Annotated in this window: 213 protein-coding genes, 3 pseudogenes and 1 riboswitch (2 of these 217 only partly in view); of the genes and pseudogenes, 103 read left to right on the top strand and 113 right to left on the bottom strand. The window is 69.7% G+C overall.

All coding sequences use genetic code 11. From position 1 onward, the window contains the following. Both ABZT04_RS06395 and ABZT04_RS06390 read right to left on the bottom strand, forming a co-directional pair. Positions 1-350: the beginning of a serine/threonine-protein kinase gene (locus ABZT04_RS06395; protein ID WP_356053546.1), read on the bottom strand. It extends 634 nt beyond the left edge of the window; 350 of the gene's 984 nt are visible here — the first part of the coding sequence; its start codon is at positions 348-350; its stop codon lies beyond the left edge, outside the window. A 183-nt stretch (positions 351-533) separates the two neighbouring features. Further along, positions 534-2,357 (bottom strand): phosphoenolpyruvate carboxykinase (GTP), encoded by a 1,824-nt coding sequence (locus ABZT04_RS06390; protein WP_356053544.1) that lies wholly within the window; start codon positions 2,355-2,357, stop codon positions 534-536. 318 nt (positions 2,358-2,675) lie between these two features. Here ABZT04_RS06390 and ABZT04_RS06385 point away from each other — a divergent pair, with 318 nt between their 5' ends. The 5 genes from ABZT04_RS06385 to ABZT04_RS06365 all read left to right on the top strand — a co-directional run bounded on the left by ABZT04_RS06385 (position 2,676) and on the right by ABZT04_RS06365 (position 6,301). Next, a complete protein-coding gene (locus tag ABZT04_RS06385) occupies positions 2,676-3,389 on the top strand; it encodes a hemolysin III family protein (RefSeq protein WP_356053542.1) in 714 nt (237 codons plus the stop codon). Between the two features lie 111 nt (positions 3,390-3,500). After that, positions 3,501-5,069 carry a DHA2 family efflux MFS transporter permease subunit gene (locus ABZT04_RS06380; protein WP_356053540.1) on the top strand — a complete coding sequence of 523 codons (1,569 nt, stop codon included), beginning with the start codon at positions 3,501-3,503 and terminating at the stop codon, positions 5,067-5,069. Beyond that, the gene (locus ABZT04_RS06375) at positions 5,066-5,701 is read left to right on the top strand and encodes a TetR family transcriptional regulator (protein WP_356053538.1); all 636 of its coding nucleotides are present in this window, start codon (positions 5,066-5,068) and stop codon (positions 5,699-5,701) included. Before ABZT04_RS06380 ends, ABZT04_RS06375 begins: the two co-directional genes overlap by 4 nt. 34 nt (positions 5,702-5,735) lie before the next feature. Further along, positions 5,736-6,017: a type II toxin-antitoxin system Phd/YefM family antitoxin gene (locus ABZT04_RS06370; protein ID WP_356053536.1), complete on the top strand. Its 282-nt coding sequence runs from the start codon at positions 5,736-5,738 to the stop codon at positions 6,015-6,017. A gap of 5 nt (positions 6,018-6,022) precedes the next feature. Continuing rightward, positions 6,023-6,301, top strand: coding sequence for a type II toxin-antitoxin system RelE/ParE family toxin (locus tag ABZT04_RS06365; RefSeq protein WP_356053534.1), 279 nt, complete (start codon positions 6,023-6,025; stop codon positions 6,299-6,301). A 45-nt stretch (positions 6,302-6,346) separates the two neighbouring features. On the opposite strand, the gene ABZT04_RS06360 is transcribed toward ABZT04_RS06365, so the two are convergent. The 6 genes from ABZT04_RS06360 to ABZT04_RS06335 form a co-directional block, all read right to left on the bottom strand. Then, complete coding sequence (locus tag ABZT04_RS06360) at positions 6,347-8,761, bottom strand: galactose oxidase-like domain-containing protein (protein ID WP_356053531.1); 2,415 nt, start codon at positions 8,759-8,761, stop codon at positions 6,347-6,349. Continuing rightward, positions 8,758-9,945: a glycosyltransferase family 2 protein gene (locus ABZT04_RS06355; RefSeq protein WP_356053529.1), complete on the bottom strand. Its 1,188-nt coding sequence runs from the start codon at positions 9,943-9,945 to the stop codon at positions 8,758-8,760. Before ABZT04_RS06355 ends, ABZT04_RS06360 begins: the two co-directional genes overlap by 4 nt. Further along, positions 9,945-11,591, bottom strand: coding sequence for a glycosyltransferase family 39 protein (locus ABZT04_RS06350; RefSeq protein WP_356053527.1), 1,647 nt, complete (start codon positions 11,589-11,591; stop codon positions 9,945-9,947). The genes ABZT04_RS06355 and ABZT04_RS06350 overlap by 1 nt, the downstream gene beginning before the upstream one ends. Beyond that, entirely contained in the window at positions 11,588-12,856 is a 1,269-nt protein-coding gene (locus ABZT04_RS06345; RefSeq protein ID WP_356053525.1) for a glycosyltransferase, read from the bottom strand. Before ABZT04_RS06345 ends, ABZT04_RS06350 begins: the two co-directional genes overlap by 4 nt. Positions 12,857-13,048: 192 nt before the next feature. Beyond that, positions 13,049-15,079 (bottom strand): thioredoxin domain-containing protein, encoded by a 2,031-nt coding sequence (locus ABZT04_RS06340; RefSeq protein WP_356053523.1) that lies wholly within the window; start codon positions 15,077-15,079, stop codon positions 13,049-13,051. 29 nt (positions 15,080-15,108) lie between these two features. Beyond that, positions 15,109-15,828, bottom strand: coding sequence for a hypothetical protein (locus ABZT04_RS06335; protein WP_356053521.1), 720 nt, complete (start codon positions 15,826-15,828; stop codon positions 15,109-15,111). Positions 15,829-16,002: 174 nt separating this feature from the next. On the opposite strand from ABZT04_RS06335, the gene ABZT04_RS06330 reads away from it, so the two are divergent. Then, complete coding sequence (locus ABZT04_RS06330) at positions 16,003-19,206, top strand: tetratricopeptide repeat protein (RefSeq protein WP_356053519.1); 3,204 nt, start codon at positions 16,003-16,005, stop codon at positions 19,204-19,206. Positions 19,207-19,241: 35 nt separating this feature from the next. On the opposite strand, the gene ABZT04_RS06325 is transcribed toward ABZT04_RS06330, so the two are convergent. Both ABZT04_RS06325 and mca read right to left on the bottom strand, forming a co-directional pair. Continuing rightward, on the bottom strand, positions 19,242-19,487 hold the full coding sequence (locus ABZT04_RS06325) for a hypothetical protein (protein WP_355903401.1): 246 nt from the start codon (positions 19,485-19,487) through the stop codon (positions 19,242-19,244). After that, positions 19,480-20,340, bottom strand: a complete 861-nt coding sequence (gene mca, locus ABZT04_RS06320) for a mycothiol conjugate amidase Mca (RefSeq protein ID WP_356053852.1) — start codon at positions 20,338-20,340, stop codon at positions 19,480-19,482. Before mca ends, ABZT04_RS06325 begins: the two co-directional genes overlap by 8 nt. 203 nt (positions 20,341-20,543) lie before the next feature. Here mca and ABZT04_RS06315 point away from each other — a divergent pair, with 203 nt between their 5' ends. Both ABZT04_RS06315 and greA read left to right on the top strand, forming a co-directional pair. Further along, the gene (locus ABZT04_RS06315) at positions 20,544-20,942 is read left to right on the top strand and encodes a DUF4307 domain-containing protein (RefSeq protein WP_356053517.1); all 399 of its coding nucleotides are present in this window, start codon (positions 20,544-20,546) and stop codon (positions 20,940-20,942) included. A 169-nt stretch (positions 20,943-21,111) separates the two neighbouring features. After that, complete coding sequence (greA, locus tag ABZT04_RS06310) at positions 21,112-21,612, top strand: transcription elongation factor GreA (RefSeq protein ID WP_356053515.1); 501 nt, start codon at positions 21,112-21,114, stop codon at positions 21,610-21,612. Between the two features lie 86 nt (positions 21,613-21,698). On the opposite strand, the gene ABZT04_RS06305 is transcribed toward greA, so the two are convergent. The 3 genes from ABZT04_RS06305 to ilvA form a co-directional block, all read right to left on the bottom strand. Beyond that, the gene (locus tag ABZT04_RS06305; RefSeq protein ID WP_355903392.1) at positions 21,699-22,556 is read right to left on the bottom strand and encodes an ABC transporter permease; all 858 of its coding nucleotides are present in this window, start codon (positions 22,554-22,556) and stop codon (positions 21,699-21,701) included. Beyond that, entirely contained in the window at positions 22,553-23,569 is a 1,017-nt protein-coding gene (locus ABZT04_RS06300) for an ATP-binding cassette domain-containing protein (RefSeq protein ID WP_355903389.1), read from the bottom strand. The genes ABZT04_RS06305 and ABZT04_RS06300 overlap by 4 nt, the downstream gene beginning before the upstream one ends. Before the next feature lie 192 nt (positions 23,570-23,761). Beyond that, positions 23,762-24,991: a threonine ammonia-lyase gene (gene ilvA, locus ABZT04_RS06295; RefSeq protein ID WP_356053512.1), complete on the bottom strand. Its 1,230-nt coding sequence runs from the start codon at positions 24,989-24,991 to the stop codon at positions 23,762-23,764. Between the two features lie 162 nt (positions 24,992-25,153). On the opposite strand from ilvA, the gene ABZT04_RS06290 reads away from it, so the two are divergent. From ABZT04_RS06290 to ABZT04_RS06280, 3 genes are all read left to right on the top strand, one after another. After that, complete coding sequence (locus tag ABZT04_RS06290) at positions 25,154-25,651, top strand: MarR family transcriptional regulator (protein ID WP_356053510.1); 498 nt, start codon at positions 25,154-25,156, stop codon at positions 25,649-25,651. 124 nt (positions 25,652-25,775) lie between these two features. Further along, entirely contained in the window at positions 25,776-26,279 is a 504-nt protein-coding gene (locus ABZT04_RS06285) for a sigma factor-like helix-turn-helix DNA-binding protein (RefSeq protein WP_356053508.1), read from the top strand. Between the two features lie 25 nt (positions 26,280-26,304). Then, positions 26,305-26,553 (top strand): hypothetical protein, encoded by a 249-nt coding sequence (locus ABZT04_RS06280; RefSeq protein WP_356053506.1) that lies wholly within the window; start codon positions 26,305-26,307, stop codon positions 26,551-26,553. 29 nt (positions 26,554-26,582) lie between these two features. On the opposite strand, the gene ABZT04_RS06275 is transcribed toward ABZT04_RS06280, so the two are convergent. Next, positions 26,583-27,737 carry a cystathionine gamma-synthase gene (locus ABZT04_RS06275; RefSeq protein WP_356053504.1) on the bottom strand — a complete coding sequence of 385 codons (1,155 nt, stop codon included), beginning with the start codon at positions 27,735-27,737 and terminating at the stop codon, positions 26,583-26,585. Positions 27,738-27,843: 106 nt separating this feature from the next. Here ABZT04_RS06275 and ABZT04_RS06270 point away from each other — a divergent pair, with 106 nt between their 5' ends. The 5 genes from ABZT04_RS06270 to ABZT04_RS06250 all read left to right on the top strand — a co-directional run bounded on the left by ABZT04_RS06270 (position 27,844) and on the right by ABZT04_RS06250 (position 33,338). Next, on the top strand, positions 27,844-28,962 hold the full coding sequence (locus tag ABZT04_RS06270) for a hypothetical protein (protein WP_356053502.1): 1,119 nt from the start codon (positions 27,844-27,846) through the stop codon (positions 28,960-28,962). Between the two features lie 88 nt (positions 28,963-29,050). Continuing rightward, entirely contained in the window at positions 29,051-29,767 is a 717-nt protein-coding gene (msrA, locus tag ABZT04_RS06265; RefSeq protein ID WP_356053499.1) for a peptide-methionine (S)-S-oxide reductase MsrA, read from the top strand. 183 nt (positions 29,768-29,950) lie between these two features. Then, a complete protein-coding gene (locus tag ABZT04_RS06260) occupies positions 29,951-30,334 on the top strand; it encodes a transposase (protein WP_356053497.1) in 384 nt (127 codons plus the stop codon). A 437-nt stretch (positions 30,335-30,771) separates the two neighbouring features. Then, the gene (locus tag ABZT04_RS06255; RefSeq protein WP_356053495.1) at positions 30,772-31,182 is read left to right on the top strand and encodes a hypothetical protein; all 411 of its coding nucleotides are present in this window, start codon (positions 30,772-30,774) and stop codon (positions 31,180-31,182) included. Beyond that, positions 31,179-33,338, top strand: a complete 2,160-nt coding sequence (locus ABZT04_RS06250; RefSeq protein WP_356053493.1) for a tetratricopeptide repeat protein — start codon at positions 31,179-31,181, stop codon at positions 33,336-33,338. Before ABZT04_RS06255 ends, ABZT04_RS06250 begins: the two co-directional genes overlap by 4 nt. 32 nt (positions 33,339-33,370) lie before the next feature. On the opposite strand, the gene ABZT04_RS06245 is transcribed toward ABZT04_RS06250, so the two are convergent. Together ABZT04_RS06245 and ABZT04_RS06240 are read right to left on the bottom strand one after the other, a co-directional pair. Beyond that, on the bottom strand, positions 33,371-33,730 hold the full coding sequence (locus tag ABZT04_RS06245; RefSeq protein ID WP_356053491.1) for a hypothetical protein: 360 nt from the start codon (positions 33,728-33,730) through the stop codon (positions 33,371-33,373). A 603-nt stretch (positions 33,731-34,333) separates the two neighbouring features. Beyond that, the gene (locus ABZT04_RS06240) at positions 34,334-35,353 is read right to left on the bottom strand and encodes a hypothetical protein (RefSeq protein ID WP_356053489.1); all 1,020 of its coding nucleotides are present in this window, start codon (positions 35,351-35,353) and stop codon (positions 34,334-34,336) included. A 194-nt stretch (positions 35,354-35,547) separates the two neighbouring features. Between ABZT04_RS06240 and ABZT04_RS06235 the strand changes: the two are divergent. The 3 genes and pseudogenes from ABZT04_RS06235 to ABZT04_RS06225 all read left to right on the top strand — a co-directional run. Then, positions 35,548-35,947: pseudogene (locus ABZT04_RS06235) on the top strand (DUF4291 family protein); the annotation flags it as partial. 520 nt (positions 35,948-36,467) lie between these two features. Then, positions 36,468-37,388 (top strand): DUF5829 family protein, encoded by a 921-nt coding sequence (locus tag ABZT04_RS06230; RefSeq protein WP_356053487.1) that lies wholly within the window; start codon positions 36,468-36,470, stop codon positions 37,386-37,388. A gap of 78 nt (positions 37,389-37,466) precedes the next feature. Further along, on the top strand, positions 37,467-38,048 hold the full coding sequence (locus tag ABZT04_RS06225) for a DUF4291 domain-containing protein (protein WP_356053485.1): 582 nt from the start codon (positions 37,467-37,469) through the stop codon (positions 38,046-38,048). 16 nt (positions 38,049-38,064) lie between these two features. On the opposite strand, the gene msrA (ABZT04_RS06220) is transcribed toward ABZT04_RS06225, so the two are convergent. Continuing rightward, complete coding sequence (gene msrA / locus ABZT04_RS06220; protein WP_355903353.1) at positions 38,065-38,577, bottom strand: peptide-methionine (S)-S-oxide reductase MsrA; 513 nt, start codon at positions 38,575-38,577, stop codon at positions 38,065-38,067. A 164-nt stretch (positions 38,578-38,741) separates the two neighbouring features. On the opposite strand from msrA (ABZT04_RS06220), the gene ABZT04_RS06215 reads away from it, so the two are divergent. Next, positions 38,742-39,875: a serine hydrolase domain-containing protein gene (locus ABZT04_RS06215; RefSeq protein ID WP_356053483.1), complete on the top strand. Its 1,134-nt coding sequence runs from the start codon at positions 38,742-38,744 to the stop codon at positions 39,873-39,875. 86 nt (positions 39,876-39,961) lie between these two features. On the opposite strand, the gene ABZT04_RS06210 is transcribed toward ABZT04_RS06215, so the two are convergent. Continuing rightward, a complete protein-coding gene (locus ABZT04_RS06210) occupies positions 39,962-41,053 on the bottom strand; it encodes an aldo/keto reductase (protein ID WP_356053481.1) in 1,092 nt (363 codons plus the stop codon). A 154-nt stretch (positions 41,054-41,207) separates the two neighbouring features. Here ABZT04_RS06210 and ABZT04_RS06205 point away from each other — a divergent pair, with 154 nt between their 5' ends. Continuing rightward, the gene (locus tag ABZT04_RS06205; RefSeq protein WP_356053850.1) at positions 41,208-42,104 is read left to right on the top strand and encodes an AraC family transcriptional regulator; all 897 of its coding nucleotides are present in this window, start codon (positions 41,208-41,210) and stop codon (positions 42,102-42,104) included. 25 nt (positions 42,105-42,129) lie between these two features. Here ABZT04_RS06205 and ABZT04_RS06200 read toward each other — a convergent pair whose 3' ends face one another. Further along, on the bottom strand, positions 42,130-42,897 hold the full coding sequence (locus ABZT04_RS06200) for an NAD(P)H-binding protein (RefSeq protein ID WP_356053479.1): 768 nt from the start codon (positions 42,895-42,897) through the stop codon (positions 42,130-42,132). A 240-nt stretch (positions 42,898-43,137) separates the two neighbouring features. Here ABZT04_RS06200 and ABZT04_RS06195 point away from each other — a divergent pair, with 240 nt between their 5' ends. Genes ABZT04_RS06195 through ABZT04_RS06185 form a run of 3 tightly spaced genes read left to right on the top strand, consistent with a single transcriptional unit; the run spans position 43,138 to position 46,236 of the window. After that, positions 43,138-44,160, top strand: a complete 1,023-nt coding sequence (locus ABZT04_RS06195) for an iron-siderophore ABC transporter substrate-binding protein (protein ID WP_356053848.1) — start codon at positions 43,138-43,140, stop codon at positions 44,158-44,160. A gap of 13 nt (positions 44,161-44,173) precedes the next feature. Further along, complete coding sequence (locus ABZT04_RS06190; RefSeq protein ID WP_356053477.1) at positions 44,174-45,163, top strand: iron ABC transporter permease; 990 nt, start codon at positions 44,174-44,176, stop codon at positions 45,161-45,163. After that, entirely contained in the window at positions 45,160-46,236 is a 1,077-nt protein-coding gene (locus tag ABZT04_RS06185) for an iron ABC transporter permease (protein WP_356053475.1), read from the top strand. Before ABZT04_RS06190 ends, ABZT04_RS06185 begins: the two co-directional genes overlap by 4 nt. A 27-nt stretch (positions 46,237-46,263) precedes the next feature. Here ABZT04_RS06185 and ABZT04_RS06180 read toward each other — a convergent pair whose 3' ends face one another. Beyond that, positions 46,264-47,304, bottom strand: coding sequence for an NAD(P)-dependent alcohol dehydrogenase (locus ABZT04_RS06180; protein ID WP_356053473.1), 1,041 nt, complete (start codon positions 47,302-47,304; stop codon positions 46,264-46,266). A 172-nt stretch (positions 47,305-47,476) separates the two neighbouring features. On the opposite strand from ABZT04_RS06180, the gene ABZT04_RS06175 reads away from it, so the two are divergent. Beyond that, complete coding sequence (locus tag ABZT04_RS06175) at positions 47,477-48,409, top strand: helix-turn-helix transcriptional regulator (RefSeq protein ID WP_356053471.1); 933 nt, start codon at positions 47,477-47,479, stop codon at positions 48,407-48,409. Here ABZT04_RS06175 and ABZT04_RS06170 read toward each other — a convergent pair. The 5 genes from ABZT04_RS06170 to ABZT04_RS06150 all read right to left on the bottom strand — a co-directional run bounded on the left by ABZT04_RS06170 (position 48,399) and on the right by ABZT04_RS06150 (position 55,657). Further along, positions 48,399-48,911, bottom strand: a complete 513-nt coding sequence (locus ABZT04_RS06170; protein WP_356053469.1) for a hypothetical protein — start codon at positions 48,909-48,911, stop codon at positions 48,399-48,401. The two genes, ABZT04_RS06175 and ABZT04_RS06170, sit on opposite strands and share 11 nt — an antisense overlap. A 34-nt stretch (positions 48,912-48,945) precedes the next feature. Further along, complete coding sequence (locus tag ABZT04_RS06165; protein ID WP_356053467.1) at positions 48,946-49,716, bottom strand: antibiotic biosynthesis monooxygenase; 771 nt, start codon at positions 49,714-49,716, stop codon at positions 48,946-48,948. Between the two features lie 83 nt (positions 49,717-49,799). Further along, positions 49,800-53,126 carry a S8 family serine peptidase gene (locus tag ABZT04_RS06160; protein ID WP_356053846.1) on the bottom strand — a complete coding sequence of 1,109 codons (3,327 nt, stop codon included), beginning with the start codon at positions 53,124-53,126 and terminating at the stop codon, positions 49,800-49,802. 276 nt (positions 53,127-53,402) lie between these two features. Continuing rightward, the gene (locus tag ABZT04_RS06155) at positions 53,403-54,089 is read right to left on the bottom strand and encodes an ABC transporter ATP-binding protein (RefSeq protein ID WP_356053465.1); all 687 of its coding nucleotides are present in this window, start codon (positions 54,087-54,089) and stop codon (positions 53,403-53,405) included. Positions 54,090-54,184: 95 nt separating this feature from the next. Further along, entirely contained in the window at positions 54,185-55,657 is a 1,473-nt protein-coding gene (locus tag ABZT04_RS06150) for an ABC transporter permease (RefSeq protein WP_356053463.1), read from the bottom strand. Positions 55,658-55,868: 211 nt separating this feature from the next. Here ABZT04_RS06150 and ABZT04_RS06145 point away from each other — a divergent pair, with 211 nt between their 5' ends. The 5 genes from ABZT04_RS06145 (at position 55,869) to ABZT04_RS06125 (ending at position 63,497) form a co-directional block, all read left to right on the top strand. After that, the gene (locus ABZT04_RS06145; protein WP_356053461.1) at positions 55,869-56,351 is read left to right on the top strand and encodes a hypothetical protein; all 483 of its coding nucleotides are present in this window, start codon (positions 55,869-55,871) and stop codon (positions 56,349-56,351) included. Then, entirely contained in the window at positions 56,348-57,010 is a 663-nt protein-coding gene (locus ABZT04_RS06140; RefSeq protein WP_356053459.1) for a hypothetical protein, read from the top strand. The genes ABZT04_RS06145 and ABZT04_RS06140 overlap by 4 nt, the downstream gene beginning before the upstream one ends. Next, on the top strand, positions 57,010-61,665 hold the full coding sequence (locus ABZT04_RS06135; protein ID WP_356053457.1) for a putative T7SS-secreted protein: 4,656 nt from the start codon (positions 57,010-57,012) through the stop codon (positions 61,663-61,665). Before ABZT04_RS06140 ends, ABZT04_RS06135 begins: the two co-directional genes overlap by 1 nt. A 4-nt stretch (positions 61,666-61,669) precedes the next feature. Beyond that, positions 61,670-61,978 (top strand): hypothetical protein, encoded by a 309-nt coding sequence (locus tag ABZT04_RS06130; protein WP_356053455.1) that lies wholly within the window; start codon positions 61,670-61,672, stop codon positions 61,976-61,978. A gap of 721 nt (positions 61,979-62,699) precedes the next feature. Beyond that, positions 62,700-63,497: a DUF1266 domain-containing protein gene (locus ABZT04_RS06125; RefSeq protein ID WP_356053453.1), complete on the top strand. Its 798-nt coding sequence runs from the start codon at positions 62,700-62,702 to the stop codon at positions 63,495-63,497. Here the strand turns inward: ABZT04_RS06125 and ABZT04_RS06120 are convergent. Together ABZT04_RS06120 and ABZT04_RS06115 are read right to left on the bottom strand one after the other, a co-directional pair. After that, positions 63,478-63,846 carry an ATP-binding protein gene (locus tag ABZT04_RS06120; protein WP_356053451.1) on the bottom strand — a complete coding sequence of 123 codons (369 nt, stop codon included), beginning with the start codon at positions 63,844-63,846 and terminating at the stop codon, positions 63,478-63,480. The genes ABZT04_RS06125 and ABZT04_RS06120 overlap by 20 nt on opposite strands. Further along, complete coding sequence (locus tag ABZT04_RS06115) at positions 63,843-64,028, bottom strand: hypothetical protein (RefSeq protein WP_356053449.1); 186 nt, start codon at positions 64,026-64,028, stop codon at positions 63,843-63,845. Before ABZT04_RS06115 ends, ABZT04_RS06120 begins: the two co-directional genes overlap by 4 nt. Positions 64,029-64,140: 112 nt before the next feature. Here ABZT04_RS06115 and ABZT04_RS06110 point away from each other — a divergent pair, with 112 nt between their 5' ends. Both ABZT04_RS06110 and ABZT04_RS06105 read left to right on the top strand, forming a co-directional pair. Next, positions 64,141-65,004 (top strand): helix-turn-helix transcriptional regulator, encoded by an 864-nt coding sequence (locus ABZT04_RS06110; protein WP_356053447.1) that lies wholly within the window; start codon positions 64,141-64,143, stop codon positions 65,002-65,004. Further along, positions 64,976-65,191 carry a DUF397 domain-containing protein gene (locus tag ABZT04_RS06105; protein WP_356053445.1) on the top strand — a complete coding sequence of 72 codons (216 nt, stop codon included), beginning with the start codon at positions 64,976-64,978 and terminating at the stop codon, positions 65,189-65,191. The genes ABZT04_RS06110 and ABZT04_RS06105 overlap by 29 nt, the downstream gene beginning before the upstream one ends. Before the next feature lie 493 nt (positions 65,192-65,684). On the opposite strand, the gene ABZT04_RS06100 is transcribed toward ABZT04_RS06105, so the two are convergent. Beyond that, positions 65,685-66,935 (bottom strand): Ig-like domain-containing protein, encoded by a 1,251-nt coding sequence (locus ABZT04_RS06100; protein ID WP_356053443.1) that lies wholly within the window; start codon positions 66,933-66,935, stop codon positions 65,685-65,687. Between the two features lie 192 nt (positions 66,936-67,127). After that, positions 67,128-67,484 carry a hypothetical protein gene (locus ABZT04_RS06095; protein ID WP_356053441.1) on the bottom strand — a complete coding sequence of 119 codons (357 nt, stop codon included), beginning with the start codon at positions 67,482-67,484 and terminating at the stop codon, positions 67,128-67,130. 130 nt (positions 67,485-67,614) lie between these two features. Here ABZT04_RS06095 and ABZT04_RS06090 point away from each other — a divergent pair, with 130 nt between their 5' ends. Together ABZT04_RS06090 and ABZT04_RS06085 are read left to right on the top strand one after the other, a co-directional pair. After that, positions 67,615-67,920 carry a hypothetical protein gene (locus ABZT04_RS06090; RefSeq protein ID WP_356053843.1) on the top strand — a complete coding sequence of 102 codons (306 nt, stop codon included), beginning with the start codon at positions 67,615-67,617 and terminating at the stop codon, positions 67,918-67,920. A 41-nt stretch (positions 67,921-67,961) separates the two neighbouring features. Next, on the top strand, positions 67,962-68,762 hold the full coding sequence (locus ABZT04_RS06085) for a hypothetical protein (RefSeq protein ID WP_356053439.1): 801 nt from the start codon (positions 67,962-67,964) through the stop codon (positions 68,760-68,762). A 42-nt stretch (positions 68,763-68,804) separates the two neighbouring features. On the opposite strand, the gene hutH is transcribed toward ABZT04_RS06085, so the two are convergent. From hutH to ABZT04_RS06070, 3 genes are all read right to left on the bottom strand, one after another. Next, positions 68,805-70,343 (bottom strand): histidine ammonia-lyase, encoded by a 1,539-nt coding sequence (gene hutH, locus ABZT04_RS06080; protein ID WP_356053841.1) that lies wholly within the window; start codon positions 70,341-70,343, stop codon positions 68,805-68,807. Positions 70,344-70,456: 113 nt separating this feature from the next. After that, entirely contained in the window at positions 70,457-71,602 is a 1,146-nt protein-coding gene (locus ABZT04_RS06075; protein WP_356053437.1) for a sensor domain-containing diguanylate cyclase, read from the bottom strand. An 88-nt stretch (positions 71,603-71,690) separates the two neighbouring features. Next, positions 71,691-72,509 (bottom strand): enoyl-CoA hydratase-related protein, encoded by an 819-nt coding sequence (locus ABZT04_RS06070; protein ID WP_356053435.1) that lies wholly within the window; start codon positions 72,507-72,509, stop codon positions 71,691-71,693. Between the two features lie 146 nt (positions 72,510-72,655). Here ABZT04_RS06070 and ABZT04_RS06065 point away from each other — a divergent pair, with 146 nt between their 5' ends. Continuing rightward, positions 72,656-73,288, top strand: a complete 633-nt coding sequence (locus ABZT04_RS06065; protein WP_356053433.1) for a hypothetical protein — start codon at positions 72,656-72,658, stop codon at positions 73,286-73,288. A 148-nt stretch (positions 73,289-73,436) separates the two neighbouring features. Here the strand turns inward: ABZT04_RS06065 and ABZT04_RS06060 are convergent, their stop codons facing one another. Continuing rightward, positions 73,437-74,573, bottom strand: coding sequence for an adenylate/guanylate cyclase domain-containing protein (locus tag ABZT04_RS06060; RefSeq protein ID WP_356053432.1), 1,137 nt, complete (start codon positions 74,571-74,573; stop codon positions 73,437-73,439). A gap of 314 nt (positions 74,574-74,887) precedes the next feature. Further along, positions 74,888-75,751 carry a biotin--[acetyl-CoA-carboxylase] ligase gene (locus ABZT04_RS06055; protein WP_356053431.1) on the bottom strand — a complete coding sequence of 288 codons (864 nt, stop codon included), beginning with the start codon at positions 75,749-75,751 and terminating at the stop codon, positions 74,888-74,890. A gap of 111 nt (positions 75,752-75,862) precedes the next feature. Between ABZT04_RS06055 and ABZT04_RS06050 the strand changes: the two genes are divergently transcribed. Both ABZT04_RS06050 and ABZT04_RS06045 read left to right on the top strand, forming a co-directional pair. After that, positions 75,863-77,464, top strand: a complete 1,602-nt coding sequence (locus ABZT04_RS06050; protein ID WP_356053429.1) for an acyl-CoA carboxylase subunit beta — start codon at positions 75,863-75,865, stop codon at positions 77,462-77,464. Positions 77,465-77,474: 10 nt separating this feature from the next. Beyond that, positions 77,475-77,684 (top strand): acyl-CoA carboxylase subunit epsilon, encoded by a 210-nt coding sequence (locus ABZT04_RS06045; RefSeq protein WP_355903257.1) that lies wholly within the window; start codon positions 77,475-77,477, stop codon positions 77,682-77,684. Here the strand turns inward: ABZT04_RS06045 and ABZT04_RS06040 are convergent. Further along, the gene (locus ABZT04_RS06040; protein ID WP_356053427.1) at positions 77,681-78,772 is read right to left on the bottom strand and encodes an SGNH/GDSL hydrolase family protein; all 1,092 of its coding nucleotides are present in this window, start codon (positions 78,770-78,772) and stop codon (positions 77,681-77,683) included. The two genes, ABZT04_RS06045 and ABZT04_RS06040, sit on opposite strands and share 4 nt — an antisense overlap. A 129-nt stretch (positions 78,773-78,901) precedes the next feature. Between ABZT04_RS06040 and ABZT04_RS06035 the strand changes: the two genes are divergently transcribed. Together ABZT04_RS06035 and ABZT04_RS06030 are read left to right on the top strand one after the other, a co-directional pair. Then, entirely contained in the window at positions 78,902-79,030 is a 129-nt protein-coding gene (locus ABZT04_RS06035) for a hypothetical protein (RefSeq protein WP_355903251.1), read from the top strand. A gap of 31 nt (positions 79,031-79,061) precedes the next feature. Next, positions 79,062-79,682: a nucleoside triphosphate pyrophosphatase gene (locus tag ABZT04_RS06030; protein ID WP_355903248.1), complete on the top strand. Its 621-nt coding sequence runs from the start codon at positions 79,062-79,064 to the stop codon at positions 79,680-79,682. Here the strand turns inward: ABZT04_RS06030 and ABZT04_RS06025 are convergent, their stop codons facing one another. Continuing rightward, positions 79,683-80,171: a hypothetical protein gene (locus ABZT04_RS06025; RefSeq protein WP_356053424.1), complete on the bottom strand. Its 489-nt coding sequence runs from the start codon at positions 80,169-80,171 to the stop codon at positions 79,683-79,685. Between the two features lie 338 nt (positions 80,172-80,509). Here ABZT04_RS06025 and ABZT04_RS06020 point away from each other — a divergent pair, with 338 nt between their 5' ends. Together ABZT04_RS06020 and ABZT04_RS06015 are read left to right on the top strand one after the other, a co-directional pair. Beyond that, the gene (locus ABZT04_RS06020; RefSeq protein WP_356053422.1) at positions 80,510-82,282 is read left to right on the top strand and encodes a biotin carboxylase N-terminal domain-containing protein; all 1,773 of its coding nucleotides are present in this window, start codon (positions 80,510-80,512) and stop codon (positions 82,280-82,282) included. A 110-nt stretch (positions 82,283-82,392) separates the two neighbouring features. Beyond that, positions 82,393-82,968 (top strand): helix-turn-helix domain-containing protein, encoded by a 576-nt coding sequence (locus ABZT04_RS06015; RefSeq protein WP_356053420.1) that lies wholly within the window; start codon positions 82,393-82,395, stop codon positions 82,966-82,968. Positions 82,969-83,087: 119 nt separating this feature from the next. On the opposite strand, the gene ABZT04_RS06010 is transcribed toward ABZT04_RS06015, so the two are convergent. Further along, positions 83,088-84,056 (bottom strand): DeoR/GlpR family DNA-binding transcription regulator, encoded by a 969-nt coding sequence (locus tag ABZT04_RS06010; RefSeq protein WP_356053417.1) that lies wholly within the window; start codon positions 84,054-84,056, stop codon positions 83,088-83,090. Between the two features lie 175 nt (positions 84,057-84,231). Next, entirely contained in the window at positions 84,232-85,680 is a 1,449-nt protein-coding gene (locus ABZT04_RS06005; RefSeq protein ID WP_356053415.1) for an NAD(P)H-quinone dehydrogenase, read from the bottom strand. A 117-nt stretch (positions 85,681-85,797) separates the two neighbouring features. On the opposite strand from ABZT04_RS06005, the gene ABZT04_RS06000 reads away from it, so the two are divergent. The 3 genes from ABZT04_RS06000 to ABZT04_RS05990 all read left to right on the top strand — a co-directional run bounded on the left by ABZT04_RS06000 (position 85,798) and on the right by ABZT04_RS05990 (position 88,863). Beyond that, positions 85,798-86,235, top strand: coding sequence for a gamma-glutamylcyclotransferase (locus tag ABZT04_RS06000; protein ID WP_355903230.1), 438 nt, complete (start codon positions 85,798-85,800; stop codon positions 86,233-86,235). A 117-nt stretch (positions 86,236-86,352) separates the two neighbouring features. Further along, positions 86,353-87,177, top strand: coding sequence for a purine-nucleoside phosphorylase (locus ABZT04_RS05995; protein ID WP_355903227.1), 825 nt, complete (start codon positions 86,353-86,355; stop codon positions 87,175-87,177). Between the two features lie 51 nt (positions 87,178-87,228). Further along, positions 87,229-88,863 (top strand): phospho-sugar mutase, encoded by a 1,635-nt coding sequence (locus tag ABZT04_RS05990; RefSeq protein WP_356053413.1) that lies wholly within the window; start codon positions 87,229-87,231, stop codon positions 88,861-88,863. A 147-nt stretch (positions 88,864-89,010) separates the two neighbouring features. On the opposite strand, the gene ABZT04_RS05985 is transcribed toward ABZT04_RS05990, so the two are convergent. After that, positions 89,011-90,657: a hypothetical protein gene (locus ABZT04_RS05985; protein WP_356053411.1), complete on the bottom strand. Its 1,647-nt coding sequence runs from the start codon at positions 90,655-90,657 to the stop codon at positions 89,011-89,013. 153 nt (positions 90,658-90,810) lie between these two features. After that, complete coding sequence (locus tag ABZT04_RS05980; RefSeq protein WP_356053409.1) at positions 90,811-91,479, bottom strand: PH domain-containing protein; 669 nt, start codon at positions 91,477-91,479, stop codon at positions 90,811-90,813. Positions 91,480-91,594: 115 nt separating this feature from the next. Between ABZT04_RS05980 and deoC the strand changes: the two genes are divergently transcribed. The 3 genes from deoC to ABZT04_RS05965 are packed head-to-tail and all read left to right on the top strand — an operon-like array spanning position 91,595 to position 94,915. Further along, on the top strand, positions 91,595-92,551 hold the full coding sequence (deoC, locus tag ABZT04_RS05975) for a deoxyribose-phosphate aldolase (RefSeq protein ID WP_356053838.1): 957 nt from the start codon (positions 91,595-91,597) through the stop codon (positions 92,549-92,551). Between the two features lie 3 nt (positions 92,552-92,554). After that, the gene (locus ABZT04_RS05970) at positions 92,555-94,012 is read left to right on the top strand and encodes an aldehyde dehydrogenase family protein (RefSeq protein ID WP_356053836.1); all 1,458 of its coding nucleotides are present in this window, start codon (positions 92,555-92,557) and stop codon (positions 94,010-94,012) included. Beyond that, the gene (locus ABZT04_RS05965) at positions 94,013-94,915 is read left to right on the top strand and encodes an aldehyde dehydrogenase family protein (protein ID WP_356053407.1); all 903 of its coding nucleotides are present in this window, start codon (positions 94,013-94,015) and stop codon (positions 94,913-94,915) included. A 73-nt stretch (positions 94,916-94,988) separates the two neighbouring features. On the opposite strand, the gene ABZT04_RS05960 is transcribed toward ABZT04_RS05965, so the two are convergent. Then, positions 94,989-95,393, bottom strand: coding sequence for a hypothetical protein (locus tag ABZT04_RS05960; protein ID WP_356053405.1), 405 nt, complete (start codon positions 95,391-95,393; stop codon positions 94,989-94,991). A gap of 127 nt (positions 95,394-95,520) precedes the next feature. On the opposite strand from ABZT04_RS05960, the gene ABZT04_RS05955 reads away from it, so the two are divergent. Then, a complete protein-coding gene (locus ABZT04_RS05955; RefSeq protein ID WP_356053403.1) occupies positions 95,521-96,168 on the top strand; it encodes a uridine kinase in 648 nt (215 codons plus the stop codon). A gap of 148 nt (positions 96,169-96,316) precedes the next feature. On the opposite strand, the gene ABZT04_RS05950 is transcribed toward ABZT04_RS05955, so the two are convergent. Next, on the bottom strand, positions 96,317-97,054 hold the full coding sequence (locus ABZT04_RS05950; RefSeq protein ID WP_356053401.1) for a SigE family RNA polymerase sigma factor: 738 nt from the start codon (positions 97,052-97,054) through the stop codon (positions 96,317-96,319). A 255-nt stretch (positions 97,055-97,309) separates the two neighbouring features. Between ABZT04_RS05950 and afsQ1 the strand changes: the two genes are divergently transcribed. The 5 genes from afsQ1 to ABZT04_RS05925 all read left to right on the top strand — a co-directional run bounded on the left by afsQ1 (position 97,310) and on the right by ABZT04_RS05925 (position 101,267). Continuing rightward, positions 97,310-97,987, top strand: a complete 678-nt coding sequence (afsQ1, locus tag ABZT04_RS05945) for a two-component system response regulator AfsQ1 (protein ID WP_355903678.1) — start codon at positions 97,310-97,312, stop codon at positions 97,985-97,987. Positions 97,988-98,004: 17 nt separating this feature from the next. Further along, positions 98,005-99,561: a HAMP domain-containing sensor histidine kinase gene (locus ABZT04_RS05940; protein WP_356053834.1), complete on the top strand. Its 1,557-nt coding sequence runs from the start codon at positions 98,005-98,007 to the stop codon at positions 99,559-99,561. Then, the gene (locus ABZT04_RS05935) at positions 99,558-100,160 is read left to right on the top strand and encodes a hypothetical protein (protein WP_356053399.1); all 603 of its coding nucleotides are present in this window, start codon (positions 99,558-99,560) and stop codon (positions 100,158-100,160) included. Before ABZT04_RS05940 ends, ABZT04_RS05935 begins: the two co-directional genes overlap by 4 nt. 101 nt (positions 100,161-100,261) lie before the next feature. Further along, positions 100,262-100,813, top strand: coding sequence for a VanZ family protein (locus ABZT04_RS05930; RefSeq protein WP_356053397.1), 552 nt, complete (start codon positions 100,262-100,264; stop codon positions 100,811-100,813). Positions 100,814-101,063: 250 nt separating this feature from the next. Beyond that, positions 101,064-101,267 (top strand): PspC domain-containing protein, encoded by a 204-nt coding sequence (locus ABZT04_RS05925; protein WP_019055767.1) that lies wholly within the window; start codon positions 101,064-101,066, stop codon positions 101,265-101,267. Positions 101,268-101,349: 82 nt separating this feature from the next. Here the strand turns inward: ABZT04_RS05925 and ABZT04_RS05920 are convergent, their stop codons facing one another. Together ABZT04_RS05920 and ABZT04_RS05915 are read right to left on the bottom strand one after the other, a co-directional pair. After that, positions 101,350-101,709, bottom strand: coding sequence for an ATP-binding protein (locus tag ABZT04_RS05920; RefSeq protein WP_356053395.1), 360 nt, complete (start codon positions 101,707-101,709; stop codon positions 101,350-101,352). A 140-nt stretch (positions 101,710-101,849) separates the two neighbouring features. Beyond that, on the bottom strand, positions 101,850-103,007 hold the full coding sequence (locus ABZT04_RS05915; RefSeq protein WP_356053393.1) for an adenosine deaminase: 1,158 nt from the start codon (positions 103,005-103,007) through the stop codon (positions 101,850-101,852). Positions 103,008-103,120: 113 nt separating this feature from the next. Between ABZT04_RS05915 and ABZT04_RS05910 the strand changes: the two genes are divergently transcribed. Next, positions 103,121-103,882 carry a prolyl oligopeptidase family serine peptidase gene (locus tag ABZT04_RS05910; RefSeq protein ID WP_356053390.1) on the top strand — a complete coding sequence of 254 codons (762 nt, stop codon included), beginning with the start codon at positions 103,121-103,123 and terminating at the stop codon, positions 103,880-103,882. A 15-nt stretch (positions 103,883-103,897) separates the two neighbouring features. Here the strand turns inward: ABZT04_RS05910 and ABZT04_RS05905 are convergent, their stop codons facing one another. Next, positions 103,898-104,851: a LysR substrate-binding domain-containing protein gene (locus ABZT04_RS05905; RefSeq protein WP_356053388.1), complete on the bottom strand. Its 954-nt coding sequence runs from the start codon at positions 104,849-104,851 to the stop codon at positions 103,898-103,900. Between the two features lie 63 nt (positions 104,852-104,914). Between ABZT04_RS05905 and ABZT04_RS05900 the strand changes: the two genes are divergently transcribed. After that, entirely contained in the window at positions 104,915-106,201 is a 1,287-nt protein-coding gene (locus ABZT04_RS05900; RefSeq protein WP_356053386.1) for an MFS transporter, read from the top strand. A gap of 281 nt (positions 106,202-106,482) precedes the next feature. Further along, positions 106,483-107,499 carry a sigma-70 family RNA polymerase sigma factor gene (locus tag ABZT04_RS05895; protein WP_356053384.1) on the top strand — a complete coding sequence of 339 codons (1,017 nt, stop codon included), beginning with the start codon at positions 106,483-106,485 and terminating at the stop codon, positions 107,497-107,499. Here the strand turns inward: ABZT04_RS05895 and ABZT04_RS05890 are convergent. After that, a complete protein-coding gene (locus ABZT04_RS05890; RefSeq protein ID WP_356053381.1) occupies positions 107,383-107,772 on the bottom strand; it encodes a hypothetical protein in 390 nt (129 codons plus the stop codon). The two genes, ABZT04_RS05895 and ABZT04_RS05890, sit on opposite strands and share 117 nt — an antisense overlap. Positions 107,773-107,798: 26 nt before the next feature. On the opposite strand from ABZT04_RS05890, the gene ABZT04_RS05885 reads away from it, so the two are divergent. Next, entirely contained in the window at positions 107,799-108,719 is a 921-nt protein-coding gene (locus tag ABZT04_RS05885; protein ID WP_356053379.1) for an AEC family transporter, read from the top strand. Between the two features lies 1 nt (position 108,720). On the opposite strand, the gene ABZT04_RS05880 is transcribed toward ABZT04_RS05885, so the two are convergent. The 9 genes from ABZT04_RS05880 to ABZT04_RS05840 all read right to left on the bottom strand — a co-directional run bounded on the left by ABZT04_RS05880 (position 108,721) and on the right by ABZT04_RS05840 (position 119,331). Further along, the gene (locus ABZT04_RS05880) at positions 108,721-109,305 is read right to left on the bottom strand and encodes a Uma2 family endonuclease (protein ID WP_356053377.1); all 585 of its coding nucleotides are present in this window, start codon (positions 109,303-109,305) and stop codon (positions 108,721-108,723) included. A 95-nt stretch (positions 109,306-109,400) separates the two neighbouring features. Continuing rightward, complete coding sequence (locus ABZT04_RS05875; RefSeq protein ID WP_356053832.1) at positions 109,401-110,684, bottom strand: thymidine phosphorylase; 1,284 nt, start codon at positions 110,682-110,684, stop codon at positions 109,401-109,403. Between the two features lie 91 nt (positions 110,685-110,775). Then, positions 110,776-111,186 (bottom strand): cytidine deaminase, encoded by a 411-nt coding sequence (locus ABZT04_RS05870; RefSeq protein ID WP_356053375.1) that lies wholly within the window; start codon positions 111,184-111,186, stop codon positions 110,776-110,778. After that, entirely contained in the window at positions 111,183-112,445 is a 1,263-nt protein-coding gene (locus tag ABZT04_RS05865; RefSeq protein ID WP_356053373.1) for an ABC transporter permease, read from the bottom strand. The genes ABZT04_RS05870 and ABZT04_RS05865 overlap by 4 nt, the downstream gene beginning before the upstream one ends. After that, positions 112,445-113,569 carry an ABC transporter permease gene (locus ABZT04_RS05860; RefSeq protein ID WP_356053371.1) on the bottom strand — a complete coding sequence of 375 codons (1,125 nt, stop codon included), beginning with the start codon at positions 113,567-113,569 and terminating at the stop codon, positions 112,445-112,447. Before ABZT04_RS05860 ends, ABZT04_RS05865 begins: the two co-directional genes overlap by 1 nt. Further along, positions 113,566-115,257, bottom strand: a complete 1,692-nt coding sequence (locus tag ABZT04_RS05855) for an ABC transporter ATP-binding protein (protein WP_356053830.1) — start codon at positions 115,255-115,257, stop codon at positions 113,566-113,568. Before ABZT04_RS05855 ends, ABZT04_RS05860 begins: the two co-directional genes overlap by 4 nt. A gap of 255 nt (positions 115,258-115,512) precedes the next feature. After that, entirely contained in the window at positions 115,513-116,571 is a 1,059-nt protein-coding gene (locus ABZT04_RS05850; RefSeq protein ID WP_356053369.1) for a BMP family ABC transporter substrate-binding protein, read from the bottom strand. A gap of 215 nt (positions 116,572-116,786) precedes the next feature. Next, positions 116,787-117,827: a BMP family ABC transporter substrate-binding protein gene (locus ABZT04_RS05845; protein ID WP_356053367.1), complete on the bottom strand. Its 1,041-nt coding sequence runs from the start codon at positions 117,825-117,827 to the stop codon at positions 116,787-116,789. Positions 117,828-118,104: 277 nt separating this feature from the next. Continuing rightward, the gene (locus ABZT04_RS05840) at positions 118,105-119,331 is read right to left on the bottom strand and encodes a M20 family metallopeptidase (RefSeq protein ID WP_356053364.1); all 1,227 of its coding nucleotides are present in this window, start codon (positions 119,329-119,331) and stop codon (positions 118,105-118,107) included. 306 nt (positions 119,332-119,637) lie between these two features. Between ABZT04_RS05840 and ABZT04_RS05835 the strand changes: the two genes are divergently transcribed. Then, complete coding sequence (locus tag ABZT04_RS05835) at positions 119,638-120,312, top strand: class I SAM-dependent methyltransferase (RefSeq protein ID WP_356053362.1); 675 nt, start codon at positions 119,638-119,640, stop codon at positions 120,310-120,312. Positions 120,313-120,317: 5 nt separating this feature from the next. Here the strand turns inward: ABZT04_RS05835 and ABZT04_RS05830 are convergent, their stop codons facing one another. Further along, entirely contained in the window at positions 120,318-120,530 is a 213-nt protein-coding gene (locus ABZT04_RS05830) for a DUF397 domain-containing protein (RefSeq protein WP_356053360.1), read from the bottom strand. Positions 120,531-120,537: 7 nt separating this feature from the next. Continuing rightward, entirely contained in the window at positions 120,538-121,392 is an 855-nt protein-coding gene (locus ABZT04_RS05825; protein ID WP_356053358.1) for a helix-turn-helix transcriptional regulator, read from the bottom strand. 202 nt (positions 121,393-121,594) lie between these two features. On the opposite strand from ABZT04_RS05825, the gene ABZT04_RS05820 reads away from it, so the two are divergent. Both ABZT04_RS05820 and ABZT04_RS05815 read left to right on the top strand, forming a co-directional pair. Beyond that, positions 121,595-122,038, top strand: a complete 444-nt coding sequence (locus ABZT04_RS05820; RefSeq protein WP_356053356.1) for an ATP-binding protein — start codon at positions 121,595-121,597, stop codon at positions 122,036-122,038. Positions 122,039-122,118: 80 nt separating this feature from the next. After that, positions 122,119-123,060, top strand: coding sequence for a hypothetical protein (locus ABZT04_RS05815; protein WP_356053354.1), 942 nt, complete (start codon positions 122,119-122,121; stop codon positions 123,058-123,060). 142 nt (positions 123,061-123,202) lie between these two features. Here ABZT04_RS05815 and ABZT04_RS05810 read toward each other — a convergent pair whose 3' ends face one another. Then, complete coding sequence (locus ABZT04_RS05810) at positions 123,203-123,781, bottom strand: dihydrofolate reductase family protein (RefSeq protein WP_356053352.1); 579 nt, start codon at positions 123,779-123,781, stop codon at positions 123,203-123,205. Between the two features lie 210 nt (positions 123,782-123,991). Between ABZT04_RS05810 and ABZT04_RS05805 the strand changes: the two genes are divergently transcribed. From ABZT04_RS05805 to ABZT04_RS05795, 3 genes and pseudogenes are all read left to right on the top strand, one after another. Then, positions 123,992-124,351, top strand: a complete 360-nt coding sequence (locus tag ABZT04_RS05805; protein WP_356053350.1) for a transposase family protein — start codon at positions 123,992-123,994, stop codon at positions 124,349-124,351. Continuing rightward, positions 124,239-124,703, top strand: a pseudogene (locus ABZT04_RS05800) (ISAs1 family transposase); the annotation flags it as partial. The gene ABZT04_RS05805 and the pseudogene ABZT04_RS05800, both read left to right, overlap by 113 nt. Positions 124,704-124,728: 25 nt before the next feature. Beyond that, positions 124,729-125,259: an ISAs1 family transposase gene (locus tag ABZT04_RS05795; protein WP_356053828.1), complete on the top strand. Its 531-nt coding sequence runs from the start codon at positions 124,729-124,731 to the stop codon at positions 125,257-125,259. A gap of 22 nt (positions 125,260-125,281) precedes the next feature. On the opposite strand, the gene ABZT04_RS05790 is transcribed toward ABZT04_RS05795, so the two are convergent. The 10 genes from ABZT04_RS05790 to ABZT04_RS05745 all read right to left on the bottom strand — a co-directional run bounded on the left by ABZT04_RS05790 (position 125,282) and on the right by ABZT04_RS05745 (position 134,423). Further along, positions 125,282-125,965, bottom strand: a complete 684-nt coding sequence (locus ABZT04_RS05790) for a contact-dependent growth inhibition system immunity protein (RefSeq protein ID WP_356053348.1) — start codon at positions 125,963-125,965, stop codon at positions 125,282-125,284. 13 nt (positions 125,966-125,978) lie between these two features. Continuing rightward, positions 125,979-126,278, bottom strand: coding sequence for an RNase A-like domain-containing protein (locus ABZT04_RS05785; protein ID WP_356053826.1), 300 nt, complete (start codon positions 126,276-126,278; stop codon positions 125,979-125,981). 100 nt (positions 126,279-126,378) lie between these two features. Continuing rightward, positions 126,379-126,978, bottom strand: coding sequence for a hypothetical protein (locus ABZT04_RS05780; protein ID WP_356053346.1), 600 nt, complete (start codon positions 126,976-126,978; stop codon positions 126,379-126,381). Positions 126,979-127,023: 45 nt separating this feature from the next. Beyond that, on the bottom strand, positions 127,024-128,772 hold the full coding sequence (locus ABZT04_RS05775; RefSeq protein WP_356053343.1) for an RNase A-like domain-containing protein: 1,749 nt from the start codon (positions 128,770-128,772) through the stop codon (positions 127,024-127,026). Then, complete coding sequence (locus ABZT04_RS05770) at positions 128,772-129,086, bottom strand: WXG100 family type VII secretion target (RefSeq protein ID WP_356053341.1); 315 nt, start codon at positions 129,084-129,086, stop codon at positions 128,772-128,774. Before ABZT04_RS05770 ends, ABZT04_RS05775 begins: the two co-directional genes overlap by 1 nt. Positions 129,087-129,117: 31 nt before the next feature. Continuing rightward, positions 129,118-129,534, bottom strand: a complete 417-nt coding sequence (locus ABZT04_RS05765; RefSeq protein ID WP_356053339.1) for a WXG100 family type VII secretion target — start codon at positions 129,532-129,534, stop codon at positions 129,118-129,120. 127 nt (positions 129,535-129,661) lie between these two features. Continuing rightward, entirely contained in the window at positions 129,662-130,762 is a 1,101-nt protein-coding gene (locus ABZT04_RS05760; protein WP_356053337.1) for a hypothetical protein, read from the bottom strand. A 48-nt stretch (positions 130,763-130,810) separates the two neighbouring features. Beyond that, on the bottom strand, positions 130,811-131,749 hold the full coding sequence (locus ABZT04_RS05755) for an N-acetylneuraminate synthase family protein (protein WP_329553246.1): 939 nt from the start codon (positions 131,747-131,749) through the stop codon (positions 130,811-130,813). Positions 131,750-131,763: 14 nt separating this feature from the next. Next, positions 131,764-133,065 carry an N-acylneuraminate cytidylyltransferase gene (locus tag ABZT04_RS05750; protein WP_356053824.1) on the bottom strand — a complete coding sequence of 434 codons (1,302 nt, stop codon included), beginning with the start codon at positions 133,063-133,065 and terminating at the stop codon, positions 131,764-131,766. Between the two features lie 47 nt (positions 133,066-133,112). Next, positions 133,113-134,423 carry a DUF6716 putative glycosyltransferase gene (locus ABZT04_RS05745; RefSeq protein ID WP_356053334.1) on the bottom strand — a complete coding sequence of 437 codons (1,311 nt, stop codon included), beginning with the start codon at positions 134,421-134,423 and terminating at the stop codon, positions 133,113-133,115. 198 nt (positions 134,424-134,621) lie between these two features. Between ABZT04_RS05745 and ABZT04_RS05740 the strand changes: the two genes are divergently transcribed. From ABZT04_RS05740 to ABZT04_RS05730, 3 genes are all read left to right on the top strand, one after another. Next, positions 134,622-135,602 (top strand): glycosyltransferase family 2 protein, encoded by a 981-nt coding sequence (locus ABZT04_RS05740; protein ID WP_356053332.1) that lies wholly within the window; start codon positions 134,622-134,624, stop codon positions 135,600-135,602. Further along, the gene (locus ABZT04_RS05735; RefSeq protein WP_356053330.1) at positions 135,602-136,942 is read left to right on the top strand and encodes a polysialyltransferase family glycosyltransferase; all 1,341 of its coding nucleotides are present in this window, start codon (positions 135,602-135,604) and stop codon (positions 136,940-136,942) included. Before ABZT04_RS05740 ends, ABZT04_RS05735 begins: the two co-directional genes overlap by 1 nt. A gap of 143 nt (positions 136,943-137,085) precedes the next feature. Next, on the top strand, positions 137,086-138,264 hold the full coding sequence (locus ABZT04_RS05730; protein WP_356053328.1) for an acyltransferase: 1,179 nt from the start codon (positions 137,086-137,088) through the stop codon (positions 138,262-138,264). 60 nt (positions 138,265-138,324) lie between these two features. Here ABZT04_RS05730 and ABZT04_RS05725 read toward each other — a convergent pair whose 3' ends face one another. The 3 genes from ABZT04_RS05725 to ABZT04_RS05715 form a co-directional block, all read right to left on the bottom strand. Continuing rightward, positions 138,325-139,704, bottom strand: a complete 1,380-nt coding sequence (locus ABZT04_RS05725) for a polysialyltransferase family glycosyltransferase (protein ID WP_356053326.1) — start codon at positions 139,702-139,704, stop codon at positions 138,325-138,327. Continuing rightward, on the bottom strand, positions 139,701-140,687 hold the full coding sequence (locus ABZT04_RS05720; RefSeq protein WP_356053324.1) for a glycosyltransferase family 2 protein: 987 nt from the start codon (positions 140,685-140,687) through the stop codon (positions 139,701-139,703). Before ABZT04_RS05720 ends, ABZT04_RS05725 begins: the two co-directional genes overlap by 4 nt. Positions 140,688-140,809: 122 nt before the next feature. Next, positions 140,810-141,460 carry a TetR/AcrR family transcriptional regulator C-terminal domain-containing protein gene (locus tag ABZT04_RS05715; RefSeq protein WP_356053322.1) on the bottom strand — a complete coding sequence of 217 codons (651 nt, stop codon included), beginning with the start codon at positions 141,458-141,460 and terminating at the stop codon, positions 140,810-140,812. Between the two features lie 70 nt (positions 141,461-141,530). Here ABZT04_RS05715 and ABZT04_RS05710 point away from each other — a divergent pair, with 70 nt between their 5' ends. Beyond that, entirely contained in the window at positions 141,531-142,991 is a 1,461-nt protein-coding gene (locus ABZT04_RS05710; RefSeq protein WP_356053319.1) for an FAD-dependent oxidoreductase, read from the top strand. A gap of 110 nt (positions 142,992-143,101) precedes the next feature. Here ABZT04_RS05710 and leuE read toward each other — a convergent pair whose 3' ends face one another. Continuing rightward, complete coding sequence (gene leuE, locus ABZT04_RS05705) at positions 143,102-143,755, bottom strand: leucine efflux protein LeuE (protein ID WP_356053317.1); 654 nt, start codon at positions 143,753-143,755, stop codon at positions 143,102-143,104. A gap of 30 nt (positions 143,756-143,785) precedes the next feature. Further along, entirely contained in the window at positions 143,786-145,384 is a 1,599-nt protein-coding gene (locus ABZT04_RS05700) for a methylmalonyl-CoA mutase family protein (protein WP_356053315.1), read from the bottom strand. 313 nt (positions 145,385-145,697) lie between these two features. Between ABZT04_RS05700 and ABZT04_RS05695 the strand changes: the two genes are divergently transcribed. After that, complete coding sequence (locus tag ABZT04_RS05695) at positions 145,698-146,504, top strand: L,D-transpeptidase family protein (protein ID WP_356053313.1); 807 nt, start codon at positions 145,698-145,700, stop codon at positions 146,502-146,504. 224 nt (positions 146,505-146,728) lie between these two features. Here ABZT04_RS05695 and ABZT04_RS05690 read toward each other — a convergent pair whose 3' ends face one another. Together ABZT04_RS05690 and ABZT04_RS05685 are read right to left on the bottom strand one after the other, a co-directional pair. Continuing rightward, positions 146,729-147,841, bottom strand: coding sequence for a hypothetical protein (locus ABZT04_RS05690; protein ID WP_356053311.1), 1,113 nt, complete (start codon positions 147,839-147,841; stop codon positions 146,729-146,731). Further along, positions 147,841-148,503 (bottom strand): RNA polymerase sigma factor, encoded by a 663-nt coding sequence (locus tag ABZT04_RS05685; RefSeq protein WP_356053309.1) that lies wholly within the window; start codon positions 148,501-148,503, stop codon positions 147,841-147,843. The genes ABZT04_RS05690 and ABZT04_RS05685 overlap by 1 nt, the downstream gene beginning before the upstream one ends. Positions 148,504-149,190: 687 nt before the next feature. Here ABZT04_RS05685 and ABZT04_RS05680 point away from each other — a divergent pair. Next, positions 149,191-149,835: a hypothetical protein gene (locus ABZT04_RS05680; RefSeq protein WP_356053307.1), complete on the top strand. Its 645-nt coding sequence runs from the start codon at positions 149,191-149,193 to the stop codon at positions 149,833-149,835. A gap of 183 nt (positions 149,836-150,018) precedes the next feature. Here ABZT04_RS05680 and ABZT04_RS05675 read toward each other — a convergent pair whose 3' ends face one another. Next, entirely contained in the window at positions 150,019-150,171 is a 153-nt protein-coding gene (locus ABZT04_RS05675) for a hypothetical protein (protein ID WP_356053866.1), read from the bottom strand. Between the two features lie 3 nt (positions 150,172-150,174). Here ABZT04_RS05675 and ABZT04_RS05670 point away from each other — a divergent pair, with 3 nt between their 5' ends. Both ABZT04_RS05670 and ABZT04_RS05665 read left to right on the top strand, forming a co-directional pair. Next, on the top strand, positions 150,175-150,369 hold the full coding sequence (locus tag ABZT04_RS05670) for a hypothetical protein (protein ID WP_356053305.1): 195 nt from the start codon (positions 150,175-150,177) through the stop codon (positions 150,367-150,369). A gap of 27 nt (positions 150,370-150,396) precedes the next feature. Further along, entirely contained in the window at positions 150,397-151,362 is a 966-nt protein-coding gene (locus ABZT04_RS05665; protein WP_356053303.1) for an oxidoreductase, read from the top strand. 7 nt (positions 151,363-151,369) lie between these two features. Here the strand turns inward: ABZT04_RS05665 and ABZT04_RS05660 are convergent, their stop codons facing one another. The 3 genes and pseudogenes from ABZT04_RS05660 to ABZT04_RS05650 all read right to left on the bottom strand — a co-directional run bounded on the left by ABZT04_RS05660 (position 151,370) and on the right by ABZT04_RS05650 (position 155,501). After that, positions 151,370-151,981 (bottom strand): TetR family transcriptional regulator, encoded by a 612-nt coding sequence (locus ABZT04_RS05660; protein WP_356053822.1) that lies wholly within the window; start codon positions 151,979-151,981, stop codon positions 151,370-151,372. A 72-nt stretch (positions 151,982-152,053) separates the two neighbouring features. Further along, positions 152,054-152,217 (bottom strand): annotated as a pseudogene (locus ABZT04_RS05655) (IS701 family transposase); the annotation flags it as partial. Between the two features lie 389 nt (positions 152,218-152,606). After that, positions 152,607-155,501, bottom strand: coding sequence for an AAA family ATPase (locus ABZT04_RS05650; protein ID WP_356053301.1), 2,895 nt, complete (start codon positions 155,499-155,501; stop codon positions 152,607-152,609). 296 nt (positions 155,502-155,797) lie between these two features. On the opposite strand from ABZT04_RS05650, the gene ABZT04_RS05645 reads away from it, so the two are divergent. Next, positions 155,798-156,781, top strand: coding sequence for an AraC family transcriptional regulator (locus ABZT04_RS05645; RefSeq protein WP_356053299.1), 984 nt, complete (start codon positions 155,798-155,800; stop codon positions 156,779-156,781). Positions 156,782-157,114: 333 nt separating this feature from the next. Here ABZT04_RS05645 and ABZT04_RS05640 read toward each other — a convergent pair whose 3' ends face one another. The 4 genes from ABZT04_RS05640 to ABZT04_RS05625 form a co-directional block, all read right to left on the bottom strand. Continuing rightward, positions 157,115-157,711, bottom strand: coding sequence for a hypothetical protein (locus ABZT04_RS05640; RefSeq protein WP_356053297.1), 597 nt, complete (start codon positions 157,709-157,711; stop codon positions 157,115-157,117). A gap of 101 nt (positions 157,712-157,812) precedes the next feature. Further along, positions 157,813-158,436, bottom strand: a complete 624-nt coding sequence (locus ABZT04_RS05635; protein ID WP_356053295.1) for a hypothetical protein — start codon at positions 158,434-158,436, stop codon at positions 157,813-157,815. Positions 158,437-158,708: 272 nt separating this feature from the next. After that, the gene (locus tag ABZT04_RS05630; RefSeq protein WP_356053293.1) at positions 158,709-158,906 is read right to left on the bottom strand and encodes a hypothetical protein; all 198 of its coding nucleotides are present in this window, start codon (positions 158,904-158,906) and stop codon (positions 158,709-158,711) included. Then, a complete protein-coding gene (locus tag ABZT04_RS05625; protein WP_356053291.1) occupies positions 158,899-159,558 on the bottom strand; it encodes an RNA polymerase sigma factor in 660 nt (219 codons plus the stop codon). The genes ABZT04_RS05630 and ABZT04_RS05625 overlap by 8 nt, the downstream gene beginning before the upstream one ends. A gap of 213 nt (positions 159,559-159,771) precedes the next feature. On the opposite strand from ABZT04_RS05625, the gene ABZT04_RS05620 reads away from it, so the two are divergent. Then, positions 159,772-160,959: a Gfo/Idh/MocA family oxidoreductase gene (locus ABZT04_RS05620; protein WP_356053289.1), complete on the top strand. Its 1,188-nt coding sequence runs from the start codon at positions 159,772-159,774 to the stop codon at positions 160,957-160,959. Between the two features lie 22 nt (positions 160,960-160,981). On the opposite strand, the gene ABZT04_RS05615 is transcribed toward ABZT04_RS05620, so the two are convergent. The 5 genes from ABZT04_RS05615 to ABZT04_RS05595 all read right to left on the bottom strand — a co-directional run bounded on the left by ABZT04_RS05615 (position 160,982) and on the right by ABZT04_RS05595 (position 166,186). Continuing rightward, complete coding sequence (locus ABZT04_RS05615; protein WP_356053287.1) at positions 160,982-162,457, bottom strand: MFS transporter; 1,476 nt, start codon at positions 162,455-162,457, stop codon at positions 160,982-160,984. A gap of 114 nt (positions 162,458-162,571) precedes the next feature. Further along, a complete protein-coding gene (locus ABZT04_RS05610) occupies positions 162,572-162,961 on the bottom strand; it encodes a hypothetical protein (RefSeq protein WP_355903660.1) in 390 nt (129 codons plus the stop codon). A 125-nt stretch (positions 162,962-163,086) separates the two neighbouring features. Further along, positions 163,087-163,644 (bottom strand): hypothetical protein, encoded by a 558-nt coding sequence (locus ABZT04_RS05605; RefSeq protein ID WP_356053285.1) that lies wholly within the window; start codon positions 163,642-163,644, stop codon positions 163,087-163,089. Positions 163,645-163,767: 123 nt separating this feature from the next. Continuing rightward, positions 163,768-164,463, bottom strand: a complete 696-nt coding sequence (locus ABZT04_RS05600; protein WP_356053284.1) for a DUF4328 domain-containing protein — start codon at positions 164,461-164,463, stop codon at positions 163,768-163,770. Positions 164,464-164,560: 97 nt separating this feature from the next. After that, positions 164,561-166,186: a glycoside hydrolase family 20 protein gene (locus ABZT04_RS05595; protein WP_356053820.1), complete on the bottom strand. Its 1,626-nt coding sequence runs from the start codon at positions 166,184-166,186 to the stop codon at positions 164,561-164,563. A 254-nt stretch (positions 166,187-166,440) separates the two neighbouring features. Between ABZT04_RS05595 and ABZT04_RS05590 the strand changes: the two genes are divergently transcribed. The 6 genes from ABZT04_RS05590 to ABZT04_RS05565 all read left to right on the top strand — a co-directional run bounded on the left by ABZT04_RS05590 (position 166,441) and on the right by ABZT04_RS05565 (position 172,132). Then, complete coding sequence (locus tag ABZT04_RS05590) at positions 166,441-166,944, top strand: 2-oxo-4-hydroxy-4-carboxy-5-ureidoimidazoline decarboxylase (RefSeq protein WP_356053283.1); 504 nt, start codon at positions 166,441-166,443, stop codon at positions 166,942-166,944. A gap of 222 nt (positions 166,945-167,166) precedes the next feature. Beyond that, complete coding sequence (gene sdhC / locus ABZT04_RS05585; RefSeq protein WP_356053282.1) at positions 167,167-167,547, top strand: succinate dehydrogenase, cytochrome b556 subunit; 381 nt, start codon at positions 167,167-167,169, stop codon at positions 167,545-167,547. A gap of 5 nt (positions 167,548-167,552) precedes the next feature. Next, entirely contained in the window at positions 167,553-168,035 is a 483-nt protein-coding gene (locus tag ABZT04_RS05580) for a succinate dehydrogenase hydrophobic membrane anchor subunit (protein ID WP_356053280.1), read from the top strand. A gap of 24 nt (positions 168,036-168,059) precedes the next feature. Further along, positions 168,060-169,814, top strand: coding sequence for a succinate dehydrogenase flavoprotein subunit (gene sdhA / locus ABZT04_RS05575; protein ID WP_356053278.1), 1,755 nt, complete (start codon positions 168,060-168,062; stop codon positions 169,812-169,814). After that, positions 169,814-170,593: a succinate dehydrogenase iron-sulfur subunit gene (locus ABZT04_RS05570; protein WP_356053276.1), complete on the top strand. Its 780-nt coding sequence runs from the start codon at positions 169,814-169,816 to the stop codon at positions 170,591-170,593. Before sdhA ends, ABZT04_RS05570 begins: the two co-directional genes overlap by 1 nt. Positions 170,594-171,127: 534 nt before the next feature. Beyond that, the gene (locus ABZT04_RS05565) at positions 171,128-172,132 is read left to right on the top strand and encodes a hypothetical protein (protein ID WP_356053274.1); all 1,005 of its coding nucleotides are present in this window, start codon (positions 171,128-171,130) and stop codon (positions 172,130-172,132) included. Between the two features lie 19 nt (positions 172,133-172,151). On the opposite strand, the gene ABZT04_RS05560 is transcribed toward ABZT04_RS05565, so the two are convergent. After that, complete coding sequence (locus ABZT04_RS05560) at positions 172,152-172,859, bottom strand: hypothetical protein (protein WP_356053272.1); 708 nt, start codon at positions 172,857-172,859, stop codon at positions 172,152-172,154. A 174-nt stretch (positions 172,860-173,033) separates the two neighbouring features. Between ABZT04_RS05560 and ABZT04_RS05555 the strand changes: the two genes are divergently transcribed. From ABZT04_RS05555 to ABZT04_RS05540, 4 genes are all read left to right on the top strand, one after another. After that, positions 173,034-173,444: a VOC family protein gene (locus ABZT04_RS05555; protein ID WP_356053270.1), complete on the top strand. Its 411-nt coding sequence runs from the start codon at positions 173,034-173,036 to the stop codon at positions 173,442-173,444. A 96-nt stretch (positions 173,445-173,540) separates the two neighbouring features. Continuing rightward, positions 173,541-173,936, top strand: coding sequence for a hypothetical protein (locus ABZT04_RS05550; protein WP_355903035.1), 396 nt, complete (start codon positions 173,541-173,543; stop codon positions 173,934-173,936). Next, on the top strand, positions 173,933-174,421 hold the full coding sequence (locus ABZT04_RS05545; protein ID WP_356053268.1) for a DCC1-like thiol-disulfide oxidoreductase family protein: 489 nt from the start codon (positions 173,933-173,935) through the stop codon (positions 174,419-174,421). Before ABZT04_RS05550 ends, ABZT04_RS05545 begins: the two co-directional genes overlap by 4 nt. Before the next feature lie 11 nt (positions 174,422-174,432). Continuing rightward, a complete protein-coding gene (locus tag ABZT04_RS05540; protein WP_356053266.1) occupies positions 174,433-175,212 on the top strand; it encodes a TetR family transcriptional regulator in 780 nt (259 codons plus the stop codon). 9 nt (positions 175,213-175,221) lie between these two features. Here ABZT04_RS05540 and ABZT04_RS05535 read toward each other — a convergent pair whose 3' ends face one another. Next, complete coding sequence (locus ABZT04_RS05535) at positions 175,222-177,624, bottom strand: MMPL family transporter (protein ID WP_356053818.1); 2,403 nt, start codon at positions 177,622-177,624, stop codon at positions 175,222-175,224. Positions 177,625-177,787: 163 nt separating this feature from the next. Between ABZT04_RS05535 and ABZT04_RS05530 the strand changes: the two genes are divergently transcribed. Continuing rightward, positions 177,788-178,474, top strand: a complete 687-nt coding sequence (locus ABZT04_RS05530) for a response regulator transcription factor (protein ID WP_356053264.1) — start codon at positions 177,788-177,790, stop codon at positions 178,472-178,474. Then, positions 178,471-179,925, top strand: coding sequence for a HAMP domain-containing sensor histidine kinase (locus ABZT04_RS05525; RefSeq protein ID WP_356053262.1), 1,455 nt, complete (start codon positions 178,471-178,473; stop codon positions 179,923-179,925). Before ABZT04_RS05530 ends, ABZT04_RS05525 begins: the two co-directional genes overlap by 4 nt. A gap of 13 nt (positions 179,926-179,938) precedes the next feature. On the opposite strand, the gene ABZT04_RS05520 is transcribed toward ABZT04_RS05525, so the two are convergent. From ABZT04_RS05520 to ABZT04_RS05505, 4 genes are all read right to left on the bottom strand, one after another. Beyond that, positions 179,939-180,343 (bottom strand): ATP-binding protein, encoded by a 405-nt coding sequence (locus tag ABZT04_RS05520; RefSeq protein ID WP_356053260.1) that lies wholly within the window; start codon positions 180,341-180,343, stop codon positions 179,939-179,941. A 50-nt stretch (positions 180,344-180,393) separates the two neighbouring features. Next, positions 180,394-181,950 (bottom strand): ABC transporter substrate-binding protein, encoded by a 1,557-nt coding sequence (locus tag ABZT04_RS05515; RefSeq protein ID WP_356053258.1) that lies wholly within the window; start codon positions 181,948-181,950, stop codon positions 180,394-180,396. 195 nt (positions 181,951-182,145) lie between these two features. Beyond that, positions 182,146-183,360: a metallophosphoesterase gene (locus tag ABZT04_RS05510; protein ID WP_356053256.1), complete on the bottom strand. Its 1,215-nt coding sequence runs from the start codon at positions 183,358-183,360 to the stop codon at positions 182,146-182,148. Positions 183,361-183,364: 4 nt separating this feature from the next. Further along, on the bottom strand, positions 183,365-183,604 hold the full coding sequence (locus ABZT04_RS05505) for a hypothetical protein (RefSeq protein ID WP_355903020.1): 240 nt from the start codon (positions 183,602-183,604) through the stop codon (positions 183,365-183,367). Between the two features lie 91 nt (positions 183,605-183,695). Here ABZT04_RS05505 and ABZT04_RS05500 point away from each other — a divergent pair, with 91 nt between their 5' ends. Next, positions 183,696-184,991, top strand: a complete 1,296-nt coding sequence (locus tag ABZT04_RS05500) for a D-alanyl-D-alanine carboxypeptidase (protein WP_356053254.1) — start codon at positions 183,696-183,698, stop codon at positions 184,989-184,991. Here ABZT04_RS05500 and ABZT04_RS05495 read toward each other — a convergent pair. Then, positions 184,939-185,901, bottom strand: a complete 963-nt coding sequence (locus ABZT04_RS05495; protein WP_356053252.1) for a YihY/virulence factor BrkB family protein — start codon at positions 185,899-185,901, stop codon at positions 184,939-184,941. The genes ABZT04_RS05500 and ABZT04_RS05495 overlap by 53 nt on opposite strands. A 159-nt stretch (positions 185,902-186,060) precedes the next feature. Between ABZT04_RS05495 and ABZT04_RS05490 the strand changes: the two genes are divergently transcribed. Further along, a complete protein-coding gene (locus ABZT04_RS05490; protein WP_356053250.1) occupies positions 186,061-186,804 on the top strand; it encodes a decaprenylphospho-beta-D-erythro-pentofuranosid-2-ulose 2-reductase in 744 nt (247 codons plus the stop codon). Between the two features lie 10 nt (positions 186,805-186,814). Here the strand turns inward: ABZT04_RS05490 and ABZT04_RS05485 are convergent, their stop codons facing one another. Together ABZT04_RS05485 and trpS are read right to left on the bottom strand one after the other, a co-directional pair. Beyond that, positions 186,815-187,393: a 2'-5' RNA ligase family protein gene (locus tag ABZT04_RS05485; protein ID WP_356053248.1), complete on the bottom strand. Its 579-nt coding sequence runs from the start codon at positions 187,391-187,393 to the stop codon at positions 186,815-186,817. Between the two features lie 176 nt (positions 187,394-187,569). After that, on the bottom strand, positions 187,570-188,583 hold the full coding sequence (gene trpS, locus ABZT04_RS05480; RefSeq protein WP_356053246.1) for a tryptophan--tRNA ligase: 1,014 nt from the start codon (positions 188,581-188,583) through the stop codon (positions 187,570-187,572). A 216-nt stretch (positions 188,584-188,799) separates the two neighbouring features. Between trpS and ABZT04_RS05475 the strand changes: the two genes are divergently transcribed. After that, positions 188,800-189,426, top strand: a complete 627-nt coding sequence (locus ABZT04_RS05475; protein WP_356053244.1) for a hypothetical protein — start codon at positions 188,800-188,802, stop codon at positions 189,424-189,426. A 50-nt stretch (positions 189,427-189,476) separates the two neighbouring features. Here the strand turns inward: ABZT04_RS05475 and ABZT04_RS05470 are convergent, their stop codons facing one another. Then, on the bottom strand, positions 189,477-190,931 hold the full coding sequence (locus tag ABZT04_RS05470; protein ID WP_356053242.1) for a glycine hydroxymethyltransferase: 1,455 nt from the start codon (positions 190,929-190,931) through the stop codon (positions 189,477-189,479). Positions 190,932-190,962: 31 nt separating this feature from the next. Beyond that, a riboswitch (ZMP/ZTP riboswitch) is annotated at positions 190,963-191,052 on the bottom strand. Positions 191,053-191,143: 91 nt separating this feature from the next. Between ABZT04_RS05470 and rocD the strand changes: the two genes are divergently transcribed. The 8 genes from rocD to ABZT04_RS05430 all read left to right on the top strand — a co-directional run bounded on the left by rocD (position 191,144) and on the right by ABZT04_RS05430 (position 201,531). Then, on the top strand, positions 191,144-192,358 hold the full coding sequence (rocD, locus tag ABZT04_RS05465) for an ornithine--oxo-acid transaminase (protein ID WP_356053240.1): 1,215 nt from the start codon (positions 191,144-191,146) through the stop codon (positions 192,356-192,358). A gap of 90 nt (positions 192,359-192,448) precedes the next feature. Further along, complete coding sequence (locus tag ABZT04_RS05460; RefSeq protein ID WP_356053816.1) at positions 192,449-193,294, top strand: hypothetical protein; 846 nt, start codon at positions 192,449-192,451, stop codon at positions 193,292-193,294. A 319-nt stretch (positions 193,295-193,613) separates the two neighbouring features. Next, positions 193,614-194,192: a hypothetical protein gene (locus tag ABZT04_RS05455; RefSeq protein ID WP_356053238.1), complete on the top strand. Its 579-nt coding sequence runs from the start codon at positions 193,614-193,616 to the stop codon at positions 194,190-194,192. Between the two features lie 29 nt (positions 194,193-194,221). Further along, complete coding sequence (gene pabB, locus ABZT04_RS05450; RefSeq protein WP_356053236.1) at positions 194,222-196,411, top strand: aminodeoxychorismate synthase component I; 2,190 nt, start codon at positions 194,222-194,224, stop codon at positions 196,409-196,411. Beyond that, complete coding sequence (locus ABZT04_RS05445) at positions 196,408-197,931, top strand: AMP-binding protein (RefSeq protein ID WP_356053234.1); 1,524 nt, start codon at positions 196,408-196,410, stop codon at positions 197,929-197,931. Before pabB ends, ABZT04_RS05445 begins: the two co-directional genes overlap by 4 nt. A gap of 41 nt (positions 197,932-197,972) precedes the next feature. Continuing rightward, positions 197,973-199,535 carry a class I adenylate-forming enzyme family protein gene (locus ABZT04_RS05440; protein ID WP_356053232.1) on the top strand — a complete coding sequence of 521 codons (1,563 nt, stop codon included), beginning with the start codon at positions 197,973-197,975 and terminating at the stop codon, positions 199,533-199,535. After that, positions 199,532-200,701, top strand: coding sequence for an FAD-dependent oxidoreductase (locus tag ABZT04_RS05435; RefSeq protein ID WP_356053230.1), 1,170 nt, complete (start codon positions 199,532-199,534; stop codon positions 200,699-200,701). Before ABZT04_RS05440 ends, ABZT04_RS05435 begins: the two co-directional genes overlap by 4 nt. Before the next feature lie 17 nt (positions 200,702-200,718). Next, positions 200,719-201,531, top strand: a complete 813-nt coding sequence (locus ABZT04_RS05430) for an aminotransferase class IV (protein WP_356053228.1) — start codon at positions 200,719-200,721, stop codon at positions 201,529-201,531. 81 nt (positions 201,532-201,612) lie between these two features. Here ABZT04_RS05430 and ABZT04_RS05425 read toward each other — a convergent pair whose 3' ends face one another. Beyond that, complete coding sequence (locus ABZT04_RS05425; RefSeq protein WP_356053226.1) at positions 201,613-202,095, bottom strand: carboxymuconolactone decarboxylase family protein; 483 nt, start codon at positions 202,093-202,095, stop codon at positions 201,613-201,615. A 118-nt stretch (positions 202,096-202,213) separates the two neighbouring features. Here ABZT04_RS05425 and ABZT04_RS05420 point away from each other — a divergent pair, with 118 nt between their 5' ends. Both ABZT04_RS05420 and ABZT04_RS05415 read left to right on the top strand, forming a co-directional pair. Further along, positions 202,214-202,711 (top strand): carboxymuconolactone decarboxylase family protein, encoded by a 498-nt coding sequence (locus tag ABZT04_RS05420; protein WP_356053224.1) that lies wholly within the window; start codon positions 202,214-202,216, stop codon positions 202,709-202,711. A gap of 2 nt (positions 202,712-202,713) precedes the next feature. Next, entirely contained in the window at positions 202,714-203,439 is a 726-nt protein-coding gene (locus tag ABZT04_RS05415) for an isocitrate lyase/phosphoenolpyruvate mutase family protein (protein WP_356053814.1), read from the top strand. 6 nt (positions 203,440-203,445) lie between these two features. Here ABZT04_RS05415 and ABZT04_RS05410 read toward each other — a convergent pair whose 3' ends face one another. The 9 genes from ABZT04_RS05410 to ABZT04_RS05370 form a co-directional block, all read right to left on the bottom strand. Beyond that, positions 203,446-204,402: an ABC transporter substrate-binding protein gene (locus tag ABZT04_RS05410; protein WP_356053222.1), complete on the bottom strand. Its 957-nt coding sequence runs from the start codon at positions 204,400-204,402 to the stop codon at positions 203,446-203,448. 1 nt (position 204,403) lies between these two features. Then, the gene (locus ABZT04_RS05405) at positions 204,404-206,347 is read right to left on the bottom strand and encodes an ABC transporter permease subunit (RefSeq protein ID WP_356053220.1); all 1,944 of its coding nucleotides are present in this window, start codon (positions 206,345-206,347) and stop codon (positions 204,404-204,406) included. Then, entirely contained in the window at positions 206,347-207,429 is a 1,083-nt protein-coding gene (locus tag ABZT04_RS05400; RefSeq protein ID WP_356053218.1) for a glycine betaine/L-proline ABC transporter ATP-binding protein, read from the bottom strand. The genes ABZT04_RS05405 and ABZT04_RS05400 overlap by 1 nt, the downstream gene beginning before the upstream one ends. Then, positions 207,426-208,967 carry a GMC oxidoreductase gene (locus ABZT04_RS05395; RefSeq protein ID WP_356053216.1) on the bottom strand — a complete coding sequence of 514 codons (1,542 nt, stop codon included), beginning with the start codon at positions 208,965-208,967 and terminating at the stop codon, positions 207,426-207,428. Before ABZT04_RS05395 ends, ABZT04_RS05400 begins: the two co-directional genes overlap by 4 nt. A 40-nt stretch (positions 208,968-209,007) precedes the next feature. Beyond that, complete coding sequence (locus ABZT04_RS05390) at positions 209,008-210,534, bottom strand: aldehyde dehydrogenase family protein (RefSeq protein WP_356053214.1); 1,527 nt, start codon at positions 210,532-210,534, stop codon at positions 209,008-209,010. A gap of 160 nt (positions 210,535-210,694) precedes the next feature. Further along, on the bottom strand, positions 210,695-211,321 hold the full coding sequence (locus ABZT04_RS05385; protein WP_356053212.1) for a hypothetical protein: 627 nt from the start codon (positions 211,319-211,321) through the stop codon (positions 210,695-210,697). A 994-nt stretch (positions 211,322-212,315) separates the two neighbouring features. Then, on the bottom strand, positions 212,316-212,669 hold the full coding sequence (locus tag ABZT04_RS05380) for a hypothetical protein (protein ID WP_356053210.1): 354 nt from the start codon (positions 212,667-212,669) through the stop codon (positions 212,316-212,318). Beyond that, positions 212,656-214,434 carry a hypothetical protein gene (locus tag ABZT04_RS05375; protein WP_356053208.1) on the bottom strand — a complete coding sequence of 593 codons (1,779 nt, stop codon included), beginning with the start codon at positions 214,432-214,434 and terminating at the stop codon, positions 212,656-212,658. Before ABZT04_RS05375 ends, ABZT04_RS05380 begins: the two co-directional genes overlap by 14 nt. Positions 214,435-214,571: 137 nt before the next feature. Further along, positions 214,572-215,498, bottom strand: coding sequence for a LysR family transcriptional regulator (locus ABZT04_RS05370; protein ID WP_356053206.1), 927 nt, complete (start codon positions 215,496-215,498; stop codon positions 214,572-214,574). A gap of 94 nt (positions 215,499-215,592) precedes the next feature. On the opposite strand from ABZT04_RS05370, the gene ABZT04_RS05365 reads away from it, so the two are divergent. Beyond that, the gene (locus ABZT04_RS05365; RefSeq protein ID WP_356053204.1) at positions 215,593-216,996 is read left to right on the top strand and encodes an MFS transporter; all 1,404 of its coding nucleotides are present in this window, start codon (positions 215,593-215,595) and stop codon (positions 216,994-216,996) included. A gap of 41 nt (positions 216,997-217,037) precedes the next feature. Next, entirely contained in the window at positions 217,038-217,730 is a 693-nt protein-coding gene (locus tag ABZT04_RS05360) for a siderophore-interacting protein (protein ID WP_356053202.1), read from the top strand. Positions 217,731-217,752: 22 nt separating this feature from the next. On the opposite strand, the gene ABZT04_RS05355 is transcribed toward ABZT04_RS05360, so the two are convergent. Next, positions 217,753-218,856: a DUF5954 family protein gene (locus ABZT04_RS05355; RefSeq protein ID WP_356053200.1), complete on the bottom strand. Its 1,104-nt coding sequence runs from the start codon at positions 218,854-218,856 to the stop codon at positions 217,753-217,755. A 95-nt stretch (positions 218,857-218,951) separates the two neighbouring features. Here ABZT04_RS05355 and ABZT04_RS05350 point away from each other — a divergent pair, with 95 nt between their 5' ends. Further along, on the top strand, positions 218,952-219,794 hold the full coding sequence (locus ABZT04_RS05350; protein ID WP_356053198.1) for a helix-turn-helix transcriptional regulator: 843 nt from the start codon (positions 218,952-218,954) through the stop codon (positions 219,792-219,794). After that, positions 219,776-220,051: a DUF397 domain-containing protein gene (locus ABZT04_RS05345; RefSeq protein ID WP_356053196.1), complete on the top strand. Its 276-nt coding sequence runs from the start codon at positions 219,776-219,778 to the stop codon at positions 220,049-220,051. The genes ABZT04_RS05350 and ABZT04_RS05345 overlap by 19 nt, the downstream gene beginning before the upstream one ends. A gap of 78 nt (positions 220,052-220,129) precedes the next feature. Here the strand turns inward: ABZT04_RS05345 and ABZT04_RS05340 are convergent, their stop codons facing one another. The 4 genes from ABZT04_RS05340 to ABZT04_RS05325 form a co-directional block, all read right to left on the bottom strand. After that, a complete protein-coding gene (locus ABZT04_RS05340) occupies positions 220,130-221,119 on the bottom strand; it encodes a malate dehydrogenase (RefSeq protein WP_356053194.1) in 990 nt (329 codons plus the stop codon). Between the two features lie 344 nt (positions 221,120-221,463). Further along, positions 221,464-222,480, bottom strand: a complete 1,017-nt coding sequence (locus tag ABZT04_RS05335) for a DUF2690 domain-containing protein (RefSeq protein WP_356053192.1) — start codon at positions 222,478-222,480, stop codon at positions 221,464-221,466. Between the two features lie 355 nt (positions 222,481-222,835). After that, positions 222,836-223,330, bottom strand: coding sequence for a DUF3017 domain-containing protein (locus ABZT04_RS05330; RefSeq protein ID WP_356053190.1), 495 nt, complete (start codon positions 223,328-223,330; stop codon positions 222,836-222,838). Next, on the bottom strand, positions 223,320-224,174 hold the full coding sequence (locus ABZT04_RS05325) for a bifunctional methylenetetrahydrofolate dehydrogenase/methenyltetrahydrofolate cyclohydrolase (RefSeq protein ID WP_356053188.1): 855 nt from the start codon (positions 224,172-224,174) through the stop codon (positions 223,320-223,322). The genes ABZT04_RS05330 and ABZT04_RS05325 overlap by 11 nt, the downstream gene beginning before the upstream one ends. Positions 224,175-224,418: 244 nt before the next feature. Here ABZT04_RS05325 and ABZT04_RS05320 point away from each other — a divergent pair, with 244 nt between their 5' ends. Beyond that, positions 224,419-224,914, top strand: partial view of an RDD family protein gene (locus tag ABZT04_RS05320; RefSeq protein ID WP_356053186.1) — the 5' portion only. 95 nt of this gene lie beyond the right edge of the window; 496 of the gene's 591 nt are visible here — the first part of the coding sequence; its start codon is at positions 224,419-224,421; the stop codon falls past the right edge of the window.

Here is a 224,914-nt window from a genome sequence, read left to right as displayed (position 1 = left end):
CCGAGCCTGCGGACCTGGGCCTCGGGCAGCGGACCGTCGGCGCGGACGGCCTCGGCGAGGGAGGGCCCGGGCACGTACATCGTGGCCAGCCAAGGGAGTTCGGCCTCGGTGTCGGCGTCGACGACGGCCGCCGTATAGGCGCCGCTGACCAGCCGGGCGGCGGCGACCTCGCGGGCGAAGCGCTCGCGGAACTCCCGCTCGGCGGCCAGTTCGGGCCGTACGACCTTCACCGCCACCTCGCGGCCGGCCGGTGAACGGCCGAGGTACACCCATCCCATACCGCCGGAGCCGAGCCGCCCGGCGATCCGGTACGGCCCCACGCTCAGCGGATCGCTGACCGGAGTGCGCACCCCGCTCACCTCACTTCGGGGTTCGTCGCAAGCTGCTCATCGCAGGCTGTTTCGTCGCTGGTTGTCCCGAGTGTGCCCCGAAATGCCGGTCCGGGCAGAGGTGATGCCGGAAATGGGCACCAACGGGCGGGGCCCCGCACGCCGTTGTGCGGGGCCCCGCCACGTTCTGCCAACGAGCCTCTGCTAGCCCAGGCGCTCGACCAGCGCCCGGTACTCGTCCCACAGCTCCTTCGGGGTGTGGTCGCCGAAGGTGTTGAGGTGCTCGGGGATCAGGGAGGCCTCCTCGCGCCACACGTCCTTGTCGACGGTGAGCAGGTAGTCCAGGTCGGCCTCGGAGAGGTCGAGCCCCTTGGTGTCGAGGGCACCCTTGGCCGGCAGCACGCCGATCGGGGTCTCGACACCCTCGGCGCGGCCGTCCAGCCGGTCCACGATCCACTTCAGGACCCGGCTGTTCTCACCGAAGCCGGGCCACACGAACTTGCCCGCCTCGTTCTTGCGGAACCAGTTCACGTAGTAGATCTTCGGCAGCTTCGCCTGGTCCTTGCCCTTGGCGACATCGACCCAGTGGCCCATGTAGTCGCCCATGTTGTAGCCGCAGAACGGCAGCATGGCGAAGGGGTCGCGGCGCAGCTCGCCGACCTTGCCCTCGGCGGCGGCGGTCTTCTCGGAGGCCACGTTGGCGCCGAGGAAGACACCGTGGTTCCAGTCGAAGGACTCCGTCACCAGCGGTACGGCGGAGGCGCGCCGGCCGCCGAAGAGGATCGCCGAGATCGGCACGCCCTTGGGGTCCTCCCACTCGGGCGCGATGATCGGGCACTGTGAAGCGGGCACGGTGAAGCGGGCGTTGGGGTGCGCGGCGGGCGAACCGGACTCCGGTGTCCAGGAGTTGCCCTTCCAGTCCGTGAGGTGGGCCGGGGTCTCCTCCGTCATGCCCTCCCACCAGATGTCGTTGTCGTCGGTCAACGCCACGTTGGTGAAGACGGAGTTGCCCCACAGCGTCTTCATCGCGTTGGCGTTGGTGTGCTCGCCGGTGCCGGGCGCGACGCCGAAGAAACCGGCCTCGGGGTTGATCGCGTAGAGCCGGCCGTCCTCGCCGAACCGCATCCAGGCGATGTCGTCGCCGATGGTCTCGACGGTCCAGCCGGAGATGGTGGGCTCCAGCATGGCGAGGTTGGTCTTGCCGCAGGCGCTCGGGAAGGCCGCGGCGACGTACTTCGACTCGCCCTGCGGGGGCGTCAGTTTGAGGATCAGCATGTGCTCGGCGAGCCAGCCCTCGTCCCGCGCCATCACGGAGGCGATGCGCAGGGCGTAGCACTTCTTGCCCAGCAGTGCGTTACCGCCGTAGCCGGAGCCGTAGGACCAGATCTCGCGGCTCTCGGGGAAGTGCGAGATGTACTTGGTGGAGTTGCACGGCCACGGCACGTCCGCCTCGCCCTCGGCGAGCGGGGCTCCGAGCGTGTGCACAGCACGCACGAAGAACCCGTCGGTGCCGAGTTCGTCCAGGACGGGCTGTCCCATGCGGGTCATGGTGCGCATGGAGACGGCGACGTAGGCGGAGTCGGTGATCTCGACGCCGATCGCGGAGAGGTCCGAGCCGAGGGGGCCCATGCAGAACGGGACGACGTACATCGTCCGGCCCTTCATGGAGCCGCGGAAGATGCCCTGGTCTCCCGCGAAGATGTCCCGCATCTCGGCGGGAGCCTTCCAGTTGTTGGTCGGGCCCGCGTCCTGCTCGCGCTCGGAGCAGATGAACGTCCTGTCCTCGACCCGGGCGACATCGGTCGGGTCGGAGGCGGCGTAGTACGAGTTGGGGCGCTTGATCGGGTCGAGCTTCTTGAAGGTGCCCTTTCGGACGAGCTCCTCGCTGAGCCGCTCGTACTCCGCTTCGGATCCGTCACACCAGACCACGCTGTCCGGCTGGGTCAGTTCTGCGATCTCGTTCACCCACGAGACCAGTTCTTTGTGCTCGGTGGGGATGACGGGGGGAGCCGCGATGTCGCGCGCCACGATTGCTCCTATGGTGAGGGATTTTGTCCTTGTTGCCCCTTGGGGGCCGCGACCCGGATGCTTCACGATGGTCGATCTTGGCGCTCATCCGGTGCCGACCGCACTCATTTGATCATCCGACGCACCCGCCCATATGTCCAGAGGGCCTCACAACTGAGCGACGTGACCATCGCCACGCAGCGAGATGTTTTCCGTGCGTCACCACCGCTTCACCCCAGGTACCCGCAAGTCGGCTACGCATGAGAGAGTGGCCACTTCCGGCCCCTCACCCCGCCGGACTGATACGTAACTTACGGTCCCGTAGGTACGATTGCGCGTATGACTGCGTCCGTCCCCGACGCGCACACGGACACGCCGGCCGACGGCCACGGTCCCTCCGCGCTCTCGATCCCCGAACACGTCAAGCCGAAGCTGCGTGGCTGGCTTCACCTCGGCATGTTTCCGGCCGTACTCATCTCGGGCCTGGTGCTCACCGCCCTCGCCGACACTCCCCGGGCCCGTATCGCCTGCGGGATCTTCGCCCTGACGGCCTGCCTGCTCTTCGGGGTCAGCGCGCTGTACCACCGGGGCGACTGGAGCCCGCGCATGGACGGTGTCCTGCGCAGACTCGATCACGCCAACATCTTCCTGATCATCGCGGGCACCTACACACCCCTGACAATGCTGCTGTTGCCGGGCAGCAAGGGCGAGTGGCTGCTGTGGAGCATCTGGGGCGCGGCGGCGGCCGGTATCGCCTTCCGCGTGTTCTGGGTCGGTGCGCCGCGCTGGCTCTACACCCCCTGCTACATCGCGATGGGCTGGGCGGCCGTCTTCTTCCTGCCCGACTTCATGCACACGGGCGGCATCGCCGTCCTGGTCCTGGTGATCGTCGGCGGGCTGCTCTACAGCGCGGGCGGTGTCATCTACGGCCTCAAGCGCCCGAATCCGTCACCGCGCTGGTTCGGTTTCCACGAGGTCTTCCACTCCCTCACGGTGGCGGCCTTCCTCGTGCACTACGTCGGGATCTCCCTGGTGGCGTACCAGCACGGATAACGCGCCCCCTCGCTCCCTCCTGGCCACGGCTCGCGAGCCGTGGCCATTTTTCATGCCCTGAAAGTTGATCCCCATTGACATCAACCATCTTTTGAGAGCTACTCTCATTTCATGGCTACTGTCACTCAGAACAACGACGTGCGACGCGACCCGCGCCGCTGGTGGGCCCTCGGCGCCCTGGTCGCGAGCATGCTCACGCTCGGCTTCGACACGACGATCCTCAATGTCGCCCTGCCGACGATGGCGGGCGACCTCGGCGCCAGCACCGGCCAGCAGCAGTGGATGGCGGACGCGTATGTGATCGTCTTCGCCGCGCTGATGCTCCCGGCGGGGCTGCTCGGCGACCGCTTCGGACGGCGCCGGATGCTGATCGTGGGGCTCGGCATCTTCCTCGCCGGCTCCGTCGCCGGCGTCCTGGCGAACGACGTGAACTGGGTCATCGCGGCCCGCACGGTGATGGGCTTCGGCGCGGCCCTGATCACCCCGCTCGCCCTGTCCGTGCTGCCCTCGCTGTTCGGCCCCGACGAGCGCACCAAGGCCGTCGGCATCATCTCCGCGGCCTCCTCGCTCGGGCTGCCGCTCGGTCCGATCATCGGCGGCTGGCTGCTCAACCACTTCTGGTGGGGCTCGGTCTTCCTGGTCAACATCCCGATGGCCGCGATCGGCATCGCCGCCTGCGTCTTCCTCCTCCCCGAGACCAGCGACCCCGCCTCCCCCAAGGTGGACACCCTCTCCACCGCGTTCACGGCGGCCGGCCTCGGCGCCCTCATCTACGCGATCATCGAGGCGCCCAGCCGCGGCTGGGGCGACCCGCTGATCGTGGGCATGCTCGTCGGGGCCGCGATCCTGATCGCCGCGCTGGTGCTGCGCGAGCGGCGCATGGCACGCCCGATGCTCGACATGTCCCTGCTCACCCACCGCGGCTTCCTCTTCAACACACTCGCCGCGACCCTGGTGATGTTCGTCCTGTCCGGCCTGCTGTTCGTGCTCCCGCAGTACCTCCAGGCGGTGCTCGGCAACGACGCGCTCGGCACCGGCGTCCGGCTGCTGCCCCTGATGGGTGGCCTGATCGTCGCGGCCCGCGCCGCCCAGCCGGTCGTGGCCCGCTTCGGGTCCCGCGCGGTCGTCACCGCGGGCCTGGTGGTCCTGGCCTTCGCCGCACTCCTCGGCAGCCGTACGACGGTCGACTCCGGCTACGGCTTCACCGCGCTGTGGCTCTCCATCACCGGGTTCGGCTTCGGCTTCTCGGTCGTCCCCGCGATGGACGGCGCCCTCGGCGCGCTGCCCCGCGACCAGGCCGGCAGCGGCGCCGGGCTCCTGATGACCATGCGGCAGGTCGGCGCCGCGATCGGCATCGCCCTGCTCGGCAGCCTCCTCGCGAGCACCTTCCGCGACCGCCTCGACGTCACCGGGCTGCCCGCGAAGGCGGCCGACACCGCGGGCGAGTCCGTGGTCGCGGCCCACATAGTCGCCCAGAAGGCAGGCTCGACCGACCTCATCTCCTCCGCGAACAGCGCGTACGTCCACGGCATGGGCCTGGTCCTGCTGGTGTGCGGCATCGCTGCCCTGGTCACCGCCCTGCTGGCCGCGGCGTTCCTGCCGAACACCCCGGTCGCGCCCGCCACGAAGGAGGACGAGACCCCGGCCATGGCCACCGTTGTGGCGGATGCCGGACAATGAGCAACATGACGGCCGCACCCTCCCCCTTCCGCAACCCCGCCGACCGACCCCAACTGGGACTCCGCGAGCGGAAGAAGATCAAGACCCGCGAGGCGATCCGCTCCGCGACGTACGCACTGGTCAAGGAACAGGGGTACGACGCGACGACGATCGAGCAGATCGCCGAGCGCGCCGAGGTGTCGCCGTCCACCGTCTTCCGCTACTTCCCCACCAAGGAGGACATCGTCCTCACGGACGAGTTCGACCCGCTCCTCATGGAGGAACTCCGCGCCCGCCCCACCGACGAGCCGTGGATGACCTCCCTCCGCACGGTCATGAAGAAGGCCATCAGCCTCGGCATGAAGGAGGACGAGGAGGTCTCCCGCCTCCGCACCCACCTCATGGTCCAGGTCCCGGCGGTCCGCTCGCGCATGATGGAGAGCATGTCCCTCACGGGCACGATGCTCTGCGAGGCCATCAGCGAACGCACCGGCCGGGACCCGGACAGCCTGGAGGTCCGGGTCTACGCCATGGCCCTCATCGGCGGCCTGATGGAGACGTCCCTGTACTGGGCGGAGAACGGCCACCGGGACGATTTCAAGGAGCTGGTGGACCGGGCGTTGGATGTGCTGGAGCACGGGTTGCCGGAGTGAGTTGGGCCAGATGTACATCTGGTACATTCATGACATGAGTGAACCGGTGATTGCCCCCATGGCCGACGTGCGCAGGCACCTGGCGGACGCCATAGACCGCGCTCACCGGGACGAGGTCCCTACGATCATCACCCGCCGCGGCAGGCAGGAAGCGGTTCTGATCGACATCGACGAGTACCGTCGCCTGCGTGACATCGCAGAGCGGGCCGAGGACGCCTGGCTGAACCGTCTGGCCGACGAGGCCGAGTCCGAAGGGCTCGAAGGCTCCGTCTCGCTCGAAGAGATGGCCGCCGCACTCCGCACGAACCACGCCTGATCGCGGTGGCATACGTCACGCGGTTCACGCCGCACGCCCAACGGGACATGCTCAAAATCCCGCGCCCCGACGCCCTGCGGATCCTCTATCGACTCACCGAACTCCAGAAGGCACTGGATGCGAACGACACCTCCGCCTTCGACGTCAAGCCCCTCCAGGGGCACGATGCTCGCTGGCGCCTCCGCGTCGGAGACTTTCGTGCCGTCTACACGATCGAAAACGGCCAACTCGTCGTATGGGTACTGACGGTCGGCCATCGCCGCGACGTCTACCGCGACCTCTGAGCACCCTTTCCGCACCGCCAGGTACTCAGAGGTCGCGGCCGACCGTCACCCCTTCTTATTCGCCTTCACATCCCCCTTCCCACAAGCCACCCCGTCCCCGTTCGGGTCGAGACGCAGCGGGTCGTCCTTGCCGTTGACCTTCAGGCGGCCGTAGTCGTTCTGGTGGAGCCATGAACAGCGGGCCGGGGTCGTCTTCTTGACCTCGGGTGGGAAGACCGTCGGGACGCAGACGTTGACCGTGCCGTAGTGGCGGTCGCAGCCGGAGATGGTGGTGCTGACCTTCTGTGAGGTGCGCTTCTTGCCGGGCTCGGTGACCTTGCCCGTCAGGGAGTCCGCGAAGGAGTGGACATGGGCCGAGGCGGTGTCCGTGGCGAGGGCCGAAGGGCCTTGCAGATGGACCCACTTGGCCACGGACGGCACACCGTTGGCGTCCACCGCGAACAGCATGTACCAACCGGGCGGCGCCAGATCGGGGTTGCTCGTCACGTTCAGGTCGACCGTGTCGCCGTCCACCGAGAGCGGCAGGTCCACGAACCGCTGGTTGGGGTCCGAGGAGTGCGTGACCGCGGCCGGGCGGATCAACTCCGCCTTGGCGATGGGCCGGTCGACGGTGATCGTCTGGGTGTCGCCGTACTCCCACTCGTCGTCGATCAACGAAGTGATCGTCGGGCGCGTGCCCTTGAGGAGGTACGGCGGGGTGTAGATCGACACGTTGTGGTTCCAGGTGCCGTTGCCCGGGTTGTCACCGGTCGACATCACCCGGCCGTCCGGCAGCAGGAACGACGACGAGTGGTAGCCGCGGGCCTCCGGATCGGCGGCCACCGGGTCGAAGGTCGTCGTCGCCGGGTCGAAGATCGACGCCTCGTGGACGGGGTTGGCGCGGTTGTGCAGTCCGCCGCCCGTCTCCAGCACCGTGCCGTCCGGCAGGAGTACGGCGGAGACGTACATCTTGCCCTGGGCGCCGGTCTCGGCCACCGGACCGTTCCCCAAGTCGACGGTCCCCTGCGGGATTTGGGGACCCATCGTGTAGGCGGGGTTCGCGGCCTTGAGGTCGATGATGTCCGTCAGCCGGTTCGCGTCCGGATTGGAGTCGATGTTGCCGCCGCCGATGGTGAGCACCTTCTGCTCCTGAGCCGGGGGCAGCAACACGCTTGCCGACTGGTCGCGTTCGTCCTTGTTCTGGAGCCCCGGCACCGAAGTGATCGTGTTGGCGCCGTAGTCGTAGATCGCCGAGCCCGTGCCCGGGATGTTGTTGCCGAAGACATGGCTGCCCGTGTAGAAGAGCCGGCCGTCCTGCATCAGGATCATCGACGGGTACAGCCCCCAGTACGACCAGGTCTGGTTGACCTGCGACAACGGCAGCCACTTCTGCTGCGCGTTCGACCAGTACTCGGCCGTCACCGACCCGGTCGAGTCCTCCCGCAGCCCGCCGAAGGAGATGACGTCACCGTTGCCGAGTTCGGTCGCGGACGGGTACCAGTGCCCGTCGTTGAGGTCGTTCGTCCTGCTGTACGTCTCGGTCGCCGGGTCGAAGATGTACGAGTCCTTGTACCCCTCGTACCCGTGCGAAGCGTCCGCCGCCGGGAACGCCTTGTTGCCGCTCAGCACCAGTACCCGGCCGTCCTGCAACTGGATGTGCCCCGAGCAGAACATGTCCTTCGGCGTCGGGATCACCTTGTACGTGCCCGCGACCGGGTCGTAGACCGCTGAAGTGAACGTGCCCGCCGCGAAGTTCTCCTCGCTGTTGCCGGAGCCCGCGATCAGCAGCACCTTGCCGTTGTTGAGGACGACGGAGTGCATGGAGCGCACCGGGTTCTGGGTGGGAAGGACGTCCCAGCGGCCGTTCGCGCACTCGTCGGCGGTGGCCGTACAGGTCGCGGGCGGGAGGGTGTCGGGGACCTGGTCCATCGTGTAGTCGTCGGTGGTCGCGGACCCGGTGCCGTAGACCGAGACGCCCCAGGTGATCCGGTCGGTACCGGCCGGGACCTCGGGCGTACGGACCGTGGCCTGGGTCCAACTCCCCTGCATCTCCAGCGTCTTGAGGTCGGTCCAGTACTGCCAGCCGGCCGTCGCGTCATGCCGGAACAGCGTGATGTTCGCGTCCGGCGTGGTCGACTTGTACCAGAGCCCGAGGTCGTACTGCTTGCCCGCCGTCACCACCGGCGCGCAGCCCGTCGACTCGGTGATCAGCGCCTTCCGGTCCCCGTCCACCCGCCGGGTCACGGTGACCTTCATGGCCTTCGCACCCGAGTGCGCGTCCGAAGTCGTGCTGAAATCGAAGTCGTTGTCGCCCCAGCCCGACTTCTCCCAGCAGTACGGCATCCCGTCACCGCCCGCCGTCTCGAACCCCGGGTTGAGGACGAGGTTCGCGGCCTCGGCGGACTGGGGCGAGGTCAGCAGCAGTCCGGCGGTCAGGGTCCCGACCCCGAGGAACGCGGTTCTTCCGCGGTGCTTGTTCACACGGTTCTCCCAGTTGCTGAACTCCCCTTGCGGCGCGGGAGGTAGACCAGCGCCTCGGTCCCGACGAAGCGCAGGACGAACGTGGTGACCAGGGCGAACGCGGTCGCCGTCAGCACGCCCATGCCGAAGCGGTGGACGAACAGCGCGATGAGCGGGATGCGCAGCACCAGATCGGCGTTGGCGAGCAGCGCGAACCGGCCCGCGCGGTCCCACCAGATGCGGTGCCGGCGCCGGTCGCGGAACAGGAGGTGCTCGATGAGCAGGAAGTTCCAGGCCACGCCGAGCTGGTTGGCGAGGATCTCGGCGGGGACGTAGTGCATGCCGAGTCTGGTCAGCGCCCACAGGCCGACCAGGTTGGGCAGGAAGCCGGTGGCGCCGATCAGGCCGAAGATCAGCATGCGCGCGATGGGCGACGCGGTGCGCAGGCCCAGCAGATGGCGCAGGAAGCGAAAGCCTTCCCGCGCGGTCGACTTGGACTCGCCGGCGAACCGGTCCTGGAAGACGAACGGCACCTCGGTGACCGTGCGCGGACGGCTGCGGACGGCGAGTTCGAGCAGGATCTTGTAGCCGAGCGGCTTGAGCGCCTCCGCCGTCACCGCGCTGCGCCGGATCGCGAAGAAGCCGCTCATCGGGTCGCTGATGCCGTGCAGCTTGCGTGGGAAGAGCGTCTTGGTCAGCCAGGTCGCGCCACGGGACACGGCGATCCGGTATCCGCCGGCCAGTCCCTCGCGGCTGCCGCCCTTGATGTACCGGGAGGCGACGACGAGCCCGGCGTTCGCCCGCTCCCCCGTGCCCACCAACTCCGGTACCAGGGACGGCGGATGCTGCAAGTCACCGTCCATGACGACGATCCAGTCCGACCCGGCCGCCTTCATCCCCTCGACGACGGCACCGCCGAGCCCGCCGACCGGCTCCTCGCGGTGCAGCACGGTCACCGGGAACGGGCAGTCGCGTGCCGCCTCATGGATCACCTCGGGGGTGTCGTCGGTGGAGTCGTCCACGAAGACGACCTCGCAGGGCAGCCGGGCCGGCACCGATGTGGTGATCTGGTGCAGCAACTCCCGTACGTTTCCCGACTCGTTGAAGGTCGGTACGACGATGGTGACGGCGCCGGGCTCGGCGATCTCGGCACCACGTACCGCCGGATCACCCAACTCGCCGGGGACAGTGGACTCTTGGCTCATTACTGGGCTCCCACGGTCTGGTGCTGGATCTGCCGGATCTCGATGCGGTCGTCGCCGGTGCCGAAGGTGGCGACGGGGGTCGAATGCTCGATCGCCGCTTTGACGTTGGGCAGGTCGACCGCGTCGCGCCGTACCGTCGGGGAGGCCACCACGTAGTCGATGTCTTTCCAGCCGTGCGGCATCGTCTTCGTGACGGCGGGGTCGAGGTCGGCCTTGTAGAACCAGATGACCCCGAGCCCGGGCCGGTATCCGGCGTGCACCAGGTCCAGCCACAGCGCGTCGTCGACGAGCACGCGGGTGTCCTTCGGGTCCCGGACCTCGGTGGACAGCCACTGGGAGGCTGCCCTGTAGGGGGCGTTGGCATCCGCGGTCACGGCGGTGCGGTCGCCGTCGTACCAGTGCGGTACGACATAGGCGCCGGCGGCGAGCGCCAGCACGGCCGCGAGCGCGTACCGGCCCCCGGTGACGTACCGTTTCTCCCCCTCGCCGCGCCATCTGCGCAGCACCGCGTGGGCGACGGAGGCGGCGCCCCCGGCGAGGACCAGCGCGAGGAAGGGCAGCGCGCCGATGACGTACATCGCGGGCAGATAGCCGCTGGGGCGCAGCGCGACCACGGCGAAGACGGCCACGGTCAGCGCCGGTCCGGCGAGCGAACGGGCGGTGACCGACCAGCGCCAGGTGGCCAGCAGGAGCAGCGCCCCCGCCAGTCCGCCGAGCGGCAGGACACGGTCGTAGTACAGCCAGGAATGGAGGACGCCGTACGAACCCGTGCCCCGGTCGAGGATGAAGCCCGAACCGGGTCTGGTCATCTGGTACTTGAGACCGTCCCACAGCGAGACATGGCCGCTGCCCGGCAGCAACTCGCCCTTGAGCAGGGCGAAGAGCGGGTACGAGAAGCCGATCAGGACGCAGGCGGTGACGGCTCCGGTGAGCGCGAACTTCCGGGTGTCGCGGTGTCCGTGCCGCCACATGGTGACCATGAGGGCGGGCAGGACGACGACCATCGTCTCCTTGGTGAGGACCGAGGCGGCTGCGGCCAGCCCGGCTCCAAAGTGGTGCCAGAGGTGGCGACTTGGGGAAGCGGCTAGGCAGAACGCGAGCAGCATCCACATCACGGCGATGTTGTCGAGGAAGATCTCCCGCTGGAGGATCACGGACAGCGGGGACAGTCCGAAGAGCAGCATGCCGAACCCGGCCGCCCAGCGCGGCAGGGACAGCCGGCGGCCCAGCACATAGACGAGGACCGCGCTGACCGCGCTGATCACCAGCATCGCGAGGCGCATGGTGCCGACGGTCATCGAGCCGGGGCTGAGGTGCGCCGGTATCCAGGTGAGCAGCGCGAGCTGGATCCAGCCGAGGGGCGGGTGGTCGTACCAGTAGGTGTAGTGGGCCAGGCCGGTGCCCTGCTGGACGGCCCAGGCCTGGGCGAGGTAGGTGCCCTCGTCGTCGCTGAGGGTCGGGTAGTCGGCGATGTTCCAGCCCTGCACGACGAGGATCGCGGTGATGAGCAGACCGCAGAGGGCGAGGTCGGGGCGGGAGGAACGGAGTCGACCCGGCGGGGTCGTTCGGCCCGCCGAACCGGTTTCAGGCGCAGGCTGCCGCTGCGCGGGGACCGTGGTGGTCGCCGCGGGAAGGGTGGAGGTCACGCAGGAACGTCCTCTCGGATCACTGCGGTTTCGGTGAGGTGCGCGCCGACGTGGGACGTCAACTCCCAGTCGTTCCGGCCGCGTTGCTCACGCCAGACGGCGCGGATCGCGGCTCCGGCGAGCAGCACCTGGTAGAAGGGGCCACCCACGACGAGCTTCAGATAGTGGACGGCGCGGACCCGGAGGCCGTACTGCTTGCCGAAGTCGTGCAGGCCGACGACCTCGAAGACGAAGGTGACGGCGGCGGTGACCAGCGGCAGGAAGGTGAGGAAGGCGATGCCGACCGGCACGTCGAGGAAGAGCGCGACCGCCGCGTTGAGCGGGATGATCACCCCGGAGAAGGCCTGGAGGAACGGCGTCATCAGCGTGTAGCGGGCGAGCAACCGCTGTCCGAATCCCGGGAGTTGCTTCCAGTCCTGCTTCCGGTAGACCTGAAGGAACCCCTGATTCCAGCGAGTTCGCTGTTTCAGCAGCGACATCAGGGAGCCGGGGGTCTCCTCCCGGGTCACCATGGCGGAGTCGTAGGCGACGACGACCTTCTTGCCGACGCTCGACAGCCGCACCCCCAAGTCGCAGTCCTCGGCGAGGCAGTTGGGGTCCCAGCCGTCGGCTTCCCTGAGGGTGTCCGTGCGCACGAAGACGGTGTTGCCGCCCAGCGGGATGAACCCCTTCTGCGCGTGCAGATGCAGGCGGGACCGGAACCAGAAGAAGTACTCCAGACAGTTGCGCAGGCTGTACCAACTGGAGTGGAAGTTGATCAGTTGAACCCCGCCCTGCACGACGTCGGCGCCAGTGGTGCGGAACGCGTGGTCGACGTGGGCGAGCAGCTCCGGATGGACCTGGTCCTCGGCGTCGAAGACCCCGACGACATCGCTGCGGCAGTGCGGCAGCGCCGTGTTCATGGCCTTCGGTTTGTTCTTCTTCTCGTGCGTGTCGACGACGACCCGGACGCGCGGGTCGCGCTCGGCGGCGCTGTCGGCCACGGCCGTGGTCTCGGGGTCGTCGTGCCCCACGATCACGATGATCTCGAAGTCGGTGTGCGTGGACTCCAGCAGCCGCTGGATGGTGTGGTCCAGCACGGCCTGTTCATGCCGGGCCGGCAGCAGCAACGAGAACGAGACGTGCTCGTCGCCGTCCGGGCTGCTGAATCGGGTGGAGGCGAGCACTTCGGGCGTACGCCACGCGTGCATCTGCCACCACAGGGTGAAGGCCGCCATCCAGAACAGGGCCAGCGAAACGACGGCGATGAAGACGGACGTCAGCACAGCAGATCCCCCCAGATCTCAATCCCCCCGGCGCGACGGCGAGTTACCGCCGTCGCGTCACGGGGCCGAGACTATGAGCGATCTGTGAAGGGGACAGGTGGCTCCGGTGAAGAGCGTGTTTCATCACCATGAGGCACACACCTGCCCATTTCACCCACCGGTCTTGTTCTGGATGGTGCTGAATATGGCATTTCACCTGCTCAACGCGGCACGCAACTGCTCCGGGTCGGTCGTCGGCGCGTCACATGTGAAGTTACGGCAGACATACGCGGCCGGTCCGCCGTCCACCAGCGGCCGGTCGGCGAGCAGCGGAAGCTCGTCGCTCCCCGCGACCCCGAAGGCGACCACCGCGCCGGGCGCGGTGCCCAGAAGTGCCGTACGGTGCAGGGTTTTTGTCGCCTCGTCATCGAGGGAGGGTCCTACGACCGCGACCTCACGCGGCCCGTCGACATACGCCTCGGCGACCGCGAGCCCCCACCCGACGAACCTCGGCACACGCGGCCCGAGCGCCTTCACGACCCCCAACGCCCGCTCGGCGGCGCTGCGATGGGGCTCGGCACCGGTCTGCGCCGCATAGCCGAGCAGCGCACCCGCGGCGGCGGTCCAGCCCGACGGGGTGGCGTTGTCGGTCGGGTCCTGCGGCCGCCGGATGAGCCGCTCGGCGTCGGCGGCGGTGTCGTAGAGCGCCCCCGACTCGTCCACGAACCCGGCGAGCACATGGTCGAGCAGCAGCCCGGCGAACTCCAGCCAGACCCCCTCCCCGGTGACCGACGCCAGCGCGAGGAAGCCCTCCGCGACATCGGCGTAGTCCTCCAACACGCCCGCGTTCGCGCCGACTTGGCCGTCCCTGCTGGTGCGGGCCAGTCGGGCGTGGTCGTCGAGATGTAGTCGTACGAGGAGGTCTGCGGCGGAGACGGCGGCCTCGACCAGGTCGGGGCGGTCGAAGTAGGCGCCGGTCTCGGCCAGCGCGGCGATCGCGAGGCCGTTCCAGGCGGCGACCACCTTGTCGTCCCGGCCGGGAGCGGGCCGCCCGGCACGGGCGGCGAGGAGCCGCGCCCGGATCGACTCGATCTTCTCGGCGTCGAACACGCCCTCGGTCTGCGGGAGTTGAAGAACCGACTGCCCCTCCTCGAAGGTGCCTTCGTCCGTCACCCCGAAGTAGTGGGCGGCGACCGCCGCGTCCTCCGCACCGAGGACCTCGGTGAGCTGCTCGGGCGTCCAGACGTAGTAGGCACCCTCGACGTGCCGGCCGGTCCCGTCGTCGCTGTCCGCGTCGAGGGCGGAGGCGAACCCGCCCTCGGCGGTACGGAGTTCACGCACCATGAAGTCGGCGGTCTCCACGGCCACCCGGCGCGCGAGATCGGAGCCGGTACTGCGCCACAGGTGCGCGTAGACCCGGCAGAGCAGGGCGTTGTCGTAGAGCATCTTCTCGAAGTGCGGGACCACCCACTCGCGGTCGACCGAGTAGCGCGCGAAACCGCCCGCGAGCTGGTCGTAGATACCGCCGCGCGCCATCCGCTCACAGGTGTCCCGCGCCATCTCCAGCGCGCCCTCGGAACCGGTGCGGGCGTGGTGGCGCAGCAGGAATTCGATCACCATGGACGGCGGGAACTTGGGCGCCCCGCCGAACCCGCCGCGTTGCGGGTCGTACTCCCGGGTGAGCCCGAGGAGCGCCTGGGACAGCTCCTCCTTGCCGGGGGCCTCGGTGCCGCCGTAGTCGATCTCGCGCTGGGACAGGTCCCGCACGATCTTCCCGGCGACCTCGGCGACCTCGTCCCGCCGGTCGGTCCAGGCGCTGCGCACGCCCTCCAGGACCTGCCGGAAGGAGGGCATGCCGTGGCGCGGGGCCGGCGGGAAGTAGGTGCCGAAGTAGAAGGGTTCGGCGTCCGGCGTAAGAAACACGGTCATGGGCCAGCCGCCCTGCCCGGTGGCCGCCTGCACGGCCTCCATATAGACGGCGTCGACGTCGGGGCGCTCCTCGCGGTCGACCTTGACGCTGACGAAGTGCTCGTTGAGGTAGTCGGCGGTGTCCTGGTCCTCGAAGGACTCGTGAGCCATGACGTGGCACCAGTGGCAGCTCGAATACCCGACGCTCAGCAGCACGGGTCTGTTCGACTTCCGGGCCTCCTCGAAGGCCTCGGCCGACCAGGGCCACCAGTCGACGGGGTTGTCCGCGTGCTGGAGGAGGTACGGGGACGTCTCATGGGCCAGTCGGTTCGGCATGGGTCCATCCTGCCGCAGTACCCCACGGGTCACGCGGCAGGCGTCTCCCACACGGTCACGTCGAGGATTCCGCCGCCGACACCGCCGTCCGGCATGGTGACGACCTTGAGGTAGGCGATCCGGCCCTCGCCGGTCAGCAGACAGTACTCTTCGCCCCGCTTCACGGGCGACGCGCTGTAGCTGCCGTTGCGGTCCACGCTCTCCAGGCATGCCTCGGCCGTGGGCGCGGAACCGGTGTCGGGGAGAGGAGCCAGGTTGTTCGCGCTGACGGGGACGCTGATCGACGGGTCACCGTTCGCCGACCCGAAGTAGAGGTCCGCGCCGTCGCCTCCGCCGGAGAGGACGAGGGGCTCCTTCGGGGTGTCCAGCTCGACGTACGTCCCCGAGATGCTCTGCTCGGCCGTCACCTTGGCGGGCCCGTAGACCTTCTGCCATTTCTGCGCGTCGGCCGCCGGCGGCGTGCTGCTCTGCGTCTTGCCGCCGCTCTGTCCGGCACCGTCGGACCGCGTGGAGGCGGTGGGCCCCGACTGCCCGTTCTGGTCGGCGCCGTCGTCCGAGCCGCCCGGCTTCGCGAGCAGGATCGTCACGAGGATGCCCACCACCGGGATGACGATCCCGACGAACCACCAGGCCCAGCGCGGCGGGTGCGAGGGCGGTGGTCCCTGCGGCGGGACCGTCGGTGGGCCGAGGTACGGGCTCGGTGGTGGACCCGCCGGTGGGTTCGGCGACGCGCCGTTGTCCGCGGTCATGTACTCCCCGTCTTCCTTGCGATGTCGGCGATCACGATAACCACTCAGGTGACTCACAGAACGAATTCACAAACCCTCCACGGCGATTCGCGGGAGCCCCCGCCCTCTCGCCCCCACGCCCCGTCCGCCGCACACTTGACCAAGAAAGCCGTTGCCGTCGGAGGGGGACTTCACATGCGGGACAGCCATCGGGCCGACGCAGAACGGCTGTTGGCCCGGGCCGTCGAGGAAGAGGTACGGCGCTCCGGGGGCCGTACCGACGGCAGCGTGCTGCTGTCGCGCTCGCGTGGCGCGCTCGACGCGATGGCGGAGACCGCCGCCGAGGAGTACGGGGCCTACACCCGCGCGCTGGAGGCGACGGAGGCCGGCACGCTCACTTTCGGCCAGCGGTACGCGCGGGAAGGCGCCGGAACTCCCTTGCTGGTGGCGGCCGTTGCCGCGCTCGCGGCGGTGGTGGCCGACCTGGCGCTGGGCACCGGCACCGGCACGGCGTTCGGTGCCGGGGTGACGGTCGGTGTCGTGGGCGCGGCGGCGACCGTCGTGAAGGTGACCGCCTCGCACCTGCCCGCCGCGCACCACCGGGCCGGTGCCGCGAACCAGCCCGGCGGTCCGGAACAGTTGCGGTTGCAGTGGCTGACGGCGCTGGAGGTGCGGGGCATCCGCCCGTTCCTGGACCAGCAGCGGGTGCTCGCCGCCTCCACCGGGCCGACACAGAAGGCGGGGCCGCGACTGCGTGGTGCGGACAAGAGCGCGGCGGCCCGCAGGCGAAGTGTGCTGGAGCAGTCGTTCGGTCAACTCCCGGAGCCGGTCGGCCCGTTCGCCGGGCGGCGGGCGGAGCTGGCCCGGATCCGGCAGTCGGTGCAGGCGGCCCGCGCGAGCACGGAGACCCGGCCGACCGTGGTCGTCCTGCACGGCGCGCCGGGCTCGGGCCGCACCACCCTCGCGGTGCGCGCCGCGCACGATCTGCGGGACCAGTTCCGCGGTGCCTGCGTGGTGGACCTGCGCGGCGACAGCCCGGGCGAGCCGCCGCTGCCCACCCGCGATGCCCTGCTGCACCTGCTGAACCGGCTCGGCGCACCCCGCGAGCAACTGCTCTTCCGGGAACGCTCCTCCCCCGACCAACAGGTCAAGCGGCTGGGCGAGTTGTACCACCAGCACCTCACCGGCCTTCCGGTGACGATCGTGCTGGACGACGCCTCCGATGCCGAGCAGGTGGCGACCCTGGTCCCCGAGCGCTCGGACAGCCTGGTCGTCGTCACCGCCCGCAAGCCCCTCGACCTGCCCGCCGAACTCGCCGCCTGGGTACACCAGTTGCCGGTGGAGCCACTGGACGCGGCGGGCGCGGAGGAGCTGCTGGGCGCGGCGGCACAGGACACTTCGGGGCCCTACGACGCCGAATCCGCCGACCGGATCACGGAGTTGTGCGGCGGACTGCCGCTGGCGCTGCGGATCGCGGGCTCGTCCCTCGGCCCGCGCTCACCCCGGCGACTGGCCACCGACCTGGGCGCGTACGGCCCGGTGGAGCCCGTCGAGCGGGTGCTGTGGCTGCGCTACACCGACCAGTCGGACCCGGCCCGCACACTGCTGCGCCGGCTGGCACTGGCCGGGCGGGCCTCCCTGGGCGCCGCCGCGGCGGCCGCGCTGCTGGCCACGGACGAGACGGAGGCGACCCGCCACCTCCAGGCCCTGTCGCGGGCGGGCCTCATCGACCACGTCCGCGGCACCCGCTACCGCCTGCACGACCTGGTCCGCGCCTTCGCCCAGGCCCGCCTCCTCGACGAGGAGGAGCCCGCGGAGCGCACGGCGGCGCAGGAGCGGCTGATCGTGAACTACGGCGAACTCGCCGACTCCGTACTGCGGTTGGTCGACGGCAACATGTCGACGCGCTCGGACCGGTTCGGCCCGCACGGCTTCACCTCGCTCGACGAGGCGCTGCGCTGGCTGGACGACGAGTCGAGCTTCATCACCTCGACACTGCGGCACGCAGAGGGCGTCGACCAGGGCGCCGTCCTGAACCTCCTCGGCGCGCTGTGCGACTACTGCCTGCTGCGCGGCGACCTCTACCGGCTGGGCGAGATCAGCGAGTTGGCGCAGGCCGTCGACCAGGGGCTGCTTGTCCGCTCGGTGCAGTGGCGCACCGGCATCGCGGCCCGGCAGCTCGGCGAACTCGACAAGGCGCGCACCACCCTCGCCTCCGTCGTCGACCTCTACATGGAGGCCCACCACGACGCGGGCGCCGCACGCGCCCTGTGCTCCCTCGGCATCACCCTCCACCACCAGGGCAACCTCACCGAGGCGGCGCTGCGGCTGCGCGAGGCCCTGGACCTCCAGGCCGCCCCGCAACTGGCCACCGACCGCGCCTGGACCATGCACGCCCTGGCCGCCGTCGAACGCGACCGCGGCCGGCTCCCCGAGGCCATGCGGCTGCTCACCGAGTCCCTGGTCCTGCACCGCGCGGGCGAGTCCGTGCACGGCGAGGCGTGGGCCCACTTCCAGCTCGGCCAACTCGGCCTGCGCATGGGCGACATCCCGCACGCCGAAGCCGAACTGACCAGCGCCCTCGGCCTCTACGGCCGTACCCGCGACGCCCGCGGCGAGGCCTGGGCGCTGACCCAACTGGCCCGGGCCCGGCTGGTCGCCGGCGACCCCTCCCCGGCAGTGGACGGCCTGCGCCAGGCGGCCGCCCGGCACCGCGAGAACGAGGACGCCCGCGGCGAGGCCTGGACGGTCTACTACCTGGGCCAGGCCCTGGAAGAGACCGGCGACCTCGACCTGGCCGTACGGGAACTGGAACGCTCGCGGACGATGTTCTCCCGCATGCGGGACGTCTACGGCCTGGCCTGCGCCCGGCACCACTCGGCCCGCGTCACCCGCGACCAGCGCGCCGCCCAGACCGGCTCGCTGCGCAACTCCGGCTTCGCCCGCCAGCTCCTGGTCGACGCCCGCGCCGACTTCCAGCGCATCGGCGTCGCCCACGGCGAGGCGTGGACCTGCCTGGAACTCGCGGTGGTCGACGCGGGAAACCTCCGTACCCCACAGGCACTGACCCTGTGCGACGAAGCGCTGAGCCTGTTCACCTCCTACGGCGACCACCGCGGCGCGGACTGGGCGCGCTTCCTGCGCGCCACCCTTTTGCCGTACGCGGCCCCCGGCGGCGTCGACGTCGGCACCGCGGTCGCCCAGGAGGAACTGGCCCAGCTCTCCCGGGCCGGCCACCCCTACCGCGACGAGAAGCTCGACGACTATGTGCAGGCGTACCAGCTCCTGCTGGAGCGGGGCGTGAACCTGGAGGCGGGCTGGCAGGCGTGGCGGCTGGGCATGGTGCCGAGCCGACACGCCCGTGAGGTGATGGGGGTGGCGGTGCCGGGCACCACCTGAGGCACCCCCGAGCACCGCTCACACGGCCCGCCCGATCAGCCCCGCTTGGCCTTGGGTTCGGCCGGGGCGGCCTCGGACTCCGCCTCCGGGTCCGGGGCCTCCTTGAAGTCGACCCTGTTCATCTGCTTGCTCATGGACTTCATCAGTCCCCACACGGCCAGGGCCATCACCGCGAACACGATGAAACCGAGGACGCCGGGGGTGACCTTGTTCTCGTCGACCTCGGCGAGGGGGACCAGGTGCGTCATTGCCAGGGCTGCGCTTGCGCTCATATCAGGCATTGTCGCGGATGCCCGCAAAGAGGTCGTCCTCGGGGAGGGAGCTGGCGACGAGAGACTTCGCGAGCTCGTACTCCTCGGTGGGCCAGACCTCCTTCTGGATCTCCATCGGGACCCGGAACCAGCCGCCATCGGGGTCGATCTGCGTGGCGTGCGCGATCAGCGCCTTGTCACGAATCTCGAAGAACTCGGCGCACGGGATGTGCGTGGTGAGCGTGCGCTCCTTGTGCCCCGACTTGTCCCAGCGCTCCAGCCACTCGGCGTACGGCGACTCCAGGCCGCGCGCCAGCAGCGCGTGATGCAGCGCCTCGGTCCGCTGACGGTTGAAGCCCTGGTTGTAGTACAGCTTCTGCGGCTGGTACGCCGGGCCGTACTCCGACTCCGGGTACACCTCGGTGTCCGCCGCGCCCTCGAACGCCACCATCGAGATCTTGTGGGTCATGATGTGGTCGGGGTGCGGGTAGCCGCCGTTCTCGTCGTAGGTGGTGATCACCTGCGGACGGAAGGAACGGATCTGGCGCACCAGCTCGCCGGCCGCCTTGTCGATGTCCTCCAGCGCGAAGCAGCCCTCGGGCAGCGGCGGCAGCGGGTCGCCCTCGGGCAGCCCCGAGTCGACGAAGCCGAGCCACTCCTGCTTGACACCGAGGATCTCGCGGGCCTCGTCCATCTCCTTCTTGCGTACCTCGTGGATGTGCTCCTCGATGTACTTGTCGCCCTGGAGCTTCGGATTGAGGATGGAGCCGCGCTCCCCGCCCGTGCAGGTCACGACCAGCACATCCACCCCCTCGGACACGTACTTCGCCATGGTGGCCGCGCCCTTGCTCGACTCGTCGTCGGGGTGCGCGTGGACGGCCATCAGTCGTAGCTGGTCAGTCAAGACTCAATCCTCAGTAAGTCGGCGCCCCGGTGTCCTGGGGTGCAATTCAACAGGGGCCGTCCCGTAGGGACGTCGTTGAGGGGTGGCGGTCGGGCGGCGGGTGGGAGCTTCTATAGTGACCGAATCGAGGGGCGAATAATTCCGGGGGCTGGTTTCGGGATCCCCTCGCCGGGAGGACGATCATGAGTACGGCGAGTACGCGCCTGCCCGAGGGCCGTTACGGCCGCTCGTCGGACGAGCGTGCCGACCACAAGCTCAAGATCGCCGGCGCCGTCCTCGCCGCGGCCGTGCTCGCCCTGGTCGGCTACTTCGCCTACCACTACGTCGTCGAGGCCAAGATCAGCGCCGAGGTGATCACCTTCCAGGCCTCGGACAACGAGGTCAAGGTGCATCTGGAGGTCCACAAGGACTCCGGCACCAGTGGCTACTGCACGCTGCGCTCCCAGGCCGCGGACCAGTCCGAGGTCGGCCGGGCCGACTTCCACTTCGACGGCTCCGCGACCCGCATCGACAAGGTCGTCACCCTGCGCACCACGGCCAAGGGCACCACGGCCGAGCTGCTCGGCTGCCACTCCGACTGACGTCACCCTCATTACGTAGGCGCTGACCTGCGTCGACGTATTTCTGACGGCATATGTCCTCCCCCTCACGCCGTTGAATTGTTAGGCTCGTGGTTTCGCCCTTCCATGAAGGAACATTCTTCTGGGTAGGGCGATGCTTTGTATTCCCAGTACCTACGAGGAGCACCCTGTGACCCAGACCAGCGAAGACGTCACCTGGCTCACGCAGGAGGCGTACACCAAGCTCAAGGACGAGCTGGAGTACCTGTCTGGTCCCGCGCGCGCCGAGATCACCGTGAAGATCGCGGCCGCTCGCGAGGAGGGCGACCTGCGCGAGAACGGCGGGTACCACGCGGCCAAGGAGGAGCAGGGCAAGCAGGAGCTCCGCATCCGCCAGCTCACCCAGCTCCTGGAGAAGGCCAAGGTCGGCGAGGCGCCCACGTCGACGGACGGCGCGGTCGCGCCCGGCATGGTCGTGACGATCGCCTTCGATGGCGACGAGGACGACACGACGACCTTCCTGCTCGCCTCGCGCGAGTACGCGAGCGCCGACATCGAGACCTACTCGCCGCAGTCCCCGCTGGGCTCCGGCGTGCTCGGCCACAAGGTCGGCCAGGACGCCGAGTACGAGCTGCCCAACGGCAAGAAGGCCTCCGTACGGATCCTCAAGGCCGAGCCCTACAACGGCTGACCCCCAGGAGCTCTGAAGCTCAGGGGCGGTCCTTCGCCTTCGACCAGCCCCCGGCAGCCGCACGGCGCCGGGGGCTCCGTCGTGCCTCAGGCCGTGGCCGAGCGGTACTTCCGCACCGCCAGCGTCCGGAATATCAGGATGATCAGCAGCGAGTAGATCAGTGACGCCCACACCGGGTGCACCATGGGCCAGGCGTCCGAGGGCGACTGTCCCGGGTTGGCGAAGAGCACCCGGCAGGCCTGCACCGTCGCGCTGAACGGGTTCCACTCGGCGATGTGCCGCAGCCACGGGGTCATGTGGCTGGTGTCCACGAACGCGTTCGAGATGAACGTCACCGGGAAGAGCCAGATCAGCCCGCCGGAGGTGGCCGCCTCGGGCGTACGGACGCTGAGGCCGATCAGGGCGCCGATCCAGGTGAACGCGTACCCCAGCAGGAGCAGCAGCCCGAAGGCGCCGAGGACCTTGCCGGCGTTGGTCTCGCCGTCCGAGCCGACGCGCCAGCCGACCAGCAGGGCGACGACGGCGAGGACCAGCAGGGTCAGCGCGGTCTGCACCAGGTCGGCGAGCGTACGGCCGGTCAGCACCGCGCCGCGCGCCATGGGCAGCGAGCGGAAACGGTCGATGAGCCCCTTGTGCATGTCGTCGGCGATGCCCGCGCCGGAGCTGGCGGTGGCGAAGGTGACGGTCTGCGCGAAGATGCCCGCCATCAGGAAGTTCTTGTAGTCGGTGGCGCTGGTGCTGCCGCCGATCTGCATGGAGCCGCCGAAGACGTAGGTGAACAGCACCACGAACATGATGGGTTGGATCAGCCCGAAGATCACCATTTCGGGGATCCGGGACATGCGGATCAGGTTCCGCTTGGCGACGACCAGCGAGTCGTGCACGGACTGGCCCAGCGCGCTGCTCGGCGCCGCGATCGGTACGGCTTCGGTGACGGCACTCACTTCGCGGCCTCCTTCTTGTGCTTGCGGTCCTTGGCGTCCGGGGTGGTGTCCGCGCCGTTCTCCTCGGCCTTCTCCTCGGCCAGGTGGCCCGTCAGGGAGAGGAAGACGTCGTCGAGGGTGGGGCGGCGCAGGCCGATGTCGTCTATCTCGATGCCGCGGGTGTCGAGTTCGCGGATGACCTCGGCGAGGAGCTTTGCGCCGCCGGTGACGGGCACGGTGAGCTTGCGGGTGTGCTCCTCGACGGTGGTGTCTCCCTTGCCGAAGCCGCGCAGCACCTCCGAGGCGATCGGGATGTGCTCGCGCTCGTGCACGACGACCTCGACGCGCTCGCCGCCGGTGCGCGCCTTGAGCTGGTCGGAGGTGCCGCGGGCGATGACCCGGCCGTGGTCGACCACCGCGATGTCGTGCGCGAGATGGTCGGCCTCCTCCAGATACTGGGTGGTCAGCAGCAGGGTCGTACCGCCGGAGACGAGCTGTTTGATGACCTCCCACAGCATCTGGCGGTTGCGCGGGTCGAGGCCGGTGGTCGGCTCGTCCATGAACATCACGGGCGGGGAGACGACGAGCGCCGCCGCCAGGTCGAGCCGGCGGCGCATGCCTCCGGAGTAGGTCTTGGCGGTGCGGTCGGCGGCGTCCGCGAGGTTGAACTGGTCGAGCAGTTGCTCGGCGCGGACCTTCGCGGCCTTGGCCTTCATCTGGTAGAGCTGGCCGACCATCTGCAGGTTCTCCCTGCCGGTCAGGTATTCGTCGACCGCGGCGAACTGGCCGGAGAGGCCGATGGACCGCCGTACCTCATTGGGCTGCTTGAGCACGTCGAGACCGGCCACCACCAGCCTGCCGCTGTCGGGGCGCAGCAGGGTGGTCAGACAGCGGACGGCCGTCGTCTTGCCCGCGCCGTTGGGCCCGAGGAGGCCCAGCACGGTGCCCTCGGGGACATCGAGGTCGACGCCGTCCAGAGCTTTCACATCGCCGAAGGTTTTCACCAGGCCTTCGGCATAGATGGCGCCTGGCATATCAGTCTCCACGTCGTCGGGGATTCTTTGGAAAGCCTAGGTTTGGGTCTTTTGTTCTGCCCACGGCAACGGCACGCTGCTCGCTGCGGGCAGTTCGAGACACACCATAACGCGATGTATCGCGAGTCTCAACGGATTTTCTCGAACGGGTGACGGGACGGGTGGGGAACGGTCGGGAAACGGGCTCCGACCTCAGTCGATGACCGTGTAGCCCGCGTCGCGCAGGGCCTGGCCGACCTCGGCGCAGTGCACCGGACCCTTCGTCTCCAGGTGCAGCTCGACCTCCGCCTCCGTGAGCCCGAGCCGAGGATCGGTCCGGACGTGGCTCACATCGAGGACGTTAGCGTCGACCACTGACAACACCCCGAGAAGCGTCGCGAGGGCCCCCGGCCGGTCCGTCAGCCGCAGCCGTACGGCCAGGTAGCGGCCCTGCGCGGACATGCCGTGGCGCAGGATGCGCTGGAGCAGCAGCGGGTCGACGTTCCCGCCGGACAGCAGCGCGACGACCGGTCCCTCGAAGCCCCGCGGGTCGCTCAGCAGCGCCGCGACCGGGCTGGCGCCGGCCGGCTCGACGACCAGCTTGGCCCGCTCCAGGCACAGCAGCAGCGCGGCGGACAGCTCGTCCTCGGTGACCGTGCGGACCTCGTCCACCAGATCGGCGACGATCCCGAACGGCACGTCACCGGGCCGCCCCACCTTGATGCCGTCGGCCATGGTCGCCGGGTGCTCGACCGACACCGGGCGGCCGGCCGCCAGCGAGGGCGGGAACGCGGCCGAGCCCGCCGCCTGCACACCCACGATCCGCACATCCGGCCGCAGCGCCTTCACGGCGACCGCGATACCGGCCGCGAGCCCGCCGCCACCGATCCCGACGACGATGGTGCGCACCTCGGGGCACTGGTCCAGGATCTCCAGGCCGACCGTGCCCTGGCCCGCGATGATGTCCGGGTGGTCGAAGGGGTGGATGAACACCGCGCCCGTCTCATGGGCGTACTCCTGCGCGGCGGCCAGCGTCTCGTCGACCACCTGGCCGTGCAGGCGCACCTCGGCGCCGTACTCCTTGGTGGCACTGATCTTCGGCAGGGGCGCGCCCACGGGCATGAACACCGTGGAGCGCACGCCCAGGAGCGCGGAGGCGAGCGCGACGCCCTGGGCGTGGTTTCCGGCGCTCGCGGCGACGACACCGGCGGCGCGCTCCTCGGGCAGCAGTCCGGCGATACGGACGTAGGCGCCGCGCAGTTTGAAGGAGCCCGTCCGCTGGAGGTTCTCGCACTTGAAGTGCACCGGCGAGCCCACGAGCTGGGTCAGATACCTGCTGCCTTCCATGCCGGTCACCCGCGCCACGCCCGTGAGCATCTTCTGTGCGCCGCGCACATCGTCCAGGGTGACGGGTCGCAAGGAGTCAGCCGTGCTGTAGCTCATGACTCAAGCATCGCAGTTCACAGCCGCGCGCCACGGCTGTGACCAAGCTCCGAGACTGGTTTGCGCAGCGCCGGTACGGGCCGCCTTCCATCCGCGTACCCTGTCCCCCAACCCAGCACCCCTTCATGAAGCGAGCCCCCGGCCATGCCCACAACACCTGAAATGTCGATGGACATGACGACCGTCGGTGAACCCGGTCTCCTCGACACGCTGCAGCACGAGGTGGCGGTCTTCGCCCGCCGTGCCGAACAGACCCGGCTCGGCGGAGTCGGACAGGTGCGCAACTCCATGGACCGCGCCGCGTATCTGCTGCTCAACCGCCTCGACAAGGAAGGCCCGATGGGCGTCAAGGCGCTCGCCGCGAGCATGGGCATCGACTCCTCGACGGTCACCCGGCAGGTGGCCCCGCTCGTCGACACCGGCCTCGTCAAGCGCACATCGCACCCGGAGGACGGCCGCGCGGTGGTGCTGCAACTGTCCCCGCGCGGGCAGGCCCGCCTGGAGGAAGTCCGTTCGTCCAGGCGTCAGTTGATGGACGAGCTGACACACGACTGGGCGCCGGAGGAGCGCGAGGCGTTCTGCACGCTCCTCACGCGCTTCAACAGCGCCCTCTCCGCGCGGATGACGGTCCCGGGCGGGGAGAATCAGTCGGCTTCCTGAGCCGGCTTCCTGAAGGGCACCACCACGCGCGCGTGGTGTACGAGTCCCGCCCTTCGTCCCGAACTCTTGACCTGGCGACAGACCTGGCCTCAGATGAAACCGGGTTGTTCAGGGGGGAGGCGCGGTGCGAGAACGGCAGGCGTCCCAAGGCGCCCGCCGGGCCCGGGAGTTCGAGGCGTTCGTCGCGGGCGCGGCAGGGCGGCTGCTGCATGCCGCCACGCTGCTCACCGCGGAGGCGCCGGACGACAACCCGCGCGCGCTACGCCTGTTGACGGTGTCCCTGGCCCACACCTACGCGTGCTGGGACCGGCTGCGCGGCGAGGACCCGTACGACCACGCCCGCCAGTACCTGGCCACCCGCTTCGCCCGTGCGGCCTGGCACCAGTACGGCGGTCTCGGCCGGGCGCGCCACCACCCCGGCAGCGCGCTGGGCGCCCTCGCGCCCCAGGAGCGTCTGATTGTCGTCCTCAGGTTCTACGAGGGGGTCGCCGAGGAGCAGGCCGCCGCGCTCCTGGGCCTCCCCACGGAACGGGTCCGGACGATCTGCGACCGGGCGACGGCCGCCCTGCTGCATCCGCCGCGCGGTCCGGTACCGAAGGTGGGCGGGGCCGAGGTGGCGCCCTCATGAGGCCACGGAGCGGGGGCACGCGCGCGTGAACAGGCCCGAGCGGGAGGCGGCCGTACGGCGGATCATGGAGCGGACTCCGCCGCAGGTGCCGCCCGAGCTGTACCCGGACATCGTGCGGCGCGGCGGCCGCATGCTGCGCCGCAGGAAGGCCGCCCGGCGGCTGATGTGGCTACTGCTGTGGACGGCGGTCGTGGCGTTCACCGTATGGGCGCTGATGGCCCATCCGTGGGTGGAGCCGCCGTCGGAGACGACTCCACCGCTGACGGGTTGGTAGGACCCGGTTGTCGGCTAGTGGACTCTGAATTAGCCCAGTGCCTGCTGGAGGTCCTCCAGGAGGTCCTGCACGTTCTCGATGCCCACGGAGAGGCGTACGAGGTCGGCGGGGACCTCCAGGGCGGAACCGGCGACGGACGCGTGCGTCATCCGCCCCGGGTGCTCGATCAGCGACTCGACACCGCCCAGGGACTCGCCGAGCGTGAACACCTTGGCGCGGTTGCAGACCTCGACGGCCGCCTCCTCGCCGCCCTCGACCCGGAAGGAGACCATGCCGCCGAAGGCCCGCATCTGCTTGGCGGCGACCTCGTGACCGGGGTGCTCCGGGAGCCCCGGGTAGAGAACGCGCGTCACGCGTGCGTGCCGGGTGAGCATGTCGGCGACCTTGGTGGCGTTCTCGCTGTGCCGGTCCATGCGCACCGACAGCGTCTTGGCGCCGCGCAGCACCAGCCAGGAGTCGAAGGGCCCGGCGACCGCGCCCATCGCGTTCTGGTGGTACGCCAACTCCTCGCCGAGCGTCTCGTCGGCGGTGACCAGCGCGCCGCCGACGACGTCCGAGTGGCCGCCCATGTACTTCGTGAGGGAGTGCACGACGACGTCCGCCCCGAGGGCGAGCGGCTGCTGGAGGTACGGCGTGGCGAAGGTGTTGTCGACGACCAGCTTCGCGCCCGCGTCCCGCGCGATCTGCGCGACGACGGCGATGTCGGTGATGCCGAGCAGCGGGTTGGAGGGGGTCTCCACCCAGACGACCTTGGTCTTCGGGGTGATGGCCGCACGGACCGCCGCCGGGTCGCTGGTGTCGGCGACCGACCACTCGACGCCCCACCGGGAGACGACCTTCGCGAACAGCCGGAAGGTGCCGCCGTACGCGTCGTTCGGGATGACGACGTGGTCGCCCGGGCTGAGCAGCGTACGCAACAGGCAGTCCTCGGCCGCCAGTCCGGACGCGAACGCGAGGCCGCGGCGACCGCCCTCGAGGGCGGCGAGGTTCTCTTCCAGGGCGGTCCTGGTGGGATTGGCGCTACGGCTGTACTCGTAGCCCCCGCGCAGGCCGCCGACGCCGTCCTGCTTGTAGGTCGAGACCTGGTAGATCGGCGGGACCACCGCGCCGGTGAGGGGATCGGCGGTGTTGCCGGCGTGGATCGCGAGAGTCTCGAAGTGCTGACTGATGTGCCTGTCGCTCATGGGGCCGAGCGTAGTGCGCCCGCGGGGCGGACGACGATCCCGGAGTTATCCACAGGGCTTCGGACCGGGTTGGCCAATTGTCGGACCCGTCTGGTTCGCTTGAGGCATGGAGATTCTCTGGGTCCTGATGGCGCTGGTCATGATGGGCTTCGTGCTGATCCCGTTCCTGCGGCGCAGGCGCGGGATGATCGAGCAGGTCGCGCCCGGCCACCCGGACGCCGCGGACCCGGCGACCTACGGCTTCGTACGCGAGGAGGAGCTGGACATCCGCATGCCCGGCCCCGACCAGGATCTGCTGGACGTCCTCGACCTGGTGCAGCGCACCCAGGACTACCGCGCGGCGGCGCAGTTGCTGGCCGGCACCGAGATCACGGGTGAGCTGCGCTGGCAGCGCGTGCAGGCCTTCGCGGGCGCCGCGTCGCTGGAGCTGCAGCAGCGGCCCGGCGGGGTGAGCGAGACGCCGGGCGGGCAGTGGCTGCGGGTGTGGCGGGCCGAGAACCCGAAGGACGCGGGCGGCACGGCCGTGCACGCGGAGTTCCTGGTGCAGCAGGCGTGGCGTACGTCGACGCGGGGGACGGACGAGTTCCGGATCATCATGGAGGAGGCGCGGACCGCGTGCGGTGAGGCGGCGCTCCTCTCCCCCGGTGACCCGGTCCCGTACATCGTCGAGCTGTCGGTGGCCCGCGGACTGACGTACACGCAGCCGGAGTTCGAGGAACTGTGGCTGAAGATCCTGGACCGCGCACCGGCCCATATGGGGGCGCATCTGGCCGCCCTGCACTACTGGTGCGAGAAGTGGCACGGCTCACGCGAGCTGGCGAACTCGTTCGCGGAGGCGGCCGCCGCACGGGCTCCCGAGGGCTCCCTCCTCGCCGCGATGCCGCTCTTCGCGGTCTTCGAGCACCTCCCCGAGGTGAACCTGGTCAGCAGCTTCTACCAGAGCGAGGTCGTGGAGAAGGCGATCCACGGCGCGCTCTTCGCCGTGCACGCGGCCCGCCCCGACGACCCGATGCTGGCGCACGTCCGTCATCTGCTGGTCTTCTTCCTGGTCCGCGCGGAGCGCTGGTCCGAGGCGATGAACCAGCTCATACACATCGACGGCCACATCGGTGCCCTGCCGTGGACCCTGTCCCCCGACCCGGCGGCGGAGTTCGCGGTCTACCGCGCCCTCGCGGTGGCGGGCTACGAGGCGAACGGCGGAAGCCCGGCGAGCCTGCCGCACTGAGCGCCGCGGCGGCCCGACGGACCGGAATTCTCGACGCCCCCCGCCCGTTCACATTGCGGCCCCACCCTGAGGCCCGTTGGGAGACCGCATGTTCCTGCACAGCCGTACGCCCCGACTGCCGACCGCCGAGCAGGCTCTGCAGGGCCGCCCGGAGCCGGTGTTCACGGTCCCCGACCGCCACACCGTCCTCGGCACCCCGCTGCTCGGCCCCTACCCCGAGCACCTGGAGATCGCCGACTTCGGCATGGGCTGCTTCTGGGGCGCCGAGCGTAAGTTCTGGCGACTCCCGGTGGGCGTGTGGACAACGCTGGTCGGCTACCAGGGCGGCTACACCGAGAACCCTCACTACGAGGAGGTCTGCTCGGGCCTGACCGGCCACACGGAGGCGGTCCGCGTGGTCTACGACCCGAAGCTGATCTCGTACGAAACACTCCTGAAGACGTTCTGGGAGTCCCACAACCCGACCCAGGGCTTCCGCCAGGGCAATGACGTGGGCACCCAGTACCGCTCGGCGATCCACCCCCACACCCCGGCCCAGACAGCCACGGCAGAAGCCTCCCGCACGGCCTATCAACGGGTCCTCACGGGCTCGGGCTTCGGCACGATCACCACGGAGATCCTGCCGGCGGAGGGCCGGGTGTTCTATCCGGCGGAGGGGTACCACCAGCAGTACCTCGACAAGAATCCGGCGGGGTACTGCGGGATCGGGGGGACGGGGGTCAAGCTAAGTACCCCGGTCGGGACCGACCGGGGGTCCTCCTGCCCAACAGGTGTTGCACCAGCTCCTGAGGCCACGGACAAGTAGCCATGCGAGCCTGAGCGCAAAACGTGCTGTAGGCAGGCCTGCCCGTGTGTAGGCCAAACTTCTACTCGATGGCAACTACCCCAAGCATCTGACACGGCAGTTGTAGTTCCGGTGTCTGTGCTGGTCGGCGGCTTGCGGGGTCGGGTGCGGGCACAGGTACGGCCATCGTGATTATGAACGTTTGTGACGACGTTTCAGGACCAGGTGGCCGTGGAGGCCACGATAGGCCAGGCCGCTTGGGGCCGGGTGTTCGGGGCGGCGATGGATGCGATCGCGGACCGCTTCGCGCGGCGTGAGACACGTGCGACGGCGGCGGAGACGATCACCGGGCTGCTGGCAGAGGTGGACAAGCGCAACTGCTGGACGCTGGCCCAGGCGTTGGGGCATCCAGGCCCGTACCGGCTGCAGCACCGGCTGTCCAGGGCGAGGTTCGACCACGACCGGGCCCGGGAGGAGATCGCCCGTCTGGTCGAGCGTGAACTCGCGGGTGCGGAGGTGGTGCTGGTCGCGGACGAGACCGGGGACGCGAAGTCATCGACCGACTGCGTCGGCGCAGGCCACCAGTAGTCCGGCGCGGTCAAAGGCGTCGGGTTATGTCAGGTCTCCGTGCACCTGGCCGCGGTCACCGAATCGGTACGGGTGGTGATCGACCGGGCCCTGTATCTCCCGAAGGACTGGGCCGTGGACGAGGAACAGGCAGACGACGTGTTCCACCCGCTTACGCGGTTCGGCGATGAGCGCTACCGGAAGAGCAGCGCAAACACTCCGATGGCAAGGGTCATCGTGGCGACGAGCGAACCTCCCCCCGCGGTCAACGCGACCAAGAGATGCCTCTGCGTGACGTAGAAGAGGAACGCGGTCGCAAGAGCGACTACAAGGGAGACCGTCGTCCAGGTGCCGTCAGCGGGGCGGGGCGTGAACGCTCGCGGGAGTTTCGGCACGACCACTGGTCTGTCTGGCTAGTCTGAGGATACGGAGTTGCGGCTGGTGGGAGGGGCAGGGCTATGGATCCGGAGACGGCTGCGCTGGTGGGCACGGCAGGAACGACATTGGTTTCCTTACTGACGACCGAGGCATGGCAGCGCACCAGGGACGGCTTTGCCGCCGTGTGGCGCCGTGCTCAGCCGGAGAGGGCCCAGGCCATTACCGCTGAGCTCGACATCACCCGAAGCGACCTGTTCACGGCCCAGGCCAGTGGCGACTCCGATACCCGCGATGAGCTCGGCGCGGAGTGGCAGGGCCGCATCCGGCGCCTGATCACCGCGCACCCCGAAGAAGCTGAGGCGCTGCGGGCGCTGATTAACGAGTTGCAGTCGCTGGCCCCCGCGGCCTCGCCGGTGACGCAGCACGCCACAGCCTTTGGGAATGCACGTGTTTATCAGGCGGGCCGCGACCAGAACTTCAACCAGCGATGAGTGGCGGCAACGAGGCACAGGCAGATGGGCGCGGGCGCATCTACCAGGCCTCGGGCGACCAACACATCATCGAACATCACCACCACGCCTCGGACTGGACCGGTCCCGACTCGGTACGTCACCCATTCGTCGGCCGTGCTCCTGTGGTGCTCCGTGACCGCATCGGTGAGATGGACCGCCTGCGGGCCGCCGTGGAGCATGGTGTCGCTAACTGCGTCTACGTCCTCCATGGCCTGGGCGGCTGCGGTAAGACCGCCGTCGCCGACGCCCTCTTCCGCCATGCCATCCACCAGGCCGGCCGCATTGGACTCTGGGTCAACGCCTCTGACCCAGCCTCCCTGCGCGCTGGCATGCTCGCCGTCGCCGCTGACCGCGGCGCCACCGATGCTGAGCTCGCCGGCGCGCGCGGCGGCCTACGCCCCGCGGCCGACCTTGTTTGGAACTACCTTGACCAGTCCGACCAGCCCTGGCTGCTCATCCTCGACAACGCTGATACCCCTGCCATCCTCCGCGATGGTGGCTGGCTGCGTACCAGCCCCGCTGGCACCGTCGTCGTCACCACCCGCCAAGCAGCAGCCCACTGGTGGCCGGGTGCTGAGCTCCTCCAATTCGGTGTCCTTCCACGCGAGGACGCCGCTCGCGTCCTCCAGGACCTCGCACCCCACGCGGGAGGCATCGAGGACGCGGCGGAGGTCGCCGACCGCCTGGGGCACCTCCCCCTCGCGCTCACCCTTGCTGGCGGTTTCCTTTCCCACCAAGTCATTGACCCTTGGACCCTCGCCGACTACGGACACAGACTCGAACGCAGCGTTGGCTTCGACCCCATCGAACTGTTAGACCGAGGAGCTGAGGTCGGCACCGGCTCCCGCCACCTGCTCAGCCGCACCTGGCAACTCTCCCTCGACTCCCTCACTACCCAAGGCCTCCCCGAAGCCACCACCCTGTTGCGCCTGCTCGCTTGTTGGTCCGGCGACCCGCTCCCCCTGAAGCTCCTCGCCAACGCCGAACTCGGCCCAGAGCTTCACCAGTCCCGCGTCGAATCAGCTCTACGAGGATTGCTCGACCACTCCCTCACCGAGCTCGTACCAGGTGGCGTGCGCTGCCTTCGCACCCACGGAATACTCCTCGACAGCGTCGCTCAAGCCACCCCAGGTGATCAACGAGAGCGCCTTGCCACGACAGCCACCCAGCTACTCAAAGACGCACTGCCAGAGGTGCCTGAACGCGGAGTTCAATCCCCCGCGGTAACCCTGCTCGCGCCACACGTTATTGAGTTGCTGCGACGGCTAGTGGACTGGGAGGCTTCCCCATCCGTTGTGGAGGGCGCAGCCAACTGTGTCCTCCGGCTCGTCATCGCTGTCCACAGATCCGGGGACTATGCCTCGGCACTCACCTTGGCAAATAAATCCGTCGAACTCGCCGCCCCGATTTTGGGCACCGACAATGTGTTTACTTTCAGGCTTCGTCAACGTGTTGGCCGCGCTATCTTCCGCCTCGGACGGTTCGAGGAATCGGAGGCCGCCTATCGGCAGATACTTGAGGACTGTGAGCGGGTACTCGGACCTGACGCTCCGGATACATTGGAAACCTGCTTGAGGATTTCAATGCCGCTCTTCAATCTTGATCGAATCCAGGAAGCGATTCTGCTGACGAAGCGGGCCGTGCAAGGCCGGGAAGCGATCCTCGGAAAACTGCACCCGCTCACGCTCATCGCACGGAGTTGGCTCCTAGAGATAGCCACGGGCCCAAGAGCGGCGGCACTTCCAGAGAGGGACGAGATACTCGCCACCGGGCCTGCCGTGATTGCAGACTGCCGTAGCGTAACCGGAGATGACCATTATATGACACTCGGAGCTGAGCTAAATTACGCGTCTGCACTTTCCAGTACGGGGAACCCGCGTGAGGCGCTACCGCACGCTCGCAGGGCCCTTGCCGGGTGTGAACGGATTTTTGGTCCCGATTACCCGATGGTGCTAAACGTACGATACGTGCTCAGCGTCACACTTTCCGACCTTGGTCGACACGCTGATGCTATCGAGCAGGCAGAGAAGCTTGTAGAAGCGCGAATTCGAGTGCTCGGACCGACGCACCCATGGACAATTATCGCCGAGGAACTCCTGACTCGGTGTCAAAGCTCCTGCGGTCCTTCGTCTTGAACGAAGTACTGCCAGGGCAGCTGTAGTTCTGGTCATGGCTGGTCTTGAAGAGCATGTCGGCGCTGGTAGCAGGCTCGTGCGATGGCTTGATGGTGGCGGCGCCAGGCCATCCGGTAGAGGATGTGTTCCGGATCCCGGACTGGTGGCATGAGGACGAACGCCCGGAGAAGTCGCACGAGTTCGGGGCAGGTCAGCGGGGCGAGGCAGGCCGGTCCGGCGGGGGCGGCTGTGGTCATGGCAGCGGCAGTCAGGGCCAGGACAGCGGATGCGGCCGGGGAGAACAGAGACCAGCGCATCCAGGAGTTCCAGCAGGTCACCTGTCCTTGGTCCAGGCCGGTGAAGGTCTTGCCGAGTTGGAAGGTCTCCTCGATCCGCCCTCGTCGGCAGATCACTTCCACATGACGCTGACTTCTCGCAGGCCGAGAGACTTGAAGTCGCACAGTTGATAGCAGCGCAGCTGAGTGTCACTTCCAAGCTTCCCGGCAGGCTGGTTGACGATCCAGATGTCCAAGCGGCAACTCGGCACTTCACAGGAAGAGCAGTTGGAGCAGAAGGGGCATGACTGCGCCCCGTCAGGAGGCCGCCCACTACCCTGAAGAACGCTGCACTCCGCCGATCCTCATGCCGCGCAGCGAGAGCCACGGCGACACGAGCGGAGGTCACCCGTCGAACTGGTTCCAGCCGAGGGCGGTATCGGCCAACGGGGCGAACGCGTCTCGAGGGGTGGCGCCGGCCCAGACACTCATGTTGCCGTCACCTACTGGGGCGGAGACGTGCACAACGAGCCCTGGGGCCGCGAAGAACCGCGCGCGGTACCAGGGACAGAACGGCGCAGGGGCACCGAGTGGAGTCCTCCGACGAGCCGCCGTACCTGTTGCGGCGTCGGTTCGTGAGGGAGTGCCAGGTAGACGGCGCCCATCGCGGCTTCGAAGCGAGCGAACCGCTCGGCCTAACTGACCGAGCGTGCATTGTGCAGGTCTCGCGTCACTTGCGTGTTACCGAGTCAAGGCCGCGGCTGTAGCCAGCGCTCCAGGTCTGGCCAGCTGTGCCTGGCACAAGGCCGCCCACTCACCCAGAGCGTTGCCTAGCTCGTTCGACAGCTTAGCCAGGTAATCGTCTGGATTGTCGGCTGCCGTTCTCGCGGCTGCTTGCAGGCACTCGATGCTCACCATCTCCATCTTCTGACCATGCACGAATTGCTTGACGCCGAATTCGCCCAACCGCCCAATGATCTTTCCGATGAACTTACCGATACACCCTTTGACCTCTGGGCTGGGATCCCCATCCCAGATCGCGTAAAGACGCACTGCCACCGCCCGCAGAGCCCCTTCCTCGGCTGGACCAGACATGGTCATTCTCACCAAGGCTTCGACGATCAGTAGTTTCGTTTTCGGGCTGAACGTTGGATCCCAGCAGCCGTCCACCACACGGGGCCAGTGCAGGGATTGGCAGGTGTCGAGTCTGGTCGCATTTCGGCAGAGCAGCTCTGCGGCGACAAGTCGTGCGCTGGGAGAGGCGGATCTGAGAGCCGCGTCGATCACAAGGATGGCTGTTTCGTGCGAGACCCTGGGCAACCTTTCGCTTCCACTCGGAGGCTCAGGTTGGCTCCCATTCGGGTCACAGGACCACAGATCGACAAGGAGAACCACCGCGAGTTCCGCCTGATCAAGCCTTGTGAGAGCCAACAACCCCGAGGCCAGTGCCGCTGGGTGTGCGGGCCCAGAATCATGGGGGGAGACGAGTTGCCCGGCACGCATCGCTGCGTCGAGCCGTAACTGCCGTTGCTGCTCATCTTGTTCGTTCCCCAGTCGCCGTTCCGTCCGGAGGTTGATTCCGTATCCGATGAGCGACACCGATGCGGTGACCAGCACTCCGATGTATGTGAGGACGGCTGCGAGCCGTGACGAATCACCCGTGCCTAGGAGTTGGCCGCTCAGCAACACCGCGGGCAGAAAGAGCGCTGCGAGCAGCGTGCCGCACGATAGGACAGTGATCGTCTTTGGTCTCTTACTCACTACGAGCCTCCATTTTTGAGGCCACGAGCAGCTCATGGTTCGTCATGATGGTGTGGACGAAACGTGATGCGCAGCAGAAGGTAGAAAATGCTCCGTTCCGTCGGCTACCGAGATCAACCATTGGGCGCAGTCAACCTTTTAGTCACCATTGCCGGAATCAGTAGCTCCGCTAACAAAGGGTTTGTGAGCACGGCTTGACATGGATCAAGCCGTCGTTCCTGTGGCTGGGGCACGAAGGCGGGGCAGGAAACCGTCCTCGCTGTCGAGATCAGCCAGGACGGCCTCGAGTGAGCCCTGCGTCATGCGGGTCTGTCGAGTTACGTCCGCGGGGTGCACCCCGACCGGGCCGACTGGCAGCGTCAGTTGAAGCATGCGCCTGCTCTCGTGCAGTGGGACCCCGAGCGGGACCTGCATCTTCAGGCCCTGCCGTACCGGTCCTTGCAACTCGGTCTCTCCGGTGAGGCCGTACGACGCTACGCGGACAAGTGGACGGTCACCATCCGCGACGTGACCCCGCTCGCCCACGAGAGACACGCCCTTGTCAGCAGTGGCGACTTGCCCTCCGCTACTCGACTGCTGTCACAGGAACGCCCTTCCGGCGACCGGCCAACTTGTTTTCTGACGAAAACGCCTTCCGTCCGAGCGCGTTCCTCGACACCCGCGGTGACGACTCCGAGCGCGTGGAGGCCCTGCGCGACGCCGTTATGGGCCAGTTTCCGGCCGACGCCGAGGAGGGCCCGTTCACGGCTGTGGCCCGCGAGGCCAGCCCGTTCTCGGCCTTGGCCTACGCGCTCGGACCTCACGCGGTACTGCGGCTGCCGGGCTGGTTCGGAGACTTCTTGTGCGCCGCCGAGCGGATCCACACGTGGATGACCGGCTTGGGTGACGATCCTGACCATGACGCGGACGAACTGGACGCCCGAGCGCCGGTCGATGTCCGTCAAGTCCTTTGGAGCGCCGCCCTGTTGAGGGTCCCTACTGTTCGTCGCGCGGTGCCACGCAGCCTCTCCCCAAAGACCAAGTGTCAAGCAATTCGACCCCGTTCGAATAAGAACGGCAGCCGCGTCCTCCCCGTCCTACGATCGCGCACATGCTGATTCGTCGGACATTACGGATGATCATCGTGTTCGCTGTGGCTCTCGCCGGAGCGATCGGGGGTGGGGTGGCGACGGCGCAGGCCGACGGGGGGCGGTCCTCTGTGGAGCGGCAGTTGTTGTTCTACAACCACTCCTACGGGGTCCTCGACCGGGAGACCGCCGACGCCATCGAACACTCCGACTACCTGCGGGAATTCGCCAACTTCCAGGTCCGTACCACGACCGGAACCGGCGGGCAGACCTGGACCGGCCGCTATCTGATGGGCCGCGAGACCTATCTGGAGCTGTTCGGAGTCGGTGACCTCGCCGGCCAGGACGGCACTCTCGGCTCCGCCGGGCTGGGCCTCTCGACCGAGCGGGACGGTGACCTGGCGACGGTCACTCAGCGGCTGAAGGACGAGGGGGTCTCCGACCCCATCGAGTTCCTCCAGACCCGGGACTTCGGTGACGGGGTGCCCGTGCCGTGGTTCGACGCCGTTCTCACCGCCAGCGAGTACGACGCGTTCGGGGCCTGGGCGATGGAGTACCGGCCGGAGTACTTCGCCGACCCTCGCGGCAACACCGAGCCGGCGAGTTTCCCCGGAGACGTCGGCCGGGAGCGCTACCTCTCCGACGACTACCAGTCCCACCTGATGCGTGACGTGACCTCGGTCCGCATCGCGGTGACCGAGGGGGACCTCGCCGACACCGTCCCGCTGCTGCGGGCCGGCGGGTTCACCGTCCGGACCGTGACGGGCGGTGGCGTCGTCGCGAAGGGCGGCGGCACCACGATCCGGCTCGACTCCGTCCCACGCGAACAAGCGGGGTACCAGCAGGTCGACCTGTCACTCAACCACCCCGTGAAGTACCGGCACGTGGAACAGATCGGCCACTCGACGCTCATTGTCGGGCCTGGCAGCCGTGCGGTGTGGACGTTCGCTGGCGACGGCACGCCGTAGAGAAGTAGACAGTTACGCGTGCGGGTGCGGTCGAAATTCAGTAGCCGTCCGGGCACGGCCGGCCGCACCCTGTACGCCATGGAAGAACCGCACCGCCGGATCCGTGCGGTCCACTCGGAATCCACGATCACCGTGTACCAGGCATACGCCCCGGAACTCGGCCTGACGGCCGTCCGCGAGGGCCGCTTTCCCGCCGCGTGGAAGCGGGACCGCATGACATGGATCAAGCCGTCGTTCCTGTGGATGATGTACCGCTGCGGCTGGGGCACGAAGACCGGGCAGGAGACCGTCCTCGCTGTCGAGATCACCCGCGACGGCTTCGAGTGGGCGCTGCGTCACGCCTGCCTGTCGAGTTATGCGAGCGGGGTGCACGCCGACCGCGCCACCTGGCAGCGTCAGCTCAAGAGTGCCCCGGCGCGGATCCAGTGGGATCCCGAACGCGACCTGCACCTGCGCCCTCTGTCGTACCGCTCCTTGCAACTCGGTCTCTCGGGTGAGGCCGTACGGCGCTACGCGGACGAATGGACGGTCGCCATCAGCGACGTGACTCCACTCGCCCGCGAGATCCACGGGCTCGTCAGCTGCGGAGAGACCGACGCGGCGGCACGGCTGCTGCCGCCGGAACGTCCCTACCCCGCCACCGACGAGCCGCGCCCCTGATCCGATCGGCGTCGACTCAGCCCTCCGCGCGTGCAGGCAGCCGCCACCCCGGCCGCGGGAAATGGCAGGTGTAGCCGTCCGGGTAGCGCTGCAGGTAGTCCTGGTGCTCGGGCTCGGCCTCCCAGAAGGGGCCGACCGGCTCCACCTCGGTGACGACCTTGCCGGGCCACAGTCCGGAGGCGTCCACGTCCGCGATCGTGTCCTCGGCTACGCGCTTCTGCTCGTCGTCCACGTAGTAGATCGCCGAGCGGTAGCTGAGGCCCATGTCGTTGCCCTGGCGGTTCTTGGTGCTCGGGTCGTGGATCTGGAAGAAGAACTCCAGGAGCGCGCGGTAGTCGGTCTTCTCGGGGTCGTAAAGGATCTCGATGGCCTCCGCGTGCGTGCCGTGGTTACGGTACGTCGCGTTCGGGACGTCACCCCCGGTGTAACCCACCCGGGTCGCCGTCACGCCCGGCAGTCGGCGGATCAGCTCCTCCATCCCCCAGAAGCATCCGCCCGCCAGCACGGCCCTCTGCGTCTGCGCAGCCATTGCGACCCTCCAGTTTCTGTCAGCTCGGTCACTCGGACCGGCATCCCGTACCCACACCCCACAACGTACGAGGGTCCCGAGCGATTCCGCGCCCGGCGGCCCACTCACCGGTCAGCAAGAAAATGCGGTTGCCCCCTGCCTCCCGATGCGGGCTAATGCCAAACATGGCTGACACGGCTGAAACGGCTGGCACCACTGGCATCCAGGGCTCCTACGACGATCTTTTCGCCGCCGTCCCCGACGCGCTCGCGGCCACCCTCGCCGACGGGGACGCGGGCGGCTCCGTCGCCGTCTTCGTGGACGGTGAGCCCGTGGTGGACGTGTGGGGTGGATTCGTGGACGCGGAGCGGACGGTTCCGTGGGAGCGGGACACGATCGTCAACGTCTTCTCCGTCACGAAAACGATGACCGCGCTGTGTGCGCTGATCCTGGCCGACCGCGGCGAGCTGGACGTGGACGCGCCGGTCGCTCGGTACTGGCCGGAGTTCGCCGCCGCGGGCAAGGACGGGGTCCTGGTACGGCATCTGCTGTCGCACACCGCGGGGCTGCCCGACTGGTTCGGCAGCGTCGAGGAGATCTACGACTGGTCCGCCGCCACGGCCCGGCTGGCCGGCCAGGCTCCGGAGTGGGAGCCGGGCAGCGCGGCCGGTTACCACTCGCTCACCCAGGGATTCCTGGTGGGCGAGGTCGTACGCCGGATCACGGGCCGGAGTGTGGGTGAGTACTTCGCCGCCGAGGTGGCCGGACCGCTCGGCGCGGACTTCCACATCGGACTGGCCGCCGAGCACGACCACCGCGTGGGGCTCACGATCCCACCGCCCGGCAAGGACGAGGGCTACACCGCGAGCGCGCCCGGCGCCGATGCGAGCCTGCCCCGTGCGACCGCGTTCCGGGTCCGTGACGGCAACAGCGTGGCCTGGCGGCGCGCGCAGATCCCCGCGGCGAGCGGCTTCGGCAACGCCCGTTCGGTCGCCCGTGTGCAGTCGGTGATGGCGGGCGGCGGTGCGACGGCCGGGGTGCGGCTGCTGTCGGAGGCCGGATGTGAGCGTGCGTGGGTGGAGCAGTTCAGCGGCGAGGACCGGCGGCTGGGGATGTCCGTGCGCTGGGGCCTCGGATACGGCCTCTTCGGCAGCAGCTACGGATGGGGCGGCTGGGGCGGTGCCCTGGTCATGGTCGAGCCCGCGGCCCGGATGGCGGTGGCGTACGTACCGAACCAGATGCGCGAGCCGGCGCTGGACACCCGGGGGATGGAGGTCGTCATGTCCGTCTACGACGGGCTGACGGGCCTGCGCGGCTGAGCTCGGCAGGCAACCACCGGAGGTCCGTCGCCCACGTCTCCGCGTGGGGCCATCACGCCCCAACCTCCCCATCCGCCCCATCCGGCTCAGTACCGCGCCGGATACTCCAGCAGCGACGGATACACCGCGCTCGGTACCCCGTCCACCGTCGCGCCCGCGTACTTCAGCATGCTGCCGACCCGCTGGTTGAGGTCGTAGGGGAAGTTGAGCGTGGGGGCGGACACCTCGTCCAGGGTGGCCGTCTGGGCCGGGGTGAGGTGGAGGTCCAGGGCGGTGAGGTTGGCCTCCAGGTGAGCCAGGGTGCGTGGGCCGATGAGGGTCGAGGTGATCCCGGGGCGGGACTGGACCCACGACAGGGCCGCGGCGGCGGAGGTCGTGCCCGCGTCCGCGGCGACCTCGGCCAGGGCGTCGATCACCTTGAACTGGGCGGCGGTTGGAGCACCGAGGATCGCGGCACGCTTGCTGTCGACGGGAGTTGAGTCGTCCCGGGTGTAACGCCCGGACAGGTAACCGCTCTTGAGCGGGCCCCACGGCAGCATTCCCATCCCCGCGTCCTGGGCCAGCGGGATCAACTCGCCCTCGATGGTGCGCTCCAGCAGGGAGTACTCCATCTGGAGCGCGGTGACCGGAGTCCAGTCCCGCAGCAGCGCCATGGTGTGGGCCTTGGCGGTGAACCAGGCGGGTGTGTCGGAGAAGCCGACGTAGCGGATCTTGCCCGCCGTCACCAGGTCGTCCAGGGTGCGCAGGGTCTCCTCGATCGGCGTCGAACGGTCGTGGTTGTGCAGCCAGTAGAGGTCGATGTAGTCGGTACGCAGGCGGCGCAGCGAGTCCTCCAACTGGCCAACGATCGCCTTGCGGCTCGCGCCGCCGCCGTTGGGGTCGCCGAGGTGGAGGTTGCCGTAGAACTTGGTGGCGAGGACGATCCGGTCGCGCAGGCCGGGGTGGGCGGTGAAGTAGTCGCCGAGGATCGCCTCCGAGTGACCGTTCGTGTAGAAGTTCGCGGTGTCGACGAAGTTGCCGCCGCGGTCGAGGTAGGTCCCCAGGATCTTCTCGGACTCCTCGACGTCACAGCCGAAGCCGCCCTCCTCGCCGAAGTTCATCGCCCCGAGACAGAAGGGGCTCACCTTGAGGCCGGAACGGCCGAGACCGACGTACGAGTCGAGTGTGTCGTGTGCCATGAAAATGCTCCTGCGGAGAGTGGGCGGGAAACCGACTCCTCGATGACACCACTGTGAGCAGGCATGTTGTTAGGGCGATACCATCGGGCTCTTGCACGATCCTGCCGATTCGAGGAGGCACATCGTGGACGACTCGGAAGCGCGGCTGCTCGAGATGCGTACCCTGATCGAGCGGCACGCCTCCCGGCCCCCGGCCGTCGACGGTCTGCTGCTGGGCAGGGCGGACCGGCCCCAGGTGCCGACCGCGAGCCTCGCCCGTCCCGTGCTGGCGATCGTCGCACAGGGCTCGAAGCGGCTCACGCTGGGCGACCGGGTGCACGACTACGGCGCCGGTCAGTATCTGGTCGTGTCGGTGGACCTGCCGGTCGCCGGGCACTACACACGGGCCACGCCCGAGGAACCGTTCCTCGCCTGCGGACTCGCCCTCGAACCCGCGAAGATCGCCTCACTGCTGCTCGACGCCGGAACCGAACCGCTCACCCTCCCCCGCCGCTCGACCCCACACGGTCTCGCCGTGTGCGACGCGCCCTTCGAACTCCTCGACGCGGCCGTCCGGTTGCTACGGCTGCTCGAGCGTCCCGGCGACGCGCGGATGCTCGCGCCGCTGATCGAGAAGGAGATCCTGTGGCGACTGATCACCGGTGAACAGGGCCCGCTGGTACGGCAGATCGGGCTCGCCGACAGTCAACTCACCCATATCGGCAGGGCCATTCGCTGGATCCGCGACCATCACGCGGAGACCCTGCGCATCGAGGACCTGGCCCGGCTTGCCGGGATGAGCGCCTCCCCCTTCCACCGCCACTTCCGCGCGGTGACCGCGCTGACCCCGATCCAGTACCAGAAGCGGATCCGGTTGCAGGAGGCCCGGTTGCTGCTGATGAGCAGCGCGGAGGACGTCGCCGGTGTCGGTTTCGCGGTCGGTTACGACAGCGCGTCGCAGTTCAGCCGCGAATACCGGCGCCACTTCGGCAGGCCGCCCGGGCAGGACGCGGTACGGCTGCGGGGCGCGGCGCGGTTGGAGACGACGGGCGCGGACGCGGGCCGCCTGTGACCTCCATGGAGGGCGTTCGTCTTGGTCACCGCCCCACCCGCTCCGCCAGAAAGTCCTCCCACCCCACCTTCCCGACCTCCGCGCCCTCCACCGCCAGGTTCTCCCCCGCGCGGTAGGCCCGGCCCGCCTTGCCGGGGATGCGTACCGGCAGCGTTGGCCGCCGCCGCTTGCCGCGCAGCTTCAGGTACGGAGCCGCCAGTGCCGCGATGTCGTAGAGGCCGGGCCCTGCCAGGTCGGGCACCCGGCCCGCCGGGGCACCAAGAGCCAACTCGACCAGTCTGGCGGCCACTTCACGCGAGTCGACCGGCTGGAGGCGGAGGCCGCCGGGGACCGGGAGGACCGGGAGCCTGGTCATCTTCTCGATCATCGTGAGCGTCAGCTCGTGGAACTGGGCCGCGCGCAGGGTCGTCCACGGGATGCCCGAGTCGGCGATCGCCCGCTCCGAGTCGAGCTTGGTACGCAGCCAGGCCAGCGGGACCCGGTCCGCGCCGACGACCGAGATGTAGACGAGGTGGCGGACGCCGGCCTTCGACGCGGCACGCATCAGGTTGCGGGTCGCCACGTCGTCGCCCTTCTGGCCGCCCGCGAGGTGCAGCACGATCTCCGTGCCGGTGACCGCCGCCGCCACGCCCTCGTCCTTCAGCAGGTCGCCGGTGACGTACTCGACGCCGTCCACCGCGGGTCGCCCCTGCCGGCTCAGCACCCGCACCTCGTGGCCGGCCGCGCGCAGCAGCGGTACGACATGGCGGCCCAGGGTGCCCGTGCCGCCGGTGACCAGGATCGGTGAGGTCATGACCCAACTCCCTCCACAGGGCCCGGAATCCCCGGGCCGTCCGCGCCGCCCCGTGAGGCGGCTTCACCGGTATGACTCCGGGCGGCGGAAAAGTGTGACGACCGGATGCGCCCCCTGGAGCCCCCATGTCCCCCGTGCTCGACCCCCTCCCCGCGCAAGCTAAGGTAAGCCTTACCTGGCCAGTGATCGGAGAGACAGACAGTGACAGTGCGCGCGTTCAAGAGGAAGGCGGTCACGGCGATGGCCGCCATGGCCGTCGTCGGGGGGCTGCTGGCCGGGTGCTCGTCGTCCACCGCCGACAACGATGCCGAGCAGACGGCCGACGGACAGCAGAACAAGGTGCTCGGCGCCTCGGAGGGCCCGTCCGCCGCCCCGAGCACGCTCGCGACCGGCATGGGCGCGGACACCGACACCGACGGGACCTTCCCCCGTACCGTCACCCACTTCGAGGGCACGACGACGATCAAGGCGAAGCCCACGAGGATCGCCGTGCTGAGCACCGGGCAGCTCGACGACCTGCTCTCCCTCGGTACCGTCCCGGCGGTCACCACCCGCGCCGACAACGCCGGACTCGTCCCCGACTACCTCGCGGACGCCTTCCCGACCGACAAGTCGAAGCTCGCCGCGATGACGGACGCGGGCACGCGCCAGGCGCCCAACCTCGAGACACTGGCCGCCGCCAAGCCCGACCTGATCCTCGCCAACGACTCGCTCGGCGACCTCTACCCCAAGCTGTCGAAGATCGCGCCGACCGTCATCACGGCGGGCAACGGCATCAACTGGAAGCGCGATCTGCTGCTCGTCGGCGACGCGATCGGCAAGGGACAGCAGGCGCAGAAACTGCTCGACGGCATCGTCGAGGACGCGCACGAGAAGGGCGAGGCGCTGTCGAAGACCTCGGTGTCGATGCTGCGCTTCACACCCGGCAGGACCCGGATGTTCGGTGTCTCGTCCTTCACCGGTTCGATCGCCGTCGACATGGGGCTCGACCGGCCCAAGTCACAGCAGTTCACGGCGATTTCGGAGGACATCGGCGCGGAGAGCATCGACAAGGCCGACGGTGACTGGATCTTCTACTCGGTGCAGGGCGACGCCGCCAAGACCGACGCGGCGAGCACGCTGGCCGGACCGCTGTGGAAGTCGATGAAGGCGGTGAAGGCCGGGCACGCGGTGAAGGTCGACGACGACCCCTGGTACCTCAACGCGGGCCCGACGGCCGCCAGCCTCGTCGTCCTCCAACTCGCCGAGGACATCAGCAAGTAGTGAGCGAAGAGCAGTGAATGTGAAACGCCTCGCCTGGCCGGCGGCCACCCTCGCGGTGGCCGCCGCCGTGCTGCTCAGTCTCGCCGTCGGCACCCGGCCGGTCCCGCCGTCCGCGGTGCTCAACGCGCTGCTGTACGGCGGGAGTTCACCGGACGCCCTGGTCGTACGGTCGCTGCGGCTGCCCCGTACCGAGATCGGGCTGACGGCGGGCGCGGCGCTCGGCGTGGCCGGCGCGGCACTTCAGGCCGTCACCCGCAACCCGCTCGCCGACCCGGGCATCCTCGGGCTGAGCCAGGGCGCGGCGGCCGGTGTCGTCCTCGCCATCGGGACCGGGCTCGCGAGCGGTTTCGAGGGGTACGTCTGGTACGCCTTCGCCGGCGCCGTCCTCGCCGCCTGTCTGGTCTACGGCATCGCCGCGCGCGGTCGCGGCGGGGCGTCGCCGGTGAAACTGGCCCTCGCCGGTACGGCGTTGTCGGCGATGGCCGCGGGCGGTACGACCGTTGTACTGACGTCGAGTTCGGCGACGCTGGACCAGTTCCGGTTCTGGCAGGTCGGCTCGCTGAGCGGGCGGGACGCCGACACCGTCGTACGGCTGCTGCCGTTTCTGGCGGTGGGCGCACTGCTGGTGCTCGGCTGTGCGCGCGGGCTGGACGCGCTGGCGCTCGGGGACGAGACGGCACGGGCGCTCGGGCATCGGGTGGGGGCCGTGCGGGTGTGTGCGGCGCTAGGGGCGACCCTGCTGGTGGCGTCCGCGGTGGCCGCCGCCGGGCCGATCGCGTTCGTCGGTCTCGCCGTCCCGCATCTGGCCCGGCGCCTCACCTCCGGCGGTCACCGCGCGCTGCTCCCGCTGTCCGCGCTGCTCGGCGCCGCGCTGCTGGTCGCGGCGGATGTGGTGGGGCGGGTGGTGCGTGCACCCGCGGAGGTGCCGGCCGGGGTGATGACGGCGTTGGTGGGGGTGCCGGTCCTGGTGGTGCTGGTGCGGCGGAAGGCGACCGCCGTATGAAAGCGACGGCCGAACGGGACGGAGCGCGCGGGAACTTCCGGCCCGCCGGTGTCACGGTCCTGCGCCCCCGCCCCGCCATCTCCCTTCTCCTGCACCGGCGTTCGGCCGTCGTAGCCGTAACTCTCGTACTACTGCTGGCTGTTGCCATGACCGCCGCCGCCTGTCTCGGCCAGACCTACATCTCACCCGGCGAGGTGTGGCAGACCCTCCGCACCGGATCGGGGCCGTACGACCTCGTCGTCATGGAGTTGCGGGTGCCGCGGATCGTGCTGGGGGCGCTGGTCGGGGTGGCACTCGGGCTGGCGGGGGCGCTGGTGCAGACGGTCACCCGTAATCCGCTGGCCAGTCCGGATGTGATCGGTGTGGGGCACGGCGCCGCCGCCGCGACCGTGCTCGCGCTGTCCACCGGGTTCGTCGCCTCGCCCGGTGCGCTGCCCCTCGTCTCCGTCCTGGGCGGACTCGCGGCTGCCGCGCTCGTGTACGTACTGGCGTGGCGGCACGGGATGCAGCCAAGTCGGTTCGTGCTGACGGGGGTTGGGATCGGGGTCGCGTTGTCGGCCGTGGTCCAGCTCTATCTCACGGACAGCGAGCTGGAGGCCGCCGAGCAGGTCAAGCTGTGGCTGACCGGCTCGCTGAACGGGCGGGGCTGGGAGCAGGCGGGACCCTTGGCCGTCGTACTCCTGCTGTGTCTGCCCGCGCTGGTGTGGGCGAGCCGGGCCGTACGGCCGCTCGGGCTGGACGGCGACACGGCCGCGTCGCTCGGGGTGCGGGTGGACCGTACGCGACTCGCACTCACCCTGCTCGGCGTGGTGCTGGCCGCCACGGCGACCGGGGCGGCCGGGCCGATCGGGTTCGTGGCGCTGACCGCACCGCAGTTGGCCCGCCGACTCACCCGCACACCCCAATTGCCGTTGCTCTGCTCGGCGTTGACGGGTGCGGTGATCCTGGTGTCGGCCGACCTCGCGGCCCGGACGATCCTGCCCCCGCTGGAGGTCCCGGTGGGCGCGCTCACCTCGCTGGTCGGGGGGCCGTATCTGCTGTGGCTGCTGGGGCGGAGCGGGGCCGAACGCTGAGGGCCTGGCACCGCCTCCCGACAGCTGTCAGATGGTGGCGGTGTCGATCACGAAGCGGTAGCGGACGTCGCTCGACAGCACCCGCTCGTACGCCTCGTTGATCTGGTCGGCGGAGATCAGCTCGATCTCGGCGCCGAAGCCGTGCTCGGCGCAGAAGTCCAGCATCTCCTGGGTCTCCCGGATGCCGCCGATGCCGGAACCGGCCAGGGTCTTGCGGCCGCTGATCACGGAGAACAGGTTGAGGGAGACGGGCTCCTCGGGGGCGCCCACGTTGACCAGCGCGCCGTCGGTCTTCAGCAGCGAGAGGTACGCGCCGAGGTCGAGCGGGGCCGACACCGTGGAGATGATCAGGTCGAGGGAGCCCTTCAGCTCCTCGAAGGTCTTCGGGTCGCTGGTCGCGTAGTAGTGGTCGGCGCCCAGCTTCAGGCCGTCCTCCTGCTTGCGCAGGGACTGCGAGAGGACGGTGACCTCCGCGCCGAGCGCGTGCGCGATCTTGACGCCCATGTGGCCGAGGCCGCCCATGCCGATGATCGCGACCTTCTTGCCGGGCCCGGCGTTCCAGTGCTTCAGCGGCGAGTAGGTGGTGATGCCCGCGCAGAGCAGGGGCGCGGCCACGTCGAGGGAGATGCCCTCGGGGATGCCGACGACGTAGTTCTCGTCGACGACGATCTTCTCGGAGTAGCCGCCGTAGGTGGGCTCGCCGTCCTTGCCGACGCCGTTGTACGTGGGGACGCCGCCGCCGGTGCAGTACTGCTCCAGGCCGGCCTTGCAGTTGTCGCACTCGCGGCAGGAGTCGACCAGGCAGCCGACGCCCACCCGGTCGCCGACCTGGAACTTGGTGACTCCGGGGCCGACCTCGGAGACGATGCCGGCGATCTCGTGGCCCGGCACCATCGGGAAGATGGCCTCGCCCCAGCCCTCGCGGGCCTGGTGGATGTCCGAGTGGCAGATACCGGCGAACTTGACGTCGATCAGGACGTCAAACTCGCGGACGGCCCGGCGCTCGATGGTGGTGCGCTCCAGGGGAGCCTTGGCGGCGGGGGCGGCGTACGCAGCGACTGTGGTCATGCCGGAACACTCTCCTAGGGGGGATGTATGCCCGGCTGCCTTCCGGCCGGGCACGGTGACGAGCCTGCCCGAAAGTCCTGCGGCCACCCAGACCACGCGTTTGCGTACGTTCGCTGTGCCTACCACCAGCGAGGACAGGCTCGTGTGCGTACGACCGGGAATACTGGACCGTATGGACGAACAGCCCGAATCCGCCACGGAGCCCCTGAACCCCGGTCGGCCCCTGGACCGGCGTGCCGAGCTGAGCGAGTTCCTGCGCACCCGGCGGGCCCGGCTGAAGCCGCAGGACGTCGGTCTGCCGGACTTCGGGCGGCACCGCAGGGTGCCCGGGCTGCGGCGCGAGGAGCTGGCGCAGCTCGCCGGGGTGTCGGTGGCGTACTACACCCGCCTGGAGCAGGGCAACGGACGGAACGTGTCGGCGGAGGTCCTCGACGCGATCGCCCGCGCGCTGCGCCTGACGGACGCCGAGTCCGCGCACCTGACCCACCTGGCGAAGCCGAAGCAGCACAAGAAGAAGCAGTCGGCGCCCACCCAGCACGTGCGGGTCGCGCTACGGCAGCTCATCGACACGATCGACTCGGTCCCGGCGTACGTCTCGGGCCGTCGCTGCGACATCCTCGTCTGGAACCGGATGGCGGCGGCGGTCTTCGGCGACTGGTCGGAGCTGCCGCCGGAGGAGCGGAACTGGGCGCGGATGGTGTTCCTGCGGCCCGAGTACCGGGACCTGTTCGTGGACTGGGACCAGAAGGCCAGCGACATCGTCAGCTACCTCCGCATGGACGCGGGCTGCCACCCGGACGACCCGCGGCTGGCCGCCCTGGTGGGCGAACTCTCCCTGAAGAGCGAGGAGTTCAGGCGCCTGTGGGCCATACACGACGTGAAGGAGAAGAACCACGGCGTCAAGCGTCTGCGCCACCCGCTGGTGGGCGACCTGACCCTGTACTTCGAGGGCTTCCGCCTGGCCGACGACTCCGAGCAGTCCCTGATCACCTACCACGCGGAACCCGGCTCCCCGTCCGCCGACGCCCTGCGCCTGCTGGCGAGTTGGGGCACGGACGCGACCCGAGCGGGCGCGACGGCCGACCGCCCCGGGCTCACTCCGTGACACCGAGATCGGCCCGCATCAGCCGCCGCATCGCGGCCAGCCGGGGCTCGGCTTCTTTGAGGTCAAGCAGGAGTTGTTCGGGGTTCTCGCCGTCGCGGACCAGATTCCGGTCGAGCCGTTTCACGGCGGCGTCGACGGCCGCGAGGATCTCGTTGACCGCGCGGGAGGCGTCCAGGACGCGTTCGGGTACGACCATCTGCGCCTCGGCGTAGCGGTCGCGGTAGTCGCGGCGCGCCTCTTCCAACTGGTCGCGTTCCAGTTCGGTGTAGACGCCGTCGCGGACGCGGTGAAGGGCGTCCTTGAGGAGCGTGTGGAACTGCCGCGAGGAGCGGTTCATGGCCGTGTAGGCGTCCCGGCGCTCCTCGAACGCCCGCCTGCGCTCGGCGAGTTGGGTCTCCTCGGTGCGCTGCCGGGCGGTGAGGCGCTGGCTGAGGACGGGCGCGAAGAGCGTGCCGAGCACGCCGACGACGGCGGTGATCATGGCGGTCACGGCGGCGGTCATGCGGTGACCTTATGGCACCCCCGGTACGGCGATGTCACCCCTGATACGGCGGCATCGATCCCCAACTCCAGCGCGGCACCGGCTGCTCCGCAGGCGGCTGCGCGTCCGGACCGGAGAAGTACACGGCCAGCCGCGTCCCCCACTCCACGTACGCGACGAACGCCGACCGGAACTCGGCGTCCGTCGGCAGGCCCGCGTCGTCCGCCGCGTCCTGGACGAGATTGACCCAACGGCGGCGCTGGGGCTCGGTGATGTGCTTGCCGAAGTGCTGGGCGACCATGTGGCCGTGGCCGCCCTGGGTCTCGGAGTAGGCCGCCGGACCGCCGAAGACCTCCGCCAGCCACAGGGCGACGTGCGCGGCGTGCGCGGGCGCCAGGTCGGCGAAGAGGGGGGCGAGGAGGTCGTCCTTGAGCACCTTGTCGTAGAAGACCTCGGTCAGCCGCGAGAAGGCGTCGGCGCCGCCCGCCCAGTCGTACAGGGTGGGGACCGCGGACCCGTCGCCCCGCACGTCGGTCGGCCGGTAGTGGCGCATCTCCTCGATGTCCTCCACGTACGGGCCGATCTCGGCGAGGAACGGTGGGAAATGCTCCGACCTGCGGAAACCCTCCAGATGTGCCTGGGTCGATGTCCACGTGACGCGGAGCACGAAGTGCTCGGGGTCCTCTTCACAGCGGGTCAGTTCGTACGCCTCGCACTGCGGGGCCGCGGCCAGGTGACGTGCGGCACGGGTGTAGGCGGCCAGGAACTCCGCCGACCGCTGCTCGGGGATGCGGTACCGGACGTACTCCACGGTCTGGGTTGTCATGGAGGCACAGAAACACGAAGGGCCCGCCGGAAGCTGCACTTCCGGCGGGCCGTTCGCTGTCGGCCTACTCAGGTACTAGCGGTTCACTTGGCGTAGTACGCGTTGTAGATCGAGATGGTCGACTTGTTGCCCTTCTTGTCGGCGATCTTCGCGTGGAAGGAGATCGCCTGGCCCTTGGCGGGGTTGGTGACGGTGATCTTGCCGTTGACCACGGGGATCTTCTTCCAGGTCTGGCCGTAGTCGTACGACACCCATACGCCCAGGGACTGGAGGTTGCGGCCGGCGGCCGCGCCTTCGACGGTGACCGGGAAGGTCATCTTCTTGCCGGCCTCCACGCGGCTGTCGAGGCCGGTGACCGCGTTGAAGCGGGCCGTGGAGACCGGGAGTTGAGCGACGGTGGACCCGCTCGGCTTCTTCGAGGAGAACGTCCAGCTCGCGTCGATCCGGGTGGAGGCGGCGGCGACCTTGACGCTGCGGATGACCGAAGTGGTCAGCTTGTACGAGGCGTTGGCGGCCGGGACCTTGAACGAGGACTCACCGAACAGCGGGTCCTTGTTGGAGCCGACCTTGGTGCCGTTGCGGTACAGGGTCGTGTTCACCGAGGTGAACAGCGACGAGCCGGGGTTCTTCTGGGAGTCGGCGAACAGCGGCAGCATCCCGGTGATCTCGTTGCCGCTGCGGAACACCCCGTAGTCGGCGTCGAGATGCGGCCCGAAGACCGCGGTGTTGAAGGTCCGGGAGTAGGTCTGGCCGCCCTTGAAGTTCTGCAGGCTGCTCAGCGAGTAGAAGGCCTCCGTGATCGGGAAGCCGTCCGCGTCGAGCCCGGCGCTCTGCTCGAAGTCCAGCTCCCACTGCACCCCGTTGATGGTGGAGACATGCAGGGTGCGGGTGCCGGGCAGTTTCTGCTGGATGCCGACGGCGCTGCCGCCGGACCCTTCGGGCAGATAGCCGAAGGCGCTGACCGCTCCGGTCTTGCCGCTCGACGCGGCGCCCAAGTGGGTCTTCACCGTGGCGAGTTCACTCGCCTTGTAGTGCTTGGTGTAGCCGGTGGCGAGCTGCTTGACCTTCGCGGTGGTCGTGGTGTCGTACTGCTCGTCGGTGCCCTTGGTGTAGTGCGCGTCCCACTGCTCGGACAGCGAACCGTCGGTGATCTGCGGACCGAGGTGCGCGGTACGGAAGTTGTCGTACGTGTCCAGGAGCCAGCCGAAGGAGACGCCGCCCCCGTCGGGTGTCTCGACCGTGTAGGCCGGTGCCGCGAAGACCGACTTGACGCCGGTGTCCGGGACCGTGATGTCGACCGGCTTGGCGGTGCGGGCGTCGATCGTGACCGTGGTGTTCTTGCTGATGTCCAGCTTGGGCTGAGCGATCCAGTCGGCGCCCTTGGTGGGGTCGTCCGGGTCCACGAAGATCCCGGCGTCGAGGAGGTAACCACCCTTGGGGACACGGACCTTGACCGTGCCCGAGGCGTCGTAGGGGCTGAAGGAGCCGCCGGCGCCGAGGCCCGACATGCCCTCCACCGAGGCGGAGTAGTACGTCGCCGGGGTGCCGTCGCGGTTGACGAACTTCAGCGTGAGGTCGTACGACTGCACCTCGCGCACCACCGCCGCGGCCGTACGGACGCTCTGTCCGCCGCCCGTCGCCGTGACGTACGCGGAGTAGGCGCCGTCGAGCGTGCCGCCCAGCTTGGTGTTGACGGTCAGGCCGACCGAGGCCGTGCCGCGGGCCGGGACGGTCACCGAGGACTTGGCGAGCTTGAAGAAGCCCGAAGGAGCCGCCTGGCCCTTGGGGTTGGTGGCGGCCGCGGTGAGCTTGAGGGTGACGGCCGTGGTGCCGAGGTTGCGGTAGGTGAGCTGCTTGGTGACCGGGGTGTCGTCGGTGTGCGGCCACTGCTGGATGCCGAAGCTCTCCGAGACCGGGTCGGCGATCACGCTCTGCTTGATGGCCTTGTCGACGGCGATCCGGCCCGAACCCTGCTGGAACGGCGTGTAGTTGCCGCCCTTCGCGGATCCGGTGAGCGCGCCCTTCAGCTCGGCGTACCCCCAGTCGGGGTGCTCCTGCTTGAGGATCGCGGCGGCACCGGCGACATGCGGGGTCGCCATCGACGTACCCGAAATGGTCAGGTAGCCGGGCGGGTTCTCGCCGACCTCCTGGTCGATGACACTGCCCGGCGCGGCGGCGGCCGTGATGTCCACACCCGGCGCGGTGACGTCCGGCTTGATGGCGCCGTCGCCGACACGCGGGCCGGTGGAGGAGAAGTCGGCGAGCTTGTCGGCGCCGTCGACCGCGCCCACGGTGATCGCCGCGTCCGCGCTGCCGGGCGAACCGATCGACTGCGGGCCCTCGTTACCGGCGGCGATGGCGAACAGGATCCCCTTCTCGGTGGAGAGCTTGTTGACCTCCGCCTCCAACGGGTCGATCTCCGGGGTGTCCTGGCCGCCGAGGCTCAAGTTGACGATGTCGGCGCCCTGTTGGGCGGCCCACTCCATGCCGGCGAGGATGCCGGAGTCGTCACCGGAGCCGCCGTCGTCGAGGACCTTGCCGTTGAGGATCTTCGCGCCGGGCGCGACCCCCTTGTACTTGCCGCCCGACTTCGCGCCGGTGCCCGCCGCGATGGAGGCGACATGCGTGCCGTGCCCGAAGTGGTCATTGGCGTCGGCGGCGGTGGAGAAGTTCTTGGACTCCACGACCTGTGTCTTCAGGTCGGGGTGGTCGGCGTCGACTCCCGTGTCCAGTACGGCGATCTTGACGCCCTTGCCGGTGTAGCCGGCCGCCCATGCCTTCGGGGCGCCGATCTGCGGCACGGACTTGTCGAGGCTGGCCCTGCGGACACCGTCGAGCCAGACGTGCGCGATACCGGAGGCCGTACGGTCGCCGTTGGTCACGGCGTCCCACAGCTCGGGCGTGTCCTTCTGCGGGGTCTGGACGGCGTCGGCGTTCAGGGTATTCAGGGACCGGCGGAGCTTGCCCGCGTCCCGGACGTCGGCCCTGGTGGCGGTGGCGGCGCCCTGGTAGCCGACGATGACCTTCAGACCGGACTTCTGGGAGGCCCGCTCCGCGGATTTGTTCAGTTCGGTGACGTCGAAGAGCCGCTGGTCGAGCTTGCCGGAGGCGACCAGCCGGGCCGCGTCGGCGGGTATGACGAGCGTGTGCCCGTCGAGCCGACGCACCTGAACAGGTATGTGTTCACGGCCCTTCGCGGCTTGCAGGCCCACGACCCGGCCCTTGGCGTCGACGGCGACCCGGTCGCCGGTGATCAGGGTGATGTGGTGGTCGCCCGCCAGCCGCGCCCGCGCGGCATCGGACGCGCCGGACGCGCGCTGCTCGGGCTTCGCCGACGCCGGGCTGGTCATGCCCGCGGCGAGGGCGACAGTGGCGGCCACCGCGACGGTGGCCGCGCACGCTCTTTTCACTTGTCTGCGCAAGGCTCCCCCTGGAGCTGAGGTACCGGGCGAATTCCCCGTTCACCCGGCCAGGGGAAAGCCCGCACACCAGTGCGCACACCCCCCGGAATACGCAGTATGCCGAGGGGTGATCAGCCGCTCAAGAGATGAGAGGAGGGTAAGGAAGCACATCCGCGGACTGTTACCCGCCCGCGCGGACTCCGTTACCCAGTCGCCGGGTGCAGCGCGCGGGAACTCCGGTACAGAGCCACAGACTCCGCCGAACTCCCTTGCACCACACCCGAGTTACTTGGACGCCGCGTTTTCCTTGACTGTGATCTTCCCCTTGCGGATGGTGGCGAGGCGCGGCGCCTTCTTCGCGATGGCGGAGTCGTGGGTGACCATGATGAAGGTCAGTCCGTGCTCCTTCCACATGCGCTCCAGTACGTCCATGATCTCGTCGCGCATCGACTCGTCGAGGTTTCCGGTCGGCTCGTCGGCGAGCAGCACCTTGGGCTGCTTGACCAGCGCGCGGGCGATGGCGACCCGCTGCTGCTGACCACCGGACATCTCGCCGGGCAGATGCCCGAGCCGCTCCCCGAGACCGACCGAGACCAGCGCCTCGGCGGCCCGCTCGCGCCGCTCCTTGGTCTTCACCCCGAGCGGTACGAGGGCGGTCTCGACGTTCTCCTGCGCGTTGAGCGTCGGGATCAGGTTGAAGGACTGGAACACGAACCCGATGTTCTCGCTGCGCACCTTGGTCAGCTTGGCCTCGGACAGCTTCGCCAAGTCGACGCCGTCCAGCACGATTTCACCGGAGCTGGGCCGGTCGAGCGCCCCGATCATCTGGAGCAGCGTCGACTTGCCGCCTCCGGTGGGCCCCTGGATGACCAGGCGGTCGCCATCGCCGATGGTCAGGTCGATGCCGTCGAGGGCGTGGACGACTTCCTTGCCCCGCGCGTAGCGCTTGGTGACGCCTCTGAGTTCGTACATGGTCCAACTCCTGGAGAAGTAAAGGGGGTTGGGGCCCGCCGCCGGTGCGACGGGCCCCAGTACCGGGCGGTGACTGCCTGCCGTACGGGTGCGGACTACTCGACGCGGCGCAGGGCGTCCGCGGGGCGCAGGCGGGAGGCGCGCCAGCCGCCGAAGGCTCCGGCGATCAGACCGCCGGTGATGGCGAGGCCGACCGCGAGGGCGATGGTGGTGGCGTTGACGGGCGCGGTGAGCGCGACGTCGAGCGTCTTGGCCGCGGCCTGCCGGCCGGGGCCGCCGAAGCCACCGCCACCACCGCCGGGACCGCCCGCTCCGCCACCGCCGCCGCCCGAGTTGCCGAGGGAGGCCGACAGGGTCGGGCTGATCGCGGTCACGATGTACGCGCCCGCCAGGCCGAGCGCGATGCCGAGGACGCCACCGACCAGACCGTTGACGATGGCCTCGCCGACCACCTGCCGGGTCACCCGGCCCGACTTCCAGCCGAGCGCCTTCAGCGTGCCGAACTCCCGGACCCGGCGCGAGACCGCCGAGGAGGTGAGCAGACCGGCGACCAGGAACGCGGCCACGAGCACCGCGATCGACAGCCACTTGCCGACGTTGGTGGCGAGGCTGGAGGCGGTGGACAGCGACCCGGAGACGGTGTCGGCCAGATCGGCGGACGTGGTGACCGTCGTACCCGAGACATTGCTCGTGATGGTCTTCTTGACGGCCGAGATCTGCTTGGAGTCGGTCGCCTTGACGTAGATGGTGGTGACCTTGTTCTTGTCACCGCTCAGGGTCTGCGCCTGCGTCAACGGAACATACAGGTTGGCCGCGGCGTCCCCGCTGGTCGCGGTGGCGATCCCGATGACCTTGTACTTGACGCTCTTGATCGTGACCGTCGAACCGACCTTGAGCTTCTTCTCCTTGGCGTACGCCGAGTCGGCGACGACGACCTTGGCGTTCGTCTCGGAGGTGGTGAAGGTACGGCCGCTGGTGATCTTCGAGGAGGTCAGCGGGCCGAGCGCGGGCTTGGTGACGTCCGTGCCGTAGACCGAGTACGAGTTGATGTTGAAGTTGGCGCCACCGCCGGTGACTTGGCCCTGCGGCGCACCGGTGCCGCCGCCGCGGTTTCCGCCCTCCGCGTTGCCGCTGCCCTGGTTCTGCTGGAACTGGCCGCGGGTGAACTGCCCGTCCACTTTGACGACGTTGAGGCTCAGCCCGCCGACGGCGTCCGAGACGCCCTTCTGCCCCGCCACCTTGGTGACGGTGGTGGAGGCCAGCGTGGTGAAGCCCTGGACCATGACGCGGTCACTGCTCTGCGTCTTGCTGTCGTCGTTGTTGTTGGCGTCGAACTGGAACCGCGGCTGCTGCGAGCTGCTCGCGGTGGGCGTGGCCGCCTTGGTGACGGTCATGTCCGTGCCCAGTCCGTACAGCGACTGGAGGACCTTGTCCTGTGCCTTCCCCATGCCGGAGGACACGGAGTTGACCACGATGACCAGCGCAATGCCCAGTGCGAGGCCGGAGGCGACGACGAGGGCCGCTTTTCTGCGGCGGCGCAACTCGCGCCTCAGGTAGGTGAAGAACATGGGCCGCAAGCTAGGTACGGCGCGTGATGATGCCATAAGGCCGACATAAGAGAACGATGAGAAGCCTGTCCGTGCCCCAGGAGCGGGCCTGCGTGGGGCTGTCAACGCGAGGCGTTTATATCCCCTTTGGGGCATTTGATAATACCCCCCGACGGCTGGTTGCGAGTGTCCGCGTTGCCGTACGCGATGTGCTGGTGTGATGATTTCACCCATGTCTGTAGGCGGGGGAAACGGCACGGGAGACGGTTCGGGGACCGGGGACATACGACGGTCCCGGCTGTCGGACTACGCGGAACTGAGCGCGCCGGACCCGACCCCGGCCCCCCGGGCACCGAGCAGCGAATTCGCGGTACTGCTGGGCGAGTTCCGCCGCAGGGCGGTCCTGGTCCCCCTCGGCGCGGACGACGACGCACCCCTGACCGCCGATTTCGGCGGAATCCGGTGGATCTACGCGTTTTCGAACGATGCGGCACTGGCCCGGTTCGCGATCGCGAGGGGTGAAGGCGGCCGGGAGTGGCCGTATCAACGGATGCTCGGGGCGCGGCTGTTGGATGCGGCGGTGCCCGCTGTGGGGGTGCCGTGCGGGGTGGCGCTGGATGTGGGCACCGAGGGCGAAGGGGTGCTGTTTCCACCGGTGGTGGGGATCGTGCCGGAGGCGGTGGCGGTGGACGCGCGGGAGAGGGGACGGGAATGAGCGAGGACATCAAGGCGACGGGGCTCGACGAGATCGCGCGGGGGATCACCCTGACCCTGGCCGAGTTGAAGGAGCTCGGGGTCGACAGCCTGGCGGGCGCGGGCCGAGGCTTCTCCGAACTCAGCCTGTCGGGCCTGGAGTTGGGCCACGCCGAGCTGCTCTCACAGTTCACGTCGTTCTGCGAACGCTGGGAGTGGGGCGTGCGCGCGCTGGTGAACGAGGGCAACAACTTCGCTGCGGGCGTGGGCCTTTCGGCGGGCACCCTCTACGAGACGGACCAGTACGTCGGCGGCGCGATGAAGATCGTGGTCAACGCGGGCATCGGCAACCCGTACGCGACGGAGGACGAGGTCACCAAGGAAGGCTGGGGCGACCTGCTCCGCCACAACGAGTACACGGGGGGCGTCGACTACAGCCAGGAGTCGATGGACAAGGCGCTGGACGCGAGCGCGCAGGGTTACAAGGACGCGGCGCGGGACGTCCTGACCTCGCACACGATCAGCCCGCTGGGTCCGGGCCTCAACCCGGCGAACCTGGCGAGCGCGGCCGGGGTGAGCGGGGACGAGTACAACGACGTGATCGACGGGCTGGTGGGCCCGTCGCCGGAGGAACGCGCGAAAGCGGCCGAGCAGGGGCAGCAGGGCGGGGACGCGGGCTGATGGGCATCGGCGATCTGGTCAACTCCGGTCTGAGCAAGGCCGGCGATGTGGTCGACGCGGGCAAGAAACTGGTCGGCGAGGGCGTCGACAAGGGCACGGACATCGCCGGCGACGCGCTGGACAAGGTCGGCGCGCACGGCCTCGCGAACAAGGTCGAGGGATACGGCGACCGCATCGCCTCGGACCTGGGCGCGACCCCGGCCGAACAGCAACTCGGCGACAGCGACCAGCCGAAGGACCTGATCCACGGCGACCCGAAGGCGATCCGGGCGGCGGCCAAGCACCTGACGGACTTCTACACGGCGTTCGACGGGGTCGGCGACGGCATGCGCAGGCTCAACTCCTCGTCCTGGCAGGGCGAGGCGGCGAACACCTTCCGCGAGAAGTTCGCGATGCACCCAGTCCGCTGGCTGCACGCGGCGGACGCCTGCGACACGGCGGGCAGGGCGCTGTCGTCGTACGCGGACACGGTGGAGTGGGCGCAGGGACAGGCACAGGACGCGATCGACCTCTACGGCCCGGGGAAGAAGGCGTCGGACGCGTACAAGGCGGACGTGGCGAAGAAGAAGGACGACGACAAGCAGCCGTCCACGGACCCGGGCGCGGCGGCCGTGGCGCGCGCCCAGGAGATCCTGCACGAGGCCCGCCGCCAACGCGACGAGGCCGGCCGTACGGCAGCGAGCGCGGTCCGCAAGGCCCTGGCCCACGCGCCTGCCGAGCCCCCTCCCCTCACCCAGCTCAAGGCGGACGCGGTCGACGGCTACCAGGCCGTCAACACGGAGGTCCTCCACTTCGGCGGCGGGGTGCTGAAGGGCACGGCAGGCATCCTCAACTTCGCCCGCGGCCTCAACCCCATGGACCCGTACAACATCACCCACCCCGCCGCGTACGTCCAGAACGTCAACCTGACCCTGGCGGGCCTGGTCTCGACGGCCGCACACCCCGAGCGGGCCGCGAAGGTGATGCTGGACGACTTCAAGAAGGACCCGTCGGAGGGGTTGGGGCGGCTGCTGCCGAACCTGGCGGGGGACGGGGCGGGGTTGGAGGCGGGGTTGGCTCGGCTGGCCGCGAAGGAGGGGCTGGAGGGGGCGGCGGAGTCGGGTGTCCGCCGCGCGGCGCAGGAGACGGCCGAGAACTCCGCCCGGGGCAAGGTCGCGGACGGTCCGGAGGCCGTTTCCCGCCAGGAAGGATCGGTGGTCAACAAGGGAAGCGACCCGATCGACCTCGCCACCGGCAAGATGTACCTGCCGCAGACGGACGTCACCCTTCCCGGCGCGCTGCCCCTGATCCTCAAGAGGCGGGTGGAGTCCGGCTACCGCCTCGGCCGCTGGTTCGGCCCGTCCTGGTCCTCCACCCTCGACCAGCGCCTGGAGATCGACCCCGAGGGCGTCGTCTTCGTCACCGAGGACGGCCTGCTCCTGTCGTACCCGCACCCGGCCCCCGGCCTGCCCACGCTCCCCACCCACGGCCCGCGTTGGCCCCTGGCCCGCGAAGAGGGCGGCTATACGGTCACCGATCCGCAGTCGCGCCGCGTCTGGCACTTCACCGACCGCACCGAGAACCTCGCGGTCCTGGAACAGGTGGACGACCGCAACGGCAACTGGATCACCTTCGAGTACGACACCGAAGGAACCCCACTCGCGGTCGTCTCCAGCGGCGGCTACGAGGTTCGTGTCACGACCGAGGCGGACCGCATAACGGCCCTCCATCTGGCCGCCACCGGCCAGGAGTTGAAGCGGTACGGCTACACGGACGGCCACCTGACGGAGGTCGTCAATTCCTCCGGCCTGCCGCTGCGCTTCGCCTACGACGACGAGGGCCGTATCACCTCCTGGACGGACACGAACGACCGCGGCTACACCTACGAGTACGACGACCAGGACCGCTGCATCGCCGAGGGCGGCTCGGCCGGCCACATGAGCCTGCGCGTGACGTACGACGACACGGACCCGGAAACGGGCCACCGCGTCACCACCACGACCACCGCCGCAGGCCACACCCGCCGCTTCCTCGTCAACGACGCCTGTCAGGTCGTAGCGGAGACCGACCCACTGGGCGCGACCACCCACTACCGCCGCGACCGCTACAACCGCCTCCTCTCGGAGACGGACCCGCTCGGGCACACCACGACGTTCCGCTACGACACGCAGGGCAACCTGCTCGCGGCGACCCGCCCCGACGGGCGCGAAGCGAGAGCCGAGTACGACGAACTCGGCCTGCCGGTAAGGCTGGTGAACCCGGACGGCACGACCGTGCGCCAGACGTACGACGCCCGGGGCAACCGCACCTCGGTAACGGACTCCCTGGGCCACACCACCCACTTCACCTACAACGAGGCGGGCCACGTCACTTCAGTGACCAACCCGCTCGGCCAGACCACGACGGTCCACTGCGACCGTGCCGGCCTCCCCCTGGAGATCACGAACCCACTCGGCGCCATCACCCGCTACGAACGTGACGACTTCGGCCGACCCGTCACACTCACGGACCCGACCGGTGCGGTCACCCGCCTGGAGTGGACGACCGAGGGCCACCTGTCCCGCCGCACGGCACCGGACGGCACGACGGAGTCCTGGACATACGACGGCGAGGGCAACTGCACAAGCCACACGGACCCGTTGGGCGGGATCTCCCACTTCGAGTACACCCACTTCGACCTGCTCACGGCCCGCACGGGCCCGGACGGGGTGCGCTATGAGTTCAGCCACGACAAGGAACTGAACGTCACCCAGGTCACCAACCCCCAGGGCTTGACCTGGAGTTATGAATACGACGCGTCGGGCCGCTTGATCGCGGAGACGGATTTCGACGACCGCGCCCTCACCTACACCCACGACGCGACGGGCCGCCTGATCACGCGCACAAACTCCCTCGGGCAGGTGATCGAATTCGAACGTGACGAACTGGGCCGGGTGATCCGCAAGAACGCGGACGGCCAAGTCACCAGGTATGCCTACGACCTGACGGGCCAACTGGCTCATGCGGCGGGCCCGGACACCACGCTGACCGTGCTGCGCGACCGCTACGGCCGGGTGCGCTCAGAGACCGTGGACGGCCGCGAACTGACGTACGCCTATGAGGAGTTCGGCCGCCGGAGGGACCGCACGACCCCCACCGGCGCGACCACGACCTGGACATATGACGCGATCGGCCGCCGCACCGGCCTGGTGGCCTCGGGCCGCTCCATCGACTTCACGTACGACGAGGTGGGACGCGAACTGGCCCGCCAGGTCGGCGGGTCGGTGACCCTCGCCCACACCTTCGATCAACTCGGCCGCCTGACCACCCAGTCGGTAACGGGCCTGGGCGGCAACTCGATCCAGCGCCGCGCCTACACCTACCGAGCCGACGGCAACCTCACCGGCATCGACGACCAGCTCTCCGGCACCCACCGCTTCGACCTGGACTCGGCGGGCCGCGTAACCGCGGTACACGCGGCGAACTGGACCGAGACGTACGCCTACGACGAGGCCGGTAACCAAACCCAGGCGAGCTGGCCGACGGGACACCCCGGCGTGGAGGCAGTCGGCCCCCGCGAATACACCTGCACCCGCATCACCCGCGCCGGCAACGTCCGCTACGAACACGACGCCCTCGGCCGCATCACCCTCCGCCAGAAGACCCGTCTCTCCCGCAAGCCGGACACCTGGCGCTACGAGTGGGACGCCGAGGACCGCCTGACGTCGATGACGACACCGGACGGCACACGCTGGCGCTACACCTACGACGTGCTCGGCCGCCGTACGTCGAAGTCCCGACTTGCCGCCGACGGCGAAACCGTCGTGGAGCGGGTGGTGTTCACCTGGGACGGCACCACCCTTTGCGAACAGACCACCACATCCCCGAACCTGCCCAACCCGGTCGTCCTCACCTGGGACCACCAGGGCCTACGTCCCATTGCCCAAACAGAACGCATCACCTCGGCCGAGACACCACAACAGGAGATCGACTCGCGGTTCTTCGCCATCGTCACCGACCTCGTCGGCACCCCCAGCGAACTCATCGACGAACACGGCGAGATCGTCTGGCGCACCCGCAGCACCCTGTGGGGCACCACGGCCTGGGCGGCAAACAGCACCACCTATACCCCCCTCCGCTTCCCGGGCCAGTACTACGACCCCGAAACGGGGCTGCACTACAACTACTTCCGCCACTACGACCCTGAAACAGCTCGATATCTGACCCGCGACCCACTCGGACTGGCACCAGATCCCAATCCTGATGCTTACGTCCACAATCCGCACACCTGGGGCGATCCGCTGGGGCTGGCACCGGACGCCTGCCCCTACAGAGTGGAGCCGGTTCCCGACGAAGAACTGACCACCCTGTACCACTACACGAACGAAGCAGGTCATGACGGGATACTTGAAAGCGGCGAACTACGAGCATCGATCAAGGCGGACAATCCCAAGGACGCACGTTTCGGAGACGGGCAGTATCTATCGGACATACAACCGGGATCAAAGACACCGGGTCAGCTCTCCTACGCATTCGTGCGCGTCCCCTGGGCCGGCAATAAGTTCAGCCATTACATTGAGATAGACGTTCGCGGACTCGATGTAATGCGATCGGTCGAACGCCCCGACGTCTACGTCATACCAAACGACGGTTCCCTCGACCTAGCGGGGAGAATCGTTAGCCATGGAAAGAGTTAACCAGATGGAACACTGGAAGGTGGATTGGCTTCACGAATTCCAATCCGAACCGATCAGATTTTACAGCGAGGTAGCGGAAGACGGCTACGAAGTCCGGAAGATCCAGCATTATCGAGACGGGCGCAAACTGAAAGCGGACACACGGCACGAGTTTCCAGATATCGGCCTCAGTGAAATCCCCGTAGGATCAATTGAAGACGTGGCAAGCCAACCAGAATTCTCCGCATCCCTGATCAGTCGCGAAGAGTTCGAGGAAGAATGGCAGAACGCATCATGGCCCAATGAGCAGGACGGCAATGATGGGCATGAATAGGGCAGGCCGGCATTAGGTGCTGAAGAGTGGCGGAAGGTCGAAGCGGACGGAGTGACCGCGTTCATCGACCAGATGAAGCTGCCCTGCTGGTGGGACGAGGACACCGCCCCGCTCAGATCCGTGACGAGCTGCATGTCGTCGTCCTGGACGCGCCCGTGAGCCTCCGCGATTCAGCGCACCACAGGGGGACATCGACATTGCTCGACGACTGCGTGGCACCTGAAGAGGCTGCCCGCAAATTTGACGCTCAAGAGGTAGGAAACGAATGTCGTTTGGGCCCCCACCCGCTGGTTTCGGGTCTTCTGCGCCGCCCGCTTGGACACCACCGACGGATATCGAGCAGGCACTGCTCGACGCCAAGGTACGGGAGGATTGGACCGCGTACTTTGAGACGCTCGCAGAGAACCGACTGTATTTCGAGATTCGGCGGGACAAGGCGGACGCCGAGCCAGGTGGGATCTTTCCCGTGTTCGGGCATGATCTGCGGGCCGGGACTCCGATCTGGGCGGTGTACACCGAGGGCATGCTTCCGGCGCCGGAACCGTACCGGGTTTTCAGTTGGAGTCCGCTCGGCTGGTTCGCCGAGGAGTGGAGACCTACCGATCCTCCGATGATCGTCGTCAATCCCGGCACCCCGTGCGAGGCGTTCCTCCCCGCCGCGCCACCGCACTCCGCAGCTTGGGCACGGCATTCTCGGAACGAGGGCTCTCCGAAGGTATCCATGCGTCTGCGCACACTTGGCGTCGGCGGTCCTCTCCATGGCCCTGTCGCCCATGGACTCGCCTGTGGAGCCCTCCTGTGCGTCAAGAACGGCTTCGCCTGGAACGCCATGGCTTGGCACGGCAGTGGCTACTCCGAAGAGCGCAGACAACTGCGCGAGTGGTGGGGCGTCGCCACCCGAGAGGATTGGCTGTCTGCCCTGGGTGATCTCCTGGCCAGTGAATCGCACAGCAACGCATGGGAGTTCGCCCTCGGACTGCGCCGTACCATCGCCCGTGATTTCGGCGGGCATGTCGACACCGGCTATTGGCGGCAAGCGGTCGACAACGTCATCCGTGGGAGTTCCGAGGGTGTCACCGTGATCACCGACGCCGGAGTCACGAAGACCGAGCCGCGCCCCGAGTCCGAGACAGAAGCCCGTATCGAGGGCGTGCAGCGGCTGATCGGTCGCATCACGCGCTACGAGGCCCGAATGCGTGCCGACGGAGTGCTCGACGAGAACCGATACGTCTCGTCCGCCGACGCGTGGGACCTCGGGCGTGCGTCGAACATGGCGCGGTGGGGGCTCGGGGCGCTGTTCGGGACTCTGAAGGAGACCGAGTCCGCGGTCGTCCAGTCGGGGCGTAAGGCGGCACTCTCATATCGCTCCTGGCAGGACTTCTCCGCCGGTTTCATCCTCGGGCGGTGCTTGCACTTCGACGAGGAGGAGTTTGGGAGTTGGTACCAGGACATGGTTGACGCCCACCGCATCCTGATGACTGAGCCCGGCAGCCCCTGGCTCAACATCCCCTTCCGGTAAGCCCGTTCAGCTCGCACCACACCGTCTTGCGGTCCGCCCCCTGCTCAACTCCCCACCGCAGAGCCAACGCGTCGAGAAGCGCCATGCCCCTGCCGTGTTCGTCCGTTGCCGTCGCCCGGAGCAGGACGGGCAACGCGCGCGGGTCCGGGTCGGTGACCTCGACTCTCGTGTTGCCGGTGTCCGTGTCGCGGACTCGGACGGTCACCGGAGTTCCTTCGCCCACGTGGTCGATCACGTTCGTCACCAGTTCCGTGGCGCAGAGGCGGACGTCGTAGGAGTGGGCGCGGAGGCGGTGGCGTAGTTCCGGCACAGCCTTCGGGGTGGCCAGCAGGTGGAGTTCGAAAGTCACTGTTCCGCCGCCTTGCGGAGAGCCGCGGCGAGTTCGCGGGCCGTAGCCGTGTTGCAGTTCCCGAGCGCGACGAGGCCGGCGGTCAGGATGTCCACGCCCAGGGAGGGCAGCGTGATGTCGTGCAGGGCGAGGGCCTCGCGGAGTTCCTCCACGCAGAGGGTGGTGTCGTAGGGGGTGGACATGAACGGGTGCCTCCTGTGCGTTCCGTGACGAATCACTCACAGGCTGGCGTCCCTCTGGCTACCGTGAAAGGGGGTTCGCGTTCGCGATCCCGGCAGCGGAGGAGGGTGATCGGTGGCCCGGGGCAAGGACATTGACGGCTCGATGAGCGTCCCGACGTTCTACGGCAAGGAGTTGCGGTGGCAGCGGGAGGCGGCGGGGCTGTCGCTGGAGGCGTTCCTTGAGGGGATCTACTACAGCAAGACGTACCTCAGCGACATTGAGCACGGGGAGCGGAGGATGCCGCTTGACCTGGCTCAGCATGCGGATCGGGTGCTGAGGACGAACGGGTTCTTCGAGCGGAACTGTGAGGATGTGCGGAAGGCGCGGAGGGTTGGGCACGCCGCGTACTTCGAAAAGGTGCTGGAAGCAGAGAAGCACGCCACGACCATCGAAGAGTGGTGCCCGATGCTCATCCCGGGGCTGCTTCAGACTCCTGCCTACGCGCGGGCCGCCATCCTGGCGGGTCTCCCGCTGTCCCTTGACGCCGAGGTGGAGGAGAAGGTCAACGCCCGGATGGCCCGCGCCGACCTCTTCGCGGCGGACCATCACACCCCGGAGTACTGGGTGATCCTGCACGAGTCGCTGCTCACCGAACCCCTCCTGACGGCACAGGACATGACCGTGCAGCTCGACCGAATCGTGGAACTCACGCATCGGCGTCGGATCACTCCGCAGATCGTTCCGCGGAAGCAGAAGGCGTATCCGCTCATGGCCGCCTCCATCATGACCATGACGTTTCCGGACGCCCCGCCGCTGGTGTACACCGAGGCGTCCTACAGCGGAGGCACCATCGATGATCCGGCCCTCGTGAGGCAGTACCGCAAGGCATACGATCAGCTCAGGGCTGTCGCGCTGTCACCAGACACGTCCCTCGCCATGATCAAGGCAACGGCAGAGGATTATCGAAATGGCAAGCACCCGGATCGACTTGAGTGACGCTCTCTGGTCCAAGAGCAGCTACAGCAACGAAAGCGGGGGCAACTGCGTCGAGGTGGCCCACAACATCCCCGCCCTCGTCCCCGTACGCGACTCCAAGGCAGTCCCCCACGGCCCCGCCGTCGTCCTCACCGCCTCCGCCTGGGGCCCCTTCATCACCGCCCTCAAGACCGGCGGCAGCCGCTGATCACGCTTGCGACGGGCATCGCAGCGGGTATCGTCGTCGTAGAACAAGAAGCCCCCGCCACGGCCGGAATCCGTGACAGGGGCTCCCTGCAAAGCCAGGAGCTTTGGTGGGAGGTCCCTACTGTTGCTGGGGATCTCCCGCTCCCTGGCGACCTGTTACAACCACCAGAGCCACCACCTCCTCACATGCTTGGCCCACTTCTCCGGCAACAACCGGGTGAGCCGACACACGAGAGTCGGTTTCGGCCTGGCGTGACGTCCCACAGGCGCGCCTCCCTTTTCCTAGGGAGGCGGCTTTTTTCTTGCCCGGCACCGCCTCGCTTCGGGCCGGGCCCCGAGGGGACGGGGCCCGGAACAAGGGAGGCGCACCCGGAGGTGCGTCACATGACGGATATTACCGCCAACTCACCTTTCCTATGGACAACGCAAAAGGCGGCCACCCCCACCCAAGGGGGCAACCGCCTTCAAGCGAACCGGAGTTGGAGGGGGTGGCGTCAGACCGCCGACCCCGCCTTCCACTGCGCCCAGTCCATGTTCCAGCCATTGAGGCCGTTGTCCGGAGACACCGTCTTGTCGCCGGTGTTGGAGACGACGACCACGTCGCCGACGATCGAGTGGTTGTAGAACCACGCGGCGGGCGTGCTCGGGTCGTTCGCGCCCTTCTTGTCCTGGAGACCCACGCAGCCGTGGCTGGTGTTGGTGCTGCCGAAGACGGACGAGGCGCCCCAGTAGTTGCCGTGGATGAACGTGCCGGAGCTGGTCAGGCGGATGGCGTGGGGGACGTCCTTGATGTCGTACTCGCCCTTGCCGTCGTCGTCCGTGAAGCCGACCGTCGCGCCGTTCATCCGGGTCTGGACGAACTTCTCGGACATCACCATCTGGCCGTTGTACGTGGTGTGTTCGGGGGAGCCGGCCGAGATGGGGATCGTCTTGATCACCTTGCCGTCCTGCTCGACCTTCATCTGCTTGGTCTTCGCGTCGACGTACGAGACCTGGTTGCGGCCGATGTGGAAGGTGACCGTCTTCTGCTGCACGCCGTAGACACCGGAGGCGCCCTCGACGCCGTCGAGCGCGAGCTTCAGCGTGACGGTGGAGTTCTCCTTCCAGTAGTCCTCGGGGCGGCAGTCCATGCGCTGGGTGTTGAACCAGTGGCAGACGACCTCCTGGCCGCTGCTGGAGGTGACGGTGATGCCCTTCTGGACGGCGGCCTTGTTGGTGATCGCCTTGTTGAAGTTGATCGAGACCGGCATGCCGACGCCGACCGTGGAGCCGTCCTCGGGGGTGAAGTTTCCTATGAAGCTGTTGGCCGGGGAGACCGTGGTGAAGGAGGCGTTCTCGTGGGCCGCCAGGCCCGCGGAGTCCTTGGCGGTCGCGGCGACCTTGTACGTGGTGGAGCGCTCCAGCTGGGCGCTGGGCTTCCAGCTCAGCTTGTCGGCGGAGATGGTGCCCGCTACGGCCTTGCCGTCCGCGGTCGTCATGGTCACGGCCGTGAGCGTGCCCTTGCTGACGGTGACCGCGGCCGAGTTGTTGATGGAGGCGTTGTCCGAGCCGTCCGCCGGTGTGATCTTGATCTGGGCCGCGGAGGACTTCTTCGCCGCCGCCTCGTCGGCCTTCGACTGTGAACTCTGGCTCGCGTCGCTGCCGGACGACTTGTCGTCGCTGCCGGAACACGCCGTGAGCACGAGCACACCGCCGAGCAGTGCGGACGCGGCCATCAGGCCCTTGCGCCGCTTACTGTCCGTCATCACACGCTTCTCCATCGTTGCCGAAAACCCCTGCCGAATCCCCCGCCGGGAACACAGCCCCGTCCAACCCCGTTTATCCATCTCTAAGAAATCAACGCTACGACCCGTGCGTCCCGTTCCGCTCGTCCCCAGGGTGTGGGGCACACCACGTGCACACCCACACCCCTACGTCCCCCGTGGACCCGGCACGGCTCAGCCGCCCACTGCCGCCCCGTCCGCTTCTTCCTCGTCGCCGTCGACATCATCCTCGTCGAGGTCCCAATCCGGCGAATCCGGGTCGTAGTCGATCTCCTCACTGCTCCACGAGGCCTGGGCGAGCTCGACCCCGGGCATCTCGCTGACCAGGTCGAACGGGTCCACGAGATAGGCGAGGGCCTCGGCGGTGTCTTCCGTCACAGCGTTCTCGGCATGCGACCGCTCGTCGCCGGGCAGCTCCGGATCGTCGGCGATCTTGGCCAGCGCGGCCTGGGTCACGGTGTCCTCGTTCTCGACTTCCAGAACGAGTTCGACACGAAGGCGTACAAAACGTGATGTCTCTGGGGTGCTCATGCCGGGAGCGTACGGCCCACGGCTCCCGCGACTTTCCCACGACCCGCAGAGTTCATTAGCATCGCTCCACACGGCCAATTCGCCAGCGCCACAAGGGGATCGATATTCCGTGTCAACCGCTCGCCGAACGATGCTGACCGCCACCGCCGCGGGCACCCTGCTGGGCGCCCTGTGGTTCGTCCCCTCCGCGCACGCGACGGTGACCGACCAGGCCAGAGTGGAGACTTCGGCGACGCCGACCCCGCAGGCCACCCAGCAGGCACGGGTCACCTCGGCCGACGGGGCGACGGGTGTCACCAGCACCTCGGACGACACCCAGCTCGCCGACACCGGCAGCCCGAACACGACTCCGTACATCTTCGGCGGCACGCTGTTCCTCGGCCTCGGCGCCGGTTTCGTGGCGTATTCGGTACGGCGGGAGCGGCTCGGTTTTTAACTTACTTGACGATTTCATGACGTGGCCTTCATAGTCCGCTCATGAAGAGATCATCGGGCGTACGCCTGTGCGCGGGGGTCGCCGTGAGCGCGCTCTCGTTCGCCCTCGTCACGGGGTGCTCCAGCGGCGGTTCGAACGACGTCAAGAGCGATGCCGAGGACTCCGGCAAGAGTTCCGGCAAGGCGCTCACCTCCGCCGAGTTGAAGAAGCTGGCCCTCGCGAAGGGCGATGTCACCGGCTACGAGGTCGGGTCGGTCGGCAAGACGTACCCCGCGACCAAGAACGCTGTCACCGTAGACAAGGCGCAGTGCCGCCCACTGGCCTGGGCCATGGCCGGGCAGGCGCCGGGCGACGCCGCCGCGGCCACGAACAGGATGGTCACCGAGGCGAAGAAGCCCTCCTCCACCCCTTCCAAGTCCGTGGAGGACATGACCGAGAAGGAGTTCGACGACGCGTTCGGTGCCGCACTGGACCGTACGACCACCGTCGTCGGGCTGTCCTCGTACGACGGCGACGGCGCCGAGAAGACCTTCAAGGCCGTCTCCGACGCGGTCAGGAGCTGCGCCGGCGGCTTCACCATCACCTCGGGCGCCGACGACCAGAAGTACACCGGGATCGCGGCTGAGAAGGCCTCCGGCACCGGTGACGAGTCGGTGGCGTTCGGCGCGAGCGCCGAGATGGAGGACTCCGACGGCCAGACGGGCACCGTGCACACCGAGGTGGTACGGCACGGCACCACCCTCGTCACGTACTACACGGTCAACCTCGGCGCCCTGATGTCGACGAAGACCTACGACGTGCCGTCCGTCGTGATCGACGCCCAGGCCGGCAAGCTGAAGTGACCTGTGGGGCCCTGCCGTTGACGCGCCAGGGCCCCAACTGCCCTACCTCAGCGGCCCGGTGACCTTCTCCACGGCCTCGACCACATGCCCGCCCCGCACGAACGCGTCCGCCGCCGCAAGGTCGGGAGACAGGAAGCGGTCCGGGCCCGGGCCCTCGACTCCCGCCGCCCGTACGGCATCGATGACCGCCTGCGAGGCGGGTGCCGGGTTCAGGCCCTCGCGGAGTTCCACCGCACGGGTGGCCGCGTACAGCTCCACGGCGATGATCCGGGTGAGGTTGTCGACGGCGGTGCGCAGCTTGCGCGCGGCCGACCAGCCCATGGAGACATGGTCCTCCTGCATCGCGGAGGACGGGATCGAGTCGGCGGAGGCCGGTACGGCGAGCCGCTTCATCTCGCTGACCAGGGCCGCCTGGGTGTACTGGGCGATCATGAGCCCGGAGTCGACGCCCGCGTCGTCCGCGAGGAACGGCGGCAGGCCGTGGCTACGGTTCTTGTCGAGCAGCCGGTCGGTACGGCGTTCGGCGATCGAGCCGAGGTCGGCGGCGGCGATGGCGAGGAAGTCGAGGACGTAAGCCACGGGTGCGCCATGGAAGTTGCCGTTGGACTCGACCCGACCGTCGGGCAGCACAACGGGGTTGTCGACGGCCGAGGCCAACTCCCGTTCGGCGACCAGGCGGGCGTGCGCGAGGGTGTCCCGGCCGGCGCCGGCGACCTGCGGGGCGCAGCGCACGGAGTAGGCGTCCTGGACGCGGGGCGCGTCGTCCTGGTGGTGGCCGGTGAGTTCCGAACCGGCAAGCACGGCAAGCATGTTGGCGGCGCTGGCGCCCTGGCCGGGGTGCGGGCGGATGGCGTGCAGCTCGGGCGCGAGGACCTTGTCGGTACCGAGCAGTGCCTCCAGGCTCAACGCGGCTGTGACATCTGCGGACTTGTAGAGCATGTCGAGGTCGGCGAGGGCCATGACCAGCATGCCGAGCATGCCGTCGGTGCCGTTGAGGAGGGCGAGGCCCTCCTTCTCGCGCAGTTCGACGGGGGCGATACCGGCCTCGGCGAGCAGTTCACCTGCCGGTCGCACGACGCCGTCCGGACCCTCGGCGTCGCCCTCGCCCATGAGGGTCAGGGCACAGTGGGAGAGCGGGGCGAGGTCGCCGGAGCAGCCGAGGGAGCCGTACTCGTGGACGACGGGGGTGATGCCGGCGTTGAGCACGTCGGCCATGGTCCGGGCGACCTCGGGCCGGACGCCCGTGTGACCGGAGCAGACGGTCTTGAGCCTCAGGAACATCAGGGCCCGTACGACCTCCCGCTCGACCCGCGGGCCCATGCCGGCGGCGTGCGAGCGGACGATGTTGCGCTGCAACTGGGCGCGGAGTTCCGGGCTGATGTGCCGGGAGGCAAGGGCCCCGAAGCCGGTGCTCACGCCGTACACGGGCTCCGGCTTGGCCGCGAGCGCGTCCACGATCTCCCGCGCGGCGGCGAGCGCCGCGAGGGCCTCACCGGAAAGCTCGATCCGGGCGTCTCCACGCGCCACGGCAAGAACGTCGGACGCGGTGACCCCGGACGTCCCCACCACCACAGTGTGCATATCCATATTCAGGAGCGTACGCATTGAATGCGACAGTGTCACTACCGGGGTACGGGTTGAACCCTTACAGGTAGGTCACGTCAGAGGGTCCCGAAAGCGTCCCCACCAACACCTCACGTCCGCCGCCCCCGAAACCGCCGCCGCTCCGCCGGCATCTCCGGCGACGGCTCGTCCGCCAGGCGTACCACCGGATCGTCCGGGCCGTCCCGCCCCGCGACTACCGGCTTGTCGGCGCGGAGGGCCTTTGCCTGGTACTGGGCCGCGTCCGCGAGGCGGAAGAGGCGGCGGGCCGAGTGGACCGGGCCGATCGGGTCCTCAGTGGACGCGACGCCGCAGGCTACGCCCTCGCCCAGCTCCAACTCGGCCGCGCGGCGGCACAGTTCGGTTGCCGCGTCGACCACCTCGTCGGAGGGCGGGCCGACCGCGAGGAGGCAGAACTCGTCTCCGCCGAGGCGTGCGGCGAGCGCGCCGGGCAGCATCGCGCCGCACAGTGACAGGACCGAGCCGAAGCGTTCGAGGAGCCGGTCGCCGACCGCGTGGCCCCGGGTGTCGTTGACGCGCTTGAGGCCGTTGAGGTCGCAGACGACCAGGCTGACCACGGCGCCGTCACGCCGGTGCCGCTCGACCGCCTCGTCGAGCCGTACGTCGACGGCACGGCGGTTGGCGAGCCCCGTGAGCGCGTCCGTGAAGGCGAGGCGCCGCGCCTCCTCCAGCCGCTCGGTCTGCGCGATCCCGGCCGCGACCACGGAGGCGAGGACCGTCGCGAAGTCGGCGTCGCCCCGGTCGAACACGGGCGCCCCCAACGGCCGCGCCACATACAGCTCCCCCCACGCCCGCCCGTGCAGCACGATCGGGGCCACCACACAGCAGCCGCGCCTACGCCGCCGTAGCGCCGCCACCCGCTGATGGCAGTACCCGGGGCTGCCCGCGGCCGGGCCCTCGGCGGTCTCGACCCAGGCGTCCGGTTCGCCGCCCCCGGCCCACCGCTCGTGCAGGAACTCGGTGATCTCCGGGAACTGGTGCACCGGATAGGTCTCGCCGTCCGGGAACTCCTCCTCACCCTCGGCCCGCTCCCCCACGTTGGCCAGGACCCGCAGCCGCCCCAGTTCCCGCTCCCACACCGACAGCGCGGCGAAACTCCCGGCCAGCGCCCGGCACGCGCCGGACGCCGCCGCCCGCCAGGCCTCGCGCGGGGTGTGCGCCGCCGCCATTCCCTGCGCCAGCTCCACCACGGCCGCCAGCCGCCTGTCCTCACCCATCACTCCAGGCTAGGGAGGTTTGGGGTATATCGGGACATTGATGCGGCGAACAGGTGGCAGCCGACCCCAGCCCCGCGCGACCGCGCCTCTACTCGCCCGGCCACTCCGGCTTGCGCTTCTCGTTGAACGCCGCCACGCCCTCCGCCCGGTCCCCCGAGAACGCCACCGACCGCCACGCCGCGTCCTCGACCTCAAGACCGGCCCGCAGATCCAGCCCGTGCCCCAGCCGCAGCGCCCGCTTGGCCGCCCGCAGGCCGACCGGCGAGTTCGCGGCGATGCGCGCGCCCAGCGCCAGCGCCTCCTCGCGGTCCTGGCCGGCCTCCACCAGGACGTCCACCAGACCCAGACCCGCCGCCTCGGCCGCCGCCAACCGCCGTGCGGTGAAGATCAGTTCGGCCGCCCGGGCCGCGCCCACCCGGCGCGGCAGCAACTGCGTACCGCCGCCCCCGGGGATCACGCCCACGGACACCTCCGGCAGCCCCACCACCGCCGTGGCGTCGGCCACGATCAGGTCGCAGGACAGGGCCAGTTCGAAACCGCCGCCCAGCGCGAAGCCGTGCACGGCGGCGATCGTCGGCATCGGGAGTTCCAGGACACCGGTGTAGGCCCCGCGCGCCAGCGGGCGCTGCCGGACGAGTTCCGCGTCGGTGAGCGAGTTGCGCTCCTTCAGGTCGGCGCCGACGCAGAACGCCCGCTCGTGCGAAGAGGTCACCACGGTCACGCGGACGTCCCGGTCCGCCGCCAGCGCCGCACAGGCCGCGGCGATGGACCCGGCCATCGCGGTGGAGACCGCGTTCATCGCCTTGGGCCGGTCCAGGACGAGTTCCGCGACATGCTCGTGCCGCCGCACCAGCACGAACTCCCCGAACCGCGACTCGGACCGGGTCTCGGAACGCTCCTCGCTCATGACCGCCTCCTGGTTAACGTGGGTTAACAGAACTCGTCCCGATCATCGCACGCGCTCTCCCCGTTCGGGTGACATCCCGCCCAACTCCCGCCGCACCGCCCGTAGAAGCGCATAACGTGCGTCCGCCACAGCACAGGGGAGAGATCGTGACGACGACCACGAAGGCGGAGCCGGTCGAGGGCACCGCGGACACAGAGCCACCGCCCCTCCCCAGGACCCCGCGCGGGCGGCACCGCCGACCCCGGCCCCGCAAGGTCCTGTTCGCCGTCGGCGGGCTCGCCGTGGCCGCCGGGGTGCTGAGCCTCGTACGGATGGCGCCCGAGTCGGGCATCGGCGGGGTGGGCACGGCGGAGGCCGACCCACGCCCGGACCAGGGCACCGACACCGGTGACGGCGCCGACCGTCCGGCCAACGCCGCCGCGACCATCAGCGCCGGCCCGACGGCGTTCCCGTCCGCGACCTCCGTGATGGGCGGGGTGAGCGCGAGCCCGACGGTGGCCACGGTGGCCTCCGGGGTCGTACCGACTCCGTACGCGACGACGGCACCCACGACCATCCCGGAGACGACGACGGCACCCGGCACCGCGGAAGAGCCTCAGGCCCCGGTCTCCCGCCCGACGTCGGCGTCGACTCCGACGGCCACGGCGACAGCCACCGCCACGCCGACACCCACTCCGACCCCCAGCCGGACCGCCAACTCCCCCTCCCCTGCGCCCAGTCGGCCCGGTCTGTGCGTGCCGATCATCGGGCTCTGCGTGGACGGGCTCGGGCAGCACTGAGCCTGGGACGCGGCCGTGTCCGCGAAGTCCCGTCGTCCGCCCGCGGGGCGGGTCTCACGCGCCGCGGAAGCGGCCGGTGTCGCAGCCGGTGCATGCGCTCGCCGCTGCCGGGCGTCGCGAGGCAGGCGGGACCTCGCGGACACGGCCTCTACGCCGGTGACGAGTCCCGGCGGGTGAGGAGCCAGGGTTCGACCACGCCGAGGCCGCGCACCGGGCGCTGCCACATGGGCTGGAGGGCGAAGCGGTACGTCGGTGCCTCCTCGCCCTCCTTCTCGGCGGCGGCCGCGGCCTCGGCGGCCTCCGCCTCGGAGGCGGGGGCCTCGCCGCTGCGGATCAGCTCCTCGGCGAAGGCGCTGTCGACGAGGACGGCGTCGCGGGGAGCTATCGAGGTGAGCCGGGAGGCGAGGTTGACGGTCGTGCCGAAGACGTCGCCCATGCGGGTCGTGACCGTGCCGAAGGCGATGCCGACGCGGAGTTCGGGCATGGTCTCGTCGCCCGCCATGGTCTCGATCAGGCGCAGCGCGATCTCGGCGGCGACCCCGGCGTCGTCCGCGGAGAAGAGGACCTCGTCGCCCAGGGTCTTGATGAGACGGCCGCCGCGCGCGGCCACCAGGTCGGCGGCGGTGGTCTCGAAGGCCTCGACGAGTTCGCCGAGCTCGTCCTCCTCCATGCGGCGGGTGAGGCGGGTGAAACCGACCAGGTCGGCGAAGCCCACGGCCAGGCGCCGGTCGACCATCTCCTCGTCGTCACCGGCCTGGACGACCCGGCCCGCCGAGGCGGCGAGCTGGCGGCGCCAGACGTAGACGAGGAACTCCTCCAGTTCGGGCAGCAGCAGCTCGATGATCGGGTACGTCACCTCGGTGCGGGACATGCCCGGCTCCGGCGGCTCGGTCAGGCCCTCCAGGAACGAGTCCATCTGCCAGCCGGCCAGCCGGGCGGTGGTCTGCCCGGTGGAGCGGGCCACCTGCACGGCCATCGCCTCGCTCAGCAGCCCCGCCTCGACCAGACCGGCGAGCCGCCGTAGCGCGAGGACGTCCGCCTCGGTGAACGCCTTGGCCTGGCCTACGTCGGCGAAGCCCATGGCGCGCCAGAAGCGGGTGGCCAGTTCCATGGAGACACCGGCGGTGCGGGCCGCCTGGAAAGGCGTGTAGCGGCGCTCCGCGCCGAGGATGAGTCCTTCGAGACGCAGCGCGAGCGGATTCTCGCCGGGATCGGCTGCGTCGGCGGCATCGGGGTCCACCCGGCCGTCCGCGTCCGCGCCGGAGCCCGTGTCGTCGACGGTCACGCCTGCTGCCCTTCCGATCTGCCACGGTCAGGTATCGACCGGGCCCAATGCTACGGCAGGTGTGGGCCAGCTCACTCCGTGAGTCGCGCGGAGATGACGGCCACAAGGGCGGTCGGGGTCACGCGGGGCGCAGGTGCACGATGTCTCCCGCCCCCACGGGCTCCTGCACACCGTCCGCCAGGGCCCGGGACCAACCACACGTCACCGGCGATCATCACCACCACTCCGGCGATCCACCTCCCCTACAACCCGGACCAGGCCCGCCACAAACCGACCGTGTCACACGGACACGACGGCCACCACAGCGGCCAAGGTCACGCGGGGCGCAGGTGCACGATGTCTCCCGCCCCCACGGGCTCCTGCACACCGTCCGCCGTGGCCAGGACGAGCCGTCCGTCCCCGTCGATCGCGACGGCCTCGCCGGTGATCGACCGGTCTCCGGGCAGTTCGGCCCGTACCGTACGGCCGAGGGTGGCGCAGCCGGCCGCGTAGGTCTCCTGGAGGCCGCTCTCCACCGGGTCGCCGCCCGCCGCGCGCCACTTGTCGTACCAGTGCTCCAGGGACCGCAGCATGGCCCGCAGCAGGGGGTCGCGGTCCGTGGTGACCGCCCCGGCCAGGGCCAGGGATGCGGCCTGGGGCACCGGAAGCTCGTCCTCGCGCAGGGTGACGTTGATGCCGACGCCGACGATCACGGCGTGGTCCCCGGCGCGCTCGGCGAGGATGCCGCCGGCCTTGCGCTCCTCACCACCGACAGTGACCAGGAGGTCGTTGGGCCACTTGAGTGAGGTGTCGACGCCGGCCGAGCGGGCCAGGCCGGTGGCGACGGCGACCCCGGTGAGCAGCGGGAGCCAGCCCCAGCGGGCCACGGGGACCTCGCCCGGCTCCAGCAGGACGGAGAAGAACAGACCGGAGCGGGCCGGCGCCGTCCACTGCCGGTCGAGACGGCCCCGCCCGGAGGTCTGCTCCTCGGCGACCAGGACGGTGCCCTCGGCGGCCTTGCCCGCGGCGGCCAGGGCCACCAGGTCGGAGTTGGTGGAGCCGGTGCGCTGCACGACCTCCACCCCGGTCCACAGCCCGCCCGCCCGCACGAGTCCGCGCCGCAGCGCGCCGGCGTTGAGGGGAGGCCGTTCCAGATCGGACCAACGGCTGCTGTCGTCTGAGGCATCTCGCGGCGTCATGCAAGCCACCCTAGGTGTGTTGTACGCCGCACTGCCGATCGGTGAACCCGCCACTACTCTACGGATGAGTAACAGTCCCCCCTTTTGAGCAGGCAGGGAGCCGCAATCCCGATGTCCGAGCCGGAAGCGCCCCAAGAGATCGACATCCACACGACCGCCGGAAAGATCGCGGATCTTCACCGCCGTATCCAGGAGGCGACGCACGCCGGCTCGGAACGCGCGGTCGAAAAGCAGCACGCCAAGGGCAAGTTGACGGCCCGTGAGCGGATCGACCTGCTTCTCGACGAGGACTCCTTCGTCGAGTTCGACGAGCTGACCCGGCACCGGTCCACGGACTTCGGCCTGGAGAAGAACCGCCCGTACGGCGACGGGGTCGTCTCCGGCTACGGCACGGTCGACGGGCGTCCCGTGGCCGTGTTCTCCCAGGACTTCACCGTGTTCGGCGGGGCGCTGGGCGAGGTCTACGGCCAGAAGATCGTCAAGGTCATGGACTTCGCGCTGAAGACCGGCTGCCCGGTCATCGGCATCAACGACTCGGGCGGCGCCCGCATCCAGGAGGGCGTGGCCTCCCTCGGGGCGTACGGCGAGATCTTCCGCCGCAACACCCACGCGTCCGGTGTGATCCCGCAGATCAGCCTGGTCGTCGGCCCCTGCGCGGGCGGCGCGGTCTACTCCCCCGCGATCACCGACTTCACGGTGATGGTCGACCAGACCTCGCACATGTTCATCACCGGCCCGGACGTCATCAAGACGGTCACCGGCGAGGACGTCGGCTTCGAGGAGCTGGGCGGGGCGCGGACGCACAACTCGACGTCCGGTGTGGCGCATCACATGGCGGGCGACGAGAAGGACGCCATCGAGTACGTCAAGCAACTGCTGTCGTACCTGCCGTCCAACAACCTCAGCGAGCCCCCGGCGTTCCCGGAGGAGGCGGACCTCGCCGTCACGGACGAGGACCGCGAGCTGGACACGCTGGTCCCGGACAGCGCGAACCAGCCGTACGACATGCACACGGTGATCGAACACGTCCTGGACGACGCCGAGTTCTTCGAGACGCAGCCGCTGTTCGCGCCGAACATCCTCACCGGATTCGGCCGGGTGGAGGGCCGTCCGGTCGGGATCGTCGCCAACCAGCCGATGCAGTTCGCCGGTTGCCTCGACATCGACGCGTCCGAGAAGGCGGCCCGCTTCGTCCGCACCTGCGACGCGTTCAACGTCCCGGTCATCACCTTCGTGGACGTCCCCGGCTTCCTGCCGGGCGTGGACCAGGAGCACACGGGCATCATCCGCCGGGGCGCGAAGCTGATCTACGCGTACGCGGAGGCCACGGTCCCGCTCATCACGGTCATCACCCGCAAGGCCTTCGGCGGCGCCTACGACGTCATGGGCTCCAAGCACCTGGGTGCCGACCTCAACCTCGCCTGGCCGACCGCCCAGATCGCCGTCATGGGCGCCCAGGGCGCGGTCAACATCCTGCACCGGCGCACCATCGCCGAGGCGGAGGCGGCGGGCGACGTCGAGGCGACCCGGGCCCGGCTCATCCAGGAGTACGAGGACGCCCTCCTCAACCCCTACATCGCGGCCGAGCGCGGCTACATCGACGCGGTGGTGCTGCCCTCCGACACCCGCCGCCACGTCGTACGGGGACTGCGCCAGCTGCGCAGCAAGCGCGAGTCCCTGCCTCCGAAGAAGCACGGCAACATCCCCCTGTAGAGGAGCCGTTGTGACGATCAAGGTCGTACGGGGCAACCCGACCCCCGAGGAGCTGGCCGCCGCCCTGGCGGTGGTCAGGGCCCGCGCCGCGGCGGCGGCAGCCACACCGCCCGGCGCCCCGAGGCAGCGCGACGCGTGGTCGGACCCGGCCCGCATCGCGTCCGCCCGGCTGCCCCACCCGGGGCCGAGTGCGTGGACCCGCACCTTCTGGCCGGGCTAAAGACGGTCGGCGACGGCTTCGGCCATCACCTCGTACCCCTCATCGTTGGGGTGCAGATGATCGCCGAAGTCGTACGACGGGTGCAGCCGGTCCGGGTCATCCGGATCGGCCATCACCCGGTTCAGGTCGACGACCTGGTCGAACTCCCCTGAGCAGCGCACCCATTCGTTGACCTCGTGGCTCACCTTCGCCGCGCGCTCACCCCAGTGGTCCGAGCCGCCGAACGGCAGCAAGGTCGCCCCGATCACGGTCAGTCCGCGCGCCTGCCGTATCAACTCCCGGTATCCGGCGACGATTTCATCCGCCTCGACCACTGGCGCCGGTTTGTATGTCGGCTGTTCGTCCGTCTCGCTGAACCCGATGTCGTTGAGGCCCAGCAGCACGACGAGCGTGTCCACCCCGGCAAGTCGCAGCACATCCCGCCCGAGCCTGCGCACACCCCGCTCCCCGTACCACGCGGAGTCGTTGAGCAGCAGGTTCCCGCCGATCCCCGCGTTCAGCACGGGCCGCCCCGTCCGCCCGGCCAGCGCGTCCGACCAGCGCCGGTCGGCCCCCGGCGTCGACCCGAACCCGTCGGTGATCGAGTCGCCGAAGAGCACGATCCCGTCCGTACGCCCCGAGTCGGTCTCGACGGCGGACAAGAAGTACCAGGACTCGCTGGACTCCGTGAACCCCTCCCCGTCCAGCAGACGCCCCGGGCCCCGGTGGCTGGTCGCGAAGGCCTGCGCGTGAAAGGTCGCCGGCCCGGTGGCCGTATCGAAGTAGAGGGTGACAGCCACCGACTCCCCTGCCGCTACGGCGAGTTGGACCGCGTCGCTCACCAACTCCCCCCGCGCCGGCATCTCCCCCTCCACCGCGCCGCCGAAAGTCAGCGGCACTACGGCCCCGCCACGGGCCACGGAACCGGCCGCGATCCGCACCGGCGAGGCCCCGTATGCGTTCGAGAACCGCACCCGCACCCGCTCCCCACCCGCCGTCAGCCGCACGACCTGGCGCACCGACTGCCGCCAGAAACCCTCGCGGGACCAGTTGGGGGTGAAGCCCTCGGCGGGGAGCTGGGGGGACGCGATCCAGGCAGCGGTGAACATAGGACACCTCTCCAAAAGGAACTACGATCCCATTACCTTAACGGAACTGTGGACCCTTTTGGTGGGACGCGGAGAAGTTGAGTACGCGTACTCAGGCGCCCCCGCCCATATCGCCGCAAGCTCGGAATCATGTTGTGGTCCGACCCTGATGACGAGCCTCCCGAGGAGCTGCGGGAGATGCAGGTCATGTTGCGGCGGCTCGGGGTTCTCATGGCACTCGCGATGGTGTTGGCGATGATCGTGATCGGGCTGGCGTGAGCGGTGCGGGCGGCGCCGATACCCTGGCCGTATGACAGATCAGCCGCGCCGCCGACTCGTGCTCGCCTCCCAGTCCCCCGCCCGGCTGGGCCTGTTGCGGCAGGCCGGGCTCGATCCCGAGGTGATCGTGAGCGGGGTGGACGAGGACGCCGTCAGCGCCCCCACCCCGGCCGAGCTGGCCCTCGCCCTCGCCGAGGCGAAGGCCTCCGTCGTCGCCGCGAAGCCCGAGGTCATGGGTGCGCTGGTGATCGGCTGCGACTCGGTGCTCGACCTGGACGGCGAGGCCCTCGGCAAACCCGCCGACGCCGAGGAGGCCACCGCCCGCTGGAAGTCGATGCGCGGCCGGGCCGGCACCCTCCAGACCGGTCACTGCGTCTACGACACGACGAGCGGCCGGTATGTCTCGGCGACCGCGTCCACCGTCGTCCGTTTCGGCGAACCGACCGACGCCGAGGTCGCCGCGTACGTCGCCTCGGGCGAACCCCTTTACGTCGCCGGTGCGTTCACCCTCGACGGGCGCTCGGCGCCGTTCATCGAGGGCATCGACGGCGACCACGGCAATGTGATCGGCATCAGCCTGCCGCTGGTTCGCCGCCTGCTGGCCCAACTGGGCGTCGGCATCACGGAGTTGTGGACCCCGTCGGAGGGATGATCAGGAGGGGCTGGGAGCCGGCGGCGGGGTGATCGGCGCCGGGTCCTTGTCGGGCTGCCCGGGGCCCTCCGGCGCCGGGGCCGCGTCCGAGGGGCCCGCGAGACGGTCGTAGGTCATCAGCAGCAGGACGACCAGGCCGAGCACCGCGACCATGAACAGGAACGCGCCGGTGCCCACCATGGCCCACGCGAACGCGCCCAGCAGCCCGTGCACCACCGCCACACTGATCAGCAGGACGCGGCCGAGGCCGGCCGGGGCGCGGTCGCGCAGCGCGACGAGCAGGGCGACCACACCACACAGGGCGAAGTAGAGACCGAAGACGACTCCACCGGCCTTCGAGCCCACGGACATGGCGTCCGGGTCGAGGCCCGCCAGGGACATGTCCTGGCGGTCGACGACGATCCCCAGGAACCAGTTCAGCGCCGCCACGCCGACGGCCTCCGCGAAAAGGACGACCGCCAAGATCCAAGCCACCGGCCTGCGCACCACCGGCCCCCACCTGCTTCCGTTCGAGACTCCCCCGAACGCTACTAACGGGTAAACCGCGGGACAAGGGTTGTGGCGGGGGCAAAGAATCATTGGGCCATTCGTAGGGACTCCACAAAGAAACGGCGTGGCGCGCGGCACGCTCTCACAGAGACCTTGACCACATCGGAGGGCTAGGGTTTTACGGCGGAGTCCTGCGTACCGAGGTGCGACAAGGGGTTTCGCGGGTCGAGCGGGCCTCGCATCACGCTCCGTGTGGGCAAGCTCACCACTGGGGACGGGTCGATGCGTCGTGTCGGCAGTCCCTAAACTCGGCTTGTTTCAAGGAGGGAGCCTCAATCGTGCGCAAGGTGCTCATCGCCAATCGTGGCGAAATCGCTGTCCGCGTAGCCCGGGCCTGCCGGGACGCCGGGATCGCGAGCGTGGCCGTATACGCCGACCCGGACCGGGACGCTCTGCATGTCCGCGCCGCGGATGAGGCGTTCGCCCTGGGCGGTGACACTCCCGCGAGCAGCTACCTGGACATCGGCAAGGTCCTGAACGCCGCCCGCGAGTCCGGTGCCGACGCCATCCACCCCGGCTACGGCTTCCTGTCGGAGAACGCCGAGTTCGCCCAGGCGGTCCTCGACGCGGACCTGATCTGGATCGGCCCGCCCCCGCAGGCCATCCGCGACCTCGGCGACAAGGTCGCCGCCCGGCACATCGCGCAGCGCGCCGGCGCGCCCCTGGTGGCCGGCACCCCCGACCCCGTCTCCGGCTCGGAGGAGGTCGTCGCCTTCGCGCAGGAGCACGGGCTGCCCATCGCGATCAAGGCCGCCTTCGGTGGCGGCGGCCGGGGCCTGAAGGTCGCCCGGACGCTGGAAGAGGTTCCCGAGCTGTACGACTCCGCCGTCCGCGAGGCGGTCGCCGCCTTCGGGCGCGGTGAGTGCTTCGTCGAGCGCTACCTCGACAAGCCCCGGCACGTGGAGACGCAGTGCCTGGCCGACAGCCACGGCAACGTCGTCGTCGTATCGACGCGTGACTGCTCGCTGCAGCGCCGCCACCAGAAGCTGGTGGAGGAGGCGCCCGCGCCGTTCCTCTCCGACGAGCAGGTCGCCGAGCTGTACGCGTCCTCGAAGGCGATCCTGAAGGAGGCCGGCTACGTCGGCGCCGGGACCGTCGAGTTCCTCGTCGGCCAGGACGGCACCATCTCCTTCCTGGAGGTCAACACCCGCCTCCAGGTCGAGCACCCGGTCACCGAGGAGGTCTCAGGCCTCGACCTCGTCCGCGAGATGTTCCGCATCGCCGACGGCGAGGAACTCGGCTACGGCGACCCCGAACTGCGCGGCCACTCCTTCGAGTTCCGCATCAACGGCGAGGACCCCGGCCGCGGCTTCCTGCCCGCCCCCGGCACCGTCACCGCCTTCAACCCGCCGTCGGGTCCCGGTGTCCGCCTGGACGCGGGCGTCGAGTCCGGCAGCGTGATCGGCCCGGCGTGGGACTCCCTCCTCGCCAAGCTGATCGTCACCGGCGCCACCCGCGAGCAGGCGTTGCAGCGGGCCGCCCGTGCGCTGGCCGAGTTCCAGGTCGAGGGCATGGCCACCGCCATCCCCTTCCACCGGGCGGTCGTCACCGATCCCGCGTTCGCCCCCGAACTCACCGGCTCCGCCGACCCGTTCACGGTGCACACCCGCTGGATCGAGACCGAGTTCGTCAACGAGATCAAGCCCTTCGCCGCCGCCACGGACACCGAGGCGGACGAGGACACCGACCGCGAGACGATCGTCGTCGAGGTCGGCGGCAAGCGCCTGGAGGTCTCCCTCCCCGTCTCGCTCGGCATGTCACTGGCCCGTACGGGTCTCGCGGCGGGTGCCAAGCCCAAGCGGCGGGCGGCCAGGAAGTCCGGCCCGGTCGCCTCCGGCGACACCCTCGCCTCCCCGATGCAGGGCACGATCGTCAAGGTCGCGGTCGAGGAGGGCCAGGAGGTCAAGGAGGGCGACCTCATCGTCGTCCTTGAGGCCATGAAGATGGAACAGCCGCTGAACGCCCACAAGTCCGGCACCATCAAGGGCCTCGGCGCGGAAGTCGGTGCCTCCATCACCTCCGGCGCCGCGATCTGCGAGATCAAGGACTGACCCACAGCACGTCGAGAGGTGCCCGGCCGACAGGAACAGCCTGTCCGCCGGGCACCTCTGTAATGTGACGGGACAACGCGGCGGCGCGCCGAGGAGGGCGGAGGGGACCCATGGCCAACACAGCCAGGCCACCGGCGGGCCTGCGTGCCGACGCCCGCCGCAACTACGAGCGGCTGCTCGCCGAGGCCCGCGTCTCCTTCGCCGCGCACGGCACGGACGCGTCCCTGGAGGACGTGGCCCGCCGCGCGGGCGTCGGCATCGGCACCCTGTATCGCCACTTCCCGAACCGGCAGTCCCTGATGAGCGCGGTCTTCGAGGACGCGGTGGGTGAACTCCTCGCCCGGTCAAGGGAGTTGCTGTCCGCGCCGGAGCCGTGTGCGGCGCTGGTGACATGGTTGCGGGAGATCGTCGCCCACGCCGGTGAGTACCGGGGGTTGGCGCGGGCGTTGATGGCGGTGGCGCATGACGACTCGTCGGCGTTGGGACGGTGCAGTGGCCCTATCCGGGAGGCCGGGGGCGCCTTGCTGTCCCGGGCGCAGGTCGCCGGGGCCGTACGGGAGGACGTCGAGATCGGCGACCTGCTGCAACTGACCCATGCGATCGCGCTCGCGGCGGAGGAGGACCCTGGGGATGCGGGGCTGGCCGACCGGTTGCTGGCGTTGACCTTGCGAGGGCTGAAGGCGTAGTCACCCGCACGCCCTTGGCGGCGCTGCCCCCTCCGCGTGCCTATTGGTTCATCGGTCCTGTTGCGGTCCTGGTGCGGTCCTATTGCGGTCCTATTGCGGTCTGTTGCGGTCCTCTTGGGTCAACGCCTGCGGAGGTCCGCCACCCTCGCCGCTCGTTCCGCGCGCTCCGGCGACTCACCGCCAAGCACGCCGGCCGCTCGCAACCCCGGGCCCCCGCCCGGCACTTGACCCCGTCGCGGAGCCGGGAGGGGTACGTCCCGGCGGCGTTGCTCCCGCGCCGGGGCCTGATCACCCCCCTGGCTTCCCGACGCGCCGGCCACGGCGATCTGCACCCCCTGGTCGGCGAGGGCCTGCAGCTCGGTGGCCGCGCGATCGTCGTGGCCCGGGGGCTCGTCGGTGACGAGGCGGGTGATCACATCCGTGGGCACGGTCTGGAACATGGTGTCCGTACCGAGCTTGGTGTGGTCGGCGAGGACGACGACCTCGGCGGCCGCCTGGACGAGAGCCCGGTCGACGGAGGCCGAGAGCATGTTGGACGTGGACAGCCCGCGCTCGGCGGTCAGTCCGCTACCGGAGAGGAAGGCCCGGGTCACCCGCAGCCCCTGGAGGGACTGCTCGGCCCCGCTGCCCACCAGCGCGTAGTTCGAACCGCGCAGGGTGCCGCCGGTCATCACCACCTCCACGCGGTTGGCATGGGCCAACGCCTGTGCCACCAGAAGGGAGTTGGTGACGACGGTCAGGCCGGGGACCCGGGCGAGTCGGCGCGCGAGTTCCTGGGTGGTGGTACCCGCCCCCACCACGATGGCTTCGCCCTCTTCGACGAAGCTCGCGGCGAGATCGGCGATGGCCGTCTTCTCGGCGGTCGCGAGATGCGATTTCTGCGGAAAGCCGGACTCCCGCGTGAACCCGCCCGGCAATACCGCACCGCCGTGCCGGCGGTCGAGGAGTCCTTCTGCCTCCAGTGCGCGCACGTCCCGCCGTACGGTCACTTCGGAGGTCTGGACGACGCGGGCGAGCTCACGGAGCGATACGGCCCCATTCGCTCGCACCATTTCGAGGATCAATTGGCGACGTTCTGCAGCGAACACGAAACTGACAGTAACCCCAACGACCGTCTGCTTTCAGCAGTTTGCGGTGAATAGCAGAAGTTGTTCGCACAGCAGGGCGAGAAGTGGTATAGGGCTTAGTCCCGCCGCCTATGCCGCACGAATGGGCGGCGACTCCCCGTGACCAGCGGGGAGCCGGTCCGATGCCGGTCCGACGTCAGACTTCGCCCGTCGCCTTGCGGGTGTGGAGCTGTCGGGCCACTTCGGCGATCGAGCCGGAGAGGGACGGGTACACGGTGAAGGCGTTCGCGATCTGTTCGACCGTCAGATTGTTGTCGACGGCGATCGAGATGGGGTGGATCAGTTCCGAGGCGCGGGGCGCCACGACCACACCGCCGACGATGATGCCGGTGCCCGGGCGGCAGAAGATCTTGACGAAGCCGTCCCGGATGCCCTGCATCTTGGCGCGCGGGTTGCGGAGGAGGGGGAGCTTGACGACCCTCGCGTCGATCTTGCCGCTGTCCACGTCGGACTGGCTGTAGCCGACGGTCGCGATCTCGGGGTCGGTGAAGACGTTCGAGGAGACGGTCTTCAGGTTGAGCGGGGCCACCGCGTCGCCGAGGAAGTGGTACATGGCGATACGGCCCTGCATCGCGGCCACCGAGGCGAGCGCGAAGACGCCGGTGACGTCGCCGGCCGCGTACACGCCGGGGGCGGTCGTACGCGAGACCTTGTCGGTCCAGATGTGGCCCGAGTCGCGCAGCCTGACGCCCGCCTCCTCCAGGCCCATGCCTTCGGAGTTCGGGATGGCGCCGACGGCCATGAGGCAGTGGGAGCCGGTGATGACACGGCCGTCGGCGAGGGTGACCTCGACCTTGTCGCCGACCCGCTTGGCGGACTGGGCGCGGGAGCGGGCCATGACGTTCATGCCGCGGCGCCGGAAGACGTCTTCGAGTACGGCGGCGGCGTCGGGGTCCTCGCCGGGCAGGACCCGGTCGCGGGAGGAGACGAGCGTGACCTTCGACCCGAGGGCCTGGTAGGCACCGGCGAACTCGGCACCGGTGACACCCGACCCGACCACGATCAGCTCTTCGGGGAGCTCGGTGAGGTCGTAGACCTGGGTCCAGTTGAGGATGCGCTCGCCGTCGGGCCGGGCGTCGTCCAGCTCGCGCGGGTGACCGCCGGTGGCGATGAGAACGGCGTCCGCGACGAGCGTCTCCTCGCTGCCGTCGGCGGCCTTCACGACGACCTTCCGCGACCCGTCGAGGGCCTGCATGCCCTCCAGCCGCCCCCGCCCCCGCATGACCCGGGCGCCGGCCCGCGTCACCGAGGCGGTGATGTCGTGCGACTGGGCGAGCGCGAGGCGCTTGACACGCCGGTTGACCTTGCCGAGGTCGACGCCGACGACCCGGGCGGCCTGCTCCAGCGGTGGAGTGTCATCGGCGACGATGATCCCCAGCTCCTCGTACGACGAGTCGAAGGTGGTCATCACCTCGGCCGTAGCGATAAGGGTCTTCGACGGCACGCAGTCGGTCAGCACCGACGCCCCGCCCAGACCGTCGCAGTCGACGACGGTCACCTCCGCGCCGAGCTGCGCGGCCACCAGCGCCGCTTCATAGCCGCCGGGTCCGCCACCGATGATCACGATCCGAGTCACGTACCCCATTGTCCCGCACGCTTCAAGGTGCTTCCGCCCGGGGCGACGGAAGGGGCCTCCGGCGGCGATCTCCGGGTGCGCCCGGTACCGGAGTGACACGTGGGTTCGCTGCCGTACTCTCGGAGCATGTCGCTCTACGCCGCGTACGCCGGCAATCTCGACGCGCGGCTGATGACCCGCCGCGCCCCGCACTCGCCGTTGCGCGCCACGGGGTGGCTGAACGGGTGGCGGCTGACCTTCGGTGGTGAGCACATGGGCTGGGAGGGCGCGCTCGCGACGATCGTGGAGGCGCCGCGCTCCCAGGTGTTCGTCGCGCTGTACGAGATCGCCCCGCCCGACGAGGAGTCCATGGACCGCTGGGAGGGCGTCGGCCTCGACGTCTACCGCCGGATGCGGGTCCGGGTGCACACCCTGGACGGCGAGGAACCCGCCTGGGTGTACGTCCTCAACGGGTATGAGGGCGGCCTGCCCTCGGCGCGGTATCTCGGCGAGCTCGCCGACGCCGCCGAGTCGGCCGGGGCACCCCACGACTATGTGATGGAGCTGCGGAAGCGGCCCTGCTGAGAGCTTCCACCACACCACGCCCGGCGCAGGCCTCGTTGGAAACGACAAGACAACGATCGCAATCCCGTGAGCTCTGTCATCTACGCGCGTAGGCCCGGACCGGCTACGCTCATCCGCGTGAACGCATCTCTTCTTCCGGACGACATCCAGGGCGACCCCCATGCCGCCGCTGACGCCGCCGCCACGCGCCTGCGCGAACTGACGGGCGCCGAGACCCACGACGTCGCCCTTGTGATGGGCTCCGGCTGGGGACCGGCCGTGGACGCCCTCGGCGTCCCCGAGGCCGACTTCCCCGTCACCGAGCTGCCCGGCTTCCCGCCGCCGGCCGTGGAGGGCCACGGCGGCAGGATCCGCTCGTACGGGATCGGGGACAAGCGCGCGCTGGTCTTCCTCGGCCGTACCCACTACTACGAGGGCCGCGGTGTCGCCGCCGTCGCGCACGGCGTCCGTACCGCCGTCGCGGCCGGCTGCAAGACCGTCGTGCTGACCAACGGCTGCGGCGGGCTCCGCGAGGGCATGCGCCCCGGTCAGCCGGTGCTGATCAGCGACCACATCAACCTCACCGCGACCTCCCCGATCGTCGGCGCGAACTTCGTCGACCTGACGGACCTGTACTCGCCGCGCCTGCGCGCCCTCTGCAAGGAGATCGACCCGGCGCTGGAGGAGGGTGTCTACGCCCAGTTCCCCGGCCCGCACTACGAGACTCCCGCCGAGATCCGCATGGCCCGGGTGATCGGGGCCGACCTGGTGGGCATGTCCACGGTGCTGGAAGCGATCGCGGCGCGTGAGGCGGGAGCGGAGGTGCTGGGGATCTCCCTGGTGACGAATCTCGCGGCCGGGATGACGGGGGAACCGTTGAACCACGAGGAGGTTCTCCAGGCCGGGCGGGATTCCGCCACGCAGATGGGGTCGCTGCTGGCTCAGGTGCTGGGCCGCCTGTAAGGCTCCACCTCACCCCCGAAACGCAAGGACAACAGGAGAGGTTGACCGGACGTGCACGACGACGATCTCATCGCGCGGGCCAGGACCTGGCTCGCCGAGGACCCCGACGCCGACACCCGTGAGGAGCTGGGGAAGCTCATCGACGGCGGGGACGTCACGGAACTCGCGGAGCGCTTCAGCGGCACCCTCCAGTTCGGCACCGCCGGTCTGCGGGGCGAACTCGGCGCCGGACCCATGCGGATGAACCGCGCGGTCGTCATCCGGGCCGCCGCCGGTCTCGCCGCGTACCTGAAGAAGAACGGCGACACCGGCGGACTCGTCGTCATCGGCTACGACGCCCGGCACAAGTCGGCCGACTTCGCCCGCGACACCGCCGCCGTGATGACCGGCGCGGGCCTCAGGGCGGCCGTACTGCCCCGCCCGCTCCCCACCCCCGTCCTCGCCTTCGCCATACGGCATCTCGGCGCCGTCGCGGGCGTGGAGGTCACCGCCAGCCACAACCCGCCCCGGGACAACGGCTACAAGGTCTACCTCGGCGACGGCTCCCAGATCGTGCCCCCTGCCGACGCGGAGATCGCCGCCGAGATCGACGCCGTCGCCTCCCTGCACGACGTGCCGCGCCCGGACACCGGCTGGGAGATCCTCGACGAGGCTGTCCTGGACGCCTACCTCGCCCGCACGGACGCCGTCCTCGCCGCCGGCTCCCCGCGCACCGCCCGCACCGTCTACACGGCGATGCACGGCGTCGGCAAGGACGTCCTGCTGGCCGCGTTCGCCCGCGCCGGCTTCCCGGAGCCGGTGCTCGTCGCCGAACAGGCCGAGCCCGACCCGGACTTCCCGACCGTCGCGTTCCCCAACCCGGAGGAGCCCGGCGCGATGGACCTCGCCTTCGCCCGGGCCCGCGCCACCGACCCGGACCTGATCATCGCCAACGACCCGGACGCCGATCGCTGCGCCGCCGCCGTAAAGGCGGACGGGGACTGGCGCATGCTGCGCGGCGACGAGGTCGGCTCCCTGCTCGCCGCGCACCTCGTGCGGCGCGGCGCCCGGGGCACCTTCGCCGAGTCGATCGTCTCCTCGTCCCTTCTCGGCCGCATCGCCGAGAAGGCGGGCCTGCCCTACGAGGAGACCCTCACCGGCTTCAAGTGGATCGCCCGTGTGGAGGGGCTTCGCTACGGCTACGAGGAAGCCCTCGGGTACTGCGTCGACCCGGACGGCGTCCGCGACAAGGACGGCATCACGGCGGCCCTGCTGATCACCGAGCTGGCGTCGGAGCTGAAGGAGGAGGGCCGCGATCTCCTCGACCTCCTCGACGATCTCGCCGTAGCACACGGTCTGCACGCCACCGATCAACTCTCCGTGCGCGTCGAGGACTTGACCGTCATCGCGGACGCCATGCGGCGGTTGCGCGAGCGGCCGCCGACGCGGCTCGCGGGCCTGCGGGTGACGAAGGCCGAGGACCTCACCGAGGGCACCGACGCGCTCCCGCCCACGGACGGCCTGCGCTACACGCTCGACGGCGCCCGCGTCATCGTCCGGCCCAGCGGCACCGAGCCCAAACTGAAGTGCTACCTGGAGGTCGTGGTCCCCGTCGCCACGCACGCCGACCTCCCGGCGGCCCGGGCGCGGGCGGCCGACACCCTCGCGACGATCAAGCGGGACCTGTCGGCGGCGGCCGGTATCTGAGCGGAACAGGCCCCGGTTCACCGGGAGTTGGGGCGCACGCGGGGTTCAGTCACGCACCAGGTGGCTGAACCCTGTGCCCGGTCCCACGCAAGACCCGGTCCCACCGGCAGGACAGGCACAGAGAAAGCGCTCGCCCCGCGACCGCGGTCAGGACAGCCACCGGGTGACGAGCAGCGCGATCCAGGCGATACCGAGGACCGCGGCAAACGGCCACAGCGGACGCCCGCGCTCCCGCTCGCCGCTCTCACCCGTGGGGCGCAGGGCGGGATCGTCGATCATCGCGGAGAGTTCGGCGGCGAGGGCGTCGTAGGGGTGGGTCAGTCCGCGCCTGCGTTGCAGCCAGGCCCAGCGGGGCGCCCGGACCTCCCAGGAGTCGCCGCCGCGCCACCGGAGCTTGAGTTCGATCCACTCGTTGCGAACCGAGCGCACATCCTCCCAGGGCACGTGGCGCGGCCGGCGCAGACCGTTCAGCCAGAGCCCGGTGCGGTCGGCGGTGAGGCGCCAGCACAGCTTGACGGGGACGGCGGCGGCTCCCGCCAGGCCGATGAGAAGCAGCAGGGTCCGATCCCAGAGATCGTCGTCGATCCCGGCCAGGAAGAACCAGACAGCCCACTGCACCATCAGGAAGGTCGACAGCCAGTCCACCGGCCCCGCCCGCCAGCGCCGTACCGGCACGGGCGCCAACTCCCGCGCGGCCTCGACCAGTTCCTGGTGCTCCGCGTCCGCCCGCGCCGCCCGCTCCGCCGCCCGCTTCTGCCGGGCGAGCCGCCGCCGCAGGCCGTGCTCGGACACTGGCCGTACGGGCCCGGTCGACCACTCCGTCACCGGCGGCTCGCCGGGCTCAACCGCCGCGCTGAGCAGCAGGATCTCGGCGCCGTCGCAGGGCGTGCCGTAAAGGACGGCCTCCCGCAGGGGAGCGCGGGCACCGGTCGCGGGCGCGTCGAGGAGTTCCTCCAGTTCCGCCGCGTCCGTGTCGTCGTCGCCCTCCCCCTTGTCGTCGGCTACCCCCCTTGTCGCGACCGTGAACAGCGGTCGTAGCGCCGCCGTGTCGTCCGTGGCGTAAACCACGGCGTCCTCGTGGTCGTCCTTGCCGACGAGGACGCGGAGTACGGGCGCGGGTGCCTTGCGCAGCGCGACGGCCCGGCGCCGGCCGAGGGCTCCGGAGAGGATCAGGGTGAGCGCCAGCCCGGCCAGGAACAGGCCCATGGCGACCGCCTCCTGGCGCTCGTCCGCCCACAGGCCGGAGGTGCAGAGCAGGACGACACCGGGGACGGCCAGAACGGCCCCGAGCCGGAGGAGAAGCCCGCCCCGCCGTACCGGACTGTCCGCGTCCGGCAGTGGGGCCGTGACCCCGTCGGCCGCCGCCAGGGCGCTGTGCCGCTGGCGGGCACGCGCGCGTGCCCGTAGTTCGGTGGCCGTCACGGGGGCCAGGACCAACAGGGCGGCGCAGACCAGGACCGGCCACGACAGCCCGGGCCCGCGTACCGCCACCACCACGATCAGGACGGGGGCGGAGAACCGTACGAGCTCGGGGCGCCACAGCCACCAGACGACCTGGAGCGGCAGCAGCGCGATCAGTTCCGGGGGCAGGTCCGTCGTCGTCAGCACAGCGGGGACGACCAACAGGGCGCACCAGACGGCCAGTTCGAGGGTCCACCGCCGAGGCCGGACCGGCACCCACCACGGCACCGCCGCCTCGGCCCACGCGCGCGTGTGCTCCTCGTCCCAGCCCGCGCACCCGTCGGGTATCGCGGCGGACGGCAGCCGTACCGGCTGCTGGATGATCGTGCTCATGACTTCCCAGAGTCTCTGACCACAGGCGTGGTGACACAGGCGTGGTGACACAGGCGTGGTGACGGACCTCGGCTTCGCCCCCGGGACCGACCTCGCGGCCGGGTTCGGGTCGGATCATGACCCAGAAGGCTGTGAGAGCGGCGCGGGCGCCGATCAGCCCGTAGCCAGCAGGATCGCCAGCAACACAGCCCCCGCGACCGCCGGCGCGATCAGCTCGTACGCCCAGCGCACCGTGACCTCGCCCTGCGCCGACTCCGCCTGCTCCCGGTTCTCCAGCAGCTCGCGCAGATCGGTCATGATCTGGTCGGACTCCGGCCGCGTGGACCCGCCCGGCGCGACGCCACCGCCGCCCATACCGCCACCGAACCCGCCGAACCCGCCGAACCCTCCGGACCTGCCGCGCTGCCCGCCCGCCGCCTCCGCCGCGGTCCGCGCCTCGCGCCGCGCCGCCTTCTTGCGGGCGCGCAGCGAGACGGGGACCGCCCAGAGCTGGAACTTGGCGCCGGACTTGGCCACGGCCTCGTTCGAGAACCCGGACCGCAGCGAGGCGATCTCGCCCCACGGCAGCACGACGACCCGGAAGGGGTTACGGACCCGCAGCCGGTCCTGGTTGGCGTACACCGCCGGGCGGAGCGTGAACGCCGAGATCGCCGGTACGACGAGGATCAGACCGGCGAGCGCGAGCCACGGGGTGCGGCCGCTGCCCGACGCGATCGCGTCGATGCCGAGCCAGAGCGCGATGCCCAGCAGCAGGACGCCGCCGATGAGGCCCATCGGGGACCGGTAGACGCGGTCTTTGGACTCGGGCTGCGGGATCGTCATGGTGCCGATTCTGCCTCAGGGGGTCGCCCGGTCACCGCCGGGGACCTGGGAAGCGCGCGGACTGCTCCCCGGGGTGTACAGCCGCTACGCGCGTAGATATGCTCGTCTGGTGACCATGCCCACCACTGCACCCACAGCACCCGCTCTCGGCGACGTCACCGCGTCCGACAGCACGCTGCGCCGCTTCCTCCACGGGCTGCCCGGCGTCGACGCGGTCGGCCTGGAGGCGCGCGCCGCCTCGCTCGGCACCCGTTCCATCAAGACCACCGCGAAGGCGTACGCCATCGACCTCGCCATCTCGATGGTCGACCTGACGACGCTGGAAGGCGCGGACACCCCGGGGAAGGTCCGGGCGCTCGGCGCCAAGGCCGTCCACCCGGACCCGACCGACCGCACGACCCCCGCGACGGCGGCCGTCTGCGTCTATCCCGACATGGTGGCCACCGCCAAGGAGGCCGTCGCCGGTTCCTCCGTGAAGGTCGCCTCCGTCGCCACCGCGTTCCCGGCCGGCCGTGCCGCGCTCGACGTGAAGCTGGCCGACGTGCGTGACGCGGTCGCCGCGGGCGCCGACGAGATCGACATGGTCATCGACCGCGGGGCGTTCCTCGCGGGCAACTACATGAAGGTGTACGACGAGATCGTCGCCGTGAAGGAGGCCTCGGGCGCCGCCCGTCTGAAGGTCATCTTCGAGACCGGTGAGCTGTCGACGTACGACAACATCCGCCGCGCCTCCTGGCTCGGCATGCTGGCCGGCGCGGACTTCATCAAGACGTCGACGGGCAAGGTCGCCGTCAACGCCACGCCCGCGAACACCCTGTTGATGCTGGAGGCGGTGCGCGACTTCCGCGCCCAGACCGGCGTCCAGGTCGGCGTGAAGCCCGCGGGCGGTATCCGCACCTCCAAGGACGCGATCAAGTTCCTGGTCATCGTCAACGAGACGGCGGGCGAGGACTGGCTGGACAACCACTGGTTCCGCTTCGGCGCGTCCTCGCTGCTGAACGACCTGCTGATGCAGCGCCAGAAGCTGGCCACCGGCCGCTACTCCGGCCCCGACTACGTGACGGTGGACTGATCCATCATGGCTACCTTTGACTACGCGCCGGCGCCCGAGTCCCGCTCGGTCGTCGACATCGCGCCCTCCTACGGCCTGTTCATCGACGGCGAGTTCACCGAGGCCGCCGACGGCAAGGTCTTCAAGACCGTCTCCCCCTCCACCGAGGAGGTCCTCTCCGAGATCGCCCAGGCGGGCGAGGCGGACGTCGACCGCGCGGTGAAGGCGGCCCGCAAGGCCTTCGAGAAGTGGTCGGCGCTGCCCGGCTCCGAGCGCGCCAAGTACCTGTTCCGCATCGCCCGGATCATCCAGGAGCGCAGCCGCGAACTGGCGGTCCTGGAGACCCTGGACAACGGCAAGCCGATCAAGGAGACGAGGGACGCCGACCTCCCCCTCGTAGCCGCGCACTTCTTCTACTACGCGGGCTGGGCCGACAAGCTGGACCACGCCGGCTTCGGCGCGAACCCCCGACCTCTCGGTGTAGCGGGCCAGGTCATCCCCTGGAACTTCCCACTGCTGATGCTGGCCTGGAAGATCGCCCCGGCACTGGCGACCGGCAACACTGTCGTCCTGAAGCCGGCCGAGACAACCCCCCTCTCCGCGCTCTTCTTCGCGGACATCTGCCGCCAGGCGGGCCTGCCCAAGGGTGTCGTCAACATCCTTCCCGGATACGGCGATTCGGGCGCCGCGCTCGTCGCGCACCCGGACGTGAACAAGGTCGCCTTCACCGGCTCCACGGCCGTCGGCAAGGAGATCGCGCGCACGGTCGCGGGCACCCGGAAGAAGGTCACCCTCGAACTCGGCGGCAAGGGCGCGAACATCGTCTTCGACGACGCCCCGATCGACCAGGCCGTCGAGGGCATCGTCACCGGCATCTTCTTCAACCAGGGCCAGGTCTGCTGCGCGGGCAGCCGACTGCTCGTACAGGAGTCGATCCAGGACGAGTTGATGGACTCGCTGAAGCGCAGGCTCTCCACCCTCCGCCTCGGCGACCCGCTCGACAAGAACACGGACATCGGCGCGATCAACTCCGCCGAGCAGCTCTCCCGCATCACCTCGCTCGTCGAGCAGGGCGAGGCGGAGGGCGCCGAGCGCTGGTCCCCGGCCTGTGAACTCCCGTCCTCCGGCTACTGGTTCGCCCCGACGCTCTTCACGAACGTCACCCAGGCGCACACCATCGCGCGGGACGAGATCTTCGGCCCGGTCCTCTCCGTCCTCACCTTCCGCACGCCCGAGGAGGCGGTCGCGAAGGCCAACAACAGCCAGTACGGCCTCTCCGCCGGCATCTGGACCGAGAAGGGCTCCCGCATCCTCGCCGTCGCGAGCAAGCTCCGCGCGGGCGTCATCTGGTCCAACACGTTCAACAAGTTCGACCCGACCTCGCCGTTCGGCGGTTACAAGGAGTCGGGCTTCGGCCGCGAGGGCGTTCGCCACGGCCTGGAGGCGTACCTCGCCCCGTCGAGCCCGAAGGGCGAGCGATAAATGAGCACAGTTGATCGCAACAACGAACGTCTCAGCGTCTTCAAGACCTACAAGCTGTACGTCGGCGGGAAGTTCCCGCGTTCCGAGAGCGGCCGGGTGTACGAGGTGACCGACTCAAAGGGCAAGTGGCTTGCGAACGCGCCCCTTTCGTCCCGTAAGGACGCCCGTGACGCCGTAGTGGCGGCCCGCAAGGCGTTCGGCGGCTGGTCCGGGGCGACGGCGTACAACCGGGGCCAGATCCTCTACCGCGTCGCCGAGATGCTGGAGGGCCGCAAGGACCAGTTCGTGCGCGAGGTCGCGGACGCGGAAGGCCTGTCGAAGTCGAAGGCGGCCGCGGTCGTGGACGCGGCGATCGACCGCTGGGTCTGGTACGCGGGCTGGACCGACAAGATCGCGCAGGTGGTCGGCGGCGGCAACCCGGTGGCGGGGCCGTTCTTCAACCTCTCCTCCCCCGAGCCGACCGGTGTCGTCACCGTCCTGGCGCCCCAGGAGTCGTCGTTCCTGGGCCTGGTCTCGGTCGTCGCCCCGGTGATCGCGACCGGCAACACGGCGATCGTGGTCGCGAGCGAGAAGTCCCCGCTCCCCGCACTGTCGTTGGGCGAGGTGCTGGCCACCTCCGACCTGCCGGGCGGTGTCGTCAACGTGCTGTCCGGAAAGACAGCGGAGATCGCGGCTCCCCTCGCCGCGCACCAGGACGTCAACGCGATCGACCTCGCGGGCGCGGACGACGTCCTCGCGAAGGAGCTGGAGATCGCGGCGGCGGACAACCTGAAGCGCGTTCTTCGTCCACAGGCTGTGGATTACGCGGAGACTCCGGGGACCGAGCGCCTGACGGCCTTCCTGGAGACGAAGACGGTCTGGCATCCGACGGGTTCGCTGGGGGCGTCGGGCTCGTCGTACTGACGGCCGCCGAGACCGGAGAGCCGCGCTTTCCCCCCGTCCGGGGAAGGCGCGGCTCTCTGCCGTGTTCGCGTGCTCAGTGGTTCAGAAGTCCCGTCACCTGCCCGAGCACCGGAATGCTCCCGATCGACTGCGCCTCCGCCACCGGGCCGGTCAGCGCCCGGGAGGCCAGCGGCTGGAAGTCGGCGAGCTGCGTGGCGACGCCGTTGTCGAGGGGGTCGACGCCGGTGCCGGCGAGGGGGTTGGGCTTGAGGCCGGTGATCGGGCCGGTGACGTAGCCGACGATGCCGGTGGTGGCCTGGAGGCCGGCCTGGGGGTCGATGTTGCCGAGCGAGGTGGGGCGCGTCCGCATCACGTCCACCACCGGGTCGGTGTCCGCGGCGGCCGTCGCCGCGCCCGCGCCCAGGGCGACTCCGGCCGTCGCGAGGGCGACCAGGGCGCGCTGGGCGGTCGGGTGCTGGGGGGACGTGTGTCGTGCCATTGCTGGTGCCACCTTCTGGTGCGCAGGGTAATCAGGTCAGCACGAAGGGTAGTTGACGTGTGATGCGCGTTCCAATGCCGACCCGCGGGGTCGGCAGTACGTACGGAATACGTCAAACTGGTGTCCCGTGAGCATCCTTTCCCCGTCACCGGCCCGTGTCGTGCTGCTGTGCGGCCCCTCGGGTTCCGGCAAGTCCCTCGTCTCGGCCCGCTCCGGTCTGCCCGTGCTGCGGCTCGACGACTTCTACAAGGAGGGCGACGACCCCACGCTGCCGCTGGTGGCGGGGAGTTCGGACATCGACTGGGACCACCCCGACTCCTGGGACGCGGACGTGGCGGTCACCGCGATCGTCGAGCTGTGCCGCACGGGTCGTACGGACGTGCCGGTCTACGACATCTCGCTGAGTGCCCGTACGGGCACGGAGGCGGTCGACGTCGGGCGGACCCCGCTGTTCATCGCGGAGGGCATCTTCGCCGCCGAGGTCATCACCCGCTGCCAGGAGTTGGGCGTCCTCGCGGACGCGCTCTGCCTGAACCGGGGTCCGGTGCGCACCTTCCGGCGCCGGTTCCTGCGGGATCTGCGGGAGGGCCGCAAGTCCGTGCCGTTCCTGCTGCGGCGCGGCTGGCGGCTGATGCGGCTGGAGCGCTCGATCGTGGCCCGGCAGACCGGGCTCGGCGCGTACGCCTGCGACAAGGACGAGGCGCTGGGCCGGCTCGCCGCGGCGGCGGTCGGACGGCGCCCGGCCCGCACGACTCCGGCGCCTTCCCCTTCGTAGAACGAAAAAAGCGGGACTGGACGGACCCCCCGGCCCTCCAGTCCCGCTTCCCCCGTTCCCCCGTGGTACTTCCCCCGTGTTCCCCCCGTGGCCCCGTCGGCACCCCCCGGTACCGATCCCCCGTGGCCCCTTGTGCTCCCCCCTACCCTCAGGCGACAAGCTCCCCGAAGGCGTCCTCCTCGTCACGGCCGAAGCTGAGGGCCTCGTCCTCGCGCATCCGGCGGAGCGACCGCCAGATGCTGGACTTCACCGTGCCGACACTGATGTCGAGGATCTCCGCGATCTCCGGGTCCGTGCGGCCCTCGTAGTAACGGAGGACCAGCATGGTGCGCTGGAGTTCGGGCAGCCGGGCCAGCGCCTGCCACAGGACCGCGCGCAGTTCGGTGCCGCGCATCGCGTCCGTGTCGCCGGGCGTCTCCGGCAGTTCCTCGGTCGGGTACTCGTTCAGCTTGCGGCGGCGCCACGCGCTGATGTGCAGGTTCGTCATGGTGCGGCGGAGGTAGCCCCCGACCGCGGCCTTGTCGCTGATCCGGTCCCATGCCTTGTACGTCGAGAACAGCGCGCTCTGCAGCAGGTCCTCGGCCTCGAAGCGGTCGCCGGTCAGGTGGTACGCGGTGGCGTACAGGGAGGCGCGGCGCTCCTGGACGTAGGCGGTGAACTCCGCCTCCGACAGCGAACGACGCTCCCCCGTCTCCTCCCTGTACGCACTCCCCCCGTGCGCCTCCCCCGTGTGCGCGTCAACCACCGTCATGTAACCGGTGTGCTGACGCCCGGTGCCGCGAGCGCACCCCCGCCCGCTCACGGCACCGGACTTCTCCGAACCCCGGGTGACGTCGTGCAGACGCGTGATGACTGCGTTGTTGCTGGTGCTGTGCAGCGTGTTCATCTCGCGCCCCCCGTAGTGGACTTGCCCGGTGTTCGGATGTTCCGGCGTGGTTCCTTGCCTGTGCCGAGAATCCTGCCCGGGGCACTTCATGGACGTGTCCCCCGACTGTCACAGACCTGTCACAGGGGTGGGTCTCTGCGGCTGCCCTCAGAATCCGGACAGTCCGGTCACAGAGAGCGGCGCTAGGGCATCGTCAGGGGCGCGTACCCGTACAGGTGTCGAAACCCCACCCCACCATGGGCCAGAATGAGCCCCGTGCCTTCCCTGTTGCTGATCGAGGACGACGACGCCATCCGGACGGCCCTGGAGCTCTCGCTGACGCGCCAGGGTCACCGGGTGGCCACCGCTGCCAGCGGCGAGGACGGTCTGAAGCTGTTGCGTGAGCAGCGGCCGGACCTGATCGTGCTGGATGTGATGCTGCCCGGCATCGACGGTTTCGAGGTGTGCCGCCGTATCCGGCGCACGGACCAGTTGCCGATCATTCTGCTGACCGCGCGCAGCGACGACATCGACATCGTGGTCGGACTGGAGTCCGGCGCCGACGACTATGTGGTCAAGCCGATCCAGGGGCGGGTCCTTGACGCCCGGATCCGGGCCGTGCTGCGGCGCGGGGAGCGTGAGTCGACCGACGCGGCGAGCTTCGGCTCGCTCGTCATCGACCGCGCGGCCATGACCGTGACGAAGAACGGCGAGGACCTCCAACTCACGCCCACCGAGCTGCGGTTGCTGCTCGAACTGAGCCGGCGGCCCGGACAGGCCCTGTCCCGGCAGCAGTTGCTGCGGCTGGTGTGGGAGCACGACTACCTCGGTGACTCGCGGCTGGTGGACGCCTGTGTCCAGCGGCTGCGCGCCAAGGTCGAGGACATTCCCTCCTCCCCCACCCTCATCCGTACCGTGCGCGGCGTCGGCTACCGCCTGGACTCGCCTCAGTGACCGACGCACCAGGGGGGATCCGCGGCTGGCGCCCGGGTCGTAGGGGAGTTCTGTGGCGGCTGCGGTTCACCAGCCTGCGCCTCAGGCTGGTCGTCGTCTTCGGACTGGTCGCGCTGACCGCCGCCGTGTCCGCGTCCGGCATCGCCTACTGGCTCAACCGCGAGGCCGTCCTCACCCGCGCCCAGGACGCCGTGCTGCGCGACTTCCAGCAGGAGATGCAGAACCGCGCCGGCGCCCTGCCCGTCCACCCCACCCAGGACGAACTGCTGCGCACCGCGGGTCAGATGGCCAACAGCAGCCAGCGCTTCAGTGTGCTGCTGGTCGCCAAGGACGCGAACGACAAGACGGTCTACGGCAACTCGGGCGGCCTGAACGGCTTCTCGCTGGAGGACGTGCCCAAGTCGCTGCGTACGGCGGTGAACAAGCAGCAGTCGGTGACCGACGGCAACAAGGAGCCGTACCACCTGTACTGGCAGCGGGTCACCGAGCACGGCACGCCGTTCCTGGTGGCCGGGACCCGGATGATCGGCGGCGGTCCGACCGGCTACATGCTCAAGTCCCTTGAGCCCGAGGCAAAGGATCTCAACTCCCTCGCCTGGTCGCTGGGCATCGCCACCGGGCTCGCGCTGATCGGTTCCGCGCTGCTCGCGCAGGCCGCCGCGACGACCGTCCTCAAGCCCGTGCACCGGCTCGGCATCGCCGCGCGCCGGCTCGGCGAGGGCAAGCTCGACACCCGGCTCAGGGTCTCCGGGACCGATGAACTCGCCGAGCTGTCAAGGACGTTCAACCAGACCGCCGAGGCCCTGGAGAAACGGGTCGCCGACATGGCCGCCCGGGACGACGCCTCGCGCCGTTTCGTCGCCGACATGTCCCATGAGCTGCGCACTCCGCTGACCGCCATCACGGCGGTGGTGGAGGTGTTGGAGGAGGAACTCGACGCCGAGACCGGCAGCGTGGACCCGATGATCGAGCCCGCCGTACGGCTTGTCGTCAGCGAGACCAAGCGGCTAGGTGACCTCGTCGAGAACCTGATGGAGGTCACCCGCTTCGACGCGGGCACCGCCCGGCTCGTCCTGGACGACGTCGACCTCGCCGACCAGATCACCGCGTGCATCGACGCCCGTGCCTGGCTGGACGCCGTGGACCTGGACGCCGAGCGGGGCATCCACTCCCGGCTCGATCCGCGCCGCCTCGACGTCATCCTCGCCAACCTCATCGGCAACGCCCTCAAGCACGGCGGCTCGCCGGTGCGGGTGTCGGTGCGCCTTGAGGACGACCAACTCGTCATCGCGGTACGGGATCACGGCCCCGGAATCCCCGAGGACGTCCTGCCGCATGTCTTCGACCGCTTCTACAAGGCGAGCGCCTCCCGGCCCCGCTCCGAGGGCAGCGGCCTCGGCCTCTCCATCGCCCTGGAGAACGCGCACATCCACGGCGGCGGGATCACCGCCGCCAACTCCCCCGAGGGCGGCGCGGTGTTCACCCTGCGGCTGCCCAGGGACGCCTCCGCGCTCATGGAGGAGACCGACAAGGGCGAGGGCGAAGGGGACAGTTCGAAGGGGAACCCCTCATGACGGTACGCCGGTTGATGGCTCTGCCGCTGCTCGGCCTGCTGCTCTCCGGGTGCGGGATCCGGCCCACCGAGGTGCCGACCGACTTCGGGCCCGCGCCCTCCCGAGTGCCCTGCACGCTCACCGAGCCCGATGTCTCGCCGCAGGCCGCACACGGGGTGCCGGTGCAGGTGTTCCTGCTGTGCGGGTCGTCGCTGGTGACCGTCGACCGGGCCGTACAGGTGCCGGACGGCACGGCGGACGTGCAGCGGCGGGTGATCGTGGCGCAGGGGCTGCTGGACCAGCTCGCCGAGTCGCCGTCGGCGGGTGAGAAGGACGCCGGGTACACGACCGACGTGCGGGGCGGGATGACGGTCAGCGGGCCGCGCGCCAAGGACCCCAAGGACGCGCTGCGGCTGAGCAATTCACCGGCCGACCTCACCTCGTACGCGCTCGCCCAGATCGTCTGCACGTTCTCCGACTCGGCCGCGGCCGAGGGCGACGGCTCCGTGATCCTCGGCGGCCCGGACGCCACCTCCCTGCGCCGCTACGCGTGCACGGACGAAGTCCGCTCCGACCCGGGCACCAAGGCACCGCCTTCCAGCGAGGTGACGGGCGGTTAACGCCGCGAGTGAGCCCAGAAAAGAGGGTGTGGCCAAGGCCTCACCCTGGTGCTTGACGGCAACCCGGAACCGATCGTGCCGCGGGCCGCGTCTTGGGGGGCGTGCAGCGTCAAGGCTCCATCGGCGGCAGTGCCGCGATTCGCATCCGTGTGACAGGGGGTGTCCTCCTCGTCGCACACCTCGTGCTCGTCGCCTGGGTCACGCTGCGCCCCAGGGACGTCCCCTGGGTGATGCCCCCCAATCTGCACCCGCTGGCCAGCATCCGGGCCGATCTGGCGATGGGCTGGCCGGAGGCGTCGAAGCGGATCGGTGAGGGCCTCGCGCTGCTGGCCCCGCTGGGCGTCCTGCTCCCGATGGTCAGCGGCAGACTCCATGTCTCCCCGCTCGCGTCCCTCGTCCGTACGGTCGCCGCGGGCGCCCTGATCTCGCTGGGCATCGAGCTGCTCCAGACCGGGGTGCCCGGCCAGGTCGTGGACATCGACTCGCTGCTCATGAACACGGTGGGCGTGGCCCTCGCCCATGCCGCGATCGTCCCCGCCGCCCGCGCCTGGGTCCGCCACAGGGTAGAGGGCCCCCTCCCCCCGGCCGTCCTCCAGGAGCAAGCGACTCAGGGGCGAACCCCGACGATTCCCAGGGTCGGCATCGCACCGTAGAGCGACGCCGGGCCGTCTCCGGCTCCGTACCGTTGAGGGCAGATGGGCAACAGACCAGCCCACCACAACGAACGCCCAGGGCCCACCAAGGGCTCGTGTCCCCACGCGTCGGCCGGGAGAGAGCCGAAGGGGGCGCGCCGGGGTCGGGACGGCGAACGCGCGGAGGCGCGAAGCGTCGAGCACGATCGCCGTCCCGACCCCGGCTGAGGCGCCCCCGTAGGCGAACGACCCAACAAAAAGGAGCGCCACTATGGCCGCCATTGCCCGCCCCACCCAAGGCCGCATGATCGGCGGAGTGTGCGCAGCGCTGGCCCGGCGCTTCGGCACCTCCGCGACCACGATGCGGGTCATCTTCCTGCTGTCGTGCCTGCTGCCCGGCCCGCAGTTCCTGCTCTACATCGCGCTGTGGATCCTGTTCCCGTCCGAGGACAAGGTGCGCACCGAGGCCTGGTGAGACTTAGGGCCTGGCGCGCGTACGCCGATGGGGCGCACCCCTGGACAAGGGGTGCGCCCCATCGGCGCGTTCGGGGGTGAGCTCAGCCCAGCGGGATGCCGTTGACCGGCAGGCCGTGCGTGGGCAGGCCCGTCTGCGACAGCGGCAGGCCGCCCAGCAGTCCGGCGACGGGCGCGGTCGGGCCGTCGGTGAGGAGCTTCTCGGCGGCCGGCTGCACGGCGGACAGACCACCGGCGAGCGCGGGCTGCGCCTGGCTCAGCGCCTCGCCGGCACCCGGGAGCGCCTTGGTGACGTTCTCCGCGGGCAGCGTGTGGGTCACGGTGCCCAGCGCCTCGGTGGTGTCCGGGACCGCCGGAGCCGCGCTCGCGGCACCCGCGCCTACGGCGGCGAAGGCGGCACCGAGGGCGGCGACACCGAGGGTCTTGGCAGCAGACTGCTTCATGGTGAATGCGTCCTTGAATGGGATGACGGGGATGTGAGCGGTCCAAGACCGTAAACACGCGACGGCATCCGCCGCAAACATCGAAATGCGGACGGATTGTGAACGCCCGTCCGCATCCCACGTATCCCCGTCGGCCTCTTTCAGCCCTCTTCGGGCACAGAAGCGCTGGTGGAAGCCGTCTGTCGGAACAGCCACTCGGATTTGAGTTCGGCATATCCGGGCTTGATCACGTCATTGATCATGGCGAGTCGTTCATCGAAAGGAATGAATGCTGACTTCATAGCATTGACGGAGAACCACTGCATGTCGTCGAGCGAATAACCGAACGCCTCGACAAGGTGCTCGAATTCGCTGCTCATGCTGGTGTGCGACATGAGGCGGTTGTCGGTGTTGACCGTCGCCCGGAAGTGCAGCCGGCGCAGCAGCCCGATGGGGTGCTCGGCGTAGGAGTCGGCGGCCCCGGTCTGGAGGTTGGAGCTGGGGCACAGCTCCAACGGGATGCGCTTGTCCCGTACATAGGACGCGAGCCGGCCGAGCTGGACCGAGCCGTCGTCCTGGACCTGGATGTCGTCGATGATGCGCACCCCGTGGCCGAGCCGGTCGGCGCCGCACCACTGGAGGGCCTGCCAGATCGACGGCAGCCCGAAGGCCTCGCCCGCGTGGATGGTGAAGTGGTTGTTCTCGCGCTTCAGATACTCGAAGGCGTCGAGGTGCCGGGTGGGCGGGTAACCGGCCTCGGCGCCCGCGATGTCGAAGCCGACGACGCCCAAGTCGCGGTAGCGGTTGGCGAGTTCGGCGATCTCCAGGGCGCGGGCCGCGTGCCGCATCGCGGTGAGCAGGGCGCCGACGCGGATACGACGGCCGTTCTCCCGCGCCAGCAACTCCCCTTGCCGGAAGCCCTCGTTGACGGCCTCGACGACCTCTTCGAGGCCGAGCCCGCCATCGAGGTGCTGCTCGGGCGCGTACCGCACCTCGGCGTAGACGACACCGTCCTCGGCGAGGTCCTCGGCGCACTCGCGGGCGACCCGGATCAGCGCGTCCCGGGTCTGCATCACGGCGACGGTGTGCGAGAAGGTCTCCAAGTACCGCTCCAGCGAACCGGAGTCGGCGGCCTCGGCGAACCACAGGCCGAGCTTGTCCGGGTCGGTCTCGGGGAGTCCGGTGTACCCGGCGTCGCGGGCGAGTTCGACGATCGTCCCCGGGCGGAGTCCGCCGTCGAGGTGGTCGTGCAGCAGAACCTTCGGCGCCCGGCGGATCTGGTCCGGCGTCGGGGTGTTCGGGGTGTTCTGGCTCGTCATTTCCGCACTCTAACTCCTACGCGCGTAGATCACCTGTTGTACGAATCCGTCGATACGTAACGGTGACCGCGCGGAAGGGTGGCGTACACGCTCACTTCTGACACTGTTCTGTCATGGCACAGCAAGCGACGCCGGTTCGGACGGCCCGGCTGGGGAGGGCGCTCGGCCCCGAACCGACCTCGGTGAGCGGCGTGGTGCTGCTGCTCCCCGGCGGCGAGGAGACCTCCGGCCGTAGGCCCTCCCCCATGATGGCGACGGCCTCCGTACGGACGTTGGGGCGCCGGCTGGCCCGCGCGGGCGCGACCGACGGGCTCGCCGCGCATGTCGTCCACTACCGCTGCCGCGGCTGGAACGGCAGCGAGGCGTATCTCGCGCACGACGCCACCTGGGCGGTGGACGAGGTCGTACGACGCTACGGGGACGTCCCCGTGTGCCTCACCGGGATCGACATGGGCGGGCGCGCCGCACTGCGCGCCGCCGGGCACGAGGCCGTCAACTCCGTGGTGGCGCTGGGCCCTTGGCTGCCCGAGCAGGATGTGGCCGCGCCACCCGAACCGGTGAAACAACTCGCGGGGCGACGAGTGCTGATCGTGCACGGCACGAACGACGAACGGACCGATCCCGAACTGTCGTTCAGGCTGGCGGCGCGGGCGAAGAAGGCGAACCGGGACATCTGCCGGTTCGAAGTGCACTCCGACGGACACGGGTTGCACCAGCACCGGCAGGAAGTGCACGCGCTGACCGAGGACTTCGTGCTGGGGGCGTTGTTCGGGCGGGCGTTCTCGCGGCCGGTGGAGGACGCGTTGCAGGCTCCGCCGCCGCTGGGCCTGCGGATGCCGTTGGCCGCGGGGTTCGGACGGTCGCTCAGGAAGTGAAGTGAAGTAGCGAGGTCAGTCGGGGAGCAGGTTGCCCCTCCTCGACAGCAGGAACTTCTTGAAGGCCGCCACCGGCGGGGTGTCCGGGTGGCCGTCCAGCCAGGCCACGCCGATCTCGCGCACCGCCCTCGGCGCCGTGACCGTCAGTTCCGCAACTCCCGGGCGGGGTACGGCGGGTGGCGGGAGAAGGGCGACTCCTAGCCCCGCCGCCACCAGGCCCCGTAGGGTCTCCGCCTCCTCGCCCTCGAAGGCCACCCGGGGCTTGAAGCCGGCCTCCTTGCAGACGTCGTCGGTGATGCGGCGGAGGCCGTAACCGGGTTCCAGGGTCACGAACGTCTCGTCGGCCGCCTCGGCGAGGCGGACCCTCCTGCGGGTGGCGAGGCGGTGGTCGGCCGGGACGACCAGGCGGAGCTTCTGTTCGTCGAGGCGGCGGGCGACCAGGTCCGGCGCGTCGGGGACCGGCGAGGTCAGGCACAGGTCCAGCTCGCCCGCGCGCAGCCGCTCCAGCATGGCCTCGCCGTAGTTCTGCACGAGGCTGAAGCGGACGCGGGGGTGGTCGGCGCGGAAGGCGCGGATGAGACCGGGGACGGTCTCCGAGCCCAGGGTGTGCAGGAAGCCGAAGGCGACCTTGCCGGTGGCGGGGTCGGCGTCGGCGCGGACCTCGTCGGCGGCCTTCTCGATCTCGGCGAGGGCGCGTTCGACGGAGGTGAGGAAGGTGCGGCCGGCCGGGGTCAGGGAGACGGTCCGGCCTCTGCGGGCGAAGAGGTCGACGCCCAGGTCCTGTTCGAGCCTGACCATGGCCCGGGACAGGGTGGACTGCGGGACCTGCATCTCCTGCGCGGCCCGGGTGACGTGCTCGGTGCGGGCGACCCCGGCGAAGTACGCGAGGCGTGGCGCGAGCAGCGCGACGATGTCTTCTGTGTCACCGGACGGTGACAGGTGGGCCTGTGACCTCTGCTGATGCACCATGGGAACGATTATGACGTTTCCGTGCATTGGACGGATGAACGGGAGTCTCCGTACCTTCGAGGCATGTCTCCCGCCGATACCGGGGCGTCCACGATCGTGGCCGCCTCCACCTCCGTCCCCGCCCCCCTCCCCGCCTCCGACTCACGGCTGACGCCGGGTGGTCCCGGCTACCGCCGGATGAGTTTCGCGCTGTTCCTCGCGGGTGTCGCGACGTTCGCGCTGCTCTACTCCACCCAGGCGCTGCTGCCGCTGATCTCGTCCGGATTCGGTGTGAGCGCGAGCGCGGCGAGCTGGACGGTGGCGGCGGCGACCGGCGGACTCGCGCTGTTCGTCCTGCCGATGAGCGCGCTGTCGGAGCGTTTCGGACGTCGTGCGGTCATGACCGCGTCGCTGGTGGTCGCGGTGAGCCTGGGAGTCCTGGTCCCGTTCGCGCCCTCGCTGGGCGCGCTGGTGGCGCTGCGCTTCCTCCAGGGGGCCGCGCTCGCCGGGCTGCCCGCGTCGGCGACGGCGTATCTGGCGGAGGAGGTCCGGCCGAAGGCGCTGGTCACGGCGATCGGCCTGTTCGTGGCGGGCAACAGCGTCGGCGGGATGAGCGGCCGGGTCATCACCGGCTGGGTCGCGCAGGAGTGGGGCTGGCGGGCCGCCGTGGCGGTGATCGGCGTGATCGCGGTCGGCTGCGCGGTGGCGTTCCGCCTGCTCCTCCCGGCCCCCAAGCACTTCACGCCGGGTTCGCTGCGCCCGCGCGTCCTGGCCCGCACGGTCCGCGACCACCTCGCGAACCCGCTGCTGTGCCGCCTGTACGCGATCGGCGCCCTGTTCATGACGGTCTTCGGCGGCGTCTACACGGTGATCGGCTACCGCCTCACCGAGGCCCCCTTCTCCCTCCCCCAGGGCATCATCGGCTCGATCTTCCTGGTGTACCTGGTCGGCACGGTGTCGGCGTCCACGGCGGGCCGCCTGGTCGGTCGCCTGGGCCGCCGGGGCGCCCTGTACCTGGCGGGCGGCACGACGGCCGCGGGCCTGCTGGTGTCGTTGGCGGACTCCCTCCCCCTGGTCCTGCTCGGCCTGGTCCTGATCACCGCCGGCTTCTTCGCCGGCCACGCGGTCGCCTCCTCGGCGGTCAGCAAGACAGCCACCACCGGCCGCGCCCAGGCCTCCGCCCTCTACCAGTCCGCCTACTACATCGGCTCCAGCACCGGCAGCACGGTCGGCGCGATGGCGTTCCACGCGGGGGGCTGGGCGGGGACGGTCGGGGTGGGTGTACTCGCGGTGCTCGGGGTCGTGACGATCACGGTGTTCGGGTCGCGGGCGGCGCGGGTGGAGCGGCGGGGGTTGGTGGCGGCGGCCTGAGTGGTCGGCCGGTGCCGGCCGGGCTACTTGGCCCGCCCGGCCTCCGGGCGGCCCTCCACCCTGGGCCGCCGACTGGGCACGGTCGGCACAGCCACGACCGCGTCGGCACCATCCAGCCCGTCCGGCGTTCGAGCCCCCAGAAGGCGGCGGCACCGACGCCGGGCGACTGGCGAGAACCCCGCCCGACCTGCACGTTCATCCACTCCAGGCGCCATTGTCAGTGGGCTGCGCTACGTTTCGGGGTAACGGAAGAACGGCCACAGGGGTGGGTGGGCGAGACCATGAGTGACGCTACGGCGACGACGACAGACCTCGACATCAGGCTGGAGAAACACCGCGTCGAGCTGACGGGGTACTGCTACCGGATGCTCGGCTCCTCCTTCGAGGCCGAGGACGCGGTGCAGGACACGATGGTCCGCGCCTGGCGGAGCTACGAAAAGTTCGAGGGCCGGTCGAGTCTCCGCTCGTGGCTGTACCGGATCGCGACGAACGTCTGCCTGGACATGCTGTCCGCGGGCAACAAGCGGGCGCGGCCCGTCGATCTCAGCGACTCCACCCCGCTGGCGCAGGCCGCGCTGTCGCCCCGCCCGGACAACACCTGGCTGGAGCCGATGCCGGACGCGCGCGTGCTGCCGACGGTCGCCGACCCGGCGGAGGCGGCGGTCGCCAAGGAGTCGGTGCGGCTGGCGTTCATGGCCGCCCTGCAGCAACTGCCGCCCAAGCAGCGGGCGGTGCTGATCCTGCGCGAGGTGCTGGCCTGGCGGGCCAGCGAGGTCGCGGAGCTGCTCGGCACCTCGGTGGCGTCCGTGAACAGCGCCTTGCAGCGGGCCCGCGCGACCCTCGCCGAGCGGGACGAGAAGACGGCCGACGCCGCTGTGTCCGACCCGCTGGACGAGGAGCAGCAGAAGCTCCTGGAGCGGTACGTCGCGGCCTTCGAGGGCTACGACATGGCCGCGCTGACGGCGCTGCTGCACGAGGACGCCATCATGACGATGCCGCCGTTCGACCTGTGGCTGACCGGCCACGACGACATCACGGGCTTCATGACGACGCTCGGCGCCGCCTGCGAGGGCTCCCGTCTGATCCCCGTGCAGGTGAACGGCCTGCCGGGCTTCGCCCAGTACAAGCCGGACCCGGAGGCGGGCGGCTTCAGCCCCTGGTCGGTGCAGGTCCTGGAGATCTCAGACGGCAGGCTCACCGGGTTCCACTTCTTCCTGGACACCAAGCGCTGGTTCCCGCTGTTCGACCTGCCCCTCCACCTCGAAGGGGAGCCCGACCAGGTCGAGGAGGGCGCCTAGTTCGGGAGCGGGCGCGCGCAGCCGGATGCGGCCACCGGCCCGCCGGGCGGTCAGCTCCAGCCGGGCCAGAAGATCGACGGTGCCCAGACCCGGCGGCCCGGGCCCCACGACCTCGACCACCACCACTCCGGCACCGGCCGCCGCCTCCAGGAGCGCCCGTACCTCGTCGCACAGCCCCGCCATCTCGTCACGGGTGACGGGGCGGGCCGGCACGAGTACAGCGGGTGTCTTGGCGTCCACGATCGGTAGACCGGGTGGGTGCCCGTAACTCATCGGGGGCGACCACCTAGGTTTGCCATATGCAGGGGGTGCTGACGGGGTTCGCGGTGATCGGTGTGGTCATCGCGGTCGGCTATGTGATCGCCCTGCGCGGCTCCCTCGGCGAACACGGCCGCGACGTACTGACCAAGCTGGCCTTCAACGTGGCGTCCCCGGCCCTGCTGTTCACCACCCTCGCGCGGGCCGACCTGACGGTGGTCTTCTCCAGTTGGCTGCTCGTGACGGTGCTGAGCACGGCAGCGGCGGCGGGCGTGTTCGTGGCGGCAGGAGTCGTACGCGGCTGGGGCGTCGGCCGTACGACGATCGGCGCGCTCTGTTCGAGCTACGTCAACTCCGGCAACCTCGGCATCCCGATCTCGGTGTACGTCCTGGGCAACGCCTCGCTCGTGGCACCGGTGATGCTGTTCCAGCTCGTCGTGGTCAGCCCCGTGGCCCTCACGCTCCTCGACCTGTCGGGCCGCGGCGAGAAGGGCTCGCTGTGGCTACGACTGCTCACCCCCCTGCGCAACCCGGTCGCACTCGGCTCCCTCGCCGGGGTCGCGGTGGCGGCGACCGGAGTCCACCTCCCTGCCCCCGTGCTGAACCCCCTCACCCTGATCGGCAACATGGCCGTACCGGCGGTCCTGATCGGCTTCGGCATCTCGCTGCGCGGCAGTGCGGTTCCCGCGCGGGGCGCCGAGCGGGGGCCGGTGTTGTTGTCGGTGGCCCTGAAGTCGGTGGGGCAGCCGGCGACCGCCTGGGCGTTGGCGGCGGGGGTGTTCGGGATCCACGGGGCAGCGTTGCTGGACGTGGTGGTGACGTCGGCGTTGCCGGGGGCGCAGAACCTGTACACGTACGCGAGCCGCTATGACGTGGGGGTGGGTCTGGCCCGGGACTCGATCCTGCTGTCGACGATTCTGTCCGTGCCGGTGCTGGTGGTGATCGCGGCGGTGTTGGGGTGAGTCAGTCCTCCGGGAACTCGCTGGTGTCGACAGCGAGGTCGAAGGGCGCGGGAATCTTGATGGTGTCTCCGAACTTGGCGCTGCTCAGAGTCCGGTAGACGTCGCCCTTGGGCTCCCCGTACAGCGTCACGGTGGGGCCTCCTGGAGCCCAGCGGTCCACGAGGAGGTAGAGCGGGATGCCTGCGGCGGCGTAGGCGGCGGGTTTGCTGACGCGGTCGTGGCGGGCGTTGGACTTGGAGGTGACCTCGACGACCAACTCGGCCAAGGCGGCAGGGATGTGGCTGTCCGTATCCGCGTTGTCCCGTACCGGGGCGACCAACAAGTCCGGAATGAGCATGCCCAAACGCGACGGCACTGCGATGGCCAACGTCTGGAAGATCTCCCAGTCTTCAGGGATCACTGAGTAGAGGCGACGTTGGATGCGTGCCGTGATGACGTTGTGGCGGTACGCGGGAGCAGGTGACACGGTGATGATCCCCTCAATGATCTCCACCTTGCTGCCCTCGGGCCATTCCATCTCCTCCCAGAACCGGACGAGGTCGTCCCAGCTCTGCTCGGGGTCCTGGCTCACGGTGAGTGCGCTCATGGCGGTCTCCTATCGGTGCGTCACCGAGTCCAGCATGCCGAACGGGACCGACGCGGGTCCACCGATCCCGTTCACTCGAAAGAGAAAACCCCTGATCAGGCGATGCGCTCCAACACCACCGGCGACCCCGTGAACGCGGTCCCCTCCGCCCCGATGTCGTAAGCCCCGTCCACCGATTCCAGCGCGTACTCGAAACGCTCCGGCGTGTCCGTGTGCAGGGTCAGCAGGGGCTGGCCCGCTGTCACCGGGTCGCCCGGCTTGGCGTGCATCTCCACTCCCGCGCCCGCCTGGACCGGGTCCTCCTTGCGCGCGCGCCCCGCGCCCAGGCGCCACGCGGCGATGCCGATGTCGTAGGCGTCGAGGCGGGTCAGGACGCCGGAGGTCGGGGCCTTCACCACGTGCTGTTCCTTCGCCACCGGCAGGGCCGCGTCCGGGTCGCCGCCCTGGGCCGCGATCATGCGGCGCCAGACGTCCATCGCCGAACCGTCCGCCAGGGCCTTCGCCGGGTCGGCGTCCTTCACGCCCGCCGCGTCCAGCATCTCGCGGGCCAGCGCGATGGTCAGCTCGACCACGTCCGAAGGGCCGCCGCCCGCCAACACCTCGACGGATTCCCGGACTTCGAGCGCGTTGCCGGCCGTAAGACCGAGTGGGGTCGACATGTCCGTCAGGAGCGCGACCGTCTTCACGCCGTGGTCCGTGCCCAGGCCGACCATCGTGGACGCCAACTCCCGCGCGTCCTCGATCGTCTTCATGAACGCGCCCGTGCCGACCTTCACGTCCAGGACCAGCGAGCCCGTGCCCTCCGCGATCTTCTTCGACATGATCGACGAGGCGATCAGAGGGATCGCCTCGACCGTTCCCGTGACATCGCGGAGTGCGTACAGCTTCTTGTCCGCCGGGGCCAGGCCGTCGCCCGCCGCGCATATCACCGCGCCGGTGTCCTCCAGTACGGACAGCATCTCCTCGTTGGAGAGCAGCGCGCGCCAGCCGGGGATCGACTCCAGCTTGTCGAGGGTGCCGCCGGTGTGGCCGAGGCCGCGGCCCGAGAGCTGGGGGACGGCCGCGCCGCAGGCGGCGACGAGGGGCGCCAGCGGGAGGGTGATCTTGTCACCCACTCCGCCCGTGGAGTGCTTGTCGGCGGTCGGGCGGGAGAGGGACGAGAAGTCCATGCGCTCGCCGGAGGCGATCATCGCGGCGGTCCAGGTGGCGATCTCCCGGCGGTTCATGCCGTTGAGGAGGATCGCCATGTTGAGGGCGGCCATCTGGTAGTCGGCCACCTCGCCGCGGGTGTACGCGTCGATGACCCAGTCGATCTGGTCGTCGCTCAGTTCACCGCGGTCGCGCTTGGTACGGATGACCGAGATGGCATCCATTGACAACTGTGCCATGGCTTGGCTTTCCTTCCGGGCGTTCGAAAAATGCGCGGCCCCGCTGAGAGAGATGAACCAACTCAGCGGGGCCGTACGGGAGTTACCTGGTGAGATGGTCCGGCCCGAAGGCCTGCGGGAGCATCTCCGAGAGCGGCAGGATGCCCGCCGGTGTCTCCACCAGCAGACCGGGCCCGCCGAACTCGTACAGCAGCTGGCGGCAGCGGCCGCACGGGACGAGGATGTCGCCCTTGCCGTCGACACACGTGAAGTGGGTCAGCCGGCCGCCGCCGGTGCGCTGGAGGTTGGACACGAGCCCGCACTCTGCGCACAGGCCGAGGCCGTACGACGCGTTCTCGACATTGCAGCCGGAGACGGTGCGCCCGTCGTCGACCCGGGCGGCGACCCCTACGGGGTAGCCCGAGTACGGCGCGTACGCGTGGGACATCGCCTCCCGCGCCTCGGCGCGCAGTTCGTCCCAGTCGACGGCCGGGTCGGCGGCGGGCGGGGTCACTTGCCCTGTCCCTTCCGGTACGGCAGGCCGTCCGCCTTCGGCATCCGCAGGTGCTGCGCGGACAGCGAGAGCACCAGCAGGGTGACGATGTACGGGCTGGCACCGACCAGTTGGGTCGGGACCTGGTCGGTGGTGGCGTACCAGACGAACATCAGGGCCGCGACGACGGCGGTGATGCCGGCCGGGACGTACCGCTTCTTCCAGATGAGGTAGCCGACTCCGGCGACCAGCAGGAAGCCGAGCAGCAGGATCAGCGCGTGGACGTTGGTGGCGCCGCCGCGCAGGTTGAGGCTGTCGGTGTAGCCGAACAGGCCCGCGCCGAGGGCGAGTCCGCCCGGCATCCAGTTGCCGAAGATCATCGAGGCGAGGCCGATGTAGCCGCGGCCGCCGGTCTGGCCGTCGAGGTAGACGTTGGACGCGACGATCGACAGGAAGGCACCGCCGAGGCCGGCGAAGCCGCCGGAGATGATCACGGCGATGTACTTGTACTTGTAGACGTTGACGCCGAGGGACTCGGCGGCCACCGGGTTCTCGCCGCAGGAGCGGAGGCGGAGACCGAAGGCGGTGCGCCACAGCACCCACCAGGTGACCGGTACGAGGGCCACCGCGATGACGGTGAGCGGCGAGAGGTCGGTGATCAGACCGCCGATCAGGCCCGCGATGTCCGAGATCAGGAACCAGTGCTTCTCGTTGAGCGTGTTCAGCCAGCTCGACAGACCGGGGATGTCGAAGGTGCCCAGGGAGTCGATCGGCGGGGACTGCTTGGCGGAGCCCTGCTCGGTGTTGGCGAAGGTGAACTTCGACAGATAGCGGGTGGTGCCGAGCGCCAGGATGTTGATGGCGACACCGGAGACGATGTGGTTGACGTTGAACGTCACCGTGGCGATGGCGTGCAGCAGCGCGCCGAGGCAGCCGCCGATGATGCCGAAGACGACACCGGTCCAGGGGCCCCACTGGTAGCCGGCCCAGGCGCCGAACCAGGTACCGAGGATCATCATGCCTTCGAGGCCGATGTTGACGACACCCGCGCGCTCGGCCCACAGACCGCCGAGACCGGCGAGCCCGATCGGCACGGCGGCCCTGAGGGCCGTGGACATCTGGCCGGTGGAGGTGATGCCGTCGGCGCCCGTGATGAGTCGGACGATCGACGTCAGGATCAGCGCGCCCGCGATGATCAGCAGGAGCACGGGGAGCGAGAAACGGCGGCCGCCCTTGCCGGGCTGCTGCGCCTTGGGCTTGGCGATGGTCGCGGTGGACATCAGGCCGCCACCTCCTTCTTCTCGGAGTTGTCGTTCGCGGCGGCGGCGAGTTCCTCACCGACGCGCTTCTGCTGGCGGCGCAGACCCCAGGTGCGGACGACCTCGTACGAGATGACGACCGCGAAGACGATCAGGCCCTGCATGATCGTGGCGATCTCCTTCTGGTACGCGACCGGGGTCGCGTAGTCCAGGGCGGGCGACGCCTTGTCGAGGAAGGCCCACAGCAGGGCGGCGAGCGCGATGCCGCCGGGGTTGTTGCGGCCGAGGAGGGCGATGCCGATCGCGGTGAAGCCGAGGCCCTCGGGGAAGGTGAGGCTGTAGGTGTGGCTGTCGCCGAGCAGCAGCGGCAGACCGGCGATGCCCGCGACACCGCCGGAGATCAGCATCGCGGTGAGCGTCATGCGCTTGGCCTCGACGCCGGAGGCCGCGGCGGCGGACTCGGACTCGCCGGTGGCGCGCAGGTCGAAGCCGAAGCGGGTGCGGTTGAGGACGAGCCAGTACAGGACGCCCATGATCACGGCGAGGAAGACCAGGCCGTAGATCTCGCCGACGTCCGAGCCCAGGTCGATGCCCGGGATCCAACCGGACTTCTTCATGATGCCGGTCGTCATGTTGTTGCCGACCTGCACGCCCCAGGTGTTGGTCTGGGTGAGGTAGAGGATCAGGCTGGTGGCGATCGCGTTCAGCATGATCGTCGCCACGACCTCGCTGACCCCCCGGGTGACCTTGAGGACGCCCGCGATACCGGCCCAGAAGGCGCCGGTGAGGATCGCGACGAGCAGCAGCAGCGGCACCTGGAGGACGGCCGGCAGGCCGACGTGCGCGCCGACGACCGCGGTCATCACGGCGCCGAGGCGGTACTGGCCGTCGACACCGATGTTGAACAGGTTCATCCGGAAGCCGAGGGCGACCGCCAGGGCGGCGATGTAGTACATCGACGCCTGGTTGATGATCAGCACCTGGACGTCGGAGTACGTCGCCTGCTGGAGCATCAGGTGGTACGGCTCGATCGGGTTCTTGCCCGAGGCGAGCAGCACGACCGAGGTCAGCAGGATCGCCGCGACAAGCGCCATGACCGGTCCGGCCACGGCGAGGAGCACCCGCTCCTTGTCGAACTTCTTCATCGGGCCTCGTCCTCCGGGGCGGTGTCGTCGGCGCCGTCTTCTGCGGACTCTTCGACGTGTTCGAGGTGACCGGACGCGGCGCCGGTCATGGCCGAGCCGAGCTCCTCCGGGGTGACGGTGGCCGGGTCGGCGTCGGCGACCAGCCTGCCGTCGTAGATCACACGCAGGGTGTCCGACAGACCGATCAGCTCGTCCAGGTCGGCGGAGATCAGCAGCACGGCCAGGCCCTCGCGGCGGGCGGCGCGGATCTGGTCCCAGATCGCGGCCTGCGCGCCGACGTCCACACCGCGGGTGGGGTGCGCGGCGATCAGGAACTTCGGCTTGTGGCTCATCTCGCGGCCGACGATCAGCTTCTGCTGGTTGCCGCCGGAGAGGGAGGCGGCGGTGACGTCGATGCCGGGGGTGCGGACGTCGTACTCCTCGACGATCCGGCGGGTGTCGTCCTGGGCGCCCTTGATGTCGAGCCAGAGACCCCGACGACCGCGCGAGTTCGGCTTCTCCGTCACATGGCCGAGGATGCGGTTCTCCCACAGCGGGGCTTCCAGGAGGAGGCCGTGGCGGTGGCGGTCCTCGGGGATGTAGCCGATGCCGTGCTCGCGGCGCCTGCGGGTGGCCCACGGGGTGATGTCCTCGCCGAGGAAGCCGATGGTGCCGGAGTCGGCGTTCTTCAGGCCGATCAGCGCGTCGATCAGCTCGGTCTGGCCGTTGCCCTCGACGCCGGCGATGCCCATGACCTCACCGGCGTGGATGGTGAAGGTGACGTCGTCGAGGACGCGCTTGGCGGCGCCGGTCTCCCCGACGGCCGCGTCGCCGAGCAGTCCGCCCGCCGTGGGCTCGGCCGCGACGCCGAGGGAGGCACCGCCGCTGGCGTACACGGTGAGGTTCTTGACCTCGATGACGGGCTGGTCGGTGACCGTGGACTCGGCGGTCTCCGGGGTGGGGAGTTCGCTGCCGACCATCATCTCGGCGAGCTGGCGCGGGGTGGTCTCGGAGGGGACCGCGGTCCCGACCGTCGTACCGCGCCGGATGACGGTGATCTCGTCGGCGACCGACAGGACCTCGCCCAGCTTGTGCGAGATGAAGATGACGGCGAGGCCCTCGGACTTCAGCTCGCGCAGGTTGCTGAAGAGGGCGTCGACCTCCTGCGGGACCAGGACGGCGGTGGGCTCGTCCAGGATCAGGGTGCGGGCGCCGCGGTAGAGGACCTTGAGGATCTCCACGCGCTGGCGCTCGGCGACCCCGAGGCTCTCGACCAGAAGGTCCGGGCGGACGTTCAGGCCGTAGCGGTCGGAGATCTCCTTGATCTTCTTGCGGGCGCCGCCACCGATGCCGTGCAGCTTCTCGCTGCCCAGGACCACGTTCTCCAGGACGGTGAGGTTGTCGGCGAGCATGAAGTGCTGGTGGACCATGCCGATGCCGCGGGCGATGGCGTCGGCCGGGGAGGAGAAGGTGACGTGCTCGCCGTCGACGGCGATGGTGCCCTCGTCCGGCTTCTGCATGCCGTAGAGGATCTTCATCAGGGTCGACTTGCCGGCGCCGTTCTCGCCGACGAGGGCGTGCACGGTGCCTTTTCGGACAGTGAGGTGGATGTCGTGGTTGGCCACGACACCGGGGAAGCGCTTGGTGATCCCGGTCAGCTCGACCGCGGTCGACTGTGCGGTGAGCGGAGGGCTGCTGGACGCGTCGATGGCGAACTCTCCTCGTGGAAAGGGGCCTCTCTACGCGCGTAGCGCCCCTGCTTTAAATAGTGCCCGGACCTGACCGGCTCCGATCGGCCTCAATCGCCATCCGATCCGTTCCGATCCGTTCCGAGCATTCTGCCGCGAGAACGGGGCACGGAGAGACATCCTCCCCGCACCCCGTTCCGTGGCCGTAACGCTGTCATCACAGCGCTCTTTTGGCCATGGTCCGCACGGTCTACGACCGCGGGTTTTCCCCTGGGATCAAGAGGTCTTGACCGTGATCGAACCGTCCTTGATGCCGGCCTCGGCCTTCTTGAGGGCGGCCTGGAGGGTGGCGTTGTTCTTGAAGGTCGGGTTGGAGTCGGCCAGACCGACACCGCCGTTGCTCAGCGAGCCGCGGATCTCGCCGCTGAGCGGCTTCTTGTCCTTGATGACGGACTTGGAGAGGTCGTAGACCGCGCCGGCGACGTTCTTCAGGGCGGAGGTGAGGATGTACGGCTTGTACTTGGCCAGCGCCGCCTGGTTGTACTGGTCGGAGTCCACACCGATCGCCCACACCTTGTGCGCGGCGGCCGACTTGATGACGCCCTGGCCGGAGAGGCCCGCGGCCGCGTACACCACGTCGGCGCCGGCCTCGATCTGACCGTCGGCGGCGGCCTCGCCCTTGTCGGGGCTGGAGAAGCCACCCTGGGCGGCGGTCTGGGTCAGGTACTGCGCCTTGACCGTGACGCCCTTCTTGGTGTCCTTGACGCCCTGCTCGAAGCCCGCCTCGAACTTGTGGATCAGCGGGACGTCCACGCCGCCGATGAAGCCGACGGTGTTCGACTTCGTGGTGAGCGCGGCGGTGACGCCGGCGAGGTACGAGGACTGCTCCTCGTGGAAGACCATGTCGGCGACGTTGTCGGCCGTGATGGTGTTGTCGTCGATGATGCCGAAGGTGATCTTCGGGAACTTCGCGGCGGCTTCCTTGACGGCGGGGGCGTAGGCGAAGCCGACACCGATCACCGGGTTGTAACCGGCCCGGGCGAGGGTCTCCAGGCGCTGCACCTTGTCGGCGTCGGACTCGTTGTCCTGCGGCTCGACGTCCCGGCCGCTGACGCCGAAGTCCTTCTCGGCCTTCTGGAGACCGGCGTAGGCCGCGTCGTTGAAGGACTGGTCGCCCTTGCCGCCGACGTCGTAGGCCAGACCAATACCCTTGGACGTGCCGGAACTGCTGCTGCTGGAGCTGGACTCGCTGGACGAGCTGCCGCAGGCGGAGACGGTTACTGCAAGAGCTGCGGTTGCAACGCCTGCAACCGCGATTCGGGACACCCGGCGCATGGAACGAGACTCCTTCGTGCAAGCGCCCAAACCAGGCGCTGGTTCCGCCGCAGCGTAACGCGCGTAGACCAGACGGAAAACCCCATCTGTCCGGTCCGTTATAGAGCTGTGGCCACAGATGGGGGCCAGCGTACGGACAGCAGGACGCCCCTTGCGGGAGGCAAGGGGCGTACTGCCTGGAACGATGCCCGGAGGGCCTAGTTTTCAGCGCGCGGTTACTTGGTGTTGACGGTGATCTTGCCGCTGACGATGTCCGCCTTCGCCTTGTCCACGGCGGCCACGGCGGCGGTCATGGCCTTGTACTTCGGGTTGGTGTCGGAGAAGCCGACGCCGTCGTTGCTGAGGCCGTAGCGGACCACGCCGGTCTTGGGCTTGCCCTCGTAGACCGACTTCACCAGGTCGTAGACGGCGCCACCGACGTTCTTGAGCGCCGAGCCGAGGATGGCGTCCTTGTACTTGGCCAGGGCCGCCTGCTCGTACTGGTCGGAGTCCACACCGATGGCCCACACCTTCTTGGCGGAGGCCTCGGAGATGACGCCCTGGCCGGAGAGACCGGCGGCGGCGTAGATGACGTCCGCGCCCGCCTCGATCTGACCGCTCGCCGCGTCCTTGCCCTTGTCGGGGCTGGAGAAGCCGCCCTCGGCCGCGGTCTGCGTCAGGTACTGCGACTCGATCTTGATGCTGGGGTTGACGGACTTGGCGCCCTGGTCGAAGCCGGCCTCGAACTTGTGGATCAGCGGGACGTCGACGCCGCCGATGAAGCCGATGTGGTTCTTCTTGGTCGCCTTGGCCGCGGCGACACCCGCGAGGTAGGAGGACTGCTCCTCGTGGAAGACGAGGTCGGCGACGTTGGCCGCCTTGTCCTGCTCGTCGTCGATGATGCCGAACGTGATGTTCGGGTACTTCGCGGCGGCTTCCTTGACGGCGGGGGCGTAGGCGAAGCCGACACCGATGACCGGGTTGTAGCCGGCCGTGGCCAGTTGCTCCAGGCGCTGCACCTTGTCGGCATCGGACTCGTTGTCCTGCGGCTCGATGTCGCGGCCGGAGATTTTGAAGTCCTTCTCGGCCTTCTGGAAACCGGCGTAGGCCGCGTCGTTGAAGGACTGGTCGCCCTTGCCGCCGACGTCGTAGGCGAGGCCGATGCCCTTGCCGGTGTACTTGCCGGACGAGGACGAGGAACTGCCACTGGCCTTGTCGGCATCCTTGCTGGAGCTACCGCAGGCGGTGGCCGCGAGGGCGATGACAGTGACGGTCACCGCAGCTTGGGAGAACTTCGTCCTCCGAGATATCTGACGCACAGCAAGCACTCCTTCGTCCCCACGGCACCGTCACCGGACCGCTTCCCCAACGCGCCGCCTCTGGTGGCGATTTCCGCGCACAGTAACGCGCGTAGACGAGGAGGGGAACGGGGTTTCTCCTTGCCGTTACCGGATCGTGCCGCCGCCGCGTTACGTTCGCCCGCCGGTGGTTACGCCCGGGTGACACAAGGGGACGTAGAGGTACCGAACGGGCACCCCTACGGTCCCGTCCCGCTCAGAGCGCGGCGTCGATGAGCGCGGCCGCGGTGAACAGCTCCACGCCGACCGTGATCGCGGTCTCGTCGGCGTCGAAGTCGCCCTGGTGGAGGTCCCGCACGGTCCGCTCCCCCGGGGTCCGCACGCCCAGCCGGGCCATGGCCCCCGGCACCTGCTCCAGATACCAGGAGAAGTCCTCGCCGCCGAGGCTCTGCTCGGTGTCCTCGACGGAGAGGGGACCGCGCCGGGCGATCATCGCGTCCCGCAGCAGTTCGGTGACGAGCACGTCGTTGACGACGGGCGGCACCCCGCGCACATACTCGATCACGGACTTGGCCCGATACAGTCCGGCGATCTCGTCGATCGCCGCGTGCACGACGTCGGGCGCCTGCCGCCAGGCGTCGAGATCGAGACACCGTACGGTGCCCGACAGCTCGGCGTGCTGCGGGATGACGTTGGGCGCGTGCCCGGACTCGATCCGCCCCCACGTCACGGAGACCCCGCTCCGCGCGTCCATCCGCCGCGCGACGAGCGCGGGCACCTCGGTGGCGACCCGGGCGGCGGCGGTGACCAGGTCGGTGGTGAGATGCGGCCGCGCGGTGTGCCCACCCGGCCCGTCCAGGGCGACCTCCAGCCGGTCGCAGGCAGAGGTGATCGGCCCGACCCGCAGCCCGACCCGCCCGCTGTCCACCTTGGGATCGCAGTGGACGGCGATGATCCGACCGACCCCTTCGAGCGCCCCGCACTGGATGGCGTCGGCGGCCCCGCCCGGCAGAACCTCCTCCGCGGGCTGGAAGAGCAGCCGCACGGGCTGGGGCAGCAGCCCCTGCTCATGCAGCGCGGCGAGCACGAGCCCCGCCCCCAGCACCACGGTGGTGTGCACGTCGTGGCCACAGGCGTGGGCACGGTCGGGCACGGTCGAGCGGTACGCGCAGTCACTCTTCGTGTCCGGGATGGGCAGGGCGTCGATGTCGGCGCGCAGCGCGAGCATGGGTACGCCGGTGTCGCGGGGCCCGATGTCACAGACGAGCCCGGTCCCGACGGCGAGGACACGCGGTTCGAGACCGGCCTGCTCCAGCCGGGCCTTGATCGCGGCGGTGGTCCGGAACTCGTGATTGCCCAGCTCAGGGTGCATGTGCAAGTCGCGCCGGAAGGCGACGAGTTCGGCACGCAGGGCGTCGGGCAGGGTGCCCGGGAGCACGCTCCCGACGGAATCGGCTCCGGCCTCATCGGACTCAAGTGACATCAATTGCTTCACCCTCTGAAGGGTAGGGCGCCCGGGTGGTCGACCGACCTCGATCAACAAAACTTCAACCCGTTAGACGAAGAAAATCTGACCACCGGCCGCATAGCTGAGAACTGGGATGGGTAAGCTTCCTGCTTCCCCTTCCCTCCTTCTGGGATACCACGCTCCACCACAGCCCAGCTTGGGGCGTCCACATCCCGGAATCGTGACGGCCATGTGGGGGTATGCCAACGCAGCGTGTGCACCGGCCGAGATCCGCCGGTGGGGAGCCGGCGGCCGCGCGCGCCGTTGGTAGTGTCCGCCGACGTGACCGACTCGAACGCGGATGTGACCGCGGACTTCATAGAGGCCACCCGATCCTCCTACGACGCCATCGCCCCCGCGTACAGCGCGGAACACCCCGACGGCCTGGGCGACGGCCCCCTGGAGCAGGCCCTGCTGACCGCCTTCGCCGAGCGCGTCCGTACGGCGGGAGGCGGCGAGGCACCGGTGGCTGACGTAGGCAGCGGCCCCGGATATGTGACGGCGCGCCTGAACGCCCTAGGTCTTCCCGCCTTCGGGATCGACATCTCCCCGCACATGGTGGCCCTGGCGACGGAGGCACACCCTCAACTGAGCTTCCGGGTGGGTTCGATGACGTCCCTGGACGTGCCGGACGAGTCTCTGGGCGGGGTCATCGCGCTCTATTCGACGATCCACATCCCCGACGCCGCCCTGCCCGGCGTCTTCGCGGAGTTCCACCGGGTCCTACGGCCGGGTGGCCAGGTACTGCTCGCGTTCCAGGCTTCGGAGGGGGAGCACATCCACCTGGCGGAGCGGTATGGGCAGGACATCTCGCTCGACTATTACTTCCGTACGCCGGCCGCGGTAACCCGGTTCCTGGCGGAGGCGGGTCTGAGCTTGTACGCGCAGGCTCGGGTGGAGCGGCAGGGCGAGCAGAAGTGGGGGCGGGACTTTTTGCTGGCGCACAAGGCGGGGTAGAGGGGTCAGGTGCGGGGCGCGGGCGGGTAGGGGTCGTCTTTTTTGAGGGCGTTCACGAAGGTGGAGAAGGCTCCGGGCGGGAGGGTGAGGATGGCGCCGGCCGGGATCTTGGAGTCACGTATCGCCACCCGGGTGGGGTCGTTCGCGATTTCCACGCAAGAGTTGCCGTCGCCGCCGCCGGAGTAGGACGACTTCCGCCAGTTGTCGGGGGTGCTCATGGATGCCTCACAGCTCTTTGATCAGCCTGTGGATCAATTCGCGCGACCGCTCAGCATCGAGCGACGCGGCTTCCACTCTATGAAAGAGCGTGCGATGCACTGCGAGTTGGGCCTCGGAATCGATGAACCCTGTGGCGTGGGGTGCGTCGCGAACAACGGTGTCCAGTTTGGGTACGGCACCGCCTGCCAGCATCATGGCGGTCCAGGTCCCACCGAACCCGTCCAGGTCGAAGGGGATGACCCGCACGGCGATGTGGTCCGACTCGCAGACGTCGAGGAGGGCAATGAGCTGCGCCCGGGAGGCGGCACGGTCGCCGATGCGGATGCGCAGCGCCGCCTCGTGGAGAACCGCTTCGTACGGTCCAGAGCCCCGGCCTTCCAGGATTGCCTTGCGCTGCATCCGGTGTCGGACCCGCAACTCAAGTTCCTCGCTGGGAAGTTCCGGGACTCTGCCGGAGAAGACCGAGCGGGCGTAGTCCTCTGTTTGGAGCGGACCGGGGATGTACAGGAACTGGACCTCCCGGAGCGAGGTGGCATGGTGCTCCAGCTCTGCCAAGTCGAGGAACGGCGTGGGCAGGGCCCCTCGATATTCCTCCCACCAGCCCTTGGCTCGGTTGGTCGCCATGTTCACCAGCGCTGAGATCAACTCCTCGTCGGTGCAGGAGTAGATGGCGGCAAGGCGCCGCAGGCGCTTCTCGCTCACCCCGGTGAGGCCGGATTCGATCTGGTTGATCTGAGGGGAACTCACTCCGAGCGATGCCGCCGCCTCGCGACCTGTGAGGCCCGCCGCGTCGCGAAGCCTACGCAGCTCGATACCCAGCCGCATCTGACGTGCTGTTGGTTCGCGCCTCAAACCCGCCATGCACTGCTCCTTGGTTCAACACGCCTGAAAGCGCGACTCGTTCGAGGCCAGATTACGCGATCAGCTTGCTCGACATATAAATAAAGGTCTACTGTCAGTGACGCAACGCACACCGTGCGGAAGTGCACCACTCCGTCCTGCCACGACGGCCGAGGCAAAGCCACCGCACGCGAACTCCCCACCACCCGACCGGAGTTGCCCCATGCCCAAAACAGAACCCGAACCCGAGCCCACCCCCTCCTGGGAGTACTCCCTCTACGTCCCCAACGACCTCCGCGCCGTCACCATCAGCCGCCGCACCCTCCGCCTCGTCCTCACCGCGTACGGCCTGATCCGCCTGGTCGACACCGCCGAACTCCTCGCCACCGAGCTGCTCTCGAACGCCGTACGACACACGAAGGGTCCCGCCGCGCTCCGGGTCCGCTGGTCCGTCGGCGTGCTGCGCATCGGAGCCTGGGACGCAGACCCCCGCCCGCCCGAGCCCCCGCGGTCACTCGATCTGCTTCTCGACCTGGAGGAGGGACGAGGGCTGGCCCTCGTCAAGGCATGCGCCGACGAATGGGGCTGGCAGCCGCTGTCGAGGAACGGCGACCGGGGGAAGTACGTCTGGTTCGAGCTGACTTCAGCCTCGGCCACGGCGGCGTGAACGTTCCGCCGCCGCTCGAAAGGGTGAACGCATCCCGATCGCCCGGACACCCCATCCCTTGATCAACCTAGGTTGCGCACATGGTCACATCAACCCACGAGGGCATGCACCGGATCTTCCAGGAGCGGCCCGAGATCCTGGCTCCCGTGTTCGGGGAGCTGGGCTTCCCGTTAACCACGAAGGCGACCGTGGACGCCGTCACCACAGACGTGACGGAAACCCGGCCGCTGGAACGCCGCGTGGACACTGTCCTACGCATCGCCCCGTCCGACGGTGGCGACTTTCTGCTCGCCATCGAGGCGCAGTCGGACAAGAAGGAGGCCAAAGGGGCGAGTTGGGCGTACTACATCGCCTACCTCCAGGCCAAATACCGCCTGCCCGTACTGCTTCTCGTGGTCTGCCAGGACAGGCGCACGGCCAGATGGGCGACCGGCCCCTTTGACTGCGGCACGCTCGGATGGACGGCTCAGCGGACATATCCGCTGGTCGCCGGTCCGGACAACCTGCCGGTGATCACCGACACCAGAACCGTGGCGAACAAGCTCGCGCTGGCCGTCCTCTCCGCCGTGGCCCACGTCCGCAATCCCAAGTGCGGCGCCATACTGGAGGCGATCGGCAGCGTCCTCCAGGAACTCCAGGACACGGACCCCGAGACGGTCGGGTACTTCGCCGAGTTCCTGGAAATCAATCTGGGTGACACCCCAGCCGGAATGAAATGGAAGGAAATCATGTCGTTCGTCAGCTACTTCCCCGGTCGGGGGACTGTCCGTGAGACGGCTTACCTGGAAGGCAAGGCCGAAGGTGAAGCCGCAGGCAGGGCCGAAGGCGAAGCCAAGGGAATTCTCTTCGTCCTGGAGGTACGCGGCATCCCCGTACCCGACAGCGTCCGCGAGCGCATCACCACCTGCACCGATCTCGACCGCATGGACGTCTGGCTGGAGCGTTCCCGCACGGTCGAGCGGGCCGAGGACCTGTTCGACGAAGACCCAGAGACTCCCGGAACCGGGCCCGCGGCGGCCTGAGCGACGAACACCACGAGGGCCGGTTCAACATCGCCGGGCGGCTCGCGACCAGGGCGTGTTCAAGTTCCTGGTAGGTGCGGCATGTCGGCCCGCGGAGGGGGGCAGGTTCGGCTGTTGGATCTGGTGCAGTGCGCGGTTATGTTCAGCTGTGCAGGGTGGGCCGGTAGATGAGCTCTTGGGTGTGGCCGTCGAACGTCCGGCTCTCGATCAGTTCGAGGTCGAAGTCGGCCGCGCCCTCGAAGATCGGGTCGGTCCCGGTCTGACCACTGATCACAGGGAAGAGCGTCACCTGGACGCGGTCGACAAGCCCCGCAGCCATCAGCGCCCGGTTCAACGACAGGCTGCCGTGCGAGCGCAACGGCACCTCGGACTCTTCCTTGAGCCGGGCGACGACGTCGACGGCATCGCCGGCCACGACGGTCACGTCCGGCCATGCCAAGGGTCCGGCGAGCGTCGTCGACACCACCGTTGTCGGCATGCGTCGCATCCGAGAGTTCACCGGGTCGAGGTCGGCCTCCGAGATCGGGCCCAGCAGCTCCACAAACTGCCGAAAGGTGTTGGCCCCGAGGACCATCCGCTGCTCGTCGCTGACCACGGCAAGGCGGTTATCAAGAAACTCAGGACCCTGTTTTCCCCAGTAGCCGCCCCAGTCTCCGCCGGGGCCGTAGGCGCCATAGCCGTCGAGGGTCGAAAAGACGTCCCAGGTGTAGACACCGGTCATGGTGCTCTCCTCACGTGCGGTCGAAGGTGTGTTGTGGATACAGACGAGGAACCATGACGAAACTCATCGCACTTGGACTCCTGGATCCGGGACGTCTTCGATGCAGGCCGCCTTTGTGTTCCTGGGTCGTGGGCGCTACGTAGCTGCGACTGCTTGGGGCGCATAGCGGAACGGGCTCAGACTTCGTGAACATCGTGGTGCCCAAAATCTATGGCCCCGAAGGTATCTCGTGCCCTGTGCCCTGTGCCCTGTCCTCCCCGATTCCCGCGATCCTGGCGAAGCTCGGGCCGCTCGACCCCGATCGCGTCGCCGACCTGCGCTCCCTACCTGGAGTCGGTGCCCGGCCCCCGGTCGCGGCGGGGCCGCTGGTACTCCCTGGCCTCGATCCTGGCCGTGTGCGCGTGCACGACCGTCTCGGGCGCGAAGACGATCGACGAGATCGCCGAGTGGGGCGCCCGTGCGCGCCACTGGCCTGCTTGCGGTCATCGGCATCCGTCGCCACCTGCACAGATGGCGACGCGCTCCGTCGTCGGCCACGATCGGGCGGGTGCTGGCGGCCGTCGACGGTAACGCCCTGGACCGGGCGGTCGGCGCCTACCTGGCTGACCGGCACCGCGCCGCCACCGAGCCCGCCCAGACACCGTCCGCCTCCGCGTCTCGGCGACCTCGCGTGATCTCCGTCGACGGCAAAGCACTCAAGGGATCAGCCCGCCTCATCTCGACGCGCCGCCACCTGCTCTCCGCGGTCACCCACGGCACCGTCGTGACCCTCGCCCAGGTGGAGATCGGCGCGAAGACGAACGAAACCACAACCTTCCAACCGCTCATGGCACTTCTTGACCTGGTCGGCACCGTCGTCACCTTTGACGCTCTGCACTCGGTCAAGGCGAACATCTCGTGGCTGGTCGAGACCAAGGAGGCCCGCTACATCGCCGTGATCAAGACCAATCAACCGACTGCCCACAGCCAAACTCGCGGCGCTGCCGTGGCGGGATATCGCCGTCCAGCACACCACCTCCGGGACCGGGCACGGACGCCGCGAGTCACGCTCGATCAAGACCTGCTCCATCGCAGACGAACTCGGCGGGATCGACTTCCCCCACGTCCGCCTGGCCATCCGCGTCCACCGCCGCAAGGAGTCCGGCAAGCGCGAGACCCGCGAGAGCATCTACGCAGGCACCAGTCTCGACGCGCACCAAGCCGGCCCCGCCGACCTGGCCGCCGCGATGCGCGGGCACTGGGGAGTCGAGAACTCCTCCCACCACATCAGGGACATCACCTTCGCCGAGGACGCCTCCACCGTCCACAGCGGGACCGCACCTCGCGCCATGGCGACGCTCCGCAACCTCACCATCGGCGTGCTGAAAACCCTCGGAGCCGAGAACGTCGCCAAGACCACCCGAGCAATCCGCGACGAACCAGAACGAGCGCTCCCGCTCTTGGGCATCACCAACACCTCGGACAACTACGGAACTTGATCAAGTCCTGGCTCGCGACGGCTCAGCCGGACGACCGCCCATACTCCGCTCGCGGTCCACTGAGCCGCTCAGCGACGAGAGCGAGCCAGCCGCTGGGGGCGTACGGCGTCGGTGGGTCGACCTCCATACCCAACTCGGCGACGGCCAGGGCGTAGTCGGACTCGTCCAGGTCGAGGGCCAGCAGCTCGTGCAACTCCCCGACCAGGCGGGCCACGACATGCGGGTCGGTGGAGGTCCGGTAGTCGTCCACGGCCGTGTCGTGGTCCTCGAACTCGTCCGGCATGTCTTGGGAGAACCAACCGCCGACGAACTGGGCCAGTTCCGGGAAGCGGGCGTGCCATTCCCAGTGGGTGGTGGGGGTGGCCGGGGGCGGTACCTCGCCCTCCTCGACGCTGTGTTTGAGGTGGTCAGCCAAACAGTGCAGCCACTGCTGGACCTCGCCCTCGGAGAGCCCGACATCCGGGATCGCGTAGAACTCACCGAGGCGGAGGCGAAGCCGGCCCGGCGGATGCTCGGCGTACTCGCGCAACTGGCGTTCCGCGACAGCCAGCGCCCACGGACGGTTGTGCCAGGTATGACGGAGGTAGGCGGTCAGGGCCTGGCTGGGCTTGTCCGGGGTGTCGTCGGCAGGCTGCCCGGCGTAGGCACGGATCACCTGGTCCAACTCGCCGTAACGGCGGTCGTGTTCGAGGGGGCTCAGAGGCACGGTGGCAGGCCTTCTACAGGTAGATCGGGAAGGTGGCGTGGACGGCGAACCCGTGCGGCCGGGACGCGTCCCGCTTCAGGATCACCCGAGCCGCGCGTACGTCGACGGGCCCCCGCCCAGCCAGCATCATCGCCTGGAGCAGCACCCGCCCGACCGGCTCCTCCCGGGACGGCCAGGACGCCTCGATGGTCAGACGGGGGCGGGTCGACCGGGCCAGCCAGCGGTGGATGACCTGCTCGTTGGCGGTGACGACCTGCTGGGTGGCCCACTGGGCGGTCTCGTGGTCGGGGTAGGTCGCGGAACGGGTGAGCACCAGTGCAGCGGCCTCGGGTTCAGAACGCGCACTTTCGTCGGGATTGCCGATGTTGTTCATGGGGTCCGTTCGGATGGTGTCGAATCAACTGGCCGGGCACTCACCTGGGATCGAAGGACCAGAAAACGCCGACCTCGGCATCGGACACCGCGATCAGACCGAGATCCCAGTCGTACTGGGATCGGGGGTTGCAGCCAGTCGTCATTTCGTAGAAGTCCGGGTCGTCGACTCGGTTGCCCGTCCTCACGTCCGGATAGCCGGTGTTCGCGTAGAAGGACGTCCCCGCCGGGAAACGGGAGAGGATCACCCGAGCCTTGCGTTCGAGTTCCGGGCGACGGGAATCGAAGTGATTGCGGGCACGCTCGCTGGGGACATCCAGCCAGGTGGTGGACAGCATGACCAGCAGCCTTTCCACCGACGTCCGGGGCACTGTCCGCAGTACGGCCTGCCACGCCGCCGCGCCTTCCGGGTCGGCGGGAGGCAGGACGAAAGGAAAGTTCGGATCCTCCAGACGTTCCTCATCGCCCTCGTCGACGTCGATCCACTTCCAGGAGCGGGGATCCGTAGCCTCCCGGCGCATGATCGCCGCTACATCCTGCACCCAGTCCTGGTGCGCGCGGGGTCCCACCAGGACGTACGAGTATCGCTGCTCGTACATGGTGAGCGCCTCGGCCCAGGCCTCGGCGTCCGGCGTCGACATCCCTGCTCCTTTCGACGTCCTTGTTCTTTGAGACAAGGGATCAATCTATTTAGGCATGGAGGTGGTCACGACGAAGGGCGGGTCGAGGCTGGCGTCGTAGGTGAGACGGGTGGAGACGCCGTGTGCGTCGGTCACCGGGGTCGCCTGTCCGTTGACCACGTTCGAGATGCGGCCTGTTACCGGGGCCGCCGCCAGCGGGTTGTTCGCATCACTCACCGAGTTGACGGTAAAAACGCCACTGGGCGGAACGGGCGGGGGGCCGGTCGCCAGCCACGCGTCGATGGCTCCACTGTTCTGCCGGATACAGGCCTGGGTGTACTTCTGTGCCGAGGCCAGATCCGTGAAGCTGGAGGCCGCCGGGATCTTCGGCTCACCGTTCCCCTTGGCCTGGTCACGCAGGCGCTGGAGCAACTGCTCGTCTGTCTTGCCGACGTGCTTGTCGATGGTGTGACCGCCGCCGAGATTTTCCTCCATGGCCAGGTCGAACGTGTATTTGTAGGGGATCGGTTTCTCCCCGTTGAGCAGCTTGTGCTCCTTCTTGAAATCGTTCAACGAACGGCCACCGAAGGCCTCGGCTCTGGCCTCCTCCGCCATGAACGTGGGCGCGCTCCTCAACGCCTCGTCCAACTCCCATTCCAGTTCCAGGAGTTTGGATGCGGCATCGCTGAACGCCTGCTGGTAGATCTCGACGGCATTGTCCGCGGCCTGTCGGTCCATGTGTCTGCGGAAGGCCATGACCAGTTCGCCGAACATGTCGGTGGCCGCGAGTTTGAACAGTTCCAGCGGGTCGAGCCCGGTCGTGAGGTCCTCCACCATTCCCTTGGCCGCCGTCTTGGCGAGGTTCTCGGTGGTCGTCCGGCAGGTCTTCACGACCTGGGCCAGGTGATCGCAGGTCTTCTGGACGGTGTCGGCAGTGTGGTGCAGCACCTCCAGGATCGGCCGGCGCTGGGCGGGTGACACCGTCCCTGAGGTCTTCCAACTGCGGCCGCCCTGCTGAGCGATGGCGCCCTGCGCGTCGCGGTTGCGGCCCCAGGCGGTGGTTCCCCAGATCGCCTGGCAGAACGACTTCATCGCGCCCTGCCACTCGCTGTTGCCCTGAGGGTCCGTCATGTAGTCGATGGCGGAGGTGAAGTCGTCGCCTGCCTTCAAGGCGGTGCCCGCCGCCTCCCGCCATGCGGCGGCCATCCCCTTGAGGTCGTCATCGCGGGCTCCCGGCGTGATCTCGTGGGTCTTGCCGAGGTTGAGCCCGTACTCGATGGCAGGCCGCGTGACGTCCGCGAGGAAGTCCGGGATCTCGCCGAGTGCCCCGGAGATCGCCCAGGAGTCGGCGTCCTCGCCGGTTCCTGACCACTTGATGTCGTTGATCTTCCCGTAGTCGGGCTTCCTGTCGATGACCGCCGGCAGGGAGCGGCGGGGCGACGGTCCGTACATGCCGCGCGAAGACCAGTCCGCCGCCTGGTAGTTGTTGGCTGTCACGGTCAGGCCGACCGCGACGCCGCCGACGCTCAGCACGCTGGTCGCCCAGACCTGGATGAACTTGTCGGCGATCTGCATGTAGACGTTGGCGAAGGAGTCCGGACCCCACCCGGTTCCCGCCGACTGGCTGTACTCATTGAGCGCGCTCACCAGTTTCGTGGCGCCCTTGTCGTAGTCGAACTGCCCGTCACGCACCACCACCGACGAGTAGTACAGGTGCGGCGGCTGTACGTCGAAGCCGCCACCGGCGTCCGGTGCCGCCGGTTTCAGCTGGTCCCGTTCCTGCCGGCGCTCCGCGTCGCTGGGTCGGTCCGCCATCAGGCCGCCCCCCAACCCCGCAGCACCGCCCGATGCGCCGCCGCATAGTTCGCATGCCCGGTGGTGACATACGCGTGCAGCCACCTCTGTGCTGCCTGGAGGTCCTGGGCCGAACGGTCCCACTCGTCGAGTTTCTCGACGAAGACCTCGCGGGCCTCGCCCTTCCAGGACAGGACGACCGGTTCGGCGCGGTCGTAGAGGTCGTCGAGTTTGCCGTTGAGCTGCTTGAGGATGTCCTCCAGCTCGGCGGCAAGGTCGTGGAGGGTGGAGAAGGAGACGGCTATGTGGTCGTCGGCGGAAGCCCCGGTCGACATGATCCCCCTAGTTGTCGGCACCTGCGGCTGATCAGAAGGAGTCGAGGCTGCTGCGTGGCGGCGCCGATTCCTCGGCGGCCGAACTCACGTCGGGCGTCGACAACTTGTCGACCTCACTGCCCACGTCCACCTGAATGCGCCGCATCCGCTCCAGCACCTCGATGTCGTGCTCGGAGAAGCCGTCCCGGCTCATCCGGACGGCCTGCTCCAGCAGCTTCATGACTTCGCGGATGCGTACGGCGTCCTCGGTCGCCGCGCGGTGGAACTCGCGGTACGCCTTCGCCGCCGGGCCACGCCAGCCCGCCTCGATCCGGTCGACCACCGCGTCCATACGTCTGACCTGCCGGTCCAGGTGATCCCGCATGTCGTCCAGGTCACCGGCCAGCTTGGTCAGGTCGCTCGACGACACCCGCAGGTCCGGGCCGCCACTTGATCCGGGTACTGCCACGCCGTATCCCCGCCCCCGTCGCATCGGCAACGTAAGTCCCGTGTACACCAGGATCTTACGAGACATGACAAGGGCGGGGTCGGAGGAGTTCAGCGACGAGTCCGGCACGGTCGCCGTACCAGGCCCCCTACGCCACCGTCGTCACCGCCGACAACCGATGCACATCCCGAGCCGTCCCCGTAACCCCCGACAAGAACCCCTGCGCCCGAGGCGAGGCGTTCTCCGTCAGCCACCCGGGATCGATGTCGCAGACCGCGACCCGCACCTCGGTGCCCACCAGGGCAAGTGGCAGTGTGTGGACGACAGTTGATGGGAAGCTCAGGATCGTACGGCCGATCGGGCCCCGCCGAGCAATCAGCTCCAGGGGGAGATCAGGCCGGACGATCTCCAGGCCCGTCTCCACCGCCAACCGGTGCAACTTCTCCGTGCTTTCGCGGCGGTGGGCGAAGTAGCGCGTCGCGCCGTGGGTCTTCGCGAGGGCCGCTACCGCCTCCAGGTAGCGGTCGGCGTCGACAACTCCCGTCTCCACCAAGGACGTTCCGACCATGTCGGCGCCCTTCGTGATGCGGGGCGGGCCGAAGCGGGCGCGGGTCCATGCGAACTCGTTCGCCGTGATCGTGACGCCCTCGGGCGAGGAATCGATCGGCATGGAGGAGAAGATCTCCACCTGGCGGCGGGTGCTCGGGGTCAGGCGGCGGCGGGCCGCCGACGACACCGGGGCGAAGATCAGGTCTCGGGGGCCCTGCCGGCCGCCCTTGCGGTGCCAGCGCACCAGGCGTTCGCCGGTGGCCAGTTGGGCGACGAACTCCATCGTCGCCGTGCCGTCGTCGACCACCACCAGGTCCCGTGCCCTGGTGATCGTCAGCAGCAGTTGTACGTAGCGGGAGAAAGGGTCTCCCATGACGATCCGGTCCGCCCTGCGGAGCAGGCGCGTCAGGCCGCCGATCGTCTGGAAGGGGGCCGCGGGGCCGCCCCGTGCCTCTTCCCAGCGCACGGTGTGGCCCTCGTCTCGGGCGAGGTCGGCCATGCGGCGGAGTTGGCCGCGGGTCATCGGGTCGGTCGGGGACAGGACCACGAGGGTGAGCCCCCCGCCGGGCACGCCGGGTGCCTCCTCGGCTCGGGGCGCACGGAGGTGCGCCCACTCCAGTACGTTCAGCAGCTGTACCGGACTCTCCACGAACGCGAGAGTGTGGGGGGTGTTGCCGGCGGTGCCGGCGTGGGGGCTCATTGTCGTACGACCGTCCCGTGACCGTAAGTGGCGCTTAATGGCTCAAACTCAGACCGAGACCGGCTCGCCAGCGGCCGCGGCGATCTCGGCCTCGGCGACCACGCCGGTGACGCGGCGCAGCTTCTTCATCGGGCCGAGCTCCGACTCGTAGACCTTCTTGACGCCGTCGCCGAGGGAGGCCTCGATGGTGCGGATGTCGCGGACGAGGCGGGTCAGGCCCTGCGGCTCGACGGAGGCGGCCTGGTCCGAGCCCCACATGGCACGGTCGAGGGTGATGTGACGCTCGACGAAGGTGGCGCCGAGGGCGACCGCGGCGAGGGTGGTCTGCAGGCCCGTCTCGTGGCCGGAGTAGCCGATCGGGACGTTCGGGTACTCGGCCTGGAGGGTGTTGATGACGCGGAGGTTGAGCTCCTCCGCCTGCGCCGGGTAGGTCGACGTGGCGTGGCACATCAGGATGTTGTCCGAGCCGAGGACCTCGACCGCGTGGCGGATCTGCTTCGGGGTGGACATGCCGGTGGAGAGGATGACCGTGCGGCCGGTGGCGCGGAGCGAGCGGAGCAGCTCGTCGTCCGTGAGGGAGGCCGAGGCGACCTTGTGGGCGGGGACGTCGAACTTCTCCAGGAAGGCGACGGCCTCGGTGTCCCACGGGGAGGCGAACCAGTCGATGTTCTTGCTCTTGGCGTACTCGTCGATCTGGCGGTACTCGTCCTCACCGAACTCCACACGGTGGCGGTAGTCGATGTAGGTCATGCGGCCCCAGGGGGTGTCGCGCTCGATGTCCCACTGGTCGCGCGGGGTGCAGATCTCCGGGGTGCGCTTCTGGAACTTGACGGCGTCGCAGCCGGCTTCGGCGGCGGCGTCGATCAGCTTGAAGGCGTTCTCCAGCTCACCGTTGTGGTTGATGCCGATCTCGCCGACGACGTAGACGGGCTGGCCGGGTCCTGCGGTCTTCGAACCGAACTGGCGCAGACGGGAGTTGATGCTCATGACAGCGGGTTTCCTTACTTGGTGAGGGAATCGAGAGAGGGGCCGAGGATCCAGCTCGCGATCTCTCGGACAGCGCCGTCGCCACCGGCCACGGTGGTGACCGCGCGTGCGGCGCCGCGTACGACGTCGTGGGCGCTCGCGACCGCCACGGGCCAGCCCACGAGGGCGAAGCACGGGAGGTCGTTGACGTCGTTGCCGACGTAGAGCACGCGCTCCGGCGCGATGCCCTGTTCCTCGCACCATTGCTTGAGTGCGAGGTCCTTCCGGTCGATGCCGTGCAGCACGGGGAGCTTGAGCTTGCGTGCGCGGGCGGCGACGACCGGGTTCTGCTCCGAGGACAGGATCAGCATCTTCAGGCCGCTCTTGCGCAGCGCCGCGATGCCGAGGCCGTCTCCGCGGTGCACGGAGACGAACTCCCGTCCGTCGGAATCGATCAGCACCCTGTCGTCGGTCTGGGTGCCGTCGAAGTCGAGTACGACCGCGTCGATGTCGTCGGCGGTCGGGAGCGAACCGGGGCGGTCCGCGTCGAACAGCGGGGCCAACGCCCTTGCCCGCGCGAGCTCGTGGGGGTCGTCGATCTCCAACACCCGGGCGGGGTCGGTGCGGACGAGTTCCGTGCGGCCGAAGAAGCGGTGGCCCACCTTGCGGAAGCCGGCCGCGTCCATGCCGTAGACGGCGCCGGTCTCCAGGAAGTCCTGGGGGCGGTCCTGGCGGCGCGGGCGGAAGGACTTGTCGTGGTTGACGCCGTAACCGCCGCTGGTCGTCGTGGAGTTGGCGACCTTCGTGGCCCCTCCGACCTCGTCCGTACGGGCCGGCTCGACGACCGGTGTCGCCTCGTCGTCGGCGTCGCGCCACACGAAGCCGTGGAAGGGGGCCACGGTGTGGGCGGTGTCGGCGCCGTTCGCGACGATCGCGTTGACGATGCCGTCGACATCCTCGCGGACGATGAAGGGGCTCGTGCACTGGACGAGCAGGACGACGTCGACGGCCGCGCCGTGCAGCGCCTCGTGGGCGTCCATGGCGTGCAGGACGGCGGCCTCGGAGGTCGCGGTGTCGCCGGCGATGGCGGCGGGCCGCAGCACGACCTCGGCGCCGGCCTGGCGGGCGGCGGCGGCGATGGCCTGGTCGTCGGTGGAGACGACCACGTCGGTCACCAGCCGAGACGCGCGGCACTCACGGACGGCGCGGGCCACCAGCGGGACGCCGCCGACGGGGGCGAGGTTCTTGGCGGGGACACCCTTGGAGCCGCCGCGCGCGGGGATCACCGCGAGCACCCGGCGCATTGAAGCGCCGTGGCCCGCCTGCGAGTTGGACAGGGGCTCTACTCCCATGGGATGTGCTCCTTGAGCGGGAATCTTGGCGTTCACAGCTCCCCCATCCGGCGGATGACGGGCGCCACGCGCTGCACTCCGTGGCGGTAGGCGCCGCGTGCGGCCCGGCGGACGATCTGCCGCACGGGGCCGGGCGCCTTGTCCGCGGCCGGGGCGCCCGGCAGCGGGGTGCCGTCGGGGCCGAGGTGGTGGCGGGCGAGGATGCCGGGCAGATAGCCGGGGGCTGTCTCGGTTGTGTAGTACGGGGTCAGGGCCGGCATGTCGGAGCCGGCCAGCAGCTTGGCGATCCGCTCCCGGGCCGCGTCGAAGGCCGTCTCGTACGACCCGTCGGCCGCGACTCCCTGCCGGGCCACCCAGTCCGCGTCGGGCACCGGCTTGTAGCCGGCGTCGAGCTGCTCCCAGGAGGCGAGGCACCCGGAGCCCACGAAGTGGTGGTTGCCGAGGCCCTCGCGGATGCCCAGGTCGGTCAGTACGACGGTGGGGATACGGCGGTGCAGCGACTCCAGCGCGGCCGTCGAGCTGATGGTCACCAGCAGGTCGGTGCGGTCGAGCACCTCGCCCATGTGCCCGTACACCAGGCTGAAGTTGGCGGGCAGGTCCTTGCCCTGGACCAGCTTCTGGTAGGGCAACTCCTCGATGTGCGTGGTGTGTTCGCCGGGCTTGGAGCGCAGCTTGAGGAGGACCTCGCGGTTCGGGTGGAAACGGGCGTGCTGGATGGCCCGGTTGAGCAGGTAGTTACGGTCCCTGCGGTTGTCGGGCACCGAGGGCTGCACCGCGAAGACGACGGTGTACGGGTCGTGTTCGCCGGTGTAGGTCTCACCGCCAAGGAACGGCAGGGCGACCTCGGTGACCGCCGAGGAGTCGGCGCCGACCCCGTCGTAGACCTCACGGAAACGGTCCGCGTCCTGGCGGGAGTTGGCGAGGACGAGGTCCGCGCCGTGCCGCAGCAGCAGGCCGTCGGCGAGCTTCTCGTAGACGACTCCGACATAACCGGTGACGACGACGGGCCGCTTGGCGCGTCCGTCCCAGGCCCGCGCCAGACCGTGCAGCATCGCCTGGACCCCGCCGCCGACCAGGGAGAGCACGAGGAGGTCGTAGGACTCCTGCTCCATGGCGCGCAGGAACTCGACGGCGGTCACCTCGCGGAGGGAGTCCGCGGTGACGCCGACTTCCGTCAACTGACGGGCTGTCGGGGTGGCACGACCCCGCAGGAGGTATCCGTCCAAAGAGATGTCCGAATTCGCCGGAGCGATACGGTTCGCGGTGAGCGAACCCCATTTCCACCGGGTGTCGGAATCCGCGAGGACGGCGACTCGCAGGGTCTGCGTTGCACTTACTGGCACACCGAAGACGCTAGGAAGCGATTGGGTTGAACGGCCGAACCCGAACACAACAAACGGTTAACAGCACACCGCTGGATGGCGAATCAGGACGTCGACAGGCCGTAAAAATTCTCGGTTCACAGGTTCGCCACGTGGCGTTCACCCGACATCAAACCAATGGTAAAGACCGATGCCGGAGCGCCCTCTACCGTCATACGGGTGGTCAAGCTCTCCGTCATCGTGCCGTTCTACAACGTGCAGCAATACGCGCCCGACACCCTGAAGAGCCTGCGTGCGAACACACGGGAGGACTTCGAATTCATCTTCGTCGACGACTGTTCGACCGACGAGACACCGGACATTCTCGCGCGCGCCGAGCGGGAACTGCCAGGAGTCGTGCATGTCAGACACAAGAAGAACGGAGGGCTGGCGACCGCCCGCAACACCGGCATCGACAAGGCACGTGGCGAGTATCTGACGTTCCTTGACGGCGACGACTGGCTCGCCCCGGACTACTTCCCGCGTCTGCTGGCCGCCATCGAGGAACTCGGCTGCGACTTCGTGCGCACCGACCATGTCGTGTGCACCGCGAAGGCCCGCTCCATCGCCCGGGTTCCGCAGGGCCGGCGCGGTGTGGTGATGAACCCGCGGGACGCGATCCTGCCCGCCGACCGCTCCACCTCCGTCGACTACGCCTACGCCTGGGCGGGTATCTACCACCGCAGACTCGTCGACCGGGGCCTGCTGCACTTCACCGACGGGCTGCGTACGGCAGAGGACCGGCCGTGGATCTGGAAGCTGCACCGGGAGGCGGAATCCTTCGCCACGGTGGGGCTGCTCGGGGTTTTCTACCGGCGCGGGGTCGCCTCCTCGCTCACCCAGATCGGGGATGTCCGGCAACTCGATTTCATTCGTGCGTTCGACCAGGTAATCGAGGAAACCGCAGGTGACCGGGACGCCGATAAACTGCTCCCCAAAGCCGTCCGCACTTATTGCGCGATCATGGCTCATCATCTCGGATCGATCGAGAGGTTCGAACCCGCCGTGGCTCGAAAACTGCGTTCACTGAGTTCCGCCGCGCTGAAGCGCATGCCGCAGGACGTACTCGCGGAGGTCATGGACTCGATGGACCCCCAGCGGGCGAGCCGGCTGCGGCGCCTGCGCCGCCGTCCCACCTCGGCGCGGACGGTGGCCGCCTGATGCCCCGCACCACCCAGATCCTGTGCGCGTCGACGCTGTACGGCGCCGCGACCCTGGCCGCCGCGCTGGACGCCGGGCTCCTCGGCGAGGCCGACCGACGGCTGCTGCTGATCACCAACAACGCGGCGAACCCGGAGACCACTCCGTCGGTGGACTCGATGCCGGGCTTCGACAAGCTGCGCCGGCGCTTCGACGACGTACTGTCGTGGAACGAGGCCATCTCCCCCTTCCACCCGAGCGGTTGGAGCCCGCGGGGCGACGACGTCCCGATGTGGGAGCGGTACATCCGGCTGCTGTGGCGGCTCGGCGACGACGAGATCCGGCTCGCCGTGGAGTCCGTCCAGGTCAACCCGTCGCTCGCGCTGTGCCAGTTGTTCACCGGCGCCCCGGTCGACGTCTACGCGGACGGCCTCATAAGTTACGGCCCCACGCGCGACAAGATCGACCCGCTGGTCGGCACCCGCATCGAGCGGCTGCTGCACCTCGATCTCGTCCCGGGCCTCACCCCGCTGCTGCTCACCGAGTTCGGTGTCCCGCCGGAGCTGGTGCCCACCGAGACCTTCCTCAAGGTGCTCGGTGAACTCGCCGAGTCCGAGGACGAGTTGCCGGCCGTTGAGGGTCAACCGGCCCTGCTGCTCGGCCAGTACCTCGCCGCGCTCGGCATCCTCACCGACCAGCAGGAGGAGGAGCTGCATCTGCGCATGGTGCGCGGCGCCGTGGCGCTCGGCCACCGCACGCTGGTGTTCAAGCCGCACCCGGTGGCACCGTCGCGCTGGTCCCGGCTCCTGGAGGACGAGGCGAAGAAACTCGGCGCCGAACTCACCCTCCTTGACCGGCCGGTGCTCGCCGAGGTCGCCTTCCAGCGGATGCGCCCCACCCTGGTCGTCGGCTGCTTCTCCACCGCGCTGTTCACCGCCGCGGGCCTGTACGGCATCCCGGTGGCGCGGGTCGGCACGGACACCGTGCTGGCCCGGCTCGCGCCCTACCAGAACAGCAACCGGGTGCCGCTGACCATCGTGGACGCCGTACTGCCGGACCTCGGCGACAGGACCGCGGTGGCCGAGTGGCGGATGCCGACGACCGATGAAGTGGACGAACTGGCGGGGCTGCTCACGGCAGTTGGCTTCGCGATGCAGCCCAAGATCTACCCGCGGCTGCGCGATGATGCCGAGCGCTATCTCTCCACCCGGCTCAATCCGCACACCTGGCGCTACTTCAAACGCCGCCGCCTGACCTCGCTGGCGCTGCCCGGCGCCGTACCGGCGCAGCTCTCGTTCATCCCGCGCAACCAGACGGTTCGACGGATCGCGCGCCGCGCCCGGGCGTTGTCCGGCCGTTAGCGCGCATTCAAATTGTTCATCCGGGCGACATGTGGGAGACCCCTGTGTGTCGCCGGTGAATTGCCTCTCATCCGTCGAACGTTCGTAGCGTCACAACGTTCCGCCACGGAACATCCCTTCGACGTCGGCGAGAAAGGCCCAGGATGAACGCGGTTGACCAGGCCCTGGTACCCACCCTGCGGGGCCAGGACCCTGGGCAGGACCCGGAGCAGCCAGCCGTGGCCCCGTCGCCCCGCCCGCCCCGGGAGAACCGGCTGCGCGCCCTGGACGGACTGCGGCTGCTGGCCGCGCTGATGGTGTGCCTGTACCACTTCACCGGCAAGAACGGCGAGGTCGCGTCCTCCTGGCACCAGTCCCCCGGGCAGATGTTCCCGACCCTGTCCCAGGCGGGGACCTACGGCTCGCTCGGTGTGCAGTTCTTCTTCCTCATCAGCGGCTTCGTGATCTGCATGAGCAGTTGGGGCAAGACCGTCGGGGAGTTCTTCCGCTCCCGCATCGCCCGGCTGTACCCGGCGTACTGGGTGGCCATCCTGCTGGTGGGCGCCGCGTCGGTGCTGATGCCGGTGGTCGTCAAGCCGCTGCGCTCGGACGAGTTCCTGGTCAACTTCACCATGCTCCAGCAGCCGATGGGCGTGCCGCGCGTCATCGGCGTGGACTGGACGCTCTGGGTGGAGATGCGGTTCTACCTGTTCTTCGCGCTGTTCGTGATCTGGAAGGGCGTCACCTACCGCCGTGTGGTGACCTTCTGCATCCTGTGGACGATGGCCGGCTGCTTCGCCCGGGTCGCCGACAACCCGCTGACGACCGAACTGGTGATGCGCGACCACGCGCCGTACTTCATCGGCGGCCTGGCGTTCTACCTGATCTACCGCTACGGCAGCGACCTGTTGCTGTGGGGCATCGTGGGGATGTCCTTCCTGCTGGGCCAGCGCTACTCGGTGACAGCGCTGTGGCACCCCGGCATGACCGGTGACTTCGACCGCAATCCGCATGTCATCCAGGCGATCGTCTTCGTCGCCTTCGCGGCCGTCGCGGCGGTGGCGCTGGGCTGGACGAGCTGGGCGAACTGGAGCTGGCTCACCCTGGCGGGCGCGCTGACGTACCCGTTCTATCTGATCCACGAGCACCTGGGCTGGTTCGCGATCCGCATCCTGCACCGGGGCTTCGGGCTCGGCCCGTACGAGACGCTCGCGCTGACCGTGCCGGGGCTGTTGTGCCTGGCGTATCTGATGCACCGCTTCGTCGAGAAACCGTTCGGGCCCAAGCTGAAGCGCACGATGTCGCTCCAGTCGAAGCAGTTGGCGGCGAAGCTCGGGAAGTAGTCCCGGGAACGCCGAAGGGGCCCCTCGACCGAATGCCGGTAGAGGGGCCCCTTCGCGCGTTCAGGCCTGCGCGGCCCGGATACGGCGCACCACGCGCCGTACGGTCGGGTTGCGGCGCAGCGACTGCGCGCGCACCGCGCTGCCGCCGGGCAGCCGCAGGCTGGTCAGCCGGCGCTTCTTGAAGTACCGCTGGTACTCGTCGAGATGGACGGCGAGCCAGGCCGTGACCTCGTCGCGCAGGGCGTGGTGCTTGAGGGCCTGCATGCAGTAGCCGACGGCCCGCACCAGCGGCGCCAACTCCTCGGCGAGACGCCCCAGTTCGAGCGGCTCACCGACCTTGTCCTGCTCCGCGTCCGGCAGGATCGCGTCGATCACGGTGAGCGGGATGCGGTTGCTGTTCTCGTACGGCGTGATGCGTTCGAGGAGCAGTCCGGTGCCGACCCGGGCGACGGGGATGTCGTAGAAGGCGGCGGCCGTCATCAGCGCCGTGGAGAAGCAGCCGATGACCAACTGCGGGCGGAGATGGGCGAAGACGGTCTCGGCGAGGACCGGCTCGCGCAACACGGTGAGGCGGACGCCGAGTTGGGCGGCCGCCTCCTCAAGTGACTTGCTGTAGACGGCCGGTGCGCTGGGGTGGGGCTTGAACAGGATGTCCTGGTGGCCCGCCTTCGCCGCCGCGCGCAGCATCCGGACGTGGAGCTGCTCCTCCTCGTCCTGGGTGATCAGGTCGATGGCGGAGAGGTACTGGCCGAGCATCACGGCCGTCGGCCGGTGCTCGCTCGGCAGCTTGTCGGCGAGGATCGAGGCGCCCTCCTCGCCGATCTGGGCGAGGACGTCGACGATCGCCTCGTTCGGGATCGGCTGCGGCTCGACCCCGTACTCGGACAGCAGCATCGGCCGCAGCCCGGGTATCAGGTCGAGGTGCAGCACGCGGGCGATGCGGCTGTTGAGGTTGTGCGGGATGCGGTTGCGGGTGGGGCCGTAGCTCATCAGGCCGTCCGCGTACACATGCACCGGGCTGTCGGCGAAGATGTCGGCGACCGCGCGGGAGGGGTTGGCCTGGATCGACTCGCAGGCGATCTCCACGTCCTCGTCGCCGAGGTTCCAGGCCAGGCGTACGGCCTTCTCCCACAGGGAGGCGTCCTGGGCGCGCGGGGACCAACCGGCCGGGTGGAACGGGGTGATGAACTCGTTCCACGAGCGCACCTCGTCGAACTCGGGACGCAGCTTCTCGAAGCCGGGCATCCGGTCCAGCGGGGTGCCGACCTCGGGGACCGCGGCGGTGTTGCTGACCACGAGGATGCGGCGGTGGGCCGTACGGGGGCCGAAGAAACCGGCGCGGATCGCGGCGGTGACGGTCGCGGCGGCGTACTGCGTGGCCGAGAAGAAGATCTGCGTCGTGCCGCTGGTGCCGCCGCTCGTACCGTTCGTGCCGCTCATGCCGCGACTCCCTTCATGCCACCGCGGATGCGCCGCAGCGTGTGCACGCGTTCCTCGCCCATGCCGACGAGCGCTTCGTTGAGTTCGGTCTCCGTCATCCGGCCGAGCGCCTCGGCCGCCATCTGCCGCAGCTTGGCGTGCACGCTGCGCTCGAACCGGCCCCGGTCCAGGAGCTGGTGGGCGATGACGACGCAGTAGTTGCGCAGCGCCTTCTTGCGCAGCTTCCCGGCCTCCGGGTCGTCGGCGAGTTCGGCGAGGACCAGGTCGAAGGAGCGGAAGAAGTCGAGCTGGCGGACATCGCCGATCTGCGTCAGCGAACCGGCCAGGCCCCGGCGGTAGAACACCCCGCGCAGACTGGCGGCGACGTAGGACTCCGCCTTGCGGTGCAGCTCCCAGATCCAGGGGCGGTCCTCGGCGGTGCGCAGTCCGTCGTGGAAGCGCAGCAGGCCCCGGTCAAGGAGGCGGCGGTGGTAGATGCCGGCCCAGGCGTACGGGTAGTCGACCATGGTGGTGTCGTCGACGGGCAGGATCGAGCTGCGCGGGTCGAGCGGGGTGTGGCGGCGGCCCTCGGGAGAGCGCTGGATGCCCCGCTCGACGCCGGTGACGGTGACATGGTCGGTGCGGACGAAGTCGACGTCGAAGCGCTCGATGACGTCCACCAGGTCGGCCAGATAGCCCGGCGCGAGCCAGTCGTCGCCGTCGAGGAACGTGAGGTAGCGGCCTTCGGACTGGTCGATCCCGGTGTTGCGGGCGGTGGCCAGGCCGCCGTTCTTCTCGTGCCGGATGACCCTGCTGTTCGGCAGCCGCTGGGTCAGCTCCAGGAGAGCCTCATAGGTCTTGTCCTTGGTCGAGCGGTCCTCGACGAACAGGAACTCGAACTCGTCCCTCGCGTTGTTGATGAGGCTCGTCACCGTTTCCGGGACATACGCCTCGATGTTGTAGCAAGGGACGATCACGGACAGTTTCGGGGGGCGGTTGGTCACGCGTACACCTGGGCTCTCTCCGGGGCGGATTCTTGTGACCGTAGGAGATGTTCCACGCCGGATATCAACCCTGCCGGGGCCAACAGGTGAACGCACGGTAACGGCCCGGCCTCTTCGGGCGTTCACCTGACGCCGAAACGGACCTCGACACCCGCGACGAGCAGGTCCAGCCCCTCCTCGAAGTGCTTTTCGTAGTCCTCGAAGATCTCCGCGCCCGCGGCCGCCGAAAGGGGGAAGTCGGCCAGCATGCGAGCCCGTTCGTCCACGTCGTACCCCTCACGGCGCTCGTCCGGCAGGAGCTGCACGCCCTGCTCCTCACTCACGAACCCGATCGTGTAGAGGTACGACGTCGAGGTCGCGCGGACCGCCTGGGCGAGGGTGAAGCCGGCCTCGGTGAACAGGCGCAGGGTGCGCTCCATCTCCACGGCGTGCAGGGTGCCGGTGAAGCGCGAGCCGCTGAAGACCTTGGCGCCGTCGCGGTAGCCGAGCAGCGCGGTGCGCAGGGCGCGGTTGGACTTCAGCAGGTGCTCCTGCCAGGTGCCGCCGGGATTGGTCGCGGAGTCGGCGACCATCCGGCGGTACATCTCCGTGGCCATCTCGTCGAGCAGCGCCTGCTTGTCCTTGAAGTGCCAGTACAGCGCGGGCGCCTTGACGTCCAGCTCCTTGGCGATGGCACGCAGCGAGAGCCCGTCGAGGCCGACCTCGTTCAGCAGCCTCAGGGCGGTGTCCGCGACGCGCTTGCGGTCCAGGGGGGTGCGGCGTTCCGTATTCACGCTTGACAGCTTAACAGCGTTAAGGGCACTCTGACGGACGTCGGAACTTAACAGCGTTAAGGAGAGTGTGATGATGACGGAACAGACGCGACAGACGGACGTACTGATCGTCGGCGCGGGCCCGACCGGCCTCGCCCTCGGGATCGACCTGGCCCGGCGTGGGGTGGACGCACTGGTCGTGGAGAAGGCGGAGGCGCTCTTCCCCGGCTCGCGCGGCAAGGGCATCCAGCCGCGCACGATGGAGGTCTTCGACGACCTCGGCGTGATCGACGCGATCCTCGCCAAGGGCGGACGCTACCCGGTCGGCGCGGTCTGGCAGGACGGCCGGAAGGTCGGCGAGCACCAGATGTTCGAGCCGTCCGACAAGGAGCCCGACACGCCCTACGGCGAACCGTGGATGGTGCCGCAGTGGCGCACTCAGGAGATCCTCTTCGCCCGGCTGACGGAGCTGGGCGGAAAGGTGGCCTTCGGACGGGAGGTCACCGGCTTCACTCAGGACGCGGACGGCGTGACGGTCGGCTTCGCCTCCGGCGCTCCGGTCCGCGCGCGGTACGTGGTCGCCGCCGACGGCGGTCGCTCGGCGGTCCGCCGGACGGTGGGGATCGCCATGACGGGCGGTGGGGGTGCCCCCGCTCGAGCGAATTCGAGAGTGGGGGAGGTCGACCCGAGCCCGATGCTGGTCGCGGACGTCCGGATCACCGGCCTCGACCGCGACAGCGTGCATGTCTTCCCGCCGCGCGGGGACGGGGGCTTCCTCGCGATCTTCCCGCTGGCCGGCACCGAGGACTTCCAGATCTCGGCCCAGTTCCCGGAGGGCACGGACATCGACCTCTCCCTCGACGGCATCCGCAAGACCGTGGCACAGCGCACCCACCTCGCCGCCGAGGACGTGACCGAACTGCGCTGGGCCTCCAATTTCCAACCCCGAGCCGCTCTCGCCGAGCGCTTCCGCACCGGGCGGGTCTTCCTCGCCGGGGACGCGGCGCACGTCCACTCGCCGGCCGGCGGGCAGGGCCTCAACACCAGCGTCCAGGACGCCTACAACCTCGGCTGGAAGCTCGGCGCGGTGCTGCGCGACGGCGCCCCCGAGTCCCTCCTCGACACCTACGAGGAGGAGCGGCTGCCCAACGCCGCCGACATGCTCGGCCTGTCCACCCGCGTCCACCGCGGCGAGATCCAACGCGGCAAGGCCACCCAGCAACTCGGCCTCGGCTACCGGGATCGCTCCCTCTCGGTGGAGACCCGCACGAACCTGCCCGAGGACGCGCTTCAGGCGGGCGACCGCGCCCCGGACCGCATGGTCAACGGCGTCCGTCTCTTCGACACCTTCCGCGGCCCGCACTGGACCTTGCTGGCTCTGGGCACGGAGGCACCGGCGCGCGTCGGCGAACAGGTGCACGTCGTAGCGGGCCCCGCCGTCGAGACGTACGGCACGGGCGTCTTCCTGATCCGCCCGGACGGTTACGTGGGCTGGGCGGGCGAGAGCGCGGAGGGGTTGGCGGAGTACATGACCCGGCTCGGGCTGGTCTAGGGCCTGCTCGGCGGATCAAGCCGCAGACGCGGGGCCTGGCACGCGCCAGCCGCACGCACCGGACCCCGGTCATCGGCGGCGGGCAGACCCCGCCGATCCGCCGGACAGGCCTACGCGCTGGCCAGCGTCAGCTTCACCGCGAAGCCCAGGAACAGGGCGCCCGCCGCCGAGGTCGCCGCCGCCGCGAGGCGGCTGCGGCGGCGGAAGGCCGAGGCCAGTTTCGTGCCGCCGAAGATCAGGGCGGTGAGGTAGAGGAAGCTCGCCAGTTGGGCGAAGGCGCCGAGGACGACGAAGGAGATGGCGGGGTAGGCGTACCCCGGGTCGACGAACTGCACGAAGAAGGCGACGAAGAACAGGATCGCCTTCGGGTTGAAGAGGCTCACCACGAAGGCACGCCGGTACGGCCGTTCGTCGGCGCTCTCGGCGACGGTGCCCGCCGCGACCGCCGCCCGCTCCTTGCGGCTCCGCCACATCGTCCGGGCGGCCCGCAGCATCCCCACGGCCAGCCAGGTCAGATAACCGGCCCCCGCGTACTTCACGATCCCGAACAGCAGGGCGTTGGCCTGGAGCAGCGAGGCGACCCCGGCGGCGGAGAGCGTCATCAGCACGGTGTCACCGCACCACACACCCGCGGCGGCGGTGTACCCGGCCCGGATCCCGCGCCGGGCGGCGACCGAGATGACGTACAGCGAGTTGGGACCGGGCAGCAGGACGATCAGGACCAGGCCGGCCAGGTAGGTGGGGAGGTCTATGACACCGAACATGAGCACGAGTCTCGCACGGGATCCGGCGGCTCAGAAGGTGTCGTTCGGGACGTACGTCCCCCACACCTCCCGCAGCGCACCGCACACCTCCCCCACCGTCGCCCGCGCCCGCAGCGCGTCCTTCATCGGGTACAGCACGTTGTCGGTACCCTCCGCCGCCTTCCGCAGCGCGCCCAGCGCCGAGTCCACCGCCCTCGCGTCCCGTTCGGCGCGCAGTTGCGCGAGCCGGGCGGCCTGCCGGGCCTCGATCGCCGGGTCGACGCGGAGCGGTTCGTACGGTTCCTCCGCGTCCAGCCGGAAGCGGTTCACGCCGACGACGACCCGTTCGCCCGCGTCCGCCTCCTGGGCGATCCGGTACGCGCTGCGCTCGATCTCGCCCTTCTGGAAGCCGTGTTCGATGGCGCCGACCGCGCCGCCGAGGTCCTCGACCCGCCGCATCAGGTCGAGCGCGGCCGCCTCGACGTCGTCGGTCAGCGACTCGACGGCGTACGAGCCCGCGAAGGGGTCCACGGTGGCGGTGACATCCGTCTCGTACGCCAGCACCTGCTGGGTTCGCAGCGCCAGGCGGGCGCTCTTGTCCGTCGGGAGCGCGATCGCCTCGTCGAAGGAGTTGGTGTGCAGGGACTGGGTGCCGCCGAGCACCGCGGCCAGGCCCTGGACGGCGACCCGGACGAGGTTCACCTCCGGCTGCTGAGCGGTGAGTTGGACGCCGGCGGTCTGGGTGTGGAAGCGCAGCATGAGCGACTTGGGGTTCTTCGCGCCGAACTCCTCCCGCATCACCCGGGCCCACATACGCCTGGCCGCACGGAACTTGGCGACCTCTTCGAGAATCGTCGTACGCGCCACGAAGAAGAAGGACAGCCGGGGTGCGAAGGAGTCGACGTCCAGGCCTGCCGCGACCGCCGTACGGACGTACTCGATGCCGTCGGCGAGGGTGAAGGCGATCTCCTGCGCGGGCGAGGCGCCGGCCTCCGCCATGTGGTAGCCGGAGATCGAGATCGTGTTCCACTTCGGGATCTCGGCCCCGCAGTACCGGAAGATGTCCGCGGTCAGCCGCAGCGACGGCTTCGGCGGGAAGATGTACGTCCCGCGCGCGATGTACTCCTTCAGCACGTCGTTCTGGATCGTGCCGGTCAACTGCCCTGCCGCTACGCCGTGTTCCTCGCCGACGAGCTGGTACATCAGCAGGAGGAGGGCGGCCGGGGCGTTGATCGTCATCGAGGTGGAGACCCGGTCCAGCGGGATGCCGTCGAACAGCACCCGCATGTCGTCCACCGAGTCGACGGCGACGCCGACCTTGCCGACCTCGCCGTGCGCGAGGGGCGCGTCGGAGTCGTGGCCCATCTGGGTGGGCAGGTCGAAGGCGACGGACAGTCCCGTCGTGCCGTGGTCGATCAACTGCCGGTAGCGGGCGTTGGACTCCGCCGCCGTACCGAAGCCGGCGTACTGGCGCATCGTCCAGGGCCGTCCCGTGTACATCGACGGATACACGCCCCGGGTGAAGGGATACTCCCCCGGCTCGCCCAGTCGCTCGGCCGGATCCCAGCCGGCGAGGGCCTCGGGACCGTAGACGGGTTCGATCGGCGTTCCACTCTCGGTGGACCTGGCACTGCCCGATTCGCGCACCATGGTGTGCACCTCCGTTCCCCACCATGCCGCGCCGTTCGCGGCCCGTCATCCGGGGGTACGTGTCCGGGTGACACCGGTGAGACGGCGGGGGGCTGGGATGCGTACTAGGGCCTGTCTGACAATTCCCGTCGTCCGCCCGGAGGGCGGGCTCGGTGCCCGCCGCGGAAGCGGCCGATGTCTCAGAAGGTGCGTGCTCGCGGTGTGCCGGGCGTGGACCCACGTACTGGACGTACTTGGGGCTGCGCCCGGTGCGGCGAGAGTACGTGCATGGCGTCGCCGGGCAGACGGGAATTGTCGGACAGGCCCTAAGGGCATGGGGAGAGCGATCGCCGCGTCGGCGGCCCTGTCGGCCCTGCTGGCGGTGTGCGGCTGCACGGCGCAGGGCACGGACGCGGACGGCGGACACCACCTGCCGGTGCACATCGAGCTGCCGGGCGGCGATGCCAAGCCCTCGGCCACGGCGAGCACCCCGAGTTCCGCGCCGGCCGCGAACGTCCTGTGGTCGCGCGGCGACAGCGGCCCGGACGTACGCGAGTTGCAGGCGCGGCTACGGCAGGTCGACTGGCTCTTCGACGGGCCGACCGGGACCTACGACGACCTCACCGAGCAGGCCGTCGCGGGTTTCCAGGGCAAGCGCGGGCTGCCGAAGACCGGCCGGACCGACAAGGTCACCTGGCAGCGGCTGCGGGGCATGACGCACGAGCCGGGCAAGTGGGAGCTGTATCTGATGGGCGGCCAGCCGGCCGGGGCGCCCGACCCGCGGTGTCTGACCGGGCGGGTGCTGTGCATCGACAAGACGACCCGCACCCTGCGCTGGATGATCGACGGCCGGACGGTGTCGACGATGTCGGTGCGGTTCGGCGCGCAGTACACCCCGACCCGCGACGGTGTGTTCCACATCTACTGGAAGGCGCGGAACTGGGTGTCCACCCTCTACCACTCCCCCATGCCGTACGCGATGTTCTTCAGCGGCGGCCAGGCGGTGCACTTCTCGTACGACTTCTCGGCCCGGGGTTACGCGGGCGGTTCGCACGGCTGCGTCAACGTACGGGACGAGGCGGCGATCGCGAGTCTGTTCGCTCAGGTGCGGACCGGCGACAAGGTCGTCGTCTACTGGTGACGGCCCTCGGTCGGTGAGGTGTGGGGCGCGGGCGGGACCGGGGGAACGTGTCCCGCCCGCGCCGTGTGCACGAGCCGTAGGTACGGGGGGAACCCCGGCTCTGTGCGGTGGCCGATGACCAGTCGGCTCACTCAGTACTGCGCCACGGCGGCCGAAAACGTCACACCCCGCGTGAAAAAAATTCCACGGCTCGCGAAAGCGCAGGTCAGATGCGGTCTTCGGGTTCAGAGCGCGCTGTACGTCGGACTCGGGTCCGGTGTCCGGTGGGTCGTGGTGGCGGACGCGCCGTTGTCCTGGTGCCCGCCGTTCCCGCTGCCACTGTCACCACTGCTGCCGCTGCCGCCCGGGGCGATCGGGTTCATGTGGCTGTTGTCGACACCCTGGTCGCCGCCCTGGGCGCCACCGTTCGTGACGCTGCCGCTGGCACCGTTACCACTGTCACCCTTGTCACCCTTGTCGCCTTTGCCACCCTTGTCGTCCGTGCCGTTCTTGTCGTCCGTGCCGGAGCCGCCGCTCTTGAGGAGGCCCTTGCAGTACGTCCCCACGTGGGACGTACCGCCCGCCGCGCCCGCCAGGGTGCGCTTGCGGCCGGCGTCCAGGGACTTGCCGTCGCGGAGGGCACGGCAGGACGAGGTGAGACCGCTCCCCCCGTTGCCGGCTCCGGCGGACTTGTCGTCACCGGCCCCGGCGGAGGGCGTGGAGTCGGTGCCGCTGCCGGCGGCCTCGCCGGAGGAGTCGTCGGAACCGCCGCTCGTGGCGGGCGTGTCCGAGCCGCCGGTGCCGCTCGGCGAGGGCGAGCCGAAGGGGTGGTCGGGGGTCGCCTCCGCGGAGATCGAGGCGGCGGGCGCCGGGTGGTCGTCGAACGGTGTCGGCAGCACGCCGGTACCGGCCGCGGCCGCGACCCCGCCGATCATCCCGACGGCGACCGCGGCGGTCAGCCCGAACCGCACGGGTCTGCCCCAGCGGGAGCCCGGGACGGCCGGGGCAGGCCGCCCGAGCCGGACCAGCCCCGCGTCGGAGGACTGGGCACGGCCGGGCCGGCCGAGGGCGAACCGCTCGACATCGTTGCCGTTGCGCGTCGCCCGGAAGGCGGCCAACGCGGCTTCCTCGCCCGGGAGTTCGACCTTGGCGGGCGAAGGGTCCACGGACAGCGCGCCGAGGGCCTTGGCGAGCCGCTCGGCTTGCGCGCGGTCGGCCGGGTCGACGGCTTCGAGGGACTCACCGCGCAGCAGCAGCTCGGCGGTCTCGCGGTCCAGCCATCGGTCGGGGGTCCGCCCCGCGGCGGAACCGCCCGCGGATTCGGTGTCCCCCGGAAAAGCAGAGCGCTCGTCGGCCATCACATGTCCTTCTGCGTCCGCGCGCGCGTATGCGTCACAGTGGCGGACGTCACCGCGCGGTCGCGCGGGTCTCGCTGGGGTGGCAGGGCGTCGAGGGCGGCGGCCGACTCCGGGTCGCCGCCGAGCAGTTCCGCGAGCCGCTTCAGGCCGCGGTGCGCGGCCGTACGGACGGCGCCGGGCCGCTTGCCGAGGGTCTCCGCGGCGGTCTTGGCGTCGAGGCCCATGACCACCCGCAGGACGACGGCCTCCGCCTGGTCCTGCGGAAGCTGGGCGATGAGCGAGAGGGTGCTGCCGGTGGCCAGCGCCTCGATGGCCTCGCCGGCGGTGTCGGACTCGGCGGCGCGGCCGGTCAGTTCGGTCTCGTCGCCGCCTATCGCGGGGCGGCGGCCACGCATCCGTATGTGGTCCAGGGCGCGGTTGCGGGCGATCCGGGCGGCCCATCCCCGGAAGCGGTCCGCGTCCCCGTCGAACCGGTCCAGGTCACGGGCGATCTGCAGCCAGGCCTCGGACGCGACATCCTCGGCGTCCGGATCGCCGACCAGCGTCCGTACGTATCCGAGCAACCGCGGGTGCACCGCGCGGTACACAGTACGGAAAGCGGTCTCGTCCCCGTCCTGTGCCGCAAGCACCGCGGCGGTCAGCTCCGCGTCGTCCCCCAGCACGTGGTCCCTCGAAGTCGATGGTCGCGGCCGCACTCCGGCGCGAAAGGCACGTTACGACCTGAAACTGCTCCTCGTCCATGTCCGTACAAGGTGCAACTACTTGGTTCCGGGGTGCGGTGTGACAGAAAACGCAGTCATGGCGCTGTAGAAGGTACGGGCCGCCGCGCGGCCCGTACCGCGCGACGGCCGGGGCCTCTCCTGTGGGGGGTGGCGGCTCCGGCCGTCTCCGCGTTTCAAAGGCTCTGGCCTGGGGCTTTGCCCGGATTCCGCGACCAACGCGTGACCAGCGGGCCAGACACCTCATGCGATCGTCCCGAGCATCCGATGCGCCGAGCCGTCCCGGATGCCGGCTTGCGGTTCTCTCTGCCCGGCGCTTGCCGTAGAGGGCCCTCACGCGGCCCGGTGAGTGGTGCCTCACGTTCGCGGAGCCCTCCACGGCTCCTCGCCCGCGCAAGGCGGCACCTACACGGCTGCTACTCGATCGGCGACGACCGAAGGGTGCCACGACCGGTTCCCGTCCCCGCCCCCGTCCGTACGTACGTAGAGGATTACGTACTTTCACCGATGGATTCGTGACTGCGCTTTGCGATGGTGGTGACGCCATTGGCCGTAGGCAAAATGCACTCGCGCGGCGAGATGGGGTACGGGGCCCGGTGGTGCAGGTACCGGGGTCTTGGCGGCGGGACCTTGCTTGACCCCTTTGACGGATCAGCAGGTCACGGCGGCCTGGTCGGCCATGGCGAAGACCGCCCGGGCGCAGCTTCCCAAGCTGCGTTCCTGAGCGGCGGCGGACCGACCGGAAAGTTCCAACGAAAGGGTGAGCAGTCCGTGGAAAAAATGTCAGAGCTGCGGCAAAGCTACGCACTACTGCTCGGCTGCCTCATCGAGGCAAAGTCCAGCGGTACCCTCATCACCACGAAATGGCAATACAATAGAATATCGTCGCCCACATATGTGCGACCCGAAAATGGCGACACTTCGGCCAAGATGGAATGTCCACGCTGCAAACAAATATTCACCGTCAGAGTGGAAAGCCTGAAGAAGGCTACGGTGAAGAGCCGTACCTACACGGTCGTCGGCGCCGTTCTCGCGGTGTCACTGCTGGTATGGCTGCCTATGCTGGTTCACTTCGGCGGCCAAACAGTCGACGAGGACGCGGCCTCCTCGGCCATCCTGACAGTGGGCAGCCTCGTCGTCCTGACGGCCGTCTCACTCTTTGTCGGTCTACCTCTCTACCTCAGCGGCCGCAAATACTCGGGCATCAAGAAACTGCGACTCGTAAAATCTGACGGCTCTGTGTCTATGTTGACGAGAGGCCACAAACTCCCCTAGTACTCCAGCCGTACATCGTGATCTCCATGGTTGAAAGGCGGGTTGTCGCTGGTAATGACTGTGGCGGGCGCGAGCTTGGCGGCGTCGGCCAGGTCAACCAGCGGAGGCGGCGGGCGATTTCGCGGACGGGCTGGGCTGCCGGAGCGGTGCACAGGCGCTGGATCCCGTTGCAGGTCAGCGGGATCAGTCCACCGGGACTGGTCCGTCGTCGGTGGGGGCCTGTTCGCGGCGTTCGAGGGAGGTGGTGACGGCGAGGAAGGCATGGGCGAGTAGGGCGAGGGTGACCCAGCGGTGCCAGGAGTCCCAGCGCCGCACTTGTTCACGGACGCCCCCCATGGCGTGGTCGATCTCGTCCGGGTGATCAACGGAGGCAACCGTCTCCGCAGCGCCGTGCACCCGCGTGATCGCGATCTTGCCTGGTCAGCCGCTACTGCAGTGATGCCGCACGCGATGCGTAACGCCGCCGCGCCGGAGATCATCAACCTGCCGAACACAGCCGTGCGCAAGACTTGGTCGCTTGACAATGTTGTGTGACTAAGTCGAGTGACCTACCATGTTTTCATGACTACTTTCTCCACGCGGGACATCCCCGCCATGACCGGCCGCACCGTGATCGTCACCGGTGCCAACAGTGGCATCGGACGTGCGGCCGCCACAGCGCTCGCCGCCAAGGGCGCGCGCATCGTCCTCGCCGTGCGCGACACCGACAAGGGTCACGCCGCCGCGGCGCAGATGACCGGCACTACCGAGGTCCGCGGGCTCGATCTCGCAAACCTTGACTCGATCAGGGAGTTCGCCGCCGGGTGGGACGGCGAGATCGATCTGCTCATCAACAACGCCGGGATCATGATCCCGCCCAAGTCGCTGACCGCTGACGGCTTCGAGCTGCAGTTCGGGACCAACCACCTCGGCCACTTCGCTCTCACCAACCTGCTGCTGGAGCACGTCACCGGACGGGTGGTGACGGTGTCCTCGTCGGGGTACCGCTTCGGCGCGATCGACTTCGACGACCTGCAGTGGGAGCGGCGGCCCTACAAGGTGTGGGCTGCCTACGGGCAGTCCAAGCTCGCCAACCTGCTGTTCACCGCGGAACTACAGCGCAAGCTGATCGGCGTCGGCTCAAGCGTCAAGGCGACCGCCGCGCACCCCGGCTACGCCGCCACGAATCTCCAGTTCCATTCCGGGAACCGCGCGATGGACGCAATCAGCGCGATCGGCAACCGCCTCCTCGCCCAGGACGCAGACGGCGGGGCGCTGCCGACGCTGTACGCGGCGGTCCATGACATTCCCGGCAACAGCTACGCCGGACCGGCTCGCTTCCTGGAGTGGCGTGGCGGAGCCAAGCTGGTCAAGCGGACCGCCGCGGCCGAGGACATGGACGTCGCCCGCCGACTGTGGGAGGTCTCCGAGCAGCTGACCGACGTCCGCTTTCCCTTGAGCGCGCAGGATCCGTCGGCCAACGGCAAGGTCACGAACGAGGTGGTGTCGTCCACGAAGGCCGATCACTGGCTGAACCGGCGTGGATGAGCGGCCTTCACGACGTTGCGCTCAAGCGGCCGGTGGCCAGCGCGATGGTCGCCGCCCGCAGGTGGCTCAGCTGGAGATTCGCCGGTTCGTCTTCACCTTCGGTGAGGTAGTACAGGATGAGCCCGTCGAACCCGGCGAGGAAAAACCGTGCTACTACCTCCGGCTCCACCGCCGGTTCGAGCCCGCTGCCGCTCGCGGCTTCGCCGACCAGGCGCGTGACGATCGCGGTGACATTGCGGGTGTGCTCGATCGTCGCCTCGTGCAGGTACGGATCGCGCAGCGCGAAGGCCGTCAGCTCGGTGAGGAGCAGGTACCGGTCACGTTGTGCCCGCACGCTCTGCCAGAGCACATCGATCCAGGTGCCCAGCGTCTCCTCGAAGCCCAGCTCGGCCGGCACGACCTGTTCCACCTGTGCGACCTGTGACCGAGTGAGTTCTTCCAGCACCGCCCGGTAAAGCTCCTGCTTGGTACCGAACGTGTAGTGCACGGTCGCCTGCGCGACGCCGAGCTCGGCCGCAACCGCTCGGGTGCTGCCAGCGCTGATGCCTTCGCGTGCCATCAGTTTGATCGCTGCCTGCACCAGTTGAGGTCGCCGCTCCGCGACCGGAGTATGAGCCATCGACGCACTATAGCCGACTTCGTCGTAAGACCTGGTCGACTGGCATAGTCGATCAACATTGTCGCTTGACCAGGCGGTGCCGGCGTACTGGCGCTGGGCAGCGACAGTGTGCGTCCCCTTCTCCACTTGGCGCGGCCGAGCACATGTTGCATGCCGTCCGGACCGGCCTCCCCAGCCCACTCAGCGATGCTCCAGCAGTTCTTGCGCGGCAGGTCCGACAGCAGCCCCAACACCAAGTCCCGTACACGACGACGCTGTGACCTGCGGCCACTGCCTGATCTTCAGGCTTCACACACCGATGATCAGCGGTGGCCGTACTGGTCTCTCAGCCGACCCTCACCAGGAGGATCGCGATCTACGGCTGGAGTACTGGCCTCGATCTTCCACCGAGCATCTGGGCGCCGACCACAACCTCATCCTGAGCGTTGGCTCGCTGCCGCAGCACTGGCTAGGGCCTGTTGCGAAAGTCCCGTCGTCCGCCCGGAGGGCGGGCCCGGCGGCGTACGGTGCGTGCTCTCGGCGTGCCCGGCGTAGGCCCTCGTACTGGACGTACTTGGGTCTGCGCCGGGTGCGGCGAGAGTGCGTGCCGGGCGTCGGCGGGCAGGCGGGACTTTCGCAACAGGCCCTAGGGCCCGTCCGGCGTCCGGCGGGCCATCAGCGCCGCCAGCGCGACGCGGGAGGCGACGCCGGTCTTGCGGTAGATCTTGGATATGTGGGTCTCGACCGTGCGACGGCTGATGTAGAGCCGGGCGGCGATCTCCTGGGTGGTGAGGCCCTCGGCGACCAGTTCGGCGATCTCCGTTTCCCGCGCGGTCAGCGCGGCGAGCACCTGTTGCGGACCGGTGGCCGCGTCGGTCACGGGCGGCCGTATCGTTTCGGCCAGGCCGACCAGCATGCGGGCGCCCCCCGCGGAGGCCAGCTGATGGCCCCTGAGCCAGGCGGCCTCGGCGGACGCGCCGCCGTCGGCGGAGGCCGGGAGCGAGGCGGCGAGCAAGGAGGAGTACGCCTCCCAGATCACGGCGCCGCACTGGGCGCTGGTCTCGGCGGCGGACGCGAACAGCCCGGCCGCCGCGGTCGTGTCGCCGCGGCTCAGTGCGACATGGCCGGCGCAGCGCATCGCTGCCGAGCGTTGCACGGGCAGTGCGAGCTGCTCCCCTTCCTTCCAGGCCCGCTCGGCCCAGATCCGGGCGGAATCGGCGTCACCGGTGGCGAGGGCCGCGACCACCAGGGCCTCCAGGAGGACGGGGCGCATCGAGGGCTGCAGCCGATCCAACCCGTTCCCGCCCGCGTGGAGCAGGGCGTCCCGTGCCCGCTGTGGGTCGCCGCTGATGAGGGCCGCGTAGCCGAGCGTGGACCACGCGATCGACGCCCACCAGTTGTCGCCCGGACCGGCCGCGGCCGCGGTGACGGCTTCCTCGGCGGCGGCGAGCGGACGCGGATCGCCGAGTGGGCAGGCCTCCACCAGCACATGGGTCTTGGTCCCGAGGACGAACGCGAGCAACTCGTCGCTGCCGATGCCGCGGGCGATGTCCTCGGCCTCCTCCGCCAGCTCCAGCGCCGACGGCAGCCGACAGGTCTGGATCCGTACGTGCGCCTTGCACAGGAGCAGGTGGGGCAGGAGGTAGATCTGGCCGGTGCGCCGGGCTATGGCAAGGCCGCGGTCCGTGTGCCGTTCGGCGTCGGCGAAGCGATTCATGAACGCTTCCGCCCAGCCCAGTCTCCCCAGCGCCTCGCACAGACCGGTCAGGTCGCTGTCGGGCAGCGCGTCCACGATCCCGGCGGCCTGACGGGCGAATCCGCCGGCCGCGGTCATGTCCCCTTCGTACGCCTCCCCCAGGGCGCAGACCGCCACTGCTCCCGCCTCGGCGACCTCGTCCCCGAGGGCACGGGCCACCGAGAGCGTTCTGGCGATCTCGGCCCGTACGGTCGGATACGGGGTGTGATGCGGCGCCGAGGACCCCAGTTCCATCCCCAGGGCGACCATGGCGGACGGTGAGGGCTCCGGACTCCGGGACAGTTCGCGACGCAGCAGGGCGACGGCCTCCGCGTACCGTCCGAGGTGGCGTTCCATCACGGCGCAGAGCACCACCGCCGACGCCCGCGACCCGGTGTCGGTGGCGGTGTCGTCGTGCCGGCCCGCCAGGGCGATCACCTCGTGCAGCAGGTCCCGGCTCTCCCGCAGGCCGCCGCACACGCCCAGCGCGCGGGCCCGCAACAGCATCAGATCCCGCCGGCGCGCCCGGTGCTCGGGGGTGTGCGGCAAGTGCCGGAGCACCACCTCCAGCCAGTGCGCGCTGCTGGCCGGAGCCGTCTGCTCGGCCTGCTTCGCGGCCTCGGTCAGCACGGCGGTGGCCTGCGGGTCCCAGCCGGTCAGCGAGCGCTCCGCGTGGTGCGCCCGCTCGGCCAACGGAGCGCCGGTGCGGGCCAGTTCGACAGCGGCCAGGCGATGGATCCCGGTGCGCACCCAGGGGTCGGTGCTGTCGTGGACGAGGGTCCGCAGCACCGGATGGCGCAGGGTCAACCGGCCCTGGGCACCGGTACGGAGCAGGTCACGCCGGGCCAGGATGCCCAGATCGGCGTTGAGTTCGGCATCGGTACGGCCGGTGACCAGGGCGAGCATGGAGGGCGTGGCGTGGTCGCCCAGTGCGGTGACCGCCTCGACGACATGGCGTTGCTCCCGCGTCAGCGGTGTCAGCTCGTCCAGGAGCAACGATCCCAGCCCGGCCTTGGAGAGTCTGCGCATCGGCGCGCCCGCGCGATGCGCCTGCAGCAGGGTGAGGAAGTACAGCGGATTGCCCTCACAGGCGGCGTAGAGTTCCAAAGCCTCGCCGCGTGGCAGGTCCGGCGTCAGCCCTTCGACGCAGTCGTGTTCCGCGAGCGGGCCGAGTGCCATCCGGAGTACGGCTCCGGTGTCGACCCCGCGGGTGAGCGCCGCGTCCAGCGGGACGGGGGTCTGGCGGGCGCGGCGTGCCACGACGACGACAACGGAAGCACCCACGGGGTGCCGGACGAGATGGTCGAGCAGTTCCAGTGATGCCGGGTCCGCCCAGTGCATGTCGTCGAGCGCCACCAACAGCCCCGAGCCGCCCATCCGGTTCAGCAGTCCGGCCATTGCCCGGTGAAGCCCGAAGCGGTCGATCTCGCTCCGCCCCGGCGAAGGCTCACGCGCGGCGCCGTACAGCACGGGTGCGACCTCGGCGAGCGCCGGAAAGGCCGCCAACACTCGCGGATCGAGGTCGGCGACCGCATCGGTGAAGGGCTGGAACGGGATGTGCTGTTCGTACTCCGTCGCCCTGCCCCGTAGCACCGTCATCCCGCGCTGCCCGGCCCGCGAGCAGAACTCGCCCATCAGCCGGCTCTTGCCGATACCGGCCTCACCGGTGATGTCGACGACGGCCGGCCCGCCGCCGCCCTTCCGCATCTCGTCGAGCACATGGTCGAGCCGCCGGATCTCCGCCGACCGGCTCACCAGCGGAGCGCGGTGCCCGCCGGCCGCATGTTCGCCATACGGCTCAGCCACGTGCCCTCCCAAGAGTCCTGCTGCCTGGGAGATTTCTATCGCACGCCGGCGACAGCACCGGACCGAGGAACTGGCGCTGGTGGAACCGCTGGGATCGCGGTGCGCGGCGCCGGCCGACGTTGTCTCCTTCGACAAATAACGGCTCCGGCCGTCTCCGCGATCCGCGCCGTCCTGGACCGGTGACATCCTGTTCTGGCCAATCCGCCAGGAGAGGGCAAGATCGGCCACGGTGGCAGACAGTGGGTGACCATAATCTGCACCGTCCCTGAAACGGCCCAGGCGCAGGAGGTTGCGGTATGCGGCAGTCGCCCCGCCAGGACCAGGATCTGCTGAGGTTCCGGTCGACGGATGTGGACGAGGCCCGGCACGTCATCGAGGAACGCTTCTACGCCAACTTCATCGACGTGCGCGACGGCGGCGCCGAGTTCATGGCCCGCTACGACATCGCCACGCTCGGTCCGCTCACCTTCGGATGTCTCGCGTTCGGCGCGGAGGTGCGCATACGGTTCGGGGAACTCGGCTCCTACCACGTGGACATCCCGCTGGCCGGCCGCCTGGCCTGGCGCCAGGGGACGCACACCAAGGCGGTGGCGACCACCGCGAGCGCGGCCGTCTTCCAGCCGTACGGCGACACGACCCTGGACCGGGTGAGCACCGACTGCTCCATGCTGGCCGTGAAGATCGACTCCGAGGCCCTCAACGGTCAACTCGGACGCCTGCTCGGCCGGCCGCTGCGCGCCCCCGTCGTCCTCACGCCCGAACTCGATGTCGCGCAGGGCGCGGGCCTGAGCTGGGTACGGATGATCCGCGCGGCGTTCGACGAGGTGCGGGCCGGCGGGCTGCCCACCCGGCCGATGGTCGCCCGCCCGCTCCAGGAGGCCCTGCTGACCGGGTTCCTGCTCGCCGCCGGCCACCGCTACCGCGACGAACTCGACCGGCCCGGCCCCGCCCTGCGCCCGGGCCCCGTCAAACGCGCTGTCGAGGCCATCCACAGCGCGCCTCAACACCCCTTCACCGTAGGCGAGTTGGCCGTTCTCGCCGGGGTGAGCGTGCGGCGGCTCCAGGAAGCCTTCCAGGAGTACGTCGGCATGACGCCGCTGGCGTACCTCACCGACGTCCGCCTCACCCGCGTGCACGAGGAACTGCGCCGTGGCACACCGGGCGAGGTGAACGTGAGCGAGATCGCCCACCGTTGGAGCTTCGGCCACCTGGGCCGCTTCGCGTCCCGCTACCGGGCGCGCTACGGCGAGTTGCCCTCGCAGACCCTGCGTTCCGGGTGACCGCGGCCCACCCCAGCGCCCCGCGCTGTGCGGACAACGGCCGCGCTCGGCGGATCGTGCGCGCAGGCCACCGCGCCCTAGGGTTTCCTGTGTTCACGCGTCCGCCTTCTTCGGTCCGACGCGCGGACACCGGCCGACCCGCGCTCATCCCCTCGGCCGGTCCAGCCCGTCGGCTTTCCCCCCCCGACAGCCGCGGGCGGTCGGCAGCGCACACGCGGCCCTGAACGCGCCGCGGTGCACTGCCTGACACGGAGAAGGTCCGGGCCGGGGTCGGCGCCGGCCCGGGCCTTGGCCGCGGCACAGGAGCGCGGGGTGGGGACGCCCCGGCCCCGGTCAGTGAGCCGTGGAACCGGTGGGCAGTTTCGCCGTGATGGAACGGGCCACCTGGACCACCTTGTCGTGGGACGCGGTGCTCGTCGCCGTTCCGAGGGTCAGCACCCAGGTCCGGGCTCCCGTGGTCCACACGACGAAGGTGAGGTGCTGCCGCGCCTGGATCTGGTAGGCGGTCTCCCGGAAGGCGTGTCGGCCCAGGTCGTCGACGGGGTCGACGCCGACGTCGCGCATTCCGGCCGAGGACGGATGGGCGCGCAGGTCGTGGGCGGCGGACAGCTCGGTGTCGTAGGCGCGGGAGGCCGGGCTGAGGGAGAGCGTCGCGGTGCCGTCGGCGGCGGCGTAACCGCAGACGTCCGGGGCCCGCCCCTTGTCGGGGGCGGCCTGGATCGTGGCCCGGGCGTCGGCGATGAGCCGCTCGGCGGCGGCCGGGGTCAGGGCGGTGCACAGAGGGGACGGTGCCGCGGTCTTCACCGAACCGGCGGGGACCGCCTTGGCGGAGTGGGTTGTGGAGCCGCAGGCGGTCAGCAGACCGAGGGCGGCGATCACCGTGATCGAACCGGCGACGGCGGCACGGAGGGGACGACGACGCACCAACATGGGATCAGGTCCTGGGGGTCGGGTGGATGCGGGAGTGGATGCGCCGGTGTGGCACCACCCCGCCACGGTCGGCGGGGTGGTGCCACACCGGACCGGTCGTCCTACCAGACGTGGTACGTCCCGTAGTCGCTGACCTTCAGGTTGGTCGTCCAACTGCCCCAGCGCTCGTTCGGGGACCAGGTGTACTTCCACGCGGCGGTGTTCGGGCTGGACGGGCTCGACGCGCACCGCTTCCCGGTCGAGTGGTAGATGCCCTGATAGTTGCCCTTCGTCCAGCGGCGCTCGACGACCTGGATGGGCTGGGCGAACTGCCCCGGCTTCAGGTTGGTCGTGAAGGTGTACGAGGTGGTGGTGGAGCCGTTGCGCTCGTACGAGGGGGTGAGCGCGGCGAGTTCGCTCACGGCCTTGCTGAGGGCCCCGGGGACCTTGACGCTGAGGCCGACCGACCACTTCCAGCCCGTGGTCTTCGACTGCTGCCAGGCGTAGGAGCAACTGGGGACGTTCCAGGGGCACTGGAACGTCGGGCCCCGCCAGGTCCAGTCCTGCCAGGTGTTGTTCGCCTGCTGTGTGGTCAGCGACCTGGTCTTGTCGGGGGTCGACCAGTTGCCGGCGATGTCGGCCTGGGAGCCGTCCGAGTTCCCCAGGCACTGCCAGCTTGCCGCCGAGGCGGAGCCGGGCGCCGCGAGCAGCACCAGCGGGGCCAGTACCAGCGTCAACAGCCCCACCCATCTGCTCCGCGCGGAACGCTTCCTGCGTGTCGCCGGGGAATCCCCGTTACGGCGCACGCCGCCGTTGATCTTCACCGTCGTGTCTCCTCTGCGATGTCGGCGCCGTCGCATCAACCGTGCGACCCGCGTCTGACACCGAGATTCACCACCGCGGGGTTGATCAGCCACCCGTCCCCAGAGCCGATCAATTCCCGGCCCCGCATCCGCACGATCGTTCAGCCGGGGGCCACTTCGTGAACATGCGGCTGGGGGTGCGGCTCCGCTGAGAGCTAGGGGGTGTGGTTCCCCTCACGTGCCCCCGGGCGCCAGTCGTCCTGGTGCCGGGTGTCGGGGCACTGGCTCCCGGAGTCGCGGGCCGCGCGGAACGCGGCCACCGCTCGGCGTTGGGCCTCGGCGTCCACGGTGGACCCGCGCAGGGCGGCGCCGAGCAGGGCCGGGAGTCCGGCGTCGGGCTGCCGCTCACTCATGTCCGTGTCCACCCTTCGGCGCCTTCGGCGAACCGTCGTCCGACTCCCCCAGCGTCCCGGGCCCGGCATCCGTCACACCGTCTCCGGCGAGTTCGCGGGCCAGCCGCTTCAGCCCCCGGTAGGCGGCCGTGCGGACCGCGCCGGGTCGTTTGCCCAGGACGCGGGCGGCGGCGGGGCCGTCGAGGCCGACGACCACGCGGAGCAGAACGGCCTCGGCCTGGTCGCGGGGCAGCCCCCGGACCAGACCGAGGGCGTACTCGGTGGAGAGGGACTCCAGGGCCTGGTCGTGGGTGCTGTGCGGTCCGGGGAGTTCGAGTACGTCCTGTTCGAGCGTCGCCGACCGCGGCCGCACCCGCTGTCTGCGCAGATGGTCGAGCGCGCGGTGCCGGGCGATGGTCGCCGTCCAGCCGCGGAAGCCCGCCCCGTCGCCGCGGAAGCGGCCCAGGTCGCGGGCGATCTCCAACCAGGCGTCGGACGCCACGTCCTCGGCCTCGTCGCCGACCAGCCCGCGCAGATATCCGAGCAGGCCGGGCTGCACGATCCGGTACGCGACCGCGAAAGCGCTGTCGTCGCCCTCCTGGGCCCGCGCCACGGCCGCGCCCAGCTCCCCGTCGTGCGCGTGCCCGCGCCGGGGCTCGCCTGTCTGGCCCAAGGACTGTCCTCGTCCGTACCGAATGCGCGAAGGATGCGTGATCCGTACCGGGCGCGGCGGTCCCCCGCACCCCCCATGGCCATCAGCGCCGGGTCGCACAGAAATGTCACAGCCCGTCAGCCGTCGCACACATTTCGGGCCCTACGAAGGGGCACGGTCCCTCTGGCCCAGGTGAACCTCCGCCCGTGGCGTCCCCTAGAACAAAGGAGACCCATGTCCGACCTCCGTATCGGCGTCCTCGGCTACGGCCTGCGCGGCAGCCTCGCCCGCGTCGCCCACCGCCCCGGCGCGGGCTCCCGCGTCGTCGCGCTCGCGGACCCCGACCCGGCGGCCCGCGCCAAGGCCACCGGGGACTTCCCGGGCGTTACGACAACTGCCGCGCACCGTACGGTCATTGACGCCCCCGACATCGACGCCGTCCTCGTCCTCACCCCGGACCACACCCATGCCGACCTCGCCCGCGAGGCCCTGCGCGCCGGCAAGCCCGTGCTCGTCGAGAAGCCCCTCGCCATCACCGTCGAGCACTGCGACCGCGTCCTGCGCACCGCCCACGAGACCGGCACCCGCCTCTACGTCGGCCACAACATGCGCCACATGCCGGTGATCCGCCTGATGCGCGACCTCGTCGAGGGCGGTGCGATCGGCACGGTGCAGACGGTGTGGGTACGGCACTTCGTCGGCTACGGCGGCGACTGGTACTTCAAGGACTGGCACGCCGAACGCCGTTACAGCACAGGCCTGTTGCTGCAGAAGGCCGCCCACGACCTGGACGTGGTGCACTGGCTGGCCGGCGGATACACCCGCCGGGTACAGGCGTTCGGCGACCTCATGGTCTACGGCGACAGCCCGCACCGGCGCGCGCCGGGCGAGCCGAAGACCGCCGACTGGTACACCGAGGACGGCCACTGGCCGCCGCACACCCAGCGAGCGCTGAACCCGGTCATCGACGTGGAGGACGTGTCGCTGGTCAACCTGCGCCTGGACAACGGGGTGTTGGCCGCCTACCAGCAGTGCCACTTCACCCCCGACTACTGGCGCAACTACACCGTGATCGGCGACGCGGGCCGCCTGGAGAACTTCGGCGACGGACCGGGCGCGGTGGTGAGGGTCTGGAACAGTCGTCGTTCGGGCTACCGGGAGCGGCCCGACGCCGAGTACGCGGTGCCGGACATCGTCGAGCGGGACGGCGAACACGGCGGCGCCGATCCGCTGTTGATCGACGAGTTCCTGCGGTTCGTACGGCACGGCGGGCGCACGGACACCTCGCCGGTCGCCGCGCGGATGGCGGTGGCGGCCGGGTCGGGAGCCACCGAGTCGCTCCGGGACGGCGGCACCCCGCGCGAGATACCGCCCCTCGACCCGGAGCTGATCGCCTACTTCGAGCGGGGACAACTGCCTTGAAGGGCAGTTTCGGAGGGCGGCCCTAAATGGTCGTGTCCACCGGCTGTGGGGGCGTCTCCTTCGCCGCCTCGCCCGGTGTGGGCACCCGGTCCGTGTTCACCAGGACGCCCGCGATGAGCGCGGCCAGCAGGATCGAGGCCATCGCCCACCAGGTGGCGACGTTGAAGCCGTGCACCGCGGCCTTCGCTTCCAGCAGTTGCTTGTTCGCGCCGGGGCCCGCGTGGGCGGTGGCGTAGCGCGTGGTGACCGTGGCGGCGATCGTGTTGAGCAGCGCCGTACCGATCGAACCGCCCACCTGCTGGGCGGTGTTGAAGGTGGCGGAGGCCGCGCCGGAGTCGCGGGGTGCGACGCTCCCGGTGGCGAGGGACACCGAGGTCATCATCGCGGTACCCATGCCGAGGCCGAGCATCAGCATGCCGGGCAGGATGTAGGTGGCGTAGGCGGGCTCCACCCCGACCTGGGCGATCAGCGCGAGCGCGCCCGCGGCGATCAGCAGGCCCGGGACCATCAGGGTGCGCGGCGGCACCCGGTGCAGCAGCCGGGCCGCGACCTGCGTCGAGCCGGTGATCATGCCCACGGTGATGGGGAGATAGGCGACGCCCGTCTTGACCGGCGAATAACCGAGGACGCGCTGCATGTAGTAGGTGAGGAAGAGGAACACACCGAACATGCCGATGGTGACGAACAGGATGGTGAGGAACGCCCCGATCCGCTGCCGGTCCTTCACCACCGACATCGGCAGCAGCGGGACCCGGGCCCGGGTCTGCCAGAACCCGAAGGCGGCGAGCAGGACGACCCCGGCGGCGAGCAGCGTCAGCACGAGGCCGTCGCCCCAACTCCGGGACTCCGCCTCGGAGAAGCCGTAGACGAGGGTGAGCATGCCGAGGGAGCCGAGGAGGGCGCCGGGTATGTCGAGGTGGGCGTCCGGGTGCCGGGAGCTGTCGCTGAGCAGGACCCAGGCGCCGGCGAAGGCGACCAGCGCGATGGGCACGTTGACGTAGAGGCACCAGCGCCAGTCCAGGTACTGGGTGAGGAAGCCGCCCGCGAGCAGTCCGACGGCCGCGCCCGCGCCGACGATCGCGCCGAACACGCCGAAGGCCTTGCTGCGGTCCTTGGGGTCGGTGAACGTCGTCGTCAGCAGCGACAGCGCGGAGGGCGCGAGCAGCGCGGCGAAGACGCCCTGGAGGGCGCGGGCGCCGAAGAGCATGCCCTGGTTGGCGGCGGCACCGCCGAGCGCGGACGCGGCGGCGAAGCCGATCAGCCCGATCATGAAGGTGTTCTTGCGCCCGGCGAGGTCGGCGATCCGGCCGCCGAGCAGCAGCAGTCCGCCGAAGGCGAGCGTGTAGGCGGTGATGACCCACTGCCGGTTCCCGTCCGACATGCCCAGGTCGGTCTGGGCGGACGGCAGGGCGATATTGACGATGGTCATGTCGAGGACGACCATCAACTGCGCGAGCGCGATGACGACGAGCGCCCACCAACGACGGTTGTCGGCCACGGATCCTCCCCGGGTGCGTCGGTCGCTCCTATCGTCCTCCCGCACCCCACCCTTTGGGAACGCACCCGTCTCCTATTACGCCGATTTTGCCGTGCCGCGCACCACCGAACTCCGTTAGCCGGGTACGCCGTTCACCGCGTCCCGGCACAGCAGCCGCAGCGACCCGTGCCCGCCGAAACACCGCCGCGCCTCGTCGATGGGGTCCCACAGCCGCCCCTCCGGCGTCCGCAGCCAGTGCTCACCGCCGGTCGCCCACCACTCGGCACCGGTCTGCCGCGCGATCACCTCGCCGGCGTAGGCCCCGAACCCGCGCAACTCGCTCTCCATCGCGGCGTACGGCGCACCCTCCCGCCGTATCTCCTCGATCATCCGGTCGACCCGCCACAGGCTCTGCGCCGAGTAGTCGAGCCGCACCCGGGCCCCTTCACGCATCATCGCCACGGCGTCCGCGGCCCACCGCACGGGCCGCGCGGCGGCCCGGGGCCGGGCGTCCCACGTCATCATCTGCTCTGTCACCGCACCAGGAAAAGCATGGTGAGAGGGCATTACGGCACCCCAGACCGGACATTCCCCCGGACCGGCGCAGGACCACCCCACGTCCACCGCACGACAGTCACAGTTTCCGCCGCTCAGCCCCGTCCGCGCGCCCGGCGCGACACCACCGCGCGCAGCACCCGCCGCCCCTCCGTCGACACGGCGAGCACCTGGCGCAGTCCGCCCAGGCCGCTGCCGCCGAGCAGTTCGAGAACGGTGATCTGGCGCCGCAACTCGGCGGCGACGAGGGGCGAGATACCGTCCGTACGACCTTCACGGCGGGAGTCGATCTCGTCCGCGTCGTCGCCGACGGGGACCATGACCTCCAGAAGCCGGTGGATCCGCAGCGAAGCGACGGAACAGGCGTCGGCCCACACCCGTACCGGAGCGCCCGTGGGCTCGGCGGGCGCGGTCGCGAGCATCCGGCGGGCGAGCCGCACGGCCCGGTCCTCGCCCGTTTCCTCGAACGGAGCGGGCAGCTTGACCCGCGCCTGCTCCAGCCGCTCACCCCACCCCTCGTCCAGACCGGCCCAGAGCGGTCGCAACACCTCGTCGTCACCACCCAGCAACGGCACACACCGATCCAAACAAGCCAGTCCACTGACGGCCAGCGCCCGCTCATCGGCCTGCGCGATCAGCTCCACCAGAACCATCCGGACCTCCCGAATTCCCGCTGCCGCGTGCTACACCCCGGGAGTGTCACACGGGACGACACCGAGAGGGTGAAGAAAGCGGAAGAAGGGGTTTTCGGCCAACGGGAGGTGGTCTTCGGTGCGTCAAACAGCCACCGGCAGACCCGGCCCCGCCAACGCCTTCTCATGCTGCATCCGCGTCAACCGCAGCACGACGAGGATCGCGAGTCCCGCCGCCGCGATGTCGATGGCGTCGGAGATCACCAACTGGTAGGCGGCCGCGTGGATTTCGTCAGGGGCGTCGGCCTTGCCGTAGTCCGTGAAGCCCAGTCGGTCGGAGAGGAGGGACAGGAGCCACAGGGTCCACCAGACGTTGACCGGCCATTGCGACCTGTGGGTGCCGAGGGGGCTGCTGGACTTCCAGATCTCGACGGTGATCCGGCGGGGGTAGAACAAGTTGACCAGCGGGACGAACCAACCCCCGATCGCCCACCAGGGCTTCATGCTCTGCTCGGACGGGTCGAACAGGCCGGCGTTCGCCCGCACCCGCACGAACCAGGTCAGGTACACGATCATGCAGGCGATCAGCGCGCCCGACTGGACGCCGCCCGCCAGCGAGTTGAGGGACTCCGCGTCGTCCAGCCGCCCGGTGACCGCACGGCCGCCCGCGCCGTCCATGAGGTCGCCCGTCACGTCGTAGAGGGCGAGTTCGGCGTAGACGGCGAAGAGATCGACGGCGATGACGAGCCCGAGCAGCGCGGCGGCGGCCCGGCCGAGGCCGACCGGCGAACGCAGGTAGGACGCGGAACTTGGCGCCGGTCCGGGCATGGGTGTGGGCATGGGAACGGACATGGTGTGGCAACCCCCCGAGTACGAAACAGAAGGGGGAACATACGAGCTACCGCCACGGTAAGTCCAGCAGCGCGCGCCGCCCCGCTCAACCCACCTTGCCCGCAAGCGACTTGAACTGCGTCCAGCTCAACGTCGGCTTACCCGGATCCCACAGTTTCTGGACCGTCGCCCGCAGCGGCATCCGGATGCCGGCCGCGACCTGGTCCTGCGTCTGCGAGTTGGCGAGGTCGCACCACACCGCGAAGGAACCGCCGAGGATCTGGCCGTCGTACTTCGCCGGGACCGCCTGCGTCCCGCGCAGCACTCGCGGGGTCCACTGCTCGTAGATCCGCTGCCCGGTCGGATAGACGAAGGTCTGCGGCTCGCCGAGGACGTAATACAGGTACTCGTCGTTGTAGTTGAGGACCTTGCGGCCCGCGCTCAGATACGCGACGGGCTGCCGGGCGCCGATCTCCTTGCCCGTCCAGTACGCCACTTGAAGATCCTTGGCCGCCTGCACGGACGTACCCGCGAAGAAGCCGTCGTTCCACACCCGCATCGTCCGGTTGTGGTTGCGGACCGTGTCCGCGCGGTCGTTGAGCCAGCCGGTGGTGAGGTCGGCGACGGTGCCGCCGGAGCCGTAGGCCTTCGTCGCGGCGGCGGCCAACTGCGGGAAGGACGCCTGGGGGTTGGCGACCGTGAGCGCCTGGTACTCGTCGCCGCCGAGATGCCACTGGTCGCCGGGGAACAACCCGGCGTACTCGTCGAGGAGTTCGTCGACGATCGCGGCGGACGCGTCCTTGGAGATGTCGATCGCGCCGCGCGTGGCGACACCCGACGCGTTGCGCAGTTGCAGGTCCGGGTGGGCGGCGATGACCGCGCCCAGGTGACCCGGTGAGTCGATCTCGGGCACGACGGTGATGTGCCGGCTCGCCGCGAGGTCGACGATCTGCTTCACCTGGGCCTTGGTCAGATGGTCCTTGGAGACGATCTCGGGGTGGGTCGTCGACGCGATCCGGAAGCCCTGGTCGTCGGAGAAGTGCAGCCCCAGTTCGTTGAACTTCAGGTCGCCCAACTCCCGTACCCGGTCCTCGATCCAGGACGCGGTGAACGGCTTGCGCGCGATGTCCAGCATGAACCCGCGCCGCGGCTTGGCCGGTTGGTCGTGCACGACGCCCTCCGGCGCCGTACCGCCGCCGTGCGCTTCCTGCTTGAGCGTGCGGGTGCCGTAGAACACCCCCGCGTCCGAGGGCCCGCTGATGGTGACCCGCCCGCCGCGCACGGTCATCGCGTACGACTCCGGGTTCGCGCCCTCGTCGTCGTTCAGGGCCAGTCGTACGTCCCCGGCGCGCACGTCGCTCGTCTGGCCGGCGTAGGTCAGCCCCAGCTCACCGGCGATCAGCCGCCCCTCGTCGGCGAGGTCGGCGTCGTCCACCACGACCCGCTCGCCCTTGGCGGGCCGCCACCCGGGGCCGCGCGCGGGGGTGTGGGAGCGGACGGCCGGAATGGTGCGGGGCGCCTGCGACAGCGGATACGACCGGGTCGGGGTCGGACTGGGACTCGGTGTCGGGGACACGGAACGGGAGGCCGCCGAGGTGCTGTCGGCGGGGCTCAGCGCCGCGCCCGCCGGACTCCCGTCATCCCCGGACGACGCCCACAGACCGAGGCCCACCCCAGCCCCGACCACGGCGGTGGCCGCGGCGACCGCGATCAGCCCACGCCTCTGCTGCACCTGCTTCACCTGCTTCGCCGACGAGCGGCGCCTGTGCTGGCTCACGGCGCCAACCTACGGCCCCGGGCGGACCCCCGCTGTCCACCACGCGTTCCGAAACTCTCCCGTCCGGGTGAAATTAGGGCATCGAGCGGACACGTCATGACCACTCCCGATAACGTGGTGACGCATTTCTCACAGCATCCCCTGCCGCACCATCCGTGACGCGAGGATCCACACTGCCTGCGCACCGCCTTCCCCACCTTCCCGGCCGAGTGGCCATACCGGCGCTGCCCGAGCAGTCCCGCACCTCGCCGTCCCCGAACGCGCTGGACACGTTCAACACCGCGTCCGCCGACGAGGCCCGCGTCGTCCTCCTCACCTGTCTCCACAGCCTCCGCTGGTCGCGCCGCCTCACCGACCACCGCCCCTACCCCGACCTGGACTCCGTACTCGCCGCGTCCGACGAGGCGGCCTACGACCTCACGGCCGGGGACCTCGCGGAAGCGCTGGCGGGCGAGTCGCTGCCCGTCCTCCCGGACGACGCCTACGAGGCCGCCCACATGGCTCTGGACGCGGCCCACGCGGCATACGAGGCCCGTTTCGGACATGTGTTCGTCATCTGCGTGGACGGCGTTCCTCCGGGCGAGGTCCTGGACCACGTACTGGCGGGCATCCGGTCACGTTTGACAAACGATCCGGAGGAGGAGCGGGTGGTGGTGGCGGAGGAACTCCGGCGCCTAGCACGGGGCCGCCTGCTCGGCGCCCTCGCCTTCTAGAGCCGCCCGAAGCCGGAACGGCTGCCCGCAGCCTGAACAGCCGCCCGAAACTAGCCCGTACGTGCACCTTTGCGTGCCAGTTTGATCACACAGACAGGCCCGCTGTAAGTACCGCGTCAGCGCCTGGTTACGATGCTGAGGGCCGGAGGACCGTACCCGGCCGGGCCCGACCGACAGAGAAGCCGGCGCGGCCCTAAATCCCCGCTCCCGGAGGGTTCTTCCGTGCCGGCTGGAACGCTGTACCGCGGCCGGGAAGGAATGTGGTCCTGGGTGGCTCATCGAGTCACCGGCGTCCTCATCTTCTTCTTCCTGTTCGTACACGTGCTGGACACCGCTCTTGTGCGTGTCTCCCCCGAGGACTACGACAAGGTCGTAGCCACCTACAAGACGCCGATCGTGGCACTGCTGGAGTACGGCCTCGTCGCCGCGATCCTCTTCCACGCACTCAACGGCCTGCGCGTCATCGCCGTCGACTTCTGGTCGAAGGGACCCCGCTACCAGAAGCAGATGCTGTGGTCCGTAGTCGGCCTCTGGCTCGTGCTGATGATCGGGGCGATCTACCCCGTGCTCGGCCACGCCGCTCGTGTTCTCTTCGGGAGCTGACCCAGATGTCTACGACTGAAACCGCGGCGTCGGGCATCGGCCCCGTCGAGGGTGCGTCCGTCTACACCGTGGACAACCCGGCGCCTCTCATCGAGGCCCCGCGCAAGCGCACCAAGAAGACCCCGAAGTCGACCCGGGGCAATTTCGAGATGTACGGCTGGCTCTTCATGCGCCTGTCCGGCGTCGTGCTGGTCGTCCTGGTCCTCGGCCACCTGCTGATCCAGCTCGTGCTGGACGGCGGTGTCTCCAAGATCGGCTTCGCCTTCGTGGCCGGCCGCTGGGCCTCGCCGTTCTGGCAGGTCTGGGACCTGCTGATGCTGTGGCTGGCGATGCTGCACGGCGCCAACGGCCTGCGCACGATCATCAACGACTACGCGGAGCGCGCGAACACCCGGCTGTGGCTCAAGGGCCTGCTCTACACCGCCACGGTGTTCACCATCCTGCTGGGCACGCTGGTGATCTTCACCTTCGACCCGAACATCCGTTAGGCAACGGGGCTGAGGAATTTCCTGATGAAGATCCACAAGTACGACACCGTCATCGTCGGCGCCGGCGGCGCCGGTATGCGCGCCGCGATCGAGTCGACGAAGCGCAGCCGCACCGCGGTCCTGACCAAGCTCTACCCCACCCGCTCCCACACGGGCGCAGCGCAGGGCGGTATGGCCGCCGCGCTCGCCAACGTGGAGGAGGACAACTGGGAGTGGCACACCTTCGACACGATCAAGGGCGGTGACTACCTGGTCGACCAGGACGCCGCCGAGATCCTGGCGAAGGAGGCCATCGACTCGGTCCTCGACCTGGAGAAGATGGGCCTGCCGTTCAACCGCACGCCGGACGGCACGATCGACCAGCGCCGCTTCGGCGGCCACAGCCGTAACCACGGCGAGGCGCCGGTCCGCCGATCCTGCTACGCGGCCGACCGCACCGGCCACATGATCCTCCAGACGCTGTACCAGAACTGCGTGAAGGAGGGCGTGGAGTTCTTCAACGAGTTCTACGTCCTCGACCAGTTGATCACCGAGGTCGACGGCGTCAAGACGTCGGCGGGCGTGGTCGCGTACGAGCTGGCGACCGGCGAGATCCACGTCTTCCAGGCGAAGGCCGTGATCTACGCGTCCGGCGGCTGCGGCAAGTTCTTCAAGGTGACGTCGAACGCGCACACGCTGACCGGCGACGGCCAGGCGGCGGTCTACCGGCGCGGGCTGCCGCTGGAGGACATGGAGTTCTTCCAGTTCCACCCGACCGGCATCTGGCGCATGGGCATCCTGCTGACGGAGGGCGCCCGCGGTGAGGGCGGCATCCTCCGCAACAAGGACGGCGAGCGCTTCATGGAGAAGTACGCGCCGGTCATGAAGGACCTCGCGTCCCGTGACGTCGTCTCCCGCTCCATCTACACGGAGATCCGCGAGGGCCGCGGCTGCGGCCCCGAGGGCGACCACGTCTACCTGGACCTGACGCACCTCCCGCCGGAGCAGCTGGACGCGAAGCTGCCCGACATCACGGAGTTCGCGCGCACCTACCTCGGCATCGAGCCGTACACGGACCCGATCCCGATCCAGCCCACCGCGCACTACGCGATGGGCGGCATCCCGACCAACGTCGAGGGTGAGGTCCTCACCGACAACACCACCGTCGTCCCGGGCCTGTACGCGGCCGGCGAGGTCGCCTGTGTGTCGGTGCACGGCGCCAACCGGCTCGGCACCAACTCCCTCCTGGACATCAACGTGTTCGGGCGCCGGGCGGGCATCGCGGCGGCGGAGTACAGCCAGAAGGCGTCCTACGTCGAGCTGCCGGAGAACCCGGCGCAGCAGGTCGTCGACCAGGTCGAGCACCTGCGCAACTCCACGGGCACCGAGCGGGTGGCGGTCCTGCGCCGCGAGCTGCAGGAGACCATGGACGCGAACGTCATGGTGTTCCGCACCGAGCAGACGATCAAGACGGCGGTCGAGAAGATCGCGGAGCTGCGCGAGCGCTACCGCAACGTCTCGATCCAGGACAAGGGCCGGCGGTTCAACACCGACCTTCTGGAGGCCATCGAGCTGGGCAACCTGCTCGACCTGGCCGAGGTCATGGCGGTCTCGGCGCTCGCCCGCAAGGAGTCCCGCGGCGGTCACTACCGCGAGGACTACCCGAACCGCGACGACGTCAACTTCATGCGCCACACCATGGCGTACCGCGAGGTCGGCGACGACGGCACCGAGTCCATCCGTCTCGACTACAAGCCGGTCGTCCAGACCCGCTACCAGCCGATGGAGCGTAAGTACTGATGGCTACCCCTGTTCTGGACAAGGCGGACGCGGCCGGCCAGCCCGAGCCCGGCTTCGCCGACTCCCCCTACATCACGGTCACCTTCCGGGTGCGCCGCTTCAACTCCGAGGTCTCGGCGGAAGCGGTATGGGAAGACTTCCAACTGGAGATCGACCCCAAGGAGCGCGTCCTCGACGGCCTCCACAAGATCAAGTGGGACATCGACGGCACGCTGACGTTCCGCCGCTCGTGCGCCCACGGCATCTGCGGTTCGGACGCGATGCGGATCAACGGCAAGAACCGTCTCGCCTGCAAGACCCTGATCAAGGACCTCAACCCCGAGAAGCCGATCACGGTCGAGCCGATCAAGGGTCTGACGGTCCTGAAGGACCTGGTCGTCGACATGGACCCGTTCTTCCAGGCGTACCGGGACGTGATGCCGTTCCTCATCACGAACGACACGAACGAGCCGACGCGGGAACGCCTCCAGACGGCGGAGGACCGCGAGCGCTTCGACGACACGACGAAGTGCATCCTCTGCGCGGCCTGCACATCCTCGTGCCCGGTCTTCTGGAACGACGGCCAGTACTTCGGCCCGGCCGCCATCGTCAACGCCCACCGCTTCATCTTCGACAGCCGTGACGACGCGGGCGAACAACGCCTGGAGATCCTCAACGACCGGGATGGCGTGTGGCGTTGCCGCACGACCTTCAACTGCACGGACGCCTGTCCTCGCGGTATCGAGGTCACCAAGGCGATTCAGGAAGTCAAGCGGGCGCTGATCACGCGGCGGTTCTGATTTTCTCGGCCTAACAAGTGTGAGGGCCCCGTTCCCGGGTGGGAGCGGGGCCTCGTCGCGTACATGGTGTGCGGGAGGGGGCGTTGGCGGCATACTCGACGGACACCGGGCTTTGGGGGGAGCGATGGGCGGGCTGAGGGGGCGGCTTGTCGCTGCGCGCCGGGTCCTGGCGTCGGAACGACACGGTGCGACCGCCTTGACGATCAGCTACCAGGGGGAACTGCGCCCCGGCCATTGGGTCTATCTGTGCCTGATCGAGGGCTGCGAACGCGAAGTGATCCGGCAGCCGACCAAACTGCCCCCACCAGCGGGGTGCCCCGAGCACGGACCCCGTTACCCCGCGAACTTGGGCGCTCCCGACGTGGAACCTTTGTCCGACGGGCTCTGGATATACGTCTGCGGGGACCCCGATTGCCGCCGTCGACCCGTGCGAAAACGAGAACTCCGCACAAGAAATCCTGAATGCGACGGCTCTCGGCACCCGGTCACGTTCGCAGGCACCACGTTGGTCGTGCAACCGACGCGCTAGGAGGCATGGTGATCGGTGGGCTCGCCCAGGCCGGGACGAAGGCACTCGGAGGCGATCGGTTCAGCCTCCTGAGCGTGCTTCCGGGTGCCATCGTCATCTCGGCTGTCACCGTTCTCGCGGAAGCCCATGCCTATGAGCCCGGGAGAAGCATGGACCTCGGGGACGCACTGCCCGCAGACCACAAGATCGTCGCGCTCGGGTTCGGGGTCGTGGGAGCATTCCTGGGTGGCGTGCTGCTGCGGCCGTTCGAAGTCGCGCTGGTGCAACTCCTGGAGGGCTACTGGCCTGCCGGATCCCTGCGGGGACGGGTACGTCCCCTGGCCGTGGAACGCCATCGGCGGCGCCGCGATCAAGCGGTCCTCCTTGCCGAGAAAACAGAGCTGCCCGAGGCTCCGGTCAACAGGTCGCTCACTCAAATCGCCCAGTATCACCGGGCGGTGGTCCACGCGAGCCGTATCAAGGAGCGGGCCGGACGCACGGCGGCCAAGTACTCCCCCGAGGACAAGCTCCTCATGCCCACCACTCTCGGCAACATCCTCAGGAACGTGGAGGGTCGGACCGGGCGTCGCTACGGACTTGATGTGCTGAGCGCCTACCGGCGCATCTACCCTTCCGTGGCACCGGAGTTCCGTCGGGCCATCGGCGAGCAGTTGGATCTCATTTCCATCACCTCGTCGCTGTGCATGGCCTTCGGGGTGGTGTCGCTGGCTGCGTCGCCGCTGATCTTCCGTATGAACTGGTGGACGCTCGTGCTGCCTGTTGCCATGGCAGCATCCGCTGTCGCGTATCGCGGAGCGCAGCGAGCAGCACAGGACCACGAAGAGCTGATGAAGGCAGTTTTCGACGTGCACCGCTTCGACCTGGCGACAACCCTGCACTACGAGCTCCCGGACAACGCGGTCGCTGAGCGGCAACTGCACGAGCGGATCACCGCCTTCTTGATCGCCTTTGAGCCGCTCGCCGAGGACCCGCTCAAGGACATACCTTTCAAACACCCTGGAGACAACTGACCCATGCCCTGAACCAGGGTCAGACAGGGTCCAGAGCGACCGCTCCGCCAGCACCGACCAGACTGATCACCAGACGCCGATTGGGCGTGGGCGACGTCTGGTTGTCATACGCGGCGTAGTTCCGGAAAACGGGGACGCGTTCGGCCAAGGACGTGCCGAACGTCTGGATCTGCTGATCCACGACCACCGCGCAGTCGTCCCCCAGCACGAACTCGACCCGGCCGAACAGCACGGTCACATCCGCGTACAACACACCCCGCGCCTCCTCATCCTGCGGAAACACCGCCTCCGACAGGTCCACGCGCAGTGATCCGAAGATCGCCCGAACGACGATCCGTCGAACGCCGTCCTCAGCTGGAAGCAACTTCGCGTGCGCGGGAACGAAGAGGCTTCCGTACCGCCGTATCGGGATCACCACATCGTCGGCAACCCCGCCCGAGCGGCTCAGCGCGATCAGGGTCCCCAACGCGATCACCGCGAGCGGCGCCACCCTGCTCTGCCACACATCGCTCAACCCGCCCTGTCCGGCCAGGGCCCACAGCCCGCCGCCCGCGAGCAGGACGAGGGGGCCGAGCGCCGCCCCTTTCGGGAGAGCCGAACGGACAATGAGTACGGCCGCGAACGCCATCAGAAAGTACGGGGCCAACACCAGCGCCACTCGCGCCCCGGACCGCAGCGCCTCGGGGCCTCCAAGCAGCCAAACAGTGCCGACCACAACCGCCAGCAATCCAACGACTGTTCGCACTCGGCCCACCGGCTCCCCCTCCCGCTTTCAGCCTGCAGGGTACTGAAGCCTTCACAAACGATCCGTCGGCGGGCGCCCCGCGCCACCCGGGTGACCTCGCGGACGGTTCCGCGAAGATGCACGGATGACGTACGGATGACGTTCTAACCTGACGACATGTCAGATGAAGAGTCGTACGAACTGCTCGGCTTCGACAACGTCCTGCTCCCCGTCGGGGACCTCGCCGAGGCCGTCCCCTTCTACGAGCGTGCCGGGTTCACCGTCGGGTACCGGCTCGACGAGGCCGGTATCGCGATCCTGAAGGTCGGCGGCGAGACGCCCGGGGTCCTCCTGCGACAGGAGGATGGGCTCGGGCACAGACCGCCCCCCTGGCCCTCGCCCCGCGTATGGCTGGAGGTCCCGGACGCGCGGAAGGCCGCCCAGCGCCTGACCGCCGCCGGAATCGCACTGCTCGACGCACCCTTCTCCGTGGCCACCGGGTGGACCGTCGAGATCGCCGACCCATGGGGCAACGTCATCGGATTCACGGACTACTCGAAGCGGCCGGAGTTGGCGCGGCGGGTGTGACGCAGGTCCCAGCGCAGGCGAGTTGAACGCGTTCAAAAGACAGCCTACAGTTTCCTCTGTCAGCGTTTTTGAACGCGTTCAAGAAGGGGGAGGCGCATGGACCGCACGGTCGTCGCCTACGTCATCTATCTCGTCATCAGCATCGGACTCACCGTCTGGGTGGCCCGCACACTCAGCCGCAACGGGCGGATCTTCCTGGCCGACGTCCTGAAGGGGAACGAAAAGCTCGCGGAAGCCGTGAACCACCTCCTGGTGGTCGGCTTCTATCTCGTCAACCTCGGGTTCGTCGCGCTGTACCTCAGCGGGGACGGGACCATCGACGACACCCGGGGCGTCTTCGAGGCCCTGTCGACCAAGGTGGGTGTGGTGTTGCTGGTGCTCGGGGTGATGCACCTGGGCAATGTGTACGTGCTCAACAAGATCCGGCGGCGCGGGGTCCTGGAGCGGGAGCAGGTGCCGCCCGTCGCACCGCAGGACTGGGTCGGGGCGTGAGGGCAGTGCGGGCCCCCTCGGCGGACCGGGCGACCTCGGTCCGCCGGCTCACCGTCCTCTACGACGCCGACTGCTCCCTGTGCACCTTCCTGCGCGACTGGCTCGTACGGCAGTCGCAGTTGGTGCCCCTGGAGCTGGTACCGGCGTCCTCCGAAGAGGCCCGACGGCGCTTTCCCGGGCTCGACCATCGCGCCACCCTCGACGAGATCACCGTCGTCGGCGACTCCGGGCAGGTCTACCGGGGTGCCGCCGCCTGGATCGTCACCCTGTGGGCCCTGCGCGAACACCGGCCCCTGGCGCACCGGTTGAGCACGCCGGCCGGGGCCAGGATCGCCAAGGGCGCCGTGCTCGCCGCCGCCAAGTGGCGCGGGGCGCAGTGGGGCGGGGGTGTGTACCGGCAGGGCGACGGGTGGACCTACGACCCCCACTCGGGCTGGAGCTACACCGCACCGGGCTGCGGCAGCGGCACCTGCCCCACTGGATAGGCTCTGTAGCCGTGCCCGCGAACAACGACGGCCCCGACGAGGGCGCCACTCCCAGCAAGTCCGAGCAGACCCGCGCGCTGATCCTGGAGACGGCCATGCGGCTGTTCCAGGAGCACGGCTACGACAGGACGACGATGCGGGCGATCGCCAAGGAGGCGGGCGTCTCGGTCGGCAACGCGTACTACTACTTCGCCGGCAAGGAGCACCTGATCCAGGGCTTCTACGACCGTATCGCCGAGGAGCACCGGCTCGCGGTCCGCGAGGTGCTGGACCGGGAGACCGATCTGGAGGCGCGACTCGCGGGTGTGCTGCGGGTGTGGCTGGACATCGCGACGCCGTACCACGAGTTCGCGGTGCAGTTCTTCAAGAACGCCGCCGACCCGGACAGCCCGCTCAGCCCGTTCAGCCCGGAGAGCGAGCACGCGCGCGTGCAGGCCATCGCCGTCCACAAGGAGGTGCTGTCCGGCGCGAAGACCAAGGTGGCTCCCGAACTGCGGGAGGTGCTCCCGGAGTTGATGTGGCTCTCGCAGATGGGGCTCGTCCTGTACTGGGTGTTCGACCGCACCGAGGGACGCGAGCGGAGTTACCGGCTCGCGGAGCGCGGCGCGCGCCTCACCGCGCGCGGTGTCTCCCTGGCCCGCTTCCGGGTGCTGCGGCCGCTCGTCCTGGAGGTGCACGAGCTGTTCACGGACTTCCTGCCGGGCATGACCCACGCGCTGCCCGACCCGGCCAAGAAGAAGAGCAAGCGCGGGGCGCCCGCCGCCGGACCCGCCGACGACGAACGCCCCTGAGCGCCCGGCTCAGTTGACGGCGTCCACCTCGCCCTCCGCGAGCTCGACGTCATGGACCAGTGGACCGTCCGTCACGGCCACGTGCCGCGCGATCGAGCCGTACGACGGCGCGGTCGTCGCCAGGAGGTAGGTCCCCGGCGCCGGCACCGACACGATGTACGAGCCGTCCGCCAGGGACTCGACCCGGTCCAGTTGACGTCCGCCGGCCGTCAGCAGGGTCACGGACGCGCCCTCCACGGGCTCGCCCTCGGTCGTACGGACGAAGCCGTGGACGGCCGACGCGGGGCCGTCGGCGAGGGCCGGGGCGGCCTCCTCGGCGGGCTCCACGGCGAGGTGCGGCAGGCGCTTGTCGAGCCAGCCCGGGAGCCACCAGTTGGAGTTGCCGAGCAGGTGCATCGCGGCCGGCACCAGGGCCGTACGCAGGATGAAGGCGTCCAGGGCGACCGCGGCGGCCAGGCCGACGCCCGCCGTCGCCGCTCCGGAGTCGCCGCTGAGGACGAAGGCCAGGAAGACGCAGACCATGATCAGGGCGGCGCTGTTGATGACGCGGCTGGTCTCCGCGAGGCCGACGCGGACCGCGCGGGCGTTGTCCCTGGTGTGGACCCACTCCTCGTGCATACGGCTGACCAGGAACACCTGGTAGTCCATGGAGAGGCCGAACAGCAGCGACAGCATGATGACCGGCAGGAAGGCGTTGATCGGGCCCTCCTTGCCGAGGCCCAGCATGTCCAGGCCCCAGCCCCACTGGAAGATCGCCACCAGCACACCGAAGGAGGCCGCCGCCGCGATGAGGTTCATCAGGGCGGCCGTCAACGGCACCACCAGGGAACGGAACGCGAGCAGCAGGAGCAGGAAGCTCAGGCCGATGATCGTGGCGACGAACAGCGGTAGCCGGTCGCCGGTGACGGTCGCGAAGTCCTTGGATATCGCCGTCACACCGCCGACGTGGGCCGTGGCGCCCGCCTGAGGGATCACCTGGTCGCGCAGGGTGTCGATCAGGTCGTCGGTCTGCTTCGACTGGGGTGACGTGGTCGGGACGACCTGGATGACGGTCACCCCGCCCGCCGGGGGCAGCGCGGCGACCTGGGCGACGCCCTTCGTGTCCTTGATGCCCTTGACCAGGGTGGCGGTGTCGCCGCTCGAAGTGACCACCTGGAGGGGGCCGTTGAAGCCGGGACCGAAGCCGTCGGCGAGCAGGTCGTACGCCTTCCTGGTGGTCGTCGAGGCGTCGTCGTTGCCCTGGTCGGTGGCGCCGAGGCGGAGCGAGAGCACCGGGATGGCGAGGACCGCCATGACGGCGAGGGCCAGCACGGCGATCCGGCGCGGGCGCTTCTGCACGCCCGCCGACCAGCGGGCCGCGAGGGTGGTGGTCCGCTCCGGCTCGGGGCCGTTCGCCGCCAGCTTGCGCCGCTGCTTGCGGCTCAGCACCCGTACGCCTAGGAAGCCGAGCAGGGCGGGCAGCAGGGTCGTCGCCGCGAGGACGCTCAGGACGACGGTGAGCGAGGTGCCGACGACCACGCCGTCCAGGAAGCGCAGGTTCGTCACCAGCATGCCGGCGAGCGCGATGCACACCGTGCCGCCCGCGAACAGCACCGCGCGGCCGGAGGTGTTGAGGGCGGTGACCGCCGACTCCTCCGGGTCCATGCCGCGCAGGACGCCCTTGCGGTGCCGGGTGACGATGAACAGGGCGTAGTCGATGCCGACGCCCAGACCGATCAGGGTGGCGAGCAGGGGCGCCAGATCGGGGATGTCGGTGGCGTGGCTGAGGAGCTGGGTCGAGAACAGGCCCGTGCCCACGCCGAAGATGGCGATGCCGATCGGCAGCAGCATCGCGTAGAACGAGCCGAAGGCCAGGAACAGCACCACGGCCGCCGCGAGGATGCCGATCACCTCGGCGAGGCCGGTGGGCGGCTCCTGGACGCGCTGAATGGCCTGGCCGCCCAGCTCGACCTCAAGACCGCCGCGTTCGGCGTTCTGAGCGGTGTCCACGACCTTCTGGACGAGGTCCTTGGGGACCGCGTTCGCCTGGTCTCCGAAGGTGATCTGCGCGTACGCGATCTTCCCGTCGGAACTGATCTGTGCCGCGCCCCGCGCGCCGGAGTAGGGGCCGGTGACCCCGCCGACGCCCTTCATGGCCGCGATCTTGTCCAGGGCGGGCTGGATGCGGGTCTGTACGGACTGGTCCCGCACCGAGCCCGAGTCGACCTTCCACACCACCGTGTCGGTGTCGCCCGAGCTGTTCGGGAACGCCTTCTCCATCAGGTCGTACGCGCGCTTGGAGTCCGTGTCCGGGAGGGAGAAGACGTTCGCGTAGTTCGTACCCGCCGTCGAGGCCGAAAGGCCCAGGCCGAACAGTGCCCCCACCCACAGCAACAGGACCACCAGCCGGTGCCGATAGCACCACCGTGCCAATGCCGCCACGCTCAACGCTCCTTAGTCGGTCGGTTGGTCCCCCAGGTCCTGGGCTACAGAATTGGTGGCGGCACGCACGCGTGGACACGCATCGGCCATGACTCTCAAGGAACTCCAAAGACCGGACGGCCCCGATGTCAGTGGCGCCGCCGATACTGGGGGCATGACGGCTCCAGGAACCGTGCTGGTGGTGGAGGACGAACCGAGCATCGCCGACGTCCTCGCCATCGCGCTGCGCTACCACCGCTTCGAGGTGATGACCGCGGGCACCGTGCGCGAGGCGCTCGCCCTCGCCGAGCGCACCCGCCCCGACTGCGCGCTGCTCGACGTGATGCTCCCGGACGGCGACGGCCGCGCCCTGGGGCACGAACTGCGCGCCCGCCGGCCCGACCTGGCGCTCGTCTTCCTCACCGCGCGGGACGCGCCCGCCGAGATCGTCGGCGCCCTCGGCTTCGGCGACGACTACATCACCAAGCCGTTCGACATCGACGTGGTCGTCGCCCGCATCACAGCCGTCCTGCGCCGCACCCGCCCCGACGACGTCCTCCCGCAGCGCCCGCCGCTGCGCTACGGCGACCTGGAGCTGGACGAGACGACGTACTCGGTGCACCGCGCGGGCAACTCGGTCGAGCTGACCCCCACCGAGTACGCCCTGCTGCGCTTCCTGGTGCGCAACGGCGGCCGGATCGTGCCCAAGGACCAACTCCTGCGCCATGTCTGGCAGTACGAGCACACCCCGCCGGAGTCGACCGTCGTGGAGACCTACATCAGCTATCTGCGGCGCAAGCTGGAGACCCTGGGACCGCCGGTGATCACCACGCGGCGGGGTGTCGGATACGGGCTCGCATGAAATTCCGGATCCCGAACTGCGAGCGCGGAGTCCACTCCCTGCGCGCCAAGCTGACCCTGGCGAACCTGGCGCTGCTGGCGCTCGGCATCGTCATGGCCACCGCCGTCAGCCTGATGGGCATGCGGCACTATCTGCTCGCCCAGGTCGACACCGGGCTGACGAAGACCCGTGACTCGCTGGGCAGTTCCGAACTCACGATGCGGCAGATCAACACACTGAGCACCCTGGCCGGCATCGGCGACCAACTGATGCCCCAGAAGAGGGTGAACTCGCCGAACCCCGACAAGGTGTTCGCGGCGGTCGGCCCCCAGGGCAAGGTCCTCACCATCGCCGGCTTCACCCCGACCGACGACCAGCGCGCGCTCGCCGCCGTCTTCACCGACCCCGCCGCACTGGCCGCCGACGGCACACCGCGCGACATATCGCTGCGCGGCGCCCCCTACCGCGCCACCGGGACCCGGCTCGCCGACGGCACGTACATCCTGATCGCCGCCTCCACCGGCGGCCTGCACAACGGCATGGCGAAGGCCCTCAAGCTGGACCTCGCCTTCGGCAGCGTGCTGCTGGTGCTGCTCGCCACGCTGACCATGGTCAGCGTGCGGCGGCGGATGCTGCCCCTGGAGGACATGGTGGAGACCTCCACGGCGATCGCCGAGGGCGATCTGACCCGGCGCGTGCCCTCCAGCCACCATCCGACGCAGGAGGTCGAGCAGTTGCGGGTCGCCCTCAACTCCATGCTCCACCAGGTGGAGTCGGCGTACCGCACGCGCGAGCGCACGGCGGCCCAGCTCCGCCGTTTCGTCGCCGACGCCTCGCACGAGCTGCGCACCCCGCTGGCGGCGATACGCGGCTACCTCCAGCTCTACGACAAGGGCATGCTGACCGAGCCCCACGAGCGCAGGCGGGCCTGGGACCGGATGAACGCGGAGGCCGACCGGATGGGCCGCCTCGTCGACGAACTGCTCATGCTGGCCCGCCTCGACCAGCGGCCCGAACTGCGCTTCCGGAACGTCGATCTGAGCCGCCTGGTGCGCGACGCCGCCGAGGACCTGCGGGTGCAGCAGCCGGAGCGGCCCGTCACGGTCGGCGCCGACGGCTCCCTCCTGGTGCGCGCCGACGAGTCGGGCCTGCGCCAGATACTCGGCAACCTGGTGACCAACGTGCGCACCCACACGCCCGCCGACGTACCCGTGCGGCTCGGTCTGGAGCGCGAGGACGGGGTCGTACGGCTCTGTGTCGCGGACCAGGGTCCTGGGCTCTGCCAGGACGACGCGGCACGTATCTTCGACCGCTTCTTCCGGGCGGGCGGCGGTGCGGGCAGCGGTCTGGGGCTGGCGATCGTGCAGGGCGTCGCCCAGGCGCACGGCGGGGACGTGGCGGTGCGGACCGCGCCGGGCGAGGGGCTCGCGGTGACGGTGACCCTGCCGACGCGGACGCCGGTGCCGTCGTAGGACGGCAGAGGTGTCAGGAGGTGTCGGGCTGGACGAGGGCCCACACCGTCTTGCCGTGCGCGCCACGGCTCCACACGCCCCAGGCGGACGCGACGCCCTCCACCAGATGGAGTCCGCGCCCGGCCTCCTCCAGCTCCGTCACGACCCGCAGCCGGGGCTGGAGCCGGCCCTCGTCCGACACCTCGATGAGGCAGGAGCCGTCCCCGAGGGCCGTCACCGCCACCTCGAACTCGCGCTCCAGGAGCGGCCCGTGGCGTACGACGTTGGTCGCCAGCTCGGACACGAGCAGCACCGCGTCCTGGAGCGCGGGATCGTCGTCGCCGTGCCCCCAGTCGGCCAGATGGTCCCGGACCCGGCGCCGGGCGAGACCGACGGACGCCGGGTGCCGGGGCAGCCGGAAGGAGTTGCGTCTGACCACGTCGGCTCCTCACCCCTGCGCACGCCTCCGTCACATGGTGATGAAGGGGGTCAGATCCAGTCCAGCGCCCACAGCCGGAACACGCCGGTGCCGTCCGACAGATAGGAGATCCCGCCGACGTCCTCGCTGCTGACGACGTACTCCTTGCGCTGCCACAGCGGGATCAGCGGCACGTCCTCGGCCACGTCCACCTGCACATCACGGAAGTCGGCGTCGACGCGGCTGCGGTCGGCGAACGTCTGGCTGTTGAGGATGAGTTGGTCGACGACCTTGTTGCTGTAACCGGTGTTCATGGTGGAGCCGGTGCCGACGAGCGCGGAGCCGAAGGTGTCCGGGTCCGGATAGTCGGCGACCCAGCCGACCGCGTACGCGTCCAGCTTTCCGGTCGCCCAGCGCTTCTGGAAGTCGGTCCACTCGTAGCCCTTGACGTCCACCTTGAAGAGGCCGCTCGCCTCCAACTGCTTCTTCAGCTCGGCGGCCTCCTCGGCGCCGGAACCGTGCCCGATGCCGTACCCGTAGGTGAAGCGCACCGGGACGGAGACACCGGCCTCTTCGAGGAGGGCCTTCGCCTTCTTGGCGTTCTCCGTGGGGTAGGCGTCGAAGAACGACGTCGTGTGGCCGACGATGCCGGCCGGGATCAGCGAGTACAGCGGGTCGACCGTGCCGTCGTACACCGAGGCGGCCAGTTCCTCGCGGTTGACCAGCCAGGCCATGGCCCGTCGGACCAGGACGTCGTGCAGGGGCGAGCCCTTGCGGGTGTTGAGGTACAGGTTGCGGGTCTCGGAGCTGTCGGACTCCGACACCCGCTGGTTGGGATCGCTCGCGGAGAGCCCGGAGAGCATCTTCGGCGGGAGCTGCCGGGTGGCCACCTCGACCTGCTTCGCCTTGTACGCCTTCTGCAGCGCGTCCGAGCCGGTGTAGTAGCGCAGCTCGATCGGGCTCCCGTCGTTCTTGACCGCGCCCTTGTAGTGGCCGTTCGGCGCGAGGACCGCGCTCTTGTCCTTCGTATACGCGGACAGGGTGTACGGCCCGGTGCCGTCGGCCTCGAACCCGGTGCGCGGCGCGTCCTTCGGGTACTTGGTGCTGTCGACGATCGCACCGGCGCCGGTGGCCACCTTGAACGGGAACGTGGCGTCCGGCGACGACAGATGGAAGGTGACGGTCATGCCGGAGGCGCTGACCGAGCCGAGCGTGGAGAGCAGGGACGCCGGACCGACATCCGAGTTGATCTTCTTGACCCGGTCGAAGGAGTACTTCACGTCCTCGGCGGTCATCGTGCGCCCGCTCGGGAAGGTGAGCCCGTCACGCACCACACAGCGGTACGTCTTCAGGCCGCCGCCCACGAACGCGCAGCTCCTGGCCGCGTCCGGGACGGGTGTCGTGCCGCCCGGGTCGAAGGTCATCAGCGACTGGAAGACGTTGCTGTACAACGCCCAGGAACCCGCGTCGTAGGCGGCGGCCGGGTCGAGCGAGGTGACGGCGTCCGTCGTCCCGACCGTGATCGTCCTGTCCCCGCTCCCGTCCGACGGCAGCAACTGCCAGCCCCCGACTCCCACGGCCGCGAGAACCAGCAGCGTCGCGAGAATCCGTATGCGAACCGACCGCATCGGTGTGCCTCCCCAGAGCCCTCCCGGGCCCCTCCCGAATGCCACTCCCCTAGTGGCGCGGATCACCTAACCACAGGAGTTTCGTCCGGGGGAAGAGAGTTCTGCCGAGATGAGAAAGAACTTACCGACCGGTGTTAATCGCCCGTTTCACAGCCACTTCCCAGCTGGTTCACGGACGGGCCGCGACACCCGTGACTAGGCCTGTTTCGACGCCAGTTCGACGACCGTGATGTCCGACGGCGCCCCCACCCGCGTCGGCGGCCCCCACGCGCCCGCGCCCCTGCTGACGTACAGCTCGGTGTCGCCGTAGCGCTCCAGGCCCGCGACCGTCGGATTGGCCGCCGCCGCGATGAAGTTGCCGGGCCACAACTGGCCGCCGTGGGTGTGCCCGGAGAGCTGGAGGTCGACGCCGTGCTTGACGGCCTCGTGGATCTGCACGGGCTGGTGCGCGAGGAGTACGCACGCGCGCGTGGTGTCACGATCGCCGAGCGCCTTCCCGAAGTCGGGCCCCTGGCCCTCGCTCTCGCCCTGGAGGTCGTTGACCCCGGCGAGGTCGAAACCGGCGAGTTCGGTACGGGCGTTCTCCAGGGGGTGGATCCCGAGCGTACGGACCTCTTCCAGCCACTGTTCGGCGCCGGAGAAGTACTCATGGTTTCCGGTGACAAAAAACTTTCCGAACCGCGCCCTCAACTCCGCCAGGGGTGCCGCCGCCGGCCCCAGATTCTTGACACTGCCGTCGACCAGGTCACCCACGACCGCGATCAGGTCGGGCTGTGTCGCGTTGATCGTGTCGACGACCTTCTGCGCGAAACCCCGCCCCAGGAGCGGCCCCAGATGGATGTCGCTGACGACGGCGATCCTGAACCCGTGCGCGGAGCGCGGCAGTTTGGCCAGCGGCACGGTGACGCGCTTGACGCCCGGCCCGCGCAGGACGCCGTAGGTGCCGTATCCGACGGTCCCCACGGCAGCAGCGGCGGCCGCGCCTCCGACGACCCGGGAGACGAAGAGACGGCGGGAGGGGGCGGGAGGCCGAGGTTCCTCCGCAGCGGGGACCTGCGCCTCTTGTACGGCTGTCTCCGCGGGCCCGCGCCGCTCGACGAGCCGGCGCAGCAGCGGCCGTACGACCTCGCCCGCGAGGACGGCCAGCAGCAGGTAGATCGACAGGGCCATCCACAGGAAGCCGGGCCAGCCCAGGACGCGCTGGAGCCAGAAGGGCGCGCCGCCGCGCTCGGTGGCCAGGGCCGCGACCATCAGCACCGGGCCGGCGGCGAGCACGGCCGTGCCGGTGACGCGGGCGGGGCCCCACGCGCGCGTGGTGTCGCGGACGAGGCGGCGCCAGATGTACCAGTGCAGTCCGCCGAGGACGGCGACCGCGACCAGGACGATGAGCGCGATGACGACGACGGCCACTTCTCTATGACGTCCGGCGCAGTGCGCGCAGTCCGCGCAACCCGAGGCCGCCGATGACCGTCCCCAATACGAAGGAGACGATGGCGAGGGTCAGATGCACCCAGAAGTACGCCGTCGGCCGGCCGTCGTCGAAGGCCAGTCCGCTTGTGTCCTTGACCAGGTTCTTGATGAAAGTGACCCAGATGACCCAGCTCCACACCCCGAAGGCGAGCAGGAACCAGGAGACGGGGCGGCTGAGCTTCATGAGTCCAGTATCGCCGTCGTCCCCGGGGGCCCGTGTCCGGGGTGGGGCCGGTGACGGGACTTCGGGTCCCTGGCCATGTACGTTCTCGTGCGTGCCCGCTCCACAGCAGACCATCAGGCGATCCCTGCTGGTACTTTCCGCCGCCCTGTCGTCCCTCGCGCTCACCGCGCCCCTCGCCCTCGCGGCCCCGACCCCGACCCCGACGTCGTCGTCGGCGAGTCCTACGGCCACTCCCCCGGCGGACATGTCGTCGGTGGGTGGCACCCGCCTCGGCCAGGCGGGGACGCAGGTCAACCTGACGTCCGGGGTCCCGGTGCTGCCGAAGGACCTGACCGCGCGGTCGTGGATCGTGACCGACGCCGAGTCCGGCGATGTGCTCGCCTCGCACAACGCGCACTGGCGGCTGCCTCCGGCGAGCACCCTGAAGATGCTGTTCGCCGACACCGTGCTGCCGACGTTCCCCAGCACGACCGAGCACAAGGTGGTCCCCTCCGACCTGGCCGGCATGGGCGCCGGTTCCAGCCTGGTCGGGATAAAGGAGGGCGAGAGCTACACGGTCCGCGACCTGTGGCTCGGTGTCTTCCTGCGCTCCGGCAACGACGCCGTGCACGTCCTGTCCCACATGTACGGGGGCATCGACAAGACTGTCGCCGACATGAACGCGCACGCCCAGGACCTCCAGGCGCTGGACACCCATGTGGTGACACCGGACGGCTACGACGAGCCGGGGCAGGTCTCCTCGGCGTACGACCTGACGCTGTTCGCGCGCTCCGGGCTGCAGAAGAAGGACTTCCGGGAGTACTGCTCGACGGTGAGCGCGAAGTTCCCGGGCGAGACCACCACGAAGAAGGGCAAGTCGGTCCGCGGGACATTCGACATCCGGAACACCAACCGGCTGCTGAGCGGCGACTCGGACGTCTCGGTGTACCCCGGCATCGCGGGCGTCAAGAACGGCAACACCACCAACGCGGGCGCGACCTTCACCGGCGTCGCCGAACGGGGCGGCAAGGTGCTGCTGGTGACGGTCATGAACCCGGAGAAGCACGAGCACAACGAGGTCTACAAGGAGGCCGCGAAGATCCTCGACTGGGGCTTCCAGGCGGACGGGAAGGTGCAGCCGGTGGGTGAGCTGGTCGCGCCGAAGAGCGCGGGTCAGTCGAGCGCTCAGCCAGGTGCCACGGCCACCGGGGAGGCGGGCGGCGACACCTCGTCCAAGAGGCCGGCCGCGAGTTCCTCGGCCTCGGCCGCCGAGGAGGACGGTTCGAGCGGGGTCGGGATCGCGCTCGCGATCATCGGCGGGCTGCTGGTGGTGCTGGGCGGCGGTGTCTTCCTGGTCAACCGGCGCTGGCCGCTGCCGGATCTGGTCCGCCGCCGCACGCGTCCCTGACCTTGGGGTTCTCGGTCTCGTCGGTCGGGTCGTACGCCTCGTCCGCGTCTTCGTCGGGGTCGTCCTTGCTCGGGGTCGCCGTCCAGGCGGCGCAGAACAGGACCAGCCTTGAGGTGAAGTTCATCCACAGCAGCAGGGCCACGGGGACGCCGAACGCGCCGTACATGCTCTTCGCGGCCACGCCCTGGATGTAGCCGCTGAGCAGCAGCTTCAGCAGTTCGAAGCCGACCGCGCCGATCAGCGCGGCCACGGTGAGCCGGCGGCGCGTGGGCTCGACGCCGGGCAACAGGGTCAGGACGTACAGCAGGAGCAGGAAGTCGACGAGCACGGCGACGGCGAACGCGACGACGCGCAGCAGGATCCCGCCCCAGCCGCCCTGCGCCAGGCCCAGTTCCCGGCTGATCCAGTCGACCAGCGCGGAGGCGACGGTCGAGATGGCGATCGTCGCGAGGACGGCGCCGCCCAGGCCGACCAGCACCCCTGCGTCGATGAGCTTGCGCAGGAAGGGGTTCTCGTCGCGGTCGGGCAGCTCCCACACCGCGCGCAGACACTCCCGCATCGAGCCGACCCAGCCGATGCCGGTGAACAGCAGGACGGCACCGGCGATGAGACCGATGGTGCCCGCGTTGTCCACCAGGGAACCGATGTTGAGCTGGTCGGAGATGCCGGGCACCTGCTCGGCGATCTTGTCCTGCAGGTCGTGCTGCTGGGCGGTGCTCAGGGTGGCGGCGGCGATGGCGGCGGCCACGGTCAGCAGCGGGAACAGCGCGATGAAGCTGATGAACGTCATGGCCGCGGCGAGCTGCGTCCACTTCACCCGGTCCAGCCGCTCGTACGACCGCCACACGTGCGTGCGCATCAGGCGCGCCACCAGGGGCCCGATGAAGGGGAGCTTCGTCAGCCAGTCCATGATCCGATTCTGCCCTCCTCCGGGGAGACCGATGTGCGAGTACCCACAAACACGGGTGCGTGGCGCCATAGGGAGCGGCATCCGATTAATCGCCCATTTCAGGGAGGGCACTTATGCCGTACGACCGACCGCCCACAAGCGGGCGATACGGTCACCGGCATGCGTCCTCCCCAGTCCTTGCTCGTCCTTGGCGGTACGTCCCGGATCGCGCTGGCCACCGCGCGCCGACTGATCGCCCGCCGTACCCGCACGGTGTGGCTGGCGGGCCGCCCGTCGCCCGCCCTGGAGAGCGCCGCCTCGGAACTGCGGGCCCTGGGGGCCGAGGTCCGGACGATCGCCTTCGACGCGCTCGACCCCGACTCCCACGAGGCCGTGCTCGGCAAGGTCTTCGCCGAGGGCGACATCGACATGGTGCTGCTCGCCTTCGGCATCCTCGGCGACCAGGCCCGGGACGAGCGTGAACCGGCCGCCGCGGTGCGCGTCGCGCAGACCAACTACACCGGTGCGGTGGCGGCCGGCCTGATCGCCGCCCGGGCACTGCAGACCCAGGGACACGGCTCCCTGGTGGTGCTCTCCTCGGTCGCCGCCGAGCGGGCCCGCCGCACGAACTTCATCTACGGCTCCAGCAAGGCCGGCCTGGACACCTTCACGCAGGGCCTGGGCGACGCGCTGTACGGCACGGGCGTGCACGTCATGGTCGTACGACCGGGATTCGTCCGTTCGAAGACGACGGCCGACCACGAGGCGACCCCGCTCACGACGACCCCCGAGGCCGTCGCCACCGCCATCGAACTGGGCCTGCGCCGGGGCTCGGAGACGGTGTGGGTGCCGGGGAGGCTGCGCCTGGTGATGTGGGCACTACGACACCTGCCGCGCGCGCTGTTCCGGCGGCTGGCCGAGTGAGGGCGCCCAGCTAGCGGCTGGGGATCGTGCCGCGGTCGGTGTGGGCCGCCTGGGGTGGTACGACGGCTCCGCCGAAGGTGAACTCGCGGAGCTTGCGCCACACGCCGTCGGCGCCCTGTTCGTAGAGCGCGAAGCCGGTGCAGGGCCACTCCGCGCGGTAGTCGGCGAGGGCCTCGAAGGCGCGGTCCATCGACGCGTCGTCGATGCCGTGCGCCACGGTGACGTGCGGGTGGTACGGGAAGTTCAGGTCGCGGGCCATCGGTCCGGAGACGTCACGGATCCGCTGCTGCAACCAGCTGCAGGTCTCGGCGCCCTCGACCACCTGGACGTAGACGACCGGGGACAGGGGCCGGAACGTGCCGGTGCCGGACAGCCGCATCGGGAAGGGGCGGCCGGCCGCGGCGACCCCGAGCAGATGAGCGTCGATCGCGGGCAGTTGTGAGGAGTCCACCTCGGTCGGCGGCAGCAGTGTGACGTGCGTGGGGATGCCGTGGGCCGCGGCGTCGCCGAAGCCCGCGCGCCGCTCCTGGAGCAGGCTGCCGTGAGGCTCCGGGACCGCGATCGAAACGCCGATCGTTACGGTCCCCACATCGTCTCCTGTCGTCCTGTCGATGGTCCTGGCGGGTGGTCCTGGCGGTGCTCGGAGGTGGCCGCACACGCGGCCACCCGGCTATCGACTGTACGGCCACGACCGGGTTGTGGGCAGGCGCAACCGTAGTGATGTGCAGCGCTCTGTCCAGTGGTACGTGTGTGCGGTCGTGCGCCTCAGTGCTTGGCGGGCAGGAAGCCGACCCGGTCGTACGTCTGGGCGAGGGTCTCGGCCGCGACGGCTCGCGCCTTCTCCGCGCCCTTGGCCAGGATCGAGTCGAGCGTCTCCGGGTCGTCCAGATACTGCTCGGTGCGCTCCCGGAACGGCGTCACGAACTCGACCACGACCTCGGCGAGGTCCGTCTTGAGCGCGCCGTAGCCCTTGCCCTCGTACTTCTGCTCCAGTTCCGGGATACCGGCGCCGGTGAGGGTCGAGTAGATGGTGAGCAGGTTGCTGACGCCCGGCTTGTGCTCCGCGTCGTAGCGGATCACGGTGTCGGTGTCGGTGACGGCGCTCTTGACCTTCTTCGCGGTCGCCTTGGGGTCGTCGAGGAGGTTGACGAGGCCCTTCGGGGTGGACGCCGACTTGCTCATCTTGATCGACGGGTCCTGGAGGTCGTAGATCTTCGCCGTCTCCTTGAGGATGTACGGCTTCGGGATCGTGAAGGTCTCGCCGAAGCGGCCGTTGAAGCGCTCGGCGAGGTCGCGGGTCAGCTCGACGTGCTGGCGCTGGTCCTCGCCGACCGGGACCTCGTGCGCCTGGTACAGCAGGATGTCGGCGACCTGGAGGATCGGGTACGTGAACAGGCCGACGCTGGCACGGTCGGCGCCTTGCCGGTTGGACTTGTCCTTGAACTGGGTCATGCGGGACGCCTCACCGAAGCCGGTCAGGCAGTTCATGACCCAGGCGAGCTGGGCATGCTCGGGGACATGGCTCTGGACGAACAGCGTGCAGCGCTCCGGGTCGAGCCCGGCCGCAAGGAGCTGCGCGGTGGCGAGCCGGGTGTTGGCGCGGAGGTCCGCCGGGTCCTGCGGGACCGTGATCGCGTGCAGGTCGACGACCATGTAGAACGCGTCGTGGGACTCCTGCAGGGCCACCCACTGGCGGACGGCGCCGAGGTAGTTGCCGAGGTGGAACGAGCCTGCGGTGGGCTGGATTCCGGAGAGCACGCGGGGTCGGTCAAAGGCCATGTTCACCATTCTCTCAGGTCTTGGGGCCCACTCCGGAACCGGTCCGGAACTCGTTCGGAACCGATGTGACGCAGAGGACGACGGAGGACGACGGAGGACGACGGAGGGGGACGGATGGCACGCGGGAAGGGACGGGCCGGGGCGCGGGGCGGGTGTCTCGTGGCGGGGTCGGTGTTGATGGTTCTGGCAGGGGCGGCTCAGGTCCAGGCGGCCGGAATGGATCAGGCTGCCGGGAACGACCAGGTCCGGGCGCGGACGCAGGAACCTCGCCCGGACCTCCCGGATCTGGCGATGGTCGTGGCGGGCGGCACGGGCCGGACCGAGGTGGCGCGCTCCGGGGAGTCGTCGTTCGCCCGCTTGTGGGCGTTGTTGCAGCCGACGTACTCGGGGACGGAGCCGGTGTCGCCGGAGTGGGAGGCGGGCCGGTATCCGGCGGTGCGGATCACCGTGGTGTGGGGGCTGAGCGGGGTCGGGGGCTGGCCTCGGACGAGCCGGGCTCCGGGCGGTGATGTGGCCGTGGAGCGGGAGGACCAGTTGTTCGTGGCCGCGGACGGCACACCGTGGGTGCGGACGGACCCGGCTCCGGCGGTGGCGGACGACGACATCCGTTGGCATCGGGCGCCGCGCTCGGCCTTCGACCGGTGGGAGCGGGCGGGAGGGCCCGGCGCGGCCGGGGCGGTCGCGGGCGGGCGGAAATCCGCGGACCTGGCCGGACCCTTCTGGTGGGCGGCGGCGGGCGTGGCCGTCGGGGTCGGCGGCACGTTGCTGATACGCCGCGCGGCGGCCCGGCGTGAGGCCGGACCGCCGCGCGAGGAACCACGACAGGAGCTCATCGATCTGTGAGCGTCGCCGATCTCTGACGACTCAACAGAGCGCGTCTGTCGGCGTGTTCGTCAGCCGAGGTCGATCTCGGGGTACAGCGGGAAGCCGGCGACGAGGTCGGTGGCGCGGTGGGAGATCTCGTCCGCGATCTTCGGGTCGAGGATGTGCTGCGCCTTGGACGGCGCGCCCTTGCTGGTGGTGCCGGGCTCCGTGGTGGTCAGGACGCGGTCGATGAGGCCGGCGACCTCGTCCATCTCGGCGGTGCCCAGGCCGCGGGTGGTCAGGGCGGGGGTGCCGATGCGGATGCCGGAGGTGTACCAGGCGCCGTTCGGGTCGGCGGGGATGGCGTTGCGGTTGGTGACGATGCCGGAGTCGAGGAGGGCCGACTCGGCCTGGCGGCCGGTGAGGCCGTAGGAGGAGGCGACGTCGATCAGGTTGAGGTGGTTGTCGGTGCCGCCGGTGACGAGGGTGGCGCCCCGGCGCATCAGGCCGTCCGCCAGCGCGCGGGAGTTGTCGACGATGCGCTGGGCGTAGTCCTGGAAGGACGGCTGCCGGGCCTCGGCGAGGGCGACGGCCTTGGCGGCCATGACGTGCGGGAGCGGGCCGCCGAGGACCATCGGGCAGCCGCGGTCGACCTGGTCCTTGAGGGAGTCGTCGCACAGGACCATGCCGCCGCGCGGGCCGCGCAGCGACTTGTGGGTGGTGGTGGTGACGATCTGGGCGTGCGGGACCGGGTCGAAGTCGCCGGTCAGGACCTTGCCCGCGACCAGTCCTGCGAAGTGCGCCATGTCCACCATCAGGGTCGCCCCGACCTCGTCGGCGATCTCGCGCATGAGGCGGAAGTTCACCAGACGGGGGTAGGCGGAGTAGCCGGCCACGATGATCAGCGGCTTGAAGTCGCGGGCCTGGGCGCGCAGCGCGTCGTAGTCGATCAGACCGGTCGTCGGGTCGGTGCCGTAGGAGCGCTGGTCGAACATCTTGCCGGAGATGTTGGGGCGGAAGCCGTGGGTGAGGTGGCCGCCGGCGTCCAGGGACATGCCGAGCATGCGCTGGTTGCCGAAGGCCTGGCGGAGTTCGGCCCAGTCGGCGTCGGAGAGGTCGTTGACCTGGCGGACTCCGGCCTTCGCGAGGGCGGGTACCTCCACCCGGTCGGCGAGGACGGACCAGAAGGCGACGAGGTTGGCGTCGATGCCGGAGTGCGGCTGGACGTAGGCGTGGCGGGCGCCGAAGAGTTCGCGCGCGTGCTCGGCGGCGAGGGACTCGACGGTGTCGACGTTGCGGCAGCCGGCGTAGAAGCGGCGGCCGACGGTGCCTTCGGCGTACTTGTCGCTGAACCAGTTGCCCATGGCCAGGAGGGTGGCCGGGGAGGCGTAGTTCTCGGAGGCGATCAGCTTCAGCATCTCGCGCTGGTCGGCGACTTCCTGTCCGATGGCGTCGGCGACCCGCGGCTCGACGGCACGGATCACGTCGAGGGCGGCGCGGAAGGCGGTCGACTCATGGGAGAGGGGCGCGGACTTGTCGGGCATGGGGACCTCCGGACGTGGCGTTCGGCGTTCACGGTACGGCCCAGGCGCACGGCACACATTCCAGCTCGGGCCGCTCCCTGATGGTCGGTCCCATCCCAGCGCGCCAGTCACGGCCCGCCGGTCAGCCTACCGGGCGTGCCGGACGGTGCGGCTCCCACGTCCACCATGCGGGCGAGGATAGGAAAGGGGGCACCCTCACCCCGGGAGACGCCGTGACCAGTACGGAAGCACTCATCGCCGCCGCCGACGCGCACAGCGCGCACAACTACCACCCGCTGCCGTTGGTCGTCGCCACCGCCGACGGCGCGTGGATGACGGACGTGGAGGGGCGGCGCTATCTCGATCTGCTGGCCGGGTATTCGGCGTTGAACTTCGGGCATCGCAATCGGCGGTTGATCGAGGCGGCGAAGGCGCAGTTGGACCGGGTGACGCTGACGTCCCGGGCGTTCCACCACGACCGGTTCGCCGCGTTCTGCGAGCAGTTGGCGGAGTTGTGCGGCATGGAGCTGGTGCTGCCGATGAACACGGGCGCGGAGGCGGTGGAGACCGCGGTGAAGACGGCCCGTAAGTGGGGGTACCAGGTCAAGGGGGTGCCCTCGGAGCGCGCGAAGATCGTGGTGGCGGGCAACAACTTCCACGGCCGTACGACGACGGTCATCAGCTTCTCGACCGACCTGGAGGCGCGGGCGGACTTCGGGCCGTACACGCCGGGCTTCGAGATCGTGCCGTACGGGGATCCGACCGCGATGCGGGCGGCGATCAGCGAGAACACGGTGGCGGTGCTGCTGGAGCCGATCCAGGGCGAGGCGGGGGTGCTGGTGCCGCCGGCCGGATATCTGGCGGGGGTACGGGAGTTGACCCGGGAGCGGAACGTGCTCTTCATCGCCGACGAGATCCAGTCGGGGCTCGGGCGGACGGGGCGGACGTTCGCGTGCGAGCACGAGGGGGTGGTGCCCGACATGTATGTGCTGGGGAAGGCGCTGGGCGGCGGGGTGGTGCCGGTGTCGGCGGTGGTGTCGAGTGCGGAGGTGCTGGGGGTGTTCCGGCCCGGGGAGCACGGGTCGACGTTCGGCGGGAACCCACTGGCGTGTGCGGTGGCGCTGGAGGTGATCGCGATGCTGCGGTCGGGCGAGTACCAGGCGCGGGCCGCGGAGCTCGGCGGGCATCTGCACCGGGAACTGTGGCAGTTGACCGGCACGGGCCGGGTGACGGCGGTGCGCGGACGGGGTCTGTGGGCGGGGGTCGACATCGCCCCGGAGGTCGGGACGGCCCGGGAGATCTCGGAGCGGCTGATGGGCCGGGGCGTCCTGGTGAAGGACACCCATGGGTCGACGATCCGGATCGCGCCGCCGTTGATGATCAGCGAGGAGGACCTGGACTGGGGGTTGGCCCAACTGCGGGCGGTGTTGGGCGTCCAGATCTCCTGACCCGCCAGATCTCCTGACCCGCCAGGTCTCTTGACCCGCGACGGACCACGGCGATCCCCCCTCCCCTAGAGTCACTTTGTGCTCTTTGGAATGGTGTGCGCGCTCGGCGCGGCGATCTGCTTCGGTACGGCGACGGTGTTGCAGGCGGTCGCCACGCGGGCGGCGACGACGGGTGGGGGCGGGGACGCGGCGCTGTTGCTGCGGGCGCTGCGGCAGTGGCGGTATCTGGCGGGGCTGGGGCTGGACGGGCTGGGGTTCGTGTTCCAGATCGCTGCGTTGCGCTCGCTTCCCATCTACGCGGTCGGGGCGGCCCTGGCGTCGAGCCTCGCGGTGACGGCGGTGGTGGCCGCGCGGCTGCTGGGAGTTCGGCTCAGCGGGGTGGAGTGGGCGGCCGTCGGCGTGGTGTGCGCGGGGCTGGCGATGCTGGGACTGGCGTCCGGGGCGGAGGGCGACCGGGCCGGGTCGACGGCGCTGAAGTGGGCGATGCTGGGGACGGCCGTCGCGGTGCTGCTGCTGGGGCTGGTCGGTGGGCGGTTGCCGGAGCGGGGGCGGGCGTTGACGCTGGGGCTGGGGGCCGGGTTCGGGTTCGGGGTCGTCGAGGTGGCGGTCCGCCTGATCGACTCGCTCGCACCCTCCACGCTCCTCACCAACCCGGCGACCTACGCACTGCTCGTCGGCGGCGGCGCCGCGTTCCTGCTGTTGACCACGGCCCTGCAACGGGGTTCGGTCACCACGGCCACCGCCGGCCTGGTGATCGGGGAGACGATCGGCCCGGCCTTGGTGGGCGTGGTGTGGCTCGGGGACCGTACGCGGGAGGGGCTGGAGTGGCTCGCGGTGCTGGGGTTCCTGGTCGCGGTGGCGGGCGCGTTGGCGCTGGCGCGGTTCGGGGAGGCGCCGGCGGAAGTGTCCGACGAGGCTCCCGTAGACATCGCGTAGGCCAGGGCCGCACCCGGCGTAGCGCCTGCTGCTGACCGCGGCCCTGCAAGGGTCACGACGGCCACCGCCGAGCTGGTGATCGGGGAAAGGATCGGCCCGGCCGCAGGGCGCCGGCGCTGGCGCGGTTCGGGGAGGCGCCTGCGGAGGAGATTGCGAAGACGTAGTGGGCGAATGAATGTCGCCATGTTCTCGCCGCTGCCGATGAAATACCGGACCGCAAGCATTTCCCTGAATCCAGGATAAAGGGTCATGATACGGGCAATCAGAAAACTTCGTTGAAGATTTGAACGTGATGTGAAGGCTTTGCGTACCTGTTCATGTGACCAGTAATCCCGTCACCGTCACCACGGCCTATCACGTGACGGTGGGCCGCGAAGACGACTTCCGCTCGTGGGGGTGGGCGATGCTGAACGCGAGCGCTCAGCAGCCCGGCTTCATGGGGGGTGGCATTCTTGCCGACCGAGACGCGGAGTGGCATGTTGTCTATCGTTTCGCCAGCGAGGGAACGGCCCGGGCCTGGGAGGATTCCACCGACCGGGCACAGTGGGACGTCCGGGCCGCGGACTTCGCCCGGCAGACCGATCGCAGGAGCGTGCGGGGCTCCAAGGAGTGGTTCGACTCGCAGACCGCCACACCGAAGGCACCTGCTCCGCCGGCGAAATGGAAGCTGTGGTTCGTGAACATGAGCGCGGTGTTTCCGCCGGTGCTCCTGTTCAATCTGATCGTTCTTCCTTATCTCGGCGGTATAAATCCGCTCGTCCGCACGCTGCTGTTATGCCTGTGTGTGACGGCTCTTGTCACCTGGATTCTCATGCCGCGGCTCCAGCGTTTCCTCAAGAAATGGCTGTATCCGCCGCTCCAGGCATTTCGCGGACGACATAAAAGGCGGACCGCATAGGTCCGGAGCGAAGCAAGGGAGGTGGGCGGGTGAAGACCCTGCTCATCGACAATTACGACTCGTACACGTACAACCTGTTCCAGTTGATCGCCGAGGTCAACGGCGAGGAACCGGTCGTGATCCGCAATGACGCCCCGGGCGGGGTGCCGGATCTCGCGGAATTCGACAATGTCGTGGTGTCGCCGGGCCCCGGACACCCGGGCAGCCCGCGCGACTTCGGCATCGCCGCCGCCGTGCTCGCCGAGTCCCCGCTCCCCGTGCTCGGCGTCTGCCTGGGCCACCAGGGCATCGCGCTCGGCGAGGGCACCCCGGTGACGGCCGCGCCACAGCCCCGGCACGGACATCTGTCCACGGTGCGGCACGACGGGCGCGACCTGTTCCGCGGGCTGCCGCAGGACTTCACCGCGGTCCGCTACCACTCGCTGGCCGTGCCCGAGCCGCTGCCCGACACCCTGGAGGCCACCGCCTGGGCCGAGGACGGTGTCCTGATGGGGCTGCGGCACCGCGGCCGGCCGCTGTGGGGCGTGCAGTTCCACCCGGAGTCGGTGCTGACGGAGTACGGCCACCGCATGCTCGTCAACTTCCGCAATCTCACGGCGGAACGGGCCGGCAGACCCCGTACGAAGAACACCGCCGTCCCCCCGGCCGCCGCCGCGATACCGCGTCCCCGGCGATCGGTCCGGCCCGCCTACCGGCTGCACACCCGGCGCATCGCCGGCGCGGTCGACACGGAGGCCGCCTTCACCCGGATGTACGCGGCCTCGCGGCGGGCGTTCTGGCTGGACAGCTCCCTGGTCGAGGAGGGCCTCGCGCGGTTCTCGTTCCTCGGCGACGACAGCGGGCCGCTCGCGGAGTTCGTGCGCTACGACGTCGAGGCCGGGGTCTGTGAGATCGAGCGGTCGGGACGACCGACCCGCAAGGTCACGGCGAGCGTCTTCGACTACCTGAGAAGGCAGTTGACGACCCGTCATGTCGAGCCGGGCGGGCTGCCCTTCGACTTCACCGGTGGATACGTCGGCTACTTCGGCTACGAGACGAAGGCGGACTGCGGCTCACCGAACCGGCACTCCTCCGAAGTCCCGGACGCCTGCTGGCTGTTCGCGGACCGGCTGATCGCGGTGGACCATCTCAAGGGGTTCACGTATGCGGTCTGCCTCGCCGAGGACACCCCGCGGGCCGAGCGGGCGGCCACCGACTGGCTGGAGAGTGCTCTGGCCCAACTGAGCTTCGTGGCGACCGAGTTCGAACGTCCGCCGCTGCCCACCCTCGTCGAGCCCGACCTCGGCGCCGCCGAACCGTGGCTGGTGCGGGAGCGGGAGACGTATCTCGCGGACATCGAGTCCTGCCGACGGGAGTTGCGGGCGGGCACCAGCTACGAGATCTGTCTGACGAACGCGGCCCGGTTACCCGCCCCGCCGGACCCCTACGCCTTCTACCAGGTGCTGCGCCGGGTCAACCCGGCCCCGTACGCGGCCTTCCTGAAGCTGGGCGACGTCGATGTCGCCGGTTCGTCGCCGGAGCGGTTTCTGCGGATCACCCGTGACGGGATCGCCGAGGCGCGCCCCATCAAGGGCACCGCGCCGCGCGGCGAGGGGCCCAAGGAGGACGCCCGGCTGCGGGACACGCTCGCCGAGGACGCCAAGACCCGGGCCGAGAACCTGATGATCGTCGATCTGCTCCGCAACGACCTGGGCCAGGTCTGCCGGACCGGGTCGGTGCGCGTGACCCGGCTCATGGCCACCGAGACGTACGCGACGGTGCATCAACTGGTCTCCACCGTGGAGGGCCGACTGCGCGAGGGCACGGACGCGGTGGACTGCGTGCGGGCCTGTTTCCCCGGCGGCTCGATGACCGGGGCACCGAAGCTGCGCACCATGGAGATCATCGACGGGCTGGAGACCGAGGCGCGCGGTGTGTACTCCGGCGCCCTCGGCTATCTGGGGTGCGGTGGGGGCGCGGATCTCAGCATCGTCATCCGTACGGCCGTACTGGCGGACGGGATGATGCAGTTGGGAGCCGGGGGCGCGATCGTGCTCGACTCCGATCCGGTCGACGAGTACGACGAGATGCTGCTGAAGACCGCCGCCCAGATGCGCGCCCTGCACCAGTACACCGGGGACCGGATACGCGAGCAGGGGCAGTACACGGCGGCCCGCGCCGCGCTCCGCGCGGACGGCGGGCACGGCGAGCGCACCGCGACCGAGGAGCCGGTGCGATGACGACTCCGCAGAGCGTGCTCACGCCGGCCGACGCCGAGGCCCCCGGCAACCTCGCCGCCCAGCTCGCCGGGCTGGCCGAGCGGCGCGGGTGGGCCGGGCGGGCCGCCTTCCACCAGGGGCACCGGACATGGACCCACGGCGAGGCGCACGCGCTCGCGGCCCGCGCCGCGACCGTGCTCGCGGACCACGGGGTCCGGCCCGGCGACCGGGTGGTGCTGGCGCTGCCCGACGGGATCGCCTGGGTGACGGCGTTCCTCGCGACCGCCCGGCTCGGTGCCGTCGCGGTGCTGGTCAATCCCGAACTCCCGGCGGCCGACCAGGAGTTCATGGCCCAGGACGCCGAGGCCGTGCTCTGTGTGACGGGACCGGGACTTGAGGACCGCTTCCCCGACCGGGCCCGTCTCGGGGCCGATCTGCTGCTCGCGCTCACCGCCGCCGCCGGGCCCACCCGCGCCCGTCCGGTCGACGCGCACGCGCCGTTGTACGTCCAGTACACCTCCGGCACCACGGGGCGTCCCAAGGGTGCCGTCCACACGCACGGCGACCCGAAGGCCTACCACGACCTCATCGGACGGCGGCTGCTGCGGATCACCGGGGACGACGTCACCCTGTCGGTGTCCAAGCTGTACTTCGCGTACGGCTTCGGGAACGCCTTCGTGTTCCCGCTCTTCTCCGGCTCCTCGGCCGTCCTGGTGGACCGGCGCCCGACCCCGGCGGCCGTCGACGAGCTGGTGGTCCGGCACCGGGTCACGCTGCTGTACTCCGTGCCGTCCGCCTACGCCGCGCTGGTGGCCGACCGGGGCAGCGGGCACAGGACGTGTTTCGCGTCGGTGCGGGCCGCGGTGTCGGCCGGTGAGGGCCTGCCGGAGGGGCTCGGCGGGCAGATCACCGAGTTGCTCGGCGCGCCGGTGCTGGAGCAGATCGGCTCCACCGAGGCGGGGCACGCGTTCTGCGCCAACGGCTTCGGGCACAACCACCCCGGGACCGTGGGGCGCCCCGTGCCCGGCTTCGAGGTGGAGCTGCGCGACGGCTCGGGCCGACCGGTGCCGGACGGCGCCGAGGGCGAGCTGTGGGTGCGCGGCCCGACGCTGACCCCGGGCTATCTGAACCGGCCCGAGGAGAGTGAACGCACCCTGGTCGGCGGCTGGTTGGCGACCCACGACCGGGCGGTCCGCGAGCCGGATGGCGCCTTCCGGCATCTGGGCCGCACCGACGACATGGAGATGGTCGGCGGCATCACCGTCTCCCCGCTGGAGGTGGAGGCCGTGCTGCGCACCCACCCGGCGGTGAAGGAGGTCGCGGTCGCGGCCGTCACCGACGGGGCCGGGGCCAGTCGGCTGCGTGCCTTCGTCGTCCCCGTCTCCCGGGCCCCGGACGGCCTCCAGGACGAGCTGCTCCGGCTGGTCCGCGCGCGGCTGGCCGCCTTCAAGGTGCCGCGCAGTGTGAGCCTCGTCCCGTCCCTCCCCCGCACCCCGACCGGCAAGCTCCGCCGCCACCTGGTCCGCCAGGGCGCCTGGTGACCCCGACGGACGTGGTCACCACGACAGAAAGGAACGGCCAGATGCGAGAGCAGCACCTTCCGCTCGCCGACCGCGGGTTCTATCTGGGCCCGCTCTTCCGGCAGGCGGCCGAGCGCCACGGACCCGTCGCCGTCACCCTGGACCGGCCGCTGGACACTCACCCCGACCGCGGGCTCGACCTCACCTACGCGGACCTCGCGGACATGGTCGAGGACCTGTCCGGGTGGCTGTGGGAGGCGGGTGTACGGCCCTCGGAGCGGGTGGTCGTGCACAAGACGGACAACGTCGACATCGTGCTGCTGACCTGCGCGATATCCCGTATCGGCGCGGTACCGGTGCTGCTCTCGCCCGCGCTGGCCGGAGCGGTCGTGGCCCAGTTGGCGGGAAGGCTGCGACAGCCGTGGCTGGTCACCAACCGTGCCAAGCTGGAGGGGCCGCTCCAGGGCGTGGAGATGTCGGTGCGGCGCGTCCTGTCCGTGGACGAGGCGCCGGGGGCCGAGCCCCTCGGGACGTACGCCGGTGCCGAGCGTCCCGCGGCGGTGCGTCTGCATCCCCGCGAACCCGCCCTGATCACCCACAGTTCGGGTACCACCGGCCTCCCCAAGCTCGCCGTGCACTGCCCGAACTCCATGTGGAACCGGCTGATCCCGCAGCAGGCGATGGGCTGGCCGACGCGGGGCGAGACGGCGGCCCTGCACATGTCGTTCGTGCACTCGCGCTTCTACCATCTGCTGGGCGTGCTGCTCCGCTTCGGCAGCCCGCTGGTGCTGATCACCGACCCGGACCCGGCGGCAGTGGCACCGCTGTTGGTCCGGCACCGCCCCGGCATCGTCGAGACCCACCCCAACACCTTCGTGCTGTGGGAGGAGTTGGCCGACGCACCCGGTGCGCCGCTGTCGCGGGTGCGGTCCTACGGCTCGACGTTCGACGCGATCCATCCGCGCACGGTACGGCGGCTGCTGGACGCCTCCACACGCCGTACCCCCTGGCTGCTCCAGCTCTACGGGCAGAGCGAGACGGGGCCCGTCGCCTTCCAGTGGTTCACCCGGCGGGGTGCGGCGCGGGCCGACGGGCGGCGGGTCGGCATCGGGATACCCGGCTTCACCCGCGTCCGGATCACCGGCCCCGATGGCCGGCCCGCCGCGCCCGGGACGCCCGGCCGGATCGAGGCCCGCACCCGGGGCCGGATCCTCACCTACCTCGGCATGCAGGACCGCTACGACCGTCAACTCCACGACGGCTGGTGGGAGATGGGCGACCTGGGCTACCGCGGCCGGCTGGGCGCGCTGTACCTGTTGGACCGGGAGATCGACCGGATCGACTCCGTGCACAGCAATCTGGAGGTCGAGGACGTCCTGATGGACCGTCTGGAGGAGCTGCGCGAGGTGGTCATCGTGCCCGGCGCGGACCGGGAGGCCGTGCCCGTGGTGTGTGTGCGCGGCGAGCAGCCGCTGGACCCCGAGCGCTGGCGGCGGGCCACGGCCGATCTGCCGGCGATGGCCGAGCCCCGGCAGTGGCGGTTCGAGGAGCTGCCGATGACCGCGACCTGGAAGGTGAAGCGGGTGGAGATCACCCGGATGCTGGCGGCGGGCGTACCCGCGTGAACCCGGTCGTGGTGGTCGGCGCGGGGCCGGTGGGGCTTTCGGCGGCTCTCGCCCTGCGGGCGCGCGGACTGCCGGTCGTGCTGCTGGAGGCGGACCCGAAGGACCGTGAACGCCCGGGCAGCCGCGCCCTGTTCGTGCACCGCGAGACCCTCGCGCTGCTCGACGGGATGCGGCCGGGGCTCGCCGCCGAGATCACTTCCTACGGGCGGACCTGGCACACGAGACGGACCCTGTACCGGGGCCGCGAGGTGTACTCACGGACCTTTCCTCCCGTGTCCGGTCCGCCGCCCTTCACCAGCCTGCGGCAGATCGACACCGAGCGGTTCCTGCGGGCCGCGTGCGAGCGGGCCGGGGTGGAGTTCGAGTGGGACGCGCGGGTGACGGACGTCCGGACGACGCGGACGGGTGTCCTGCTGAGCCGCGCGGACGGGCGGGAGGTGAGCTGCGGGTACGCGGTCGCCGCGGACGGCGCCCGTTCCGTCGTCCGCGGTTCGCTGGGTATCGCCATGGAGGGCAGCCGGGGTGAGGGCTTCCATGTGGTGGTGGACGTGGCCGATGTCCCGGGCGCCGAGCTGCCGTTGGAGCGCGTCTTCCACTACGAGCATCCGGGTGTCGGCGGTCGCGGTGTGATGCGGGTGCCGTTCACCGGGGGGTTCCAGGTCGATCTCCAGTGCCGGGACGACGACGCGCAGGAGGAGTTCGGGACCGAGGAGGCCGTACGGAGATGGCTGCCAGCGGTCGTGGGCGAGGGGTACGCCGAGCGCGTCCTGTGGGTGTCGACGTACCGCTTCCTGCGCAAGGTGGCCGCCGCGTTCACCGACCGGCACCGGCGGGTACTGCTCGTCGGTGAGGCGGCGCATCTCTTCCCGCCGTTCGGGGCGCGGGGGATGAACAGCGGGATCGCCGACGCGGCGGCCGCGGCGACGGCGATCGCCACCGGGGCGGTCGAGACCTTCGCCGGGGAACGACGGGCGGCCGCGCTGTTCAACAGCGCGGCGGCCGGGGCCGCGCTGGACCATCTGCGGCCCCGGCGCCGGATCGTGCGGGTGAAGCAGCGTACGGCGGCGGCGCTCGCGCCCGTGCTGCCGTGGTGCGGTTCGTGGCTGGAGCACGCGCCCTACGGGCCACGGCACGGGGCGCCCGCCCTTGTGGGCCGCAAGTACTGAGGAAAGAAGGGGTAGTTGTGACGCAATCGGTCACCGTGGAAAGGCTGTTCGCGTGGTCGCCGGGCCGGGGGCTGACCCCTGCCGCCACGTCCGGGGAGCGGCTGCTCGTCGCGGACTCCTGGCTGGTGCGGGGTGGCCGGGTACGCGGTCTGGACCGGCATCAGGAGCGGTTCCTGCACGCCTGCGGCGAGGTGGGCAGGCTGCCGCTGCGCCGGCTGCTGGAGTTCTGGCGGGACATGACCGACGCGCTGCCGCGCACCGGCGACTGGTTCCCGCGGGTCGAACTCGCCGCCGAATCAATGGAGTTGCGGCTCCTGCTCCGGCCGGCGCCGCCGCTCGGGTCCGGTGTGCGGGTCTGGGCGGCGGGCCAGCGCGATCCCCGGACCTTCCCCCGTCGCAAGGGTCCCGACCTGGCGGCCCTCGCCGGAGTACGGACGCGGGCCTCGGAGGAGGGCGCCGAGGAGGCGGTGCTCGTCACACCCTCGGGCGTCGTGCTGGAGGCGGCCACCGCGAGCGTGCTGTGGTGGGAGGGCGACACCCTCTGCCTGCCCTCGCCGGAACTGCCGCTCCTTTCCGGAGTGACCGCCGCCCTCGTCGAGGAACGGGCCCGGCGCACCGACCACCGCGTCGCCCACCGCGAGGCGACCGTGGCCGACCTGGACGGCCGCGAGGTGTGGCTGCTGAACGCGCTGCACGGCATCCGCCCGGTGACGGCGTGGATGGGCGGGCTCCTGCGGACGGGCCCGGCCGAGCGGGCCCCGGAATGGCAGACATGGCTGGAGAGCACCGAAAAGCCACTGCCGGAGAAACAGCACATCACCTTTAGCTGATTGCGGGGCGTAAAAAGAACGGGCATCGGCCGCCATTGCCGATGCCCGTATTCCGCACGCCATTTACCGTAATGCTGCCGCTTATGTGGCCGGCTGATAACCGCCCGGAACCATCCGGGTCGCGATGGCGATCCGGTTGTACGCGTTGATGACGGTCGCCGCCCAGATCAGTGCCGCGATCTGCGCGTCGGCGAAGACCTCGGCCGCCTCGGCGTAGACCGCGTCCGGTACGTGTCCGTCGTGCACCAGGGTCACGGCCTCGGTCAACGCCAGTGCGGCGCGCTCGCGTTCGGTGAAGAACGGGGTCTCCCGCCAGGCGTTCAGGGCGTAGACGCGCTGCTCGGTCTCGCCCGCGGCGCGTGCGTCCTTGGTGTGCATGTCGAGGCAGAAGGCGCAGCCGTTGAGCTGCGAGGCGCGAATCCTGATCAGTTCCAGGATTTCCGGTTCGACCTTGGCGTCCTGGGCCGCGGCCACGGCGGCGGCATGCAGGGAGCCCATTGCCGCGGAGACGTCGGGGGTGATTTTCTTGAGGCCCACACGGGATATCGAATCGCTGTTGCTCATGGTCCGACTCTAACCACACCGACGTATTCAGGAATGGGAAACAGCCCAAAAATTGGCCCACGGTCACGCCCTCGAAATGGACCAAGCCCCTGGGCTGCCCGGCGCCTAGGGTCGAGGCATGACACCTGAGGAAACCGCCCGCCGTGCCCCCGAACACACCCCCCGTCTGGACTGGACGCAGCACGCCCCCGAGGTCTACAAGGCGATGGCCCGTCTCGACGGGGCCGCCCGTAAGGGCCTCGACCCGACGCTGCTTGAGCTGGTGAAGATCCGCGCCTCGCAGCTCAACCACTGCGCGTTCTGCCTCGACATGCACACCAAGGACGCGCTCGCGGCGGGCGAGAGTCTGGAGCGGATCATCCAGCTCGCGGCGTGGGAGGAATCACGGCACTTCTACACCGAGAAGGAACTGGCGGCGATCGAGCTGACGGAGGCGATCACCGTCCTCACCGACGGCTTCGTCCCGGACGAGGTGTACGAGCAGGCGGCCAAGCAGTTCGACGAGGCCGAGCTGACGCAGTTGATCGCCTCGATCACGGTGATCAACGCGTGGAACCGGTTCGCGGTGAGCACCCGGATGGTGCCGGGGCACTACCAGGCGGGTCAGCACAAGTGACCATGAACAAGGTCGAGTTGTTCCGGAGTCTGCATCAGAGGCGGCTCCCCGGTGACCCGTTGGTGCTGCCCGGGCCCTGGGACGTGGTGAGTGCGCGGGTGTTCGTGGACGCCGGGTTCCCGGCGCTGGCGACGCCCAGTGCGGGGGTCGCCGCCTCGCTGGGGTATGAGGACGGGGCGACGCCGGTGGACGAGATGTTCGCGGCGGTCGGGCGGATCGCGGGGGCCGTGGACGTGCCGGTGTCGGCGGACATCGAGGGCGGTTATGGGCTCGCGCCGAAGGAGTTGGTGGAGCGGCTGCTGGAGGCGGGGGCCGTGGGGTGCAACCTTGAGGACTCCCATGGGGGTGTTCTCAAGGAGCCGCGGCGGCACGCGGACTGGCTCGCCGAGGTGCGGTCGGTGGCGGCGGACTCGCTGTTCGTCAACGCGCGGGTCGACATCTTCGAGTACGGCGACGGAGACCCCGAACAGGCCATCGAGCGGGCCGCGTTGTATGTCGCGGCGGGTGCCGACTGCGTGTATCCGATCGGGGCTCCGGCGGACGTGCTGCCGTTGCTGCGGTCCGGTGTCCAGGGGCCGGTCAACATGTTCGCGCGGCTGGACGGCAAGGGCCCCTCGCCCACCGAACTCGGTGAACTCGGGGCCACGCGCGTCACGTTCGGGCCGGGCCTCCAGCGCTGGGCGGCACTCGCGCTGGAGGGAATGGCCGGCGAGTTGAGGAGGCGGTGAGCCGGCTCAGGACACCCACGCCTTCCAGGTGGCGGGGTGTTCATCCACCCACTTCTTCGCCGCGTCCGCCGGGGACAGCTTCTGGTCGGCGATCATCAGGGAGACCTCGTTCTGGTCCTCGGTCGTCCACTTGAACTTCTTCAGGAAGGCCGCCGCCTTGCCGCCGCTCTTCGCGAAGTTCGTGTTGAGGTACTTCTGCAGCGGGGTGTGCGGGTAGGCGCAGGCGACCTTGGCCGCGTCGGCGTCGCAACCCTCCTTGTAGGCAGGGAGCTTGACCTCGGTCATCGGCACCTTCTTGAAGAGCCACTGGGGTGCGTACCAGTAGGTGAGGAAGGGCTTCTTCTCCTTGGCGAACTGTTTCATCTGGGTGATCTGCGCGGCCTCCGAACCGGCGAAGACCACCTGGTAGTTCAGCTTCAGGTTGCTCACCAGCGCCTTGTCGTTGGTGACATAGGAGGGCGAGCCGTCCATCAACTGGCCCTTGCTGCCGCTCTCGGCGGTGCGGAACAGCGAGGAGTACTTGTTGAGGTTCTTCCAGTCGGTGATGTCCGGGTGCTGTTTGACCAGGTACGTCGGGACGTACCAGCCGATGTGCCCGGTCACCCCGAGGCCGCCCGCGCGGGTGATCGTCTTCTTGTCGTCGACGTAGCGCTTCTCCTGGTCGGGGTGGCCCCAGTCCTCCAGGATCGCGTCGACCCGGCCCTGGCTGAGCGCGTCCCAGGCGGGGACCTCGTCGACCTGGACGGTGTCGACGCGGTAGCCGAGCTTGTGCTCCAACAGGTACTGCGCGACAGCCACGTTGGCCTGCGCGCCCACCCAGGACTGCACGGAGAGGGTCACGGTCTTGGCGCCCTGCGCGTTGGCGAAGGGCGAGGCCTGCTTGGTCATGTCGGCGGCGCCGCAGCCGGTCAGCAGGGCGAGAGACGTCACAGCGGCCACCGAATAAAGCGTACGAACTCGCATGTCAGGCTCCCTTCCTGGCTCGGCGTTCCGTCGGCTGGGTCACCCGGTCGAGCATCAGGCCGAGGCAGACGATCGCGGCGCCCGCCACCAGCCCCGTCGCCAGGTCGCCCTGGGCCAGGCCGAAGACGGCGTCGTAGCCGAGCGCGCCACCGCCGACCAGGCCGCCGATGATGACGACGGCGAGGACGAGGACAACGCCCTGGTTGATGGCGAGGAGCAACGCGGGGCGGGCGAGCGGGAGTTGGATCTGCCGCAACTGCTGGGCGCTGGTCGCGCCGAGTGAGCGGGCCGACTCCAGGGCGGCCGGGTCGACCTCGCGCAGGCCCTGGGTGGTGATGCGGACGACGGCGGGCAGCGCGTAGACGACGGCCGCCGCGACGGCGGGGGCGCGGCCGACGCCGAACAGCGCGACGACCGGGATCAGGTACACGAACTGCGGCATCGTCTGGCAGACGTCGAGGACGGGACGCAGGGCCCGTTCGAAGCGGTCGCTGCGGGCGGCGGCGATACCGGTCGCGAAGCCGAGGACGAGGGTGACGGCCACGGCGGCCAGCACCTGCGACAGCGTGTCCAGCGACGGCTGCCACACGCCGAGCACACCGATCGCGGCCATGGCGAGGACGGCGGTCAGCGCGGTGCGCCAGGTGCCGATCACCCAGGCGAGGGCGGCGACGATCAGCAGCACCGACCACCACGGCAGCCACTGGAGGCCGTCGCGTACGGGGTCCAGGACCCAGGTGGTGAAGTGGCCGGCCCAGTCGGCGGTGCCGCCGAGGTAGGGGACGCCGGAGTAGAGGTGCGCAGTCATCCAGTCGACGACGCGGTTCACCGGTTCGGCGATGTCCAGGGTCCAGCCGGAGGGCCAGTCGAGGGCGCCGGCAAGACGGACGGCCACCGCTACGGCCACGGTGCCGCCGAGCGCGTAGAGCCACGGGCGGAGACCGTCCCCCTGCTCCCCCGCGTGCTCGCCTGCGGCGGCCGTGACCCGGTCGAGTACGACGGCCAGCAGCACGATCGGGATACCGGCGGCCAGGGCCGCGCCCACGTCGACCGAGGCCAGTGCCTGGTAGACGCGGTCGCCGAGGCCTCCGGCGCCGATGACGGAGGCGATGACCGCCATGGACAGGGCCATCATGATCGTCTGGTTGAGGCCGAGGAGAAGCTGCTTGCGGGCCAGCGGGATCCGGGCGGTCAACAGGCGTTGGCGTCCGGTGGCGCCCAGGGACTCGACGGCCTCCAGCACCTCCGGGTCGGCGTCGCGCAGCCCGAGCGCGGTGAGACGGGCCATGGGCGGGGCGGCGTAGACGACGGTGGCGAGGACGGCGGCGGGAACGCCGATGCCGAAGACGAGGACGACAGGGAGGAGGTAGGCGAAGGCGGGGAGCACCTGCATGGTGTCCAGGACTGGGCGCAGTGCGCGGTCCGTCCGCTCGGAGAGGCCGCCGGCCAGACCGAGCAGCATTCCCACGACGACCGAGGTGAGCACCGCGACCACCATGAGCGCGAGCGTCTGCATGGTCGGCACCCACATACCGAGCAGCCCGCAGGCGAGGAAGGCGACGGCCGTGCCGAGAGCGAGTTTGACTCCGGCGACCCGCCAGGCGACGAGGGCGCCGAAGGCCGTGACACCGGCCCAGCCCGCGGCGAGCAGCAGCAGATACACGGCGCGTACGGAGATCACGACCGCGTTGCTGATGTAGCCGAAGAAGTAGAGGAACAGGGGGTGGCTGTCCCGGTTGTCGATGATCCAGTCGTTGGCGTCGGAGAGCGGCTTGGAGAGGTCGACGGTGAGCGCGTGCGGCCAACTGGCGTCGGCCCAGCGGGCGTTGGCGAGCGGGACGAGGATCGCGGCGGCGAGGGCGAGAAGCAGCAGCTTCTGGACCGCGCGGTGCCTGAGCAGTTCGCCGGCGAGCGGGCGGGGGGCGGATGCGGTGACCGTCGCCATCAGACCGCCTCCTTCCTGCGCTCCGTTCCGGGGACGGCTGCGGGCTCCGTTCCGGCTACGACACCGACGAGCCGCTCGTGGTCGACGACTCCGAGACAGCGGCCGTCGTCCACGACGCAGACCGCCCTGCCGCTGTGCGCGACGGCCTTGATCGCGTCGGCGACGACCGCGTCCGGGGCGAGCCCGCCGAGATGCTTCGCCGCGCCGCACCCCCCGGGCCGCATCGCGGTACGGACCGTCATGACCTCCGCGCGCGGTACGTCCCGGACGAACTCGCGCACGTAGTCGTCGGCCGGTGAGCCGACGATCTCCTCGGGGGTGCCGAGCTGCACGATGCGGCCGTCGCGCATCAAGGCGATACGGTCGCCGAGCTTCAGCGCCTCGTTCAGGTCGTGGGTGATGAAGACCATCGTGCGGCCCTCCTCGCGGTGCAGCCGGACGACCTCCTCCTGCATGTCGCGCCGGATCAGCGGGTCGAGCGCGCTGAACGGCTCGTCGAACAGCAGGACTTCGGGGTCGACCGCCAACGCCCGGGCGAGGCCCACGCGTTGGCGCTGACCGCCGGAGAGCTGGCCGGGGCGGCGCTGCTCCATGCCTTCGAGGCCGACCTTGGTGACGACCTCGGCGGCCCGGCGACGGCGCTCGGCCTTGCCGATGCCCTGGATCTCCAGGCCGTAGGCGACGTTGTCGAGGACCGTGCGGTGCGGGAGGAGGCCGAAGTGCTGGAAGACCATCGCGGCGCGGTGGCGGCGCAGTTCGCGCAGCCGGGACTTGTCCATCGCGCGGACGTCCTCGCCGTCGATGGCGATGGTGCCCGCGGTGGGTTCGATGAGCCGGGTGAGGCAGCGGACCAGGGTGGACTTGCCGGAGCCGGACAGGCCCATCACCACGAAGACTTCGCCCTTGCGTACGTCGAAGGAGACGTCGCGGACGGCGGCGGTGCAGCCGGTGCGGGCGCGCAGTCCTGCGGCGTCCAGGGCGGTGAGTTCGGGATCGGCGGGGACCTCGTCGGCCTTCGGGCCGAAGACCTTCCAGAGGCCGTCGACGGAGAAGACAGGGCTGGTGGTCGGGGTCGTACTCATCGCGCACCGCCTCCGATCAGGTCCACGGCCCTTTCGCCGACCATGAGCACCCCGATCATCGGGTTCACGGCGGGCATGGTCGGGAAGACGGAGGCGTCGGCGATGCGGATGCCGTCCAGGCCTCGGATGCGCAACTCGGGGTCCACCACGGCGAGTTCGTCGGAGTCGGCGCCCATGCGGCAGGTGCCCGCCGGGTGGTAGACGGTGTGCGCGACCTTGCGGGCGTACTCGCTCAGTTCCTCGTCGCCGGTGATGCCGGGGCCGGGGCACACCTCGCGCTTGAGCCAGCCGGCCAGTGGTTCGGTGCGGGCGATCTCGCGGGCGATACGGATGCCGTCGACGAGGGTGCGGCCGTCGTAGTCGTCCTCGTCGGTGAAGTAGCGGAAGTCCAGGGCGGGTTTGACGGCCGGGTCGGCGCTCTCCAGGTACAGCCGGCCCCGGCTCTTCGGCTTGGGGATGTTCGGGGTCATGGAGACGCCGAACTCGGGGCGTTCGTAGCCGAGGCGCTCGGGGTTGTCGGTGAAGGGGACCTGGTAGAAGTGGAACATCAGGTCGGGGCCCGGCTGTTGGGGGTCACGGCGGACGAACAGGCCCGCGTCGGAGTCCATCGCGGAGTTCTCCGGGATCGGCCCGTTGGTCTCCCAGACGATCACCGACTCGGGGTGGTCGAGGAGGTTCTCGCCGACGCCCGGCAGGTCGACGGCGACCGGGATGCCGAGGGCTTCGAGGTCCGCGCGGGGGCCGATGCCCGAGTGGAGGAGCAGGCGCGGGGAGTCGACGGCTCCGGCGCACAGGACGACCTCGCGGCGGGCCCGTATCAGCAGCTCCTCGCCGTCCTTGGTGCGGACGTGCACACCCTCGGCGCGGGTGCCGTTCAGCTCCAGCCGATGGGCCCAAGTCTCAAGAAAGATCGTCAGGTTGGGGCGCTCGTCCATCACCGGGTGGAGATAGGCGACGGACGCGCTCGACCGCTTGTTGTTCTCGGGGTGGTAGGCGAGGTCGAAGAAGCCGACGCCGTCCGTGAAGGGCGCCTTGTTGAAGCCCTCGACGCGCGGGACGCCGAGCGCCTCCTGGGCCGCGTCGACGAAGTCGCGGGCGATCGCGTTCCGGTCCTTCTCGTCGACGGGGACGATGTTGTTGAGGAGGCGGGCGTAGTACGCCTCCATCGATATCGCGCCCCAGCCCTTGGCGCCGGCCGCCTCCCACTCGTCCCAGTCGGACGGCAGCGGCTTGAAGGCGATGAGGGTGTTGTGCGAGGAGCAGCCGCCGAGCACACGGGCGCGGCTGTGGCGGATGTGGGAATTGCCGCGTGGCTGCTCGGTGGTGGGGTAGTCGTAGTCCAGGTCGCCGCCGAGGAGGCCCATCCAGCGGCGCAGAGTCAGTACGTCCTCGCGGCCCACGTCACTGGGGCCGCCCTCGATGACGGCGACGGTGACGTCGGGGTTCTCGGTGAGGCGGGAGGCGATGACGGAGCCTGCGGTGCCGCCGCCGACGACGACATAGTCGTAATACTCGTACGAGTGCTCGTGCTCGGGCATGGGGGTGTTCAACTCCTGTGGGGGAAAGGGAGGTGGGGGCTCAGCCCGCGAACCAGCGGACCGGCTTCGGCGCCAGGTTCTGGTAGACGTGCTTGGCCTCGCGGTACTCGGCGAGTCCGGAGGGGCCGAGCTCCCGGCCCACACCGCTCTTTCCGAAGCCGCCCCACTCCGCCTGCGGGAGGTAGGGGTGGAAGTCGTTGATCCAGATGGTGCCGTGCCGCAGCCGTCCCGCGACCCGTCGGGCGCGGCCCGCGTCGGCGGTCCAGACGGCGCCGGCGAGGCCGTACTCGGTGTCGTTGGCGAGCGCGACCGCCTCGTCCTCGGTGCGGAAGGTCTCGACGGTGAGGACCGGTCCGAAGACCTCCTCGCGTACGACGGTCATCTCGCGGTGGCACTGGTCGAGGACGGTGGGCTCGTAGAAGTAACCGGTGGCGGGTCGGGTCGGCGTCGGCTCGGGGCGCTTGCCGCCGGAGCGCAGCACCGCGCCCTCGGCGAGTGCGGCGGCGACGTACGACTCGGTCTTGGCGCGCTGCTGCTCGGAGACGAGCGGGCCGCACTCGACGCCGTCCTCGGTGCCGCGGCCGAGGCGGATCTTGCCGGCGCGGCGGGCGAGTTCGGCGACGAAGCGTTCGCGGACGGTCTCCTCGACGATGAGGCGGGCGCCCGCCGAGCAGACCTGGCCGCTGTGGATGAAGGCGGCGTTGAGGGCCTGGTCGACGGCGGTGTCGAAGCCCTCCTCGGTGGCGCAGGCGTCGGCGAAGACGACGTTGGGGTTCTTGCCGCCGAGTTCGAGGGCGACCTTCTTCACGGTCACGGCGGCGGCCTGCGCCACCTTCGTGCCGCTGGTCAGGCCGCCGGTGAAGGAGACGAGGTCGACGTCGGGGTGCTCGGCGAGGCGGGCGCCGACCGTGTGGCCGGGCCCGGTGACGATGTTGGCGACACCGTCCGGCAGCCCGGCCTCAACCAGCAGGTCGATCAGGGCGATTGTCGTCAGCGGGGTGATCTCGCTGGGCTTGACGACGAAGGTGTTGCCGGCCGCGAGGGCGGGCGCGATCTTCCAACTCGCCTGGAGGAGAGGGTAGTTCCAGGGGGTGATCAGCGCGCAGACACCGACCGGCTCGTGCACGACGACGCTGTGCACCTCGGGGGTGCCCGCGTCGACGACCCGGCCGGGGGCCTCGGCGGCGACGAGGTCGGCGAAGTAGCGGAAGGCGTCGGCGACACAGTCGATGTCGACCCGGCCTTCTTCTACGGTCTTCCCCGCGTCCCGGCTCTCCAGCAGGCCGAGCCGCTCACGGTCGCGCACGAGCAGGTCGGCGACGCGGCGCAGGAGGGCGGCGCGCTCGGTGACAGGGGTGAGTGGCCAGGCCCCCGCACCCCCACCGAAAGCCGCACGGGCGGCTGCGACAGCTATGTCGGTGTCCTTCTCGTCACCCTCCGCGACCACGGCGAACGGCAGCGCGTCCGCGGGGTCGATGATCTCGCGCGTGGCGCCGGAGACGGCTTCCAGCCAGTCTCCGCCCGCGTGGATGGTCTTCCCCGCCTGCTGTTCCGTCTTGTCGGCCATGATCGGTGTTGCCTTCCGTTCCTGTTCAGTGCCCCGGCGTCACCTAACTGTCACTCTCGGGGACTGCGGGCGCCTGCCCGGGACGTCCGTATGCATGCGCAATCCGGGGCCGAAAGTGGGCGGGGTCACTGAACATGGGAACAAAAGGTGACTAAACGGGTCACCCACCGTCGGATGGGAGGAACCACTCCAGTGCGGTGGTGAGCAGCTCCAACTGGTCGGAGTGGCTCTCCGCGTCGGGGCCATAGGCGGTGATGGCGTAGATACGGCCGTCGTCGGCCACGAAGCGCTCGTCATAAACGTGCCAGGTACCGATGTCGGGCTCGCCCCTGAGGGAGTCGGCCGTGTACTCCAGACGAGACCCGGTGAAGGTCCCGTCGTCAAGATGCTCCAGCGCGACCTTCCGAAATCCGGGCGCCTTCACCGTACTGTCCGACAGAAACAGCTCGAACGAGGCCTGAGGCGACGCCTCCGCGACCTGATACACCTGCAAACGGTGCGAGCCGTCCGCGCTGCGGTAGTTGACCACGTCCATCCCGTACGACGAGGCCGCCGTCGACCGGCTCCAGCCGTCCGGGTAGGCGATGCGGAACCCTTCGGGGTCCTCGAACGACTGGTATCCGGTGGGGAGTTCGGGAGTGGAGGCGGACGGCGACACGCTCTCGGCGCTGACCGACGGCGAGCCCTCCGTCGATCCGGAGGGAGCGGGCGTCGACGACGAGGCGCCGACCGCCCGACCACCCTTGGCGTCCCCCCTGTCCACAACCAGGCTGAACACCAGACTCACGACCACACCGACTACGGCGGCACCGACGACTACGGACCACACGAGCCGCCGACTGAGCCCGGGACGGGCGGGCGCACCGGGCCGAGCGACGCTGGTCGACGGCCAGCCACCGGACCCGATGTCATCGCCGGTGCCTGTACTGCTCGGTTCATGCCAGGTGCCGGCCCCGGGCCAGATGCCCGTCTCGGCAGGCCAGGGCCTCGACCCCGGCGGCAGGGTGGGGACCGCACCGGTGCTGCCGGGCCAGGGCGCCGGACCAGGCGGGAGGGTCGAGCCCGTACCGGTTTCACCCGGCCCGTGCCGGGTGTCAGCGCCGGTGCTGCCGGACCCGGGCCACGTGCCGATCTCGGCAGGCCCTGGCCTCGGCGGCAGGGTCGACTCGGTACCGGTGTCGCCCGACACATCCACGGCGGCCGACCCCGACAGCGAGTCCGAACCTGACCCCGGCGGCAGCCCGGGGACCGCACCGGTGTCATTCGGCCCGTGCCGTGTGTCAGCACCAGCGCTGCCAGTTCCAGGCCCCGTACCGGCCTCAGCGGGCCAGGGAGCCGGACCCCCTGGCGGCAGCGTCGGGCCCGCACCGGTATCGCCCAGCCCCTGCCGTATATCAGCACCAGCACCGCCGGACCCAGGCCCTGCGCCAGCCTCGGCAGGCCAAAGCGCCGGACCCTCTGGCGGCAGCGTCGGGCCCGTACCGGTATCGCCCAGCCCGCGCCGCACGTCAGCGCCGGCACCGGCACTGCCGGACCCAGCCCCCGAACCAGCCTCGGCAGGCCAAGCCCCCGCACCCCCCGCCGGCAAAGTCGGCACCGTGCCCGTGTCGCTCGGCACATCCACTGCGGTCCACTCAGGCAGTGAGTCCGGCCGAGGCGGCGGCGTCACCGGAGCCGCTGGGCGCACAGCCCCCGCGCTACCGGCCCCCTCCCCGTCCTCCCACCGCTGAGTCTCCTCGTTCCAGTACCGCGGCCCCGCTCCCCCGCTCATCGCATCCCTCTCACAGTCCCACCAACCCCGCGACCGCTCCCGCCGAAGCCAGCACGGTCAGCAGGGCCTGGGAGTCGGCCAGCAGCTCCCGAAGTCGCTCGCGGCGCGTCGGGGTCGCCTGGCCGGTGCTGGTGATCTCGGTTTCGGTGTCGGCCAACGCTGTGTCCAGGGCTGCCGTCTGGTCCGTGGTGCGGACGCGCGCGAGGTCGGCGCGGAGTTCGCGTACCGCCTTGAGGAGTTCCTCCGCGGCCTGGTCGCGCTGCGGGGCCGTGCCGTGGTGGCTGACGGCCTGGGCGTGGCTGCCGACGGCGAAGGTGCTGTGGGAGACGTCTCCGAAGCTGACGTTCGGCTCATCCGTTGCCATCGGTCGAGGGTCCCTTCGTGGTGGGGGTGGTTGTGGAGGCGGTCGCGTGCTTCCCGACGGCGAAGGTGCTGTTCTCCACCTTCTCGAAGTTCGTCGTGCTGTTGCTGATGTTGGTGATCTTCTGGACGAACTCGCCCGTCAGATAGCCCGCTTCGGCGAGCGCGTCACGTACCCCGTTGGCGACCCGGTCCTGCACATTGCGCAAGTACCGCTCGACGTCCATCTCCTGGAACGTGGACCCGACCGACGCCGACCCCAACTCCCTTACGGACAAAGCCGGTCCATCAGGAAGCGCGCCCGCGAAGCCGCCGGTCAGCAGCCGCCAGCCGTAGATCAGGCCCCGGCCGAGGACTGCCGCGGAACCGACCGCCGAGCCCGGCACCCGGGCGGCAGCCCACGCCGCCTTGCCGAGCGCGTTGTTGTGGCGGAAGCGGTGCGCGGTGCGGTCCGCGTTCTTGAAGTCCTCGCGGACGGGAAGTAGGACGTGCGGGGCGATCTCCAGGGTGAGCATGCGGCCCTGGGTGTGGATGCGCACGAACACCGTGACGACCAGCTCCTCCTCCCAGCCGCCGACGCGAATGCGCAGGAAGTGCCGCCGCTTCTCCGCGCCCTCCTCGACCGCACGCGCCCGGTGGTCCTCGAAGGCCTGCGGGTAGTACGGCGCGTCCTCGCGCCGCAGCAGCCCCTCGACGGGCAGGAACACACACTCGTCGATCTCCAGCCAGCGCAGCCGGTCGCGCCCGAGGTGGGCCGCGTAGTCGGCGGGCAGCCGGAGTTGGGCCAGCAGGGGGCGGATCGTCTCCAGGACCGTCCGGTTGCTGATCGGCCGCTGTTCCTTCTCGGTGTCGGGCCGGAGTTCGACCGCGAGCACCCAGGTCTCGTACGGCACTCCGGCCCCGCAGAAGGGACGGGCCTCGTGGTACATGACCAGCGGCGCGTGCTGCTCGATCCGGATGCGGTCCTTGAGCCGCTGGAAACGCTGACCCTCACCCGCCTCGGCGGGGTCTCTCGCGGCGTCCGGGAACCTCTGCGGGGACAGCTCGGCGGCCAACGCCCGTGCGAACTGGCCGCGTTGGGCCGCCAGGCACAGGGCGATCAGCGCGAACAGGGCGAGGGTGAGCCAGGCCTGCCAGGGCTTGATCAGGCTGTCGAGGTTGTCGGTGCTGGGGACCAGCAGGTCGGTGGGGCTGGAGGAGCTGTCGCCGTAGAGACCCGACGTGCTGGAAGAGTCGAAGGTCGAGCCGTAGGTCGAGCTGTACGAGGACGAGTCGTCCGAGCCACCGCCGAAGGCCACCACCACCGTGAGGACCAGCAGGAACGCGAACATGAGGCGGCCCCACCAGCGGAACAGGAACGCGAACACCAGCCGGTACAACGGCGGGTTGGCCGCCCGGCCCCTGATCCAGCCGCCGATCGCCAGATAGAGGCTGGGGAACAGGAACAGGAAGAGCAGTCCGCCGCTGAGTACCGAGCCCACCACCCACAGGCCCAGGATCGCCCCGGCCCACTGCAGCTCCTGGCGGCGGGCGCGCAGCGCGTGCGCGAGGACGCGGGCCGCGTCGAAGCCGAGCGAAGGGGCCACGATCCGCTGTTCGTTGAGGTGCATTTCGTCGATGACGCGGTCGCGGTATCCCGAGTCGAGATAGGTGCCCGCGCACAGCAGTCGGCTGGCTTCGCTGGCGTGCGGCGGGGTGGGCGGCGGTCCTGGTGGGCCCCCGCTGGTGGCGGCCGGCTGCGGCTGTTGTGGCACGTAAGCAGTGCTCACGCGACTCCCCCGATGCGTGGAATGACCCTGCATCGGCAGTTGAATGACCCTGCGTCAGCAGTTAATTGACAGGGAGTCAGCATAGGGGTCGATGCGTTGCCCGCGAAAGCGGAATCCCGCGCCGTGCAGCCGCGCGGCTAATCCCGCGGCCGGTCGGCCACCAGCTCCCGTACGCAACCGCGCAACCACGCATGCGCCGGGTCGGCGTCGTGCCGCGGATGCCACGCCAACCCCACGGGCAGTGGCGGGAGTCGCAACGGGACCTGGAAGGTCACCAACCCCAGCGCAGCAGCCATCGGCCTACTCCACGCGCTGATCAAACCCACGGCGTCCGAGTCCCGCAGTACGCACAGCGACGCCGGGAACGTGCCGATGCTGCCCAACACCCGCCGCTCCAGGCCGAGTTCGGCGAGCGCGTCATCCACCGGTCCGCGTAGTCTGCCGCGCCGCGACACGATCAGGTGCGGAGCGTCCGTGGCGAACCGTTCGGGCGTCAACTCGCCCTCCAGGAGGGGGTGTCCGGCCCGTACGACGCCCATCATCCGGTCCTCGAACAGCATCTCCACCCGCACCTCGGGCGCGACCGTGTCGATCATCCCCACCTCCAGGTCGGCGGTGCCCTGCCGCAGGTGGGGGGTGTCGACATGGCTCTCGGAGAGGAAGCGCAGCCGGATGTCGGGCGCCTCCTCGGCGGCCCGCGCGAACAACGCCGCACCGAGTGTCGCGGCCATCGCGTCGTGACCGATGATCGTGAACGTCCGGGAAACGGTCCGCAGGTCGGTGTCCCGGCCCGGCGCGAACAAGGCCCGCGCCCGCTCCACCACCGCGCTCACCTCGGCCCGGACGGCCAGCGCGTGCGGGGTGGGCACCATCCGCCGCCCGGCCCGGACGAGCACGGGATCGCCGAGCGCCCGGCGGATCCGGCCCAGGGTGCGGCTCATCGCCGGTTCGGAGAGATGCAGTCGCCGCGCGGCACCCTGCACGCTCTGCTCCTCAAGGAGCACGTCGAGGGCGACCAGCAGATTGAGATCCAGCCCTCCGGCACCGGATTGCGTCACACGCATTCGCCCCTTGCAAAGGTTGCACTGGAAAGCAGGTCACCGCCGAGCCTACGGTGACAGCACACCCCACACCACACCGGAACTCCCCGGAGAAACCATGCCCACGCCTGCCCTGAAACGGTCCGTCCTCCTCGCCCTCTGCGCCTGCGTGCTGGTCGCGCAGAGCATGGTCGCCGCCATCAACCTCCTTATCCCGCAACTGAGTTCGTCCTCCCTGCACCCGTCGCACACCGAGCTGCTGTGGATGGTCGACGCGTACGTCATCGTCTTCGCCGGACTCCTCATCCCGGTCGGCGCCCTCGGCGACCGCTACGGCCGCAAGGGCGCCCTGCTCGCCGGGCTCGCCCTGTTCGCGGCGGGCGCCGCCACCAGCGCGCTCGCGCAGAACCCGGCGACGCTGATCACGGGCCGGGGCCTGTCCGGCGCGGGCGCGGCGCTGATCACCCCGGCGACGATGTCGATCCTGGTGCACCTCTCCGCCCCCGAACACCGCTCACGCGCGATGGCGTCCTGGACCCTCGCGCTCGGCCTCGGCGGACTCGCCGGGAACCTCGGCGGCGGCCTGGTCGGCCAATTCCTGTCCTGGCGCGCCCTGTTCGGCGCGATGGTCCCCCTGGCCGCGCTCCTCGCCCTCGCGGTCACCCTCACCACACCCCGCACGGCACGGGCCGCGCACAGCAACCTCGACCCCACCGGCACCGCCCTGCTGACCACCGGCCTGGTCGCCGTCCTCTTCGGCATCATCGAGGGCCCGGTCTACGGCTGGACCTCCCCGCGCATCCTCACGGCCTTCGCGACAAGCGCGGCGCTGCTCACCACCTTCACCCGCCACGCCCTCCGCTCCAGCACACCCCTCTTCGACCCGCGCGTCTTCGCCTCCCCCACCCTCCGCGCGGCCACCCTCGGTACGGCCACCGGCTTCTTCGGCCTGTTCTCCCTCTTCTACGTCAACTCCCAGTACCTGCAAGGCATCAAGGGCTACGGCGCCGCCGTCACCGGCGTCGCGATCGTGCCGCTGACGGTCGGTATGGCCCTGGTCCCGAGGCTCGCCGTCCGCTGGGCGCACCGCCCGCGTCCGGTGATCGGCACCGGTCTCGCCCTCATCGGCCTCGGGCTGCTCGGCGCGTCCACCGCCGACGCGGGCACGCCGTACTGGACGTACGCCTGCTGGCTGCTGGTCATCTCGGCGGGCACCGGGCTGTCGATGCCGGCGCTCACGGTCGGGGTCGTCACCTCGCTCCCGCCGCACCAGACGGGCCTCGGCTCCGGTCTCGGCACCTCCGCCCGCGAACTCGGCGCGGCCCTCGGCGTCGCGGTCACCGGCACCGTCCTGGCCGCCCACCCCGACCTCGCCCACGGCATGGGCCCTGCGCTGCGTACGGTCGCCCTGATCGTCCTGGCGGCGACGGCACTGGTGGTCGTCGGCCACCGCGACCGCCCCACCACACGCACTATCGCGTCCGACGAGAAACGCGTACTATCGCGTTCAAGTCACCCCTGAACACCAACTCCCCCTGCGCACCCTCCACTTGAGGAGCCCCCGTGCCCGCCGCCCTCCTGAACCCCGTCCTCGACCTGCTGACCCTCCGGGGCCTCGTCACCGCCGCCGAACCGATCACCGACCGGATGCGCCGCTTGCGCGTCGAGGGCGACACGCTCGCCGGACTGGACGTCCAACCCGGCCAGCAGGTACGGGTCCTGGTCAGCGGGCTCACCCTCCGCACCTACTCCGTGTGGCGCTACGACCCGTCCGGCGCCGTCGAGTTGTGCGTGCTGGACCACTCCGAGGGGGGACCCGGGGCGCGTTGGGGGAAGAGCGTCGGCGTCGGCGAGCAGGTGCGGCTACGAAAGCCCGAGGGCACCTTCACCCTCCGCTCCGACGCCGCCCACCACGTCTTCGTCGGCGAGGAGACGGCCTCCGTCGCCTTCGGCGCGATGCTGGCCGCGCTGCCCGAGGGGGCGCGGGTCTCCGGCTGCGTGGAGACGGAGACGGCCGGGGACCGGCTGCCGCTGGCCCACTCCGACCGCCTCAACTGGCTGACCAGGGGCGGGACTTCCCTCCCCGACGCGGTGCGACAGCTCGCCCCCGTGCCGGGCGGCGGGATCGCCTACGTCGCCGGGGAGGCCCGTACCGTCCAGCATGTCCGGCAGGTGCTCGTAAGGGAGTTGGGCTGGGACCGGCGCTCGGTCCTCACCAAGCCGTTCTGGGCACCCGGCAAACACGGACTCGACTAGGACCCTGCCACTGGACCAGAGCTCAGCGGCCCCGCTTCCTGCGCCGCTCCTCGCGCCGCTTCGCCTCGGCCTCGGCCAGCCGCAGGAAGTCCTTGGACTCCTCGTCGAGTTCGACCGGTTCGTCGTCGTCGCGCTCCTCCCACAGCCCCTGTTCCTTCAGTTGCCGGGTGTGGATCTCGACGGGCGGATCGGGGTCGTAGTCGGAGGGGCGGGGGCCCTCCGGGCCGGTGGGGCCGATGCGGACGAGCCGCTCGACACGCGTGACGCGATAGCGGACGCCATCGACGGTGAGGACGTTCGACCGCGTCTCGTCGAGCCGGTCGGCCAGTTGGGCCCACTCGGCACGCTTCTCCTCGTCGAGCTGGAGGGTGTACGGGCCGCCGATCCGGAGCCAGCGGGCGAGGGAGTCACGGGCGCCTTGGGGCGTGGAGTGGGAGAGCCCGGGATTGAAGGACAGCCACTTGCCGTTCTCCCGCTCGGAGATCATGAAGACCGCAGGGAGCAGCACACCGCCCGGGTACTCGTCCCGGGCCCGCCGGGAGTCGGCCAGCACGTCCTCCGGGAAGTCGCTCCCGGCGGCACCCGCAGACCGCACCAGTTCCAGCTTCAGCAGCACCTCGGACAGGCTCGTGCCGGTGAACGGGTCGATGACGAACCCCTTGGTCTTCGGCCCCAGCAGCATCGCCTCGCCGACCTCCGCGGTGTCCGGGTCGGACGGGCGGGGCGGCTCGGGTCCGTTAGGCCCCATCCGCAGGAAGCGGCAGGCCCGGACGATCCGGAAGCGCTCGCCCCGCACCCGGACCTCGTTCACCACCTCCCGGTCCATCCGGTGAGCCGCCGCCATCCACTTGCGGTGCGCGGTCTCGTCACCGGCGGTCTCCGCCTCCTGCGCCCGCATCCGAAAGTGCGAACCGAGCGAATCCCGGGATCCCTGCGGGGTATTGCTCGCGTGGCCCAGGATCTCCCAGCCGCCCATCTCGCACTCCCGGGCATGGAAGAACTCCGGCAGCCCGGTCCCCATCACGTTCGGATACCGCCCCTTCGCCTCCCACGCCTCCTGCTCCGCGAAGGCCGCGATGGGTCCCTCCTGCGGAGTGATGCGGAAGGTGAGATAGGCGGGTGTCACATCTCGGAAATCCACAACTGCCTGATCCCCCAAGGAGTGTTGAATTACTCTTCGTAGTCCCATCATCACACGGTGAAGCACGAGGGAGCAGGGGAATGCCCGAACGGCGAGTGGTGACCGGCCGAAGCCAGAACCCGCGCGAGCGGTTCGCCGAGGAGCTACGCCGCCTGCGCACCGAACGCGGGGAGAGTCTGCGGCAGCTCGGCGAGCAACTGGGATGGGACGCCTCGCTGTTCGGCAAGATGGAGAGCGGGGAGACGATGGGCGGGCCCGAGGTCGTCGAGGCCCTGGACACTCACTACGGATTGCCGGGGTTGCTGATCGCGATGTGGGAAATCGCGATGGGCGACGTCACCCGGTTCAAGGAGCAGTACCAGCGGTACATGGGCTACGAGGCGAAGGCGGTGAGTCTGTGGCAGTACTCGGTGGGCGCACCGCCCGGACTGCTCCAGACTCCGGCGTACGCACGCGAGATCCTGGCCGCAGGTGGCATCCGGGGTGTGGAGCTGGACCAGCAGGTCGAAGCCCGCATGAGCCGACGGAAGTTGCTGGAGGGACCTTCATCACCGGCGTTCCGCGTGATTCTCTCGGAGGCGGTGCTGCGCACCCAGCTCAGCGACCCGAATGACTGGCGGGGGCAACTGGAGCATCTGGCGGAGGCAGCTGAACGCCCGAAGATCAAGCTCCAGATCGTGCCCTTCAGCGCCGGTCCCCACAGCTTGACGAACACCGACGTGATGTTCCTGCGGATGCCGAACGGCACGACAATGGCCTACCCCGAGAACGACCTGCGTGGTGAACTGATCGAGGAAAGCAGCCGGGTTGAGCAGCTACAACTCCGATACGATTCGATGCGTGACCTGGCCTTGCCCCTCGCCGAGTCGCGGAAGTTCATCACGCGAGTGTTGGAGGAAGTGCCGTGCGAACCATCGACCTGAGCTTGATCAACTGGCGTAAGTCCAGCTACAGCAACTCGGACGGCGGCAACTGCGTGGAAGTCTCCGACGACCTCCTGACCACCGCCCTCTGGCGCAAGTCGAGTCACAGCAACTCCACCGGCGGTGAGTGCCTCGAAGTCGCCCAGCACATCCCCGGCCTCATCCCCGTCCGTGACAGCAAGGACCCCTCTCAAGGAGCCCTCCTCTTCGGGCTGGACGCATGGGCCGGTTTCATAGGTGCCGTGAAGCAGAGCTAGCCGTAACGCGCGCAGGCCCCGCCCCCGGAACGATCCCGGGGGCGGGGCCTGCTGCCGTAGAAGATCAGCCGTAGAAGATCAGATGAGGCCAAGCGAGCGGACCGCCTCGCGCTCCTCCTCCAGCTCCTTCACCGACGCGTCGATGCGGGCGCGGGAGAACTCGTTGATGTCCAGGCCCTGGACGATCTCGTAGACGCCGTCCTTCGTGGTGACCGGGAAGGACGAGATGAGGCCCTCGGGGACGCCGTAGGAACCGTCCGAGGGGATACCCATGGAGGTCCAGTCGCCGTCCGCCGTGCCGTTGACCCAGGTGTGGACGTGGTCGATGGCGGCGTTCGCGGCGGAGGCGGCGGAGGACGCGCCACGGGCCTCGATGATGGCCGCGCCGCGCTTGGCGACGGTCGGGATGAAGTCCTCGGCGAGCCACTTCTCGTCGTTCACGGTCTCGGCGGCGTTCTTGCCGGCGACCGTGGCGTGGAAGATGTCCGGGTACTGGGTGGCGGAGTGGTTGCCCCAGATCGTCAGGCGCTGGATGTCGGCGACCGTCGAGCCCGTCTTCTTCGCGAGCTGGGTCAGCGCGCGGTTGTGGTCGAGGCGGGTCATCGCGGTGAAGCGCTCGGCCGGTACGTCCGGGGCGGCGGCCTGCGCGATGAGCGCGTTGGTGTTGGCCGGGTTGCCGACGACGAGGACCTTGATGTCGTCCGCGGCGTTGTCGTTGATGGCCTTGCCCTGCGGCTTGAAGATGCCACCGTTGGCGGAGAGCAGGTCGCCGCGCTCCATGCCCTTGGTGCGGGGGCGGGCGCCGACGAGGAGGGCGACGTTCGTGCCGGCGAAGGCGACGTTCGGGTCGTCCGTGATGTCGATGCCCTGGAGCAGCGGGAAGGCGCAGTCGTCGAGTTCCATCGCGGTGCCCTCGGCGGCCTTGAGCGCCGGGGTGATCTCCAGGAGACGCAGCTTGACCGGCACGTCCGCGCCGAGCAACTGGCCGGAGGCGATACGGAAGAGCAGGGCGTAACCGATCTGGCCGGCCGCGCCGGTGACGGTGACGTTCACGGGAGTGCGGGTCATGGCGTTCTCCGTATGAAGCTGGCGGTGGGGCGGCACTGCCCCGGGTGCGGACGTACAGATGATCGATCTCTTGGCATCAAGAGATCCACCGGTCAGGCTATCGCGCATCCGGGACCGCGCACTGCCGGGTCCGTGTGGCCCACCCCACAGAGACCGCCCCGGCGCACAAATAAGGCGGCCGTCCGGCTCGGGAGAGGTACACCGGACGACCGCCGTGGGGGTACCGGGGGTCCGGACTCCCGTGGGGGTAATGACCGCCTGCCCCGATTCGGGCCGGACATGCCCCCCGCACACCGAATCCCCACAAGCGCTTCCCAGGTGATCCTGGATGGTCCTGGATGTCCCTAGGTGGTGCACCCCTTCTGCCCGGAGGCGAGTGTCACGCAGGCCTTCGCCTCGCCCGCGTCCTTCACGGCCACCATCGGGGTGTAGGCGATGGCGTCTCCGGTCGCCGAGATGGTGTCGGTCTCCTTGGCGGTGCCCGCGGTGACCTGCACGGAGTCGCCCGCGACCCCCGTGGTGATACGGCCCCAGGCGGCGCCGCAGGTCTTGCTGTAGCGGACCTCGACGACGGTCGTGCCGACGGTCGCGGTCTTGGCGGTCGTCGCCGCGCCCGCGTCCGTGGTGCACCCCATGGCCTCGGCGTCCTTGCCGGTGCAGCTCGCGCCCACGCACTTCACTCCGGCCGGCAGCTCCTGGTTCGTACTGACGGACGGCGAGGCCGAGGTGTGCGTCGCGTTCGCCTTCTTGCCCCCGCCGCCGTGGTTGGTGAACAGGAACACGGCCCCGATCACGACCAGCACCCCGACGACCCCGGCCGCGAACATCAGCAGCCGCCGCTTGGCACCGCCCACTCCATCGGGTGGTCCGGGTCGGGGCGCCCGCGGCGGTTCCGCCTTTTCCGCTACGTGCTTGTCGGGCGTCGCCGGCTGCGGTGGCACGGTCGGTGACACCCCCGCAGGACCCGCGATCCCCGGGGCCGCGGTCGCACTGCTCCCCTTACGGGTTTTCGTGGGCGGCGCGGTGACCGGCGGCGCCCCGAACTCCCCGAGCGCGGCGCGCGCCTGGGAGACCCGGATCGCCTCCATGGTCATGTCGTGGCGCATCTCCGAACGGCTCCAGGCGCGCTCGGCCAGCTCCCACATCGTGGTCAGATGAACGGGATTGGTGCCGGTGACCTCGGCCAGGGCGATGATCGCGCCCTTCGGTGCGAGGAGCCGGCCGCCCAGATAGCGGTCCCAGGACGTCTTGCTGTAGCCCGTACGGTCGGCCACCGCCGCGACACTCAGGCCGCTGCGGTCCACCAGTCGGCGCAGTTGGCTCGCGAACTCACTGACCTGCGGATCGAGTTCATCCGGCAAAGCCCTCCAACGCGGCATTGCTTCCCCCCTCAGTCCCCCTGCCCTGAATTGTCCACGCTAGCGCGGTTGTTGGTCGGGGTCGTTGCGCATCCGCAAACTTGTCAATACATCGACACAGTGGACGCACACCAAGCTGAATGACGACAACGGGAAGGAGAACGGTTCCCTCGTCGCGAGGCGGTACGGAGCGCGTGCGGGGCGCGTAGCGAAACGGTCACCTCCGTGCCACAGCGCGCCGACACCCGTTGAACAGCCCGCTCACAGCGCGGCACGCTGAATGCAGACGGCGGCGCGTCCTTGCTCGGGGGAGGGGACGGGCCGCCGTCGTACGTGGCGAACCGCTCGCCGCCGGACGCTAGTTGGTGGAGACCGTGTAGTGCAGGGTGTCCTTCAGGAACGGGAGCTGCAACCAGGGCTTCGGCTGCGCCATCATCGCCAGCAGGACGATCGCGAGGCCGAGCACGCCGTAGGTGACGATGTCGGTGAAGCGGGAGCGGACCGCGAGCATGCCGACGCCCGGCAGGACCCAGCGCAGGATCGCGCCGGCCAGCAGCGCGGCGCCGATCAGCAGCAGGCCGACGCGGACGACGTCGAACGCGACCAGCAGCAGGCCGAGGCCGACCACGCCGAGGACGACGAGGATCGGCCACTGGCGGGCCGGTGCCGGGGCGTCACCGGACGCGGCCCGGCCGCCGCCCTCGGGGCGGGCGGTGTCCCGGGTGAAGAGGGGGAAACGGCGCGTACTGCGGCGCGGGACGCCCTCCGCGTCGGGCGCGCTGACGGGGTCCGTCACCTCGATGTCGTCCACGGCGTCGGCGCCCTTACCGGGGTCCTTGCTCTCAGGCGACACTGCGCTCCGCCGCCTCGACCACGTTGACGAGCAGTTGGGCGCGGGTCATCGGGCCGACTCCGCCGGGGTTCGGGGAGATCCACGCGGCGACCTCGGCGACGCCCGGGTGGACGTCGCCCACGATCTTGCCGTCGGCACCCCGCGAGACACCGACATCGAGGACGGCGGCGCCCGGCTTCACGTCCTCGGGCCGGATCAGATGGGCGGAACCGGCGGCGGCGACGATGATGTCGGCCCGCTTGAGGTGGGACGACAGGTCGCGGGTGCCGGTGTGGCACTGGGTCACCGTCGCGTTCTCGCTGCGCCGGGTGAGCAGGAGCGGCATCGGGCGGCCGATGGTGACCCCTCGTCCGACGACCACGACCTCCGCGCCCTTGATCTCCACGCCGTAGCGACGCAGCAGGGTCAGCACACCGTTCGGGGTGCAGGGCAGCGGGGCGGGCTCGTTGAGGACGAGTCGGCCCAGGTTCATCGGGTGGAGGCCGTCGGCGTCCTTGTCGGGGTCCATCAGCTCCAGGATGCGGTTCTCGTCGATGCCCTTGGGGAGCGGCAGTTGGACGATGTAACCGGTGCAGGCCGGGTCCTCGTTGAGCTCCCGGACGGCCGCCTCGATCTCTTCCTGGGTGGCGGTGGCGGGCAGTTCGCGCTGGATGGACGCGATGCCCACCTGGGCGCAGTCCCGGTGCTTTCCGGCGACGTACTTCTGGCTGCCGGGGTCGTCCCCGACCAGGATCGTGCCGAGGCCGGGCGTGACGCCCTTCTCCTTCAGCGCCGCCACGCGGGCGGTCAGATCGGACTTGATCGCGGCTGCGGTGGCCTTGCCATCGAGAATCTGGGCGCTCATGGGCCCATCCTCCCGGATGACGCCCCCCGGGTTCCAATCCGGGTACACCCGGGGTGTATGGCCATGATCACTGATGTTGCACTTACACAACACCTATGGAATGCCGCTGGACAAAATCTCGTCACGAAGAGAACGATGAACGGCGCAGTACTGCGGTAGGTGTTGGGGGGCAAACCGCTCATCTCGTGACGTACCTCCGCGCAATCCGCATCGTCCCCGCATTGCCAACGGAGGAAAACCCGCCATGAGTTACGACCCGAACAACCCCTACGGGCAGCAACCCCAGAACCCCCAGCCGGGCTACGGCCAGCCCCAGGGCCAGCCGGGCTACGGCTACCCGCAGGGCGCCCCTCAGGGAGCTCCCCAGGGTGTCCCGCAGCAGGGTTACGGCTACCCGCAGCAGCCCGGCTACCCCGGCGGCTACGCGCAGGCCGGTTACGGCGCCACCCCGCCGTACGCGAACTGGGGTCAGCGTTTCCTCGGCACGCTGGTCGACGGCCTCGTCTTCCTGGTGCCGTACATCCTGATCATCGTCGGCCGCGGCAACGCGGTGCTGACGGGCATCGGCGCCGTCCTCATCCTCGGCCTCGCCATCTGGCAGCTCATCCAGGAGGGCAAGACCGGCCAGACCGTCGGCAAGAAGGCCCTGGGCATCCGCCTGGTCCGCGAGAGCGACGGCCAGCCCCTCGGCGTCGGCATGGCCTTCGTCCGCCGCCTCGCCCACTTCGTCGACTCCATCG

This window comes from Streptomyces sp. NPDC005492 (genome assembly GCF_040605995.1).
In the GTDB taxonomy this organism is placed as follows: Bacteria; Actinomycetota; Actinomycetes; order Streptomycetales; family Streptomycetaceae; genus Streptomyces.
This window is presented reverse-complemented; position numbering and strand designations above follow the sequence as displayed.

Excerpts from the sequence above, each read along its gene's own strand:
- ABZT04_RS06385 (WP_356053542.1), top strand. The coding sequence starts at position 2,676 with ATGACTGCGTCCGTCCCCGACGCGCACACGGACACGCCGGCCGACGGC.
- ABZT04_RS06380 (WP_356053540.1), top strand. The coding sequence starts at position 3,501 with ATGGCTACTGTCACTCAGAACAACGACGTGCGACGCGACCCGCGCCGC.
- ABZT04_RS06375 (WP_356053538.1), top strand. The coding sequence starts at position 5,066 with ATGAGCAACATGACGGCCGCACCCTCCCCCTTCCGCAACCCCGCCGAC.
- ABZT04_RS06370 (WP_356053536.1), top strand. The coding sequence starts at position 5,736 with ATGAGTGAACCGGTGATTGCCCCCATGGCCGACGTGCGCAGGCACCTG.
- ABZT04_RS06355 (WP_356053529.1), bottom strand. The coding sequence starts at position 9,945 with ATGAGCCAAGAGTCCACTGTCCCCGGCGAGTTGGGTGATCCGGCGGTA.
- ABZT04_RS06340 (WP_356053523.1), bottom strand. The coding sequence starts at position 15,079 with ATGCCGAACCGACTGGCCCATGAGACGTCCCCGTACCTCCTCCAGCAC.
- ABZT04_RS06335 (WP_356053521.1), bottom strand. The coding sequence starts at position 15,828 with ATGACCGCGGACAACGGCGCGTCGCCGAACCCACCGGCGGGTCCACCA.
- ABZT04_RS06330 (WP_356053519.1), top strand. The coding sequence starts at position 16,003 with ATGCGGGACAGCCATCGGGCCGACGCAGAACGGCTGTTGGCCCGGGCC.
- ABZT04_RS06325 (WP_355903401.1), bottom strand. The coding sequence starts at position 19,487 with ATGCCTGATATGAGCGCAAGCGCAGCCCTGGCAATGACGCACCTGGTC.
- mca (WP_356053852.1), bottom strand. The coding sequence starts at position 20,340 with ATGGCCGTCCACGCGCACCCCGACGACGAGTCGAGCAAGGGCGCGGCC.
- ABZT04_RS06315 (WP_356053517.1), top strand. The coding sequence starts at position 20,544 with ATGAGTACGGCGAGTACGCGCCTGCCCGAGGGCCGTTACGGCCGCTCG.
- ABZT04_RS06300 (WP_355903389.1), bottom strand. The coding sequence starts at position 23,569 with ATGCCAGGCGCCATCTATGCCGAAGGCCTGGTGAAAACCTTCGGCGAT.
- ilvA (WP_356053512.1), bottom strand. The coding sequence starts at position 24,991 with ATGAGCTACAGCACGGCTGACTCCTTGCGACCCGTCACCCTGGACGAT.
- ABZT04_RS06290 (WP_356053510.1), top strand. The coding sequence starts at position 25,154 with ATGTCGATGGACATGACGACCGTCGGTGAACCCGGTCTCCTCGACACG.
- ABZT04_RS06275 (WP_356053504.1), bottom strand. The coding sequence starts at position 27,737 with ATGAGCGACAGGCACATCAGTCAGCACTTCGAGACTCTCGCGATCCAC.
- ABZT04_RS06270 (WP_356053502.1), top strand. The coding sequence starts at position 27,844 with ATGGAGATTCTCTGGGTCCTGATGGCGCTGGTCATGATGGGCTTCGTG.
- msrA (WP_356053499.1), top strand. The coding sequence starts at position 29,051 with ATGTTCCTGCACAGCCGTACGCCCCGACTGCCGACCGCCGAGCAGGCT.
- ABZT04_RS06255 (WP_356053495.1), top strand. The coding sequence starts at position 30,772 with ATGGATCCGGAGACGGCTGCGCTGGTGGGCACGGCAGGAACGACATTG.
- ABZT04_RS06250 (WP_356053493.1), top strand. The coding sequence starts at position 31,179 with ATGAGTGGCGGCAACGAGGCACAGGCAGATGGGCGCGGGCGCATCTAC.
- ABZT04_RS06230 (WP_356053487.1), top strand. The coding sequence starts at position 36,468 with ATGATCATCGTGTTCGCTGTGGCTCTCGCCGGAGCGATCGGGGGTGGG.
- ABZT04_RS06225 (WP_356053485.1), top strand. The coding sequence starts at position 37,467 with ATGGAAGAACCGCACCGCCGGATCCGTGCGGTCCACTCGGAATCCACG.
- msrA (WP_355903353.1), bottom strand. The coding sequence starts at position 38,577 with ATGGCTGCGCAGACGCAGAGGGCCGTGCTGGCGGGCGGATGCTTCTGG.
- ABZT04_RS06215 (WP_356053483.1), top strand. The coding sequence starts at position 38,742 with ATGGCTGACACGGCTGAAACGGCTGGCACCACTGGCATCCAGGGCTCC.
- ABZT04_RS06210 (WP_356053481.1), bottom strand. The coding sequence starts at position 41,053 with ATGGCACACGACACACTCGACTCGTACGTCGGTCTCGGCCGTTCCGGC.
- ABZT04_RS06205 (WP_356053850.1), top strand. The coding sequence starts at position 41,208 with ATGCGTACCCTGATCGAGCGGCACGCCTCCCGGCCCCCGGCCGTCGAC.
- ABZT04_RS06200 (WP_356053479.1), bottom strand. The coding sequence starts at position 42,897 with ATGACCTCACCGATCCTGGTCACCGGCGGCACGGGCACCCTGGGCCGC.
- ABZT04_RS06195 (WP_356053848.1), top strand. The coding sequence starts at position 43,138 with ATGGCCGCCATGGCCGTCGTCGGGGGGCTGCTGGCCGGGTGCTCGTCG.
- ABZT04_RS06185 (WP_356053475.1), top strand. The coding sequence starts at position 45,160 with ATGAAAGCGACGGCCGAACGGGACGGAGCGCGCGGGAACTTCCGGCCC.
- ABZT04_RS06180 (WP_356053473.1), bottom strand. The coding sequence starts at position 47,304 with ATGACCACAGTCGCTGCGTACGCCGCCCCCGCCGCCAAGGCTCCCCTG.
- ABZT04_RS06175 (WP_356053471.1), top strand. The coding sequence starts at position 47,477 with ATGGACGAACAGCCCGAATCCGCCACGGAGCCCCTGAACCCCGGTCGG.
- ABZT04_RS06170 (WP_356053469.1), bottom strand. The coding sequence starts at position 48,911 with ATGACCGCCGCCGTGACCGCCATGATCACCGCCGTCGTCGGCGTGCTC.
- ABZT04_RS06165 (WP_356053467.1), bottom strand. The coding sequence starts at position 49,716 with ATGACAACCCAGACCGTGGAGTACGTCCGGTACCGCATCCCCGAGCAG.
- ABZT04_RS06155 (WP_356053465.1), bottom strand. The coding sequence starts at position 54,089 with ATGTACGAACTCAGAGGCGTCACCAAGCGCTACGCGCGGGGCAAGGAA.
- ABZT04_RS06150 (WP_356053463.1), bottom strand. The coding sequence starts at position 55,657 with ATGTTCTTCACCTACCTGAGGCGCGAGTTGCGCCGCCGCAGAAAAGCG.
- ABZT04_RS06145 (WP_356053461.1), top strand. The coding sequence starts at position 55,869 with ATGTCTGTAGGCGGGGGAAACGGCACGGGAGACGGTTCGGGGACCGGG.
- ABZT04_RS06140 (WP_356053459.1), top strand. The coding sequence starts at position 56,348 with ATGAGCGAGGACATCAAGGCGACGGGGCTCGACGAGATCGCGCGGGGG.
- ABZT04_RS06135 (WP_356053457.1), top strand. The coding sequence starts at position 57,010 with ATGGGCATCGGCGATCTGGTCAACTCCGGTCTGAGCAAGGCCGGCGAT.
- ABZT04_RS06130 (WP_356053455.1), top strand. The coding sequence starts at position 61,670 with ATGGAACACTGGAAGGTGGATTGGCTTCACGAATTCCAATCCGAACCG.
- ABZT04_RS06125 (WP_356053453.1), top strand. The coding sequence starts at position 62,700 with ATGCGTCTGCGCACACTTGGCGTCGGCGGTCCTCTCCATGGCCCTGTC.
- ABZT04_RS06115 (WP_356053449.1), bottom strand. The coding sequence starts at position 64,028 with ATGTCCACCCCCTACGACACCACCCTCTGCGTGGAGGAACTCCGCGAG.
- ABZT04_RS06105 (WP_356053445.1), top strand. The coding sequence starts at position 64,976 with ATGGCAAGCACCCGGATCGACTTGAGTGACGCTCTCTGGTCCAAGAGC.
- ABZT04_RS06100 (WP_356053443.1), bottom strand. The coding sequence starts at position 66,935 with ATGACGGACAGTAAGCGGCGCAAGGGCCTGATGGCCGCGTCCGCACTG.
- ABZT04_RS06095 (WP_356053441.1), bottom strand. The coding sequence starts at position 67,484 with ATGAGCACCCCAGAGACATCACGTTTTGTACGCCTTCGTGTCGAACTC.
- ABZT04_RS06090 (WP_356053843.1), top strand. The coding sequence starts at position 67,615 with ATGCTGACCGCCACCGCCGCGGGCACCCTGCTGGGCGCCCTGTGGTTC.
- ABZT04_RS06085 (WP_356053439.1), top strand. The coding sequence starts at position 67,962 with ATGAAGAGATCATCGGGCGTACGCCTGTGCGCGGGGGTCGCCGTGAGC.
- hutH (WP_356053841.1), bottom strand. The coding sequence starts at position 70,343 with ATGCACACTGTGGTGGTGGGGACGTCCGGGGTCACCGCGTCCGACGTT.
- ABZT04_RS06075 (WP_356053437.1), bottom strand. The coding sequence starts at position 71,602 with ATGGGTGAGGACAGGCGGCTGGCGGCCGTGGTGGAGCTGGCGCAGGGA.
- ABZT04_RS06070 (WP_356053435.1), bottom strand. The coding sequence starts at position 72,509 with ATGAGCGAGGAGCGTTCCGAGACCCGGTCCGAGTCGCGGTTCGGGGAG.
- ABZT04_RS06055 (WP_356053431.1), bottom strand. The coding sequence starts at position 75,751 with ATGACGCCGCGAGATGCCTCAGACGACAGCAGCCGTTGGTCCGATCTG.
- ABZT04_RS06050 (WP_356053429.1), top strand. The coding sequence starts at position 75,863 with ATGTCCGAGCCGGAAGCGCCCCAAGAGATCGACATCCACACGACCGCC.
- ABZT04_RS06040 (WP_356053427.1), bottom strand. The coding sequence starts at position 78,772 with ATGTTCACCGCTGCCTGGATCGCGTCCCCCCAGCTCCCCGCCGAGGGC.
- ABZT04_RS06035 (WP_355903251.1), top strand. The coding sequence starts at position 78,902 with ATGTTGTGGTCCGACCCTGATGACGAGCCTCCCGAGGAGCTGCGGGAG.
- ABZT04_RS06030 (WP_355903248.1), top strand. The coding sequence starts at position 79,062 with ATGACAGATCAGCCGCGCCGCCGACTCGTGCTCGCCTCCCAGTCCCCC.
- ABZT04_RS06015 (WP_356053420.1), top strand. The coding sequence starts at position 82,393 with ATGGCCAACACAGCCAGGCCACCGGCGGGCCTGCGTGCCGACGCCCGC.
- ABZT04_RS06005 (WP_356053415.1), bottom strand. The coding sequence starts at position 85,680 with ATGGGGTACGTGACTCGGATCGTGATCATCGGTGGCGGACCCGGCGGC.
- ABZT04_RS06000 (WP_355903230.1), top strand. The coding sequence starts at position 85,798 with ATGTCGCTCTACGCCGCGTACGCCGGCAATCTCGACGCGCGGCTGATG.
- ABZT04_RS05985 (WP_356053411.1), bottom strand. The coding sequence starts at position 90,657 with ATGAGCACGATCATCCAGCAGCCGGTACGGCTGCCGTCCGCCGCGATA.
- ABZT04_RS05980 (WP_356053409.1), bottom strand. The coding sequence starts at position 91,479 with ATGACGATCCCGCAGCCCGAGTCCAAAGACCGCGTCTACCGGTCCCCG.
- deoC (WP_356053838.1), top strand. The coding sequence starts at position 91,595 with ATGCCCACCACTGCACCCACAGCACCCGCTCTCGGCGACGTCACCGCG.
- ABZT04_RS05965 (WP_356053407.1), top strand. The coding sequence starts at position 94,013 with ATGAGCACAGTTGATCGCAACAACGAACGTCTCAGCGTCTTCAAGACC.
- ABZT04_RS05960 (WP_356053405.1), bottom strand. The coding sequence starts at position 95,393 with ATGGCACGACACACGTCCCCCCAGCACCCGACCGCCCAGCGCGCCCTG.
- ABZT04_RS05950 (WP_356053401.1), bottom strand. The coding sequence starts at position 97,054 with ATGAACACGCTGCACAGCACCAGCAACAACGCAGTCATCACGCGTCTG.
- ABZT04_RS05935 (WP_356053399.1), top strand. The coding sequence starts at position 99,558 with ATGACGGTACGCCGGTTGATGGCTCTGCCGCTGCTCGGCCTGCTGCTC.
- ABZT04_RS05925 (WP_019055767.1), top strand. The coding sequence starts at position 101,064 with ATGGCCGCCATTGCCCGCCCCACCCAAGGCCGCATGATCGGCGGAGTG.
- ABZT04_RS05920 (WP_356053395.1), bottom strand. The coding sequence starts at position 101,709 with ATGAAGCAGTCTGCTGCCAAGACCCTCGGTGTCGCCGCCCTCGGTGCC.
- ABZT04_RS05915 (WP_356053393.1), bottom strand. The coding sequence starts at position 103,007 with ATGACGAGCCAGAACACCCCGAACACCCCGACGCCGGACCAGATCCGC.
- ABZT04_RS05910 (WP_356053390.1), top strand. The coding sequence starts at position 103,121 with ATGGCACAGCAAGCGACGCCGGTTCGGACGGCCCGGCTGGGGAGGGCG.
- ABZT04_RS05905 (WP_356053388.1), bottom strand. The coding sequence starts at position 104,851 with ATGGTGCATCAGCAGAGGTCACAGGCCCACCTGTCACCGTCCGGTGAC.
- ABZT04_RS05900 (WP_356053386.1), top strand. The coding sequence starts at position 104,915 with ATGTCTCCCGCCGATACCGGGGCGTCCACGATCGTGGCCGCCTCCACC.
- ABZT04_RS05895 (WP_356053384.1), top strand. The coding sequence starts at position 106,483 with ATGAGTGACGCTACGGCGACGACGACAGACCTCGACATCAGGCTGGAG.
- ABZT04_RS05890 (WP_356053381.1), bottom strand. The coding sequence starts at position 107,772 with ATGAGTTACGGGCACCCACCCGGTCTACCGATCGTGGACGCCAAGACA.
- ABZT04_RS05885 (WP_356053379.1), top strand. The coding sequence starts at position 107,799 with ATGCAGGGGGTGCTGACGGGGTTCGCGGTGATCGGTGTGGTCATCGCG.
- ABZT04_RS05880 (WP_356053377.1), bottom strand. The coding sequence starts at position 109,305 with ATGAGCGCACTCACCGTGAGCCAGGACCCCGAGCAGAGCTGGGACGAC.
- ABZT04_RS05865 (WP_356053373.1), bottom strand. The coding sequence starts at position 112,445 with ATGTCCACCGCGACCATCGCCAAGCCCAAGGCGCAGCAGCCCGGCAAG.
- ABZT04_RS05860 (WP_356053371.1), bottom strand. The coding sequence starts at position 113,569 with ATGAAGAAGTTCGACAAGGAGCGGGTGCTCCTCGCCGTGGCCGGACCG.
- ABZT04_RS05850 (WP_356053369.1), bottom strand. The coding sequence starts at position 116,571 with ATGCGCCGGGTGTCCCGAATCGCGGTTGCAGGCGTTGCAACCGCAGCT.
- ABZT04_RS05840 (WP_356053364.1), bottom strand. The coding sequence starts at position 119,331 with ATGTCACTTGAGTCCGATGAGGCCGGAGCCGATTCCGTCGGGAGCGTG.
- ABZT04_RS05830 (WP_356053360.1), bottom strand. The coding sequence starts at position 120,530 with ATGAGCACCCCCGACAACTGGCGGAAGTCGTCCTACTCCGGCGGCGGC.
- ABZT04_RS05825 (WP_356053358.1), bottom strand. The coding sequence starts at position 121,392 with ATGGCGGGTTTGAGGCGCGAACCAACAGCACGTCAGATGCGGCTGGGT.
- ABZT04_RS05820 (WP_356053356.1), top strand. The coding sequence starts at position 121,595 with ATGCCCAAAACAGAACCCGAACCCGAGCCCACCCCCTCCTGGGAGTAC.
- ABZT04_RS05815 (WP_356053354.1), top strand. The coding sequence starts at position 122,119 with ATGGTCACATCAACCCACGAGGGCATGCACCGGATCTTCCAGGAGCGG.
- ABZT04_RS05810 (WP_356053352.1), bottom strand. The coding sequence starts at position 123,781 with ATGACCGGTGTCTACACCTGGGACGTCTTTTCGACCCTCGACGGCTAT.
- ABZT04_RS05805 (WP_356053350.1), top strand. The coding sequence starts at position 123,992 with ATGGCCCCGAAGGTATCTCGTGCCCTGTGCCCTGTGCCCTGTCCTCCC.
- ABZT04_RS05780 (WP_356053346.1), bottom strand. The coding sequence starts at position 126,978 with ATGTCGACGCCGGACGCCGAGGCCTGGGCCGAGGCGCTCACCATGTAC.
- ABZT04_RS05775 (WP_356053343.1), bottom strand. The coding sequence starts at position 128,772 with ATGGCGGACCGACCCAGCGACGCGGAGCGCCGGCAGGAACGGGACCAG.
- ABZT04_RS05770 (WP_356053341.1), bottom strand. The coding sequence starts at position 129,086 with ATGTCGACCGGGGCTTCCGCCGACGACCACATAGCCGTCTCCTTCTCC.
- ABZT04_RS05760 (WP_356053337.1), bottom strand. The coding sequence starts at position 130,762 with ATGAGCCCCCACGCCGGCACCGCCGGCAACACCCCCCACACTCTCGCG.
- ABZT04_RS05755 (WP_329553246.1), bottom strand. The coding sequence starts at position 131,749 with ATGAGCATCAACTCCCGTCTGCGCCAGTTCGGTTCGAAGACCGCAGGA.
- ABZT04_RS05735 (WP_356053330.1), top strand. The coding sequence starts at position 135,602 with ATGCCCCGCACCACCCAGATCCTGTGCGCGTCGACGCTGTACGGCGCC.
- ABZT04_RS05730 (WP_356053328.1), top strand. The coding sequence starts at position 137,086 with ATGAACGCGGTTGACCAGGCCCTGGTACCCACCCTGCGGGGCCAGGAC.
- ABZT04_RS05725 (WP_356053326.1), bottom strand. The coding sequence starts at position 139,704 with ATGAGCGGCACGAACGGTACGAGCGGCGGCACCAGCGGCACGACGCAG.
- ABZT04_RS05710 (WP_356053319.1), top strand. The coding sequence starts at position 141,531 with ATGATGACGGAACAGACGCGACAGACGGACGTACTGATCGTCGGCGCG.
- leuE (WP_356053317.1), bottom strand. The coding sequence starts at position 143,755 with ATGTTCGGTGTCATAGACCTCCCCACCTACCTGGCCGGCCTGGTCCTG.
- ABZT04_RS05700 (WP_356053315.1), bottom strand. The coding sequence starts at position 145,384 with ATGGTGCGCGAATCGGGCAGTGCCAGGTCCACCGAGAGTGGAACGCCG.
- ABZT04_RS05695 (WP_356053313.1), top strand. The coding sequence starts at position 145,698 with ATGGGGAGAGCGATCGCCGCGTCGGCGGCCCTGTCGGCCCTGCTGGCG.
- ABZT04_RS05690 (WP_356053311.1), bottom strand. The coding sequence starts at position 147,841 with ATGGCCGACGAGCGCTCTGCTTTTCCGGGGGACACCGAATCCGCGGGC.
- ABZT04_RS05675 (WP_356053866.1), bottom strand. The coding sequence starts at position 150,171 with ATGGGGGGCGTCCGTGAACAAGTGCGGCGCTGGGACTCCTGGCACCGC.
- ABZT04_RS05665 (WP_356053303.1), top strand. The coding sequence starts at position 150,397 with ATGACTACTTTCTCCACGCGGGACATCCCCGCCATGACCGGCCGCACC.
- ABZT04_RS05660 (WP_356053822.1), bottom strand. The coding sequence starts at position 151,981 with ATGGCTCATACTCCGGTCGCGGAGCGGCGACCTCAACTGGTGCAGGCA.
- ABZT04_RS05645 (WP_356053299.1), top strand. The coding sequence starts at position 155,798 with ATGCGGCAGTCGCCCCGCCAGGACCAGGATCTGCTGAGGTTCCGGTCG.
- ABZT04_RS05640 (WP_356053297.1), bottom strand. The coding sequence starts at position 157,711 with ATGTTGGTGCGTCGTCGTCCCCTCCGTGCCGCCGTCGCCGGTTCGATC.
- ABZT04_RS05630 (WP_356053293.1), bottom strand. The coding sequence starts at position 158,906 with ATGAGTGAGCGGCAGCCCGACGCCGGACTCCCGGCCCTGCTCGGCGCC.
- ABZT04_RS05620 (WP_356053289.1), top strand. The coding sequence starts at position 159,772 with ATGTCCGACCTCCGTATCGGCGTCCTCGGCTACGGCCTGCGCGGCAGC.
- ABZT04_RS05610 (WP_355903660.1), bottom strand. The coding sequence starts at position 162,961 with ATGATGACGTGGGACGCCCGGCCCCGGGCCGCCGCGCGGCCCGTGCGG.
- ABZT04_RS05605 (WP_356053285.1), bottom strand. The coding sequence starts at position 163,644 with ATGGTTCTGGTGGAGCTGATCGCGCAGGCCGATGAGCGGGCGCTGGCC.
- ABZT04_RS05600 (WP_356053284.1), bottom strand. The coding sequence starts at position 164,463 with ATGCCCACACCCATGCCCGGACCGGCGCCAAGTTCCGCGTCCTACCTG.
- ABZT04_RS05580 (WP_356053280.1), top strand. The coding sequence starts at position 167,553 with ATGTCTACGACTGAAACCGCGGCGTCGGGCATCGGCCCCGTCGAGGGT.
- sdhA (WP_356053278.1), top strand. The coding sequence starts at position 168,060 with ATGAAGATCCACAAGTACGACACCGTCATCGTCGGCGCCGGCGGCGCC.
- ABZT04_RS05570 (WP_356053276.1), top strand. The coding sequence starts at position 169,814 with ATGGCTACCCCTGTTCTGGACAAGGCGGACGCGGCCGGCCAGCCCGAG.
- ABZT04_RS05565 (WP_356053274.1), top strand. The coding sequence starts at position 171,128 with ATGGTGATCGGTGGGCTCGCCCAGGCCGGGACGAAGGCACTCGGAGGC.
- ABZT04_RS05555 (WP_356053270.1), top strand. The coding sequence starts at position 173,034 with ATGTCAGATGAAGAGTCGTACGAACTGCTCGGCTTCGACAACGTCCTG.
- ABZT04_RS05550 (WP_355903035.1), top strand. The coding sequence starts at position 173,541 with ATGGACCGCACGGTCGTCGCCTACGTCATCTATCTCGTCATCAGCATC.
- ABZT04_RS05530 (WP_356053264.1), top strand. The coding sequence starts at position 177,788 with ATGACGGCTCCAGGAACCGTGCTGGTGGTGGAGGACGAACCGAGCATC.
- ABZT04_RS05525 (WP_356053262.1), top strand. The coding sequence starts at position 178,471 with ATGAAATTCCGGATCCCGAACTGCGAGCGCGGAGTCCACTCCCTGCGC.
- ABZT04_RS05515 (WP_356053258.1), bottom strand. The coding sequence starts at position 181,950 with ATGCGGTCGGTTCGCATACGGATTCTCGCGACGCTGCTGGTTCTCGCG.
- ABZT04_RS05505 (WP_355903020.1), bottom strand. The coding sequence starts at position 183,604 with ATGAAGCTCAGCCGCCCCGTCTCCTGGTTCCTGCTCGCCTTCGGGGTG.
- ABZT04_RS05495 (WP_356053252.1), bottom strand. The coding sequence starts at position 185,901 with ATGGACTGGCTGACGAAGCTCCCCTTCATCGGGCCCCTGGTGGCGCGC.
- ABZT04_RS05490 (WP_356053250.1), top strand. The coding sequence starts at position 186,061 with ATGCGTCCTCCCCAGTCCTTGCTCGTCCTTGGCGGTACGTCCCGGATC.
- trpS (WP_356053246.1), bottom strand. The coding sequence starts at position 188,583 with ATGGCCTTTGACCGACCCCGCGTGCTCTCCGGAATCCAGCCCACCGCA.
- ABZT04_RS05475 (WP_356053244.1), top strand. The coding sequence starts at position 188,800 with ATGGATCAGGCTGCCGGGAACGACCAGGTCCGGGCGCGGACGCAGGAA.
- ABZT04_RS05470 (WP_356053242.1), bottom strand. The coding sequence starts at position 190,931 with ATGCCCGACAAGTCCGCGCCCCTCTCCCATGAGTCGACCGCCTTCCGC.
- ABZT04_RS05460 (WP_356053816.1), top strand. The coding sequence starts at position 192,449 with ATGGTGTGCGCGCTCGGCGCGGCGATCTGCTTCGGTACGGCGACGGTG.
- ABZT04_RS05445 (WP_356053234.1), top strand. The coding sequence starts at position 196,408 with ATGACGACTCCGCAGAGCGTGCTCACGCCGGCCGACGCCGAGGCCCCC.
- ABZT04_RS05440 (WP_356053232.1), top strand. The coding sequence starts at position 197,973 with ATGCGAGAGCAGCACCTTCCGCTCGCCGACCGCGGGTTCTATCTGGGC.
- ABZT04_RS05425 (WP_356053226.1), bottom strand. The coding sequence starts at position 202,095 with ATGAGCAACAGCGATTCGATATCCCGTGTGGGCCTCAAGAAAATCACC.
- ABZT04_RS05420 (WP_356053224.1), top strand. The coding sequence starts at position 202,214 with ATGACACCTGAGGAAACCGCCCGCCGTGCCCCCGAACACACCCCCCGT.
- ABZT04_RS05415 (WP_356053814.1), top strand. The coding sequence starts at position 202,714 with ATGAACAAGGTCGAGTTGTTCCGGAGTCTGCATCAGAGGCGGCTCCCC.
- ABZT04_RS05410 (WP_356053222.1), bottom strand. The coding sequence starts at position 204,402 with ATGCGAGTTCGTACGCTTTATTCGGTGGCCGCTGTGACGTCTCTCGCC.
- ABZT04_RS05405 (WP_356053220.1), bottom strand. The coding sequence starts at position 206,347 with ATGGCGACGGTCACCGCATCCGCCCCCCGCCCGCTCGCCGGCGAACTG.
- ABZT04_RS05400 (WP_356053218.1), bottom strand. The coding sequence starts at position 207,429 with ATGAGTACGACCCCGACCACCAGCCCTGTCTTCTCCGTCGACGGCCTC.
- ABZT04_RS05395 (WP_356053216.1), bottom strand. The coding sequence starts at position 208,967 with ATGCCCGAGCACGAGCACTCGTACGAGTATTACGACTATGTCGTCGTC.
- ABZT04_RS05390 (WP_356053214.1), bottom strand. The coding sequence starts at position 210,534 with ATGGCCGACAAGACGGAACAGCAGGCGGGGAAGACCATCCACGCGGGC.
- ABZT04_RS05380 (WP_356053210.1), bottom strand. The coding sequence starts at position 212,669 with ATGGCAACGGATGAGCCGAACGTCAGCTTCGGAGACGTCTCCCACAGC.
- ABZT04_RS05370 (WP_356053206.1), bottom strand. The coding sequence starts at position 215,498 with ATGCGTGTGACGCAATCCGGTGCCGGAGGGCTGGATCTCAATCTGCTG.
- ABZT04_RS05365 (WP_356053204.1), top strand. The coding sequence starts at position 215,593 with ATGCCCACGCCTGCCCTGAAACGGTCCGTCCTCCTCGCCCTCTGCGCC.
- ABZT04_RS05350 (WP_356053198.1), top strand. The coding sequence starts at position 218,952 with ATGCCCGAACGGCGAGTGGTGACCGGCCGAAGCCAGAACCCGCGCGAG.
- ABZT04_RS05340 (WP_356053194.1), bottom strand. The coding sequence starts at position 221,119 with ATGACCCGCACTCCCGTGAACGTCACCGTCACCGGCGCGGCCGGCCAG.
- ABZT04_RS05325 (WP_356053188.1), bottom strand. The coding sequence starts at position 224,174 with ATGAGCGCCCAGATTCTCGATGGCAAGGCCACCGCAGCCGCGATCAAG.